Origin of the sequence: Staphylococcus parequorum (assembly GCF_039237145.1) — a bacterium.
In the GTDB taxonomy this organism is placed as follows: domain Bacteria; phylum Bacillota; class Bacilli; order Staphylococcales; family Staphylococcaceae; genus Staphylococcus; species Staphylococcus equorum_A.
The window spans coordinates 2479114-2709799 of record NZ_CP150682.1; the positions used below are offsets into that span (position 1 = coordinate 2479114).

Annotated in this window: 229 protein-coding genes, 1 tRNA gene and 2 pseudogenes (1 of these 232 cut by a window edge); 63 read left to right on the plus strand and 169 right to left on the minus strand. The window is 33.2% G+C overall.

The features are described 5' to 3' along the window. The 10 genes from rnr to AAA453_RS12280 all read right to left on the minus strand — a co-directional run. Positions 1 to 924: the beginning of a ribonuclease R gene (rnr, locus tag AAA453_RS12235; RefSeq protein WP_069833349.1), read on the minus strand. It extends 1455 nt beyond the left edge of the window; only the first 924 of its 2379 coding nucleotides appear in the window; the start codon lies at positions 922 to 924; its stop codon lies off the left edge, out of view. Between the two features lie 39 nt (positions 925 to 963). After that, entirely contained in the window at positions 964 to 1704 is a 741-nt protein-coding gene (locus AAA453_RS12240; RefSeq protein ID WP_069817923.1) for an alpha/beta hydrolase, read from the minus strand. A 119-nt stretch (positions 1705 to 1823) separates the two neighbouring features. Beyond that, positions 1824 to 2057, minus strand: a complete 234-nt coding sequence (secG, locus tag AAA453_RS12245) for a preprotein translocase subunit SecG (protein WP_002508249.1) — start codon at positions 2055 to 2057, stop codon at positions 1824 to 1826. Positions 2058 to 2125: 68 nt separating this feature from the next. Next, positions 2126 to 2587 carry a hypothetical protein gene (locus tag AAA453_RS12250; RefSeq protein WP_427705222.1) on the minus strand — a complete coding sequence of 154 codons (462 nt, stop codon included), beginning with the start codon at positions 2585 to 2587 and terminating at the stop codon, positions 2126 to 2128. Positions 2588 to 3002: 415 nt separating this feature from the next. Beyond that, positions 3003 to 4307: a surface-displayed alpha-enolase gene (eno, locus tag AAA453_RS12255; RefSeq protein WP_021339867.1), complete on the minus strand. Its 1305-nt coding sequence runs from the start codon at positions 4305 to 4307 to the stop codon at positions 3003 to 3005. A 192-nt stretch (positions 4308 to 4499) separates the two neighbouring features. Next, a complete protein-coding gene (gene gpmI / locus AAA453_RS12260) occupies positions 4500 to 6017 on the minus strand; it encodes a 2,3-bisphosphoglycerate-independent phosphoglycerate mutase (RefSeq protein WP_427705225.1) in 1518 nt (505 codons plus the stop codon). A 1-nt stretch (position 6018) separates the two neighbouring features. Further along, positions 6019 to 6780, minus strand: a complete 762-nt coding sequence (gene tpiA, locus AAA453_RS12265; protein WP_427705228.1) for a triose-phosphate isomerase — start codon at positions 6778 to 6780, stop codon at positions 6019 to 6021. 76 nt (positions 6781 to 6856) lie between these two features. Then, positions 6857 to 8047, minus strand: a complete 1191-nt coding sequence (locus tag AAA453_RS12270) for a phosphoglycerate kinase (protein ID WP_427705231.1) — start codon at positions 8045 to 8047, stop codon at positions 6857 to 6859. A 131-nt stretch (positions 8048 to 8178) separates the two neighbouring features. After that, complete coding sequence (gene gap / locus AAA453_RS12275; RefSeq protein WP_002508255.1) at positions 8179 to 9186, minus strand: type I glyceraldehyde-3-phosphate dehydrogenase; 1008 nt, start codon at positions 9184 to 9186, stop codon at positions 8179 to 8181. Between the two features lie 53 nt (positions 9187 to 9239). Beyond that, on the minus strand, positions 9240 to 10256 hold the full coding sequence (locus AAA453_RS12280; protein ID WP_069833346.1) for a sugar-binding transcriptional regulator: 1017 nt from the start codon (positions 10254 to 10256) through the stop codon (positions 9240 to 9242). 379 nt (positions 10257 to 10635) lie between these two features. Here AAA453_RS12280 and AAA453_RS12285 point away from each other — a divergent pair, with 379 nt between their 5' ends. Next, a complete protein-coding gene (locus tag AAA453_RS12285) occupies positions 10636 to 10869 on the plus strand; it encodes a hypothetical protein (RefSeq protein ID WP_285324297.1) in 234 nt (77 codons plus the stop codon). 352 nt (positions 10870 to 11221) lie between these two features. Here the strand turns inward: AAA453_RS12285 and AAA453_RS12290 are convergent, their stop codons facing one another. Continuing rightward, complete coding sequence (locus AAA453_RS12290) at positions 11222 to 11842, minus strand: DUF4887 domain-containing protein (RefSeq protein ID WP_427705233.1); 621 nt, start codon at positions 11840 to 11842, stop codon at positions 11222 to 11224. 289 nt (positions 11843 to 12131) lie between these two features. On the opposite strand from AAA453_RS12290, the gene AAA453_RS12295 reads away from it, so the two are divergent. Both AAA453_RS12295 and AAA453_RS12300 read left to right on the plus strand, forming a co-directional pair. Continuing rightward, positions 12132 to 12320 carry a hypothetical protein gene (locus tag AAA453_RS12295; protein ID WP_069817916.1) on the plus strand — a complete coding sequence of 63 codons (189 nt, stop codon included), beginning with the start codon at positions 12132 to 12134 and terminating at the stop codon, positions 12318 to 12320. Between the two features lie 378 nt (positions 12321 to 12698). Further along, the gene (locus AAA453_RS12300) at positions 12699 to 13595 is read left to right on the plus strand and encodes a TIGR01777 family oxidoreductase (protein ID WP_069833343.1); all 897 of its coding nucleotides are present in this window, start codon (positions 12699 to 12701) and stop codon (positions 13593 to 13595) included. Between the two features lie 70 nt (positions 13596 to 13665). Here AAA453_RS12300 and clpP read toward each other — a convergent pair whose 3' ends face one another. Further along, positions 13666 to 14250: an ATP-dependent Clp endopeptidase proteolytic subunit ClpP gene (gene clpP, locus AAA453_RS12305; protein ID WP_069817914.1), complete on the minus strand. Its 585-nt coding sequence runs from the start codon at positions 14248 to 14250 to the stop codon at positions 13666 to 13668. A 152-nt stretch (positions 14251 to 14402) separates the two neighbouring features. Between clpP and AAA453_RS12310 the strand changes: the two genes are divergently transcribed. Continuing rightward, positions 14403 to 14474: transfer RNA gene (locus AAA453_RS12310), tRNA-Arg, on the plus strand. Positions 14475 to 14690: 216 nt separating this feature from the next. On the opposite strand, the gene AAA453_RS12315 is transcribed toward AAA453_RS12310, so the two are convergent. From AAA453_RS12315 to fakB1, 20 genes are all read right to left on the minus strand, one after another. Beyond that, positions 14691 to 15536 (minus strand): YitT family protein, encoded by an 846-nt coding sequence (locus tag AAA453_RS12315; RefSeq protein ID WP_069817913.1) that lies wholly within the window; start codon positions 15534 to 15536, stop codon positions 14691 to 14693. A gap of 259 nt (positions 15537 to 15795) precedes the next feature. Next, the gene (gene whiA, locus AAA453_RS12320) at positions 15796 to 16743 is read right to left on the minus strand and encodes a DNA-binding protein WhiA (protein WP_427705237.1); all 948 of its coding nucleotides are present in this window, start codon (positions 16741 to 16743) and stop codon (positions 15796 to 15798) included. Positions 16744 to 16787: 44 nt separating this feature from the next. Beyond that, positions 16788 to 17786, minus strand: a complete 999-nt coding sequence (locus tag AAA453_RS12325) for a gluconeogenesis factor YvcK family protein (RefSeq protein ID WP_427705239.1) — start codon at positions 17784 to 17786, stop codon at positions 16788 to 16790. Continuing rightward, positions 17773 to 18699: an RNase adapter RapZ gene (gene rapZ / locus AAA453_RS12330; RefSeq protein WP_427705242.1), complete on the minus strand. Its 927-nt coding sequence runs from the start codon at positions 18697 to 18699 to the stop codon at positions 17773 to 17775. Before rapZ ends, AAA453_RS12325 begins: the two co-directional genes overlap by 14 nt. Positions 18700 to 19038: 339 nt before the next feature. Further along, the gene (gene trxB, locus AAA453_RS12335) at positions 19039 to 19983 is read right to left on the minus strand and encodes a thioredoxin-disulfide reductase (RefSeq protein WP_069817909.1); all 945 of its coding nucleotides are present in this window, start codon (positions 19981 to 19983) and stop codon (positions 19039 to 19041) included. A gap of 65 nt (positions 19984 to 20048) precedes the next feature. Then, positions 20049 to 21485, minus strand: coding sequence for a tetratricopeptide repeat protein (locus AAA453_RS12340; RefSeq protein WP_069817908.1), 1437 nt, complete (start codon positions 21483 to 21485; stop codon positions 20049 to 20051). 24 nt (positions 21486 to 21509) lie between these two features. Beyond that, positions 21510 to 21986 carry an acyltransferase gene (locus AAA453_RS12345; RefSeq protein WP_069833339.1) on the minus strand — a complete coding sequence of 159 codons (477 nt, stop codon included), beginning with the start codon at positions 21984 to 21986 and terminating at the stop codon, positions 21510 to 21512. A 9-nt stretch (positions 21987 to 21995) separates the two neighbouring features. Next, positions 21996 to 22832: a prolipoprotein diacylglyceryl transferase gene (gene lgt, locus AAA453_RS12350; RefSeq protein ID WP_069833338.1), complete on the minus strand. Its 837-nt coding sequence runs from the start codon at positions 22830 to 22832 to the stop codon at positions 21996 to 21998. Positions 22833 to 22835: 3 nt separating this feature from the next. Continuing rightward, positions 22836 to 23771 carry an HPr(Ser) kinase/phosphatase gene (hprK, locus tag AAA453_RS12355; RefSeq protein WP_002508270.1) on the minus strand — a complete coding sequence of 312 codons (936 nt, stop codon included), beginning with the start codon at positions 23769 to 23771 and terminating at the stop codon, positions 22836 to 22838. A 346-nt stretch (positions 23772 to 24117) separates the two neighbouring features. Continuing rightward, entirely contained in the window at positions 24118 to 26952 is a 2835-nt protein-coding gene (gene uvrA, locus AAA453_RS12360; RefSeq protein ID WP_069817905.1) for an excinuclease ABC subunit UvrA, read from the minus strand. Between the two features lie 5 nt (positions 26953 to 26957). Then, positions 26958 to 28940 (minus strand): excinuclease ABC subunit UvrB, encoded by a 1983-nt coding sequence (uvrB, locus tag AAA453_RS12365; RefSeq protein WP_285323672.1) that lies wholly within the window; start codon positions 28938 to 28940, stop codon positions 26958 to 26960. Between the two features lie 326 nt (positions 28941 to 29266). Next, the gene (locus AAA453_RS12370) at positions 29267 to 29497 is read right to left on the minus strand and encodes a CsbA family protein (RefSeq protein WP_002508273.1); all 231 of its coding nucleotides are present in this window, start codon (positions 29495 to 29497) and stop codon (positions 29267 to 29269) included. A gap of 5 nt (positions 29498 to 29502) precedes the next feature. Beyond that, positions 29503 to 30144: a YfbR-like 5'-deoxynucleotidase gene (locus tag AAA453_RS12375; RefSeq protein WP_069817903.1), complete on the minus strand. Its 642-nt coding sequence runs from the start codon at positions 30142 to 30144 to the stop codon at positions 29503 to 29505. Between the two features lie 396 nt (positions 30145 to 30540). Continuing rightward, the gene (locus AAA453_RS12380) at positions 30541 to 31440 is read right to left on the minus strand and encodes a CHAP domain-containing protein (protein ID WP_427705244.1); all 900 of its coding nucleotides are present in this window, start codon (positions 31438 to 31440) and stop codon (positions 30541 to 30543) included. 313 nt (positions 31441 to 31753) lie between these two features. Next, positions 31754 to 32870 (minus strand): peptide chain release factor 2 gene (gene prfB, locus AAA453_RS12385; RefSeq protein WP_141714380.1). Its coding sequence is split into 2 segments (ribosomal slippage): positions 31754 to 32797 and positions 32799 to 32870, totalling 1116 coding nucleotides; the frame shifts between segments, so codons are not numbered across the junction. Between the two features lie 218 nt (positions 32871 to 33088). Continuing rightward, positions 33089 to 35620, minus strand: coding sequence for a preprotein translocase subunit SecA (secA, locus tag AAA453_RS12390; RefSeq protein ID WP_427705247.1), 2532 nt, complete (start codon positions 35618 to 35620; stop codon positions 33089 to 33091). Positions 35621 to 35917: 297 nt separating this feature from the next. Continuing rightward, complete coding sequence (hpf, locus tag AAA453_RS12395; RefSeq protein ID WP_069817900.1) at positions 35918 to 36484, minus strand: ribosome hibernation-promoting factor, HPF/YfiA family; 567 nt, start codon at positions 36482 to 36484, stop codon at positions 35918 to 35920. A 66-nt stretch (positions 36485 to 36550) separates the two neighbouring features. Beyond that, positions 36551 to 37222 (minus strand): ComF family protein, encoded by a 672-nt coding sequence (locus AAA453_RS12400; protein ID WP_069833333.1) that lies wholly within the window; start codon positions 37220 to 37222, stop codon positions 36551 to 36553. After that, positions 37215 to 38558 (minus strand): DEAD/DEAH box helicase family protein, encoded by a 1344-nt coding sequence (locus tag AAA453_RS12405; protein WP_427705250.1) that lies wholly within the window; start codon positions 38556 to 38558, stop codon positions 37215 to 37217. The genes AAA453_RS12400 and AAA453_RS12405 overlap by 8 nt, the downstream gene beginning before the upstream one ends. A gap of 20 nt (positions 38559 to 38578) precedes the next feature. Then, positions 38579 to 39442 carry a fatty acid kinase binding subunit FakB1 gene (gene fakB1, locus AAA453_RS12410; RefSeq protein WP_427705252.1) on the minus strand — a complete coding sequence of 288 codons (864 nt, stop codon included), beginning with the start codon at positions 39440 to 39442 and terminating at the stop codon, positions 38579 to 38581. A 171-nt stretch (positions 39443 to 39613) separates the two neighbouring features. On the opposite strand from fakB1, the gene AAA453_RS12415 reads away from it, so the two are divergent. Continuing rightward, the gene (locus AAA453_RS12415) at positions 39614 to 40255 is read left to right on the plus strand and encodes a YigZ family protein (RefSeq protein WP_069833331.1); all 642 of its coding nucleotides are present in this window, start codon (positions 39614 to 39616) and stop codon (positions 40253 to 40255) included. Positions 40256 to 40322: 67 nt separating this feature from the next. Here AAA453_RS12415 and AAA453_RS12420 read toward each other — a convergent pair whose 3' ends face one another. Beyond that, a complete protein-coding gene (locus AAA453_RS12420) occupies positions 40323 to 41387 on the minus strand; it encodes a glycosyltransferase family 4 protein (RefSeq protein ID WP_069817895.1) in 1065 nt (354 codons plus the stop codon). Positions 41388 to 41796: 409 nt separating this feature from the next. Here AAA453_RS12420 and gdpS point away from each other — a divergent pair, with 409 nt between their 5' ends. The 4 genes from gdpS (at position 41797) to pepT (ending at position 45789) form a co-directional block, all read left to right on the plus strand. After that, entirely contained in the window at positions 41797 to 42867 is a 1071-nt protein-coding gene (gene gdpS / locus AAA453_RS12425) for a GGDEF domain-containing protein GdpS (RefSeq protein WP_069833330.1), read from the plus strand. 399 nt (positions 42868 to 43266) lie between these two features. Next, the gene (locus tag AAA453_RS12430; protein ID WP_069817893.1) at positions 43267 to 44028 is read left to right on the plus strand and encodes a threonine/serine exporter family protein; all 762 of its coding nucleotides are present in this window, start codon (positions 43267 to 43269) and stop codon (positions 44026 to 44028) included. A 15-nt stretch (positions 44029 to 44043) separates the two neighbouring features. Beyond that, positions 44044 to 44544 carry a threonine/serine exporter family protein gene (locus tag AAA453_RS12435; protein ID WP_002508286.1) on the plus strand — a complete coding sequence of 167 codons (501 nt, stop codon included), beginning with the start codon at positions 44044 to 44046 and terminating at the stop codon, positions 44542 to 44544. Positions 44545 to 44556: 12 nt separating this feature from the next. Further along, positions 44557 to 45789 (plus strand): peptidase T, encoded by a 1233-nt coding sequence (pepT, locus tag AAA453_RS12440; RefSeq protein WP_069833329.1) that lies wholly within the window; start codon positions 44557 to 44559, stop codon positions 45787 to 45789. Positions 45790 to 45954: 165 nt separating this feature from the next. Here the strand turns inward: pepT and AAA453_RS12445 are convergent, their stop codons facing one another. The 3 genes from AAA453_RS12445 to AAA453_RS12455 all read right to left on the minus strand — a co-directional run bounded on the left by AAA453_RS12445 (position 45955) and on the right by AAA453_RS12455 (position 48802). After that, positions 45955 to 47073, minus strand: a complete 1119-nt coding sequence (locus AAA453_RS12445; RefSeq protein WP_069833328.1) for a glycerate kinase — start codon at positions 47071 to 47073, stop codon at positions 45955 to 45957. A 362-nt stretch (positions 47074 to 47435) separates the two neighbouring features. Next, a complete protein-coding gene (ytxJ, locus tag AAA453_RS12450; RefSeq protein ID WP_069817890.1) occupies positions 47436 to 47756 on the minus strand; it encodes a bacillithiol system redox-active protein YtxJ in 321 nt (106 codons plus the stop codon). A gap of 152 nt (positions 47757 to 47908) precedes the next feature. Continuing rightward, on the minus strand, positions 47909 to 48802 hold the full coding sequence (locus tag AAA453_RS12455; protein ID WP_069817889.1) for an EMYY motif lipoprotein: 894 nt from the start codon (positions 48800 to 48802) through the stop codon (positions 47909 to 47911). Positions 48803 to 48929: 127 nt separating this feature from the next. Between AAA453_RS12455 and AAA453_RS12460 the strand changes: the two genes are divergently transcribed. The 3 genes from AAA453_RS12460 (at position 48930) to AAA453_RS12470 (ending at position 50863) form a co-directional block, all read left to right on the plus strand. Beyond that, entirely contained in the window at positions 48930 to 49466 is a 537-nt protein-coding gene (locus AAA453_RS12460) for a GrpB family protein (RefSeq protein ID WP_427705255.1), read from the plus strand. A gap of 117 nt (positions 49467 to 49583) precedes the next feature. Then, positions 49584 to 50537 carry a UDP-N-acetylmuramate dehydrogenase gene (murB, locus tag AAA453_RS12465; RefSeq protein WP_069817887.1) on the plus strand — a complete coding sequence of 318 codons (954 nt, stop codon included), beginning with the start codon at positions 49584 to 49586 and terminating at the stop codon, positions 50535 to 50537. Between the two features lie 11 nt (positions 50538 to 50548). Further along, positions 50549 to 50863, plus strand: a complete 315-nt coding sequence (locus AAA453_RS12470) for a CHY zinc finger protein (RefSeq protein WP_069817886.1) — start codon at positions 50549 to 50551, stop codon at positions 50861 to 50863. Positions 50864 to 51046: 183 nt separating this feature from the next. Here the strand turns inward: AAA453_RS12470 and AAA453_RS12475 are convergent, their stop codons facing one another. The 8 genes from AAA453_RS12475 to nrdI form a co-directional block, all read right to left on the minus strand. Beyond that, positions 51047 to 51370 carry a PH domain-containing protein gene (locus AAA453_RS12475; protein ID WP_427705257.1) on the minus strand — a complete coding sequence of 108 codons (324 nt, stop codon included), beginning with the start codon at positions 51368 to 51370 and terminating at the stop codon, positions 51047 to 51049. 224 nt (positions 51371 to 51594) lie between these two features. Beyond that, positions 51595 to 52641, minus strand: coding sequence for a ferrated catecholamine ABC transporter substrate-binding lipoprotein SstD (locus AAA453_RS12480; protein ID WP_427705260.1), 1047 nt, complete (start codon positions 52639 to 52641; stop codon positions 51595 to 51597). A 105-nt stretch (positions 52642 to 52746) separates the two neighbouring features. Then, positions 52747 to 53547 carry an ABC transporter ATP-binding protein gene (locus AAA453_RS12485; protein WP_427705262.1) on the minus strand — a complete coding sequence of 267 codons (801 nt, stop codon included), beginning with the start codon at positions 53545 to 53547 and terminating at the stop codon, positions 52747 to 52749. Beyond that, positions 53544 to 54503: an iron chelate uptake ABC transporter family permease subunit gene (locus AAA453_RS12490; RefSeq protein ID WP_427705265.1), complete on the minus strand. Its 960-nt coding sequence runs from the start codon at positions 54501 to 54503 to the stop codon at positions 53544 to 53546. Before AAA453_RS12490 ends, AAA453_RS12485 begins: the two co-directional genes overlap by 4 nt. After that, complete coding sequence (locus tag AAA453_RS12495) at positions 54493 to 55461, minus strand: ABC transporter permease (RefSeq protein WP_427705267.1); 969 nt, start codon at positions 55459 to 55461, stop codon at positions 54493 to 54495. The genes AAA453_RS12490 and AAA453_RS12495 overlap by 11 nt, the downstream gene beginning before the upstream one ends. Before the next feature lie 329 nt (positions 55462 to 55790). Then, positions 55791 to 56759 carry a class 1b ribonucleoside-diphosphate reductase subunit beta gene (nrdF, locus tag AAA453_RS12500; protein ID WP_069817880.1) on the minus strand — a complete coding sequence of 323 codons (969 nt, stop codon included), beginning with the start codon at positions 56757 to 56759 and terminating at the stop codon, positions 55791 to 55793. A 115-nt stretch (positions 56760 to 56874) separates the two neighbouring features. Beyond that, entirely contained in the window at positions 56875 to 58980 is a 2106-nt protein-coding gene (gene nrdE / locus AAA453_RS12505; protein WP_069833321.1) for a class 1b ribonucleoside-diphosphate reductase subunit alpha, read from the minus strand. Beyond that, on the minus strand, positions 58943 to 59341 hold the full coding sequence (gene nrdI, locus AAA453_RS12510; protein ID WP_069817878.1) for a class Ib ribonucleoside-diphosphate reductase assembly flavoprotein NrdI: 399 nt from the start codon (positions 59339 to 59341) through the stop codon (positions 58943 to 58945). Before nrdI ends, nrdE begins: the two co-directional genes overlap by 38 nt. A gap of 710 nt (positions 59342 to 60051) precedes the next feature. On the opposite strand from nrdI, the gene AAA453_RS12515 reads away from it, so the two are divergent. The 5 genes from AAA453_RS12515 to AAA453_RS12535 all read left to right on the plus strand — a co-directional run bounded on the left by AAA453_RS12515 (position 60052) and on the right by AAA453_RS12535 (position 66157). Then, on the plus strand, positions 60052 to 60939 hold the full coding sequence (locus AAA453_RS12515; RefSeq protein WP_069833320.1) for a DMT family transporter: 888 nt from the start codon (positions 60052 to 60054) through the stop codon (positions 60937 to 60939). A gap of 14 nt (positions 60940 to 60953) precedes the next feature. After that, positions 60954 to 61454: a preQ(1) synthase gene (queF, locus tag AAA453_RS12520; RefSeq protein WP_002508304.1), complete on the plus strand. Its 501-nt coding sequence runs from the start codon at positions 60954 to 60956 to the stop codon at positions 61452 to 61454. Between the two features lie 290 nt (positions 61455 to 61744). After that, entirely contained in the window at positions 61745 to 63259 is a 1515-nt protein-coding gene (locus AAA453_RS12525) for a peptide MFS transporter (RefSeq protein ID WP_427705270.1), read from the plus strand. A gap of 258 nt (positions 63260 to 63517) precedes the next feature. Continuing rightward, complete coding sequence (locus AAA453_RS12530) at positions 63518 to 65026, plus strand: peptide MFS transporter (RefSeq protein ID WP_427705272.1); 1509 nt, start codon at positions 63518 to 63520, stop codon at positions 65024 to 65026. A 171-nt stretch (positions 65027 to 65197) separates the two neighbouring features. After that, positions 65198 to 66157: a diacylglycerol/lipid kinase family protein gene (locus AAA453_RS12535; protein ID WP_069833316.1), complete on the plus strand. Its 960-nt coding sequence runs from the start codon at positions 65198 to 65200 to the stop codon at positions 66155 to 66157. Between the two features lie 213 nt (positions 66158 to 66370). Here the strand turns inward: AAA453_RS12535 and AAA453_RS12540 are convergent, their stop codons facing one another. From AAA453_RS12540 to AAA453_RS12565, 6 genes are all read right to left on the minus strand, one after another. Further along, positions 66371 to 66919, minus strand: coding sequence for a 5' nucleotidase, NT5C type (locus AAA453_RS12540; RefSeq protein WP_069833315.1), 549 nt, complete (start codon positions 66917 to 66919; stop codon positions 66371 to 66373). Between the two features lie 269 nt (positions 66920 to 67188). Beyond that, complete coding sequence (gene hisC, locus AAA453_RS12545; RefSeq protein WP_069833314.1) at positions 67189 to 68244, minus strand: histidinol-phosphate transaminase; 1056 nt, start codon at positions 68242 to 68244, stop codon at positions 67189 to 67191. Between the two features lie 194 nt (positions 68245 to 68438). Continuing rightward, on the minus strand, positions 68439 to 69953 hold the full coding sequence (locus tag AAA453_RS12550; protein ID WP_427705275.1) for an ABC transporter permease/substrate-binding protein: 1515 nt from the start codon (positions 69951 to 69953) through the stop codon (positions 68439 to 68441). After that, positions 69950 to 70915 (minus strand): ABC transporter ATP-binding protein, encoded by a 966-nt coding sequence (locus AAA453_RS12555; RefSeq protein WP_069833312.1) that lies wholly within the window; start codon positions 70913 to 70915, stop codon positions 69950 to 69952. Before AAA453_RS12555 ends, AAA453_RS12550 begins: the two co-directional genes overlap by 4 nt. Before the next feature lie 290 nt (positions 70916 to 71205). Beyond that, a complete protein-coding gene (recQ, locus tag AAA453_RS12560) occupies positions 71206 to 72984 on the minus strand; it encodes a DNA helicase RecQ (protein WP_069833311.1) in 1779 nt (592 codons plus the stop codon). 13 nt (positions 72985 to 72997) lie between these two features. Next, entirely contained in the window at positions 72998 to 74881 is a 1884-nt protein-coding gene (locus tag AAA453_RS12565) for an ABC-F family ATP-binding cassette domain-containing protein (RefSeq protein ID WP_069833310.1), read from the minus strand. Positions 74882 to 75009: 128 nt separating this feature from the next. Between AAA453_RS12565 and AAA453_RS12570 the strand changes: the two genes are divergently transcribed. After that, positions 75010 to 75828 (plus strand): ZIP family metal transporter, encoded by an 819-nt coding sequence (locus AAA453_RS12570; RefSeq protein WP_069833309.1) that lies wholly within the window; start codon positions 75010 to 75012, stop codon positions 75826 to 75828. A 192-nt stretch (positions 75829 to 76020) separates the two neighbouring features. Here AAA453_RS12570 and ltaS read toward each other — a convergent pair whose 3' ends face one another. The 7 genes from ltaS to AAA453_RS12605 form a co-directional block, all read right to left on the minus strand. Beyond that, positions 76021 to 77964, minus strand: a complete 1944-nt coding sequence (gene ltaS, locus AAA453_RS12575; protein ID WP_069833308.1) for a polyglycerol-phosphate lipoteichoic acid synthase LtaS — start codon at positions 77962 to 77964, stop codon at positions 76021 to 76023. A gap of 782 nt (positions 77965 to 78746) precedes the next feature. Beyond that, a complete protein-coding gene (locus AAA453_RS12580; protein WP_069815316.1) occupies positions 78747 to 79751 on the minus strand; it encodes a biotin-dependent carboxyltransferase family protein in 1005 nt (334 codons plus the stop codon). Beyond that, the gene (gene pxpB, locus AAA453_RS12585; protein WP_069815315.1) at positions 79739 to 80446 is read right to left on the minus strand and encodes a 5-oxoprolinase subunit PxpB; all 708 of its coding nucleotides are present in this window, start codon (positions 80444 to 80446) and stop codon (positions 79739 to 79741) included. Before pxpB ends, AAA453_RS12580 begins: the two co-directional genes overlap by 13 nt. Positions 80447 to 80468: 22 nt before the next feature. Then, entirely contained in the window at positions 80469 to 80672 is a 204-nt protein-coding gene (locus tag AAA453_RS12590) for a hypothetical protein (protein WP_069815314.1), read from the minus strand. A gap of 235 nt (positions 80673 to 80907) precedes the next feature. Further along, entirely contained in the window at positions 80908 to 81516 is a 609-nt protein-coding gene (locus AAA453_RS12595) for an aminotransferase class IV (protein ID WP_069833307.1), read from the minus strand. Next, a complete protein-coding gene (locus AAA453_RS12600) occupies positions 81516 to 82658 on the minus strand; it encodes a chorismate-binding protein (protein ID WP_069833306.1) in 1143 nt (380 codons plus the stop codon). Before AAA453_RS12600 ends, AAA453_RS12595 begins: the two co-directional genes overlap by 1 nt. Further along, positions 82642 to 83235: an anthranilate synthase component II gene (locus tag AAA453_RS12605; protein WP_069833305.1), complete on the minus strand. Its 594-nt coding sequence runs from the start codon at positions 83233 to 83235 to the stop codon at positions 82642 to 82644. Before AAA453_RS12605 ends, AAA453_RS12600 begins: the two co-directional genes overlap by 17 nt. Positions 83236 to 83488: 253 nt before the next feature. Between AAA453_RS12605 and queC the strand changes: the two genes are divergently transcribed. The 5 genes from queC (at position 83489) to AAA453_RS12630 (ending at position 86444) form a co-directional block, all read left to right on the plus strand. Beyond that, entirely contained in the window at positions 83489 to 84160 is a 672-nt protein-coding gene (queC, locus tag AAA453_RS12610; RefSeq protein WP_069833304.1) for a 7-cyano-7-deazaguanine synthase QueC, read from the plus strand. A 1-nt stretch (position 84161) separates the two neighbouring features. After that, positions 84162 to 84587 carry a 6-carboxytetrahydropterin synthase QueD gene (gene queD, locus AAA453_RS12615; RefSeq protein WP_069815303.1) on the plus strand — a complete coding sequence of 142 codons (426 nt, stop codon included), beginning with the start codon at positions 84162 to 84164 and terminating at the stop codon, positions 84585 to 84587. Further along, entirely contained in the window at positions 84580 to 85296 is a 717-nt protein-coding gene (queE, locus tag AAA453_RS12620; protein ID WP_069833303.1) for a 7-carboxy-7-deazaguanine synthase QueE, read from the plus strand. The genes queD and queE overlap by 8 nt, the downstream gene beginning before the upstream one ends. Before the next feature lie 238 nt (positions 85297 to 85534). Beyond that, positions 85535 to 86128: a hypothetical protein gene (locus AAA453_RS12625; RefSeq protein ID WP_069833302.1), complete on the plus strand. Its 594-nt coding sequence runs from the start codon at positions 85535 to 85537 to the stop codon at positions 86126 to 86128. A gap of 64 nt (positions 86129 to 86192) precedes the next feature. Beyond that, positions 86193 to 86444 (plus strand): GlsB/YeaQ/YmgE family stress response membrane protein, encoded by a 252-nt coding sequence (locus AAA453_RS12630; protein ID WP_069833301.1) that lies wholly within the window; start codon positions 86193 to 86195, stop codon positions 86442 to 86444. 298 nt (positions 86445 to 86742) lie between these two features. Here AAA453_RS12630 and AAA453_RS12635 read toward each other — a convergent pair whose 3' ends face one another. The 11 genes from AAA453_RS12635 to norA form a co-directional block, all read right to left on the minus strand. Further along, positions 86743 to 87807, minus strand: a complete 1065-nt coding sequence (locus AAA453_RS12635; protein ID WP_069833300.1) for a glycosyltransferase family 2 protein — start codon at positions 87805 to 87807, stop codon at positions 86743 to 86745. Between the two features lie 597 nt (positions 87808 to 88404). Continuing rightward, on the minus strand, positions 88405 to 89244 hold the full coding sequence (locus tag AAA453_RS12640) for an aldo/keto reductase (RefSeq protein ID WP_069832681.1): 840 nt from the start codon (positions 89242 to 89244) through the stop codon (positions 88405 to 88407). A gap of 233 nt (positions 89245 to 89477) precedes the next feature. Continuing rightward, positions 89478 to 90827: a hemolysin family protein gene (locus AAA453_RS12645; protein WP_285323633.1), complete on the minus strand. Its 1350-nt coding sequence runs from the start codon at positions 90825 to 90827 to the stop codon at positions 89478 to 89480. Between the two features lie 303 nt (positions 90828 to 91130). Next, a complete protein-coding gene (gene nagA / locus AAA453_RS12650) occupies positions 91131 to 92288 on the minus strand; it encodes an N-acetylglucosamine-6-phosphate deacetylase (RefSeq protein ID WP_427705278.1) in 1158 nt (385 codons plus the stop codon). A 218-nt stretch (positions 92289 to 92506) separates the two neighbouring features. Then, the gene (locus AAA453_RS12655; RefSeq protein ID WP_069832679.1) at positions 92507 to 94432 is read right to left on the minus strand and encodes a PTS fructose transporter subunit IIABC; all 1926 of its coding nucleotides are present in this window, start codon (positions 94430 to 94432) and stop codon (positions 92507 to 92509) included. After that, positions 94419 to 95357: a 1-phosphofructokinase gene (pfkB, locus tag AAA453_RS12660; protein WP_427705280.1), complete on the minus strand. Its 939-nt coding sequence runs from the start codon at positions 95355 to 95357 to the stop codon at positions 94419 to 94421. Before pfkB ends, AAA453_RS12655 begins: the two co-directional genes overlap by 14 nt. Continuing rightward, positions 95354 to 96112: a DeoR/GlpR family DNA-binding transcription regulator gene (locus tag AAA453_RS12665; RefSeq protein WP_002508332.1), complete on the minus strand. Its 759-nt coding sequence runs from the start codon at positions 96110 to 96112 to the stop codon at positions 95354 to 95356. The genes pfkB and AAA453_RS12665 overlap by 4 nt, the downstream gene beginning before the upstream one ends. Before the next feature lie 226 nt (positions 96113 to 96338). After that, a complete protein-coding gene (ybaK, locus tag AAA453_RS12670; protein WP_069832677.1) occupies positions 96339 to 96827 on the minus strand; it encodes a Cys-tRNA(Pro) deacylase in 489 nt (162 codons plus the stop codon). 82 nt (positions 96828 to 96909) lie between these two features. Then, positions 96910 to 97782: a UTP--glucose-1-phosphate uridylyltransferase GalU gene (gene galU / locus AAA453_RS12675; RefSeq protein ID WP_069832676.1), complete on the minus strand. Its 873-nt coding sequence runs from the start codon at positions 97780 to 97782 to the stop codon at positions 96910 to 96912. A 173-nt stretch (positions 97783 to 97955) separates the two neighbouring features. Beyond that, positions 97956 to 98696: a hypothetical protein gene (locus AAA453_RS12680; RefSeq protein ID WP_427705282.1), complete on the minus strand. Its 741-nt coding sequence runs from the start codon at positions 98694 to 98696 to the stop codon at positions 97956 to 97958. A 244-nt stretch (positions 98697 to 98940) separates the two neighbouring features. After that, on the minus strand, positions 98941 to 100101 hold the full coding sequence (gene norA, locus AAA453_RS12685; protein ID WP_069832674.1) for a multidrug efflux MFS transporter NorA: 1161 nt from the start codon (positions 100099 to 100101) through the stop codon (positions 98941 to 98943). A gap of 195 nt (positions 100102 to 100296) precedes the next feature. On the opposite strand from norA, the gene AAA453_RS12690 reads away from it, so the two are divergent. The 3 genes from AAA453_RS12690 (at position 100297) to AAA453_RS12700 (ending at position 102022) form a co-directional block, all read left to right on the plus strand. Then, a complete protein-coding gene (locus AAA453_RS12690; RefSeq protein WP_069832673.1) occupies positions 100297 to 100716 on the plus strand; it encodes a PPC domain-containing DNA-binding protein in 420 nt (139 codons plus the stop codon). Between the two features lie 416 nt (positions 100717 to 101132). Beyond that, positions 101133 to 101750 carry a DUF1361 domain-containing protein gene (locus AAA453_RS12695; protein WP_069815278.1) on the plus strand — a complete coding sequence of 206 codons (618 nt, stop codon included), beginning with the start codon at positions 101133 to 101135 and terminating at the stop codon, positions 101748 to 101750. After that, a complete protein-coding gene (locus tag AAA453_RS12700) occupies positions 101747 to 102022 on the plus strand; it encodes a hypothetical protein (protein ID WP_081325302.1) in 276 nt (91 codons plus the stop codon). The genes AAA453_RS12695 and AAA453_RS12700 overlap by 4 nt, the downstream gene beginning before the upstream one ends. Before the next feature lie 338 nt (positions 102023 to 102360). Here the strand turns inward: AAA453_RS12700 and mdh are convergent, their stop codons facing one another. From mdh to AAA453_RS12725, 5 genes are all read right to left on the minus strand, one after another. Then, on the minus strand, positions 102361 to 103296 hold the full coding sequence (gene mdh, locus AAA453_RS12705; RefSeq protein ID WP_427705284.1) for a malate dehydrogenase: 936 nt from the start codon (positions 103294 to 103296) through the stop codon (positions 102361 to 102363). 116 nt (positions 103297 to 103412) lie between these two features. Continuing rightward, entirely contained in the window at positions 103413 to 104024 is a 612-nt protein-coding gene (locus tag AAA453_RS12710; protein ID WP_069832670.1) for a DedA family protein, read from the minus strand. A gap of 59 nt (positions 104025 to 104083) precedes the next feature. Then, positions 104084 to 104383: a hypothetical protein gene (locus AAA453_RS12715; protein WP_069815272.1), complete on the minus strand. Its 300-nt coding sequence runs from the start codon at positions 104381 to 104383 to the stop codon at positions 104084 to 104086. A 25-nt stretch (positions 104384 to 104408) separates the two neighbouring features. After that, positions 104409 to 105317: an aldo/keto reductase gene (locus AAA453_RS12720; protein WP_427705286.1), complete on the minus strand. Its 909-nt coding sequence runs from the start codon at positions 105315 to 105317 to the stop codon at positions 104409 to 104411. Between the two features lie 31 nt (positions 105318 to 105348). Next, the gene (locus AAA453_RS12725) at positions 105349 to 106275 is read right to left on the minus strand and encodes a CobW family GTP-binding protein (protein WP_285323620.1); all 927 of its coding nucleotides are present in this window, start codon (positions 106273 to 106275) and stop codon (positions 105349 to 105351) included. A gap of 225 nt (positions 106276 to 106500) precedes the next feature. Between AAA453_RS12725 and AAA453_RS12730 the strand changes: the two genes are divergently transcribed. After that, on the plus strand, positions 106501 to 106944 hold the full coding sequence (locus AAA453_RS12730) for a MarR family winged helix-turn-helix transcriptional regulator (protein ID WP_069815266.1): 444 nt from the start codon (positions 106501 to 106503) through the stop codon (positions 106942 to 106944). Positions 106945 to 107091: 147 nt separating this feature from the next. Here AAA453_RS12730 and cydC read toward each other — a convergent pair whose 3' ends face one another. Together cydC and AAA453_RS12740 are read right to left on the minus strand one after the other, a co-directional pair. Continuing rightward, complete coding sequence (gene cydC / locus AAA453_RS12735; RefSeq protein ID WP_427705289.1) at positions 107092 to 108768, minus strand: thiol reductant ABC exporter subunit CydC; 1677 nt, start codon at positions 108766 to 108768, stop codon at positions 107092 to 107094. After that, a complete protein-coding gene (locus AAA453_RS12740) occupies positions 108765 to 110396 on the minus strand; it encodes an ABC transporter ATP-binding protein/permease (protein WP_427705291.1) in 1632 nt (543 codons plus the stop codon). The genes cydC and AAA453_RS12740 overlap by 4 nt, the downstream gene beginning before the upstream one ends. Positions 110397 to 110661: 265 nt before the next feature. Here AAA453_RS12740 and AAA453_RS12745 point away from each other — a divergent pair, with 265 nt between their 5' ends. The 4 genes from AAA453_RS12745 to AAA453_RS12760 all read left to right on the plus strand — a co-directional run bounded on the left by AAA453_RS12745 (position 110662) and on the right by AAA453_RS12760 (position 113607). Continuing rightward, on the plus strand, positions 110662 to 111537 hold the full coding sequence (locus AAA453_RS12745; RefSeq protein WP_069815260.1) for an undecaprenyl-diphosphate phosphatase: 876 nt from the start codon (positions 110662 to 110664) through the stop codon (positions 111535 to 111537). 329 nt (positions 111538 to 111866) lie between these two features. After that, on the plus strand, positions 111867 to 112568 hold the full coding sequence (locus tag AAA453_RS12750) for a hypothetical protein (RefSeq protein WP_021339403.1): 702 nt from the start codon (positions 111867 to 111869) through the stop codon (positions 112566 to 112568). Positions 112569 to 112573: 5 nt separating this feature from the next. Next, positions 112574 to 113038: a YaiI/YqxD family protein gene (locus AAA453_RS12755; RefSeq protein WP_069815257.1), complete on the plus strand. Its 465-nt coding sequence runs from the start codon at positions 112574 to 112576 to the stop codon at positions 113036 to 113038. A 2-nt stretch (positions 113039 to 113040) separates the two neighbouring features. Next, entirely contained in the window at positions 113041 to 113607 is a 567-nt protein-coding gene (locus tag AAA453_RS12760; RefSeq protein ID WP_002508350.1) for a TIGR00730 family Rossman fold protein, read from the plus strand. Positions 113608 to 113749: 142 nt separating this feature from the next. On the opposite strand, the gene AAA453_RS12765 is transcribed toward AAA453_RS12760, so the two are convergent. Continuing rightward, positions 113750 to 114367, minus strand: coding sequence for a LysE/ArgO family amino acid transporter (locus AAA453_RS12765; protein ID WP_427705294.1), 618 nt, complete (start codon positions 114365 to 114367; stop codon positions 113750 to 113752). A gap of 182 nt (positions 114368 to 114549) precedes the next feature. Between AAA453_RS12765 and AAA453_RS12770 the strand changes: the two are divergent. Beyond that, positions 114550 to 115981 (plus strand): annotated as a pseudogene (locus AAA453_RS12770) (PLP-dependent aminotransferase family protein). Between the two features lie 168 nt (positions 115982 to 116149). Here the strand turns inward: AAA453_RS12770 and AAA453_RS12775 are convergent. The 4 genes from AAA453_RS12775 to AAA453_RS12790 form a co-directional block, all read right to left on the minus strand. Then, a complete protein-coding gene (locus tag AAA453_RS12775; protein ID WP_427705296.1) occupies positions 116150 to 116716 on the minus strand; it encodes a GNAT family N-acetyltransferase in 567 nt (188 codons plus the stop codon). 98 nt (positions 116717 to 116814) lie between these two features. Then, on the minus strand, positions 116815 to 117111 hold the full coding sequence (locus AAA453_RS12780; RefSeq protein ID WP_069832662.1) for a hypothetical protein: 297 nt from the start codon (positions 117109 to 117111) through the stop codon (positions 116815 to 116817). A 380-nt stretch (positions 117112 to 117491) separates the two neighbouring features. Then, the gene (locus tag AAA453_RS12785; protein WP_069815252.1) at positions 117492 to 117704 is read right to left on the minus strand and encodes an SA0632 family lipoprotein; all 213 of its coding nucleotides are present in this window, start codon (positions 117702 to 117704) and stop codon (positions 117492 to 117494) included. 42 nt (positions 117705 to 117746) lie between these two features. Continuing rightward, complete coding sequence (locus tag AAA453_RS12790; protein ID WP_427705299.1) at positions 117747 to 118217, minus strand: N-acetyltransferase family protein; 471 nt, start codon at positions 118215 to 118217, stop codon at positions 117747 to 117749. A gap of 95 nt (positions 118218 to 118312) precedes the next feature. On the opposite strand from AAA453_RS12790, the gene AAA453_RS12795 reads away from it, so the two are divergent. Further along, complete coding sequence (locus AAA453_RS12795) at positions 118313 to 118996, plus strand: DUF1129 family protein (protein ID WP_069832660.1); 684 nt, start codon at positions 118313 to 118315, stop codon at positions 118994 to 118996. A gap of 237 nt (positions 118997 to 119233) precedes the next feature. Here the strand turns inward: AAA453_RS12795 and AAA453_RS12800 are convergent, their stop codons facing one another. From AAA453_RS12800 to AAA453_RS12820, 5 genes are all read right to left on the minus strand, one after another. After that, positions 119234 to 120394 (minus strand): MFS transporter, encoded by a 1161-nt coding sequence (locus AAA453_RS12800; RefSeq protein ID WP_069832659.1) that lies wholly within the window; start codon positions 120392 to 120394, stop codon positions 119234 to 119236. Positions 120395 to 120659: 265 nt separating this feature from the next. Further along, entirely contained in the window at positions 120660 to 121148 is a 489-nt protein-coding gene (locus AAA453_RS12805; RefSeq protein ID WP_069815247.1) for a DUF456 domain-containing protein, read from the minus strand. Between the two features lie 6 nt (positions 121149 to 121154). After that, complete coding sequence (locus tag AAA453_RS12810) at positions 121155 to 122363, minus strand: sugar efflux transporter (RefSeq protein ID WP_427705302.1); 1209 nt, start codon at positions 122361 to 122363, stop codon at positions 121155 to 121157. Positions 122364 to 122458: 95 nt separating this feature from the next. Beyond that, positions 122459 to 123313 carry a LysR family transcriptional regulator gene (locus AAA453_RS12815; RefSeq protein WP_069815242.1) on the minus strand — a complete coding sequence of 285 codons (855 nt, stop codon included), beginning with the start codon at positions 123311 to 123313 and terminating at the stop codon, positions 122459 to 122461. Positions 123314 to 123528: 215 nt separating this feature from the next. Further along, positions 123529 to 124257 (minus strand): DUF402 domain-containing protein, encoded by a 729-nt coding sequence (locus AAA453_RS12820; RefSeq protein ID WP_427705304.1) that lies wholly within the window; start codon positions 124255 to 124257, stop codon positions 123529 to 123531. A gap of 212 nt (positions 124258 to 124469) precedes the next feature. Between AAA453_RS12820 and AAA453_RS12825 the strand changes: the two genes are divergently transcribed. After that, a complete protein-coding gene (locus AAA453_RS12825; protein ID WP_069815238.1) occupies positions 124470 to 125582 on the plus strand; it encodes a 5-methyltetrahydropteroyltriglutamate--homocysteine S-methyltransferase in 1113 nt (370 codons plus the stop codon). A gap of 112 nt (positions 125583 to 125694) precedes the next feature. Here AAA453_RS12825 and AAA453_RS12830 read toward each other — a convergent pair whose 3' ends face one another. The 4 genes from AAA453_RS12830 to AAA453_RS12845 form a co-directional block, all read right to left on the minus strand. Then, positions 125695 to 126195, minus strand: coding sequence for a cupin domain-containing protein (locus AAA453_RS12830; RefSeq protein WP_427705307.1), 501 nt, complete (start codon positions 126193 to 126195; stop codon positions 125695 to 125697). A 1-nt stretch (position 126196) separates the two neighbouring features. Further along, positions 126197 to 126913, minus strand: a complete 717-nt coding sequence (locus tag AAA453_RS12835) for a YebC/PmpR family DNA-binding transcriptional regulator (RefSeq protein WP_069815234.1) — start codon at positions 126911 to 126913, stop codon at positions 126197 to 126199. 230 nt (positions 126914 to 127143) lie between these two features. After that, positions 127144 to 127500 (minus strand): transcriptional regulator, SarA/Rot family, encoded by a 357-nt coding sequence (locus tag AAA453_RS12840; RefSeq protein WP_427705309.1) that lies wholly within the window; start codon positions 127498 to 127500, stop codon positions 127144 to 127146. Positions 127501 to 127834: 334 nt separating this feature from the next. After that, positions 127835 to 128494, minus strand: coding sequence for a Bax inhibitor-1/YccA family protein (locus tag AAA453_RS12845; protein WP_069815232.1), 660 nt, complete (start codon positions 128492 to 128494; stop codon positions 127835 to 127837). 428 nt (positions 128495 to 128922) lie between these two features. On the opposite strand from AAA453_RS12845, the gene AAA453_RS12850 reads away from it, so the two are divergent. Next, positions 128923 to 129735, plus strand: a complete 813-nt coding sequence (locus tag AAA453_RS12850; protein ID WP_069815230.1) for a LysM peptidoglycan-binding domain-containing protein — start codon at positions 128923 to 128925, stop codon at positions 129733 to 129735. 326 nt (positions 129736 to 130061) lie between these two features. Here AAA453_RS12850 and AAA453_RS12855 read toward each other — a convergent pair whose 3' ends face one another. The 5 genes from AAA453_RS12855 to AAA453_RS12875 form a co-directional block, all read right to left on the minus strand. After that, entirely contained in the window at positions 130062 to 131069 is a 1008-nt protein-coding gene (locus AAA453_RS12855) for an inorganic phosphate transporter (protein ID WP_069815228.1), read from the minus strand. Between the two features lie 13 nt (positions 131070 to 131082). Next, the gene (locus AAA453_RS12860; protein WP_002508370.1) at positions 131083 to 131700 is read right to left on the minus strand and encodes a DUF47 domain-containing protein; all 618 of its coding nucleotides are present in this window, start codon (positions 131698 to 131700) and stop codon (positions 131083 to 131085) included. 369 nt (positions 131701 to 132069) lie between these two features. Then, positions 132070 to 133098, minus strand: coding sequence for a sensor histidine kinase (locus tag AAA453_RS12865; protein ID WP_427705312.1), 1029 nt, complete (start codon positions 133096 to 133098; stop codon positions 132070 to 132072). Further along, complete coding sequence (locus AAA453_RS12870; protein ID WP_069815224.1) at positions 133091 to 133765, minus strand: response regulator transcription factor; 675 nt, start codon at positions 133763 to 133765, stop codon at positions 133091 to 133093. Before AAA453_RS12870 ends, AAA453_RS12865 begins: the two co-directional genes overlap by 8 nt. A gap of 16 nt (positions 133766 to 133781) precedes the next feature. Further along, complete coding sequence (locus AAA453_RS12875) at positions 133782 to 134699, minus strand: 3-beta hydroxysteroid dehydrogenase (RefSeq protein ID WP_069815222.1); 918 nt, start codon at positions 134697 to 134699, stop codon at positions 133782 to 133784. A gap of 121 nt (positions 134700 to 134820) precedes the next feature. Between AAA453_RS12875 and AAA453_RS12880 the strand changes: the two genes are divergently transcribed. After that, the gene (locus AAA453_RS12880; protein ID WP_069815220.1) at positions 134821 to 135327 is read left to right on the plus strand and encodes a GNAT family N-acetyltransferase; all 507 of its coding nucleotides are present in this window, start codon (positions 134821 to 134823) and stop codon (positions 135325 to 135327) included. Positions 135328 to 135553: 226 nt separating this feature from the next. Here AAA453_RS12880 and AAA453_RS12885 read toward each other — a convergent pair whose 3' ends face one another. The 12 genes from AAA453_RS12885 to AAA453_RS12940 form a co-directional block, all read right to left on the minus strand. Further along, positions 135554 to 136585 (minus strand): alpha/beta hydrolase, encoded by a 1032-nt coding sequence (locus tag AAA453_RS12885; protein WP_069815218.1) that lies wholly within the window; start codon positions 136583 to 136585, stop codon positions 135554 to 135556. Between the two features lie 272 nt (positions 136586 to 136857). Next, complete coding sequence (locus AAA453_RS12890) at positions 136858 to 137925, minus strand: YkvI family membrane protein (protein WP_069815216.1); 1068 nt, start codon at positions 137923 to 137925, stop codon at positions 136858 to 136860. 469 nt (positions 137926 to 138394) lie between these two features. Next, positions 138395 to 138895 (minus strand): hypothetical protein, encoded by a 501-nt coding sequence (locus AAA453_RS12895; protein WP_002508377.1) that lies wholly within the window; start codon positions 138893 to 138895, stop codon positions 138395 to 138397. A 173-nt stretch (positions 138896 to 139068) separates the two neighbouring features. Further along, entirely contained in the window at positions 139069 to 139431 is a 363-nt protein-coding gene (gene dhaM, locus AAA453_RS12900; protein ID WP_069832651.1) for a dihydroxyacetone kinase phosphoryl donor subunit DhaM, read from the minus strand. A gap of 2 nt (positions 139432 to 139433) precedes the next feature. Then, positions 139434 to 140009, minus strand: a complete 576-nt coding sequence (dhaL, locus tag AAA453_RS12905) for a dihydroxyacetone kinase subunit DhaL (protein ID WP_069832650.1) — start codon at positions 140007 to 140009, stop codon at positions 139434 to 139436. 33 nt (positions 140010 to 140042) lie between these two features. After that, entirely contained in the window at positions 140043 to 141008 is a 966-nt protein-coding gene (gene dhaK / locus AAA453_RS12910) for a dihydroxyacetone kinase subunit DhaK (RefSeq protein ID WP_069832649.1), read from the minus strand. Positions 141009 to 141172: 164 nt separating this feature from the next. Further along, entirely contained in the window at positions 141173 to 142189 is a 1017-nt protein-coding gene (locus tag AAA453_RS12915; RefSeq protein WP_277575864.1) for a FecCD family ABC transporter permease, read from the minus strand. Continuing rightward, positions 142186 to 143187, minus strand: coding sequence for a FecCD family ABC transporter permease (locus AAA453_RS12920; protein WP_069832647.1), 1002 nt, complete (start codon positions 143185 to 143187; stop codon positions 142186 to 142188). Before AAA453_RS12920 ends, AAA453_RS12915 begins: the two co-directional genes overlap by 4 nt. A 9-nt stretch (positions 143188 to 143196) precedes the next feature. Beyond that, the gene (locus AAA453_RS12925; protein ID WP_069832646.1) at positions 143197 to 144000 is read right to left on the minus strand and encodes an ABC transporter ATP-binding protein; all 804 of its coding nucleotides are present in this window, start codon (positions 143998 to 144000) and stop codon (positions 143197 to 143199) included. A gap of 459 nt (positions 144001 to 144459) precedes the next feature. Continuing rightward, a complete protein-coding gene (locus AAA453_RS12930; protein ID WP_021339384.1) occupies positions 144460 to 145296 on the minus strand; it encodes a YitT family protein in 837 nt (278 codons plus the stop codon). A gap of 567 nt (positions 145297 to 145863) precedes the next feature. Further along, the gene (locus AAA453_RS12935) at positions 145864 to 147093 is read right to left on the minus strand and encodes a NupC/NupG family nucleoside CNT transporter (RefSeq protein ID WP_021339383.1); all 1230 of its coding nucleotides are present in this window, start codon (positions 147091 to 147093) and stop codon (positions 145864 to 145866) included. Positions 147094 to 147482: 389 nt separating this feature from the next. After that, positions 147483 to 149201: an ABC transporter ATP-binding protein gene (locus AAA453_RS12940; protein ID WP_021339382.1), complete on the minus strand. Its 1719-nt coding sequence runs from the start codon at positions 149199 to 149201 to the stop codon at positions 147483 to 147485. 240 nt (positions 149202 to 149441) lie between these two features. On the opposite strand from AAA453_RS12940, the gene pbp4 reads away from it, so the two are divergent. Beyond that, positions 149442 to 150734 carry a penicillin-binding protein PBP4 gene (gene pbp4 / locus AAA453_RS12945; RefSeq protein WP_427705315.1) on the plus strand — a complete coding sequence of 431 codons (1293 nt, stop codon included), beginning with the start codon at positions 149442 to 149444 and terminating at the stop codon, positions 150732 to 150734. Positions 150735 to 150964: 230 nt separating this feature from the next. On the opposite strand, the gene tagD is transcribed toward pbp4, so the two are convergent. From tagD to AAA453_RS12965, 4 genes are all read right to left on the minus strand, one after another. After that, positions 150965 to 151363, minus strand: coding sequence for a glycerol-3-phosphate cytidylyltransferase (gene tagD, locus AAA453_RS12950; RefSeq protein ID WP_021339380.1), 399 nt, complete (start codon positions 151361 to 151363; stop codon positions 150965 to 150967). 92 nt (positions 151364 to 151455) lie between these two features. After that, a complete protein-coding gene (locus tag AAA453_RS12955) occupies positions 151456 to 152514 on the minus strand; it encodes a glycosyltransferase family 2 protein (RefSeq protein WP_427705317.1) in 1059 nt (352 codons plus the stop codon). Beyond that, positions 152511 to 153602 (minus strand): teichoic acid glycerol-phosphate primase TarB, encoded by a 1092-nt coding sequence (gene tarB / locus AAA453_RS12960; RefSeq protein ID WP_427705319.1) that lies wholly within the window; start codon positions 153600 to 153602, stop codon positions 152511 to 152513. Before tarB ends, AAA453_RS12955 begins: the two co-directional genes overlap by 4 nt. Before the next feature lie 152 nt (positions 153603 to 153754). After that, positions 153755 to 154555: an ABC transporter permease gene (locus AAA453_RS12965; protein WP_069832640.1), complete on the minus strand. Its 801-nt coding sequence runs from the start codon at positions 154553 to 154555 to the stop codon at positions 153755 to 153757. 395 nt (positions 154556 to 154950) lie between these two features. On the opposite strand from AAA453_RS12965, the gene tagH reads away from it, so the two are divergent. After that, positions 154951 to 155745 carry a teichoic acids export ABC transporter ATP-binding subunit TagH gene (tagH, locus tag AAA453_RS12970; RefSeq protein ID WP_069832639.1) on the plus strand — a complete coding sequence of 265 codons (795 nt, stop codon included), beginning with the start codon at positions 154951 to 154953 and terminating at the stop codon, positions 155743 to 155745. A 78-nt stretch (positions 155746 to 155823) separates the two neighbouring features. On the opposite strand, the gene tarA is transcribed toward tagH, so the two are convergent. Next, entirely contained in the window at positions 155824 to 156570 is a 747-nt protein-coding gene (tarA, locus tag AAA453_RS12975; RefSeq protein ID WP_427705321.1) for an N-acetylglucosaminyldiphosphoundecaprenol N-acetyl-beta-D-mannosaminyltransferase TarA, read from the minus strand. 242 nt (positions 156571 to 156812) lie between these two features. On the opposite strand from tarA, the gene AAA453_RS12980 reads away from it, so the two are divergent. Beyond that, positions 156813 to 157562 (plus strand): M50 family metallopeptidase, encoded by a 750-nt coding sequence (locus tag AAA453_RS12980; protein ID WP_277575867.1) that lies wholly within the window; start codon positions 156813 to 156815, stop codon positions 157560 to 157562. 147 nt (positions 157563 to 157709) lie between these two features. Here the strand turns inward: AAA453_RS12980 and AAA453_RS12985 are convergent, their stop codons facing one another. Then, the gene (locus tag AAA453_RS12985; RefSeq protein ID WP_069815181.1) at positions 157710 to 158354 is read right to left on the minus strand and encodes a metal-dependent transcriptional regulator; all 645 of its coding nucleotides are present in this window, start codon (positions 158352 to 158354) and stop codon (positions 157710 to 157712) included. 120 nt (positions 158355 to 158474) lie between these two features. Here AAA453_RS12985 and AAA453_RS12990 point away from each other — a divergent pair, with 120 nt between their 5' ends. Genes AAA453_RS12990 through mntC form a run of 3 tightly spaced genes read left to right on the plus strand, consistent with a single transcriptional unit; the run spans position 158475 to position 160995 of the window. After that, positions 158475 to 159197, plus strand: a complete 723-nt coding sequence (locus tag AAA453_RS12990) for a metal ABC transporter ATP-binding protein (RefSeq protein ID WP_069832636.1) — start codon at positions 158475 to 158477, stop codon at positions 159195 to 159197. Positions 159198 to 159220: 23 nt separating this feature from the next. Next, positions 159221 to 160057, plus strand: coding sequence for a metal ABC transporter permease (locus tag AAA453_RS12995; protein ID WP_427707070.1), 837 nt, complete (start codon positions 159221 to 159223; stop codon positions 160055 to 160057). Further along, positions 160054 to 160995 carry a manganese ABC transporter substrate-binding lipoprotein MntC gene (gene mntC / locus AAA453_RS13000; protein ID WP_427705324.1) on the plus strand — a complete coding sequence of 314 codons (942 nt, stop codon included), beginning with the start codon at positions 160054 to 160056 and terminating at the stop codon, positions 160993 to 160995. Before AAA453_RS12995 ends, mntC begins: the two co-directional genes overlap by 4 nt. A 452-nt stretch (positions 160996 to 161447) precedes the next feature. Here the strand turns inward: mntC and AAA453_RS13005 are convergent. From AAA453_RS13005 to AAA453_RS13050, 10 genes and pseudogenes are all read right to left on the minus strand, one after another. Then, positions 161448 to 161534 (minus strand): annotated as a pseudogene (locus AAA453_RS13005) (transposase); the annotation flags it as partial. A 201-nt stretch (positions 161535 to 161735) separates the two neighbouring features. Next, positions 161736 to 163787, minus strand: coding sequence for a cation:proton antiporter (locus AAA453_RS13010; RefSeq protein ID WP_069815173.1), 2052 nt, complete (start codon positions 163785 to 163787; stop codon positions 161736 to 161738). A 494-nt stretch (positions 163788 to 164281) separates the two neighbouring features. Further along, a complete protein-coding gene (locus tag AAA453_RS13015) occupies positions 164282 to 164728 on the minus strand; it encodes a Na+/H+ antiporter subunit G (RefSeq protein WP_069815171.1) in 447 nt (148 codons plus the stop codon). Next, positions 164703 to 165005 carry a Na+/H+ antiporter Mnh2 subunit F gene (mnhF2, locus tag AAA453_RS13020; RefSeq protein WP_021339612.1) on the minus strand — a complete coding sequence of 101 codons (303 nt, stop codon included), beginning with the start codon at positions 165003 to 165005 and terminating at the stop codon, positions 164703 to 164705. The genes AAA453_RS13015 and mnhF2 overlap by 26 nt, the downstream gene beginning before the upstream one ends. Continuing rightward, complete coding sequence (gene mnhE2, locus AAA453_RS13025) at positions 165002 to 165484, minus strand: Na+/H+ antiporter Mnh2 subunit E (protein ID WP_069815169.1); 483 nt, start codon at positions 165482 to 165484, stop codon at positions 165002 to 165004. Before mnhE2 ends, mnhF2 begins: the two co-directional genes overlap by 4 nt. Continuing rightward, positions 165484 to 166989, minus strand: a complete 1506-nt coding sequence (mnhD2, locus tag AAA453_RS13030) for a Na+/H+ antiporter Mnh2 subunit D (protein ID WP_427705327.1) — start codon at positions 166987 to 166989, stop codon at positions 165484 to 165486. The genes mnhE2 and mnhD2 overlap by 1 nt, the downstream gene beginning before the upstream one ends. Beyond that, positions 166976 to 167326, minus strand: a complete 351-nt coding sequence (mnhC2, locus tag AAA453_RS13035) for a Na+/H+ antiporter Mnh2 subunit C (protein WP_002508404.1) — start codon at positions 167324 to 167326, stop codon at positions 166976 to 166978. Before mnhC2 ends, mnhD2 begins: the two co-directional genes overlap by 14 nt. Beyond that, positions 167323 to 167748: a Na+/H+ antiporter Mnh2 subunit B gene (gene mnhB2 / locus AAA453_RS13040; protein ID WP_002508405.1), complete on the minus strand. Its 426-nt coding sequence runs from the start codon at positions 167746 to 167748 to the stop codon at positions 167323 to 167325. Before mnhB2 ends, mnhC2 begins: the two co-directional genes overlap by 4 nt. Beyond that, positions 167735 to 170131, minus strand: a complete 2397-nt coding sequence (locus AAA453_RS13045; RefSeq protein ID WP_427705329.1) for a DUF4040 family protein — start codon at positions 170129 to 170131, stop codon at positions 167735 to 167737. The genes mnhB2 and AAA453_RS13045 overlap by 14 nt, the downstream gene beginning before the upstream one ends. Positions 170132 to 170154: 23 nt before the next feature. Next, positions 170155 to 170706, minus strand: a complete 552-nt coding sequence (locus AAA453_RS13050) for a tyrosine-type recombinase/integrase (RefSeq protein ID WP_427705332.1) — start codon at positions 170704 to 170706, stop codon at positions 170155 to 170157. A gap of 148 nt (positions 170707 to 170854) precedes the next feature. On the opposite strand from AAA453_RS13050, the gene sroA reads away from it, so the two are divergent. Then, the gene (sroA, locus tag AAA453_RS13055) at positions 170855 to 171061 is read left to right on the plus strand and encodes a sigS mRNA-stabilizing protein SroA (protein WP_069815161.1); all 207 of its coding nucleotides are present in this window, start codon (positions 170855 to 170857) and stop codon (positions 171059 to 171061) included. A gap of 16 nt (positions 171062 to 171077) precedes the next feature. Continuing rightward, positions 171078 to 171296, plus strand: coding sequence for a DUF2922 domain-containing protein (locus tag AAA453_RS13060; protein WP_069815340.1), 219 nt, complete (start codon positions 171078 to 171080; stop codon positions 171294 to 171296). 140 nt (positions 171297 to 171436) lie between these two features. On the opposite strand, the gene AAA453_RS13065 is transcribed toward AAA453_RS13060, so the two are convergent. Beyond that, positions 171437 to 171670, minus strand: a complete 234-nt coding sequence (locus AAA453_RS13065) for a hypothetical protein (RefSeq protein ID WP_069815159.1) — start codon at positions 171668 to 171670, stop codon at positions 171437 to 171439. A gap of 231 nt (positions 171671 to 171901) precedes the next feature. Here AAA453_RS13065 and AAA453_RS13070 point away from each other — a divergent pair, with 231 nt between their 5' ends. The 3 genes from AAA453_RS13070 to sarA all read left to right on the plus strand — a co-directional run bounded on the left by AAA453_RS13070 (position 171902) and on the right by sarA (position 174624). Further along, positions 171902 to 172831 (plus strand): DMT family transporter, encoded by a 930-nt coding sequence (locus AAA453_RS13070; RefSeq protein WP_069815157.1) that lies wholly within the window; start codon positions 171902 to 171904, stop codon positions 172829 to 172831. 109 nt (positions 172832 to 172940) lie between these two features. Then, the gene (locus AAA453_RS13075; RefSeq protein ID WP_427705334.1) at positions 172941 to 173888 is read left to right on the plus strand and encodes an efflux RND transporter periplasmic adaptor subunit; all 948 of its coding nucleotides are present in this window, start codon (positions 172941 to 172943) and stop codon (positions 173886 to 173888) included. Between the two features lie 361 nt (positions 173889 to 174249). Next, positions 174250 to 174624, plus strand: a complete 375-nt coding sequence (sarA, locus tag AAA453_RS13080; RefSeq protein ID WP_057512962.1) for a global transcriptional regulator SarA — start codon at positions 174250 to 174252, stop codon at positions 174622 to 174624. 280 nt (positions 174625 to 174904) lie between these two features. Here sarA and AAA453_RS13085 read toward each other — a convergent pair whose 3' ends face one another. The 21 genes from AAA453_RS13085 to AAA453_RS13185 all read right to left on the minus strand — a co-directional run bounded on the left by AAA453_RS13085 (position 174905) and on the right by AAA453_RS13185 (position 194466). Next, on the minus strand, positions 174905 to 175717 hold the full coding sequence (locus tag AAA453_RS13085) for an alpha/beta fold hydrolase (RefSeq protein WP_427705336.1): 813 nt from the start codon (positions 175715 to 175717) through the stop codon (positions 174905 to 174907). Positions 175718 to 175924: 207 nt separating this feature from the next. Continuing rightward, positions 175925 to 176635, minus strand: a complete 711-nt coding sequence (locus tag AAA453_RS13090) for a hypothetical protein (RefSeq protein ID WP_069815151.1) — start codon at positions 176633 to 176635, stop codon at positions 175925 to 175927. Between the two features lie 150 nt (positions 176636 to 176785). Then, positions 176786 to 177292, minus strand: a complete 507-nt coding sequence (locus AAA453_RS13095) for an SA0570 family protein (protein WP_069815149.1) — start codon at positions 177290 to 177292, stop codon at positions 176786 to 176788. Between the two features lie 132 nt (positions 177293 to 177424). Continuing rightward, positions 177425 to 178222, minus strand: coding sequence for an alpha/beta fold hydrolase (locus AAA453_RS13100; RefSeq protein ID WP_427705339.1), 798 nt, complete (start codon positions 178220 to 178222; stop codon positions 177425 to 177427). 3 nt (positions 178223 to 178225) lie between these two features. Continuing rightward, complete coding sequence (locus AAA453_RS13105; protein WP_069832626.1) at positions 178226 to 178924, minus strand: HAD family hydrolase; 699 nt, start codon at positions 178922 to 178924, stop codon at positions 178226 to 178228. 74 nt (positions 178925 to 178998) lie between these two features. Beyond that, positions 178999 to 179949: a FecCD family ABC transporter permease gene (locus tag AAA453_RS13110; protein WP_427705342.1), complete on the minus strand. Its 951-nt coding sequence runs from the start codon at positions 179947 to 179949 to the stop codon at positions 178999 to 179001. A 141-nt stretch (positions 179950 to 180090) separates the two neighbouring features. Next, entirely contained in the window at positions 180091 to 180975 is an 885-nt protein-coding gene (locus AAA453_RS13115) for an ABC transporter substrate-binding protein (RefSeq protein WP_069832624.1), read from the minus strand. Between the two features lie 204 nt (positions 180976 to 181179). After that, on the minus strand, positions 181180 to 181950 hold the full coding sequence (locus tag AAA453_RS13120) for a MerR family transcriptional regulator (protein WP_427705345.1): 771 nt from the start codon (positions 181948 to 181950) through the stop codon (positions 181180 to 181182). Between the two features lie 48 nt (positions 181951 to 181998). Then, positions 181999 to 182646 carry an endonuclease III domain-containing protein gene (locus AAA453_RS13125; RefSeq protein WP_427705347.1) on the minus strand — a complete coding sequence of 216 codons (648 nt, stop codon included), beginning with the start codon at positions 182644 to 182646 and terminating at the stop codon, positions 181999 to 182001. 165 nt (positions 182647 to 182811) lie between these two features. Further along, positions 182812 to 184479, minus strand: coding sequence for an arginine--tRNA ligase (gene argS / locus AAA453_RS13130; RefSeq protein ID WP_069815136.1), 1668 nt, complete (start codon positions 184477 to 184479; stop codon positions 182812 to 182814). Next, entirely contained in the window at positions 184479 to 184892 is a 414-nt protein-coding gene (locus AAA453_RS13135; protein WP_069832620.1) for a DUF1934 domain-containing protein, read from the minus strand. The genes argS and AAA453_RS13135 overlap by 1 nt, the downstream gene beginning before the upstream one ends. 289 nt (positions 184893 to 185181) lie before the next feature. Continuing rightward, positions 185182 to 185694, minus strand: a complete 513-nt coding sequence (locus AAA453_RS13140) for a YwhD family protein (protein ID WP_069815133.1) — start codon at positions 185692 to 185694, stop codon at positions 185182 to 185184. A gap of 158 nt (positions 185695 to 185852) precedes the next feature. Beyond that, positions 185853 to 187169 (minus strand): HD domain-containing protein, encoded by a 1317-nt coding sequence (locus AAA453_RS13145; protein ID WP_176721520.1) that lies wholly within the window; start codon positions 187167 to 187169, stop codon positions 185853 to 185855. A gap of 17 nt (positions 187170 to 187186) precedes the next feature. Beyond that, positions 187187 to 187666, minus strand: coding sequence for a GNAT family N-acetyltransferase (locus AAA453_RS13150; RefSeq protein WP_069815129.1), 480 nt, complete (start codon positions 187664 to 187666; stop codon positions 187187 to 187189). A 135-nt stretch (positions 187667 to 187801) separates the two neighbouring features. Continuing rightward, positions 187802 to 188344, minus strand: a complete 543-nt coding sequence (locus tag AAA453_RS13155; protein ID WP_069815127.1) for a flavodoxin family protein — start codon at positions 188342 to 188344, stop codon at positions 187802 to 187804. A gap of 262 nt (positions 188345 to 188606) precedes the next feature. Then, positions 188607 to 189542 (minus strand): aldo/keto reductase, encoded by a 936-nt coding sequence (locus AAA453_RS13160; protein ID WP_427705349.1) that lies wholly within the window; start codon positions 189540 to 189542, stop codon positions 188607 to 188609. A gap of 453 nt (positions 189543 to 189995) precedes the next feature. Further along, entirely contained in the window at positions 189996 to 190337 is a 342-nt protein-coding gene (locus tag AAA453_RS13165; RefSeq protein WP_002508430.1) for a DUF1450 domain-containing protein, read from the minus strand. Between the two features lie 246 nt (positions 190338 to 190583). Continuing rightward, positions 190584 to 191552, minus strand: a complete 969-nt coding sequence (locus tag AAA453_RS13170) for a sugar phosphate isomerase/epimerase family protein (protein WP_427705351.1) — start codon at positions 191550 to 191552, stop codon at positions 190584 to 190586. Positions 191553 to 191582: 30 nt separating this feature from the next. Further along, positions 191583 to 192629 (minus strand): Gfo/Idh/MocA family protein, encoded by a 1047-nt coding sequence (locus tag AAA453_RS13175; protein ID WP_427705353.1) that lies wholly within the window; start codon positions 192627 to 192629, stop codon positions 191583 to 191585. 19 nt (positions 192630 to 192648) lie between these two features. Next, positions 192649 to 193365: a ThuA domain-containing protein gene (locus AAA453_RS13180; protein WP_427705355.1), complete on the minus strand. Its 717-nt coding sequence runs from the start codon at positions 193363 to 193365 to the stop codon at positions 192649 to 192651. A gap of 18 nt (positions 193366 to 193383) precedes the next feature. Continuing rightward, complete coding sequence (locus AAA453_RS13185) at positions 193384 to 194466, minus strand: Gfo/Idh/MocA family protein (RefSeq protein WP_427705357.1); 1083 nt, start codon at positions 194464 to 194466, stop codon at positions 193384 to 193386. Positions 194467 to 194695: 229 nt separating this feature from the next. On the opposite strand from AAA453_RS13185, the gene AAA453_RS13190 reads away from it, so the two are divergent. Next, positions 194696 to 195445: a MurR/RpiR family transcriptional regulator gene (locus AAA453_RS13190; RefSeq protein WP_427705360.1), complete on the plus strand. Its 750-nt coding sequence runs from the start codon at positions 194696 to 194698 to the stop codon at positions 195443 to 195445. A gap of 67 nt (positions 195446 to 195512) precedes the next feature. Here the strand turns inward: AAA453_RS13190 and AAA453_RS13195 are convergent, their stop codons facing one another. From AAA453_RS13195 to pta, 6 genes are all read right to left on the minus strand, one after another. Continuing rightward, a complete protein-coding gene (locus AAA453_RS13195; protein ID WP_069832614.1) occupies positions 195513 to 197117 on the minus strand; it encodes an alpha-glucoside-specific PTS transporter subunit IIBC in 1605 nt (534 codons plus the stop codon). A gap of 314 nt (positions 197118 to 197431) precedes the next feature. Next, complete coding sequence (locus tag AAA453_RS13200) at positions 197432 to 198508, minus strand: phosphomevalonate kinase (RefSeq protein WP_069832613.1); 1077 nt, start codon at positions 198506 to 198508, stop codon at positions 197432 to 197434. A gap of 12 nt (positions 198509 to 198520) precedes the next feature. Beyond that, complete coding sequence (mvaD, locus tag AAA453_RS13205) at positions 198521 to 199504, minus strand: diphosphomevalonate decarboxylase (protein WP_069815338.1); 984 nt, start codon at positions 199502 to 199504, stop codon at positions 198521 to 198523. Between the two features lie 5 nt (positions 199505 to 199509). Beyond that, entirely contained in the window at positions 199510 to 200433 is a 924-nt protein-coding gene (gene mvk, locus AAA453_RS13210; RefSeq protein ID WP_427705362.1) for a mevalonate kinase, read from the minus strand. Between the two features lie 597 nt (positions 200434 to 201030). Then, positions 201031 to 201867 carry a lipoate--protein ligase family protein gene (locus AAA453_RS13215; protein ID WP_427705364.1) on the minus strand — a complete coding sequence of 279 codons (837 nt, stop codon included), beginning with the start codon at positions 201865 to 201867 and terminating at the stop codon, positions 201031 to 201033. Continuing rightward, positions 201867 to 202853, minus strand: coding sequence for a phosphate acetyltransferase (gene pta / locus AAA453_RS13220; protein ID WP_069815106.1), 987 nt, complete (start codon positions 202851 to 202853; stop codon positions 201867 to 201869). The genes AAA453_RS13215 and pta overlap by 1 nt, the downstream gene beginning before the upstream one ends. A 171-nt stretch (positions 202854 to 203024) precedes the next feature. On the opposite strand from pta, the gene hemQ reads away from it, so the two are divergent. The 3 genes from hemQ (at position 203025) to AAA453_RS13235 (ending at position 205521) form a co-directional block, all read left to right on the plus strand. Next, positions 203025 to 203774 carry a hydrogen peroxide-dependent heme synthase gene (hemQ, locus tag AAA453_RS13225; RefSeq protein ID WP_002508442.1) on the plus strand — a complete coding sequence of 250 codons (750 nt, stop codon included), beginning with the start codon at positions 203025 to 203027 and terminating at the stop codon, positions 203772 to 203774. Between the two features lie 515 nt (positions 203775 to 204289). Further along, the gene (locus tag AAA453_RS13230; RefSeq protein WP_427707072.1) at positions 204290 to 205057 is read left to right on the plus strand and encodes a threonine/serine exporter family protein; all 768 of its coding nucleotides are present in this window, start codon (positions 204290 to 204292) and stop codon (positions 205055 to 205057) included. Between the two features lie 11 nt (positions 205058 to 205068). Further along, positions 205069 to 205521 (plus strand): threonine/serine exporter family protein, encoded by a 453-nt coding sequence (locus AAA453_RS13235; protein ID WP_069815102.1) that lies wholly within the window; start codon positions 205069 to 205071, stop codon positions 205519 to 205521. Positions 205522 to 205758: 237 nt separating this feature from the next. On the opposite strand, the gene AAA453_RS13240 is transcribed toward AAA453_RS13235, so the two are convergent. From AAA453_RS13240 to AAA453_RS13255, 4 genes are all read right to left on the minus strand, one after another. Continuing rightward, positions 205759 to 207246: an APC family permease gene (locus tag AAA453_RS13240; protein ID WP_069832608.1), complete on the minus strand. Its 1488-nt coding sequence runs from the start codon at positions 207244 to 207246 to the stop codon at positions 205759 to 205761. A gap of 63 nt (positions 207247 to 207309) precedes the next feature. After that, entirely contained in the window at positions 207310 to 207672 is a 363-nt protein-coding gene (locus AAA453_RS13245; RefSeq protein WP_427707074.1) for a DUF423 domain-containing protein, read from the minus strand. Positions 207673 to 207696: 24 nt separating this feature from the next. Next, positions 207697 to 208086, minus strand: coding sequence for a DUF5327 family protein (locus tag AAA453_RS13250; RefSeq protein WP_427705366.1), 390 nt, complete (start codon positions 208084 to 208086; stop codon positions 207697 to 207699). A 2-nt stretch (positions 208087 to 208088) separates the two neighbouring features. Beyond that, the gene (locus AAA453_RS13255) at positions 208089 to 208745 is read right to left on the minus strand and encodes a uracil-DNA glycosylase (RefSeq protein ID WP_069832606.1); all 657 of its coding nucleotides are present in this window, start codon (positions 208743 to 208745) and stop codon (positions 208089 to 208091) included. A 581-nt stretch (positions 208746 to 209326) separates the two neighbouring features. Between AAA453_RS13255 and thiD the strand changes: the two genes are divergently transcribed. Beyond that, entirely contained in the window at positions 209327 to 210157 is an 831-nt protein-coding gene (gene thiD, locus AAA453_RS13260) for a bifunctional hydroxymethylpyrimidine kinase/phosphomethylpyrimidine kinase (protein ID WP_427705368.1), read from the plus strand. Positions 210158 to 210280: 123 nt separating this feature from the next. On the opposite strand, the gene AAA453_RS13265 is transcribed toward thiD, so the two are convergent. Continuing rightward, positions 210281 to 211018: an SDR family NAD(P)-dependent oxidoreductase gene (locus tag AAA453_RS13265; protein WP_427705370.1), complete on the minus strand. Its 738-nt coding sequence runs from the start codon at positions 211016 to 211018 to the stop codon at positions 210281 to 210283. 114 nt (positions 211019 to 211132) lie between these two features. Here AAA453_RS13265 and AAA453_RS13270 point away from each other — a divergent pair, with 114 nt between their 5' ends. After that, positions 211133 to 212029: a LysR family transcriptional regulator gene (locus AAA453_RS13270; protein WP_427705372.1), complete on the plus strand. Its 897-nt coding sequence runs from the start codon at positions 211133 to 211135 to the stop codon at positions 212027 to 212029. Positions 212030 to 212159: 130 nt separating this feature from the next. After that, positions 212160 to 212330: a C1q-binding complement inhibitor VraX gene (vraX, locus tag AAA453_RS13275; RefSeq protein ID WP_002508451.1), complete on the plus strand. Its 171-nt coding sequence runs from the start codon at positions 212160 to 212162 to the stop codon at positions 212328 to 212330. A gap of 262 nt (positions 212331 to 212592) precedes the next feature. On the opposite strand, the gene AAA453_RS13280 is transcribed toward vraX, so the two are convergent. The 7 genes from AAA453_RS13280 to AAA453_RS13310 all read right to left on the minus strand — a co-directional run bounded on the left by AAA453_RS13280 (position 212593) and on the right by AAA453_RS13310 (position 219491). Beyond that, complete coding sequence (locus AAA453_RS13280) at positions 212593 to 213033, minus strand: ASCH domain-containing protein (RefSeq protein ID WP_069832604.1); 441 nt, start codon at positions 213031 to 213033, stop codon at positions 212593 to 212595. A gap of 143 nt (positions 213034 to 213176) precedes the next feature. Beyond that, positions 213177 to 214589 (minus strand): MFS transporter, encoded by a 1413-nt coding sequence (locus AAA453_RS13285; protein WP_427705375.1) that lies wholly within the window; start codon positions 214587 to 214589, stop codon positions 213177 to 213179. 172 nt (positions 214590 to 214761) lie between these two features. Further along, positions 214762 to 215025, minus strand: coding sequence for a hypothetical protein (locus AAA453_RS13290; protein WP_427705377.1), 264 nt, complete (start codon positions 215023 to 215025; stop codon positions 214762 to 214764). Between the two features lies 1 nt (position 215026). Then, positions 215027 to 215389: a hypothetical protein gene (locus tag AAA453_RS13295; RefSeq protein ID WP_427705379.1), complete on the minus strand. Its 363-nt coding sequence runs from the start codon at positions 215387 to 215389 to the stop codon at positions 215027 to 215029. Beyond that, positions 215361 to 216503: a thiolase family protein gene (locus AAA453_RS13300; protein WP_427707075.1), complete on the minus strand. Its 1143-nt coding sequence runs from the start codon at positions 216501 to 216503 to the stop codon at positions 215361 to 215363. The genes AAA453_RS13295 and AAA453_RS13300 overlap by 29 nt, the downstream gene beginning before the upstream one ends. Continuing rightward, complete coding sequence (locus AAA453_RS13305; RefSeq protein ID WP_427705381.1) at positions 216503 to 217864, minus strand: AMP-binding protein; 1362 nt, start codon at positions 217862 to 217864, stop codon at positions 216503 to 216505. Before AAA453_RS13305 ends, AAA453_RS13300 begins: the two co-directional genes overlap by 1 nt. A gap of 280 nt (positions 217865 to 218144) precedes the next feature. Beyond that, positions 218145 to 219491 (minus strand): alanine/glycine:cation symporter family protein, encoded by a 1347-nt coding sequence (locus AAA453_RS13310; RefSeq protein ID WP_427705383.1) that lies wholly within the window; start codon positions 219489 to 219491, stop codon positions 218145 to 218147. Positions 219492 to 219931: 440 nt separating this feature from the next. Here AAA453_RS13310 and AAA453_RS13315 point away from each other — a divergent pair, with 440 nt between their 5' ends. After that, positions 219932 to 220060, plus strand: a complete 129-nt coding sequence (locus AAA453_RS13315) for a hypothetical protein (RefSeq protein WP_256092374.1) — start codon at positions 219932 to 219934, stop codon at positions 220058 to 220060. Between the two features lie 85 nt (positions 220061 to 220145). On the opposite strand, the gene hxlB is transcribed toward AAA453_RS13315, so the two are convergent. Continuing rightward, on the minus strand, positions 220146 to 220694 hold the full coding sequence (gene hxlB / locus AAA453_RS13320) for a 6-phospho-3-hexuloisomerase (RefSeq protein WP_002508460.1): 549 nt from the start codon (positions 220692 to 220694) through the stop codon (positions 220146 to 220148). Position 220695: 1 nt separating this feature from the next. Then, positions 220696 to 221328 carry a 3-hexulose-6-phosphate synthase gene (gene hxlA, locus AAA453_RS13325; RefSeq protein ID WP_285323540.1) on the minus strand — a complete coding sequence of 211 codons (633 nt, stop codon included), beginning with the start codon at positions 221326 to 221328 and terminating at the stop codon, positions 220696 to 220698. Between the two features lie 559 nt (positions 221329 to 221887). Between hxlA and AAA453_RS13330 the strand changes: the two genes are divergently transcribed. From AAA453_RS13330 to AAA453_RS13350, 5 genes are all read left to right on the plus strand, one after another. Further along, positions 221888 to 222247, plus strand: a complete 360-nt coding sequence (locus AAA453_RS13330; protein WP_069832597.1) for a YojF family protein — start codon at positions 221888 to 221890, stop codon at positions 222245 to 222247. A 12-nt stretch (positions 222248 to 222259) separates the two neighbouring features. Continuing rightward, entirely contained in the window at positions 222260 to 222925 is a 666-nt protein-coding gene (bshB2, locus tag AAA453_RS13335) for a bacillithiol biosynthesis deacetylase BshB2 (RefSeq protein ID WP_069816988.1), read from the plus strand. Between the two features lie 14 nt (positions 222926 to 222939). Then, entirely contained in the window at positions 222940 to 223818 is an 879-nt protein-coding gene (gene folE2 / locus AAA453_RS13340) for a GTP cyclohydrolase FolE2 (RefSeq protein ID WP_427705386.1), read from the plus strand. 331 nt (positions 223819 to 224149) lie between these two features. Beyond that, entirely contained in the window at positions 224150 to 224965 is an 816-nt protein-coding gene (locus AAA453_RS13345; RefSeq protein ID WP_427705389.1) for a transcriptional regulator, read from the plus strand. A 4-nt stretch (positions 224966 to 224969) separates the two neighbouring features. Next, positions 224970 to 225314: a transcriptional regulator, SarA/Rot family gene (locus AAA453_RS13350; RefSeq protein ID WP_069816981.1), complete on the plus strand. Its 345-nt coding sequence runs from the start codon at positions 224970 to 224972 to the stop codon at positions 225312 to 225314. 73 nt (positions 225315 to 225387) lie between these two features. On the opposite strand, the gene AAA453_RS13355 is transcribed toward AAA453_RS13350, so the two are convergent. The 3 genes from AAA453_RS13355 to tadA form a co-directional block, all read right to left on the minus strand. After that, positions 225388 to 225954 carry an NADPH-dependent FMN reductase gene (locus tag AAA453_RS13355; protein ID WP_069816979.1) on the minus strand — a complete coding sequence of 189 codons (567 nt, stop codon included), beginning with the start codon at positions 225952 to 225954 and terminating at the stop codon, positions 225388 to 225390. An 18-nt stretch (positions 225955 to 225972) separates the two neighbouring features. Further along, a complete protein-coding gene (locus AAA453_RS13360; RefSeq protein WP_069832594.1) occupies positions 225973 to 226845 on the minus strand; it encodes a Cof-type HAD-IIB family hydrolase in 873 nt (290 codons plus the stop codon). Between the two features lie 100 nt (positions 226846 to 226945). Continuing rightward, the gene (tadA, locus tag AAA453_RS13365) at positions 226946 to 227437 is read right to left on the minus strand and encodes a tRNA adenosine(34) deaminase TadA (protein WP_427705392.1); all 492 of its coding nucleotides are present in this window, start codon (positions 227435 to 227437) and stop codon (positions 226946 to 226948) included. 62 nt (positions 227438 to 227499) lie between these two features. Here tadA and AAA453_RS13370 point away from each other — a divergent pair, with 62 nt between their 5' ends. Next, entirely contained in the window at positions 227500 to 228117 is a 618-nt protein-coding gene (locus tag AAA453_RS13370) for a deoxynucleoside kinase (protein WP_069816973.1), read from the plus strand. Next, complete coding sequence (locus tag AAA453_RS13375; protein WP_021339560.1) at positions 228110 to 228772, plus strand: deoxynucleoside kinase; 663 nt, start codon at positions 228110 to 228112, stop codon at positions 228770 to 228772. Before AAA453_RS13370 ends, AAA453_RS13375 begins: the two co-directional genes overlap by 8 nt. A gap of 265 nt (positions 228773 to 229037) precedes the next feature. Here the strand turns inward: AAA453_RS13375 and AAA453_RS13380 are convergent, their stop codons facing one another. Together AAA453_RS13380 and AAA453_RS13385 are read right to left on the minus strand one after the other, a co-directional pair. Then, positions 229038 to 229427, minus strand: coding sequence for a hypothetical protein (locus AAA453_RS13380; RefSeq protein ID WP_069832591.1), 390 nt, complete (start codon positions 229425 to 229427; stop codon positions 229038 to 229040). Positions 229428 to 229501: 74 nt separating this feature from the next. After that, entirely contained in the window at positions 229502 to 230200 is a 699-nt protein-coding gene (locus AAA453_RS13385; protein WP_427705394.1) for an HAD family hydrolase, read from the minus strand. A gap of 220 nt (positions 230201 to 230420) precedes the next feature. Between AAA453_RS13385 and AAA453_RS13390 the strand changes: the two genes are divergently transcribed. Beyond that, on the plus strand, positions 230421 to 230636 hold the full coding sequence (locus tag AAA453_RS13390; RefSeq protein WP_427705397.1) for a hypothetical protein: 216 nt from the start codon (positions 230421 to 230423) through the stop codon (positions 230634 to 230636). Positions 230637 to 230686 lie beyond the last annotated feature (50 nt).

The following is a 230686-nucleotide window of genomic DNA, read 5'->3' on the forward strand; positions in this document are numbered from 1 at the left end:
TGCTTCTTCATCTAAGGCTGATCCTTCAGTGACATAATAACTAACGTCAGCGATACTGACTGTTAATTGTGTATGGCCGTTACTTAACTTTTTAATTCCAATTGCATCATCTAAATCTTTAGCATCTGCGCCATCAATCGTAATTGTAAGTTCATCACGTAAATCGTGACGACCTTCAGTTTGTGATGGTTCAATTTCATCCGGTACTGCTTCAGCTTCTGCTAAAACATTGTCTGGAAATTCAATTTCAATGCCATGTTGATAAATGATTGATAATATATCTACCCCTGGGTCGTTTTTATGGCCTAATATAGCCGAAACTTGTCCTTCGGGATTGTTTGTACCATCTGCGTACTTAGTGATCTGTACGAGTACTTTATGACCGTCTATAGCACCTAAGTTATGTCCTTTAGCGATAAAGATGTCTTGCATAATACGTTTATCATCTGGTAACACAAAACCAAAATGGCGTGCTTCGCTAAATGTACCAACCACTTGTGTGACTGAATGCGTTTCTATCGATTTCACTTCGCCCTCTAGCTTACCTTTGTGTTCACCCTTTGAATTTTGTACTTCTACTAGTACTGTATCACCGTCCATGGCTCTATTAATTTTTGTAGGTGGAATAAAGATATCATCCATTTCACCTTCTTCTGGACGTAAGAATGCAAAGCCTTTTTTATTCTGGCTTAGTTTACCCTTCACCAATTTTGATTGTTGGGATTTGTTAGATTCCTTGCGTTGATATCTATCTGTTTTTGTACGTTGAATTAAACCTGTTTGTTCTAATTCAACAAGCACCTTAATTAAGTCTCTAAATGAGTCGGCACTATTTAAACCTAATGCATCTTGAAAATCAGATACAGACATGGGTTCATAATCTGGTTGTTTAATAATTTCTTCAATGGATGGTTTTAAATTCATTATGCCCCTCCTTTCTCTTTTTAAATAATTCTATAATTTTTATTCAGACCAATCTAATGATTCTAAAAATTGGTATACATCTTCAAATACTAATTCTTTTTCTTTATCAATTGTAATGACATGTCCGGAATTCGCATACCATTTAATATCTTTTTCATCAGACTCGCTCTCATTGTATATAATGTTTGCAGAATCTGTATTGATCATTTGGTCTTGTTCTGCTTGAACGACCAATAATGGATCCATTACTTCGTCCACATGATCTCTTACATCTTGGATTTGTCCTTGAAGCTCTTTTAAAGTTTCAGTAGGTTGAAAAACGTCCATTTCTTTATTAATTGTGGTTTCGTCTTTACCTTGATACTTTTTAAAATTGCGGGCATATTCTAGTACACCATCAAACATAGACCCTTCCGTCTTAATGTACATAGGTGAACACATAGTTATAATACCCTTTACATCTCTGTTTAAGCTTAATTTTAATGCATAGCAGCCACCAAGGGACAAACCAGCGACTACAATTTCATCGTATCCTTTTTCGACTAAAAAGTCATAACCGTCTAATGCTTCTTTAAACCATACAAAAGGACTGGATTTTAATATTTCTTCAGGGGGTGCAGCATGTCCTTCATAATGAGGCGCATAAGATGTGTACCCTTTTTTCTGTAAGAATCGACCTAATTGTCTTACATCTGATGAATTCCCAGTGAAACCATGTAATAATAACACAGCTCGGTTGCCTTCTTCAAAAAAGAACGGCTCTGGAAGTTTGATTTGCATCGTGATTCAACCCTTTCGCTTATGCTTTGATTTCGAGTTAATTAATTTTTATAAATTTCTTTTTAGCATACAACATATCTATTATAAATAAAAAAGCCCGACTTTAACATTGTCGGACCTTATAAACCAAAATAACTTATGCCTAACATTAACAAGAAGAAAATGACAGACAATATAATTGTTAATCTATGCAAGAATAAATCGACACCGCGTTGCTTTTGTTTACCAAATAACTGTTCGGCGCCACCACTTATCGCACCTGATAGTCCATTACTTTTACCTTCTTGGAGTAATACAACAGTTACTAATGCAATACATACTAAAACTAAAATGATCATTACTACTGTATGCATGAAAATTGTCCTCCATTCATTATATACGAATCGCATTATACCACACGTTCGTCCTCTTTAGCAAACTACTATCTGTTGAACGTACTCTTACGTTTAATAGATACAGCTAACATATAAATCGCTAATACAAATGACATAATCAATACAACTGTTAATGGAATTAAATTAATTCCAGCTTTAACATCTAATATTGATCCATATACTGGACCGATATTAACTACATTATACAAGATTTGTGAGATGAATACAGCAAACATAAACCACCACAAGTAGGTATGTCTATTCCAGATGGCGATGATACCTGCTAAGTTAGCAAATATGTACATTACGCCTGTAAATTGAAAACTATTTTTAATTGTTCCAACAGCATTTTCCGATGGCTTTTGTTCACTGTTTAAAAGTAATTGTTTAATTACACTATCATCTAAAACAACAAATAAATGTACTGCATAAAGAATAGCGATGATTAATGAACTATAAGCAATCAGATGAGCCGTTTTTGTTTCTTTTGATTTAGGTTTTACATCCATATAAATTAAGGCTCCTTCTATGATTTACATCTTTAATTATATCAGTTTCATAGTGAAAGATGAACAATTTAAGCAAGTCTTACTATATAAATTATGTGACATAATTTATATAACCGTACAGTAAGGTAGTACTACAAATTCTGTGCGTCAGGATTACATATACCTTCATACCTCCAGTTAAGCGGATGTATTCATTAACTGCGCACCACTCAAGTGACCTCTTGGGATTACAATAGCAAAGCTATTGCATAAGAAGACCTAACCACTAAAGTGATCTCTTGAGGATTACAATAGCTAAAGCTATTGCATAAGTCCTACTAATCTCAATTTCATTGAGATAGTAGGACTTTAAAAAACACGCAAGCCATAAATGACTTGCGTGTTAGCGCGTGAACTCTTTAATTTTTAAGCGGTATTATTTAGATAAGTTATAGAAAGATTTAAGTCCGTCAAACTTAGCAGTTTCGTATAATTCATCTTCAATACGTAATAATTGGTTGTATTTAGCAATACGGTCTGTTCTTGATAATGAACCTGTTTTGATTTGACCAGCATTTGTTGCAACAGCGATATCAGAAATTGAAGTATCTTCTGTTTCACCTGAACGGTGAGAAATAACTGCTGTGTAACCAGCTTTTTGAGCCATTTCAATAGCTTCAAATGTTTCAGTTAAAGTACCGATTTGGTTAACTTTAATTAAGATTGAGTTACCGATACCTTTTTCGATACCTTCTTCTAATTTAACAGTGTTTGTAACGAATAAATCGTCACCTACTAATTGTACACGGTCACCGATACGTTCAGTTAATACTTTCCAACCGTCCCAGTCGTTTTCGTCCATACCGTCTTCAATAGAGATGATTGGATATTTGTTAACTAATTCTTCTAAGAAATCAACTTGTTCTTCAGCATTACGTTTTTTACCATTTTCGCCTTCGAATTTAGCGTAGTTATAAACGCCATCTTCAAAGAACTCAGAAGATGCACAGTCAAAGCCTAAGAATACATCTTTACCTGGTTCTAAACCAACTGCTTTAATCGCTTCTAAAATAGTCTCTACAGCGTCTTCAGTGCCTTCGAATTTAGGAGCGAATCCACCTTCGTCACCAACTGATGTTTCTAAACCACGGTTTTTAAGGATTGATTTTAAGTTGTGGAAAATTTCTGCACCCCAACGTAATGATTCTTTAAATGTTTCTGCTCCAACTGGTAATACCATGAACTCTTGGAATGCGATTGGTGCATCAGAGTGAGAACCACCATTAACAATGTTCATCATTGGAACTGGTAATTGTGTACCGTTGAATCCACCTAAATATTTGTAAAGTGGTTGGCCTAATAAATCAGCTGCTGCACGAGCTACTGCTAGTGATACACCAAGAATAGCGTTAGCACCTAATTTACCTTTGTTTTCAGTACCATCTAATTGGATCATCATTTTGTCGATAGATACTTGTTCTAATACTGAAAATTCACCTTCAACTAATTCTGGTGCAATAATTTCGTTTACATTTTCAACTGCTTTAATAACACCTTTACCTAAGTAACGGTCTTTATCACCATCACGTAATTCTACTGCTTCGTGTTCACCAGTAGAGGCACCTGATGGAACTAATGCGCGACCAAAAGCGCCACTCTCAGTTAATACTTCTACTTCAACTGTTGGGTTACCGCGTGAGTCTAAGACTTCGCGTGCGTAAACATCTGTAATAATTGGCATGTTTATAATCTCCTTTATAAATAAGTAGTTTAGAAATATTAAATTTCATCTTCATTATAGCTTTAAATACTATAAATACAAAGTAATTTAATTCTCTTGTGTTGTTTATAGATGCTATAAATTATCAGAATAAGAAACCCTTCTATCTAAATTTATAGCATCAATTTTCACTCTAAATTTTAATTCATTAAATTAATGATTGATTAATGATTCACCAGTCATATCTTCTGGCTGGTTTACATTGAGTAAATCTAATAATGTTGGTGCTAAGTCACCTAGACGACCTGTTTCACGTAATGTTACGCCTTCTTTAGTAACGATAACTGGAACTGGATTTGTCGTATGCGTAGTCATTGGTTTATCGTCATCTGTTAATACCATGTCTGAGTTACCATGGTCTGCAGTAACGATAGCGTGACCACGCATTTCTGTAATCTTATCAACCACTTCGCCTAGACATTCGTCTACAGCTTCTATTGCTTTAATTGTTGGCTCAAGCATACCACTGTGTCCAACCATGTCAGGGTTAGCAAAGTTTAATAAGATTAAATCTAAGTCGCCTTTATTTAATTCTTCAATCAATGCATCTTTAACTTCGTATGCACTCATTTCTGGTTTAAGATCGTAAGTTGCGACTTTTGGTGAGTCAATTAAACGACGACGTTCACCTTCAAATTCAGCATTACGACCACCACTCATGAAATAAGTGACATGCGGGAATTTTTCTGTTTCCGCAATACGCAATTGTTTCAAACCATTGTCTTGAACAACTTCACCGATAGTATTTGTTAAATCAACTTTTTCAAAAACGATTTCTGCTTTCACATTGTCGTTATATTTTGTAAACGTTGCATAAAATAAATCATCAATTTGTTCAACATCGAAACCTTCGAAAGCTTTGTCTGTAAAGATTTCAGAAAGTTGCCCTGCTCTGTCGGGACGGAAGTTATAAAAAATAACTGCGTCGCCATCATTCACACCGTCATTTTGATCTTTTACGATAAATGGTTCAACAAACTCGTCTGTTAAATCTTTCTCGTAGTTAGCTTCAACACCAGCTTTAGCTGATTCAAAAGTTTCACCTTTAAAATTACGGATTGCATTATAAGCTTTTTCTTCTCTATCCCAACGTTTATCACGATCCATTGCGTAATAACGGCCTGAAATAGATGCAAATTGGCCAATGCCAAGTTCATCGAATTTAGCTTGCGTTTCTTCGATATATTTTAGTGATGATTTTTGATCTACGTCACGTCCGTCTAAGAATGCGTGAACGTAGACTTTCTCAACACCTTGTTTTTTAGCTAATTCTAATAATGCGAACAAGTGTTTATAATGACTATGAACACCACCATCAGATAATAAGCCAAAGAGATGTAGCGCTGAATTATTGTCTTTAACGTGTTGAATTGCGTTGTTTAATACTTCATTATCAAAGAAATCACCGTCTTCGATAGATTTATTGATACGCGTTAAACTTTGATAAACTACACGTCCAGCACCAATATTCATATGACCAACTTCTGAATTACCCATTTGACCTTCAGGAAGACCAACATCTAAACCACTTGCTTCGATTTGCGTTGTTGGATATTTACTGTAGTAACGGTCGAAATTAGGCTTATTAGCTAGTTTTACAGCATTACCATGTTCTGTTTCTCTGTTTGCAAAACCGTCTAAAATAATTAATGCAGTTGGTTGTTTCGCCATATTATTTTGCACCTTCTAACAATTGTACAAAATCATCCACTTTAAGTGATGCGCCGCCTACTAATGCGCCATCGATGTCTGATTGAGCCATGTATTCTTTAATGTTGTTAGGTTTAACACTACCACCATATTGAATACGAGTTGCATCTGCTACTGTTTGACTAGATAACTCAGCAACTGTTTCTCTTACAAATGCACACATTTCGTTAGCATCTTCAGAAGTTGATGATTTACCAGTACCGATAGCCCAGATTGGTTCATAAGCAATAACTACTTGTTGTAATTGATCTTCAGATAAACCTTCTACTGCTTTTTTCACTTGGTTGCCAACAACTTCGTTTGCTTTTCCACTTTCGCGTTCTTCATCAGTTTCGCCAACACAAATGATTGGTGTCATACCGTGGTTAAATACAGCATGTGCTTTTTTGTTAATGTCTTCGTCTGTTTCTTTGAAGATTTCACGACGTTCTGAATGTCCAATAACAACATATTTAACACCAAGGTCTGCTAATGCAGCTGGAGAAGTTTCACCAGTAAATGCGCCATTATCTTCGAAGTAAGCATTTTGAGCACCGATTTGTAATCCTTGTGCTTTACCATCATTTACTAAAGTAACTAATGCGTCTAATTGAATTGCTGGCGCACAAATTACAGATTCTACTTCTTTAGTGTCTGGTAATGTTGGTAATGCATTAACGAAATCTTTAGCTTCTTGAACTGTTTTATTCATTTTCCAGTTACCTGCGATAATTGGTTTTCTCATTATATAACACTCCTATTAGTAATTTATGATTAATATTTAAAAGCTATAATCATGTCTTGTATGTTTAGTCGTGCAATTATTTGTTAGCAATTGCGATAACGCCTGGTAGCTCTTTACCTTCAAGATATTCTAATGAAGCGCCGCCACCAGTTGAAATGTGACTGAAGTCATCTGCATATCCTAATGAAATTGCTGCTGCAGCTGAATCGCCACCACCGATAATTGTGTTAGCATCTTTTAGTTCAGCGATTGCTTCACAAATACCAATCGTACCTTTAGCAAAGTTACTTAATTCAAATACACCCATTGGTCCGTTCCATATAACTGTATGCGCACCTTGTAATTGTTCTTTGAATAATTCTACTGTTTTCGGTCCAATATCCATTGCTTCTTGATCAGCTGGGATATCATCAACAGATACTTCTGTGATTTCAGCGTCATTTGAGAATTCTTTAGCAATTTTGCAATCTACTGGTAAAACAATTTGATCGCTCGCACGGTCTAATAATTCTTTAGCAAAGTCGACTTTATCTTCTTCTAATAACGATAAACCAATTTCTTTACCTTGCGCTTTGAAGAATGTGTACGACATTCCGCCACCGATAAGTACTTTGTCAGCAATTTTCAATAAGTTCGTGATGACACCAATTTTGTCAGAAACTTTAGCGCCACCTAAAATTGCAACTACAGGTTTATCAGGGTTTTCAACTACGCCACCGATATATTTAATTTCTTTTTCCATTAAGAATCCTGCAACTGTTTCTAAATTAGATGCGATACCAACGTTAGACGCGTGCTCACGGTGAGCTGTACCGAAAGCATCATTTACGAATACATCGCCAAGTGATGCCCAGTATTTGCCTAAGTCAGAATCATTTTTAGATTCTTTTTTACCCTCAACGTCTTCAAAACGTGTATTTTCAACTAAAAGTACATCGCCTTCGTTAAGTGCTTTAACAGATTGTTCCAGCTTTTCGCCACGTGTTTCAGGTACAAACGCAACATCTTTACCTAATTTTTCTGTTAATGCTTCAGCAACTGGTTTTAAAGTTAATTCTGCTTTATCGCTTTCTTCTTTAACTTTACCTAGGTGAGAGAATAATACTACTTTTCCACCTTGTTCAATAATATGCTTGATTGTTGGTAAAGCTTGAACGATACGGTTATCATCAGTGATTTCGCCGTCTTTCATTGGTACGTTAAAATCTGCACGTACAAGTACAGTTTTACCTTTTAATTCTATGTCAGTTACAATTTTTTTAGCCATATAAGCTTCCTCCTCTGAATGGAACAATAAAGTAAAATAAGCGGAGAAGCGATGTGCTCCCCGCTTACTCCTAAGCTTATTGTTTAAATTTAACAACATCTAAGCTTGTTAAATTAATTTTTTAATCCGAATTATTTAGATTGGTCAGCTAAATATTCTAAAGTACGAACTAATTGTGAAGTGTAAGACATTTCGTTATCGTACCAAGCAGCTATTTTAACTAATTGGTGATCTCCAACTGTCATAACACGTGTTTGTGTTGCATCGAATAATGAACCGTAAGTCATACCGATTACGTCAGAAGAAACGATTTCGTCTTCAGTGTAACCAAATGATTCGTCTGAAGCATTTTTCATTGCTGCGTTAACGTCTTCAACGCTTACGTCTTTTTCTAATACAACTGTAAGTTCAGTTAATGAACCAGTAGCAACTGGAACACGTTGAGCGCCACCGTCTAATTTACCATCGATTTCAGGGATTACTAAACCAATTGCTTTAGCAGCACCTGTTGAGTTAGGGATGATGTTTTCAGCAGCTGCACGTGCACGACGTTTGTCGCCTTTTCTGTGTGGAGCATCTTGAGTACTTTGGTCACCAGTATATGCGTGAATAGTAGTCATGAAACCTTCAACTAAGCCGAAGTCATCATTTAAAACTTTAGCTACTGGAGCTAATGAGTTAGTAGTACATGAAGCACCTGAAACAACTGTTTCTGAACCATCTAATTCACTGTGGTTAGTGTTATAAACGATTGTTTTTAAGTCGCCTGTTGCTGGTGCAGAGATTAATACTTTTTTAGCGCCAGCGTCAATGTGAGCTTCTGCTTTTTCTTTATCAGCGAAGAAACCAGTACATTCTAAAACAACATCGATGTCTAAGTCTTTCCAAGGTAATTTACTTGGTTCAGGTTCTGAGAATGATTTAACTTCTTGACCATTTACACGGAATCCGTCTTTTTCTACTTCAACTTCTCCTGTGAAGCGACCTTGTGTAGTGTCATATTTTAATAAATGAGCTAACATTTCGTCATCTGTTAAATCGTTAACTGCTACTACGTCAATACCTTCTACGTCTTGAATTCTTCTAAATGCTAAACGTCCAATTCTACCAAAACCATTAATTGCTACTTTAACTGCCATTATAATGGCCTCCTTTAAAATGATATTTAAAAAGTGTTTTTCACCTTTTATTACTATTGTTTTGCGATTACTCTTGCCGCAGCTTCGTCTGTGATTAATACAGTGTTATTGGGTGCAATTGAAAGGTAAGCTTTAATAGCTTCTCCTTTTGATCTACCCCCAGCTACGGCAAAGATAAACTTCTTCGACTCAAGATCTTCTAACTGTAGTCCAATCGTTTTCACTTTATGGACAATGTCACCCTGATCATCGAAATAATATCCAAATGCTTCTCCCGAGGCATTGTGATGTTGAAGTTTCTCTATAACTTCACTAGGTGATTGACGTCTTCGCGCCATCTTCAGCGCATCACCAATGCCGTGGATTGTAATATTGGATTCTTTAATTTTCTCAAGTGAATGGATGACTGATGGTTCTAACATAAGCGTGTTATATGTTGTCTCACTTACATTATCTGGGACATACAATGTGGTATAATCACCGTTCGTTTGCTGCGCCATACTTGCAGCAATCGTATTCGCTTGATATACAACATTTTCACCAAGCCCTCCACGCGCAGGTACGAATAATACATTGTACGGTTGCTTGTGCATGGCTTCGCTAACATATGCCATTGTTGAACCACCAGTCACAGAAACTATTGCATGTTCGTAAAGAATATCTTCTACAAGTTGTCCCGCCTGACGTGACAACTCAACCTTAACTGTTTTATCAGCATCTGAATCGCCAGGTATGACGTAAACTTCTTTGATGTTGTACTGCTCTTTAATAACTTGCGCAAGATGATGATCATCTGAATAAATATTGAAATAGCTATTCAATTGACGAATTGTTGTTTCACCTTCTTCAGTTATTTCCATACCTGTCGGTTTAACTTTGATAAGTTCTTGTTTCTTCAATATATCTGTTTCAGAACGTAATACGCGTTCAGTCAAATCCATGTATTCACTTAAACTTCGTCTACCTACGGGTTGATGCTTGGAGATAGTAGTGAGTATTGAAAAACGACGATACATCTTTTCAACAATTTCTGGAACTAACTTTTGTTGAATTTTTATCAAGTCCTTCACTACTATCCACCTCCATTTCCATTTAAAGGGTCAAGTTCTAACCATAGATTGACTTTTTGCGTCCCTGGTGGGACAAAAAAATATAACCTCTTATAACAGCAATACTACTACTATATTTTTCAAATTGCAAGAGAAATACCTATCTATTAATTATTGACTATTGACCATTAAAATTTTAGTTACTTTTGTAACTGTCTACAATAATTTAATACCCGTTAAAAACATCAATTAATCATTCATACTTATTATTTTTTAATAGTACATATAATAATATAAACACATATTATTCACATTCTTGGGCTTTTACAAGCGTGAATGATTGAATGGTTGTCCTATTATCATTAAAATAGCTTTATAATACTATTTTGGAGGAAAAACTATGTCACAAAAAGATCAACCAGAGGTTATCGATCCGGATGACCAACGATATAAGAACCCAGATCATTTTAATAAGCATAGTCAAAAACCATACGCTGGTACACAACAACACCAGTCATATAACTATACGAAAAATGTCGGTTGTGGTTGTGGGCCATTCGGTTGTTTGAGTGGTTGCATCACTTTAATACTCTTGTCATCACTTCTTACTTTCTTATTAAACTTCTTATTTTAATTCAATCTGATTCATATTAGCTTTTACTTTATTTAAAATTATAAATGCCCTGCACTTCAAGTTAATTAAAATATAGTTTAAAAATAAAGTCTGTATTGGCCTTTATATGAGTTCGACTAATTACTAATGATAAATGATTGATTAATTTTAAAAAAATGACAGTAATTTGCTACGACTCCTACAGGAGATGCACCAACTAAAGTCTAAAGCTGTACTCATGTGGGACACGTGCATAAAAAATGCCAACAAAGTCGTAGTCTTTGTCGATAATATAAAAAGAAGCACTCGTTTGCACGAGTGCTTCTTTTTAATAAATTATGCACCTATATCTACTAAACAGTTATTAACAATATTAATCTTCTTCTGATGAATTTGAGTCATTGTTTTGTGATGATTTTTCTTGTGTGTCAGCTTGACTACTTCTTTCTTCTGTTGAAGGTTCAGGCGTTTGCTCTTCAGTTGAAGGTTCTGAAGTTCTTTCTTCTGTTGATGGCTCAGGTGTTTTTTCCTCTGTCGTACGCTCTTCGGTAGTACGTTCTTCAGTAGTACGTTCCTCTGTAGTTTGCTCTTCAGTAGAGCGTTCTTCAGTTGTTGCTTCTTTTGTTTTTTCAGGAGAGTCTTTTTCTTCTTCTGTTGTACGTTCAGCTGTTGCAGGTTGCTGAGTTTGCTGTTGAGTTTGTTGCGTCTCTTGTGTCTGTTGCGTAGTTGGAACTTGCTGAGTTTGTTGTTGAGTTTCTTGTGATTCTTCTGTCGATTTCTCTTTTTTCTTATCTTTTTCTTCTTTAGTCTTTTCTTTTTTCTTATCTTTTTCTTCTTGCTTTTGATCAGCTAAACGTTCATCGGCTTGTTTCGAATGATCTACAAAGGCAAAAATGGCAAAAACTAATCCACCTACTAATAACAAGACAATAATCGCGCTCACAATTTTTGCAAAAGTGCTCATTTTCTTGTTATTTTGATTATGCTTTGGCATAAGCTCCCCTCACTTCAATTTATATCATAACTTTTATATTTATTCTAAATGTACTTTCATTAACAAATGTATATTTTACACTATTTTTTATACTAATCAAACCGATTAACTATTTTTTAATATGGATGTTATCTTGATGTCATATCTATTGTAAAATACAAATATGTCTTAATATTTTATGTTTCAATTTAATATTAATCTAAACCAAACTATATTTACAATACTTTTATTTAATTTCAAATGATACTTTACATGTTTCACTATTATCATAACAGGATGTGAGCTAAATATGAATAAACATGATTTATTAAATGATTTAGAGCAGCAGGATCACCATAACAAAAAAGGCCTTCGCCAAATGATGGTTGAAAATGATAACTATGAACCAAAGCCCACTTCAAAAAAGCGTTATTTTTTCTTTAGTTTTATAATTTTCCTTCTATTAGTTATTTTCAGTCTAATTTTTCTTTTCATCTAATAGTAAAGCTGTAAAAATCTTATTGAGGATACATTTATATAAGCGCTATCTAAATAAAAAGATAGTTATAAATCTTTAATTACGTTAGCATATAAATATAGGCCTATACGATAATCGCATAGGCCACTACTAAAGGGAGTCAAAATTTTACCTTCGTTAGTATATTATGGGGTATACTCGAAATAATTAAGAGATGATTAATTAATATCGAAGGTACCCTTATTATAACGGCATCCTATATTATTTTAAATACTTCTTAAGATGACTAAATGACATATTCTTGAACAATTTTCGAAAGAATTATGTCAGAAAAGCAATTAGCTTGAGTCGTTTTTAATCATTACAGTCTAAAGCATTACTATTTTATGAGGTGATATAATGAAACACTATTTAATAACAGGCGGCACAGGTATGGTTGGTAGCCAACTCGTTGAAGCTATCAAGCAAAGTGATGCGCATATAACGATACTTACTAGACAAGACAAATCAACTTCACATCCCAAAATAACATACGTTAATTGGTCTAAAGCAAATTGGGAATCTCAAATTCCTGATATTGACATTGTTATTAACCTTGCAGGTGCAAGTTTAATGAAACGGTGGACAAAAGAACATAAACAAGCAATTATGTTGAGTCGCATACAGTCTACGCAAGCATTATTCGACTTGTTTAAAAATCGCAAACAAAAACCTTCAGTATTCTTCAATGCGAGTGCAGTTGGTTATTACAAACCAGATTACGATCGAACTTATACAGAATTATATCAATCACTCCCATTTGATTTCTTATCGGAAGTAGTTTACCAATGGGAACGTCGTGCACGTCAGTTTGAATCATTAGGCACACGTGTTGTAATTGGTAGATTTGGCATGATTCTTGCAGAAGATGGAGGCGCCTTACCTTTAATGAAACTACCATATGAATTTTACCTTGGTGGTAAACTCGGTTCAGGTAGACAATGGTATTCTTGGATTCATTTAGATGATTTAACAAGAGCAATTCTCTATACAATTAACCACGGAAATGCGCAAGGCGTTTTCAACTTTACAGCGCCTATTGTTGAACATCAAAATTTATTCGGCTATACACTGGCACGTGTCACACACCGCCCCCATTTCACTTGGGTGCCTGCATTAGCCTTAAGATTAGCTTTAGGTCAAATGTCTACAGTTGTATTAGACACACAAAAAGTAATTCCAAATAAATTACAGGCTATAGATTTTAAATTTAAATATCCAGATTTAAAAATAGCTTTAGAAGATTTAGTAAAATAATGAATAAAAAAAGACAAGCCACATAATGTGACTTGTCTTTTTTACTTAAGCTTTTATATTATTTTTAATATTATGCTTCAGGAACCATAACTTGGTCAACTAAACCGTATTCTTTAGCTTCTTCAGCTGATAAGAAATTATCACGATCTGTATCTTTTTCAATTTTTTCAATTGACTGACCAGTACGATCTGCTAAAATTTGGTTTAATTTTGAACGTGTTTTAAGAATATGATTCGCAGCAATTTCAATTTCTGTTGCTTGACCTTGCGCACCACCAAGTGGTTGGTGAATCATTACTTCAGCATTTGGTAAAGCAAAACGTTTACCTTTTGCTCCTGCTGCAAGTAGGAATGAACCCATTGAGGCAGCCATACCAATACAGATTGTTTGTACATCTGGTTTAATGTGTTGGATTGTATCATAAATTGCAAATCCAGCCGTCACACTTCCGCCCGGTGAATTGATATAAAGATAGATATCTTTTTCAGCATCTTGTGCTTGTAGGAATAATAATTGTGAAACTATAGAGTTTGCTACATTATCATCGATTTGTGAACCTAACATAATAATACGGTCTTTTAATAAACGTGAGTAAATGTCATATGCACGTTCCCCACGGTTTGTTGTTTCAATTACTGTAGGTATTAAATTCATTAATATTGCCTCCTCATTTCTAATTGATAAATTTATTTTAACTCAAAAGTCAAATATGGTCAAAAATTAAGCTCGAAATTTCACGAAACTTACATTATTCTTATTGACCGTTACTTCTAAGATTTGTACACTTGTATTACCGTGTTTTTTAACCCCTCGTAGTGTAATGGATAACACGTAAGATTCCGGTTCTTAAAATGGGGGTTCGATTCCCTTCGAGGGGACTTTCATAAGATTTTCTAAACATCACCCGATACCATAGGTTATTTATATATCTATGATGTCGGGGTTTTGTTTTTTATATTTAAAAACACTCAAACCATTAACCACTTTTATCATATACCCTTTTTCAATATATCTAGTAATCTATGTAGTTTATAATATGCTAAAAATCTATGCAAGACAATTGTTTCTCATTATTAAAACAAGACTTTATAGGTTTATTTTACATTTATAAAACTACTACCTAAAACATCTCTCACATCATGGATTACTAAAAAGGCATTTTCATCTTCTTCGTTAACAAGCTTTTTCACTCTTGTTACTTGAGATTGTGGCACTACCACGTATAGCATACGCGTCTCACTCTTAGCATAGCCACCTTTACCAGTTAATATCGTAGAACCTCTACCTGTAAAAGCATTAATTTTATCGCTAATTGTTTCGCTTTTACTTGATATAACAGTAACTGCTTTTTTAGGATTAAACCCTTCTATGATAAACGATGTCGCTCTTTCGGTTACGAATAGCATAATGATTGTAAATAACACATTTTGTAAAGGGAGTACCATTAAAAAAGATAGCACGACAAGCGCATCCAATACAAAGATGCCTTGTGATGTTTTAATTTCTGAATATTTATTAATTATCTTAGCTATGACTGAGGTGCCTCCGAGTGTACTACCCGTCGCAATAACTAAACCTCCGCCAATACCAATGATAGCCCCACCAAACACAGCGTTAATCACAAAATTATCCACACCTAGATTTATATTTTCAGTTAAATGTAAAAAAAGTGAGAGTGACGTATTTGCTATAACTGTATATACTGCAGTCGTTTTACTCAAAAATTTCCAACCAATTAATACAACAAGTGTATTGATAATTAATGAAGTCCACGCAGGCGACAATCCAAATGAATATAATAGTGCTAGGGATATACCAACAGTGCCCCCATCTCCTAAGTTAGATCCAAGTAAAAAACAATTGACACCTATTGCATTAATAAACGTGCCTATTATACAAAGGATAATATTTTTAGAATGCTTATTAAACAGTTTTGACATAAACTCACTCCTTCGACTCCAAGAACAATAGGTTTGAAGCATTGTTCTATTGCTATTACGCATCATAAATTGTATTAATTATATAAAAAAACACCTCTTTATAGAGGCGTTAATAGTCAAAATGAAATTATACAATTATTTTATAATAATTCTAGCACAACTATTTCACGTATGACTAGATTTATTTTTAATAATGCCCTAAAATTTCTCAAAGTCAGTATTGAAGGGTCCAAACTGAAATTTAAAACTGTAAAGCATATTATTTCAGTTCAATTGGTTCGCCGCTTCTCAACTTATCCGCCATTTCATTCAACTTTCTTAATCGATGATTCACACCAGATTTAGATATATTGCCAGAAGTCATCATTTCACCTAATTCTTTAAGTGACACTTCTTGATGTTCTACTCTTAGTCTTGCAATTTCACGTAATCTTTCAGGTAAATTATCTAGACCAATTTCTTGGTCAATTAAACGAATGCTTTCTACATGTTTCATAGAGGCACTTACTGTTTTGTTCAAATTAGCAGTTTCACAATTCACCAATCTGTTAACAGAGTTTCTCATATCACGTACAATACGGACATCTTCAAATTTCAATAGTGCTTGATATCCACCGATTAAACTTAAGAAATCAGAAATTTTTTCCGCTTCTTTTAAATAAGCAATACTACCTTTTTTTCGTTCGAGATGCTTGGCGTTCAAATCATATTTATTCATTAACTGCGTTATACCTTCAGAATGGTCTTCATATAATGAAAATATTTCTAAATGATAAGATGATGTTTCTGGATTGTTTACTGAGCCACCAGCAAGAAAAGCACCACGTAAATAACTTCTTCTCATTTCATCATCATGAATCAATGCTTCATCAATTTCGTGCGTAAAGACGCCACTTTTTAAAATACCTAATTCATCCAATATTTCTCTAGCACGTACTTTAATACGACAGATATAAATATTGTTCTTTTTTAATTTCATTTTCTTTCTCACAAGTAGTTCCACTTCAACATTAAAAACTTTTTTAATTAACGAATATATACGTCTTGCCGTAGTAGCATTTTCAGTTTGTACGTTAATAACAAATTGTTGGTTGGAAAGACTGAGTGCACCATTCATACGAATAAGCGCACTGAGCTCTGCTTTTGCATTCTCTTCATCTACTTCTATTCTAGTTAGTTCATTCTTCATCTCGGATGCAAAGCTCATAGATTAATCAGTCCCTTCTTTAACTAAATGATATCACTTAGTTATTATTCATCATTTTCTTTATCTCGCGTAAATTCAATCGTTTCAGTTTCTCGCATAGCTATTTCGTAAATCATTTTAGATAACACTTCAGTATTATGACGCACATAGTATTCTTCAGAAACTTCTACTAAATTAGGGTGTGTAAATACTTTAATATTTTGTTCTTCCATATGATTCATATTACATTTCACTGGTGATGCCCCATCTTCCCTATAACGCCTCAACACATCTTCAGTAAATGATTGGGTGCTACAAATAGAGTAACTGATAAAGTTCTGACCAACATGATCATGTATTGCGTTCACATGGTCGACTGCAGTATAACTATTTGTTTCACCTGGCTGTGTCATAACATTTGAAACATATAATTTAGGAACGTCTCCACCCAGCAGTGCATTAGAAATACCCTTCACGCATAGGTTAGAAATCACACTCGTATAAAGTGAGCCAGGGCCTAACACGATTAAATCTGCTTCTTCTATTGCTTCCACTGCTTCTTCCATTGGCTCAACATCTTCTGGTTCCAAAAATACACGTTTAATCTTTTTATTCTTTTTTGGAATATTAGATTCGCCATATACAATTTCTCCATCTTCCATTACTGCATTTAAACGTACGCTCGCATTAGTAGATGGAATAACACGACCTCTAATATTTAAAATTTCACTTAGTTCTTTCACTGCATGGCCGAAATCGTTATTGATGTTGGTTAATGCAGCGATGAGTAAGTTACCTAAAGAATGACCTTCGACTTGGTTTTCTTTAAAACGATATTGAAACAATTGCTCTATTGTTGATTCAGTTTCACTTAATGCCGAAATAACGTTTCGTATATCTCCTGGAGCAGGTATATCCATTTCGCTTCGTATTTTACCCGTACTACCACCATCATCAGCTACTGTGACAATCGTCGTAATATCAATCGGATAACCCTTTAAACCACGTGCTAAAACGGATAAACCCGTACCTCCACCTATAAGTACAAGTTTAATTCTTTTCATTTTTTTGTTTCACGCCACTTTCGACATGTGCATCCCTATGTTGCACATACACATTATAGTCAAAACTCTCTCTGAGTTCTGCTCCGATACGTTTGGCTAGTGCGACAGAACGATGTTGGCCACCAGTACACCCTATTGCAATAACAAGTTGAGATTTACCTTCTTTTTTATACCCTGGCACCATAAATTTCAATAAATCCATTAATTTTTCATAAAAAATATTTGTTTCTTTCCATTTCATTACATATTTATATACCGCTTCATCTTCACCAGTTAATGGTCTCAACTCATCAACGTAGTGCGGATTTGGTAAAAACCTTACATCAAATACAAGGTCCGCATCTATTTGTATACCATGTTTAAAACCGAAGCTAATGACATTAATATTAAATGTTTGGTAGTTACTTTGATTAAAATAATCCCCCACGCGTTTGCGTAATTCTTTCGGTGTCATTTGCGATGTATCAATCGTATAATTCGCTAAACTCTGAATTTCACTCAACAACTCACGTTCTTCTTCAATAGATTCAATTAATGAACGTTGACCTTTTTCATTTAAAGGATGTGCACGACGTGTTTCTTTATAACGAGAGATTAGTTTTTCATTCGAAGCTTCCAAGAACATTAAATCAACAATAACGTCTGAGTTACTCTTAATTTGATCCATCTCTTTAATTAAAGACTTAAAGAGTTCCTTACCTCTCAAATCAATAGCAATCGCTACTTTTTGTAAAGAAGGGTTCCCTTGCCCCATCAATTCTACAAACTTTGGTAACAGAATCGGTGGTAAATTATCTACACAGAAATATCCAATATCTTCTAAACTCTGGATGACCATAGATTTTCCGGCGCCTGACAAACCAGTTACAACCAACAATTCACTCTTTACTATTTCTTTTTCTTCTCGCTGCATCTCTTTACACCATCCATTGATTATTTTAATCGCAAAATTAGTTCTATGTTGTTAATAGTTTATTTATATTGGCATTTATACATTATATTTCATTTTTCTCAATATAAGTCTAACGAGTTAATATTATCACATTATATTTTACATGAAAAACGACTAAGGTAGTAGTTTTATCTATCGACACTATAAAGCTATAGCTGTTTCATTATGTAAAAAAGCTAGAATGTTATAACTTACTTATAGATCGTAAGTATGACATTCTAGCTATGACTGAATTTATCTATGATAATTTATAAAATCTTTTATAAATTATGACTTTACTTCATCAATGATTCAATTTATTTATGCTTCAATTGCATCGTTTAAATGTTCGATATATGCAATAGCACTTTGTGCTGCAATACTTCCGTCGCCAGTTGCCGTTACAATTTGACGTAAACCTTTTTCACGTACGTCGCCTGCTGCATATATACCAGGTACACTTGTACTCATGTCTTCATTCGTTAAAATGTAGCCAACTTCATTAGTAATGCCTAAATCTTGGAAAGGTATTGTTAATGGTTTCATACCAATGTACACAAATACGCCATCACCATCTAGTGTTTGTTCTGTGCCATCTTTCGTTGATTCTAATGTTACTGAGCCTACTTTACCATCTTTATCATTAATTGTTTTCAAAGTGTGACTCCAAATAAAATCAATTTTATCGTTTTTAAATGCACGATCTTGTAAGATTTTTTGTGCACGTAATTCATCTCTACGGTGAACGATTGTTACGCTATCAGCAAATTTCGTAAGGAATGTTCCTTCTTCTACAGCTGAATCCCCGCCACCAATAACAAATAATTTTTTACCTTTAAAGAATGCACCATCACATACGGCACAATAACTTACACCACGGCCACCTAGTTCTTGTTCACCTGGTACACCAATTTTTTTGTATTCTGCACCTGTTGATATGATTACGGCACGAGCAGTAATTTCACTATTACCAAGGTTAATCACTTTATGCGTACCTTTATCTTCTATAGATTTGATATCGCCATATTGATATTTTGCACCAAATTTTTTCGCATGTTCAAACATTTTCGTTGATAAGTCTGGACCTGTTACCATTTCAAACCCTGGGAAGTTCTCAACTTCTTCTGTGTTTGCCATTTGTCCACCTGGCATACCACGTTCAATCATTACTGTGCTTAAATTAGCACGTGATGCATAAACTGCAGCAGTCATTCCTGCTGGTCCGGCACCTATAATTGCCACATCAAAATCCACTTGTTCAGCCATTTAAATTGCCTCCTGTTTAATAATTCATTATGCGCAGTATATATGATTTCTTGCATTTCTTAAACTTATATGCTCACTAAATAATCTATCGTTTTATTTAAACGGTAAGAAGATATATCAAACCATTCCATTACTTGTTGTTTTGTTATTTTACTATCAGCATTACGATAATACATATACACAAATGCTGCAATATATTCATTTACATTTGTTAAATCTACTTTTTCAGATATAATCGCTTCTGCTTGATCAATCCATACAATAAATAATTCTTCATTATTTTTCAATGATTTCACACCATACAACATCAATAAGCCTCTGTGAATGAAATCTAATTTGTTTAACTTTAAATCTTGAATAATATACGTAAGATATAGCTTTTCGTAATCTTCCATAGATTCTAAAACTGCCCAAATTTCTTGTGTCAAAAGCACTTCTCGCCCTTTTAACTGATTTAATAAGAAAATACCATATAGCCTGTGATGGCTATCGTCATGGAGTAACAATGGTAATACTTGTTCATCGAAATACATTTTACTCTCAGCAATAACCCAAGGTGCATAACCTACATCGACTTTAGTCATTTCTTGCAATTTCGACCAAAAATATTTACTTTCATCAATATTATTTAAATGGTAACTGTTATAACTTAACGCGTTATACATTTGGATGGAAAGGAATTTTCCTTTTCTATAAAGTGGTTGTAATATTTTTTGCGAAGCTTCATATTGTTTCAAGTAACATAAAACGATACCTAGTTTAAATGACTCATCATCATTCATCGGCATGACTTTACTTAAAATTTTTAAATAGCGTTGGTATTTTTCTTTATCATTCGTATTATAAAGTAATAAAGTATAATGACATAATGCATGTACATCCGTATTATCTTCACTAAGCAATCGCTCAAACATTTCTTTAGCAATGTCATATTCATTCATGTATAAATAACACATCGCAAGTAAATTACGCACTACGCGATGTTCTTGAATTTCATCATTTTGATTTAAGATAAATGTTCGTGCTTCAGGTAATCGTCCCTGAGAAAATAAGTATTGGAAAATAAGTTGTACTGCAAATAGCTGGCTTTCTGTCTCTATTTTTTCAGCTGAATTATAAGAAACTTCAAACATGTCTTCAAGTTCTTCTTTATAATCTTCATCTTTAGACATCGTGACATAATTTATACCAAATAAAAATGCTTTATTTGCTTCGTTTAATGTAATGTTTAATTGACTAAGCTGAAAATAACTTTCTTCTACTAACTCTTGTTGTGCAATATTTTCATAAAACAGATACTCCGCTTCACTACTCAGTCCTAAATTCACAAGACATTCCGCGTATTTTACTTTTACATCAAAATCTTGAGGTGACATTTCCAGCACTTTGCCATAATATTCTGCTGCCTTTTTATAATCTTGGTGCAGAAATTTTTGGTCTCCCAATTTTTTATAAAATTGACTATCTAATTTCATTGGTATTACTTTGCCGTTATGCGCCATCCATTATCACCTCCTAAATATTCATTAAGTTCTTATTTGCATGGGATTTCCATATGCTAATGCCGAATCCGGTATGTCTTTTGAAATAACAGTACCCGCTCCGACTTTAACATTTGCACCTATGCTTACACCTGGTAATATTGTAACATTCGCACCAATTAAAGTATTATCACCAATTTGGACATGTCCCGTTCGAAACTCATCAACTAGAAATTCATGAGTTAAAATTGTAGTATTATAGCCAATCACACAGTTTTTCCCTATAGAAATATACTCTGGGTATAATAAATCGGGAACCACTTTAAAAGCAAATGCTGTGTTTTCACCTATACTCATTTTCAATAAATTACAATACACCCAACGTTTCATTTTCACATGAGGCAAGTACCTGCAAATTTCAATAATTATTGTTTGTTTAAATATTTTAAAGTATTTTATATAACGATACATATGCCAAAGTGGGTTATTGCCTTTAACTTTAACTTTTTTTAAATTACGCATGATATTTTATCACTTCACTTTTTGATTTGACCAAGTTAACGGACCAACATCTTTGTATCTTGGTGCGTTATATTTCACTCTTCTGATAATCATAATCACAATACCTACTATTATCAGTATAATAGACATTAACTGTGCTACTCGAATATCACTTGTTAACATCAAGCTATCTGTACGCATACCTTCTACGAAAAATCTGCCGATGGAATACCATATCAAATATAGACAGAAAGTATCGCCTATACGTAAATGTTTTCTAAGCAAGATCAGTATAACAAAGCCTAAAATGTCCCAAATAGATTCATATAAAAATGTTGGTTGATAGTATTTGCCGTTAATATACATATTATTAATAATAAAATCTGGAATATGTAAGTTTTCTAAGAATGTTCTTGAAACAGGACCACCATGCGCTTCATGATTCATAAAGTTGCCCCATCTTCCAATACCTTGACCTAAAATCATACTTGGTGCAATGACATCACCAATTTGAAAGGGATTAATATTTTTTTGTTTACAGATGATAATCCCTGTAACAAATCCACCTATTAAACCACCATGTATTGCAATACCACCATGCCATATCATCGGAATTTCAATTGGGTTTTGAATATAATATGGCCACTGGAAAATAACAAAATAAAGTCTCGCCACAATAAATCCAAATATTGCACTCCAAAAAATGATATCAACTAATGTATCTTTATCAAAGCCAATACGTTTCACACCTTCTTGAGCAATAAAATAACCCAAGAGTATCCCCACAGCGATAATAATGCCATACCAACGTACCGAAATAGGTCCAAGCTCAAGCGCAATTGGATTGATATAATTTAATGTCATCATTACCTATTTCTCCTCACTGTTGCTACCATTTCGTAATATTTCAGCATTTAAGCGATCATTAAACTCTTCTGCTGTATTGATGCCCATAATATTCAGACGGTAATTCATTGCCGCAACTTCAATAATAACCGCTACGTTACGTCCAGGTCGTACAGGAATTGTTTTTTTCGTAATTTCAGTATCTAAGATACGTAATTTTTCTTCATTTAAGCCGACTCGATCATATAATTTGTCTTTATGCCAGTTTTCTAAATGAATATTTAAACGCAATCTTTTTTCAGTTAAAATCGAACCAGCACCAAATAATGTCATTACATTAATGATACCTAAGCCCCTAATTTCTAATAAATGTTCTATTAACTTAGGTGCTCTCCCAATTAATTCGTCTTTACTGATTTCTCTAATTTCCACATTATCGTCTGCTACTAATCTATGACCACGTTTTATTAATTCTAATGCTGTTTCACTTTTACCAATTCCAGAATCACCAGTAATCAGTACACCTACACCATAAACATCGACAAGCACCCCATGTAGCGATGTTGTTCTAGCTAGTTCATGTTCTAAAAACGTAGTTAAACGACTCATTAATTGTGTAGTAGCAATCGTCGACGCAATTAATGGTGTGTCGAGTTCTTTTGCTGCAGCGATAAGTTCCTCTGGAGGTTCTAAATCTCTCGTTACAATAATCGCCGGCGTGTCTGGACGACATAACTTTCTCATACGTCCTTTACGTTCTTCATCTGGTAATAAATTATAAAAAGATAATTCCGTAGTACCTAATAATTGAATACGGTCAGATGCATAGTGAGAAAAATAACCTGCCATTTCCAAACCTGGTCTTGAAATATCTGTATTTTTAATTTGTTTGTTTAAACCTGCTTCTCCAACAATGAGATCAAGTTCAAAGCGGTCTACTAAACTCTTTGTAGTTAACATAGTTCACCTCTATCAATATTTCTCTTACATTTGCAATATGATATTATCATATCAAAAAGAAATGATAATCCATATCAAAAAGTGTAGAAGATCGATAATTCAATACATATCTATAATATCTATCATTATATCAATTATAAACGATATCAGACACTAGTGACTGATTATATTTTCAATTTATTCATTTAATTTACTATAAATCATTTTTTGTATAGTTGTTGCTTTTAAATACAAAAATACCCCCTTCAAAGTTTGCACATTAAAGTACTTACTTTAAAGAGAGGCATTCATACTTTATGTAACCCACCTTTTTGGATAGCGTTACATTAGTAATTTTCATATATTTTTATTTTACTGTATCTCTTTCTAGCACAGGTTTTAAGTATTGTCCTGTGTAACTTTCTTTTACTTCTGCAATTTGTTCTGGCGTGCCGGTAGCTACAAGCGTACCGCCTCCGTCGCCACCTTCTGGACCTAAGTCAATAATATAATCTGCCATTTTAATAACATCTAAGTTATGCTCAATAATAACTACAGTATCACCATTTTCTACTAGTTTATTGAGTACTTTTAATAATCGCCCAATATCATCAACATGCAAACCAGTAGTAGGTTCATCTAGTATATAGATGGATCGACCCGTAGAACGTTTATGCAATTCAGAAGCCAGTTTAACACGTTGTGCTTCACCACCAGAAAGTGTCGTCGCTTGTTGACCCAATGTAACGTATCCTAGTCCAACATCAACTAATGTTTTCAATTTGCGATGAATTTTAGGTACTTTTTCAAAGAAATTAGTCGCTTCTTCAGCTGTCATTGCTAAAATATCTGCAATGTTTTTACCTTTATACGTGACCTCTAGCGTTTCTCTATTGTATCTAGAACCACCACAAATTTCACACGGCACATACACATCTGGTAAGAAATGCATTTCAATTTTTATAATACCGTCACCTCTACAAGCTTCACAACGACCACCTTTTACATTAAAGCTAAAGCGGCCTTTCGTATAACCTCTTACTTTAGATTCATTTGTTTGAGCGAAGATATCCCTAATATTATCGAATACGCCTGTATAAGTTGCTGGATTTGATCTCGGTGTTCTTCCAATAGGTGATTGATCAATATCGATTATACGTTCAAGTTGATCTATTCCTTGAATTTCGTCACAATCACCTGGTTTTACTTTTGATTTATTAATGTGTTTTGCTAATGATTTATACAGCACTTCATTAACTAACGTACTCTTACCTGAACCTGAGACACCTGTAACGACTGTCATTGTTGATAATGGAAAATCTACGTCAATATCTTTTAGGTTATTACTTCTTGCGCCTTTAACGCTTACTTTTCGGTCAGTTATTTCACGGCGTTCTTCAGGTACTTCTATCAGCTTTTTCCCACTTAAATATTGACCAGTGAGTGATTTTTTCTGATTCATTACTTGTTTAGGTGTTCCACTCGCGACAATTTCGCCACCATGTTCACCTGCACCTGGGCCTACATCAACCAAATAATCAGCCGCACGCATTGTATCTTCATCGTGTTCTACGACTATCAAAGTATTACCTAAGTCACGCATTTCTTTTAATGTGCTTATGAGTCGATCATTATCTCGTTGGTGAAGACCGATAGAAGGCTCATCTAACACGTAAAGTACACCTGACAGTCTAGAACCAATTTGTGTAGCAAGACGAATTCGTTGCGCTTCACCACCTGATAGCGATCCTGATGCACGATTAAGTGTTAAATATTCTAAACCGACGTTATATAAAAATTCTAAACGCGAGTTAATTTCTTTTAATATTTGATCTGCAATTTTTCTATCTTGTTCTGACAATTCGATATGTTCGTACATATGCAATGCATCTTTAATTGAATGTTCAACAACTTCTCCAATATTCTGACCAGAAACATATACAGATAGTGCTTCACGACTTAAACGTTTACCATTACAAGTTTCACAAGGTAGCTCTGTCATATATTTACTCATCATCTCTCTAACAAGTTCGGATGGTGAATCATGATAACGACGATTAATATTATTAAGCACACCTTCAAATTCCATTGTTCGTTTACGTGTTTGACCATTACGTTGCTTGAATGTGAACTCAATTTCTTTACCTTTAGAACCGTTTAAAATGATATCTTGTTGTCTATCTGTCAATTTTTTAAATGGTTTATCCATATTAATTTTATATACTTCACAAACACGATTTAATAATGTTGGATAAAAATCTGAACTTGAAGATTCCCAAGCTATGATCGCACCTTCATTTAAAGTTTTGTTAGTATCAGGAACCACTAAGTCTACATCTACCTTTAATTTTAATCCTAAACCATCACATGTTGGACATGCGCCAAATGGGCTGTTAAAACTGAACATACGTGGCTCTAACTCACCAATTGAAAAACCACATATCGGACAAGCATGGTTTTCTGAGAATTTTAATTCTTCTCCATCAATGATATCAACGATTAACGTACCTTCGGCAAGTCTAATCGCAGTTTCTATAGAATCAGCAAGACGTCCTTCAATACCTGCTTTAACTACCAAGCGATCTATTACCACTTCGATGGTATGGTTTTTATTTTTATCTAAATTTGGCACTTCGTTTACATCCATAATTTCGCCATCAACACGAACACGTACATAACCTTTTTTACTAATGTCGTCTATGAGTTTTTCTTGTGCACCTTTTCTGTGAGAAACCACAGGAGCCAATAATTGGATTTTAGAACGCTCTTCAAGTTGCATCACTTGGTCTACCATTTGTTGTACAGTTTGCGATTCTATTTCAATACCGTGATTAGGACAGAATGGTTTACCTATACGTGCGTAGAGTAACCGTATATAGTCGTATATTTCAGTTACCGTCGCTACAGTTGATCTTGGGTTCTTACTTGTCGTCTTTTGGTCAATTGATATCGCAGGTGATAAACCTTCAATTGTATCAACATCCGGTTTGTCCATTTGACCTAAAAATTGTCTTGCATAAGCACTTAATGACTCAACATATCTACGCTGTCCCTCAGCGTAAATTGTATCGAAGGCAAGTGAAGATTTTCCAGATCCAGAAAGTCCCGTCATTACGATGAGTTTATCTTTCGGTATTTCAATATCTACATCTTTTAAATTATGGGCGCGAGCCCCTTTTACTACAATGGATGGTTGTTTCATATGTGTCACCCTTCTGCTTTTAATTCAAACAACATGTCTCTAAGCTCTGTTGCTTTTTCGAAATCTAAATCTTTGGCTGCTTGTTTCATTTCTTTTTCTATATTTGCGATTGTTTTTTCGCGTTCTTTTTTCGTCATTTTCTTAGGTACTTCAGTTTGTTGTTGTTCATTCGTTTCATCATTCTCGACTGTGGCACTAATAACATCATGAATTTTCTTATTAATCGTCGTAGGCGTAATATTATGTTTTTCATTATACGCTTTTTGAATTGTACGACGTCGTTCTGTCTCATCAATGGCATAACGCATGGAATCGGTAATCTTGTCACCATACATAATAACTTCACCACGACTATTACGTGCTGCACGTCCACTTGTTTGAACAAGTGATCTATGAGAACGTAAGAAACCTTCTTTATCCGCATCAAGAATAACAACAAGAGACACTTCTGGTATATCGATACCCTCTCTTAATAAGTTAATTCCAACAATGACATCATAAGTTCCCATACGTAAATCACGAATAATTTCTATACGCTCCAACGTTTTAATTTCTGAATGTAGGTAATTGACCTTAATGCCAGCTTCTTTCAAATAAGTCGTTAAATCTTCACTCATTTTTTTAGTTAATGTCGTAACTAGCACACGTTCATTACGTTCAATGCGCTCATGAATTTCACTTATTAAATCATCAATTTGATTTTCCGTTGGTCGCACTTCAATCTCAGGATCTAAAAGACCTGTCGGACGAATGATTTGTTGTACCATTTCATCTGTATGTTCTAACTCGAATGGACCAGGTGTAGCAGATACATAAACGAGTTGATTGGTTTTTTCTTCGAATTCTTCAAATTTTAAAGGTCTATTATCCAAAGCACTCGGCAAACGGAAACCATGATCTACAAGTACTTGTTTACGTGCACGGTCTCCATTATACATACCCCTAATCTGAGGTAATGTCACATGTGATTCATCAACCATCACAAGCCAATCATCGCCAAAATAGTCTAATAACGTATACGGCGTTGATCCCATTGGTCTTAACGTTAAATGAACAGAATAGTTCTCAATACCAGAACAGAAGCCCATTTCACGCATCATTTCTAAATCATAATTCGTACGTTGTTCTAGTCGTTGTGCCTCTAATAATTTATTTTCTGAGCGTAATTCTGTTAAACGTTCTTCTAATTCATTTTCAATTCTTTGTATCGCAGATTTCATTTTCTCTTCACGTGTTACGAAGTGGGAAGCTGGGAAAATCACAAAGTGATCACGCTCTCTTAAAACTTCACCCGTTAAATAATTCACTTCACGGATACGATCAATTTCATCACCGAAAAATTCTACACGAATACACATTTCTTCTCTCGAAGCCGGAAAAATTTCAACAACATCTCCTCTTACACGAAATGTACCGCGTCTAAAATCAATATCATTTCTCGAATATTGCACGTCTACTAATTTTTTTAAAAGTTCACTTCTATCCATTTCCATACCAGCTCGAACACTGACTACTAAATCTCGATATTCTTCTGGGTTACCTAAACCATATATACAGCTGACACTCGCAATAATAATGACATCGTCTCTTTCAAAAAGTGAACTTGTCGCTGAATGTCGTAATTGGTCAATTTCATCATTTATTGAAGCATCTTTTTCAATAAATGTATCAGTTGATGGTACATAAGCCTCTGGTTGATAGTAATCATAATAACTGACAAAGTATTCTACTCTATTTTCTGGAAAGAATTCTTTAAACTCACTATATAATTGCCCTGCTAATGTTTTATTATGCGCGATAATGAGTGTCGGTTTCCCTACTTGTTTAATAACATTACTCATAGTAAAGGTCTTACCTGTACCTGTCGCACCGAGTAAAGTTTGATGACGTTTGCCCTCATTAACGCCTTTAACGATTTTCTTTATCGCCTCTGGTTGATCACCTTGAGGTGTAAAATCAGATTGTAATTTAAATTGATGGTGTTCCATAGTGACACATGCCTCCTATATAATTTCTAACGATACGAACATACCTGATGTGTCTATGTTTAAAATGTATATACCACTGTTGCTGTGTGTCTGCATCAAGTTTGCAGATTCATATTCTCGTTACATATTTTAACAGATTTATAAATGAAAAAGCAAACATTTGTTCGCTTTTTATCTTCTTATATATAAAGAAAAACAAACATAGTTCTATCACCATGTTTGCCTAAGTTGTCTTTGTTTATCCTAAAATAAACTATATTGTTGAATTTATACAATTATAAAACGCTTATTTAACTATAGCAATTAAGTTGCTTAATACTCATTACTCAGTCATCTTCTTTTTTATGAAATTCTAATTGATCGATAATAAGGTAACCAGCTAGCAACGAGGCGACATCTATAAAAATGATCCATTCATTATGAAAAAAGCCTTTTTGAACGGATGCACCAATTATAATTAATGTTAAAATCGTTCCTACCCATTTACTTCGTGTTAGTACGCTGAAAAACACCACGAAAATACATGGAAAGAAGGATGCGAGCACATACCAAATCATTCACTTCACCCATTCCTATTATTTAAAATAGCCATTGTTGTTTCACGTAATTCTGATCTTGGAATGAATTTCTCCGTTAACATTTCAGGAATAATATTATCTATAAAATCTTGTACCGAACTTAGATGATCAAATTGCATAATTGTTTCTAAAGACATCTCATATATTTCAAAAAATAGTTGTTCAGGGTTACGCTTTTGTATTTCACCAAATGTTTCATATAATAAATCTATCTTGTCAGCTACAGAAAGTATCTGACCTTCTAATGAGTCATCTTTACCTTCTTGAAGTCTTTCTCGATATATATCTTGGTAAGCTTCTGGAATTTCTTCATTTATAAAATGGTCTACCATTTCTTCCTCGACTTGTGAGAAGAGTTTTTTTAATTCACCACTTGCATATTTAACTGGTGTTTTGATATCACCCGTAAAAATTTCAGCAAAATCGTGATTTAACGACTTTTCATATAAACTCTTCCAATCTACTTCATTACCATGGTATTCCTCTACTGTAGCCAAATATTGTGCAATTTTTGTCACCTTAAATGAATGCGCAGCGACATTATGCTCAAAGTATTTAAATTTTCCCGGCAATCTAATTAATTTTTCTAAATCAGACAAGCGTTTAAAATATTGATGTACTCCCATGACATCGCCTCCTAGTTTGTTTAATGAATGATTATACTTAATTTTATAATATCATTCAACAATCAAAATGTCTTATCAATGTAATTGAATTTAACTAATTCAATTTATGAGGCGCCTAGGACATAAATTCATATCTCAGTCCCGTTGTTATTTTGGCAGAGTTGGCTAGGCATATACTACAAAATCTTATTAGAAAAATTATATTGCTGTCGCATTATTTTATTCATGACATTATTTAACCACAATGAACTATAAACATAGAACCACTCCAAAACATGATGGAGTGGTTCTATGTTGTACCATTTATTATATTAAGCAAAGCTCACCTCTAATATAAGCTCACTACCAAGCATCTTTTCTTTATGTATTCAGATGATATTGAAGTTATATGATTTGCTAATGAATATAATTATATTGATCAGTGTTGTGAATTGTTCTATAAGATTTTTGTCCTACACCTTGCCAATTCATTTCTGATACTACAATTGATCCATCTGGATTTTTACGTTCTACAACACCTACATGGCCATAGTTACCGGCATTACTTTGGAAAATCGCACCCACTTCAGGTGTACGGTTAACTTTGTAGCCACTATTACTCGCTGCCGAAGCCCAATTATTTGCGTTACCCCAAAGGTTACCTACTGATTTCCCTAATTGTTGACGACGATCAAATGCATAGTATGTACATTGTCCCCAATCATAATAATTACTACCATTTGAAGCTACCTGTGTTGGTTTATATTGATTAGAATACATTTGTGTACCTTCATTTTGATTATTTGCTACTTCTTTTTCTACGTAATCCCAAGTATGCTGTGTTGTCGGTACAAAGTTGTTTGATGTTACTGGAACATCATTATCTTCCCTTGTTTCATTCTGTACTTGCTGTTCGTTAAAAATACTTTGAAGTTGGTTGTTTAAATGTGCTGAACCCTTTTCAGATACTGCCACTAATTGTCCAGGATAAATAACTTCTCCTAGATTTGGGTTTAACTGATAAAGTTGTTCTAAATTAAGCTGATATTTAGCAGCAATATTTAAAACCGTATCTCCTTGCTTTATTTCTACTATATCTTTGTCTGGAAGAACTAATTGCTCTCCTGCTTGTACAGTTACTTTGTCATTCAATTGATTTAATAACTGAATTTCATTTGTTGTTGTGGCAAATGCTTGCGCTATATCAGATAATTTAGCATCTTCTTTTACTGTGTGAATTTGGTCTGCTGATGCAATACCATTAAAACCAAAAAACAATGCTGTCGATGTTACAGAAAATGTTAATCCTTTCTTCATTACATGTTCAACCCTTTACTGTCTTGAATTTTAATCAATCATAATATAGCATAAATTTTCCCCTCTTTTGTGATTGTTATTATACTGTAATGCAATAGACAATTGAGACTAAATATGGGTCAACGCTATTAACTTAAATCACGTTCAAAGCCTTGATATTACAACCTTTTAAAGCATCTCTATATACATCAGCTCAATCTAACATGTAATATTTTAAATTGCATTTTACATATTTTTTTATTTTTTCTTTAAATTCAAAAAGATCTCGTCACTAGTTTAAATACTAATGACGAGATCTCTTATTATCATTTGCTTAACTTTCTGAATGATCCATTTGACTACGTAAGTATGCTTCTATAAATGGACTTATATCGCCGTCCATAACTGCATCTACTTTACCTGATTCTTCATTTGTTCTATGATCTTTAACCATTGCATAAGGATGAAAAACATAAGATCTTATTTGACTTCCCCAGCCAATTTCTTTTTGCTCACCACGAATTTCTGCCATTTCTTGCTCTTGTTCTTCAATTTTCAATTGATATAACTTGGCTTTCAATGTCTTCATTGCAGCTTCTCTGTTTTTAATTTGAGAACGCTCATTTTGGTTGTTTACTACAATGCCTGTAGGATGATGGGTAATTCTAATTGCTGATTCTGTTTTATTAATATGTTGACCACCTGCACCAGATGCTCTAAATGTATCAACATTAATATCATCTGGATTTATATCGATTTCAATTTCTGTATTATTGAATTGTGGTATAACATCACAAGAAGCGAATGAAGTATGTCTACGTCCAGACGAATCAAACGGTGAAATACGGACAAGTCGATGCACGCCTTTTTCAGCTTTCAAATAACCATAGGCATTATGACCTTTAACGATTAATGTAACGCTTTTAACGCCCGCTTCATCACCAGGTAGATAGTCTGCAATTTCAACTTTAAACCCTTTGTGTTCACAATAACGTTGATACATTCTTAAAAGCATATTTGTCCAATCTTGCGATTCCGTACCGCCTGCGCCAGGATGTAGTTCCATAATGGCATCGTTCGCATCGTATGGACCATCAAGTAATAATTGTAGTTCAAAATTATCTAAGTTTTCTTTAAAATCTAATACGTTCTGTTCTAAATCTGACTTCATATCTTCATCATCATCGTCTAATAATAATTCTCTTGTTGTTTCCATCTCTTCTATTTCAGATTCTAATCCTCGATATGCATTTACGATCGTTTTTAAAGCATTATTCTTATCGATAATTTCCTGTGCTTTATCTTGATCATCCCAAAAAGTAGGATCAGTCATCATTTCTTCGTATTCCTGAATATTTGTCTCTTTTTCTTCTAAGTCAAAGAGACCCCCTAAGCTGCTCTAATTTTTCATTATAATAATCTATATTACGTTTAATTTCTGATAGTTCCATCAATGCATCTCTCCTGTTATCGTACGATTGAAATACTACTATTAAATTATGTTATTTTATTCAATATATCTATTCTACAAAAGTTTGAGGCTTAATTACAACTCTGCCACTGTTTTTTATTTATTTAAACACGCTAACTTTAATTTTTGATAAATAAAAACCGGAAGTTGATATATGCTTTATCAAGACTTCCGGTTTTATTTAAAATCACTTTCAAATTACGCACCGTGGCAGTTTTTATATTTTTTTCCACTACCGCAAGGGCAAGGATCGTTTCTACCGATATGATCATCTTTAACATAAGGTGATGCTTTAGCTTTTTCTTTACCATCTTCTGCAGATACGTGTTCAGCTTTACCGAAATCTGTTGCTTTATCACGTTCTAAGTCATCTTCAACCGTTACTACAGATTTCAAGATATATTTGCTGACATCTTCTTCGATGTTTTGCATCATTGTATCGAAAAGTTGGTGACCTTCGTTTTGATAATCACGTAATGGATTTTGCTGGCCATAAGAACGCAAATGGATACCTTGACGTAATTGATCCATTGTATCTATATGATCTGTCCAATGTAAATCGATTGAACGAAGTAAAATCATACGTTCGAATTCATCAAATTGTGTACCAATTTTCTCTTTTTGATCTTTTAACGCGACTTCAACTTTTGACCAAACAATATCAATGATATCCTCTTGGTCCTTACCTTTGATAGCTTCTAGTTTTAAGTCACCTTCATTTAAGAATACATCATCAATATAGTTGATGAATGGCTCATAATCTAAATCTTCTTCATCTTCATTTATATAATAATGAACGCTTCTATCTATTGTAGAATGGAGCATTTCATTTACTAAATCTCCACTTTCATCATTATCAATAATACGGTTACGTTCACCATATATAATCTCACGTTGTTTACGTAATACATCGTCATATTCAAGTACACGTTTACGTGCATCAAAGTTATTACCTTCTACACGTTTTTGAGCAGATTCAACGGCACGGGACACCATTTTAGATTCTATTGGTGTAGAATCATCCATACCTAAACGATTCATCATACTTTGTAAACGTTCTGAACCAAAACGTACCATTAAATCATCCTGTAGGGATAAGTAGAAGCGACTGTCCCCTTTATCACCTTGTCGTCCAGCACGACCACGTAATTGGTCATCAATACGACGGGATTCATGTCGCTCTGTACCAATTACTGCAAGGCCGCCGATTTCTTCAACACCTGCGCCAAGTTTAATATCTGTACCTCTACCTGCCATGTTAGTAGCGATAGTAACCGCTCCACGTTGACCTGCATTAGCAACTATATCTGCTTCACGTTCGTGATTTTTAGCATTTAAAATGTCATGACGTACGCCATGTTTCTTCAATAAATTAGAAATATATTCACTGGTTTCAACTGCAACTGTACCCAATAGTACAGGTTGTCCAAGTTTATGTTTTTCAATAACATCATCAACAACTGCATCAAATTTACCTTTTTGACTAATGTATATTAAGTCTGGTTTATCCACACGTTGTATCGGTTTGTTAGTAGGTATTTGAGTTACAGTCATATTATAAATGTTTCTGAACTCTTCTTCTTCAGTTTTAGCTGTACCTGTCATACCAGAAAGTTTGTTGTACATTCTGAAATAGTTTTGGAATGTAATAGAAGCCATTGTTTTAGATTCGTTTTGAATCTTCACGCCTTCTTTTGCTTCTATGGCTTGGTGTAAGCCTTCTGAAAAGCGACGTCCTGGCATTGTACGACCAGTAAATTGATCAACAATTAAGACTTCACCATTATTCACCATGTAATCCACATCTCGTTGCAATGTTACATGTGCACGTAACGCAGTATTAATATGGCTAATAATATCCACATTATTCACATCATATAGATTATCAATCTTAAACATGCGTTCTGCTTTATCAATACCTTGTTCTGTTAATTGAACAGCTTTTGTTTTTTCATCGTAGTTATAGTCGTCTTCATTTTTCAACATTTTAGCAAAGACATTTGCTTGTGTATAAAGCGAAGTCGATTTCTCAGCTTCACCTGAAATAATTAGTGGCGTACGCGCTTCATCAATTAAAATTGAGTCAACTTCATCAATAATAGCAAAGTTCAATGGTCTCATAACACGTTCTTCTGCATAGTTCACCATATTATCACGTAAATAATCGAAGCCTAACTCATTGTTCGTACTATACGTAATATCACTTGCGTATGCTTCTCTCTTCTCATTTGTTGTCATACTGTTGACGTTTAATCCTACTGATAACCCTAGGAATTCATATAGTTCTGCCATTTCTTCGCTTTGTGTACTAGATAAATATTCGTTTACTGTAATAACATGCACACCGCGATCTAACAATGCGTTTAAATAAACTGGCATTGTTGCAGTTAACGTTTTACCTTCACCCGTTCTCATTTCAGAAATGTCGCCACCATGAATTGCAATACCACCCATGACCTGAACTTTATATGGAATCATATTGAACACACGTTTTGAACCTTCTCTTACGAGCGCAAAGGCTTCCGGTAAAATATCATCGAGCATTTTATATTGTTTTTTAATATCTTCTTCTGCTTGTAATTGTTTTTGAAATGCTTTTGTTTTCTCTCTAATTTCTTCATCAGTTAATATCGACGTATCCTCTTCTAACGCAAGGACTTTGTCGGCTAATTTACCAAGGCGTTTTATTTCTTTTTTATTGCCATCTGCAATCTTTGATAAAAAACCCATTTTGTTCGCTCCTTTAGCTTTTTAACTCTTCGCTTACAACAATTTATGATATCATTTATAAGCTTAAATTTACACTTATTAACTTTCCATTTAAACAGTTTTTTCGCTTGTTAATGCTATTTTTTATTTATTAGTAGTTTTCATTTTTTATTTTATTTCTTATTCACTTAAAATATACACAAGATCTTACCTAACTTTCAAATTATTTCATAGTAACACAACAAAAAATGAGCGTCCATGATTTAACTCAATCATGAACGCTACGGTTAGTTTAATATTGGACTTAATTAAAACAAATTATTCAGTTGTTTCAATCAAACCATATTTTCCATCTCTTCTTTTATAAACAATACTCGTACCATCAGTTTCACGATCTGTGAAAATAAAGAAATCATGTCCTAATAAATCCATTTGCAATACTGCTTCTTCTGAATCCATAGGTTTCAAACTGAAATTTTTTGAACGAATAATTTCGATATCACTTTCATTGTCATCATTTTGAATCTCTTCTGCTTCACTTTCTTGTGGCAATGATGCAAATGCTTCTTGTTCTCCACGACTTCTATTTTTACGATTTACACGCGTTTTGTACTTTCTAACTTGTCTTTCAAGTTTACCGTTAATCAAATCAATACCTGCGTATAAATCATCGTGGCGTTCTTCAGCTCTTAAAGTAACGTTTTTCAATGGAATAGTTACTTCGATTTTTGCTGCTGAATTTTGATACGTTTTTACTTTAACATGTGCGATTGCATTTGGCACATCATTAAAATATCTTTCTAATTTACCAATTTTCTCCTCAATATAGTTGCGAATCGCATCAGTAATAGTGAGGTTCTCCCCGTGAATTTCAAATCTGATCATAATAATCGACTCCTTTAAAACCTCTATATTGGTAATATTGCTTACTCTTATAATACCACGTTTCTCCTACCGTGCAAACGTAAACACATCGAATTTTCTGATTTTTCTAACAAAAAGTAATTCTGCAGCATTATGAACTGTTAAGCCTGTAGTATAAATGTCATCTACAAGTAAAATGTTTTTATTTTCTAAATCTATACTTTTTGCGATTTCAAATGGATTTTTTGATTGTGCCCTTAATTGTTTTCCTAAAAGTGATTGCTTTGGACGTATGCGCGTACGTAGTATTGGCTCATAATTCACACCCATTTTATCTAACACGGTCGCCACAGGATTAAATGTGCGCTCTTTATCTCTAACTATAGGAGATGGTATGGGCACAATATAATCATACGACATTTTAGGAAAATGAAGCTGTGTTGCTAATATTTCACAGATTGCGACATCTTTCTTAAATTTATATTGATGAATAAGAGTCTTCAACATACCTTTATATTGGTATTGGCAATATAACTGATTCATTAAATTATATTTTGTAGCTAAAAATAGACAATCTAAGCAATCCTCTTCATTTTCTTCTAAGTTCTTTAAACATCTGACACACCGATTAAGTGGTTTAATATTGAGCTCATTCCAATGTTCTATGCATGATTCACATAATTTAGATGCTTTTTTATAAAATGTGAAGGCGTTAAACGCTTCAGAAAACGTGTGATGACATTGAATACATCTAGCCATCTAACCATCCCCTGCTGTGCGCTAATGCGTTCATTTTTTTAATGTCCTTGCGTGCTTTAAGCATGTCCATGGTAATCCCCTCGTGTAAATATAATACTAATCCTGCCGGAGCTTCTAATTTACGTCCCACTCTTCCAGCAATTTGCACAAGTGCACTGCTTTCAAACATATGACTATTAAGCACAATAACGTCTAAGTTCGCCATAGTAAAGCCTCTTTCTAAAATTGTAGTGGTAAACATCACTTTATATTTACCTTTTCTTAAATCGCTCACTTTTTCAAAACGAAGTACATCCTCGCTATGTACATAGGCCAATGAAGTTATTTCTGTTTTATAACAATGGTACATTTGTTTCATAAGATGTATGTGATTAAAAAACACGAGCGTATACCGTCCTGTTTCAATTTGTTGTTTCAATCGATTCATAAGAAATCGTTGTATTTTGTGAAATTTTATTTTGTAATATTTAAACTGAGGAATTGGCAAAGGTTGCCTATGAAAACGGGCAGGCAATGTTACTATACCACCATCTTTCATTTTGCTAAGTAATGCAGTTGGTGGCGTCGCAGTCATATAAATGTGGCAATGATGTTCTTTTGATGCATGTGCGATGACATCAAAGAGTATTGGATCCATTGATAGCGGAAATGCATCCACTTCATCTACAATAATCAAGTCAAAATGATGCTTAAAGCGATATAATTGATGCACTGTAGCAATCACAAAGTGGCCATTATGACATTGTCTCTGACCTTGATAAAGTACATCTATTGCCTCATCTCGAAAAGCTGCTTTAATACGTAAACTCACTTCTATAACAACATCTACTCTTGGCGATACAACGGCAACATTATAGCCTGCGCTTCTCGCAAAGCTAATACCTTCAAAAATCATTTCTGTCTTACCAGCGCCTGTCACAGCATATAATAAAATAGATGTTAAATTTTTAACCGCTTCTAAAATTTGAATTGAAGCAAAGCGTTGTTGTTCTGATAATTCAAATGGTAAGTGATATACCCCTTGGGAAATCGCCGTATTTGTTTCAGTAATATAAACTTCATTAATATTATCCATTCTGCTCAAATTGATACAATTTCTGCAATACACAACTTCTTTATCTAATAATGTTGAAAAGTATTTGTAAAAATGACGTTTTTCTTGTGTATGACATTGTATACAATACCAACGCCCTTGTTTGTTTATCACACCAGTGGAAATGTGTCTGATTTTCTCATCAGTTAACATATCTTTTTCGGTAATTAGTTTTCCATAATGTTTTATCTTAGATGACCTCCAATAAAAAAAGACATGTATACCATTTTCTTGGCATGACATGTCTTTAAACAAGTTAATATTTATGATATACGTATGTTTCTCCCTGTAAATCCTAGTCCCATACCACCAGAACCTAAGTGCGCTGCAATAACAGGTCCTAACTTAGAGCGGTGAAGGTGATATTGCGGATATTTTTCTTGTAATTCTTTTTCCATCCATGCGGCATCTTCTGATTTATCACCCTCAATAATATATAAAGTTACTTCTTCATAATCTTTCACTTGAGCAGTAACTTTATTAATAATTTCATTGAGTGCTCGTTTTTTCGTGCGGACTTTTGCTTCTGGTACAATTTTGCCATCATCAAATGTTAACACAGGTTTCATTTTCAACATTGTACCTACCCATGCTTGAGCTCCAGTGATACGACCACTTTTCTGTAGATTTTTCAAATCATCTACCATTAAGATTGCACCCGTTACTTCTCGCATAGTTTCAAGCTCTTTAATAATATCTTGAGGTTCATATTCTTGTTCTATCATTTCAACTGCACGTAAGACGTAACCACCTTCTACCATTGCAGCTAATTTCGAATCAAATGTATGTACATTGATACCTTCTACCATTTTCCCTGCTTGCGTAGCTGTTTGATAACTGCCACTAATACCAGATGAAATAAAAACAGATATGACATCAGTATAGCCTTCTTCTTGAAGTTCTTTAAAATGTTTTATAAACTCTCCAATGGCAGGTTGACTCGTCGTGGGAATTGTATTTGAAGTTTCCATTCTTTTATAAAATGCATCCGTTGATATTGTTGCGTTTTCTACAAAATTTTCACCATTATCGAAAGTTACGCTTAGCGGCGCAATTCTTATATTATATTTTTCTATTAGCGTTTGAGATAGATAGCTCGTTGAATCCGTCAAGACAGCAATCTTCATCTTAATCCTCCTCAATTATACTCACAACTATGATACCCTATTTTAAGTAAAAAGAAAATTTATTTTTGTATTTAATCTATAATACAATACAGTGTATAATATGTGTAATTAATGAATTTTAAAAACATACATAAATGATTGTCTGACTATACAAAGATGAGGTGACGATAAATGGATGATGCAATAATCACAATTAAAAAAGAACATATAATTGAAAATATAATCAGTAAATCACGTTTTATAGCGCATATTAAACCTGTGGAATCTGAAGATGCTGCTAAAGCTTTTATCGAGGCAGTGAAATCTGAACACCGAGAAGCAACACATAATTGTTCAGCATATACAGTTGGAGACCAAATGAATATCCAAAAAGCAAATGATGACGGTGAGCCAAGTGGTACAGCGGGAGTTCCTATGCTCGATATTTTAAAAAAATTAGAGATACATGATGCTGCCGTAGTGGTCACACGCTACTTTGGTGGCATTAAATTAGGCGGTGGCGGATTAATCCGTGCATATAGTGGTGCAGTACGAGATGTAATTTATGATATTGGTAGAGTTGCTTTGCGTCCTGCTATACCTACAACGGTTACCATTGCTTATGATTTAACAGGTAAGTTTGAATATGAACTTGCGAGCACACCTTACTTATTACGTGAAACAAATTATACTGATAAAGTAAGTTATCACATTGATGTTGTTAAAACAGATTACACTCAATTTATAGATTTTTTAAATCGTAACACTTCAGGAAATTATGATTTAATAGAAAATGAAGTTGTACGCTTACCTTTCGATATTTCTACTTCTTAATTTTGAAATCCAAATTATACGTATCAGAGTATAAAATAAAGAGACTTCCATCATGGAAGCCTCTTTATTATTGATGTTCGTCGTCTTTGTTTCGTTGTTTGTTTTCAATTAATTTCATTAAAGGTCTGTAATCATCATCAATGAGACCAGTAAATTCTACAATAAGCTCAATCGTAACTAAAATAAGAATGAGCATCATGAGTACACCCCATGGTTGAGATAAATATAATATAATACTAGCAAGACTAAATAGTAATGCTATAGAATATATAAGTATTACGGTCTGGCGATGTGAATAACCTAATTCTAATAATTTATGATGTAAATGCGATTTATCTGCCTGCATAATATGCTGACCTTTCTTCACACGACGTATCATCGCAAACAACGTATCGATAAACGGCACTGCTAAGATAACAATTGGGAAGAATAGTGAAATAAAAGTTATATTCTTAAATCCTAGTAATGATAGGAATCCTACAATAAATCCTACAAGTAATGCACCACTATCACCTAAAAAGATTTTAGCTGGATGGAAATTGAAGAATAAGAATCCTAAAAGCGCACCTATTAAGACACTGCAAATCATCATAATAAAAATATTTGCTTGTAATATTGCTATAAAGCCGATTGTCATTAAGGCAATCATTGATACACCAGATGCTAATCCATCTAATCCATCGATTAAGTTAATTGCATTAGTGATGGCTACAATCCAAATCACAGTGATAGGAATCCCAAATACACCAAAATGTATCGTAGGTCCAATTGGTAAGGAGATAAAATCAATCGTCACTCCGTAGTATACAACGACGAGTGCTGCAATTACTTGGCCAATTAATTTTATAACTGGTTTCAAATCATAGATATCATCTACAAGTCCCACCAAATAGATTAATACTGATCCAATAACAAGCGGTTTAACTTCAGTTTCTATCGGATGTCCTAGCCATATTCCTAATAGAAACGCAAAAAGTATTACAGTTCCGCCTAATACAGAAACGGGTTTTGTATGTACTTTTCTAAAATTCGGCTTATCTACAATGCCTAGTTTATGAGAAACCTTTATAATTATTGGTGTTAGTATTAAACTGACAATCATTGAAAAAATGATTAATAATAATGTATACATCAGTTCACCTTCATTAATATAATTCTTGATTATTTCGAATTTCAAAGTCGTTACATTGAAAATAATTTTAACTTTAAACTGCAAATTTATATTATCTATAAAATGGTCTGTGATGTTGATGCAACTCTAACAAATTGCACATCCGCCATATCTAAATATTTATGCACTTAATACCATAATACCTCATACGCTTTTACTTATACAAATAGTAATGAGATAATTAACATCCTATAAACGAATTTGTTTTGATTTTTAATTATAAACTAAGTGATTTATATATAATCACTCAGACAAATATTTTAACATGAATATTAAGTGAATGTTATAAATTTCTATTTATATAGTGATGACAAAATGTAAGTTTTCACTTACAATAACTAAGTGTTTATTCAAAGGAGTGTAACGTTAAATGTTTGAAGCTATTATCTACAATATCTCTGTTATTGTGGCAGGAATTTACTTATTCCATCGCCTACAGTATTCAGAAAATAAAAACATGGTGTTTTCAAAAGAATACGTCACTATTTTAATGACGATAGTAGCACTTTTACTATCCGCCTATCCAGTGCCCCTATTCAATGAATACGCACTCTATTTATCATTCGTGCCTATTTTATTCTTAGGTAGATATACAAATATGGTATATACCGTTCTAGCCGCGATTATAGTATCTGTAGTCAATGTACTAATTGGTGACTTCACAATTATTATTGCTACGATTCTCATTGTTATAGCCATCGTGGTCGGCGCAGTTGGACCATTTTTAAAACAAAGCGACATTGTTTCATTACAAATCCTTAATGCAATTACATTAGTTATTTTGCTTATCTTATCACTTATCAGCCCTTATTATGAATTAACAGAGGTGTTGTTCTTAATACCACTATCCTTTATTTTAACGATTACTTCTTCTATCACATTTGTTGATATTTGGCATTTTTTCTCATTAGTTAATCGTTATGAAAATGAAGATAAACTGGACTATTTAACTGGCTTGGGTAATGTTAAAGAATTTGATAGACATTTAAATGAAACGACGCGTATCGCTGAAGAAAACAATGAAAGCTTAGGGTTATTACTCATTGATATAGATGGTTTCAAAGATGTAAATGATAAATTTTCACATAAATCTGGCGATGCCGTACTTAGACAAGTCGCACAACTATTAAAAAATTATGTGCCTCAACAATTTAGTATTTATCGGAATGGAGGCGAAGAATTTTCAATTGTCTTATACGATTATACTTTAGATCAATGTGTAAAACTCAGTGAAAATATTCGTGCAGGCGTAGAACAATCTACTTTCCATTTACCGAATAAAGAAGTTATCAAGTTATCTGTATCTATTGGTGTAGGTTACTTAACTCAAGAAGATTACAAATCTCAGCGTAAAGTATTCAAAATTGCGGATGACATGCTGCACATGGCAAAAAATGAAGGCCGTAATCAAGTCATGTTTAATCCAATTGTTAAATTATAAAAAGCACTTCAAATTTAAAACTGCTTAAACAGGGAGTGGGAAGTATAAAAGCAAAGTTCTAACTTTGTTTTCATATTCCCGCTCTCTTCTTTTTATGCTCATTTTCTGTAGTCACGTTTCAAATTGTGCAACTCCCCTCTCCATTTCAAAAAATAACTACGTCTAAAACCAGACACAGTCAACACTCAAAGAATCTATATGTTAAAATTGAAATCTAGATTGAAGCGCATGTTTCAATTTTATTTTTTAACTTAAAAACAACAATTACAAAATTATGTTTGTTACAATATATAATGGGAGTTTAAAAATTAATAACAGAGTATGAATTGTTATTGAAAGTTACTGTTGTACGCTGTAAACTTTCAATTGTTCTAATATTATTCTAGGAGGTGACCAACTATGTCAGATACAATCACTATCATTGATGAAGACAAAGTGATTGATGTCGTACTTATCGCGGGAAGAATTTTGCTAGAAAGTGGTGCTGAAACCTATCGTGTGGAAGATACAATGACACGAATCGCTGCCAACTATGGCTTAGATGATACATATAGCTTTGTAACTTCTACAGCAATTATTTTCTCCCTTAATGATCGTACGAACACGCGACTTGTACGCATTCGTGAGAGAACTACTGATTTAGAAAAAATCGCCTTAACCAATAGTTTATCGCGTAAAATTTCAAACAATCAATTAGATATAGATGAGGCAAAGTCAGAACTCATACATTTACATCATGCATCCTTACAATTTTCATCTATTACTAAATTCTTCGCAGCAGCAATCGCATGTGGATTCTTCCTCATCATGTTTGGCGGCGGAATAAACGACTTCTTTTTCGCTATTATTGCTGGAGCTGGTGCGTTTTTAACTTTTGATTTTGTACAACGCTATATTCAAATTAAATTCTTTTCAGAATTTCTTAGTGCTGTAGTTGTTATAACGGTCGCCGCCACATTCACCAAATTAGGTATGACAGAAAACCAAGACTTTATAACCATAGCTGGCGTCATGCCTCTTGTACCAGGAATATTAATTACGAATGCTATTCGTGATCTAATGGCTGGAGAATTGATCGCCGGTATGTCTCGTGGCGTTGAAGCAGCTCTCACAGCATTTGCAATTGGTGCCGGCGTTGCCATCGTTTTATTAATATTTTAAAAAAGGAGTGCTTATATGCTCATCGGATATTATGTTTTACAATTTATTGTCAGCTTTTTAGCTACAATGCTTTTTTCGATTATCTTTAATGCACCACGTCGCCTCCTTTTAGCTTGTGGTTTCGTTGGCGCAATGGGCTGGATCATCTTCAAACTTACTGTGGACTTAGATTTCGGTAAAGTAATGGCTTCATTTTTAGGAAGCTTTATTTTAGCAATTATGAGTCACGTAATGAGTAGACGTTACAAACGACCTGTTATTATCTTTATTGTTCCAGGGATTATCCCATTAGTACCAGGTGGTTTAGCATATGAAGCGACACGTTATTTAGTTAGTAATCAATATACACTCGCTACAAATACATTTCTTGAAGTCACTTTGATTTCAGGCGCGATTGCTTTTGGTATTCTATGTGCAGAAATCATCTATCATCTCAATACACGGATTAAACAACATTATGGTAGAATGAATGGTAAAACATATAAAAAATCTTACAATATGAACAATAGAGCTTAAGGGGTGTTTTTTTTGAAAACTGATATAATTGATAGATTAACAAGATATGTAACAATAGATACACAATCTGATCCAGAGTCTAATACCACGCCTTCCACTGAGAAGCAATGGGATTTACTAAATTTGTTAAATGACGAGTTAACGGATTTAGGTTTAGAAACTGACATTGATGAACAAGGTTATTTATTCGCAACATTAGAAAGTAATGTTGACGAAGCTTTACCTACTGTTGGCTTTTTGGCACATGTTGATACTTCGCCTGATTTCAATGCATCAAATGTAAATCCACAAATCATAGAAAATTATGATGGCCAACCAATCAAATTAGGTGAAACAAGTCGTATATTGAGCCAAGATGTATTTCCTGCTATGAAATACGTAGAAGGTCATACGTTAATGGTCACAGATGGCACGTCACTATTAGGTGCTGATGACAAAGCTGGTGTCGTTGAAATCATGGAAGCAATTAAATATTTAACGGAACATCCAGAAGTCAAACATGGACCTATTCGTATTGCTTTTACGCCAGATGAAGAAATTGGTAAAGGCCCTCATGCCTTTGATGTTGAGCGTTTTAATGCTGATTTTGCCTACACTATGGATGGCAGTGAATTTGGCGAATTACAATATGAAAGCTTCAATGCTGCAGAAGCAATCGTTACGTGTCACGGTGTCAATGTACATCCTGGTTCTGCTAAAAATGCAATGATTAACGCTATTCTCTTGGGGCAACAATTCAACTCATTATTACCACAAAATGAAGTGCCTGAAAGAACAGAAGATTACGAAGGTTTCTATCATTTAATGAAAATGAACGGTGATGTTGAAAAAACGACATTACACTATATTATTCGTGATCATGATAGAAATCATTTTGAATTACGCAAGAAACGTCTTGTTGAGATTAAAAATGACATTAATACGCATTATACTGATGCACCAATAGAAATAGAAATCAATGATCAATACTACAATATGGGGGAAAAAATCGAACCAAACCCACATGTAATTGATATACCAAAACGTGTATTTGAAAAGTTAGAAATCCCTGCTAATACAGCACCTATACGTGGTGGAACGGACGGGTCTCAACTTTCATATATGGGCCTACCAACCCCTAATATCTTTACAGGTTGTGCTAATTTCCATGGACCTTTTGAATATGCATCCATTGATGTTATGGAAAAAGCTGTAGATGTCATTGTCGGCATCGCACAAGAAGTCGTAAACACTTATACAAAGTAAATTAAGTTTGTAAATTGGATTTATAAATCCAAACTCAATAAAAAAGCGTAGACCCTCACTTTGAGGAATCTACGCTTTTTCTATTTCTCATATATTTATAATCATTAAGTGTGAACTTGCGGTCATTTATTTACCTTACGTTCAAAATTTTCACGACCTATCTACTTACACTTCAAATTGTGTTTTCAATAATTTAATTGCTTGTACGGTATAGTGTCTAATTTGAATACCCATCTTGAAATCTGTAAAACTTTCCGGCATTTCTATAAACGTATTAAATGTAGCAGTGACACCCATTGATTCAAACAAATCAAATTTGTCATCTGTCGCACATATGGCAATAGATGGTTTATTATGCTTCGTTGCTAACTCTGCAAGACGCACTGTTGTTGTTTCTAAAATTTGGTCTGCTTCATTTACACCTTCACCGAATATAATTAAATCCGCTTGTTGTATCAAATTATCTAAATGTGTAATTTGATCCACAAGTTCATGGCTTGTCATAATTTCGGCATCATAAAGTACATTTAAGGCTGCAGCAATACCACCGCCTGCGCCACCTCTTTGAACAGGACCCATTGTCAGTTTTAACTCACTTTTGAAAATTTCACTTAAATACCACAGTAAATTGTCTATTTCAGCAGCATCTTGACGTGTCATTCCATAGAGTTCATATGTTTGCATAATTTCACTATTTTTCCCATATAGTTTACTATCAAAATCAGACATTAATTGAAAACGTACATTTTTCAATTGTGGATGAATGTCAGAAATATCAATTTTACGTATATATTTCAACATCTTACTACCTTGACGTAAATCCACTTCTTGTGCTTCATCATCATAAAACTTAGCCCCAAGTGCTTGTAACATGCCTGCACCACCGTCAAAGCTACCTATACCACCTAAAGACATAATAATATGTTCTGCATCATTATCTAATGCATCTAACATAATTTCACCTAAACCATAACTTGTGCGCTCAATGATTGGCTTGTCCCCTTTTAAAAACAAGTTGCCTTCAATAATCGTCATATGGTTATCAGTAATGCCATAAACCGCTTCTACCTCATTCATATCTGCATCATGTGCTGGCACTTTATATTTCGTACCTGACTGCCATAAAAAGACAGAATCCATAAGTTCATGACGCCCATTAAATAATGGCACTTGAACAATATCTGCTTTTTCTATTTGGCTCGCTACCGCTTCTTCTACATAACGATTGGCCTGATAGCTAGATATAATACCATTAAATTCATCCATCGCTACTAAAACTTTCATATTTGTCACCTCAAATTTTTTTGTTAATAATTGTTATTGTATGATGATTATACACAACTCAAAGAAAATCATCTTCCCTCTGTAGACTTATTTATTATAGTATACACGTAGACTTATATCCCTATGTGAGCATTTAAAACACGCTTACTTTGAAATTCAGCGTTCTAACTCATAATTAACGCTATAAACTATAAAGTTTAGCTCTATAAATTCGCTCACTATCAAATCGTAATCTATATTTCTCATTCAATTATTTATTATACATGCCATTAGGAATTTTTTCACATTAAAAGAAACGCTTGCTAATCTCTTGGTGTTGATAAAAGATTAACAAGCGTTTCTAAATGTAATTAAATTTGTTTTTATTCTTCAGCGTTTGCTAAAGAAGCGACATTAATTTTATCATGACTTGCATTCCAAATTGCTTGTCCCTCAACAAAATAAAATGCTTGTGGCGATTCGTGTTTCACTTCTGTTTGTTCTTCTATATAATTAGATAAATCTCTCTCTTGTTGTACGATTAAGTAGTAACCATCCATATCTCTTTCATATAAAAATTTGTTGAATTGGTCCATTGCATTTGCTGAAATCGGACATGTTTCACTATGTTTCAATACAAATGCATATTTGTTTTCTTTAATAATTTGCTTAAACTGGTCAATCGAACTCAGCTTTATAGCCATTCTATTCACCTCTAAAAATATTTAACACACCCTAAGTCTCACCAAGTGTGAAAGTTCCACGATATTCTCATATCATTGTTTCCAATTATACACAATTCTCTTTTTATTGTTAACAGTTTATTCAAATTCTTATAACTTAACTTATAAATTTATTAATTATAGTTATCATTCGCTTGTTGATATTGCTTATTAAAAGTAGCTTCGTACTGTTCTAGTTCTTCACCTTTTTGAGGTAAATTATTGTGATCTATTTTCGCTAATTGATCACTAATTTCAATAGTTTCTTCTCTTGTTTCATAATAATTTTGCAAGCTATAATACATCTCAATAGCATTTTTTCGAGCGTCATTCACATAGCCATCTGTTATTTCAGCTTTATTCAAGTCTCTAATTTGCTTAGTAATTAATGGCATAATTTGTTCTTTAATAGATTTTTTTATTTCATTTGAATCTGTAGAATCAGCCTCTGCTTCTGCAGTGTTTTTTAAGTCTTTATTGTTTTGTTCTAACTTATTTTTAAAATTAGTAACATCTGTACTATTACCAACAGTACTAGCTTTTTGTATATTGTCTTCAACTTGTGATCTATTTTTCTCAAATAGTTTTGTGTATTCTAAGATATCTTCATTTGCTTTAATCGATTGATTACACAAATCAACAAATGTTTTCAACTCATTGATTGCTGATTTTTTCTTTTTTACTGAATCTAAATAAGTAGATTTAAGTTCTTTTGTTTCATTTGAATCCGTTGGTAAATTTTTTGCTGCTGTTTCGTATTCTTCTAGTTTAGGAATCAATTTGCTGTTTAATTCATTTTGCAAATCATTAAATGCTTTCTTATTTTTATCTGTCATATCTGTCTTACTCAAATTATCTAGACTTTTTAATTGCATGTCATCCATAACATCTCTTAGTTCGGTTTCTTTATTTTTCACGTCATTTAACGAACTGTCAAAATCTTTAAATTCATTTTCTCCTTCATTGTTACAGGCAGAAAGTGAAATAGAAAAACAAACTACTAAAACAATGTATTGTATTTTTTTCATTTCTGAACTCCTTATCATTCCATATTATACAGAAACTTATTTAACTTGAAAATGATATATGATATATTGTTTCAGAATTTACAGTTTAACAGTTATATAATAACATTTAAAGGAGTGGTCAACCTATATGTATTCAAGCATACAATTATTTATAACTGAAGATAATAACGGGCATTTCACACAGCGATATAATCATCTCAGAAATGTTTTATTCAATTTATTGGATACACCTGTTAAATCAACGCATCACATCGGAGGTACAAGACATTTCATGTACCCTACTGAACCTATATTAGATATTTTAGTGGGGGTAAATAATTTACATGACGTGACTTCTTTAGACGAAAAACGTTTGAATTATGAAGGCTTTTATCGATTACACCATCCATATAAGAAAAAAGTAATCATGGCTCAATTTAATAATCTTATTGAGTTAAAACAAACGACACGACTACATATTATTCAAAAAGACACACCACTCTATACTGATTATTTAGAAATGGATGAGATTCTAGCTTCAAACAGCGTGATTGCTAAGCATTTTAGTAATAAAAAACAGTGCTTAGCAAGTCATAACGTGACAATTCGTGATTACGAAAATCACAAACAAATGTTATTTCAACAATTAACAAAACAAAAAGACCATAAGTCATTATTAAAATGATCTATGATGACTTATAAAATTTAATCAAAAGCATAAAATTTGAATAAAACTATAAAACCTTTAATAAATTGCTATACTATTTAGCAAAGACGGGTAATCATTGGTATAATAAACAAAATGAATTCAACAGGAAAGGATGTTCTAGACTTGCATAAAGATGACATCTTAAAAGAATTAGAAGCAATTGTTCCAAAAGAAATTATTAAAATAGACGAACCATTAAAACGTTATACATATACTGAAACTGGTGGTCAGGCTGACTACTATTTATCACCTACCCAAAATGAACACGTCCAATCTATCGTTCACTATGCATATACAAATGATATTCCAGTCACTTATTTAGGCAATGGATCGAATATTATCATTCGTGAAGGTGGTATTAGAGGTATTGTAATTAGCTTACTCTCACTAGATTATATAGACGTTTCAGATGATGCTATTATTTCTGGTAGTGGTGCAGCGATTATCGATGTATCTCGTACTGCTAGAGACTATGCGCTAACTGGCTTAGAGTTTGCTTGTGGTATTCCAGGATCAATCGGTGGCGCTGTTTTTATGAATGCTGGTGCATATGGCGGCGAAGTCAAAGATTGTATAGACTATGCACTGTGTGTAAATGATAAAGGTGAACTCATCACATTAACGAATAAAGATTTAGAGTTAGATTATCGCAATAGTATCGTTCAAAAAGAACATTTAGTCGTTCTTGAAGCAGCATTCACTTTAATGCCTGGTGACAAACAAGCTATCCAAGAAAAAATGGATGATTTAACGGAAAGAAGAGAATCCAAGCAACCTTTAGAATATCCATCATGTGGTAGTGTATTCCAGCGTCCTCCGGGCCACTTTGCCGGTAAATTGATTCAAGATGCTGAATTACAAGGTCATCGTATTGGTGGCGTCGAAGTGTCTAAGAAGCATGCTGGTTTTATGGTAAATGTTGATAACGGAAGCGCAACAGACTATGAAGATCTAATCCACTATGTTCAAAAAGTAGTAAAAGAGCAATTTGATGTTGAGCTACATCGAGAAGTTAGAATTATTGGCGAACATCCAAACGATAATTAGGAGAATTGATTATGATTAACATATATGGTTCTACTGTAGACAATGAAGCACGTTGCACGCATTATCCAACACCATTAGACATCATCGCAATTAAATTTAAATGTTGCGGTAAATACTATCCATGCTATAAATGTCATAATGAACATGAATCACATGCAATAAAAAGATGGGATTCTAGTGAATTTAATGAAAAAGCAATTTTATGTGGTGTATGTAGACATGAAATGACAATCAATGAATATATGATGATTGAAGCCTGTCCTAAGTGCGATGGCCACTTTAATAATCGTTGTAAATATCATTACCATCTTTATTTTTCTATATAAACTTCATGGCTTATGCTTAATAAAGCATTGAAGAAGGTACGCATCCGTTAATCTAATGGATGCGTACCTTTTTTATATTAAAAATAGACTTGTACCGATTTTCAAGTATTTGCTTGCCTGGGCAAACGAATATGAAATAGCTTTGCAGCTTGGCACTATGTACTTTATTTTAAAATTCTCATACTATTTTATTTGTTCTTCTACAAATTGTACAAAGGCTTTTGCATCACCTTTTTGTATTTGCTTCATGGGCATTGGTCCAATATTAAAAGTAAAATTTATTTTTTCACAATCGTAACTAATTTGTTCTACTTCTTTATAAGCAATACTTCTGTAATAAAACTCCCCATTCATATCAACATTTAAAATAATACGTTCGTTGGTTGCAATAAAAGCACCTTCAAATTCTGAAGAACCTTGGACTGAATATTCTATTGTTCCTAATACACTTGGCCCCTTTTTCTCCGTTGGAAATAAATCACTTGGATTTACATTATCTAAAATCATGTACTTCACTCCCCTTTGCTTTATTTCATTTCATTATAGAAGTTTTAAAAATGAATTTTTACTTACTTGCTCAATCTATCTTTAACATAACAAAGAACATGTTGGGACTAAAGTTCCAAGCCACCCCAAACTATCTTCTTGAAACATAAAAAGTCGACAAAGCCATAAGGCTTTGTCGACTTTCTGAAAGGAATTGTATCCCCCACGATTATCCTTTTTAAATATTATTTTTTAAGTGCTTTTTCTACTTCTTCAATTTGTTTAATTGATGTAGTTGTAGAACCACTTGCGAAGTACCAAAGTTTTGGATCTAACTCATAAACTTTGTCTTCTTTTATAGCATCTACATTTTTGATAACGTCGTTACCTAAAGCTTGTTCAGCTGTTGACTTACCAGCAATTGCTTGTCCACGGTCCATAGCAAAGATGATATTAGGATTTTTTTCTGCTATATACTCATTCGTTACGTTTTGACCGTGTTTACTACTCTTAATATTTTCATCTGCAGCTGTGAAGCCCATTGTATCAAAAATCATTGCACCGAATCGTTCTCCAGCACCGTATGTTGATAATTCACCTTCGTTAACTAATAAGAATAATGCTTTTTCATCTTTTAAGTCTTTTGTTTTTTCTTTGATGCCAGCAATTTTATCATCTAATTTTTTAGTAAGTGATTTTGCTTCGTCTTCTTTTTGGTAAATTTTACCTAATGTTTCAGTATTTTTCTTCATTGAATTCACTTGGTCTTTGTCGTCAGCGCCAACATATACAACTTTTGCATCTGGTGCTGCTTTTTTGAATTCATCTAGATTTTTTTGATTTGCTGTACGCCCAGAAATATAAATTACATCTGGTTTAGCTTCTGCAACTTTATCGAAATTAACTTCTTTTAGGCTTCCTGTGTTTAAGTATTTTTCATCTTTAAAATCGCTTAAGAAATCAGGTAGTGACTTAGCACCTTCACCTTTAGGGAGTGCTTTAACTTTATCTTCAAGTCCTAATTCTTTCAATGTATCTAATGTACCATAATCAAAAACAACTGCTTTTTCAGGGTTTGTAGGCACTTCTACTGTTTCTTTAACCGTTTTAGCATCACTGCCATCACGTTTTTCCCCACTAGCCTTATAATTATTTTCAACTTTTACAGTTTTATTTGAACCTTCACTTTCTGATTTTGCATCAGATGATTTTTTATCCTCTGATCCACCATTACTACATGCTACTAATAAAAACATTAAACCTACAACTAATAATAAAGATAATTTTTTCATGTTTCTTACGCCTCCTGATTTTCCTAATGATGTATTCCTTTTATGCCCTTAAAAAGTATAACCACGTTACAGTTGCATCACTCCCTTCAAATGTTACGAATGGAATTACATTGAGTATGCGAGCTCTAAATCTTGAGTTGCTGTGAGCTCATCGAAATACACACAAATGCGTTGACCGCGGATTTCTTCAATTCTTACATCCATGTCATATAAAGCTTTTAATGTATCTGTTTGAATAACCTCATCTTTTGTACTTGCTTTGACAACTTCACCGTCTTTTAACGCGATAATATCGTCTGAATAACATGAAGCGAAGTTAATATCATGAATCACAACGATTACAGTTTTATTTAAATCTTTTGCAAGTTGTCGTAATGTTTGCATAATTTGAACTGAATGTTTCATATCAAGATTGTTCAATGGTTCATCTAATAAGATATAATCTGTATTTTGCGCAATTGTCATGGCTACATATGCACGTTGACGTTGCCCACCAGATAATGTTTTTATATAGCGATTTCTAATCTCTTTAAGATGTAGTAATTCCAACGCATATTCAACTTGTTCTTTATCTTCTTGTTTGAGATGACCTTTAGAGTATGGAAATCGTCCAAAATTGACTAATTGCTCTACTGTAATATTGAGCTCTGTATGATTAGATTGTTTGAGAATCGATAATTTTTTAGCTAATTCATTACTTTTATAATCACTAATTGCTTTACCTTCGATTTCTATAGAACCATCTTCAAAGTCCATTAGGCGTGTAATTGCGGCTAACAATGTACTTTTTCCAGCGCCATTTGGTCCAATCATAGAAGTTAGACGTCCTTTATTTATATCAACATTAATATCTTTTAAAATTTCTTTATCTTGAATATTTTTATTAAGCCCTTGTACACGTATCAATTCGCATGTCTCCTTTTTATTAATAAGTAAATGAAGTAACTTCCACCTACTAAATCAATAATTATACTTACTTGCGTCGTTGCTTGGAATAAATTCTCTACTACACCTTGTGCTATGAATAGACTTAACCAACTCATTAAAATCGTTGCTGGTAATATGTATTTATGTTCATATGTCTTCATCAATTCATGTGCTAAGTTAACAGTTAATAATCCTAAAAATGTAATTGGACCAACGAGTGCTGTCGAAATAGATACAAGCACTGAAACGAGTATGAGTAATAATCTCGTTAACGTTTTATAAGATATACCTAAATTGATCGCCTGATCTTTTCCTAATAAAAGTACATCTAAATATGGTATGGCCCGCATCGTAATCAATATGAGAATAACTAATATGACACCACACAGTGTGACTAATTTAGTATTAGATGCGTCAAAGTTTGCAAACATCGAGCTTTGTACAGCCAAGAAATCTTCTGGATTTATAATTAATTCTAAAAATCCAGTAATACTTCTGAAAAAGGTACCGAGTATAACCCCTACGAGTAGGATGAAATAAACAGAAACATCGCCAATTCTGAAGATACCTTGGAATAAAAGTAATGAAAATACAATCATCACGATTAATGAAATTGCAAAGCTTAGATACAAGTTAGTCACAAATACAGACTGCACACCAAATGCAAACACGATTAGAACCTTCACAAACATGTATACAGAGTCAAGCCCCATAATTGAAGGTGTTAGTAACCGGTTACTTGTAATCGCTTGGAATATCACTACTGAAGCTGCGATTGCGGCTCCGACTAATATCATCAGTATCAGTTTTCTTAATCGGCTAGAAAATTGATATTGGAAAATATCAAAATCAATACCTATCACAAGGTAAAGACCTGCAGCTACCACTGTTACTGCAAATAAAATGGATAGTTTTGTTTTAGCGCTAATTTGCATAGTTATGTCGTCCTTTCATCAGCAAGATTATAAAAATAATAGTGCCAAAAACACCAATTGTTAATCCGATATTGATTTCATATGGATACACAACAATTCTGCCGATTATATCTGAAAACATTACAAAAATAGCACCTAGCATTGCTGTATGTGGCAATGCGTTTTTTAAATGATCTCCTCTGAATATAGAAACGATATTTGGAACAATTAAACCTAAAAAAGGAAGTGTTCCAACTGTTACAACTACTAAAGCAGTAATTGCTGCAGTAATAAATAAACCGACGTTAATTATTTTTTCATAATTAACACCTAGATTATTACTAAAATCTTTCCCCATTCCAGCAATCGTAAATTGATTCGCAAATATATATGTAAGTACTAATAAAGGAATGCTTAAGTATAATATTTCATATCTCCCGCTTGTAATAATGGCAAAATTCCCATTCATCCAGTTTCCGATACTTTGCACCGCATTCGTTCTTAAGGCAATAAATGTAGCGAAACTAGAAACGATACCACCGAGCATAATCCCTAAGAGTGGGATAAAAATGACATCAGTAAATCGAATAAATTGTACTAATTTCACAAACAGGAAGGTGCCACCAATGCTTAGCGTGACTGCAAATACTAATTTAATAATGATATTCGCTTCTGGAAATAGTATTAGCGATATTAAAATACCTAACTTAGCCCACTCCATCGTTCCTGCAGTTGTTGGACTTACAAATTTATTTTGCATCATTTGTTGCATAATTAATCCTGCAAGTGCCAACGTGCTTCCAGAAATTAATATACTTACCGTTCTCGGTATCCTACTAGATACAATAATGTTTATTTGCTCTTTAGATAAGTGGAATATGTCTGTAATTGAAACATTACTAACGCCAATAAATAGAGAAAGGATAGTTAATAATAATAAAATGATAAATAGGACAATACCATTAAGTAAGAATTTCATAATGAGGTAACCTAATCCTTTCGATGTACAATGAATTCATAAACACTATTGGTTTTGATAATCATTATCAATAGTTATATTAAAATTTTAACATTTTTGGCGGTAAATTCAATAGCAATAGGCCATTTTAGTGAAAGTATTCGTAAATTAATTGAAAAATAACCCTTAAAATTACTTTCAACAAATAAAAAGCCACTAGATTATCCCTTCGGAAAATCTAGCAGCACTTAAAATAGGAAGCATTGTTCCTAGTATTATCTTGTAGCATCATGTAATTGATACAGTCTCAAACAGACTCAATCAAATTACATAACTGCAACAAATTGTTTTTAATCTTCAAATATAAAGTCTTCATCTTTTAATGCTTCAACATTCAACGCTAATGTATAACCATCGCCTTTAACTGAGAAAAAGTCATGATTTTTCGTTGAAGTATCTAATGCATTTTCAATAATTGGGTTAAATTCTTTTTCTTCAAAGTATGAATCAAAGCCTAAGTTAGCTAATGCTTTATTACCATTATATCTAACATAATTTAGTACATCTTCTGCTATACCTACTTCATCGTATAGTGAATGTGTGTACGCTACTTCGTTTTTATACAAGTCATCTAATAACTTATACATATCTTGATCTGCTTGTTGTTTTTCACTTTCTGACAGTTCATTACGCATACTTTGTGCATCCATACCTGTAAATACACCGTGGATAGATTCATCTAATAAGATTTTACGTATAATCTCACCTGACGTTGTCATTCTTCCTTGTCCTGCAAGGTAAAGTGGATAATAGAAACCAGAATAGAATAAGAATGTTTCTAAAAATACACTTGATACACGTGCCATATATTGATCATATACAGACGCATCTTTGCCCCAAAGTTTGTGGTAATTATTTACAATTTTATCTGATTTATATTTTAAATGCGGTTCTTCTAAAACCCATTTATCTAATAAATAGTTCGTTTCACTGGAAGGTAGTAACGTTGTAAAGATATGTGAATAACTTTTAGCATGGACTTGTTCCATCATACCCATAAATGAGTAGACTGCTTTTTTACGTAAATCCGTTGTGTGTAACATGATGAGTGGCATACCGTCATCTGCTTGATGTGTATCCAATCCTGTTAAACCTGCTAAAGCTTTTTTGAAGGCGTTCTTTTCTGCGTCAGATAAAGTCTTCCAACTTGCAATGTCTTTTGATACTTTAAATTCTGTTTCTACCCACATTTGTGAAATATTTTGTCGCCAAAACATATTTGTCATGTCTTCTTGCGTATTCCAATTGACTGCTTTCATTTAGATAAATTCCCCTATCCAGTAAAAATTTAATTAAGCAGTGATTTACAGCCTAATCTATATAAAAGACTAGGCTGCTTGTAAAAACCACTTTGCTTATCCGTTACTTAAAATCCTATATCGAACAACTTGTACATTCTTCAACGCTTAACAGTTTATTTCTAGTATAATATAACGATTTTAATCCTTTGTGATGTGCATAAACATATAGTCGAGACAATTCACGTGTAGATATTTCTGAATTAACATAAAGGATTGTAGAAATACCTTGGTCCACGTGTGTTTGAATCGTTGAGATTAAATCGATTAATTTCATTTGATCTGTATTAAATGCTGATTTATAGTACCACATTGTTTCTGGTGATAAGAAAGGCATAGGATAAAATGTTTCAGCATTACCATAAGTACGACGTTCAATTTGGTCGACGATTGGCATAACAGAGCTTGTCGCATTTTGTACATAAGAAATACTTTGTGTTGGCGCAATCGCTAAACGATATGCATGGAATAAACCATTTGCTTCAACTTCTTTTTGCAATGCTTTCCAATCTTCTGGAGATGGTATCTCTAAACCATCAAATAATTTGCGTACTTTTTCAAATTTCGCTTCGAATGTTTGTGAAGTATAGAATTCAAAGTATTTACCATTGGCATAATCTGATTTATCAAAGTCTTTGTATGTTTCTTGTCTCTCTTTAGCAATTTCCATTGAACGTTCAATAGAATAATAATTCATCATCATAAAGAAGATGTTCGCAAAGTCTTTTGCTTCTTCAGACTCATAGCCAATTTTATTTTTCGCTAAATAACCATGTAAGTTCATTACACCCAAACCAACTGAATGTAGTTCACTATTTGCTTTTCTTACACCTGGCGCGTTTTGAATATCAGCTTCATCACTTACAACAGTTAATGCATCCATACCAGTGTGTACTGAATTCTTGAATTTACCTGATTCCATTACGTTAACAATATTTAATGAACCTAAGTTACAAGAGATGTCACGGTTAATTTCATCTTCTGTACCATAATCATTAATGATTGAAGTTTCTTGTAATTGGAAAATTTCAGTACATAAGTTACTCATTTTAATTTGGCCGATATTTGAGTTTGCATGAACTTTATTAGCGTTATCTTTAAACATTAAATAAGGATAACCAGATTGTAATTGTGTCTGAGCAATTGTATTTAACATGTCACGTGCATCTTTTTTCTTTTTATCAATATTTGGATTTGCGACAAGTTCATCGTAGTATGCATCAAGATCAATATCATCTAATGTCACACCATACTCTTTATAAATTGTATGTGGTGCAAACATATGAAAATCTTTACCTTCTTTTGCTAAATCAAAGAATTTAGACGGCACAATTAAACCTGTTGATATTGTAGATAAACGCAAATCTTCATCAGCGTTTACTTTTTTCGTATCTAAAAACTCTTCAACGTCATAGTGGAAGATATTTAAATATACTGCGCCAGCACCTGGGCGTTGACCTAATTGGTCTGCGTAACTAAAGCCACCTTCTAGTGATTTTGCAACAGGTAATACACCTTTTGCTACACCCTTGATACCTTTGATTGCTTCACCACGCGCACGTAATTTAGACAAGTTAATCGCAACACCGCCACCAATTTTACTTAATTGTTTGGCTGTAGAATCTATAAAGTTGATAGAGTTTAAACTATCGTCTGCCTCAAGTAAGAAACAAGATACAAGTTCTCCACGACGCGCACGTCCAGCGTTTAAAAATGTTGGTGTTGCAGGTTGATAACGCTGTTCAACCATTGCAGAAATAAACTGTTTAGCTGTGGCTTTGTGTCCATTTGCTAAATATAATGCAACGATTGCTACGTGCTGCTTGTAGTCTTCTAAATATTGACTTTTGTCATTCGTTTTCAATGCATAATCTTTGTAAAATTTACTTGCGGACATGTAACTCGCAAAACTAAATGGAATGCTTTTAGCATATTCAGTAATTTCTTCTAGATCTTCTACTGAATATTTTGCAAATACATCAAAATAGAAATCATTATCAACGAGATAGTGAAGACGTTCAAGTTCAGTATCAAAATAAATCGTCTTATCCTGTATCTCTTCTAGATAGACTGTTAATGCTTCTTGGTCTTTTTCCAAATCAAAAAAGCCATTCTCTTTACGTTTGGTAACTTCGTTATTTAATTCAATATGATTGTATTTCTTCTCGTCCATAATCTTCATTGAAATGTCCCACCTTATCTTTAAATTCGCTTATATCGTTCGTTGTGCCATGTAATTCAAATTTCATTAATAATGGAACATGATATCGTTCCGAAATAGATCGTCCAGCTTTTGCAAAATTTTGACCCCAGTTTCGGTTTCCGCTAGCTGCAACAGCTTGTAATAAGTCGTGATTAATATCTAAAAATGACTGAACAGGTGGCGGTACTTCGCCAAACCCTATTGTTCCAGTGACCAATATGAAAGGCTCTTCCATTCTTTCAGAACAATTATTTTGTGTAATTTCCATTACATTGGTAAGTTCAGTTCGCTTTATGAATCTACGCACATTGCCAGAAAATGAAAAATATACAACCTTCATCGGATCACCTACTTTCTAAAATATATTTATCTTATTATGATAAAATCATGTATTGTATTTAAATGCTTAAAGGCACTTTGAAAAATCAAAATAATTTAGTTTCTCGAACTAACCACAATATATAGTAATTTCAATATCTATATGTAGTTATGTAAAAACTCAATAATTAAGTATTAATGCTTAATTTGTCATATTTAAGTGCCTAAAAAAGTGTGATTTTACATAAATTTTGATTTATTATAAATAAATTGACCACGTACTAAAACACTATATATTGTGTTTTGTCTTGGTCATCAATACTATATTATGTGTTTCATTATACATAACTCAGAAGATTATTAAAAGGCTTTTATTTATGACAAAATGTTGAATAATCAATAGAAATGGCACCAATTCAACCTTAAAGTGATGTTCACTAATTAAAAAATATTTTTTTGTGATTTTAAGGTTTGATTATTTGCTTTTCATAAAAATCTTACAACGCTTGATGTGTCGTCTTTTAAACAAAATCATTTTATACATTGTACAAAACACAATGTATAAGCACCATATATTTCATTCTTATAAGTAAAAAAATCCCCTTAATAAACAGAACATTTGTTCGTGTTTACATCTTAATATATTTCCCTTCAATTTTCAACTATATATACATCTTCAGAGCATATATGCTAATATGAATACGTTAAAAATTAAAAATTGAGGCGATACATGTGAATCCTAAAGTTAAAGGTATCATTGCTATCTTAGTTTCAGCAGTTGGCTTTAGTTTTATGACTGTGTTCTTCCGATTAGCCGGTGACTTGCCTGTATTTCAAAAGTCTCTTGCTCGAAATTTAGTAGCAATGTTTATACCGCTATATTTTATTTTAAAATATAAACAACCCTTATTTGGTAAATTAAGTAGCCAACCTTTATTGATTTCTCGTTCTACATTAGGTTTGATTGGTGTGTTGCTTAATATCTACGCTATCGATCATATGCTTTTAAGTGATGCAGATACATTAATGAAGCTTAATCCATTTTGGACGATACTACTAAGTATTATCTTCTTAAATGAAAAAGTACGTAATTACCAATTTGTAGCTATGATTGTGGCCATTTTTGGTATGTTATTTGTTGTTAAACCCGAATTCTCCTCCACTATGATTCCTGCTTTGGGCGGATTATTCTCTGGTATTTTTGCAGCAAGTGCTTATACGTGTGTCAGAGCATTAAGTACACGTGAAGCACCTTATACAATTGTCTTTTATTTTTCATTCTTTTCCATAATAGTATTGATACCTTTTACAGTGTTTACATTTGAACCCATGACTATGATGCAAGTTGTTTATTTAATCGGTGCAGGATTAGCTGCTGCTGCAGGACAAATTGGTATAACACTGGCCTATAGTTACGCGCCAGCTAAAGATATTTCAATATTTACGTATGCATCTATTATATTTACTGCAGCGTTTGGCTTTATCTTATTTGGTGAAACACCAGATTCATTTGCTATCTTAGGCTATATCATTATTATAGGTGCCAGTTACTATATGTTTGAAAAAGCACGTCGACAACCACTTACAATTCAAAAGGAAGAACAAAAACCTAAACGCTAAAGGAGCGATATGCAATGACTGAAGGACGCAATAAAGAAGAATTAGAAGATATTACATTATTAGGTAATCAAAACAATAAATATGATTTTGATTATAGACCTGATGTTTTAGAATCATTTGATAACAAACACCCAGGTCGTGATTATTTTGTGAAATTCAATTGTCCAGAATTCACATCATTATGCCCTATTACTGGCCAACCTGATTTCGCAACGATTTATATTTCTTATATTCCTAATATTAAAATGGTAGAATCTAAATCGTTAAAGCTTTATTTATTTAGTTTTAGAAACCATGGCGACTTCCATGAAGACTGTATGAACATTATAATGAATGATCTGATTGATCTAATGGACCCACATTATATTGAAGTTTGGGGCAAATTCACGCCGCGTGGTGGTATTTCAATAGATCCATATACAAACTATGGCCGTCCTGATTCTAAATATGAAAAAATGGCAGAACATCGTTTAATGAATCATGACCTTTATCCAGAGAAAATAGATAATAGATAATAAAATACGATTCTTTATCTTCACCTCACCTACAATGATTGAATTTTTGGGACATCAATATATATCTACATCATTAAACCATCGACTAAATCACATGATTTAGTCGATGGTTTTTTATATGCTTTCACGGGTATAAATCACTAAATTTTAATATGATATTCTCACCCTATTTCCATACTTTTTAAATGTATAGTGTAAAATTTACTTACATTTGAATAATTCAGGGACACACTTGTTTTTTTTATGAAAACAGTATAGAATAAATCCAACCATTTAAGGGGAGGGAAATTATGAAAAAAGTAAATCATAGTCACGAAGAAATCATGAAAAGTATTCCAAACAAAGGTTTCTTCGGACATCCAAAAGGACTAAGCACACTATTCTTGACTGAGTTTTGGGAGAGATTCAGTTATTATGGTATGAAAGCCATATTAATTTTCTATCTATATTATAGTGTTGCTGACGGTGGCTTCGGGCTTAGCCAAGCAGTTGCTATGCAAATTGTTGCTATTTACGGAACTTTAATTTATATGTCTGGTCTTATCGGCGGGTGGATTGCAGATCGGATTACTGGAACGCAAGATGCCGTCTTCTATGGTGGGTTCCTCATCATGTTTGGACATATCCTTTTATCCATTCCGGGTAATTTAACAGCAGCAATGATAGCTTTACTTCTAATTATCGCAGGTACAGGGTTATTAAAACCAAATATCTCTACTACCGTTGGTGAATTATACGAACGCAATGATCCAAGACGTGATGCAGCATTTACGTTATTTTACATGGGAATTAATTTAGGGGCTTTGCTTTCACCTTTAATTACTGGGCAATTGCAAACTAGAATTGGTTTCCACGCTGGTTTTTTAGCAGCAGCAATTGGAATGTTTTTTGGTCTAATCGTTTTTGCACTCAAACGTAAAAAGAATTTAGGTTTAGCTGGTCGCAATGTGCCAATACCGTTAACAAGACCAGAAATCAAAAAATTCGTACTTATTACTGTTGGCGTTATCGTTTTATTCTTAATATATTTATGGATCTTACATTTAAACAATGCTCTAACATTAGGTAACTTTAGTTTCTTAATTACATTGTTAGGTATTGTATTACCGGTATACATATTCCTTAATATGATATTAAGTAAAAATATAACAAAAGATGAACGTTCACGTGTTTATAGTTACGTACCTTTATATATCACTTCCGTGGCTTTCTGGATGATTCAAGAACAAGGTTCAACGATACTTGCAACATTTGCAGATAAAAAAACACAATTAGAAATGTCTGAATTAACAAACGGCTTAATTGATTTTTCAATACCTGCAGCATGGGCGCAGTCATTAAATCCAATTTTCATTGTGCTCTTAGCACCAATTTTTGCAACACTTTGGATGAAATTAGGAAAGTACAACCCGCCTACCGTACATAAATTTGCTATCGGCACGATTATCGCGGGCTTCTCCTATTTAATTATGATTATTCCATTAGCTACAGGCAACGCGTTAATCAATCCATTATGGCTTGTACTAAGTTTCTTATTGATTACGATTGGTGAACTTTGTATCTCACCAGTAGGTTTATCTACAACTACTAAATTAGCACCAATAACGTTCACTGCACGTATGATGAGCCTATGGATGCTAAGTAATGCAACTGCACAAGGGCTTAACGCTCAACTTGTTGTTGTCTATACAAAGATCAATCAAAGTGACTACTTTATGTACTCAGGTCTTATCGCTGTAATCATTGGTATTCTATTACTTATGATTTCACCAAAAGTAAGACGTGCTATGAAAGGCGTTTACTAAACAATCAAAACTAAATACGATTTAAAAAAGTAGTGTCACTTCATTGTGCCACTACTTTTTTGTGTACATTATCAACAAAGACTAATTTTACTAAATGTTAATGCTTTAAAATTAAAATCAAATAAAATAACTTGCAAAAAATAACTGAATTTTCCGAATATTGTTATTGTGAGAATATTATTGAAATTTAGTTTTATTAGGAGTAAAATCTATTTTATACATTTTTTTATTGGGAGCAAGAAAGGACGGGAATTTTTTATGCAAAATCAGGACAAAACCCAAGACCAAGCCATCCAATCCATTCCACAAAAAGGATTTTTTGGACATCCTAAAGGTCTAGGGGTTTTATTTTTCGTTGAATTTTGGGAGAGGTTTAGTTATTACGGGATGCGCGCGTTACTTATCTTTTATATGTATTTCGCGATCAAAGACGGCGGCCTCGGTATGGACAAGGGTACTGCACAGTCAGTCATGGCTGTTTATGGTGCTTTAATCTATATGACTTCAGTACTTGGAGGTTGGATATCTGATAGAATCACTGGTACGCGTTCAGCCACATTTTACGGTGGCGTACTAATCATCATTGGTCATGTATTCTTAAGTTTACCATTAGATATTGTCGGTTTATTCATATCCATGTTCTTTATTATCGTGGGTTCAGGTTTAATGAAACCAAGTATTTCTAATATTGTAGGTAGACTATATCCTGAAAATGATACACGTATGGATGCTGGATTCGTTATTTTCTATATGTCTGTAAATTTAGGTGGACTACTTTCACCATTAATATTAGATCAATTCGTTAAATCGGGCGATTTCCATGCTGGCTTTTTAATAGCTGCAGTAGGTATGGCATTAGGTTTAATTTGGTATATGATCTTCAATAAGAAAAATATTGGCGATGTAGGAACGAAACCTACGAATCCTTTAAATCAAAGTGAGAAAAAGAAATACGGTCTAATATTTGCAGCTGCAGCCGTAGTTATTGCAGCGGTATTAATCATCACTGGATTAACTGGAACACTTTCATTTAACATTGTAAGTACTACTGTATTGATACTTGGGGTTGCGTTACCTATCATTTACTTTACAATTATGATTCGCAGTAAAGAAGTTACATCCGATGAACGTTCACGTGTCATTGCCTTTATTCCCCTATTTATTTTAGGTGTAGTTTTCTGGTCAATTCAAGAACAAGGTGCAAATGTGCTAAACATTTTCGCGCTTGAAAGTAGTGATATGTCATTAAATCTATTTGGATGGACAACAGATTTTGGACCAACTTGGTTCCAATCTATTAACCCTCTATTCATCGTATTACTTGCACCAGTAATTTCAATTATCTGGGCTAAAATGGCAAGACGTCAGCCAAGTTTAGCTACGAAATTTGTCTTAGGTGCATTTTTAGCAGGTGCTTCTTACATAATGATTGGCTTAATTGGCATTTCATCGGGTGGTGCAATGATAAGTGTAAACTGGATTATCTTGTCATATGTTATTTGCGTTATTGGTGAATTATGTTTATCACCTACTGGTAATAGTGCAGCAGTAAAACTTGCACCTAAAGCCTTCAACACGCAAATGATGAGTTTATGGTTACTAACAAACGCCTGTGCTCAAGCCATTAACGGTACTTTAGTCAAACTTATCGAACCACTTGGCTATAAAAATTATTTCCTATTCCTAGGAGTAATTGCAATTGTAGTCAGCCTAATCATCCTTGCCTTTGTACCAAAAATCGTCAAGGGTATGCGTGGTATTAAATAATAGTTTAATGATATAAAAGCATGCACAGTAGCTGTCTCATATCTAGTCAGCCCTATGAGAGCGGGAATACGAAATCAAATTTCAAATTTTGATTTCTCTCCCGTTCTCTTTTTTATTTATTTTTTTTGAAAATCGGGTAAACTTAATAAGTAAATCAAAATTCTAAGAAATATGGTGAATAAATTGACTCAATCAAAATTTAAACACGGCGTATTATTTTACCATGAACACTCAGGTATAAAAGATATTTATAGAGGTCTCGGAGACGTTGCCTCATCACTTACAACATTTTGTAAGCATCTCTCTATCCAATTAAGTGAAAATGAAGGAGACATTATTACTTATTGTAAAAAAATAAAAGAACAAAGTTATAGTGATGATGTAGATATTATCTTTATTTTAGGTGGGGACGGTACGGTAAATGAACTCGTTAATGGCATGATGCAAAGTCAGTTAGATATTCCAATCGGTATTATACCTGGCGGGACTTTTAATGATTTTGTAAAAACATTAAATTTACACCCACGTCATAAAGTAGCAAGTGAACAACTTAAGGAAGCAGAACTAAGATCTTATGATGTTATGAAAGTAAATGATGAATATGCTTTAAACTTTGTAGGCATGGGGCTTATTGTACAAAATGCCGAGAACGTACAAGAAGGTAACAAAGATGTCTTTGGTAAATTAAGTTACGTTGGTTCTACAGTAAAAACTTTACTTAACCCAGAACACTTTGACTATAAACTAACTGTCGATGAGAAGGAAATTGAAGGTAATACCACAATGCTTGTAGTAGCGAATGGACCCTTCATAGGTGGTAGTCGTATACCTTTAACCGACTTATCTCCTAATGATGGTTATTTAAATACGTTTATCTTCACAGAAGAAAGAACAAGTGTCTTAAACGATGTGTTTAAACAACGTGACAGCATGAATTGGAATAATATGACGGATGGTATTAAACATGTATTAGCGAAGAAAATCACCATCGCTACGGACCCACAGATGAAAGTTGACATTGATGGTGAAGTTGACTTAAAAACGCCGCTTCAAATCGAAGTTGTGCCAAATGCTATTCAAATACTGACACTTCCAGAACATAAACAAGTGAACGATACTGAATCAGAGTAATTAAGCTTTAACACGATGATTTAAATTATAAACAATCACGTAGTTCCAAAAATCGTTATATTTTAAATAGAAAAGCATCAATCTATTAGTTTATAATAGATTGATGCTTTTAATTTGAGAATGGGATATTTCTGCCCCACTCCCTTCTTTTTAAACAAGCGTATTGTTGCTATATATTTGTATCTCAAACTCATATCTCAAACACTTGAAAGATTAAATATTGTACTCACTATCTCCTAGGAAATAATTCTCAACATCTTTCCAATTATTCACACGATCAAATCTGTCATCGTTGATATTGTGCGTTGCAGTATACATAATCGGCGTACCAGTAAAGATGCTTAACTGTCTAGGGTTATCATCGATTAAATAATCCGCTTTAACAATGTCTTTTCGACCACAAAATACAAAATGCTGAGGGTCTAAAAATGGGAAGAAGTGTCTTAACCAATCATATTTATCATGGAATGAAGTCGGTACATCCATTGCCGCAGTTGCAATATATACATCATAATGTTCAGTTAGTTTTTTAACGACATCTTGTGCATCATCCATAACTTGTAATCTTCTGAAAAAGCCAGGTTCCCTTAAAATTTCTGTTAGTAGACCATCATGCTCAGGCATTGCATGTCTCAACTTTATTCCATCTAACATTTCATATGTAATTCCTAAATCCGTACGTTTATTCACGTCTTCAAGCAATGCACCTACTGTATCAGCAAGTACCTCATCCATATCAATAGCAATCGATTTTCTCGTCATCTACTACTCTACTCCCTTTTCAATAGCTTCCATCTTTATTATATATAGGCAAAGTTCTATGTGACAAGTGACTACATATAACTCCTATTTTCACTTCTAAGTATAGCAAATAACGTTCAACTAAACCAAAATTGTACTTATAAATATAATTCAAATCATGTTTAATGCTATCTACATCATACTTCACAGCACCTTAATGAATCGTGTTATTATATTTAAAATTCCATACACATTTTAGTATCGTTGAACGTCAACATCATTCATTATGATTAAAAGTCAAAACTTTTAAGTACTTCGATCATTTTATCATTTTGCTCTGGAAAGCCTATTGTCACTCGAATACCTTTAGGAAATGCTCTTGTAATACAGCCAACATTTAAAAATGCTTCATATAAATCATGTGGTTTGTCTGTATTGATATAGACAAAGTTTGTTTGGCTTGGATAAAATTTATCACTTACAGCTAATTCAAAGAATTTGGCTCTCTCTTGCGCGTTACGTTCGCGAATAGATGCTAAGTATGCTTGGTCTTCTAATGCTGCCAACGCTGCATATTCAGATAAACGTCCTACATTAAAAGGTGGACGTATAATATTCCATTTTTCAATCGCTTCTTTAGCTGCAACTACATAACCAATACGCATACCTGCTAAACCATAGGCTTTAGAGAATGTACGTAATAAAAACGCATTTGTAAATTGTTCTTGTAAAGCTAATGTATCAGGGAAATCTTCCGCCGTTACAAATTCCACATAGGCTTCATCTATAATTACTGGAACATGACTTGGAACTCGTGTTAAGAAGTGTTGTAATTCTTCATGCGTAAAATAAGTGCCTGTGGGATTATTTGGATTACATAACCATACGAGTTTCGTATCATCGTCAATCTCTGCTAAAATACCTTCTAAATCAAAACATCCATCTTGCATAGGTACTTGAGCTACATTTGCAGCTTCTACGGTTGCATTATGATAATATTGTCCAAATGTCATTTCGCTTGTTACTATTTTATCTCCAGGAGTGAGTACCGCACGTGAAATCATTAAAATGACTTCGTCTAGGCCTGCCCCGAATAAAATGCGTGATGCATCAACATTTAAGTGCTTACTGATTGCTTCTTTGATTAATGGAGAACCGGTCTCAGGATAAAATTGCAATTCATCTAAATGTGCTTGAATCGCCTCGTTAACTTTTGGTGATGGACCATATAAATTTTCATTTGAAGCTAATTTATATAATTCACCTTCAATCCCGTAACTTTCTTTCAATGCTCTAGGCGATAAACCTGGTTCATATGCTGATAATTGTTCAATTTGCTTTTTCATTGTTGCTTCGGGCCTCCTTAAATTTACAGAAATTTCAAAACTTAATAACTATTATAAACCCAATAATAGCTTAAAATCAATGTGTCCTCATCAAACAGTTTGATTTGTAAACAGTAAAAAAACGAGTTCAGATAAATTAAGCGCGTGTTATTCCTATCGCTCATCATCCGAACCCGTAATAAAAGAGATAATGTTTAATCTATTAAATGATGCTTTTCTAGATATGCTTTTGCAACTTCATATGGGTCTTCTTTCTTCACAGTCACATCGTAGTTCATTTGTTGCATTTCTTCATCTGAAATTTTACCTGCTAATTTATTTAACGGTGCTTTAATTTCAGGATGTTCTTCTAAATAAGATGCTTTAAACATAGGCGCACCTTGATATGGCGGAAAGACATCTTTATCATCCTCTAGAACGACCATATCATATTGTTTTAATTCTGCATCTGTTGAATATGCATCTATTAAATTGATATCGCCACTTTCAATTGCTTGATAACGTAATTTAGGTTCCATCGTTTTAACATCCCCCAAATCAAGGTCATATGCTTTTTTCACAGCTGGATAGCCATCTTCACGATCATTAAATTCTAATGTAAAGCCAGGCTTGATTTTACCACTGACTTTATTTAAATCACCAATTGTTTTAATATCATACTCTTCTGCAAAGTCTCTTTTCACTGCTAAGGCATACGTATTATTGTATTCCATTGGTTTTAACATCGTCATATCAAATTTATTTTCTAAACTCGATTTAGCTTGCTCATATACTTTGTCTTCTTGCTTAGACTTTAAATCTTCTTTCGTTAATTCACCGAGCACTGTCCCTGTAAACTCGAGATAACCATCTATATCATCTGATTTTAGGGCGTTAAATAAGAAAGCTGTTTTACCCAATCCATCTTCAACTTCAACAGTATGATCCGTTTCTTCTTCAATTAAAATCTTATACATATTGGTAATCACTGAAGGCTCTGAACCAAGCTTACCTGCTAAGGTCACTTTATCTCCTTTTTGTGCTAACATCGGACCGACTATAAACAATAATAAGATCAGTACGATGGCACCTAATGCAATCAGTAACTTTTTGTATGACATTTTTTGCATAAAGCGTAAGGCTAAATCAAATAAAATTGCGAGCAAGGCCGCTGGAATGGCACCAATAAGTATTAATGACGTATCATTTCTATCGATACCTAATAATATAAGGTCACCTAAACCACCTGCACCAATTAAAGCTGCCAATGTTGCCGTACCAATGATTAATACCATAGCTGTGCGAATACCCGCCATAATTACCGGCATCGCAATTGGCAATTCTACTTTACTCAAACGGCGTCCTGGTTTCATACCTATACCTTTTGCTGCTTCTATTAACGAAGCATCAACTTCGTTAATACCCGTGTATGTATTTCTTAAAATAGGTAATAATGCATAGACCACTAAAGCAATCACTGCAGGTACCTTACCTATACCAAATAGTGGTATCATCAAACCGAGTAATGCAAGTGATGGTATCGTTTGAAGTATTGCGGCAATATTCATCACTACTTCAGAAAGTTTACGTGTTTTTGTAAGTAGAATGCCTAAGGGAACGCCAATTAATGTCGCTATTAATAAAGCAATAAAAGATATTTGCATATGTTCGAAAATGGTTGTTAATAATTGACCTTTGCGCTCTACAATAGTGTTAATGAATTCATTCATCCATTATGACCTCCTTTGCCTTCTGACAAAACTTTAAATATATCTTCTCGTTTTAGTACATGTTGTGTAGAAGCTGCTTCATCATCGACAATAATGCCTTCATGGTCAATTAAATGCTCATAAATATCACGTACAAAATAATCACTTTGAAGGACAGGATAACTTTCATGAGGCGTCTCTAATTTATTGTCCGGTAAATTACTAACCAGTTCAGATAATTTCATATCATTAACCGTGCGTTTTACTTTATCTCCCATAAACTGCTTCACAAAGTCGTTTTTAGGATTTTTAATAAAACCTTCTGGTGTATCAATTTGTTCAACTCGTCCCTCATTTAATAAACATATACGATCACCAAGTTTCATTGCTTCTTGAATATCATGCGTTACAAAAATAATCGTCTTTTTAATTTTTTGTTGTAATTCTATCAAATCATCTTGTAACTTTTCACGACTAATCGGATCTAGCGCACTGTATGGCTCATCCATTAATATCACTGGTGGATCGGCGGCTAATGCACGCACCACGCCTACACGTTGCTGCTGTCCCCCTGACAACTCATCTGGTTTACGATTTTTATATAATTCAGGTTCTAAACCGACCATATCCAATAATTCATCCACACGTTGGTTAATATCTTTTTCTTTCCATTTTTTCATTTGTGGCACTTGTGCAATATTCTCTTTGATTGTCATATGTGGGAAAAGTGCGATTTGTTGCAATACATAACCAATATCCCAACGCATTTCATAAATAGAATAATCACTAATTGGTTTATCATTAAAATAAATATACCCTTCAGATAAAGAAATTAAGCGATTGATCATTTTTAAGGTCGTTGTTTTGCCACAACCTGAAGGCCCAATTAACACAAAAAATTCGCCTTTTTTTATATTAAAACTGATGTCATCGACTGCAGTTTTATCTCCATATTTTTTTACTACATTTTTAAATTCTATCACTTTGTCACCTTCACTTTACTGTCCTCTATTTTTAAAATTAGCTTAAATTCACATTTACCACAATTATTCCCTATTTTCATATAATTCATGTATTTATCAAGCAATTTTCAAAAGTTTTGTTTTACTTCAATAAAATCTTGTTATTACAAAAAAGCGAAGTTAACTCAAATCAAAAATATACCTATGATCTTTTTGTTACATAGTATATTAAAATTTGAAATTTAACTTCGCAGTTATGGTCATATTTATTTAAAGCAGAAAGTTATGTGGAGATACAAAACTTAAGTTAATTATATCTTTGCTTTATATGATTGAATGGTTTCTAAAAACATTGGACAGTAATGTTTTAATTTGTAACTACCTACGCCATCAATTAAAATCATATCTTGTTTTGATTCTGGCTTTCTTTTAGCAAATTCTTCTAGTGTAAAATCAGAGAATATACTTACTGGTGGAATGCTCAAGTCCTCACTTAGCTGTTTGCGTACAGCTATAAGTTCATCAAATAATGCACGATCCACACCTTCTACGGTATTGATATTAACTTTTTCTGTAGTTTTGCGTTTAAATGGTGTCGTAAATATAGCGACCTGATCACTCAATAAACTTTTCACGGAGTTATCACAAGTTAATATTTCATCATACTCATTTAAAAAGCCTTTAAATCTCAATTCATCAATAAGATGGCTTAAATCTGATGTAGTATAGTTTTTCATAATACCATGTGTTGACAATTCATTATAATCACAGTAGCGAATATAATCAGATTCTTCGCCTCTTAATACTTGTATAATGACGCTATAGCTTTCTTTTTGTTTCATACGTGCGATACAACTCACTATCATTTTTGCTTCATTAGTCATATCATACGTTTTATTTTCTCTTACACAATTACTACACTGTTCACATTCTTCAAGCTTTTCATTCGGCTCAAAATAATGTACGAGCGTTGCTTCTAAACACTTTTTAGTTTTTGTATAAAGTATCATCTTATTTAATTTTTCGCCCATCTTATCTTTATAATCATCATCTGCTTTCGACGAAGATATAAAATACTGATGTAAGCCGATATCACGTTCACTAAATAATAAAATACAATCACTATTTAAACCATCACGACCTGCGCGACCCGCTTCTTGATAGTACGATTCTAAATCGCCAGGCATATTATAATGAATAACAAATCTCACATTGGACTTATCGATACCCATACCAAAAGCATTCGTAGCTACAACTACGCGTACTCGATCGTAAACAAAATCATTTTGGGCAGCTTCACGCTCTTTGTTCGATAGTCCACCATGATAGGTTGTACTCTTAATATCATTAATCGCTAATGCTTCTTGTAATTCTTCAACTTGTTTTCGTGTTGAACAATAAATAATGCCGGATTCTTTTTGATATTTTTTAACATATTCCAACACAAATTTTTGTCGTTGATATGTAGGATTGACCTGAAAGATTAGATTTCGACGTTTTGTACTTGTTTTAATCTCGTCGTTTTTATTAATGTTCAAGCGATCCATAATGTCTTTTTGAACTTCAATTGTGGCCGTTGCAGTGAGCGCCACAATTGTAAAATCTTGTGGTAATGCAAATACCTTATGAATCACATCTCGATAACTCGGTCTAAAATCGTGGCCCCATTTAGAAATACAGTGTGCTTCATCAAAAGCAACTAGCGGTATATTTAATTGTTGCACCATTTGAACAAAATAAGCATTATCGAAACGTTCAGGTGCCACATATAGAAATTGAATTTCACCTTTTCTAAGTTGTGCCTCTATTTCTTTTTGTTGTTTCTGAGTTAAACTACTGTTTAAGTACGCCGCGCGTATACCCATGGCCTTTAATTGATCAACTTGGTCTTTCATTAGCGAAATTAATGGACTGATAACAATCGTCGTACCGCCCAACATTAATCCCGGCACTTGATAACAAATTGATTTTCCCCCGCCAGTAGGTAATACACCTAGCGCATTTTGATGATTCATTACTTTTGTTATAATTTCTTTTTGACCTGGACGAAATGTATCGTAGCCAAAATAATGCGATAATGTTGATTCCATGTTTAACAATCCCTCATTGTTCTTTTAGTTCTTCTAGTTCGCTCCATCTTGCCATATCATCTTCGTACGTCTGATTAAGACGTCGTTGTTCTTCATTTAATTCTTTGATTTTAGCATAATCTGAACTTGCTGCAACCATTTCTTCATCGATGGTTTCTAATCTTTGCTCAGTAGTTTCAATACGTTCAATAATCGTTTCATATTCTTGCTTTTCTTTAAAAGAGAGCCCTTTTTTCTTGTTCGCATTTTGTTTTACATGCGCTTGTTGTTTCTGTTGCTTTTGTTGTGCTTGAGCTTTATCTTGTTCTTTTTTATATGCTTCATAATCTTCAAATGTTCCTATGATACGTTCCATTTTTCCATCGTGAATATACCAATATTCTTGGGCTACTTTATTTAAGAAGTATCTATCATGACTTACTGTAATTACCGCACCACCAAATGTCTCAATATAATCTTCAAGTATTGTTAGCGTTTCAGTATCTAAGTCGTTTGTTGGCTCATCTAATAATAAGACATTCGGCTGATGGACCAATAATCTCAACAGATATAATCTTTTTTGTTCGCCACCTGATAATTTATATATTTTTTTACCATGTGTGGAACTTGGAAATAAGAAGCGTTCAAGTAGTTGTGTAATTGAAACTGACGTACCATCTTTTTCTTTTGCTACTTCACTTTCTTCTCTTAAATAATCAATCATTCTGACATCACGATCTAATCGCTCTTCACTTTGTTTAAAGTAAGCAACTTTTACAGTCTGCCCTATTTTCAGATTACCTTCGAAAGCTTGATCTTCTCCACTCAATATATTTAACAATGTTGTTTTACCAGCACCATTAGGACCAACAATACCAATTTGCTGACCACTTTGAATAATTTGAGTGATATCTTCGAACAGCGTTTTCCCATTTATGCGTTTAGTTAAAGCATCGAATTCAAAAACTTGTTTACCCAATCTTGAATAAGCAAGATTTAAAGATGCTTTATCTTGTTGATGTTGATTTTTGACATCTTGTTCTAAATCGCTAAATCTATTTTTACGCGCTTGTTGTTTTGTAGTTCGTGCTTTTACACCCGCACGCATCCAAGCAAGTTCTTTTTTATATAATGACTGTTGCTTCGATTGTTGTTTTTGTTCGATGATTTCATTTTCCGCACGTTGTGCAATATAAGCTTCATAATTACCAGAATAAGTGCGTAATTTTCCACGATCTAATTCGATAATTCGTGAGGATACTTCATTTAAGAAATAGCGATCATGCGTTACAAATAATACAGTGTGTGGATATTGTTTCACATAATTGATTAACCAATTGATAGATTCAAAATCTAAGTGGTTGGTAGGCTCATCTAGAAGTAATAAGTCAGGTTGTTCAATAAGTGTCTTCGCAAGACCCACTCTTTTTTGTTGACCGCCTGAAAGTTCACTTACTTCTTTTGTTGTATCATGAATACCTAATTTAGAAAGTATCGTCTTGATTTCTGCACTATAGTCCCATGCTTGATTCGCATCCATCGCATCTTGTGCTTGCATCATTTTTTGTAAATCTGACTCACTCTGGGTCGTACTATATTGATTCAGTGCAGACTCATATGCACGTATAACTTGAAGTGTTTTAGTTTCTGAGGTCAATACTGCTTCAAAAACAGACATGTTTCGATCAAAATCTTGTTTTTGAGAAGAATAACGGACGCGATATGCATTGGGATGCGATATTTCCGCATCGTAATCTTCGTCTAGTCCTGCCATTACTTTTAACAAAGTACTCTTGCCAGTCCCATTTATACCAACGAGTCCTATTTTTTCTCCTTCAGAAATAGAGAGATGTAAATCATCGAAAATAGTCTTATCGGCATATGACTTATTTAAATGTTCAATTTTGTATGCTTCCATCATTCTACATCCTTTTTAATATCGAAATTTTTAAATATCGAAAATAGTAATTATATCTGTTAAACTTAATTTCAGTTCTATATATTATACACCTTTTTGAACTCAAATGATACAAAGGAGCAAAGCTTATGTCGGAATTTTTCCAAAACTTACCTCCTTACATCCAAGCATTAATAGCTGGTCTTATCACATGGCTACTTACTGCATTAGGAGCAGCATCGGTATTTATTTTCAAAAGAGTTAACGATAAGTTATTAAACTCAATGCAAGGTTTTGCTGCGGGTATTATGATCGCTGCAAGTTTTTGGTCATTATTACAGCCAGCCATTGCTTATGGTGAAGGCACAGCATTCCCATGGTTGCCAGCTGCTATTGGTTTTTTATTGGGTGGATTATTTATTCGGGGATTAGATTTAGTTATTCCTCATATACATCCAAATACCAAAGACACCAAACAATTTCATGAAGGTGTGGGTACTAAAAAACTCAACAAAAATACATTACTTGTATTGGCAATTACGTTACACAATATTCCCGAAGGCCTTTCTATAGGTGTAGCTTTTGGTGGTATTGTTTCTGGTAATGGTCAAGCAACATTTTTAGGCGCTGTTGGATTAGCCATCGGTATCGGAATACAAAATATTCCTGAAGGTGCAGCGCTATCAATGCCAATACGCGCTGCAGGTGCATCAAGATGGAAAGCTTTTAATTATGGACAAGCATCAGCCATCGTCGAGCCTATATTTGCTGTAGTCGGCGCTGCTGCCGTGATAATGATCACTCCTATGTTGCCATATGCTTTAGCATTTGCTGCAGGTGCGATGATATTCGTTGTGGTTGAAGAACTTATACCAGATTCTCAGGCAAGTAACAATACAGACCTTGCAACGTTAAGTCTAATGTTAGGATTCACAATCATGATGATACTTGATGTCGCACTTGGATAAGGACTTAAATTTAGTATTAAAAATGGTTTAGACATAAACCAAATAAGTAAACAATAGCTATGGACGTTTGAAAAAGCCTCATAGCTATTTTTATGTCTTTATTTTATATACATATATACGCGAATTCATCTAAAGTGAATTTTAAAAAAGAGCCAACACACCTAGATTAGGTATGTTGGCTCTGTAATTTATCTATTCTTTTTGCTCTTTTGATTTTGGACCAGGCTTATATTCGTACTCAGAAGGTTTCACTTTTTCGAAATCTGGGTTGTCATAGAATCTCAATAAGTCACCATTAATCAAATCATCACTCATTTGTAGATCTTTTTCAGCCTGTTGTTTACGTTTCTCGAAATCTTCAGGTTTTTTTGTTACTGGTTCATTGTTTTTATTATTATAAATTCTACCATTAACATATTTATAATCTTTCGTTATAAAGTCACCATTTCTGAATGGTACTGTGTCGTTATGATCTTTCGATAACATGTCTGTCCCCATCATTAGGTAATTCTTAGTATCAATACCCATTAAATGAAGCAGTGTAGGCATAACGTCTGCTTGACCAGCGTAAGTTTCATCTACTGTGCCTTCTTTGCCTGGTATTTTCAACCAGAAACCAGTACGGTTTAAGTCAGTAAATTTAGCTGGTGTAATTTCTTCACCTAATAATTTTTCCATAGCTTTATTATGGTTTTCAGAAATACCATAGTGGTCACCGTAAATCATTATAACAGAATCATCATAAATACCTTTTTTCTTCAATTCATTAACAAATTCTTCTAGTGATTCATCTAAATATCTAGCTGTTTGAACATAGCCATCTACCGTTGAATCCCCAGTATTTGGTGATTCTATTGTTGCATCCTCTGGTGATACAGTGAATGGATAATGGTTTGTTAATGTAATTAAATGACTGTAGAATGGTTCTTTTTCTTTAGCTAAGTAATCTGCTGATTCTTCAAAGAATTCTTTATCTTTAAGACCTAGATTCTCAAGATTTTCTTCAGACATATCATAATATGTCGCATCATAGAATTTATCTATACCAAAGTGTCTATAAACTTGATCACGGTTCCAGAATGTTTTGTAATCACCATGCATTACATTAGATGTATAACCTTGTTTTTGATCAAGAATTGCTGGCAATGATTGGTAAGTGTTATCACCTTTCAATGAAAAGGCTGAACCTTGTGGTAAACCGAATAAACTATTATCCATTGTAAACTCTGAGTCTGATGTTTTACCTTGACCCGTTTGATGGAAGAAGTTTGGATAATATCTATAACCTGCATTCCCTGATGATAATTTATTTAAGAATGGTGTTACTTCTTCGCCATTTACTTTTTTATCAATTAAGAAAGTTTGGAAACTTTCTAAGTGTATTTTAATAACATTTTTCTTTTTACCTGCACCAAAATACTCTTGATTTGGTTCAACTCGTTTTTGCTTCGAATAATTTAACACTTTAGTTAAATCATCTTCATTTGCTAAAGCTTTTTGCTGATTGTTTTGAATTGTTTTCACACCATCATAGACAGTGAAATTATATGGTCCTAAATATTTAACTAAATATTTGTGATCAAATGTACGTGTTAATAATTCAGGACGATCTGATTCTGCAAAAGCTAGATTCAGGAAGAATAACGCAATTGCAGCTGCCATAACTACTGGCACAAACTTTTTACTGAATACACGTTTATCTAACCATTTTTGTTTAAATATCAAGATAAAAAGGTAAATGATTGTATCAATAAAGTATACAAAGTCATACCATTTGAATGAAGCTGTCACTGCGCCGCCCATTGATTCAACATTTCCAACTTGGTTCAATGTACTAAACGTTATGAAATCAGAGAAGAACCTGAAGTAAACAACGTTCGCGTATAGTAGGAAAGTTAAAATAAAGCCACCAATAAAGATAAACCAGAATGCTTTCTTTCCTTTAAAGAATAAGAAAATACTTAATACTAAAGCGATTAAACTGTATGGATTCATTAATAGGATTAGGTTTTGTACTAACCCTTTAACACCTAAAGAAAAATCAACATAATATGAAAAATACGTTTTAAATGCGACAGTGAGCACGGTCAGAATAAAAAACGCAAAAAGAGTTAATTTCTTTTTGTGTAGACTCATGTTTGTTTCCCCCGATATAGATTAATATAGGTTGGAAAATAATCCATACCTAGTAAAAAAATGGCAAAGTTACTGTGATCATATGTTGTTAGCGATATTAGTATCCCTAACTATACAAAGGTCGTTATTGGCAAAAGTTATCTTCTTTAGGTTATGTTCTTTAAAATCCTAAACAGCTGTGTATGTAATTTAAATTTCTATACACTAGAATTTTATTAGCTTGTTCAATTGTGAACTAAAGTTATAGTTTTAAAATTTTAAGTTTTATATTCTAATTAGAAACTTTTCATTTGTCTATATAGTGTAAATTGCGTAAACGTTTTCGTTTATCGATTAACGTCATCTTCACAATTTTTATCGTTTTGTAATGTTTCCGTAACAAAACGCATATAGTTCAATGTATAAATATAAAGCAATTCTGGTCAAATTTCAAGTAAAAACACACTTTCAAACGTAATTTAACGTTTTGCTCTTGTTTTGTTAAAGGCTTGTTAATGGGCTGTGAATATATCATTAAGAAATAATATGCTTTTTAATTATACGCTGTTTGTTTTTTATATTAATCAGACTAGAGTCGTATATGAAATGAATTTTTATTTTAATATTTTATGAAATAATAATACCGTTCTATAAAACATGTTACAAAAATTTTAAAAGTTATACCTCTATACGCACTATTAAAAAAAAGCCGTAACCCTCACACAATTATCTTGAGGCGTTACAGCTTATCAGTAACCATTATATTATCCTTCAATTAGTAATATACATAGACCTTCTATTTTTTATTTCAACATCTCTAACTGCATTCTATATTCAATACCATGAAACAATTGGTTTAACCAATTTGTATATTTAATTAAATTCTTTTCTGCAGTTTCAATATCTATAAACTGGAATTTTAATTTTGTACCTTGATGCTTTTGCCCTAGCTTAGTTAAATGATAACTCGCAATTGTCCCAATTTGTGGGTAACTACCTATTGTGTAGTGGTCATTGAGTAAAATAATCGGTGTGCCATCTCTTTTAACTTGTATCGTGCCTATTTGTACAGATTGATGCGCTGGCATATCTTCATAAAAAGCCTTCACGGGTTGTCCTTCTACATACATCCCGACTCTATTCGCTTTACTCGTGACTTTATATTCCCCAAGCGTAAAGTGACTTAATGCTTCTTGTTCAAAGTCTTCTGTCCCTTTATTTTTAATGACATGAAAAACATCTGACATATAATTAAAGGAAAGTGCGTAACCATCAATGCCCCAGTCTGTTTGATGTTTTTCTTCTAGATTTTCAAACAATTTAAGGTGGCGTTCAGTGTAGTCACGTTTCATATTAATTTCGTCACCTTTTTGCAATTTACGTCCATGAAAACCGCCAATTTTCACTTTAAAGTCAGTTGAGGTTGAACCTAACCACTCATCTAATTCCAAACCACCACCGATTGCTAAATATACTCTAGATGTGCGATTTGTCTCTGTAAATACAAGTACGTCACCTTTTTCCATTAAGTACAACTTATTTGGTAATACTTTCATATGTTCTGTTTTAGCTTTAAAACTACCACCACTTAATGCAATCAATGTTGATTCAGTAAAGCGAATGCTCGACATTCTATTTGTCATCTCTAACGTAGCTTCACGTTTATCATTTGCAACGAGTCTGTTCGCTATTTCATGGGATAACGGATCTAGTGCGCCGCCAGGAATAACGCCGTTGTGCTCATAGCCTTTACGCCCAAAATCTTGGAAACTTGAGAATAATCCTTCACCTTCTATTATGATTGACATGGTTCAAAGCCTCCTAAATCCAGCGTTTCTTCTGTTATTGCGTTAAATGTAACGTTATCGCCTAATTTTAGCTTAGTAAAATCAGTTTCTTCTGGGTCAAATAAGCGAATGGGTGTGTAGCCAATGACTAACCAATCGCCATAGGTATCTATTGTAGTAATACCTGTCTTTTTCCCTTCTATAACGACAGAGCCTGCTGGAATAAACGTTTTTTTGCCACCTGTGTGATTAACAAACAGGCGCTTATCCATTCCGGTAAGATAAGGAAATCCAGGTGTAAAACCCATCATTGAGACAAAATACGTATGTTTAGTATGCAGCTTCACAAATTTTTCAAAATCTAATTTGTAATGCGTTAATAAAGCTGCTAAATCAGGACCAAATTCTCCCCCATAAATAACTGGAATTTCCATTGGCTCAATCTCTTGCGCTTCGTGTTTAATCTCTAATTGCACGGTTTGCATTAATGCATTCATATATAAAAATGGTGATTTAATATTGTAGTGTTTAATCATATCTCGCGCATCATAACAAATCATCATATCTGATTCAGTAGGTACAATTTCGGTTATAAAAGGATAGTCTTTTTCTAATAAATACGTTTTTAATGCTAATAAATCTTCTGTTAAATCCTTAGAGACTTCTTTTTCAATAGAAACTACAATTGCTTGGTCTCCCTGGCTATATATTTTCATAGGCTCACCTCTTATATTCTTACTAACGATAAAACACATTTAATCCTTGTACCAAATAACCCACAAGTGCTTTCACTAGAAAATAGACTACTACAAATTGAATCATGCAAGAGATTGTAATTACGAATCTTGCAATATAAATCTGTTGTTTTTTCAGCAAACGGTTTACATACCATTTTGAAAGCAAGGTTATTAAAATCATTGTCAGTATCCAAACCAATATCATCGTTATGCCTCACTCGCTGTTTATAATTTATTACGTAATTATTTAAGTGCACCCTTGTCTATAGTCTATTAGGATTACTTGTGTATCACTGGATTTAATACTATGATACGCCTTATCACGCGTATGCAAATCAAAGGCTAATTTGTCACAACTCTCATATTTTCACGTTGCCGTTTTCTATAATGGTCACCATCTCTGAATTCATGGCAAACCCAATGTTTATACTTTCTATATTCTATAGATAAATTTCAACCTCGGCAACCTCTCGCAAACTATTTATAAGAAAAACCTGTATCTGATTTTTCAATATTTTATCTTTAAAATCGTTTATATTGTAATTTTTTTGCGATAATTTCTCATCATCTATAAGTGATTGTCTCATACAGCCACGTAAGAAATCTTCATTATATAGAGGTGTATAATAGCATCCACCTTCTTTTATCATGAGATTTCCAATATCGAATTCTAATAATTTCCCATTAGAATCATATAACAGCACTAGGTCAGTCTGATGATTATGTGATAAATGTTTTCTAACGGTTGTTTTATTTATTAATTCGGGTTTATTTACATTATCTGCTAAAGGTACTAATTTTGCGGTAAATTTATTTTTATCAGATAATGCTGCAACAACATAATCTAGTGAACCATCTTGGTCTAATAATATTTTTATACGATACACACCTGTAGGATAGTCATTCATTAACATTTCGATTAACTGATTCCATTTCGCTTCATCCAAGTCAAATTTAAGTTGCTCAGCAGACTGTTTTATTCGTTTTTTGTGATAAGGCAAGCGCGGAAACTTACCTTCTTCCAAACGCATTGTTTCAAATAACTGCATTATAATCTCTCCAGTATTTTTGTTTTATCCTTAAATTCTTGTACTTCATCTTCAGGATTAGAGTCTATGGTAATACCTGCGCCTACACCATATATAGCTTGGTCATCTATATATTGAATCGTTCGAATAGGCACATTGAAAATAGACTTTCCGTCTGGCAACAGCAAGGCAACTGTACCACAATAACCATTTCTCGGAGTTTGCTCTAACTTTTTAATATATTTCATGGTATTGATTTTTGGTGCTCCTGTAATAGAACCGCACGGAAATAATGCTTTTAAAATGTGTATGAGTTTAGTCTCTTGAGGTAAAGTCCCTGTGACCATCGACGTCATTTGAAATACAGTGCTGTAGCGTTCTATATGAAATGGTTTATAGACTTTTACAGTTCCTGTCTCTGCGATACGACTAATATCATTTCGTAACAAGTCCACGATCATGACATTTTCCGCTTTATCTTTAGCTGAATACATTAACGTATGTAAATTTTGCTGGTCTTGCGTTTCAGAATGCCCTCTAGCTATAGTGCCTTTCATGGGTTTACTTAATAATACATCTTTCCGATTTTCAAACGGTCCACGTTGAAAAAATAATTCTGGTGAAAGTGAAGCTAACTGTACTTCATCTGTATCTATTAAAGCAGAATAAAAGCCATGATTTTGACGCTGTAACACTTCATATAATGTAGCAATCGGATAATGTATATCATCAGTCAAACGTGTCGTATAATTCACTTGATATGTATTACCTTCAATGATTGCAGATTGAACTGCTTTAATATGGGTGATTAATTGTGATTTATTTAATTGAAATTTAAAATCACATTTTGGTATGTATCGTTCTTTTTTGTCAGTTAATGTTATATCTTCCTTTTTGTCGAAAACATAAGCAGCTGCAAAAACATATTCATCCTTTATTTGTACTGTAGCCATCTGTTCATTGAAAAAAGGCGCCGCTTCATAGGGTAAATACAATGCTACATAACCACCTTGGCATTGATGCATTTCTGCAAATTGTATAACACTTCCTACTTCGTCTAAGTGATATGCGATTAATTTATCTTTACACTGCGTAAATTGGTATTCGTGGGTTTCATATTCTGATTCGTCTAATAAATAGCGATAATTAAATTGTATTTGCATGAGCACCCTCCACGATTTCTATAAATAATTTTATTTGTTCAATGCCACATTCACTCAGGATAGATTCAGGATGGTACTGTACACCATAAACAGGTAATGTTTGGTGTGCACATGCCATAATGATACCTTCTTGATTCGTTGCTGTGATTTTTAATGTTTTTGGAAATGTCTCAGTATCAGCAATCAAAGAATGATATCGCATAACATAAAATGTATCGGCTAAACCTTTAAAAATACCACTATTATCATGTTGAATTTGAGTTGTGTGACCATGAATCGGTTTATAACCTTTTATAATATCTCCACCAAAATAAGTCACTAATTGTTGAAATCCTAGACATACACCTAGAATTGGAATTTGTTCTAAAAAAACTTTTATAACCTCATTTAATATAGGATAATCATCAGGTGATCCTGGTCCTGGAGAAATAACGATAGCATCAGGAGAAATTTGCGTAATCTTCTCCATAGAAACTTCTTCAACATCTACCACATTAACTGATCCACTGAAACTTTGCTTAATATAGTCTACAATATTGTATGTAAATGAATCTTTATTATCAATGATTAGTATCATTTCATCACCTCTTTATGTATCTTTCACTATCTATTATACTCATTATCCCAAATCTCAACTTGATTTTACAGTTTAAATGTATTATTCTTATCACCGTATAAATGAATATAAAGAGGTTCCTAGCTGACACCCTCTATAAAAAACTAGACACGTAAACAACGTCTATCTTTTTTATAAGGATAGGCGTTTTTTTATGGTGTCATAGCGAAATTGAGTAAAAGCTAGTATGACATTATTAAGGAGTGCAAGATATATGACGCAACAATCTTTAAACAGTAATAAAGCCATCGTCGTTTTCAGTGGAGGACAAGATAGCACAACTTGCCTATTTTGGGCAAAGCAACATTATGACGATGTCGAATTAGTAACATTTGAATATGGTCAAAGACACGATACAGAAATTAAAGTAGCTAAGCAAATTGCTGAAGCACAAAATGTAAAACATCACATATTAGATATGTCTTTACTTTCTCAACTTACACCAAACGCATTAACACAGCATGATATGGATATTGAAGTTGGCGAAGACGGCGTGCCAAATACGTTTGTACCGGCCAGAAATCTTTTATTCTTATCATTTGCAGGTGCGCTCGCATATCAAACAAATGCGAAACATATTATTACTGGCGTTTGTGAAACTGATTTCTCTGGATACCCTGACTGTAGAGATAGTTTTATTAAATCAATGAATGTTACTTTATCGCTATCTATGGATAAAGATTTCGTTATACACACACCATTAATGTGGTTAGATAAAAAAGAAACTTGGGCACTAAGTGATGAACTTGGCGTACTAGACTATATTAGATACAATACGCTCACTTGCTACAATGGCATTGTTGGTGAAGGTTGTGGAGAATGTCCTGCTTGTGAATTAAGAGCACGAGGTTTAGACGCTTATCTAAAAGAAAAAGGAGCTGAATAACATGTTCCAACAAAATTACCCTAGCGTTCAACATCCTTACAGCTTTGAGCTTAATAAAGACTTCAACTTTTCTGCAGCCCATTATATTCCTAGTGAAGATGCTGGAAAATGTATGCGTACACATGGTCATACCTACTTCGTAAATTTAACAATTGGTGGCGATACATTAGATCATAATGGTTTTTTAGTGAATTTTAGTGACCTAAAAAAATTAGTTCATGACCAATTCGACCACCATTTACTCAATGATTTACCTCAATTCAAAGGTAAAAGTCCATCAACCGAAATCGTTGCACAGACAGTTTATGAAATGGTGCAAGCTTCATTAAATGAACGAGACAACCAGCCTAAATGTCTACAAGTTTATGTTAGAGAAACACCTACGAGTTATGTTGTCTATAGACCAAAGGAGTCCAAATATGAGTAAAATTCCTGTTTTAGAAATCTTCGGTCCAACAATTCAAGGTGAAGGCCGTGTGATTGGACGAAAAACGATGTTTGTTCGCACAGCTGGTTGCGATTATCGTTGTAGTTGGTGTGATTCTAGCTTCACTTGGGATGGTAGTGCCAAAGAAGATATACGCATGATGACCGCTGAAGAAATATACGACTCACTTTATGAAATTGCTGGTGAATCATTTAATCACGTCACAATTTCTGGAGGTAACCCTGCTCTGATTAAAGGCATTCAGGATTTAGTCGATCTTTTTGAAACTAAAAACATTTATAGCGCATTAGAAACACAGGGGAGTAAATTCCAACCTTGGATGACACAAATTGATGACTTAACTATTAGTCCGAAACCCCCAAGTTCAAAAATGAAACCTAATCTACCAATATTAGATGAAGTTATCAAAAATTGTATACCTGCTTCTTTAAATTTAAAAGTTGTAGTATTTGATGACCAGGATTACGATTTTGCTAAAATGATACACCATAGATACCCTACGATTCCTTTTTATTTACAAGTAGGTAATCCCTACCTAGATGGTGATTACGTCGAATCACATACCGAAAAGTTATTATCATTATATGAAACACTCGTCGACCGTGTCATGACAAGTAGTGATATGAATAATGTTTATGTCTTACCACAGCTACATACATTACTATGGAGTAACAAAAAAGGTGTTTAAATTGAGTATTTCGTCCGATACGTTGTATAATGCTTCTTATCCGTATAACGGTGTCTCTATTTTTAGTGACTTTAAATCGTTAGGATAACTATCACTGCTAATATATAAAAGGAAAAAAATTTGTTTCTATTTAACCTAATATTTTTATGTAAATTTAAATAATTAATTGTTATTAAATGATTAACGTAATATTAATTGGTATAATGTTGCAGTGAAGTATCTAGGTTAGGAGAGCAACATGCTAATAAATATAATTATAAATATAGCTGCGGTATTAATTATTCTCGGAATTGGTTTATATCGTCAGAATTTCAAACAACTTAAGTTTAGCTCTATACTCATTGCTTTATCTGTAAATGGTCTCATCAATTTATTTCTCGTCGGTGAATATGACTACATCGCATTTTATACAAGTGCGCAACTCATCATTTGGACCATATTACAATTGTATATAAATAGAAAAGTAACTGTATACGTTATAACAGACCAAAAATTCATTGCGGTTGTTCTTACTATTATAATGAGCACATCCTTAATACTTACTTATAGTACAAGTCATGATTCATTTTATATGTCTATTCCTTATTTAGCCCCAGCCATTTTTATCATAGGCGCTATCATGCTTTTTTATAGCACATTTCAACCAAAGGAAAAAGAACAACTTAAATTTATGAATCGTATTCGACGCCCTATCTTTATCGGTCAAATATTAATTATTGCATCGTCGTCAGTAATGACGCTATTAACGCCTTATTGGTATGCTTTTGTAATTATTCATTTATTGTTTATATCATTCTTATTATGGCAGAATATATTTTCTTCACATAAATGATTAACCTTTTATATTTTGTGGTATAGATTAGAAGTCGAACGAATAATAAAGGAGGCAAATCAATATGGGCTTTATACTTATGTTAATAGTCGGTGGTTTAATCGGTTGGATAGCTGGTGCTATCGTAGGTAAAGATATACCAGGTGGTATTTTAGGTAATATTATCGCTGGTATTGTAGGTTCAGCGCTAGGCTCTTGGTTACTTGGTGATTGGGGTTGGCATTTAGGTGGCATCGCGATATTCCCAGCACTTATCGGGACAATCATTCTAGTAGCAATTGTTTCATTTATTTTCGGTAAGTTACGTAAAAAATAAAAGCAAAAAGTAAAATTACTAATCTAAAACATTAATAATTTAAATCAAGGAAATAAACCAAATGCCTTTGTAGCATTTGGTTTATTTTTTTAGTTATGCAACACCTTGAGTCAATCTTTGTTCCTCAATTTTATTATTTAATTCCTATTGAAAATGGCATTGATTTGAATCAACTCCTGACGAATTAATAAAGTACTAGCCGAAGTCTAAAGGCTAAAGCTGTGCTCTCAGAAAAGCGCATACAAAAAAATGCCAACAAAGTCAGAAACTTTGTTGACACTCTATAACAACCTAAATTTTATCTGCTTTTAACAAGTTTTTTCTCTTCTTCGTCTTCTTTAACCTTACTTTCATAATTTTGATTATGTTGTTTGAAACGCTCATTCATATCTTCTTCAAAGCTACGCTCTACTTTTTGACTCGAGCAATTTAAGTTCGATGCCTGTACAATATATTTCGGGCGTTGTTTGACCTCGTAATAAATACGTCCAATATATTCTCCAACGATTCCAATTGAAATCATTTGTATACCACCTAGTAGTAATATCGCAGCAATAGTGGAGAAATAACCTGGTGTTTCAATGCCATTAAACACAATGCCTGCAAAACTATAACCGATATACAACAAACTGATAAAGAACACAATAAAACCAAGATAAATCATTGCACGTAAGGGTTTGTTGTTAAAGGATATCAAGCCATCTATACCGTAATTTAATAATTTACCAAATGACCATTTAGATTCTCCGTCTTCTCTTTCTACGTTTTCGTAAGTAAACACTTTGGTGTTATATCCAATCCATTCATATAGCCCTTTTGAAAAGCGGTTGTATTCATCTAATTCAGTCAATGAATGCACTGCACGTTGACTCAGTAATCTGAAATCGCCAACACCATCTTCCAATTTAATATCCTCTACAAAATGATTAATCATTTTGTAATACAATTTTGTCATAAATTTTCTAGCTGGTTTTTCGTTCTTTCTGTCACGCTTCGCAACAACTTGATCATAACCGTCCATATAGCCAGCAATCATTTGGGGTATTAATTCAGGCGGGTGTTGTAAATCAGCGTCTATCATAATTGCTGCGTCACAGTCTTTACTATTTTGGAAACCTGCAATCATTGCAGATTCTTTTCCAAAATTACGACTAAACGAAATAAATTTCACATGGTCATCTTTAGTCGCTACATCTTGAATAAATTTTATTGTTTGATCTTTACTACCATCATCTACAAATAGTAAATCGTAGTCATATTGATGATATTGACTATCTTTTGATAATATTTCAGTCAAACGTTGATAAGTCTTTAATACTACTTCACCTTCATTATAACAGGGTACTATAACTCTTATTTGCATATTAAACACCTTCATTTCAATTACTTCAATTTCACTTTATCAATTTTTATCACTATATTGCTATACTAACCAATTAGATTTACACAATCTTTATATAGCCTTAATATTCATTGCTCAAACTTAACTTAGTCAACTTGTTTTTTAAAAATATCTAGTTATTTAGGTTAAATACATCTTAAAAAAACAGAGCAAAATGATTTAAGCGTTACAAAATAAGATAAAACCTTGAAATTTAAATGTGGTTACTAATATTGTTCGGTATTAAAATTATTAAAAGTTATAATTTGTAACTTTAGTCTATCAACTATTTGATGAATTTGGAAACAAAACCCTTTATTATCGCTACTAGAACTATTTGAAACCCTCTTGTTTTTATACATTTATAAACATATCGTTTGTTTTAAGTGCTGATAACTAATGCATAGTAAGGGCCAGAGACTACAAGTTCGAGCCTTATTATAAAAAATTAGACAAACATGCACTTAAAAAAAATTTAAAAAGCTTAAATTAAAAGCACCAATCTATTAAAAAAACTAATAGATTGATGCTTTCTATTTAAGCTTGTAAGATTTACGTCCTAGGTTGTGTTATCAATTCTTATTTTAAACTACCTATACGTACTTTATCTGGATCATTTCCTTGACGGTCATCACAATTCAAACGATCTATCTCAGCGATGTCTGTCAATTCCAAATTAAAGTCGAAAATATCATAGTTTTCTTTAATGCGTGCTGGTGTTTTTGATTTTGGAATAATTAAGCGATCATGTGACAAATGCCAACGTAATACAATTTGGGCTGGCGTTTTACCATAACGGCTTGCCATCTCTGTGATCAATTCATGTTCTAATAAACCTCTATTTCTCATCAGTGGCATCCATGCTGTCACAGCGATATCATGCTTATCACAAAAAGTTTGTAGTTCATGTTGATTGAAATATGGATGCACCTCTATTTGATTCACAGCAGGTACAATGTCAGTTTGCGACATTAATTTTTCTAAATGGTGCGCATTAAAGTTACAAACACCTATTGCACGAACTTTGCCCTCTTCATATAGTTTTTCCATGGCTTTATAAGTTTCAACAAATAAACCATCCGCTTCACATGGCCAGTGTATTAAAAATAAATCTAAATAATCAGTACCTAAGTTTTCTATTGATTTTGTGAAAAAATTGATTGTATTGTCATAACCTTGATAATCATTCCAAATTTTTGATGTAAGAAATAAATCTTCACGCGGTATCTCAGATTGTTTTAATGCATTACCTAATGCTATTTCATTTTTATAAAAATAAGCGGTATCAAATGCACGATAGCCCGCTTCTATGGCAGCTGTTACTGCAGGTTCCATTTCTTCATCTGTAATTTTATATACTCCAAGACCCACTCTCGGCATTGGATAACCATTATTTAAATAATACACGTCTTCTAACATGATTTAATCCCCCTTCAACTAAGTTGAAATTATTTTAAAGATATATCGTTATACTCTGTTCATTATAGCAATACATAATACTTGAATCACGCATATTTATTCCAATATCAACACTCCACTATTATGTTCATATAACGACAGTGATTAGAGCCGATTTATGTGAAAAAAGATACAAAAAAAGCTATCGACAAAATCAGAGACTTTATCGATAGCTTAAATGTATAAGACAATGATTAATCGTTATCTTCATCGTCTTCATTATTTTCAGGTGTCGGACGTGTTGCATTGTATTCAACTTCTAATAAAACAGTAATAATTTGATGGTTATCGACTTCAGACATGATCCAACGATCATATTCCGTATCGACATAATCGTTTTGTTGTAAGTTTGTATTATGTGCTTGCAACCAACCACCGATTGTATCAATGTCTTCAGAATCAGCAAATTCAATGCCGAGCTCATCATTTAAATCGTCTAATAATACACGACCACTAATTTGATATCTGCTGTCCGTTACTTTTACAACATCGTTTACTTCATCGTCATCAAATTCATCACGAATTTCACCAACGATTTCTTCTAAGATGTCTTCCATCGTTAAGATACCTGCCGTACCACCATATTCATCAATAATCAAACTGATATGAACATGTTCACGTTGCATACGTACTAACGCATCACTTATACGTGTCGTTTCAGAAATCATTGGTAAATCATGAACGTAATTACCTACTTTAATAGGTTTACCTGAAGCATATTCTGTTAAAAACTCTTTTACATTAAGAAAACCTTTCACATGATCTTTGTCCCCATCTTCTGTAATCGGGTAACGTGTGAATTGATGTTCTTTAATCGTGTCTAACAGTTCATTTACATTAAACGGTTCGTTCAATGTAGCCATTTGTGTACGTGGCACCATGATGTCTTTGGCTTGTCTCTCATCAAATGAGAAGATATTTTGCATATAAGCCAATTCTGTTTGGTTTATTTCTCCACCGTTATAACTATTGTTTATTATAATTTTTATTTCTTCTTCTGACATTGCATCGTTATTTGCATCAGGATCTACTCCGAACATACGTATAATCATTCTTGAAGAACCATTCATTAGCCAGATTAACGGTTTCATAACAGCGCCGAAGTAATACAATGGTCTAGCATATATCAACGCTACTTTCACAGTATGTTGAATGGCCAAAGTTTTTGGTGCCAATTCACCGAGTACTACGTGCAAGTAGGTCACAATGATAAATGCGACAATAAATGAAATTGTCGTTGTTAACGCTTCAGGTAAATTAACTGCTTCAAATAATGGATGCAATAATTTACTGAAGGTCGGTTCACCTAACCAACCTAATCCTAAAGATGTCACTGTAATACCCAATTGACATGCTGATAAGTAGTAGTCCAAGTTTTTAATCATTTTTTTCACTATACGTGCATTACCATTGCCTTCTGCTACGAGTTGTTCAATTTTTGTCGCGCGGACTTTCACTAATGAAAATTCCGATCCTACGAATACCGTTGTTAATGCTATTAAAAAAACAAATAATGCTAAATTTATTATGGTCACAGTTTCCAATTAGTTCCCTATTTCTAGGGATTCACCTCCAAATATCGTGTCACAATAGATGACCGTACATAAGATTCATTGCTATGTTGCATTTTCATGTTATATACTAAATCCTTCCCATTGGTGACACCTCCCGAAAAATACGCATTTCTTCTATTTTATCACAATCTTAAGTCATCATGTAAATTGTACGTATGAAATTTTATTTCTCTAACTTAACATTTAAACGCAAATTTTCAGTTGCGTCAACTTTTTGATTCAATTTACACTTTACATAATACATTTTAAAATGAGTTAAATTCCAGTTTGTTATTAAGAAAATTTGTGTATTGCGCCTGCTTTTATAGTAGTTTGAACTGTAATTTCATCATCTACAATAACGATGTCTGCGTCTTTCCCAACCTTCAAACTTCCTTTTTGCGATTCGATATTTAATGCAATTGCTTGATTTAAACTTGTTACACGCCATAAATTATTTAGTGTATCACCTGTGTATTGTATTAGATTTTTCAGCCCTTCATTCATTTTCAGTATGCTACCCGCAAGTGCGCCAGATGCTAACCGAGCTTCAGAACCTTTTACAATAACATTTTGGCCACCTAAATCATATTCACCATCTGGCATACCTTTCGCTCTCATTGCATCAGTAATTAAGAAAAAGCGTGTGTTTCCCTTTTGTTTATAAGCAATTTGTATCGCTGTAGGGTGTGAATGAATACCGTCCACGATAAGTTCAGTACTTAAGCTATCATTTGTCCACGCCGCACCAAAAACGCCTGGTTCTCTATGCTCGAATGGTGTTCCAGCATTATATAAATGTGTCACATGTTTAGCCCCACGTGCTACCGCTTCATTTGTCTCATCAAAAGTTGCAACCGTATGCCCAATAGAGAAACGTATTTGATTATGTAACGCTTCTAATGTTTCATGAGCACCTTCAACCTCAGGTGCAAATGTAATCACTTTAATTTGGTTGTTCGCTGTTTTTTGAAATTGTTGTACTTTCTCTATAGACGGTCTTTGTACATAGGCTGGATTTTGCGCTCCTACTTTATGTTCAGAAATAAATGGTCCTTCCAAATGTATACCTACGATGTCAGCTGCTTTTAGAACGTCTTGTTGTTTCTGATATTCAATGATGTTTTCTAATGCTTTTGTAATATTATCATCCGACTGTGTCATTGTTGTTGCTAAGAAACTTGTCGTTCCTTCAGATAATAGTGATTCTGCTAAATGTTTCAACCCTTCATATGATGCATCCATTGCGTCTTCTCCATAACCACCATGCATATGGATATCTATAAAACCTGGTAAAACATGCTGACCTTGAGCATCATAAGTTGTTAACGCACCTTCATAATCCCCCTTGCCTATATCAGTAATTTTATCGTCCTTAACAATAATATATCCTCGCTCTATTAGTTCTGCTTCAGTATAAATTCTCCCATTTTCAATCACATATTCAGCCATTTTCTCTACCTTCTTTTCTTTGTTTTACGCTATGTGTCTATTTCAGCATTTCGTTTCCATTTTACCAAACTTAAGTCCTTTATTATATTCAAAAGTTTTTGAATTTCAGTATCACATATAAATAAAAACCAGCAGAAATACTCATTAACTTGTGAGCTTCTACTGGTTTTTCTATATTTATTCAATTTATAAAGCTTGATGCTTTAGTTAGCTATAACTTAAGAACTTTGTATTTCTTCTTCTGTCACTTTTGGTTTTAACAAACCATAAATGATTGCTCCTACGATAGATCCTATAATAATCGCAATGAGTGATTGTATCACGTGGCTGAAATCAGTACCTACTATAACAAAGATGCCGCCATGTGGTGCTTGAATTGAAGAACCTAGTCCTAACGCGATTGCACCTGCAACCCCTGAACCTACCATCATTGATGGAATGACTCTTAGTGGATCAGCTGCCGCAAATGGAATTGCACCTTCTGTAATGAAAGATAACCCCATTACATAGTTTGGTGCGATAGAGCCTTTTTGTTCTTTAGTGAATTTCTTGCGGAAAATTAACATCGCTGTTGCAATTGCGATTGGAGGTACCATACCACCAATCATCGCTGCTGTAATTGGTGCAGCATTGCCTTCCGTTAACGCTGCAGTCGCAAATACGTATGCCGCTTTATTAAATGGTCCACCCATATCGATAGCCATCATTGCACCAATGACTAATCCTAAGAGCATAATATTCGTTCCTGATAAACCTTCTAAACCATTAAGTAGTAAATTATTCAACCACGACGCTGGAGGGTTTAATACATAAACCATTACTAAACCTGTGATTGTTACTGATAATACTGGGAAAATTAATGTAGGTTTCAAACCTTCTAATGATTGAGGTAAACCGCTTGAAAGTTTCTTAATACCTTGTGTTAAATAACCTGCTAAGAAACCTGCAAGAATACCTCCGATAAACCCTGCATCACCTGAAATGGCTAACATACCACCAACTAAACCAGCTGCAAAACCTGGTTTATCTGCAATACTACGCGCGATATAACCTGCGAGAATTGGGATAATTAACGCAAAGGCACTCTGATTACCAATATTCCATAATTGTTCAGCAAATGCATTATGCTCAGAACTATTTGGATCATACGAGTTTGGTCCAAATAAGTAGGCGATTGCCATTAAAATACCACCGGCAATAACAAGCGGTAACATATTGGAAACACCATTCATTAAGTGTTTATAAATTGTTTTACCAAAGCCTTGTTTTTCATTACTTCCAGACTGATTTGACGCTTTATGATTGCCTTTGGCTACAAATGGTTTACGAGAAGTGTCTTGTGCTATATTGATCAGTTCTTCAGGGCGTTTAATACCATCTGCAACTGGTACTTCCACAACATTTTTACCATCAAAACGGTCTGTTTCCACATTTACATCTGCTGCAACAATAACACCAGTTGCGCGACGAATATCTTCATCAGTAATGTGATTTTTAATGCCGCCTGAACCATTCGTTTCAACTTTTATTTTTACGTTCATTTTTTCAGCTTGCTTTTTCAAAGCATCACGAGCCATGTAAGTATGTGCGATGCCTGTCGGACATGCTGTAACAGCTAAGATATAGGGGTCATCTGAATCTGTTGCTGTCGTTGTCGCAGCTACTTCTGCTTCCTCTTCTTCAGTTGCTTCATCATCTGCTTTATCTATAATTTGAAGCACTTCTTGTGGAGAATTTGCATGAAGTAAATCTTCACGCACTTTTTCATCCATTAAAATACCTGATAGCTTAGCTAATGCATCTAAATGTGTTTGTGCTCCACCTTCTGGCGCTGCAATCATAAAGAATAAATGTGCAGGTTGCATATCCAAACTTTGATAATCAACACCTGTTTTGGATTTACCAAACGCAATCGCCGGTGTGTCTACTGCCGCTACTTTTGCATGAGGTATCGCGATGCCTTCACCAATACCTGTAGTACTTTGAGATTCACGGTTATGAATCGCTTCTTTAAAAGTTGTTACATCATTGAGTTTGCCAGCTTTATCAAGCTGCTTCACTAACTCATCAATAACACCGTTTTTCTCTGTTGAAGAAAGGTCCATTGCAATTGTATCTTTTGTTAATAACTCAGTTATTCTCATCTAATTCACTCCCACCTAATGTTGTAATCATCACTTGTGACTTAATATTTTCAATAGACGCTCTCGTTGCTAAGTCATCGTTAAATGCTGTTGCCGTCCCAGCCGATACAGCTTGTTTAAATGCTTCTTTAATAGATAAACCAGAATTCAGCCCTGCAACCATCCCCGCTACAGTACTATCACCTGATCCCACTGTATTTACTACTTGTCCATTTGGTACAAGTGCTTTATAACTTTGTTGCTCATCTACATATACAGCTCCATCTCCACCAAGAGAGATAATGACTGAAGTGGCACCCATTTTCAAAATTTCACGCCCATAGCTCATTACCTCTTTATCTGAAGTGATGGTCGTATCGAACATCACTTCTAATTCATCTTTATTTGGTTTGATAAATAATGGGTGATATTTTAAAACGGATTCAACGAGTTCTTTTTCAGCATCAACGACTAGTTTTGCGCCTGTATCTTGCGTAATTTCCGCAATTTGTTCGTATGCGTTAGCAGGTACACTTTTAGGAATACTACCCGCAACAATAACTGTGTCGTGTTCTGAAGTATCTCTGATTTGTGTTAATAAGGATTCAAATTGCACCTTAGTGATATTAGGTCCTGGTGCATTAATTTCAATTTCATTACCTGTTTTCAATTTGACATTAATACGTGTATCTTCACCGACATGTACAAAATCTGTATCAATTTCTGCTTGTTTTAATGTTTCTTCAATAAATCTACCTGGAAATCCACCTGTAAAACCTAACGCTGTAGATTGGACACCTAATGTTTTCAAGACCCTTGAAACGTTTATACCCTTACCACCTGCAAATTTATTTGTTTCAGTTGCTCTGTTTAACCCATTAAGCTCAAATTCATTTGAAAACATAATGTAATCAATAGAAGGATTAAAAGTTACTGTATAAATCATAATGTTCCTCCAATAAAATTATATTTTTCAGCATAATATTGAAAAGTCACGCCTTGCATCGCTTTTGCAGAAGTGACTAAGGCCACATTCTCTAGTAAAGGCACATGTGCGAAATATACTTTTTCATATTTAGCATGGTCTACTAATACATAAACTTGCGTTCCTAATTCCATAGCATGATGCTTTATGATTGCTTCTTGTTCATCTGGTGTAGTCAGTCCATATTTCATGTCAATGCCGTTCATACCGAGAAACACTTTATCAAAACGATAACGATTCAGCGTCTTCAATGCACTCGCACCTACTGTCGCAAATGTTGTTGCTTTAACTTCTCCACCAAGAATGAGTGTTCTAATACCTCGTTTTAGTAATTCTTCTACGTGCGTTAAACCATTTGTTACTACAATAATGTCATTTGCATTAATATATGGGATCATTTCTAAAGTTGTTGAACCCGCATCTAAAAACACACAATCGTCATCATCTATTTGGCTCGCTGCTAATCTCCCAATTTCTTGTTTTTCTCTTAGATTGGTACTTCTTTTATCAGCCAAATTAGGTTCTAATAAAGATGATTGATTTAGCTTTGCGCCGCCATGTATTCTTTTTAACTTTCCCATTTGTTGCAATTTTGATAAATCGCGACGAACTGTTGAGGCACTACTACCTGTTCGATCAATCAGTTCTTGTAGTGTTAAAAAGTCTTTTTGTGACAATTCAGCCAATATTAACTCGTGGCGTTTTTCCGTGATCATCGCTTCACCTCATCTCAACACTATTATAATGTTTCCGTTTTCATTTTTCAATCATTATTTACCAAAAACAATCAAAAACAATCAAAAATATGACACATTCTTTTCAAAATCTCTTCATTTAGCTATCTGCTTTAAAAATAAAATCAGTTTTCATTTATTTCATAAAACAAAAAAACCATAAAGCAGGAAATAATCCGTTACTTTATGGTCATTAGCTTAATGATATTTAATTATGTTCATCATGCGTCACTTTTTTAACTTTTGCTCGTGTTGTTTTAATTAAATGCGCTACATTTATTTTAATTTGTGTACCACGTGCTCCACCACTGACATAGATAGCCTCCAACTCTTCAACTTGTGTATCAATAATTGTTAGGAATTGCCGTTTCATACCAATCGGGGAACAGCCGCCACGGACGTAGCCAGTCACTTTTTTTAAATCATCAAGTGGCATTAAATGTAATTTCTTTTCATTAACTGCTTGCGCTGCTAACTTCATATCAAGAGAGGCATTTACAGGAATAATAAATACAAAGTGCGCATGCTTAGCATTTTCTAACACGAGTGTTTTATACACTTGTGCTACATCTACACCGACTTTTTCAGCTACAGTCTTTCCATCCATATGACTTTCTGATACCTCGTAAGTATTGACGCAATACTCAATTTTCAATCGATCGAGCATACGCATTGCATTTGTTTTAACTTCCTTCATTACAACACCTCATATCATATGTTGGTAATAGTTCACTAAGTTATAACTGATATCAATCATACTTTTATCTAAAATCTAATATTTATTTATCTAAGTCTAAGTTTTTTATAAAACGAGTTAATTCTTCATGCATAGATTCATCTTTCAAAGCAAATTCAATCGTAGTTTTCACAAAACCTAATTTTTCACCTACATCAAATCGATCGCCTTCAAAGTCGTAAGCATAAACTTGATCGTGTTTATTTAATCTTTCAATTGCATCCGTAAGTTGAATTTCTCCACCTGCACCTTTGCTTTGAGTTTTTAAATAATCGAAAATATCAGCTGTAAGAACATAGCGACCCATAATTGCCAAATTAGACGGTGCAGTGCCTTGTTTTGGTTTTTCAACGAATTGATTCACTTCATATTTTCTACCTAATTTTTCTAATGGATCGATGATACCATAGCGATGCGTTTGGTTTTTTTCTACTTCTTGTACTCCGATGACAGACTTTCCAGTTTCTTCATAAGCTTCTATCAATTGTTTAATCGCTGGATTATCAGATTCAACAATATCATCACCTAAAAGCACAGCAAATGGCTCATCACCTATAAATTGACGTGCGGAATAAATAGCATGACCTAAGCCTTTTTGCTCTTTTTGTCTTACATAAAATATATTGGCAAGTTCTGTAGAATATTTAACTTTTTCTAGTAAGTCCGTTTTTCCTTTGTCTTGTAAGATCATTTCTAATTCTTTTTGATTATCAAAATGGTCTTCAATTGCACGTTTATGTTTACCAGTAACTATAATGATATCTTCGATGCCTGCACGTGCTGCTTCTTCGACTATGTATTGGATTGTAGGTTTGTCTAATATAGGCAACATTTCTTTTGGCATAGCCTTCGTAGCTGGTAAAAACCTTGTTCCTAAGCCAGCTGCAGGTATGATTGCTTTTTTTATCTTTTTCAAAAATGCTCATCCTTTTCATTAAAATATTTTAACTCTGGTTTATATAGAACTCACTCATTTCAATTGATAATATTATCATAACATTGATACTTATTGCTTTATACTGATTTCATAACATAAAAAAGCCGCGCAACTTCAATTTAACATCAGTTTACGCGACTTTTATTCTACTTTTAATTTAACGATGGTTGACGGATTACGTCGCCCGCTTTGTTTACTACAACCTTATACTCTTTTCCTAACTTAGACTCATAAAAAGTATAAAACATACCTTCTTTAGACGTTTTAACTTTTTTGAGCACTGCATTCTCACCGAGCTCATCTTTAGCATACTTTTCAGCAATTACTTTGGATTCTTGAGGTGAAATACTAGGTGCATTAGAAGTTTGTTGGTCTTTCACACGATATGACTTATCAAAAATGTGCGCTTTATTATTTTTATCTACTGTAACCCTATAAAAAGTATTGGGTTGTTCTTTATTTTCAAAAGTAAAAATATAATAATAAGCCCCTTGGCATGTACGATCAATACCATAATCATTATATGCATTAGCAGCATTATTATCTTTATTCACAAGTGTTTGTGCTTCTTTTTGTGCATCGGAAAACTTTGGTAAATTAGCATTTCCAATTTCCTTGTTTTTTAGATTGTGTGTCGTTTTTTCAGCTATTGGTACATATGCTTCGGCATTATAAGGTTCTTCTTGTTCAACATCTCTCACTGCTGCACTAATAGTATTATCACTGTTGTGATGGTCGTTACTTTTAGTTTCAGTTCGTTTATCATTGTCTGAACAACTAGAAATTGTTTCATGAACTTTTGCTAGTGCTTGCTGATTTGTAGCTATGAATAAAAGAAAACATAAACAACAAGCAAGAAGGAATGCCATGATTGATAAAATTAAATTTTTCAAGTTCATCCCCTTACTTACATTACTTTTTAATATTTCCTACATATTAGCATATTTTATTAACTCAAAACTTATATAGGCCACAATTTAAACCAATCGTAATCTCTGTAACATTAATATTACGCAATATGACTTTATTTAATCTTAATGTCATATTACGAGTGTTATATCGCACAAATTATATATATTAAAAAGAACGTACGTGTATAAGCCTACGTACGTTCTACTTTATTTATCATTTTTTAAGTTATGATCTTCTAAGGCTCGTTCTTATCATTTTTTCAACTAGAATAACAAACATACCAAGTATCATTACTACAACTGCCATATATAAAGGATATTCAAAGTTAACATCATATAACGTCCCGGCCACTAATGGTCCTATAAAATTCCCCATACTCGTAAAGGTGGAATTTAAACCGCCTGCAAAACCTTGTCGATCCCCTGCAATGTTAGAAAAATAATTCGTGATTGCAGGTCTAATCATATCAAAACCAATAAACACAATGAAGCTGATTAACATGATAGACCAATAACTATCCACAAATGTCAAAGCGAGTAATACAATTGCTGAATATATCAACGAATAATTGATAAATGTGAGTTCTTTAAAATGTTTCATGAATTTATCAAAGAAGAAGACTTGGAATACAGCACCTAGTATACCTCCACCAGTAATTGCAAATGAAATATCTAAAGGTGAATAATGTGCTTTATCTGCTGTATATAGCGGGAACAATGTTTCAAATGCTGATAAGCCAAAAGCAAGCACAAGGGTTAAGGTAATTGGTGTAAGAAAGACTTTCCAATCAATTTTAGTAAGTAATTCAGGTTGATACACTGTAAAACCATCTTGTGTTTCGTTTTTAGGATTTTTAAGCAAGATAATAGAAAGTACTAATGCTAAACAGCCACTGAAGCCTGCTACATAAAATGGTAGCCTATGAGAAAATTCAGCAAGAAATCCTCCTAGACCCGGTCCTAAAATAAAGCCTGAATTAATAATTGCTGACATATAACCAAAATTCTTAGCTTTATCTTTACCTATTGAAATATCTGCAATCATCCCAGTAACACCAGGCATAACCATACCAGCACTGAACCCACCAAGAATTCTGGACACAATTAAGAGTGAGAAAGTATGACTAGCGGCAAACAAGAATTCTGATATAGCAAAGAGCCCTAACCCAATACAAATAATTAATTTTTTACCTAATTTATCTGCTAACGTCCCACCAAATGGCGAGATAACCATTTGGGCCAATGCAAAGACGGCAACAAGAACCCCTAAATCGCTACCTTTTAATCCTAAATCTTTCAAATAGACAGGAAGAACTGGAACAACTAAACCAATACCTAAAAAGACCAAGAAAATATTAAAATATAAAATTACAAATTGCTTATTCACGTTTCTCACTCCATTCGTTTATACCATTCATATCATGATATGTTCTTTTAATATATATATAATATTAGAGTATTTTATAACATTAATACATCAAAAGACAATAGAAAATTTTGTTCATCTAAACACTTTTATATAAACTATAAAAAAGAACTTGTATACTATAGTTGTAATCAATTTTAAGAATGGAGGTTTCACATGGTATATCAAGTTGACGGAAAGACAATTGTGCTTGTTTTAGAGCGAGGCGAAGACATTGTAGAATCAGTGACAGATATAGCTAAAGAGCAAGGCGGTAAATTCGGTACAGTAAGTGGCATCGGTGCTTGTGACGATGTAGAACTTAATTTTTATAACATAGACACGAAAACTTATGAGAAAAAATCCTTTAAAGAACCATTAGAATTAATTAGTCTTTTAGGTAATATTTCTCACATCGATGACAAACCATTTGCGCATTTACATGCAACCTTTGGGACTAATACTTACGCAACACTTAGCGGTCATTTAACGAAAGCGGTCGTTTCAGCTACAGCCGAAATTGTAATCACTATGACCGACTTAGATATTAACCGTAAACATGATGAAGCAATTGGCCTTAATTTATTAAATTTATAACTGTATACTGACCAGTGGATAGCACGCAGACCCGTTGCACTATCCACTCATTAAAGACTGATGAAAAGTTTCCACATATACGTGATTCATCAGTCTTTACTTCTTTCCTAGCTTAAATTATTTAACCTTTCATTTAATCATTCTTTTAAAATATGTAACAGCTACAATCATTCTCTATTTTATTCAACTGTAAATCATTTAGTTATTAACAATTCATCATTATCATTGATATTTACATTTAAAAAATGTATTATATAATCTCATATTCAAAAATACGAGTTAATTTTCCCCTTAGCTTTTTAATATTAAAAGTTGGGATTTTTATCGGCATTTTTTATTTTTCAATAAAATTACTATCCTTAGTAATTTTCACAATATATTTAAATGCTTTATTCAGAAAGAAAGTAGGTGTATTTATGAAGGCTCGTTATATCGCTAGAACGGTATTTCTAATATTAATGATCATTTCTATTTTCTTTAATGAGTATTATCAATTTATGACTTTAAATTTATTTCTAGCATATGTGCCATTTGAACTATGCTTACTCTTAAATCTATTTAAACCTGTACATAAATACGAATGGCCACTATTTATTATTTTTGCCCTTATTTTCTTATTTATGGTACCTAACACACTTTATATGGTTACAGATTTAATTCACTTAAATCAATTTACATTCAATTTCTATCAAGGTTTAATATTAGTAGAATGGGCATATTTCACTTTTCTAGTATCAGCAGTGTTACTTGCACTGTATCTATTAATTTTAATGTTTTTAGAAATGGAAAAATTCACGCCTCACCTCTGGTTAAATAGAACAATAATCATTGCAATGATGTTTTTAAACGGTTTAGGCATTTATATTGGACGTTTCTTGCGTTTACATTCAGTCTATCTTATTAATGAACCGCTTCGCATTATCAATGAAGTATGGTCAAATTTAAATCTTGAAGCAATAGGCTTTGTGCTGTTGCTTGTAGTATTACAAGGCTTACTAATTTTATTTGCGAAAGGAGTACGAAGTGCAAGATGACATTTAACATTATAATTTTGCTTATTGTGCTTATCGTATTCCAATTAATTATTGGGCATCTATTGCATGATATAGGATTTTCATATACACGCAGTATCATACTCATGTGTCTGCCTTTAGGTATTGGATTATTTTATCTACAATTATTTTATTATGAACGCCACTTTCCTAATTGGAACGTACCTAAAAAAATAAGATTAAGGCTAAAATACATGTATATACTAACGTTCTTTGAATATGTTGCTTTATACATCTGTATTTTTAGATTGTAATTAATTTGAATTTTGATTATAAATATAAGTAAACCTAGAATATAACTTTAAGTTGAATAAAGGGCTGTTAAGTTTCCATAACGGAAACTTAACAGCCCTCTTTTTGTATTGAAATAAAATGGAACATTAATACATAAATCAAAAGTTGTAATTTGACCTTAACTACTCGACCACAAGTCTGCCTAGAAAAAGAATACAAGAGCGAAATCGCTGAAGCTCTTGCATAAACGTATTTTCAATTGAGTCAGCCACTGCCAATTTAATAATTGAGACTGAAACATATATTTTGTCTCAGCCTCATAATTCTAATCATCTTTCCTAGTTTATTCCAATATTGTTTATTGTTTGAGTGATTGTTTTACTTCTGTAACTGCGTTTGCAGAAACTTGTAATTGTGCTTGTTCATCTTCAGATAATTGTAATTCTACGATACGCTCTATACCTTTAGATCCTAAAATCGTTGGTACACCTAAACATATATCAGAGAAACTGTATTCTCCCTCTAATAGTGCAATACTTGGTAATAAACGTTTCTGATCTTTTAAAATTGCTTCAACCATACTATAGACTGCGGATGCAGGTGCATAATACGCTGAACCATTTCCAAGTAATTCTACGATTTCTGCGCCACCTTTTCGCGTACGTTCTACAATTTGTGTAATTTGCGAATCGTTCAAAAGTTTCTTCAGAGGCACGCCGTTTACATTTGTTGATGCTATTAAAGGTAACATCGTATCTCCATGGCCACCCAATACCAATCCTCTGATATCTTTAACCGATACATTGAGTGCTTCTGCAATAAATGTTTGGTATCTAGCTGTATCTAAGACCCCCGACTGTCCGATTACACGTTCCTTTGGAAATCCAGAGGCTTGTAATACAGAATAAGTCATGGCATCTACAGGATTTGTAAGCACGATTATTTTACATTCAGGTGAATGTTTTACAATTTCTTTTGTTACATCATGCATCACAGCTTCGTTGATTTGAACTAAGTCATCACGACTCATACCAGGTTTGCGTGCCACACCGGCAGTGATGACAACTACATCAGAGTTGGCTGAATCAGCATAATCAATAGATCCTGTTACACTAACGTCGAAACCGTATATCGGACTACTTTCCAATATATCTAGTGCTTTTCCTTTCACAAGGCCTTCACTCTCCGGACGGTCTATGAGTACGACATCTGCGAGTTCTTGTTGGGCCACAATAAAAGCTAATGTTGCGCCAGTATTTCCAGCACCTATAATCGAAACTTTTTGCTTTGTCATAATGCAATCCCCCTATATCGTCAATACATATTGTATGTTTATTATAACATCCAAATTATGTATCGCGCTATTTAAATCATAAGAACCTTAAATTTAATTTAGGGGTAATATCAATCTTATTTTTGCTTTCTTTGTCGTTTGAACCATTTCCAAATAACAAAAATAATTAAAATAGCTAAAATAATATAAATAATACGAGAATATATATCCATATAATAAACAATTGTGTGCCAATTACCACCTACAGCTTGGCCTAAATAAATTAATACTGCGTTCCAAATAATAGTACCTACCGTAGTAAATAGTATGAATAAGGGGATATTCATACGCGTTAAACCAGCAGGTATTGAAATTAAACTTCTCAATAAAGGAATAAAGCGACAGAAAAAGACTGTCCAATAACCATATTTTTCAAACCATTGAATTGTCTTATCTAAATCTTTCGTCTTTAAACGCAAAATCTTTCCATATTTATCTACAATACGGTACAAATTACGTTCACCAATCCAAGCGCCTATACCATATAACACAATTGCTCCGACTACAGAACCAATTGTCGAGGTAATTAAAACGCCAGTATAGCCTAAGCCAGATTGGGTAGTCATAAAACCACCGAATGTTAAAATGATTTCAGATGGAATTGGTGGAAATATATTTTCTAAAAAGATAAGTAGGCCTATGCCCCAATATCCATATTGCTCCATAAATTGTGTAATCCACTGTTCCATTTACTTCCTCCTATTTTGTTCGATAATACATGATATTTATTACTTTGGACGTTCATAAATTAAAATAAATTATTTGCCGCTGCATATAAATAAAGTGATGCAGCGAATAATGCCATAGATAAAACCGTTAATATTAATGATAATAATGCAGTACGCTTGTAATGTTTTATAAATGCTACAAATAATATACCCGCGTTATAAAAGAAAAACAGCCCAAATAGCGTCATCATTAAAGTTATATCAGGGAATGCTAAATTTAAAATTGCGATGACAAGTGCAAATCCTAAAAACGGGAAATTAATAAAATTACGTTGAAATTTAAGTTGATTTCTTTGATGTTGTTCGTTCTGTGTATTCATGAGTTTCGCTCCTTCAACATGTACTTTAAGGGATATCGTGGCCTAGGGAAGCTGTATAAATATCAAACCATTCTTGATCTGTAATTGTTACTTCTAAACCTTCGATTGCTTCGTCAATACGTTCTATTTTATGAGTACCTAATACAGGCATGATTGTTGCTGGGTGTTTATTTAACCATGCCATGACAATGCCATTCACACTAGAATGATATTTTTGTGCCAAGGGTGAAATTACGGCCATAATTCGAACAGATTTTTCATCTTCTAAATCGAACAATTTACCGCCTGCCATAGGACTCCATGACATCATTTTAACATTATCTTTATACATATGATTCATCAAACCATTTTCAAGTACATCTATAGTATATGGCGAAATTTCTAATTGGTTTAATGTAATATGCAACTTATCAGAAACAAGATGTTTGCTCAATAAATCATATTCTGATTTATTAAAATTAGAAACACCAAATGATTTCACTTTCCCTTCATTAACCAACGCAGTGATTGCTTCAGTCACTTCTTGAGGATCCATTAATGGTGACGGTCTGTGAATAAGTAGTGAATCCAGATGATCTACTTGCAACTCTTGCAGAGAACGATCTACAGACGTTCGAATATGATGCTTACTATGATCATAACGGTGACCGTTTGCTCCATGTATACGTTCTGAAGGCAACACAATGCCACATTTAGTAACAATCTCCATTTGTTCACGTAATTGAGGAGATAATTTCAGTGCCTCTCCAAATATGCCTTCACATGAGTATCCACCATATATATCAGCATGATCCATAGTAGTAATACCACGTTCTACTAATTCATTGAGATAACGATTTAATTGTTGTGGCGTCCACTGCCAATCTTTTGCTCTCCAGAAACCTTGTATTACCTTTGAAAATGAAACATGTTGATTAATCTTTACTTTATCCATATTACCAACACCCCTTTTAGTATTTAAAAAATTAAGTGAATTGTAGCATGTCTAATTGGTTGCGTATGCGATTAACATCTATTTGTTCGCCAATAAGCACAATGGTTAAAGGCATGGATGCATCGATAACTTGATAGTCTGGCAAACCAAACGCATATTGAAATTCATATGTATCATTTGGCATATCACGAAACTTAACGTATCCCTTTAATCTTAAAACATTATCTGGCAACCGTAAAATAAATTGATAGAATAGTTGCCTATCTATTGGTCCAGTAAACTGATATTGCATACTATTAATCCCATGATGATGTGTATGTTGTTTCATATTTTGTCCTTCATTTTTTGTAACTGAAATTAATTGTTCCATATCTAAATTTGCATAACTCGTATAGAAGATCGGCGCATATGGATTAATTTCAAAAGTTTCATTTATACGTTCCCGCTCTACTTCATCAATCAAATCCATTTTATTGACTACAACTGTATGGCTCGCAGATAATTGTTCTTCCATCAATTGTGTTGTACTATGACTATATTGGGCTCTGGTCAAAAATCTTGGAGCGTCAACTAAGCCAATAACGACTGGTGGATTAACGTTTGCAATGATTTCAGGATCTTGACATGCCGCAATAATTTCGATTGGATGTGCTATACCTGTCGCTTCAATAATAATGTGGTGCATTGCACTTTTGTTTAGAAAATGTTTTAATTGTTTTATTAAATCTTGTTGCAAGTCACAACATACGCAACCATTTAATATTGACGCAACCTCAATATCATCGCCGATTGCACGGCTATCTACATCTAAATTGCCGTATTCATTTACGATGATACTCGGGTTTTCATCATTACTTAGTAAATATTTTACATAATTACTGAGAAAAGTAGTTTTTCCACTACCTAAAAAACCTGTTATGATTGTAATTGACGTTTTTGGATTTTTAATTTTTTTCATATAACCACTCATTTCTTAATACAAATGTCTGCATAAAAGTACAATTATTCGTATAATTAAACTTTTACTTGATAAAACTTTAGATTTCTTCTAAACTTTATACGTACACTACATTTTAGCATGGCACAGTGCAAAAGTGTTTTGAGGAAGTGTCACACACACATCATAAGACGGATTCAGGTCCGATACAGAAGAAAACGGATAGAATGTCTGGAGGAGAACTTTATGTCTGAACCACTTAATTTAAAAGAACAACTTTGTTTCAGTTTGTATAATGCTCAAAGACAAGTAAATCGCTATTACTCAAATAATGTCTTTAAGAAATACAAACTGACTTATCCACAGTTTTTAGTTTTAACAATCTTATGGGCTGATTCACCTGTCAATGTTAAGAAAGTCGTTACTGAATTGGCACTTGATACTGGTACTGTATCTCCATTACTTAAAAGAATGGAACAAGTTGACCTAATCAAACGCGAGCGTTCTGAAATCGATCAACGTGAAGTATTCATTCATTTAACTGATAAGAGCGAAGCAATTCGCCCTGAATTAGATACAGCTTGTCAAGATGTTGCAGTAGCATCTTCATTAAGCTCAGATGAATCTAAAGAACTAAATCGATTACTTTCAAAAGTAATCACTGCCTTCACAGAAGAAAAAGCAAAATAATTTTTCAATGGCAATGGTAAATATTAGATAGTTCTTCTATCAAAATTTATTCATTAAATATACTTGATTTATGATGAGAGCTCAAACACATTTGTGTTTGAGCTCCATTTTTTTTTTACTTATAAGCAAAATAATGTAACTTTTCGTTTATGAAACATTCATCTCAACCATTTGATATAAATAGCCTCTTGCTTTAATTAGAGATGGATAACTACCAGTTTCTACGATTTCCCCTTCACTCATAACTACAATTTTATCAAAATACGGTAGCAACCTTAAATCATGAGTTGCAACAACTAAGGTTTGAGCTTTGGCATGAATGCTATCCATTACGCTATCTGTATGATATATGTCGAGTGCTGTAGTAGGTTCATCCATAATCCAAATTGGTGCATCTCTTAATAATAATCTTGCAATTCCAAGTCTTTGTATTTCACCACCTGATAATGTATTACCAGATATGGTAATGTCTCTATCTAAATCGATATGACCCAAACCTAAATCAACTAAAATGTTGCGTAGCTCAGCATCATCTTTTTCAGTAAACAAGTTCTCTCTCACTGTGCCATCAAATAACTGTTGTGTTTGTAATAGGGCATTGATTTGACTATATTTTTCTTCATCTACGATATTTGTAATATCTTGATGATTTAATAATATCTCCCCTTTATCACTTTGATACAAACCTAACATGAGTTGCAATAACGAACTTTTACCGGATCCTGAAGGCCCAATAATAGCAACATGTTCGCCTTTATCAATGGATAATTGGATATCTTGTAATACATAACTTGCTTGGTTCCAATATTTGAAGTTGAGGTCTCGAACCTCGTACAACGGCTCGGTAGGTAAAACTTCTAAATGCATTGCTTCCTCGCCCTGCTTCATAGGATGAGCAATCACTTCATTAATATCATGGAAAGCTTCGTCAGTATCCGCTTTAAAGTAAGCTACATTGCTCATAGGTATGGCCTGTTCAAAAAGTGTCAACATCATTAATACAATACTTGTTAAATAAACAACGTCTAATTCTTGATTTTGTACTTGAACCACACCTAAATACAGTGTGAAAAATAATGCAATCATCGAAACAATATTTAGACTATATTCGTATAACGATAAAAATCGTTGCTCTTTTGCTTGAGCTGCTTCATAGTCATTCAATTGATTAAGCACTTGTTTTTTGTAAAATTCTGTTCGACCAAAACGATCCAACTCTTCATAACCTTCTTTATAATCATAAAATCGGTTTAAAAAATCACCTTGAACGTCGTTAACTTGTCTTTTCAATATACGTGCACGCTTAGCACTTAACCATGGTATTACTACTAAGGTAGCAATCATACTAATACATATGATAATTGCATGTACATATGAGAAGTAAATCATTACGATTGTAGAAATGATTGCTGTAACGCCGATTACTACAGGTGGATAATAAACACGCAAGTATATATTTTGCAGTGCTTCAACTCTGCCAATCATTCGTGCGATTAAATCACTGGAATTAAATTTTCGATATACGTCGGGAACCACCGGAATTAAATGTTTAAAAAATTGAACCCTAACGTTTCTAAGCATTGTAAAAGTCGCTCTATGTGATAGCAATCTTTCAATATATCTGGCAATTGCTCTTATAAATCCAAATAATTTTACTGAAGCTATCAGAACCATTAATGCAAATAACGGAGCACCCAGCGCACTTTGCGTTACCATATAACCACTTAAAAAGAACATGCTAAGTGCTACTAAACTTCCTAGAACACCCACAATAATCGAAAGTATCAAATCTCTATCTATTTTAAATTGAATATGTGGCTTCATGTTACGTCACCACCTTTATCATTGTTTCTTCTCTCTCGTGTATCTATCGATGTCAAATAGCCATTTTCAATATATATACGTCTATCAGCATTTTTAATAGTATTTTCTCTATGTGCAATCGTAATTACAGTTGTATCTACAAATTGTTGTGCAATTATATCTTGTATAATATTTTCTGTTTTCACATCTAAGCCAGTAGCAGGCTCATCAAAGATAAGTACGTCTGGTTGAATCATTAGTACTCGAGATAGTTCTACACGCCTCATTTGACCGCCTGAGAGCATCTCACCGCCCTCTCCAATCCATGTATCTAATCCATCCTTTAAAGATAGTACTTTTTCTTTTAAATCAACATCTTCTAATACTTTTAATATTTTGTTTTCATCTATAGATTGAAACATAGTAATATTATCGCGTATAGAAGCATTAAAGATATAGGGCATTTGACTTAAAAAGCCTAATTTCAAGTTAGCATTTTGATAAGTCACTTCACCTGACTGAGCATCGAAACGTTGTACAATAACCTGTGCTAGTGTAGATTTACCGGCACCACTTTTCCCGACGAGCGCAATTTGCTCTCCTCTAGAAATATTCAAATTAATATTATTTAAAGCATTTTGTTGTGCATCATCGTATTTAAAGCTAACATTCGCCAATTTAATTAATGCAGATTGTTGTGCATTAACACGTACTTCAGGTTTCAATGCTTTTTCTTGTTTATCTAATAATTCGAAAACCACATCGCTCGATCCTTCACTTTGCTTTCCAGTGTGGAACGATTGTCCCAAATCTTTAATAGCATTATAAAATTCAGGCGCTAATATGATTGCAATGGCAGCTGTTTTAAAATCAATACTATTGAATAAAATCAATCCTAACCCAGCTTCTAAAGCTACAAGACCAATCCCAAGCATACTGATAAATTCAAGCATGAGCCCGGATAGAAAAGCACTTTTTAAAATACGCATAGTTAAATCTCTGAATGTCGTACTTTCTTCATATAATTCTTGTTCTGTCTGAGCTGTTCTATTAAAAAGTTTTAAAGTGATAAGTCCTTTAACTTTGTTTAAAAATTGCTGACTGAATTGGTTTAAATAGGTCATTTTATCTTTAGATTCATCACGTGTTTTTAATCCAAAAATAATATAAAAAAGAGGAATAAATGGTGCAGTGACTATCATAATTAAAGCCGTATTTAAATGAATAAAACACATAGCAACAATGATAAACAATGGAATCATCATTGATTTAAATACTTGTGGGAAATAACTATTAAAAAATGGAACAATTCCATCAATACTTTCAGTCAAGGTATTCATTTGAACCCCAATTGGCTCTTTTGACTGTTTTAAAATAAGTTGGCGTCGCAAATCATATTTCACTTTTGTAGACATGCGATTACCTATCATTTGATTTATTGTATTAAATGTTGCACGTGCGATTAAAATAAATAATGTAAACAGTAATAGTATTAACAAATTTTGGTTCGTTTCTAATAACATTGCATTTAAAATTTCTGCAATAGAAATATTCTGAACGACCACGGTAATAGCTAATAATGTACTGATTACAAACATGAACATTGGGTATATTTTATATTTAAATGCTAAATTTGTTAATCTTTTCACAATTATCACCTGCCACATATTATAAACTGATTCATTGAAAATTAAATGAATTCGCTCATTATTATTAGTACTTTTTTATGTTAATTTCATATTTCAGACATAATTAGAAATTTCTCTTTTTCAATGCTTGAATTCCTTTTATTATATTAATCTCAGTCTTTAGTCTAAAATTACATTTATATGTGGCGCGTTACATTTTTATTGTGCTATCATTATAAAATGAAAATCTATGAAATTTAATTAGTAATATGAAAGTAGGTAAATTATGTTAATACTTGAATTGATTAAAGGACTTATTCTAGGTATTGTTGAGGGGTTAACAGAGTTTGCACCTGTTTCTTCAACAGGTCACATGATCCTTATCGATGACATGTGGTTAAAATCAAGTGAATTTTTAGGATCAGAATCAGCTTTTACCTTTAAAATTGTAATACAACTTGGTTCTGTTTTTGCGGGTGCATGGGTATTCCGTGAACGTTATTTCGAAATGCTTCATATTGGTAAGTACAGAGCATCTTCTATCGATGGCGTTGGTCAAAAACCGAATCGCTTAAACTTACTACATATTATTGTCGGTATGATTCCTGCAGGTATCCTTGGGTTATTATTTGATGACGTTATTCAAAAATACTTATTCAGTGTACCAACTGTAATGATTGGATTGTTTATTGGCGCTATTTATATGATCATAGCCGATATTTATAGTAAAAAAGTTACAAACCCACAATCAGTTGACCAAATCAATTATGTTCAAGCATTTATAATTGGACTATCACAAGCAGTTGCAATGTGGCCTGGTTTCAGTAGATCTGGTTCTACAATATCTACGGGTGTATTAATGAAGATGGATCACAAATCAGCATCAGACTTCACTTTCATTATGGCTGTTCCTGTAATGCTAGCAGCTAGTGGTTTATCACTTGTTAAAAACTTTGAATATATTCATTTAGACCATATTGGTTTTTATGCATTAGGCTTTATTGCTGCCTTCGTTGTAGGTTTAATTGCAATTAAGACATTCTTGTACTTAATTAGTAAAGTTAAATTAATTCCTTTTGCTATATATAGAATTGTTTTAGTTATTATTATCGCTATCCTTTATTTCGGTTTCGGTATTGGACAAGGTATTACAGGCGAATAATATTTCAATGGACTCTATGTGCTTATGCATCAATATAACTCAATGTTTTGAAACAGTGAAACAGAAATCTAATTTTTCTAATAAAGTTTCGTTGTATAAACTCAGATTAATAAAGCTGACTAGCAAAAGAATGCAAGTGCTTTTTTAGTTCAGTTAGCTACTACCAAAATAATAATCGAGGCTAAGACACAAATTTGTCTTAGCCTCTTCTGTTTATTATCGCTATCATAAATGACGTATATCTTTCTGTACAGACTGTATTTAGCGTTTATTTTCGTGTATTATAGGGTAATGTGTAGATAGTATAAAAGTAAATGGAGGCAACGAGTATGGACAAAAAGCAATTAATCAAAACAATCATCACAGTAGCACCTGTGTTTTTAGTACCGCTAATCGTTGAACGCAAACGTATTAAGGATCATCCTGATGTGAAAAAAGCAAGTGACGCAACAGTTAGTGCTTCTAAAACAGTTGCAGATAAATCTGTACGCGTTAAAGATAACGTTGTAGAAAAATCTTCTCACGCAAAAGACTACGTTGCAGATAAAAAACATGACATGGATCAAAAACGTGAACTTAAACGTATCGCGAAAGAACATGATCCAGCCTATATTGAGAAAAAAGGCGAAAAATTAGAAAAAGAAAATCGCAAAGAAGCAGATAAAATGAACAAACTTCTGCAAAAAAATATAGACAAACGTCATAAAGAAGAAGAAAAAGCACGTCAAGATAATAAGAAACAACGTATCAAAGACATGAAAAAATCAAATAAACACATGGAAAAAGTTGGATTAACTCCAGGTAAACTTGATGATGAAACAGAGAAAAAAGGCGAAAAACTAGAAAAAGAAAATCGCAAAGAAGTAAGCAAGCTTGATAAATTACTGCAAAAGAATATAGACAAACGTCATAAAGAAGAAGAAAAAGTGCAAGAGAAAAACAAAAAAGCACGCTTATCTGAATTCAAAAAATATAAAGACTACGTGGCCAAAAGTGTTGTTAAACAAAACAAAGAAGAAAATGGTAAATAAGCCTAATGACACAAGTCATTATTGATGGAGATGCTTGTCCTGTAACCAATTCAGTAATTGAATTGACTGAAGGGACAGGCATTTTTGTTACCGTTGTTCGTAGCTTCAGTCACTTTTCTACAGTAGTACAACCAGACCACGTGAATATTATCTATGTAGACGATGGACCAGACGCTGTTGATTTTAGAATTGTAAAACTGGTACGCCCTAGTGACATTGTGATCACACAAGACTATGGCTTAGCCAGCTTACTTTTAAACAAGACGAAAATAGTTATGCATCATAAAGGTTACATCTACACGCAACAAAATATTGATACATTATTAGAGCAACGTCATGCGAGTGCTCAATTTAGACGAAGCGGCGGACGTACAAAAGGCCCCTCAGCTTTTACTGATCAAGATGTAGCTGAATTTGAAGCTATCTTTTCGTCTATCATAGCAAATCAGATGTCGAACAAGGAGGAATAAAAATGAAAAGTATTGCGGTGTATTGTGGTGCCAGTAAAGGAAACGATGAAACCTATATTACTGAAGCTTATCAGTTAGGTAAGTATATGGCTGAACAAGGTTATGAATTAATATTTGGTGCTGGTTCTGTAGGTATCATGGGCGCTATTCAAGACGGCGTATTAGATCATGGCGGTCGTGCTGTAGGCATCATGCCAAATATGTTAAATGAAAAAGAAATCACAAGTGGAAAATTAAGCGAGTTGATACTAGTAGATTCTATGCATGAAAGAAAAAATAAAATGGCTGAATTAGCTGATGCTTTTGTAATGGCTCCAGGTGGCGCAGGTTCATTAGAAGAATTTTTCGAAATGTATAGTTGGTCTCAAATCGGTATTCACGAGAAACCTATTGCCGTGTTCAATATCAATGGTTTTTTCGAGCCCTTACAAGCACTTTTAGATCACATGATTCAAGAAGGTTTCATAGATTCTAAATACAAAAACCTTGCTCCTTTGTGCAATACGAAAGAATCACTATTCGAAGCGATAAACAATTATAAACCACTTGGCATTAGAACTTATGATTAAATATATCGTATAAAAACATAACGTTGGGATATAAATCCTAAACTTCAATAAAAGGAGATAAGATTTCTCAAATCTTATCTCCTTTTATGTTATTATGCGCTTTCTAACAAAAAAGTTCGCACATTCATTTCACTACATCTTCCTATAGTAAAAGCGTTATTAATTGTTTTAGAATCATAGCCGCAACAATTAAAATGATAATAGCAGACGCTTTATTTAATATCAGAATGTATTTACCTGTTTTATCAACGTTACCTATCATTTTTCCAGAAATTGCTAAAAAGAAAAACCAAACCCATGATATAACTATAGTTGAAATAGTAAACACGACTTTATCCAAACCATCATAAATAGCCCCATTCGTTCCAATGACCCCAATCGTGTCCATAATTGCATGTGGGTTCAGTAACGATACAGAAATCGCAAAACCAACTTGCTTCTTCGCTGTCATTGGTCGATAACGCTTCACTTCATCTGGCCTTACTTTCCATAACGACCAAACCATATATAATAAAAAAACGAAACCTATACAATAAATAGTAACTTGCAATATGGGAAATGAGAGTAAAATAACCGATACACCCAACACTGCCAACACAATAAGAAATGTATCACACAGACCTGCTGTAATAATTACGGGTAACGACTTATATATACGCTTATGATTGGCACCTTGATTAAATACAAATACATTTTGCGCACCCAATGGTAAAATCAACCCCAGCGCTAGTAAAAAGCCGTGAGCTAATGGTTGAAACATGTTTATTCCTCATTTCTCAATTTTAAATTTACAAAATTAAACCAGACCAATTTCAAAATCTTTTTCCATTAAAAATATATGAATATAAGGTCTATAAGTACTATACTATAATAAATCCAAGGAAATCGGACCAACCAGAAGCTAATTAAAATACCAACCAGATTTTATATAGGAGCGTATATATGTTCAAACCCAAATACAAAAAAATCGTCGATGATATCATTTCAAAAATAAATAATGAGACATTTAAACGTGGTATGAAATTGCCATCGCAACGAGAAATGGCAAACTACTACGATGTAAACCGTTCAACTATTATACAAGCTTTAGATATTCTTCAAAGTTATGGTGTTATAGAAGGAAAAGAAAGAAGTGGACTTTATCTTTCAGACAACAAGTGGAACACTTACATAAATAACAATACAAATTGGCAAAAATATATTAGTAATAGTAGTTCAAAAAACAATCAATACTTTATACAAATGATTAACAAATTAGAGTTTGAATCTAATTTAACTCGCTTAAGCACTGGAGAACTTAGTCCAGATTTAATTCCAAATGAAAAATTCAAAGCAATTCTTTCTACAAGCGAAAAAGACTTACTTAATACAAACTATGAGCACCCACAAGGTAGTTTAAAATTAAGACAAGCGATATCAAACCATGTAAAAAAATCAGGCATAATATGTAATGAGGAGAATATTTGTATCACTTCCGGTGCTTTGCAAGGCCTGAAGTTAATTGCTGATGGCTTACTCGTCCCACAATCGAAAATCATTATAGAAACGCCATCATACATTAATTCTATACGTACTTGGCATAATATTAGAGCTGATATTAAACATATACCTATTTTTGAAATAAAAAGAAATATTAATAATATTTTTAATGCAACATCGAGCATACAATAATAGTATTTTTTATTGTATTCCTACATTACATAATCCAACCACGCATTCATATACAATAGACGAAAAACAAAAATTAATCATTCAATGTAAAAAAGCTGGAATACCAATTGTAGAAGATGATGTATATGGCGATTTATATTTTGGTGATGAACGTCCACTTCCATTAAAGTCTTTTGAGGATAATGATAATATATTATATCTCAATAGTTTGTCGAAAACTGTGAGTCCTGGCCTGAGAATTGGTTGGATTATAGGAAAACCTTCAGTAGTACAACATTTAGCCGACTTAAAAATGCAAAATGATTATGGAGCAAGTTCACTTTCACAATTCGTTGCTACTGAATGGCTCAATACACCTTCTTATCATGAAAGACATTTAATCAAATTGAAGCACGCACTTTTAAAGAAAAGAGATGTGTTTTTACATTCATTGAACACGCACTTAATTGCTTTAGGCACTTGGAAAACACCAAAAGGTTCCTTTTATATATGGTTTAAATTAAATGTACCTATTGATATGAAAATATTGTTTGACGAAGCTATAAAACACAAAATTTTAATCAATCCCGGAGAAATATATGATACAAAATCCAAAGATTATATACGCTTTTCTTATTCATATATAGATGTTAACGATATAGATAAAGCATTAAAATCATTAAGTGAATTGATTCAATTTCAAACACCCACTGCTTTAAATTAAGTAATATTAAAAAAAGAAAATCTCATCACTAGGTTCAAAACTAATGATGAGATTTATTATTTTAAAAAAGTTGATGTATACCCTGAATTCATGTATATTCACAATTTTTCTCATTGAATCCACTAACATATTCAGATAAACTGCTTACTTCACATCGTATTAAACACCTTATCTTAAGCCTTCATCACCTAACATAGCTAAGTTTTTATAATATCTTACATGTCTATGAAGTGGATGATGTTTACTTAATTCTGGATGTTCAAAATAATCATAAATTTCCATCCCTATTTTTTCCATCACTTTGAGTGAAGGTTCATTACTTTCCGCAGTAAAAGCATATACCTCATTTAAACCTTGTTCCTTCGCATACTTCAATACCGCTTCTGCACCTTCAGTAGCTAAGCCATTGCCCCAAACTTCTGGAATGAGTCGCCAACCAATTTCATAAAATGGTAACTCTTCAAATGGAAATTCACTCTCTTCTGTCACATAATTCAAACCTATAAAACCTAACCACCCATTGGTTTCTTTAAGTTCTACAGCAAATAAACCAATGCCATCATCTAATATCATTTCATTCATTTTATTCATATCGTGTTCTGAACGTTGATAACTTAATAAACTCGGGAAATATCTACGAACTTGTTGATTCGCATTCATTTGTTGGAATGATAATAAGTCTTCCTCTTGCCAGTCTCGTAACCTTAAACGTTCAGTTTCAATATAAACTGTCATATGTTACACCTCTATACTGGAAATATAATTTTCTATACAAAAGTAACGCGTTATGAATCTTTTCATATCGCGCTACCATAATATTATTTATAATTTGATTATGCTCTTGTAATATAGCTAATTAATTCAAGATTAACAGCTACTTCTTTTAAGCGATTACGTTCACTTTTGGGTGCAGTAAATGTTGCATCAATAAAATCATTTTTATGGTTTAATTTATAAGTAGCAACAAACGTATCTGTATCAGATTCAAAGTTAGGTAAATGCGCAATCACGCGTTTGATTTCACCTGTTGAATCTTTTATTTCTCTACCTGTAATACTTTCTAATTCTCTACCTAATTCAGGTAAAGTAATTGAACGACCTTCTAATAAATTAAAATCTTGTTCATGCATAATGCTTACCCCTCTTTCTATATAGACGACTTATTAATCTACTTCATTCTTACATTTGTCCTATGAAGTGAATATTACTGAATAATAATCGACCTATATTCCAAAATTCATATTTTAAAAATTTATTTTGTATGTTTTATATTAATCTTTATTATGTTTAATGATACCCATTATACCAATTACTAAAACCATAATACAATGATTTCCTAGGAAATAAAGAAATATCATCTAAAATAGCATTAAATGTGATTTCTATATGTTATACAAATAATATTTTATTTTTCCGGAAATTCGTTCGTCAATTTTGTAACAAAGCCAATCATTTTTACTATAGATTACACATAAGAATAGTAATGAATAACGCCTTAAAATCGTATGCTTTATGTTTCAGCATTGATTTCTTTCTCTAAATTTTTCGACTGGTCTTGTAGTTTATCTTGTTCTTTTTCCAGTTTTTCTTTTTCTTTTTTCAAATCTTTATTCTTCTTCTCTAATTTATCAATATCTTTTTCTAAAGAAGCTTTTTCATCATCTTTCCCACAAGCGGTTAATGCAATCGTCGATGCTAATATGAGTGCTAAACACTTTTTCATATAAATACTCCTTTTTCATGCTATTATAATAAATTAATTTTATCATTTTTCTGTATTATCTTCATTATTTACCCTTAAATTTTTAGTCATTATGACTTTACTAACATGATAATCCATATTTAGATTTAATTGTTGCATCTGAATATTGTGGTTGGCCACTGTGCTTTCAATTTTTTGAGCGCCTTGTGCTCTTGCCCATGCTTCGACTTCATTTTTAAAACGCGTAGCAATCCCCTGTTTACGAAATGCTTCATTAACATGAAGCATTTCTATGATCACTTTATTATAATCATTTAAATAGCGTGCCCAAATAAAACCTATAAGTTGTTCTTTCTGTGTTTCAAGCCATACTATATCTGTATTATATTTCAATCCATGATTTATCATTTCTTCACGTAGTACAACAGATAAACGACTTTTCCGATAATCTTCATTTTGTTTTGCAAGCTCACTTTCATGTATGTCTGCGATTTTAGTAATATATTGTTTTTGTTTAAGTGTAAGTTTCTCCATATTTTCTCCTTTAAAAAGTAATGTTGATTTATAATGTTATATTCGTCATAATAATCCTTATCATTACATTCTATAAAAAGGACTGCGAAATTCAAATGAAATCTACTGACAAATTAATGCGAGAAAATAATGTAAAAGCTTTACGATTAAATAATACAGATAGAGATGCATTCGAAAATTACATGACATACGTCCGAGCGGATTTAAGTGTTAACCCTCACGATTCTGAAAAAATGTTAAATCGTATTTTAAATCAATTATTAGAAGCTGAAAAAGAAGGCATACTCGCCATGGATTTCTTTGAACATGATCCTAAGTCACATGCCAAAAAGGAACTCAAAAAATTACCAAACGAAACAGTTTTAAATATTTTCAAATACATTATTCAGCATATTTTCTTGTTATTTGGGATATTTTGTTTTCTTAAAGGATTTATTGGCTTTTTCATTGGTGCGAAACGATTATATTTATATTCATTTCCTCTTGTCGTGTTAGTGGGCATTTTTATCATTTTTCTATTTATATGGATGATATTCCGAACTGTGCAAATGCAATGTTTTACAAAGTCTCATTGGACATGGATATTAACGTATATCGTCATTTTATTACTATTATATGCAATATTTTATGTATTTTTCATTCCTCAATCATTTTTAGCATTTGGGCCTTATATATTAATTAGTAATTGGTCTTTTATTATAATCTCATTTGTCGTTATACCTATCGCTTTATTTATTGATCATCATTATACAAATAAAGATGCGAATACATCTTTATAATTTTGTTCTTTGAATAACAGCGGCTATTTCGTTATAATGCCTAGACTTTTAATAAAGTACTGTACTTACTACCACCTGATTTTCTACGTGCACCTAGCGTCCACCTTCAAAAGCGACATATTTTAAATAGAAAAGCACTAATCTATTATAAACTAATAGATTAGTGCTTTTCATTTGAGAATGAGATATTTATGTCCCAGTTCTCTTATTCATATTGTTACGTGATATGCGTTGCTATTAAGGCGCCATGCCTTCTTTTCTCTCCACAGCGATACTAATAAACAAGAATACCAGACCGATTGCAGTTAAGATTGGTGCAATTAAACTTAATGATGCTATCGGTAAATTCGTCACGACAACGCCACCAATAAAGGCACCTAGCGCATTACCTAAATTAAATGCAGATTGGTTTAATGTACTTGCAAGCGTAGGCGCATCTTTAGAAATAATCGTACTTTTAAATTGTAATGATGGACTCATACTAAAGCCGATTAAACCAAAGAAGAATATGCCTGCTACCATAAAGAAACCATTCATTTGTATAAAGTATAATAATAGGAAGTAAACGATAAAGATAGAAAAAATAATTTGTAATGCTTTATTTAAATTCCAATCCGCAAGTTTACCACCTACGACGTTACCTAATGTCACACCTACTCCAAAAATAATTAACAGATAAGAGATCAAGTTTTCTTGTACATTTGATACATCAGTCAATACTGTAGAAATATAAGTGAAGTATGCAAACACACTACTGAAACCAAATAATGTCACTGCTAATGTTAACCATAAACGTTTTTCTTTTAAAATTTGTAATTCTTTTTTCATTGATGATTTTATCGTGTCACGTTGCATAGGCACAAAAATAATAATACCTATAAGTGCTAATGTCCCTATAATAGAAATAATGATAAACGTCATCGGCCACCCAAAGTTTTGACCTATTAATGTCCCGAATGGTACACCTAAAATATTACTTAAACTTAATCCCATAAACATTAGTGCCATCGCACTTGCACGTTTCTCTGGCCGCACCATATTCGCAGCTAAAATAGAACCTATACCAAAGAATGAACCATGAGCCAACGATGTAATAATACGACTCGTCATCATAAAGCCATAACTCGTACTAAATGAAGCAGCAAAATTCCCTAATATAAAAATACCCATTAATGCGAGTAATAAATATTTTCTATTCCATTTAATCGTTAACATAACTATGATAGGCCCACCGATTGCAACACCTAATGCATAGCCAGTTATAAGTTGTCCTGCCTGACTTACAGTTACGTCAAAATCTCGTGCAATATTAGGTAATAACCCCATAATTACAAATTCTGTCATACCTATTGCAAACGCACCGATTGCAAGCATCCATATAGCAATTGGATATTTCATTTTGACTCCCTTCAAAACTCTTATTTTTTCACACATTTTGTGATTATACTAAAATTCAGTTGCCAAAAACAAGGGTATTGCTTGATTTCTTTCCATTTTTATAAATAATTCGCTTACATTTAATTTTAGCTGTATCCATTTAATAAATTGCATTACATCATCATACTACTAAGAACACAAAAAAAGTCAGCAATCATCAAATGAAAGTTAAAAGCGCTTAGAACACTTAATTACCCTTCTTATGACAATAGCTAACTCGCTAATTTTAATTAATTAGTAATGCGTCAATAAAGAACCACACGACCATGATAAACATGATAATCCCTTGCGCAACAGCACTCGCTAAAAATGCTACGATGGATCCAAAACTTGCTTTTAAAGCCTTTGAAAAGTTAGGTTCTTGTATCATTTCAACAACGAGTACCGCAATAAATGGAATAATAATAATTCCAAATGGTGGAAATACAAAGCAACCTACGATTACACCAATAAGTGCCGCATACTCGCTGAGCTTAGAACCACCAAATTTATTCACAAAATATTTATTCATGACGAAATCTGCTACCAGAATAAACACAGTGAATAAAATCATTGATACATAGAATATCCATGATAAATTACCATTATGAAATGCGAATTGATAAATTAAAAACCCTACCCATAATACAAGCACTGATGGAATAATAGGTTTAATTAAACCTACAAATGCTAAGACGAATGATGCGATAATTAATAGCCATAAAATTACTGTCATTTTTATCTACTCCATACTTTCTTCTGTGAATTTTTGATCTTTCGTAAAGTATATTAATATCATACCTAAAAAGATAGCTGTCGCTGATACAAAGAATACATTACCTAAACCTACCCAGTGACTCATAATTCCACCTAATAAGTTCCCACATAACTGACCTATCACCATCGCGTTAGCAAAAAGTGTAGATGCATATCCTGGAAAATCCGGTAAAATATCTTGGAAATAACTGATGCCTAAACCAAGTAATATTGCTAAGAAAATAGCTAAAAATACTTGTCCCACAAACATCATCACTAGACTTTCAAATACGCCAATACTAAAGTAAAATAGCCCACCAAATAGTCCACCTAACATCAGTAAAACACGTGTCGTGAGCTTAGCTGATAAAATACCTAACACGACCATAAATGGAACTTCTAAACCGGCACATAGACTGGCTAACCCGCCTACATATCCTTCAGCTTCATTCAAATATTTAGTGACAAACAACGGCATATTCAATGTATACATCCATTGGCCAATATGTAATAAAATAAAGGCTAAAAATGGAACTAATAATGCCTTGTCATGTAACATGTTAGGGGCTTTCGCCTCAACTTGATTCACATCAGTTGTTGTTTGTTTAGTTTTGATATCTTTAAAAAAGAATACCTGTAACATCAGTGTAAATAAAATAATGGTAACAGTTCCAGTAAATAACCCTGCATAACCATTTACACCTAATAATAAAGCGCCGATTAACGGACCAAACAGGAATCCAAATGAAAACATGGAACGCAATACGGCATTCGCAAACTTCGCTCTATCTCTTGAAGCAGAAACATTGATAGACTCTCTAGCTGAAGCGTACATTTGAGGCATTGCAGGCGCGAAAAATCCTTGAAAAACAGCATACATAACAATAAATATCCATATTTCATGAATATAGAAGTAAATAGAAAAACTGACAGCACCCATTAACAGTGCTGTAATAATTATGACTTTCCTATTTATATTGTGTGTATCAGAAAAGCGTGCAACAATCGTGTTCATTATAAATTGACTGATTGCTGCTAATGCTAATAGCAGACCATATTGTGTAGAAGTCATACCCAAATCATTGGTCGCAAATAAAATAAGATAAGGTACAGTGATTGAGATTCCCATACCTAAAAGCATCATATTGACTACAAATAGTTTGTAATTCTTAATATGTAATAAAGCACTAAACATATAACAAACCTCTATTCTAATAAATTAGGTGTCAATTCTTGTATATTACTTAAATACGCAATGTATCAATGCTTATGTATTAGCTCTCATTGATGTTATTCAACATATTCCATCATTAAATTGATAAATGATTCTACTTGAGGCAATTGTAACATGCTAGAATCGTAACTTAAAAATGTAGAACGAATCAATGGTTTTTCATCTATATTTACACGTCTAAATTCAAACTGATCACGGTCTAGATGCTTCATCATGATTTCAGGTAAAATTGTTACACCGACACCATTCAACAACATTTCTTTACATGTAGCCACTTGATCAACAGTAATCATAGCATGATAATCTTGACCAATTTGACTCCCATACCATTCTTTAATTTGGTTAATATAAATGGGATCTGCTTGAAATTCAATAAATGGCATTTTATCAACATCCTCATATCGATTTTTAGGATTAATAAAATAATGCTCATCATTAAATAAGTGTGTGTTACTTAAGTTCATAATTTTATTCCCACGTATAATCATCACATGGTAATCTCTATGGTTTGCTTTAATTTGTTCACTCGAACCTACTTGAACTTGAATTTCTACATTAGGAAATTGGCGTGTAAATAAGTTTAATACTTGCGGTAATAAAGTTTGTCCTATTAATGAAGAACAACCGATTGAAATCGTACCATTGACTTCACCAATGTGCGCTTGCATTTTATCTAAAAACAAACGCTCTTTATTTAGCATATCTCTTGCATGCTCTATAATCATCGAACCTTCTGTTGTGGTAATCAATTGTTTCTTAGTACGTATAAAAACATTTACACCAAAAGCATTTTCAATTGATTTTAAACGTTGTGTTACTGCAGGTTGTGAAATATATAATATTTCTGCTGCTTTCCTTAGTGTTCTTGTTTCATCTAAAGTGGTTAACAAGCGATAATCGTCAATCTTCATATTATCCCCCTATATTTTAAAAAGCACTTTTAATCACTTCATTTATTGATTGTTATTCATTTTCTCAAAACATTTCATAGTATCATTTCAATCTTTAAATGATGTCTGTTCTTTATTCTTTATCATCTAGCAGTGTCACTATAACATGATTCACATCATACTCATACACCGATTCACCATGCATAGATCATCCAATTATATAAGTGCATATAAGCTTAATGTTCTGGCTCTGAGTCGCGATGCGTTGGATAATTTTGGTTGTAATTGTGACTTTGCTGATTGTGGTTTTCATTTTTAATATGCTTGTTTGGATGTTTATGATCGTGTGGCTTGTGTGGTTTATGTTTATATGGTTTATGTTTATGCTCATTATGTTTGGTTTTACCATGTAATGGGTGGTTGTGGTTTTTTGATTTTTGTTTAATCTTGTAATAACAATACATAATTTTATCTTTCATAGTTGAAAAATCAGCTTCAATTTTTATCATTAATTGATGCGCAATAATATAAGCTTCGTGATATTGTTTTTTAGTAATTTGTCCTTGGTCTAAAGCACGTTGTAAATCATCTTCATCTACAAGTTCATATTCCCCATTTGGCAATACAAGTACATCTAAACATAAATCTATTGTACGTGCATTTCCTTTTTGTGTAACATTCTTAATATTTATATCAAAGTAATATTCTAATGGGTTGCCCTTGTCATCTAGCATCACTGTAATGCTATATCGTTTTTTTTCGGGCAAGATTTGTAGCCATTGATAGTTATCATCCGCAACAATAATATTTTGACCCACCACTGTGACCTCTAATGGTTCTCGTACTTTTTTCATCGTCACCAAACCAATAATACCCTTGAACTTGTTGTTGTTTACTTTGACTTCTGTATACTCTTTGTCAATGATACGACGCCAGTGACGCTTATCAATATATTTTACTTTCACTGTCACCAACTCCTTGTCATTATTATATAAAACTGTTTACTTTATGTCATCTTATGGATTATACTGAACGTCTTCCAATTTTGTATCACGAATTTAATTATTATTATTGTACTATATTTCATAGTGTAAAAGCGAAATTGACAATTATAATAAAGTTTGATAGATTTTATCTATATTTTTCTGAAAATTCTATAAATAAAGGAGCTAGTAACATGGCAGTCATTCAAAGACCTTTTAGAGCCGATCATGTCGGTAGTTTATTAAGACCACAACGCCTAAAAGATGCACGTAAAGATTATCAAAATGAAGTCATCGATGCACAAGCATTACGAGATATCGAGGACGAAGAAATTGAGCACATCATAGAGAAACAACTAGAAGTAGGTTTACATAGCATCACTGATGGCGAATTCCGCAGAAGCTGGTGGCATTTCGATTTCTTAGAAAATTTAGGTGGCGTCAAAGGCTATACATCTGATCGTGGTTTAGCATTTGAAGGTGTTGAGACAAGAAATCATAATGTTAAAGTTGAAAGTAAAGTCGCTTTTAACCCAAATCATCCACATTTTGAACACTTTAAATTTTTATATGACAAAGTTAACGGACGTGCAACAGCAAAAGTATCTATCCCAAGTCCAAACCAATTGTTCCATCCAAATATATTAAATGAAGACATTTATCCAGATATCGAAGCTTATGCACATGATGTGGCTCAGGCTTACCGTGAAAGTTTACTCAAATTTTATGAATTAGGCGCGCGTTACATTCAATTAGATGATGTTTATTGGGCTAACCTAACTTCTGGTTCTCAGAAAACACGTGGACGTGATCGTACTGAAGCAGACAAAGAAGCAGCACGTCAACTTGCATATCGTGTTGTAAATGAAGCAGTCCAAGATTTACCAGAAGACCTACTTATTACTACACATATTTGTCGTGGTAATTATCAATCTACTTGGGCAATTTCAGGTGGTTACGAGCCAGTCGCACCTTATTTATTCAAAGAAAATTTAGGTGGTTTTTTCTTAGAATATGATGATGATCGTTCTGGTGATTTTGAGCCATTACGCTTCTTCCCTAAAGAAAATTCAGCAGCTGTATTAGGTCTTTTCACTTCAAAAACTGGTGACTTAGAAGATAAATCTGCCATCCTAGCACGTATTAAAGAAGCACAACAATATGTTGATTTAGATCAAATTTGTTTGAGTCCACAATGTGGCTTTGCTTCAACAGAAGAAGGCAATAAATTGACTGAAGATGAGCAATGGAACAAACTAGCTTACGTTGTAGAAATTGCAAATGAAGTCTTTGGAACAGCAAAATAAACTTACTTCACTAACCAGTACGAAGTATTAATATTAAAAATGAGAGGCCTATCAGATTCTAAAAATCTGATAGGCCTTTATTCATATACAGATGTTTTAAATTAGAAATTAACTAATTTCGAGCTATATCACTTTCGGATAAGGCATAACGTTCATGAACATCTTTTAAACTTGGAAATTGATTATTTAACCATTCTTTACTAAGTAGTTCAAAATGTTCAAATTCAAATGCAGGTTGGCACATGCAACCAACAAGTGCATAACCATTTTGACCTTCAATCGAAGACGCAAAAATCGTCCCTTTTGGAACCACGTATTGTAGAACATCACCTGTTTCAAGGTCTTTACCAATTGTCACACTTTGATAATGTCCATCCGGATCAATCATATGCACTGTTAGAGAATCCCCAGCGTGATAATACCATATTTCATCTGCATCAATACGATGAAAATGCGATATATTGTCATGTGTTAACAAGAAATAAATACTTGAATATGCTGCTCTTTCATTTAGATAATTTGAATTAGCTTTGATAACCTCTTTATAATAGCCACCTTCTGGATGTGGCTGTAAATCTAATTGGTTAAGCCAATACTGAATATTTCCATCCATATTACTTCAAATCCACATTATGGAAAACATTTTGAACGTCTTCTAAATCTTCTAAAGCATCAACTAAGGTTTCAAACGCTTCTTGATCTTCTTCAGATAATTCTATATCTGATTGTGGCAACATCTCAAATTCAGCGACCTTAAATTCTTCAACACCTGTTTCACGTAGAGCATCTTGAACTTGAGCAAATTGATCTGGCTCAGCGTAAATAATAGTTAACCCATTTTCTTCAATAATGTCTCTCACATCGATATCTTTTTCCATCAATGCCTCTAAGGTATCATCTGCTGATTTGCCTTCAATACCAAACACAGCCGTATGATCAAACATATACGCAACTGACCCAGAAACACCCATATTACCGCCATTTTTACCAAAAGCTGCACGTACATCAGAAGCAGTTCTATTCACATTTTCTGTTAATGCGTCTACGATAATCATTGACCCATTTGGTCCAAAGCCTTCATATCTTAATTCATCGTAGTTTTCTTCACTTGCGCCCTTAGCTTTTTCTATCGCTCGATCAATAATATGATTCGGTACAGAATAAGTCTTAGCTCTTTCTAAAGTTAATCTTAGCGCCTGGTTTGATTCCGGATCTGGTTCACCTGATTTAGCCGCTACATAAATTTCTTTACCGAATTTAGCGTAAATTCGACTTGTATTTTTGTCCTTTTGAGCTTTTTTCTCTTTAATATTATTCCACTTACGTCCCATACTTTCATCACACTTTCTCGAAAAATATTTTTATTAACATGATATATTATACAATAATTTAGCTCTATTACATAGAACTACGTATATAAATGACAAATAACCACACCTTATATATTACATAATAAATAAGACTAGTCATACGCAACAGAATTTCATGTGTATCACTAGTCTTTTAAATCATCTCAAAATATGAATCAATAAAGGACATCTCATTACTTGATCCACATTTTTTATTCAGTATATGATTCAATTTCATCTAATAATGCCTTGTAATGTGCTGCGTTTTTTTCGTTCATTAATAAGTATACTTTACGTTCATCTTCTGTTGAACGTATCTTACTTACTCTATCTTGATCAATCAAACGACGAATGGAAGCAAGCACTTTAGTTCTACTCAAATCCAATTCCGCAGTAGCAATTTTTAAAAATGGCTGCATCAACATATGCTTTTCACTACAATTTTGCTGAATGAGTTCTAAAACTGCTACATCATTGATTGTCAGTTTATATTTTTGTTCTATGTAATGCGTTAAACTTTTATATTCTTTATAAACATTTAAAAATTGCGCCTTTTTCTCTTCATTCATTGCTATCACACCTCCAATTGAAATTATGATGAATGTATCTAACACCTTGCGAAGTAACACTGTTTTATTTTTGTATTTTTTTATTTGAATCAATATACTTTTATCTTTACGTAATTTTGAATAAAATAATTAAATTTGTCAACACTTTTTTATTAATTTAACTAAATTATAATAAACACTAATTAGGTCACTTTTTTAAAATCGTCTCATCACTAAATATTCGCTGAATGTAAAAATACACCCTTAAAGTTAAATACTAAAATCAACTTTAAGGGTGTACTCATGTTAATTACTTAATTATCAAAAAGCAAATACTTTATCGATAGTTGCTTCTTTATTTTCTAAATTTATTCGCTAGTCTTAAAACATATTTTATAATGTGTAATAAATTGATGAATAAATTAAAGCCCATTTCTCTTGGTGAGTATTGCCCCCGTTTCATACGATTAAAATCGTATAATGTGTAAAGAAGGAACAATAATAGACCTACCACAGTAATAATCGTATGGAACAATGAATTTTGAATAAACATACCAATCAAACTTGCAACAATTAGCGCTATTAATGTTACAAATAAATATTTACCCATACTTGCGGCATTACCAATTACAAAAAAGCCTATAATGCCGAACACCATAAATCCTGCAATGGCAAGAATTACATTTTTATAGAATACTTCAGGTCCTAAATTTTGCATATATGTCGTAAATGTTGCGAATGATAGCAATCCTACTACAATTGCATATATGTGAGAAATGACTAAACCATATTTACGCGCTCTGTTAAAAATAACAGTGATAAGAACTAAACCAAGTAATACGAATGATAAAGGTCTTCTCCATTCCAATGGCAAGTATTGTCCGAAGTAACAACCAATGCCAAAAATAATCCAGTAATAGACAAAAAAGAGCCATACTTTTCCATAAGCATGAGACTTAGATTTATCTTTAGACTGTTGTTTATGCTTATTTATATGTTGTGCCGTTTCAGCCAATTGATTCACTCCTTAACTATAAAATAATATTTAAATACTTGAATATTATAATAACATCAATAACCTTCAATAAACGTAATACTTTAACTTTCACTATTTCAAACCATACCAAACATAATTCTTATAATTTTCCAAGTGTATTGAGCTAATCCTATCTATTTCTAACTACAAGCAACTTAATTGTTACAAATACGAAAAAACTAAATACCATTCTCTCTTTATAAAGTCTTATAAATCGCATAATAAGCGTCTTGAGGGACTTAACCCTTTTTGCACTCAAATATTAATAATATTACATCTTTATAACAACACACACAAAACATCTGATTTTTGATAGTATGGAACGTGAATTCAGATTAAAGAAACTATCACATATATTTAATACATATCTGCTTTTAGGGTATATAGGAATTGAAGGAGGAGTTCTTTTGAAAAAGTTAGCATTTGCAGTAACAGCTGCTTCAGGCGCTGCAGCGGTTATTTCTAATCATGAAGCCGATGCATCAACACAACACACAGTGAAATCTGGTGAGTCACTTTGGACAATTTCACAACAATACGGTGTTTCAGTAGATGAAATCAAACAAAGTAATGATATCAATAACAATATTGTATTTCCGGGACAAGTTATTGAAATTGGTGGAAGTGGTTCACAAGAGCAAGGCTCAAGTTCAAACTCTTCTTCACAATCATCTGGCGGCTCAACGCATACTGTAGAATCTGGTGAGTCATTAAACACAATTGCAAACAATTATGGTGTTTCAGTAGATGAGCTTATATCAGCAAACAATTTGAGTGGATACATAATCTATCCGAATCAAACATTAACAATTCCAGGGGCAACTGGTGGTTCTGGCGGTTCTGGTGGTACAACAACACCAAACCAAAATACAGGTAGTTCATCAGCAAGTGATGCTAATCTATACGATTGGGGTCAATGTACATGGCACGTATTTAATCGTAGAGCTGAGACTGGTAAACCAATTAGCACATATTGGTGGAATGCTGATCATTGGGCAAACAATGCAGCAGCAGATGGTTATACTGTAAATAATACACCAAGCGTTGGCTCAATTATGCAAAATTACGAAGGCCCTATTGGTCACGTAGCTTATGTAGAACAAGTTAATCCAGATGGTAGTATTTTAATTTCAGAAATGAATTATAATACTGCACCAGGGACAGTAGATTATCGTACAATCCCAGCTTCACAAGCTTCAAGCTATAATTATATTCATTAATGTATGAATTTCATATTGAATAAAAAAGCAGTTAGACTTCTATTTAGAATGCTAACTGCTTTTTTATTTGAACTATTTTAAACAAGATCACATACAACATCACTCATAAGCTCACTCAGTCGTCTTATGAGCTTGTAAATAGCTTTTACTGCCTACTTACTAACATATCTTATTAAATGCTTATAACAAAGTCACTGATGTCTATAAATAAAAGACCGAGGCTGGGACATAAAATACATGCTCAGCCTCGGTCTTATTTTGAGAATAGACAATCACGCCCAAACTCTTTTATACTTCAAACGCTAATCACGCTATAACATACCTAATTATAGGAAGATATTCATAACGAAATAAACAAGGGCAGCAACAATTGCAGAAATCGGCATTGTGATAACCCATGTAACAATCATACGTTGCGCAGTATTCCATTTCACGCCTTTAATACGATTAGATGAGCCTACACCTAGAATAGATGAAGAAACAACATGCGTCGTTGATAACGGAAAATGTAATGAAGATGCTACAAAGATTGTTAAAGCTGATGATAAATCTGCCGCAGCACCATTAGCCGGACGAATTTTCATTATATTACCACCAACTGTTTTAATGATTTTCCAACCACCAACAGCTGTTCCTAACCCCATAGCAGTGGCACAGGCAATTTTAACCCACAATTGTGGTTCAACAGAACCACCTGGTTGTAAGTTAGCTACGATTAAAGCTAATGTAATAATACCCATTGATTTTTGAGCATCGTTGGTACCATGTGAAAATGATTGTAACGACGCTGTGAAAATTTGGAAGAATCTAAAGTTTCTATTTGATTTTGTTAAGTTTGCATTTTTAAATACGACTTTAACAATTGAATACATAATGAAACCTACACAAAAAGCAATTACTGGTGATATCAGTAATACAGCAATGATTTTTGTAAAACCTTCATAGTGTAATACGGCAAACGACCCTTGCGATGCGATAGCTGCACCTGCAATGGAACCAATTAACGCATGAGAAGATGAACTCGGTATACCATAAAACCAAGTAAGCAAGTTCCAAAAAATTGCTGCAATGATCGCTGATAACACCACAACAAGCCCATTTTCTAATTTAAATGGGTCTACAATATCTTTAGTTATTGTACCTGCAACTCCAGTAAAAGCTAATGCACCAATAAAGTTCATAACTGATGCTAATATAATAGCAGTTCTAGGCGTTAATGCACGGGTTGAAACAGCAGTAGCGACAGCATTGGCTGTATCATGAAAACCATTGATAAAGTCAAAGATAAGTGAAAAAATAACGATAGCTACTGTGATGATTAAAATATATTCCATTAGTTAGGACTCCTTAGCTATTTTTCATAATTATAGTTTCAAAGTTATTCGCTACAGCTTGACATTTATCTGCAATTTCTTCCATGCTTTCATAAATTTCTTTTATTTTAATAAGCGTTATTGGATCTGTTTCACTGTTAAAAATATGTTTGATTGATTGACGTAAAATGCCATCACAATTTGTTTCAAATTCTTTAATATTAATAGAATGAATACGCATATGCGATAATTTTTTATCAACAAGTAACCCAACAGCTAATTTCATTTCTGCAATAGCTTTTTGGATATTATCAACAAATTCAGCCATGTATTCATCTGTATATTCAATTGAATACATTTCAAACATCGCTGACGTTTCTTCTATTGCATCTAAAACATCATCAATTGCATTACATAATGAAAGGATATCCTCACGTTCAATTGGTGTGATGAAGGTTTGGTTTAAATCGGAAATCACTTGATGCATTAATTCGTCACCGTGTGATTCATATTTTTTAATATTGTCTGAATAAGCTTTCAGATCTAAGTGCGTATTAAAATCCATTTTCCCAAACTCAATTGCCGCTCGATCTAAGTTAAAGACCATTTCTTCAAGTTGCACCATGAACTTATCTTTTTTCTTGTTAAACATCCAAAAAATCCTCCATTTACAGCGACTGTTTCCAATCAGCTTCAATAAATTTAAAAAATCAAAACTCTTTTAAGACAAATTAAAATTGGCAAGATTAACAATTCACTCATCATCACTTAATGTGTCCTTACGTTCATGGAAATGAGTCTTTGCTTCTATACCGGTTAAAAAATCTCACAAATGTTGATTTGTCCTTATATGAAAATAGCACAAAATTTACAATTCCACAATTAAATTTACAATCTCTTAACATTTAAAATTTGTAGGAGCAAAAATTTTGTCCGAAATATATTTTTCTAAAATTTATTATAGTTCACATTTTAAATTTGCGAATTTCATAATTAAAAAGCAATGAAATCATAACAGATTTCATTGCTTTTCAGATAATCTTGCAACAAGTTCATTTTGATTAGGAAACATAAATGAAGCCTTGGTTCCAATTTGTTCTTCTGAAGTGATATCCACTCGGATTCCTAATTTGTCTTTAACGTTACCTACTAAATATAGACCAATGCCCGATGAAGTGGTCTCATTACGATAAGCAGTGGAAGTAAATCCTTTATCGTAAATTCTCGGCAAATCTTTCTTACTAATTCCTCTACCTTCATCTATAATTTCAAGTGTTACATGTTTATTAACTATATGAGCTTTAATGTGAATTGTACTATCTTCACTATATTTAATAGCATTAGATAAAATTTGTCTTATCATCATCCGACACCATTTTGTATCTGTATAGACATCATAGTCCGCTTCAAAATCAAGATCGTAATCAATGCCTTTAGATTGACTAATATACCTTGTGATTTGTATTTCTTCTATAATAAGACGTTTTAATGCTACATGTTCAAAATATAAATCATTATTTTGAAACTCTAATCTCGTTAAAAATAATTGTCTGTCTAACATTCCATTAATTCTCGACCACTCAAAAAGCAAGGCGTACTTTCGCTCTACATCTTGCTCTTTTTCGATCAGTAGCTTCATTGCTGTTACTGGTGTCTTAATATCATGCACGAAATCAGTTAATGACGCTTCAGTTGTTTGAATTTGTTTTTTCTGAGTTGTAACTAACATTTTCTGACTTGTAATTTGATTATACAAATAATTGACCATCTCTTGTTGAAATGGTGTATCAGCAAGAGATTTATGCTTTAGTTCTTCAGGCTCGATGTTATTGTACAAATGTTTGAAAAATTTTACTTCCTTTATATATGTATATAACAAAAAAATAACTGAGATCCCTAAATTCAAAATAATAATATAAAAAATACTACTTACACTGATATCGTAATCTAAATATGCAATAAATAGAAAAATGAAATGTAATAATATGAGCCAAAGTATCCAATTTAATCGTGAGCGTAGAAAGATAAATAACCATTGAATGTTAGCCATGCGCCATATACCCTTTGCCTATTTTAGTTTCAATCGCATCATTCATATCAATATCAGCTAACTTTTTTCTTAAACGATTCACATTAACAGTTAACGTGTTATCACTTACAAATGCTTCATCATCCCACAATGCTGTAATCAAAGTATCTCTAGTAACGATTTGATTTTGCTTTTTCACTAGCATTTCTAAGATAATCATTTCAGTCTTAGATAAATAGATTTGAGCATCACCTTTACTAATGCTATCTTTAGATAAATCTAAAGTCGTTTCCTGCCAAGACAGTACACGCTTCTCATCAATACTGAATTGATAGACGCGTCTATATATAGCTTGTAGTTTTGCAATAAGTACACTCGTATTAAATGGTTTTTGGACATAATCATCTGCGCCTAATTCCATACTCATAACTTGGTCCATTGGGTTATCCCGTGAAGATAAGAATAGAATAGGTGTATTGGAGACCTCTCTAATTTTTCGAGTCCAATAGAAACCATCATACTTAGGCAATTTAACATCCATAATTACAATTGCAGCATTCACTTCTTCAAATTTTGACATAACATCATTAAAATCACTGATGCCATGCACTTGAAAGTCCCATTGTTCTAATTCTTCACTCAGTTCTTTAAATAATGTCATATCATCTTCTACTAATAAAATGTCCACATGATCACCTTTTCAATTATTTAGTATATTTTATTTCTTCACCTGATTGTATACGACCATTGAAATGTTTTATACGACAATCTATTTCAAATCCTCTCATCATCAAATCTTGAAATGGCGATTGGAACAAGTAATACGCTGGCCAGATGAGTTTAGGAATATAATCATATAAATGGACGATTACAGTTTGTGTTCCTTCCAGCTTTCGGAATTCTAACTTTCCTTGTTTCGTTAGATTCGGTTTTACTATCGATCCACCTACTAAATTTAATGTAATCATATCGCTTTCTGTTATCGTTTTATGAAGTACAAGTATTGGATTGCGTTTATCTTTGATATAGACAACAAAATTATCGCCTTCATTATAAGTATGTAACATCGTTCCTTTAGTTTTATTTAACCAATCAAAATAATATTCCACCATTTGATTTAAGGTCCAGTTCATTGGCAATTGTACATTAAGTGCACTTCGTACATCATCATACTTTGAAACTTGTAACTCGACTGCAACATGAGGTCGTGAAACTTTTACTTCTGTTTTTTCGACAGGCGTTCCATACGCCGACAATCGCTCTATTGACTCATTATCAAAGCGACTCCCACTAATATAAATGATTTTTTTAATTCCTTTTTTAGCTGTCGCACGTCCAAAATTATCAGCAGCAATTAAATTCATATCTCTAGCTGTTGCTTTGGTCAGCTTTGCTGAATGCTTGGTTGGATCTAAATAATAGATGGCCATATCCATACCTTCCATTGACTCAAGGACATCATTATAATTATAAATATCTTTTTTTAACCATGTCACTTCTTGAAACTCATCTTCTTTAGGATATTTCGACATCGTAAAAAGCGTCGCCTCATCTTTAATAGATTGTATTAAGTTTTTCCCTATATAGCCTGTTACACCTGCTAATAAAATATTAGGTTTCATAGTTATACTTCCTTTATTTTAATTTGTCTCTATTTAAATATCTCCTAGTAAAATCATGCTAATGATGTTAAGTTATACTATAACTGAGTAACAGCAAAATAGAAATGAGGAGTGGACACATATGGTTCATCAAATTCGTGAAATCGGTATCAATGATATAGATCCATTTGTAAAATTATTAACTACTATCTATGATGAATCTGAATATTTAATATATAATCCTGGTGAATATGCGCCATCTAACAGTGATGCCGTTTCAAACTTGGAACATTATATAACATCACCGTCCAATGCGATATATGTTGCCGAAAATAACGGAGAACTTGTTGGTTTTTCAATCGTAACAACTGAAAAGTTTGAACGTACACGTCATGAAGCACATTTTTCAATGGGTGTTATTAGACACTATCGCGAAAAAGGGCTTGGCCAATCACTTATTAATTCTATTGAAGCATGGTGTTTAAACCATAACATTCGCCGCATTGAAGTTTCTGTAGTCCCTGAAAACGAAACAGCGGTAGCTTTATTTAAAGCTGCTGGATATCAAATTGACGGCGAACTTCGAGATAAACTTTATATCGATGGGCGTTATTTCAATAAATATATAATGTCTAAGTTATTACTTTAGTCTACCTCAATGTTTATATATTAAACGTTTCACTATTCTTGTTTAAGTATAAATTAATACATGGGAATGGAACAGCAATCCAATTTTGCTCATAACATTTCGTTGTATGAGCCCACGACTAGAACTAAAAACAGCTTATAGTTTCCATTACAGGAGATCTATAAGCTGTTTTTTTGAAATCTTTTATATAACTTTATTACGTCTAGTTGATTTTACTGTTTACTCATTAGTAAGGATTCAATTGAACACCCTCAGGATTTTTTGATTCGGGCTTCAATTCTCTCTCTACACCAGAAGCGCTTGTATTTCTACTTAAGAAACTCAATGTATCTTTCATATTTTGCTGTGACTCCGGTAATTGCATATGAAATTGGTATTGATGTCTCAAATTATGTGATCCATCATAAAATAGTTTATCAACTGGAACATCTTTTTCTTTTAGTTTTTTATAAAAATCAATGTTTTGACTATAAAATGGATCTGCATCCCCTACTGATAAAAATGTCGGTGGATAATCTTTTGTCACTTGGTTTATCGTAGACATTTCACTGATATATTTAAATTGTTGTTCCCAATCTCTCTTGCCAGTGTAACTTTCCATAAAGAGCTGGATTCTAGGAAACTCTGTTTCTTTCACCGTTTTCATATCATAAAAGCCACCAAAAAAGATTGCTGCTTTTATTTGTTCCGGTTCAAACTGTTGGTTAAACTCCATATCTTCTCGTAATGATTCATTTGTTTGGATAGCTGTAAATTGACTGGATAATTGGGCGCCTGCTGAGTCACCACCGAAAACAACTTGATCAAAATCTATAGGCAACTCATGTTTATTCTGTTTGATAAACTGAACTGCACGATCAATTTGTTTTAACTGTGTTGGGTATTTATAGTCAGGTGCAAGTGCGTAATTAATATTCACTACGATATAACCTTGTTCAGCAAATTTTGATAATAACGGATTTTTATATTGTTTATCTCCTGCGATAAATCCTCCACCATGTAACCAAAAAATGACAGGCAATTTATTATCTTGATCTAATTCAGTAGGCGTTAAAATATCTAAGCGACTATTGGGTATCCCACTGCTATAAGTTATATTAGTAAATGCATTTACATTTTCATTATTAATTTGTACTTTTTCTTTAAATTCTTGCGCATTTTGTCGGTCATATTGTTGCTTAAGTAATATTGCAATCACAATTGCAACGACAACAAAAACAACAATAGCGATAATTGTCCATTTATGTTTTTTCTTCATGCTCGACCTTCCCTTTCGCATGCATTGTATCATAATTAATAATTACGTAGTAGTATTTATTTGAACGATTATAATAGACTAAACTGCCTTCTTCTTTATTTTAAAAATCAAATTGAGCAACTAACGTTTATAATTATAAATTCATCTCTATATAGGTTCATATCATATTTCAAAACAATAAATGGCTGCTAGATATCCAATAGGATTCTAACAGCCATTTATTAAATCTAGGATTTATGTCCTAATTTTATTTATACTTTATTTCATCACGGTTACGCTATGTGATCTTTATTTTGATTTTTTCTTGAATAGTATTTAATAAGTACTGCAATAACTACAACTAAGCCAATTACACCCATGATTGGATATAAGAAGTTAATTAAGTCTGCGAAACCTACGAAACTTAATGCATAAGCTACGAGCACCATTGCAACTATAAACACATGATAATTTTTACTATATGGTTCTGTAAATCTTGCAGCAAACGAATACATTAAACCAAGAATTGTATTGTACATAACTGCTAACATAATAATAGATAATACTAAACCAATCCAAGGATGAATTTCATTTGCTAACGTTAGTGTTGGAATAGAAGCATCTTTAATTGTCGTATACTCTGATTGTAATGCAAAGTTAATTAGCGCTAGTAATATTGTATATACAACACCACCAAATAATGCACCTGCACCAGATATTTTACGTTTGGACGCGTCTCCACCAATCGCAACAATTGTACTAAAACCAACTGCGAATGCTAACCCACCATAAATAATACCGTAAAAGATACCTTTCCAAATACTCGCCTCTGGAACTGTTTGGTTCACTTCTGCAAAGGAAATATTTCCATTAAATAAGTAAAATACTGCAATGATAACAACTAAAATAATTAAGAATGGCGTTACCATACCTAACGCACGTACGATTTTGTTAAAGTCCATTAATAATGTAATGTAGATAACAATCACCATAATTAATGCACCTAACCACGTTGGTATGCCAAAACTTTCTTCAAACGTTGATCCTGCACCTGCAATCATCGTGACTGAGATACCAAATAAGAAGAAGATAAGTAAATAGTCAATTATCTTACTAAATACACCACCGAATAAATAATCTAAAGTGGATTCATGATTTTGCGCATCGAATGCAGTACCAATCTTAGCAACTTGTCGACCTGCAAATCCTAATATCAATCCTGATATAATAACTCCTAGATACGACCAAAGCCCATAAGGAGTAAAGAATTGCATTACTTCTTGTCCCGTTGAAAAGCCAGCACCTACTACGATACCAACATAAGCGAAACCAATTTTTATAGCTTCTTTATTCAAGCCCATGTGATTTATAACCTCCTCTTAAGTTAACACATTGAGTTATTATAACGCACTGTCATTATTTTGCAACACGACAAATTTCAAATTCACACTATTAATTAATTTTTACACTAATCATCTAGTGAATTTACATACATTTAAAAATTCATTTTTATTTTTAAATATAAATAAAAACTCTGTATTATCAAGCTCACAACAGGTTGAGGCTTTTATTCTCTGTAATTTTATACATTTATTATGCACTTGTTATCTCTACTTAAAAACTATAAATTTTTTAAATTTTTTATTGCTTTCAAGTTAACCATATATCACAATATTTAAATTGTCACTGTATTTCTATAATTTTAGTGAAATTTTATTATGTATATGCAACCTAATAATGCTTTTTAGAAAAAATAAAATTAAAAACCGAAAACCTCAATTTAAAAAAGAGATTTTCGGTTGAATATGTTTTTATTGCTAAGCATGTTAATTAATGTGCATTTTTATAGCGATTTAGTTCATTAAAGTCTACAACGACATTATCCATACGTTTAGCCGTTTCTTTAAGCACATTACGCGCAACACTATTAGACGGATCTAATTTTAGTATTTGTCGAGACACATCAAATGCTTTTTTATCAGAAATGACTGGTTCAGGAACTGCATGTAACAATAACATTTGTAACAGACTTTTTACTTCTTTACTGTCCGTAAGTTTTATGGATGATTCTGCATGATAATAAGCTGAGTCCAATGCACCTTGTAATTCACTTAATGGATAAACTAATAATAGAAAAGCTAAATCATGCATTTCTGCAGTTTCTTCTACTTTCATCATATCTAAAATACATGTGTAAAACATGACACTTTCTACTTCATGTGCACTTGAAATGTACGCCTCTTCAAATTCCATAAAATCTGTCTGGGACATTAAACGTTTTACTGACTCGAATTCGCCGTTTAAGACATGCTTTTGTATTAAATCTTTCATGGCAATGTCCTCCTAGGTATCCAGATTTCTATAACAGTTAGGTTCTATTCTACCACAGACTATTTATATATTCATATAAAAATGAAACTTTTTGCCATATTAATTGAAGTCCTTATAATATATTAATTACCTAACCTTTACCAATAGTCTATCAACATCAATAAGTAAATTATTTATCCGAAATTGCGTTTCAAATCATCAACAATTTCTTCGATAGAACCGCCTACTGATAATTTAACAGCAGCTGTAAAACTACCTTCAACAATCGGTGCATCGACTTTTTCTACTTGATACTTACCTTCATACATTTCAATAGCTAAATCTAAGTTCATTTCTGCAGAACCAATATCATAGAAACAAAGTGCATCATCGTCTAAATCATTAATCATTTCTTGTATATGATCGTAAGATGTTCCAATTTTACCTTCAACGCCACCCTGTATTAATATTGGAACATCTCCTGCCATTTGTTCCAATAATGCTTTTGTACCGTTTGCAATATCTTCACTATGACTCACAATTACAATTTTCGTCATAATTATTCATCTCCAATCAATGCGTTTAATATATAAACACTACTCTGTGCACCAGGGTCAATGTGACCTTTTGATTCTTCTTTAAAATACGATGCTCTGCCTTTTGTAGCAACGATATCTTTTGTTTCGTCTGCGTATGTTTGTAGCACATCTGCATTTAAAGTTTCTCCTTGTTGTACCGCTTCGTTTGCGCGTTCTATGACGTCATACATTGTTTTCTCATTTAATTCAACTTTACCTCTTTGCTTAATTGCTTCAGAAAATGAATTCAATACTTCTTTTAAGTTTGTAGCATCTAACTCATCGCCAACAACTTGAGACATTTTCACAAAACTAAAACCATACAGTGGGCCTGAAGCACCACCGATATTAGACATCAATGTCATACCTGTAGACTTCAATAAATTTTGCATGGAACTATCATCTATTTTCTCTGGTAATGCTTTAAATCCTCTAACCATGTTCACTCCATGGTCACCATCGCCTATAGCTCGATCTAATTCTGTTAATAGCGCTTCTTTTTCTTCAAACACTTCTACTAAATTAAGTAATCTTTCCTTTAATTCACTTACATTCATTTATGTTCCACTCCTTATCGTATCTATGACTTATTAATTAAAGTAAGGACTTGCTGTAGACTCAGTTAAAGCTGTTAACACTTCTTCTGTATATGGGACTAATGTTAAAGATAAGCCTTGCATATCTAATGCAGTCATATAATCTCCCACAAACCAATGTACAACATCAATATGCTTTTCTTGGAAATTTTCTGCTACATATTTTGCTGCTATATTAAGTTCAGATAATGGTGTTGCACCCATACCATTCACCATAACGATAAGTTTTTCTGAGCTTACTTCTTCCATTAAAGCTTTAATTAATCGCTCGACAATTTGATCTACAGCTTCCACTTTTTCTCTAGATAATCCTTTTTCTCCATGGATGCCTACACCGATTTCCATTTCATCACTTTCAATATCAAATCCATATTGTCCAGTTGTCGGTACCATTGGCGCAGTTAAAGCCATACCTAATGTTTTTACACTTGGTAAAAATTGGTCTACTTTTTCTTTAATGTTAGTTAATGACTCACCCTGGTCTGCTAAATATCCAGCATATTTATGTGCTAATACTGTACCAGCAACGCCTCTTCTTTTATCATCATCGCTTACTGCAATATCATCCTTAACAATAACTGTTGCTACTTGTATGTCTTCCATCTCTGCCATTTCTTGTGCCATTTCAAAATTCATAACATCACCAGCATAGTTTTTTACTACAAGTAATACACCATCTCCATTATCAACTGCTTTAATCGCACTTAGAATTTTATCAGGTGTTGGTGATGTGAATACTTCACCACAGACAGCAGCGTCGAGCATCCCTTCTGCTACATAACCAGCATGTGCAGGTTCGTGACCACTTCCACCACCAGAAACTAGAGCAACACCTTGCTTTTTCTTCTCTTTTCTTACAACAACAGTATCTGCAATGACTTCAATTTCATTATTCGTTATCGAAAGTCCGTCCAACATATCTGTTAAAAATTGTGTTTTATCTTTAATTAGTTTTTTCATAGAGATGACCTCCTAATTTGAATGTTCATTTATAGTATACCCTACACATGAATGCAAACGCTAACATATGAAAATTGATAATGATTTCTTTTGTAATTATTACCAAAAATATTAAAAAAAGAAGCTTGGACATGTACTTTTGTCCAAACTCCTTTTTTTAATATTTATATTGATTTTGATTTATACATTAAATATAAGAAATAAGGTGCACCAATGATTGCGACGACGATACCAGCTGGGATACCTGAAGGTTGTAATATCACTTGCCCCACCGTATCTGCTAACACGAGTAAAAATGCACCTATTAATATTGAAATAGGTAGAAAGAGTTGGTGTCTTGGACCAACAATCGATTTAGCGATATGTGGTCCTAACAAGCCAATAAAGCCAATTGAACCCGCTACTGAAACAGCAGTAGAAGATAATATAACTGCAACGAGTAATAATACAATACGTTCTCTTCCAATTTTTACGCCTACACCTTGAGCTATGTGTTGATGTGTATTTAATAAATTTAAAACATTAGACTTAAATAATAAAAATGGAATTAATATGAGAACCCATGGTAAAAACGCAATTACAAATGCCCATTCATCACCCCAAATATTACCCGCGAGCCAAGATGCAATAAACTCTGATTGATCTTCATCAAATGTGGACATCAAAGTCATTGAACCACCACTTAATGCAGTAGCCATGCCTACCCCTACAAGTACCATGCTTGAAGGGGTAATACCTTCACCTTTATTATAACTAAACGAGAAGATAATAAGTGCTGTTAAGATGCCACCAATCATGCTTATGATTGGTAGAACATAGACAAAGTTTCCAGCATCTACATTCCCTATAACCATAAACAGCGCTATAGCAAAACCACTACCTGCGTTAATGCCTAATATACCTGGCTCAGCTAACGGATTCTTGGTAACACTCTGGATAATCGCGCCACTCATAGCTAATGCCGCTCCAGCTAAAATCGTAATAATCATCCGTGGCATTCTAAATTCCATTAATATCAATGTATCGGTATATGCGCCTTGACCAAATAAGGTCTTAAAGAACGTACCTACCGACATCTTATACTCACCTGAAGTCATACTCCACGCACAAGCGAGAAGCACAAGTATAATCAGAATCACCATTGTTAACCATTGTTTATATCTCAGTTTCGGATCTATCATGAGAAGCGACCTCCTCTTTTAACTAAATACAAGAAGTAAGGTACACCTATAAAGGAAATAATGGCTCCAACTGGCGCTTCACCTAACATACGGGCAACCGTATCAGCTACAAGCATCAACAAACCACCAACTAATGCTGTGAGTGGAATAACGCGGGCGTAGTCTGTACCGACTATATATCTCACAATATGTGGTACCATCAAGCCAACAAATGCAATTTGTCCTACCATAGCAACAGCTACACCAGCCATTACCATAGATAAAATTAAAGTGATAGCACGTGTAAACGCCACATTTTGCCCTAAGCCTTTAGCCAATGTTTCACCTAAATTTAAAATCGTTAATTGTTTACTCATACTCACCATAATGATAAGCGCCACCAAAATAAAAGGTGCTGCCCACATCAACTGATTCCAAGTTGTTCCAGATACACCGCCAGCACTCCAAAATGTTAAACTTTGGTTCAATCTAAATAATAGCGCTACGCCTTGACTTAAGGCTGTTAGTAACGCACTAACTGCTGCTCCGGCCAATATAATTCGCATCGGGTTAAAACCATCGCTTCTTGATCTTCCTATCATTAAGACGAAAAAGCCACCTATGAGCGCACCAATAAAGCCTGCTAACATCAATATGATGAATGGTGCTGACGGATAAAATGCGAAGGTCAGTGCCAGCATAAATGAAGCACCAGCATTTAGTCCAATTAAACTTGGATCCGCTAGACCATTTTTAGTAACCCCTTGAATTACAGCGCCTGAAGTTGCTAAGGCAACCCCTACTAAGATTGCTCCGAGATCCCTTGGAATACGTATTTCACTTATAATATTATGTTGTTGGTTTTTAGGATTATAATTGAACACTGCCTCGAATATAGTAGATATATGGATTTTTGCATCCCCATATAGAATCGACACAATTAAAGCAACTACTAATAATATAAACACTATTATAAATGTAGTTGTAAAATTCAACTTGCCCTTTTTCTTTGTGGTCATAATTAGCCTCTAAACTTCCGAATAACTTTTTCTACATAAATCGTACGTCACTAGCATAGGTTTCCCTGTTCTTGGATCTGTGCTAATTTCAACATCTATATTGAATACTTTTTCTAAAATTTCTTTAGTTAATACCTCTTCAGTCTCACCATTAGCAACAATATTTCCATTTTTCATAGTGATTAAATGGTCTGAAAATCGCACAGCTTGGTTAATATCATGTAAAACCATAACAATAGTACAACCTTGTTCTTTATTTAATTGCGTGATTAACTCTAAAATTTCTAATTGATGTGAAATATCTAAAAATGTCGTTGGTTCGTCTAAAAAGATAATATCTGTACGTTGCGCCAATGCCATAGCTATCCATACTCTTTGACGTTGACCTCCGCTTAAATCATTAATAGGACGTAGCCTAAATTCATATGTGCCTGTAACTGACAACGCCCAATCGATTTCTTTTTTATCTTCTGCTGAAAGACGTCCAAATCCTTTTTGATGAGGGAAACGTCCATAGGATACTAATTCTCCCACTGTAAGGCCATCCGCAACTTCAGGAGATTGTGGTAAAATCGCAATTTTTTTAGCAATATCTTTGGTTGCTTGTGCGTGTAAGTTCTCACCATCTAATTTGATTACGCCACTTTTAATAGGTAATAATCTCGATAACGCTTTCAATAATGTGGATTTGCCACAACCATTCGGCCCTATAATTGATGTGATTTTACCGTCAGGTATATGGATATCTAAGTTTTCAACAATTACGTTCTCCCCATAACCAATAGTAACTTGTTCTCCTTCTAAGCGACTCATAAATTCCCTTCTTCCTATATAAATAAGCATAATGCACTATATATTTTTTTTACATTTAATTTGTCTCAATTCATCGTATATATCATTAGTTCAATTTAATAAATGATAATCATTATCACAGATGACATTATATCATTTTTTATATATTATGACTATTAAATCTCATCCTTTTCAACGCTCTTTTTGATTAATTTAATATACATTAAAAAGAGACAATATCCCTTTTATAATCTTATATAATGTTAAATTACGTTAAAAATAACTAGTTGTTTCACCATTAATATAATAACTTCAATATCCACCAGACAGCTATCTAGATAATCTAACAAAACCCATAAATTACAGGTTTAAGTTGTGACAGCAAAAGGCGTACTTAAAAAAACTGCCATGAGGTCAGGAGACTTCATGGCAGTATAAAAATCTTTATTTATATTTCAAGCACTTATATTTTAAAATAAGTTAATGTTCATCAATCAAGAAACCATTACCATAAACATCACGCACATCATGAATAACTAAAAAGGCTTCCTCATCTATATTTCTTATCAAACGCTTCGCCTTGGTAACTTGTGTTTTAGTAATTACAACATAAAGTATATCTTTATCTTGTTTAGTGAAATAACCTCTACCATTTAAAATAGTCAGTCCACGCCCAACTTGTTCATCAATGACTTTTGCTATTTCGTCAGGATTGCTTGAAATAATTGTCATTGCTTTCTTCGTATTTAGACCTTCTATTACATATTCCATTACTTTAGTACCAATATACAATGAAATAACTGTTACTAGCGCGCTAGAAATTGGAATTACTGTTAGTGAAATTGCTACTACAATTAAATCAAAGAATAGCAATGCATATGGTGTACTTATATCCAAATATTTATTAGCAATTCTTGCTAAAATCGTTGTTCCAGCTGTTGTACCACCAGCAAGTACAATAACACCGATACCCAAACCAACGCATAGACCACCAAATACCGCATTAACTAATATATTTCCAGTTTCAATTTGCCAACTTGCTGTTAATTCTAAAAATATCGATATTAATATTGTAGCCACAATCGTTAAATACATACTTCTTTTACTTAAAAATTTATAACCAATTGCAATAAGCACAGCATTAAATACAAAATTGGTAATACCAGGAGAAATATGAAAGGCATAGTATAGTACGATTGCTAAACCAGTCACTCCTCCTTCACCTAAATCAGCAGATATAATAAATGTATTTACCCCTGCCGAGAATGCAAATGATCCAAATAGGACTAATATTAAATCACGTACTGTTTTATTCACCTACACGACCCCCTTGTATTTGCTTCAATCAATTGAATGTTAGCAAAAAATGACCAATACCACAACATCCACCAGCATAAAAACACATGAAAATTATATTCAAAAAGCAATTATAAAGTGAATTATAAAATTAAGTTTTTCAATTTTTAAAAATTCTGAATTTTCGGTTTACTTTAGCGCATTCCTTTGCTATAATAAAATCTATCTTCTTATTGATAGCCAATAAGAAGCCATCTCCTTTGTGTTGTTTATAGTAACAAACAAAACAATTTTTGCTCGAGTATATTAATGGTACCTAGTCCTTACTATTAATATATAATTAATTCATTTCCCGTAAAAGCCAAGTAATGATGAATGTGTCTCCTCACTTCATTTACTTGGCTTTATTTTTATGTGAAATGTTTAACTATGAAGTATTTTCAAAAACGTAAAAACTACCCACAAAGTTTTATTGTCTATAATTTTAGAACATTGGTAAACCACTCGTTGTAAAAGCGTGCATAAAAAAATGCCAACAAAGTCTCCGACTTTGTTGGCATTCTGAAACTATATTTTATCTACAACTTCTTACCAAGCAAACAATCCTACAAACCCTGCAGTCATTAATGACACTAAAATACCTGCAAGTAATAACATTGGCACGTATTGAGATACGAAGTCTGATGTTTTTTTATCAACAATACCTTTTAAAGTACCTATGATCATACCGATTGTTGAGAAGTTCGCGAATGATATCAAGAATGTCGTAATAACAGCTCGTCTATGAGGAGAATAAGAATCTATTACATCTTTAATTTGCCCCATTACTACAAACTCATTCGTTACAATTTTCTTCGCCATTTGTTGTGCTACAATCCATGCTTCATCCCACGGTAAACCAAGCAGTAATGCGAATGGATACATGAATGCACCTAATATTTGATCTAAGCCAAAGCTTCCTTTAAGACCTGCCCAACCACCTATAATACCTGTTAGCAAGTTGATAAAGCGATCAATCAAATCAGAAAGTGCTACAAAACTGATAACGAATGCAACAATAATTAAAATTAATTTACCAGCATTTAAAACTGAATCTCCTAAGAATGAGAAGAATGGTTGACGCTCTATTTCATCATTGCGAATACTGTAAATAATATCTTCTTTTTCCTCTACAGATACAGGATTTAAAATTGAAGACACAATAATCGCATTAATGATATTTAATGGAATTGCCGTCAATACTAAATCTCCCGGCACCATAGACACATATGCACCTACAATCGCACCAGATACCGAACTCATCGACATCATTGCGACTGTTAGTACACGCGTTTCTTTCATTCGTTTCAATTGTTCATTTGATACTGCAAGTGCTTCAGTATTACCTAAAAACATCATTTCTATCCCAAAGAATGATTCGAATTTAGGTTGGCGCGTAATTTTAGCTAATACCCAGCCAATTGCACCAATTAATTTTGGTAATATATTGAAATACATCAAAATATCAAATAATGGAACAACTAATAATATAGGAAATAACGCACTTACTGCCATATCCATCGCGCCAGGTTCTACCCAACTCGCAAAAGCGAAGCCAGTCCCTGCATGGGCAGAATCAATTACCCAAGAAATTCCATTTGCTAAACCTTGTACAGCTGTTTTTCCCCAAGTAAAAGACATAAAGAACCAAGCTAAGAATAAATTTAAAACGACTAATATCCCAATCGATTTCCATTGGATATTTTTTTTGTTTCTAGAAAATAATACAGCAAGCCCTAAGAAAACAAATAATCCAATTATGTTAATCACTAAAAACATAATACACCCACCATTCCTTTTTAAATCGATGATAACAATGAACTTCTAAAAGTAACTTGTTGCTATGTATCGGAATAACTAAAGCAAACACATTAAATGATTGTCAAAGCAGATAATGGCACATTTATAACAATCTTTAATGTGTTTACTTTTATATTACTTATCCCTGTTTAGTTAATTCAGTTATTTATAAATTTAGTTATATACTTTTCAAGTCATCGTTTCTTAATAATGCACAATAATTATAGCATGTATGGACTTTATATAAAATAACAATTTTATAGTTCGATTATCACAGTGAGAAACATAATTTCAAACGGGAAATGTCCGAGTTTTCTTATGAAAGCGAATACATCAATGTGGTTTTCAAACGTGTTTTTCGCTTTTTACTATTTTGATAAATTTTGCGTGCGTACAAATTGTTGATATTTTTCGTGATTTTCCATTAATTCTTGATGGCTTCCTTTACCTGTAACTTCACCACCATCAATAAAGATAATTTGTTCTGCTTTTTTAATAGTAGAAAGTCTATGTGCAATAACAACTGTCGTACGATTTTCCATTAGTTCTTCTAATGCATCCTGAATTTTACGTTCACTTTCACTATCTAAATTGGCAGTAGCTTCATCTAGTAATAAAATATCTGGATTTTTAACAAAGCTTCGTGCAATATCTATACGTTGACGTTGTCCACCAGATAATTTCAAACCACGTTCGCCCACTATCGTATCGTAGCCATCATCAAATTGTTCGATAAACTCATGACAATTGGCTAACTGTGCATAATGGATTAGCTCATCCTCTGTCACTTCACGGTTGATACCGTACAAAATATTATCTTTAATCGTACCATTCATTAATGCGTTAGATTGCATCACGTAACCAATTTTCTCACGCCAATCTCCTAGCGAGATATCGTAAATAGATTTACCACCATATGTAATGTGACCCTCTTCAATTTCATACATACGTTCTATAATATTAAAGATTGTACTTTTACCTGACCCCGATGGCCCAACGAATGCTGTTACTTTGCTTGGTGGTATATCAAAAGAGACATTTGAAAGTATCGGTTTAACGCCATATTTAAAATCAACATTTGCAAATGTTAGGCTACCATCAATGATTTCGCTTCCTTGATTTGACTCCAGTGGTTCGGTAGGTTCTTCCATAATTTCATAAATACGGCTACTAGCACCTACTGCTCTTTTATAATCCGTCACTAAAGTAGATAAATTAACGAGTGGCGCAGAAAGTTGAATAACGTAGAAAATCATTGCAATTAATGTTCCAGCCGTAATCGCACCAGTAGAAATTCTAATCGCACCAAAACCTAAAATAATAGCTATCGTAAGTAACATGATCATTCCAGTTATAGGTTGTATGATAGCTGTAATTTTTGCTTGTTTTAAACCTAAAAAATAAATTTCTTTCAAATTTTTATGCGCATTATCCAATTCAAGCTTTTCAGTACTTGATATTTTAACTAAGCGCATTTCTGTTAATACGCGGCCAAGCAAACCACTAAAGTTAGCAATTTCTGATTGCGTTTTTTTAGATATATTTTGCATAATCTTACCTAAAGGTATCATGATAAGAATAAATAATGGGATTGTGATAAAAGTTAATAATGTCATTTTCCAATCCATTATAAAAAGCATAATTAACGAACCTATAATTGTTAATAAGGAAGGTAATAAATTGGGCAATTTACGCGAGATAAATTCATTTATTACTTTTGTATCATCTGTTAAACGACTCATTAATTGACCGCTTTCGTTTTGATCAAAGAATGGCATTTTCAAATGAATAATATGTCGCCATAGGACTGAGCGAATGGCATAAATAATCTTTTCACCAATCTTACTTAATAAATATAAGCCTAAACCACTCAGTAACGCATTTATGATAAATATAGCTATAAATGCGGCAATGAACATCCAGTTAATATCTTCAAAAGAAAATTCATCAACAAGTTTACCAGTGAAAAAAGGTACGGCTAGTCCTGTGATACTACCTAATGAAGAAATTGTTACAGCAATCACAATCAGCCCCACTGGCCAAGATAATTTTTTAAATAAGTAGAACAATGGATTCTCTTGCTTCATGTTTATTACCTCTTCTAAAATTATTTTGAAATTCAGTTACTATTTAATGAAAATGAGCAGTTCACCATAATAGTAATACAGATGTTACGCATACAACTCCACACAACAAGGTTTCATACAATCATTTATCTATAGCACAACAAGGCTAAAAACCATTGTTATAACATTTTATTATTGACCTAAATGTGCTAAGATATTTCTATTGCACTAAAACTGAATATATTAAGAGGGAATGTAATTATGAGAAAGTTAATTCTGACAATCATAACTGTACTCTTCGTTGGTACAATTATAACACCTTTTGCCGATGCAGAAACAGTAACACCTACTCAAGCGGCAAACCAATATGGTCAAAGTGTTTCCGAAGACTACCAACCAGAAGGTGCAGTTAATGTTGCACAAACAGGTCAAATTCTTTATCAGTATCAGATGGATAAAGATTGGTACCCTGCTTCAATGACCAAGCTGATGACAATGTACCTCACACTTGATGCAGTCAATAAAGGAAAGTTATCTTTAGATGATACTGTAGAAATTACAGAAGATCATTATCGAATGTCCACTTTACCAAAAATTAGTAACACGAAACTATATCCAGGTGAGACATACACTATCAAAGAATTACTTCAAATAACAGTCTCAAACTCTAGTAATGCTGCTGCACTTATTTTAGCAAAAGAAGTTTCTGGTAATGTTTCAGATTTTACAGACGCAATGAATGAAAAAGCAAAATCTCTAGGCATGAAAAACACTCATTTCGTTAACCCAACAGGCGCAGAAAACACTCTGTTAAAGGATTTTACGCCAGAGAAATATAAAGATCAACAGAGTTCTACATCAACAGCGAAAGATTTTGCTATTTTATCACAACGTGCAGTTCAAGACACACCAAAAATCCTACACTTTACAAAACAACTTGCACCTACACAACACGGCGTTACTTATTACACCTTCAACCATTCACTTGAAGGTGCTGATATGAGTTTAGAAGGTACTGACGGTTTGAAAACTGGTTCAAGCGACATCGCAGATTACAACCACACCATTACAACCGAACGTGATGGTTTTAGAATTAATCAAGCTATCATGGGAGCCGGCGATTATAAGTCGCTCGGTGGAGAGAAAGAACGTAATAAGATTGGGAACGCCTTAATGAATATGTCTTTTGATCAATATAAACGTGAAAAGATATTATCTAAAGGTGAACAAGAAATTAATGGCGATACGTATTATGTAGAAAAAGACCTTTATGATGTGTTACCAAAAGAGTTTGATAAAAATGATTACAAACTCGTGGTGGAAGATGGCAAAATACATGTTGATTATGATCGAGAATTTATTTCTGATAAATATGGTCCACCAACAGTAAGTGTGAAAAAACCACTCGTTCATAAAACAACTACAGTTGTCCAATCATCATGGGGTGACCATCCAATACTAACATTGCTGGGTACGGTCTTAATCATTACTGCACTTGCAATTATTGTTTATCTCATTTTAGATAAATTCAGAAAAAAATCAAAACGTAAATAATTAGTCTTGCTCGTTGAATAGCACTGCTCCTATTCAATACATTTAACTTAAAACCACTTTCATTAAATTCGATTTAAAATGAATTTATATGGAAGTGGTTTTTTCAATATAAAAACCCAAGTCATCTCAATTTTGTGTAAACACAAAAACGAGATGACTTGGGTTAGTTAACTTTAATATTCAGTTTTAAAAAGTGATGCCTTCGACAAAAAATCTATATCAAACTCACTTTATTTTTCTGCGTCACCATAAAGCTCTTTTTTAATTTTAGTTGTTGAGATACCTTCTGTACGATTTAAGTAAATGACTTCACATTTCTCTTTCAAGAAATCAAATTCACCTTCCCAATCGTGGCCCATAACGAATGTATCTATTTCATAACGGTCAACATCGATTTCTTTTTGACCCCAACCGCCTTCAGGAATGACTAAATCAACGTAACGAATTGATTCTAACATCATTTTACGTTGTTCGTAATTGTAATATGATTTTTTATTTTTCACACGATTGAACTCATCCGTTGATAATGCTACAACTAAGTAATCGCCCATTTCTCTCGCTCTTCTCAATAATTCTATATGTCCGTAATGTAATAAATCATACGTACCATAAGTAATCACACGTTTCATAAGTATATCTCCCTTTACAGAATATTAATTTAAAATTTACATTTTTAAAAATTATAGCATATTGCTCAAAAGTTTACGAATTCTGTCATTTTTTAGCGTTTTAAATAATATTTTAATTTCATCTTTCCTCTTGATTTTGCACGCTTTGGCAGCACTTCTACTTTAAAACGATAATAATTAGGTCTACCGATTCCAACACTTAATAGTGTTTCTCTCCATTGTTGATAAAGTGCTTTATTCCATTTTTTACTCCCTTGCTCAACTACTTTAATTATTCTAAACATAGCCTTACCAGAGTAATCTGTTTTTTGCATTTCGTTGATATATGTTGTTACAGTATCTAATAATTTTTTAGTAATCACATTATTCTTTTCGATATACGCTTGTAGTAAATAACTTACTATTAATTCATCCATTCGATAGCTATAATACGTTCTTTCATCTTTAGATGACAACAAGTCCATTACACGTGTTCTTACTTTTAAAGCATCTAACATGTAAGATTCAAACTGTTCTGCACGTTGATTTGTAACAGATCCTTCTATTTCATTGTATCCATATACAATATTAGGTAATAATTGAATTTTTTTCGCCTTTTTATATGCTGTTATAATAAAACAATGTTCTTCACAAAAAACAACGTCTTCATCAAATCTTAAATCAGCAAACTGTGCACTAAACATTTTCCCACCTGGACCAATTGACTGCATGATATCAGGGCATTGCGCTAACTCTACCTTCTCTAGCTTTTGAATTTCTTGATGCGTATATATTGGTTGCCACTCACCATGTTTACCTTTAGCGATTTGACCTAAAACGATATCCACATCTTCCGCTTTTTGATAAAAATCTGCCATAAAATCAATTCTACTCGTTAAAAATTCATCATCAGCATCTAAAAACATAAATACGTCACCAGTCATATGCGCAAGTCCTTTATTTCTACTTGCAGCTGCACCTTTGTTCTCCTGGTTAATTAGCGTAATATTTGGGTACTCTTTTTGTAATTGCTCTAGAACTGTTCTACTCTCATCGGTAGAGCCATCATTGATACAGATAATTTCATAATTTTGTTTCGTATCTACCGATGCAATCGCTCTACGAATTGTACTTGCTGCATTATATACAGGAATTATTATTGATATTTTCATAGTTTCACCATTTCCTCTATATAGTGAATGACTTGCGTTAAACTATCTTTAGCATTGTACTCATGCCAAGTTTCAAATAGTGGAGACCATACTATACTATTTTCTTGTAGTTTACGCACTAACTCATCTTCACTATAAGCTTTATATTGGGCGGGTATGTCATAATAAAATGAATTCAAACCGCGTTCCTTTTCATATTGCTTCTCATCGTATACATAAAATAATGTAGGTTTATCTAAAATACTTGCTTCAATTGCCAATGAACTATAATCACTTATAATCACATCTGCCATAATCATCAGAGATTGCAAGTTAATCGTTGTTTGATTATCGTTTGCTATAGAGGGATGTAATTTACTCAATAAAGTATAGTTCGGCAGTGCAGTTTCAAAATTCACTTTATCAATATTACGGTTAGATTGCTTATGTTCTCTATATGTCGGCACATATACTGCTACTTTTCCTTCTATACCATATTGTTTCTTAAGCTCTTGCTGTCTTTTTTCAACATTTAATAATGTATAAGGTACTAATCTTGGCAGGCCTGTTTTTAAAAACTGTTCGTCGGCGGCTTCAAATGCATCTTTAAAACAAGTGACCATAGGTTCTCCACCAACTAAATATTTATCTGTTGCTCGGTAAACCTTTTGATACTGATTGACCATTGGTTTATTCGATAAGTCCACTTGGTGATCTTGGAGCCCAAAGTTTTTAAGTGCACCAGCAGCGTGCCACGTTTGAATCACTGTCTGATTCGTCTTTTTCTTGAAACCACCAAACATTAAATAATACGTATCAATTATTATCACCTTGGCAGTGCTTAATGCTTTAATATGTTGAAATACTTTTTTATTACCTGCAGGTAGAAATGTCACATTTTCAAATTGTTGTATATATTTTCTATTTTCTTCGTTACCTATTACTGTAATTTTATATAATTTTCTATTTAACGCTTCTACAATGGGCAATACATCTTCTGCAAATGTCATCATGACCACGATATGATTATTCTTCAGCTTTTTTTTACTATAAATTAAATTTAATAAGCTAATGATAAACATATAAAGCTTTTTGATTATCTGTCTCACAAATTCCACCGCCAATTTAAATTTCGACTACTATTGTTTACATTATATCTGTCTTACACTAAAAATTATAGAAAAATCCTTTAACAACTATTTCAGTCATTAAAGGATTCATGGCTACTCAAATAATATGAGTTAGTATTTTAAATTTCAACTTACATAAAGTCTGCGAATTGATCTCTATAACGCATATGCATAATAGAACCTACTACAAATAAGAAGATAATAATAAACATGTTATAAAGCGTCAATTCCCAATGCGTAATAAAGTACCATTCTTTATGTAGCACTGCAGAACGATATGCTTCTGCAAGATAATATATAGGATTTAATTTCATTACATCTTTTACAATGCCTTCTGGTGGCACAATCAAAATAGAAGATGCAAAGAACACCATTCTCATCAATGCTTGAATCGCTTGTTGGGTATCTTTCACAAGTACACCAAGCGTTGAAGTAAATAATGCAATTGCTGTTGTAAGAATTAGTGCAAATGGCACGTATAAAAACAGCTGCAACGTATAAATCGTAGGATAATAACCTGCTAACATACAAAGTAAAATAACTACAACAAGTAACGCAAGATGTCCATAGAATCTACTCATTACAATATACGATGGGATAATCGACAGTGGAAAATTCATTTTTGCCACTTGATTATATTTAGTCGCTATTGATTTTGTACCTTCTAATATACCTTGGTTAACAAAGAACCACATGCTAATACCTACGAGCAACCAATAAATAAATGGCACGCCATCTACCGGGCCGTTATCTCGAATTCCTAAACCAAACACAAACCAATAAACCATAATTTGCATTGCTGGATTAATCAGTTCCCAGGCTGTGCCTAAATAGTTGTTTGTATTAGTGATTTTCATTTGGAACTGAGCCAATCTCTGAATAAGATAGAAATTTTTAAAATGCTCTCTAAAAACTACCCACACTGCATTCATTTTAATAAACCACACTTTCAATCGATTTACCTTATCACATTCCATTTGCGATGTTACACTTAAATTTAATATACGCTTTATTGTCTATCTTAACAACTTTCATTTACTATCGTAAATCAGAATAGCTAAAAAGTGCTATAAATGATATATTTTTGTATACTAAGTGATGAAACAACGTTAATGAAAAAATGAGATATAAGCTATCGTAACTTTATATTTTTCATTAATTTATCTTTATAGTTGATTTTATAACGTAAGTTCAGTAAAATTTAACAACTGTATAAAACTTCACTTCGTTAAATTGTACTCACTTACTTTACAATAGGTTTATAAATTTAACAACTAATATAATATATAATATAATAAGAGTAACTGTAAATAAGGAAGGTAAAATTATGAATGTATCGGTTGATATTAAAAATGTGACTAAAGAATATCGTATTTATCGTAATAACAAAGAACGCTTAAAGGATGTCCTTCTTCCTTTTCATGAAAATAAAACTTTTTATGCTTTAAATGACTTGTCTATAACGGCACACGAAGGTGATGTCATTGGTCTTGTTGGTATCAATGGTTCTGGAAAATCTACACTAAGTAATATGATTGGTGGATCATTATCTCCTACAAGTGGCGGTATCAAACGTGAAGGCGATGTAAGTGTGATTGCTATTAACGCAGGGTTAAATGGCCAACTCTCTGGTGTCGAAAACATCGAATTCAAAATGCTATGCATGGGCTTTACTAGAAAAGAAATCAAAGCATTGACACCTGAAATCATTGAATTCAGTGAACTTGGAGAATTTATTTATCAACCAGTTAAAAAATATTCGAGTGGTATGCGTGCAAAATTAGGCTTTTCTATCAATATCACTACTAATCCAGATATTTTAGTCATCGATGAAGCGTTATCTGTTGGTGACCAAACGTTCGCTCAAAAATGTTTAGATAAAATATTCGAATATAAAAAACAAGGCAAAACTATTTTCTTTGTAAGTCATAATATGAAACAAGTCCGTGATTTCTGCACTAAGATTGCTTGGATTGAAGCAGGTAAACTTAAAGAATTCGGTGAATTAGACGATGTATTACCTGAATATGAAAAATTCTTGAATGATTTTAAAAAACGTTCTAAAGCAGATCAAAAGAAATTTAGAAGTGATTTAGATAATTCTAGGTTTGTAGTTAAATAACACTAGAATTATTACTGGTTTCATGTTAAAAAATAAAAGCGTAAATTGCAGTGAATTTAAACTGCAGTTTACGCTTTTTTACTTCTTGCGCGTTTCTTTAATTACTTTAAATATAAATCGAGGTATTGATTTCATTCTTCCTAAGCGTTTCCAATCTATAATCACACGGTAAACCCACTCTAAATTCAAGCGTCTAAATAATGCGGGCGCTCTTTTCTTCGTGCCACTAAACACTTCTATCGAGCCACCTACGCCCATCAATACTGTTTGAGTAAATGTATTCATGTGTCGTTCAATCCAGTGTTCTTGTCTAGGATATCCCATTCCCACAAAAACATAATCAGGATTAAATGAGGTGATTTGTCTTAATACCATTTCATCTGTTAAATCAAAAAAACCATGATGAAAGTCAAAGTGAATGTTTGGATACTTTTGCGCTAAATTTTGTTGTGCTTTGATAACAATTTCATTCTTTGCACCTAGTAAAAACACTTTTTGATGATTGGCATTAGCGATTTTCAAGCATTCTTCCATTAGTTCAATGCCAGGCACTCGTTCTTTCAAGGGGGTTCTAAGTAACTTAGAAGCTTTTACAACGCCTGTGCCGTCCGGGATGACATAATTCGCACTATTAATTAAATTACGGTATGTAACATTGTCCGTAGCGTAATCCACTATTTCTGGATTTGCAGTAACAATAAATAAATTTTCTGGACTATTGGATAAGAAAAACTGCTTAACATTCTCTCGCATGTCCTCTAAAGTAACATTATCAAAATATACTGATAAGACGTTTACTTTATTTAATTTGTTGCTTTCCGTCATGGTTGGTGATCTCCTAACTCAAAATACATCAAATGTAATTTAACGTTTAATTATTATTGTAATATTAACACATTACGCGATTTACAGAAATTTTAAAACTGTTCTTACTTTCATTCTTATAATATACATCAAAAGTCTAAATGCTTTCTTGTCTAAATTACTTTATACTATAGATTATGCTATGACAACCTTACTTCTTTAATAAATATGAGGTTGTTGAAATATTAAATCGAGGTAATCATATGACAAAAATACATGAATTTTTCAGTTCAGCTATTCAACTCAATTTATATTGGGTTATGATTATAGCTCTGCTTTATATAATTATTCATAATTATCGTAATAAACCGATAAACCGAATTTTAGATATATATTTAAATTACATCCCTGTATTAACACATGAATTTGGACACATTTTATTCAATAAAATAAGTGGTGGGAAAGCCAAAGATTTAGTTATCGTTGCATCTCCTACTGAACGTGTTGCTACGTCGCAACAAGGATTCGCTGTGACACAATCAAAAAGTCGCTTCGGTCAATCTATCACTACATTCGGTGGTTATATCATGCCACCACTCATGTTATTTTTAGGTTTTTTAGCTATTGAATTTCAATACCCCAGTTTATTTATAAGTGCGTACTTAATTATATTTATTTATTTTTTAATACTGACTTCAAGAAAGATACTGCCAATCTTCATGGTTATTTTACTTATTGCATTACTCTATTTTTTGTTCCAAAGTGATAATCAATTGATGATGTTTTACATTGTAAGTCTTACATCTCACTTTATATTAGGTGTCTTATTAGGCGAAGTCTTGCAATCTTCAGTCACTATTTTTAAACTGACCTTCTCACAACAACCTGTGTCTTGGGATGGTAGTACTTTAAAAGAATTAACACATGTCCCTACTTTTATTTACAGCTTAATATGGATAGCGATTAATATCTTCACCATTTATCAATTATTTCATGGGTACTTTTTTACTTAATAACTTAGCTTGAGACTGGGACATATCACATGTCTCAGTCTTATTTTTATATTAGCAGGGGCTGACTGAATTGAAAATGCGCTTATTTCAAGCTTTAAAAAAACAAAAAAAGTGGTTGCTAAAAGCAATCCACTCCAGAAATATTATTTATTTTTCAGCGTAAATATGCGCTGCATTATCATAGCTTAAAATTGTCACGTTTTCGTCTTTTTGGACAATAATCACTTTATTTGTATCATCTTTATTAATGATTTTAATTTCCTCATCAATTAATATATCTTTGCTCGATAAATATATCAGTAATTCAGTACGATCACGAACACGTTTAATCGTTACCTTATCATCAGCCTCAAATGTAAGTAAATTCGTGGTATAAAGTTCTTTGTATTTACTATCACGTGGTATCACGCCGCCGTGAGGACAAGTGATTGGATAATCTAATAATTTATCCAATCGTTCTACAAACAAATTGGATACTTTATGCTCTAAAACTTCTGCTTCTTGATGTACTTCTTCCCAATTATATTTCAATATTTTTATTAAAAACAATTCAATTAAACGATGACGCTTAATAATATCCAGCGTGTATGTTAAACCTTTATCTGAAAGCTGCACACCTTTGTATGGTTTTGTTTCAACATACCCAGTTTTTTCTAAACGGTGAACCATTTCACTGACTGAAGGTGGTTTGATGTTTAAATATTGGGATAGTGTCTTATTTGAAACAAAAAAATGATCACCATTGTGCGTTAAAATCGCCTTTAAATAGTCTTCTTTTTCTTCAGTTAGCATTATCTCACCTCTCAACTCATTCACTTCATTGTATCACGAATCGACTTGACACGCTAAATCTTCATGGTATATTATAAAATAAATTAGGTTAGCCTAAAAATATTATTAAGGAGGTCTAATATGTTAAAGGTAGAAAATCTAAATCTAACTTTAGGGAATAAACATGTCTTAGAAGACATTGATTTAAACATACCTATAAAAGGCGAGATTATTGGCATAATGGGGCCAAATGGTGCTGGGAAATCATCTTTACTCAAATCTTTTATTGGGGAGTTTAAATCTACTGGGACTGCACGCTTAAACGATGATGATGTACATAATTCATTAAAATCTATCACCTATATTCCACAAAAAGCACATATTGACTTAGATTTTCCAATTGATGTCGAACATGTTGTTATATCAGGTGCATACAAAGATATTGGTTGGATTAAATGGGTGACGTCAGAAACTAAAAAACGGTTAAATCAATTGATGGAAACCTTGGAATTAGAAAATTTACGTCATCGTCAAATTTCACAATTAAGTGGTGGCCAGTTACAACGTGTACTTGTCGCACGTGCGCTAATGACGGAAAGTACGCTTTATTTGTTAGATGAGCCCTTTGTTGGTATTGATTTCCATAGTGAACAAATCATTATGACACAACTACAAAAATTGAAAAGTGAAGGTAAATTACTCTTAATTGTCCATCACGATTTATCAAAAACTGAAGAGTATTTTGATCGTGTCATACTTCTAAACAAAACAATTCGTTATTTTGGTGACAGTAGTACTGCAATGCTACCGGAGAATTTAAATAATACATTTTTAAATTCAACCACAAAAAATGAAGCGACTTAAAACAACAGAAAGGAGATAAATTTATTATGGAATTCATTCAACATTTACTCGATTATAAATTCTTAAGCAATGCCTTAATTATTTCAATCGTAGTTGGAATTGTATGTGGTACAGTTGGCTGTCTTATCGTCCTTAGAGGGCTTTCGCTAATGGGTGACGCGATGAGCCATGCTGTGTTACCTGGTGTAGCTCTATCTTTCTTATTCGGTATACCGATGTTTATCGGGGCACTCATTACAGGTATGATTGCCAGCATATTCATTGGATTTATTACGAAAAACAGTAAAACCAAACCAGACGCTGCAATCGGTATCAGTTTTACAGCATTTTTAGCAATGGGTATTATTTTAATCAGTTTGATTAACAGTACCACTGACTTATACCACATATTATTTGGTAACTTGCTCGCTGTAACTCAATCAACATTTTGGTCAACAATTGTTGTTGGTGTGCTTGTTATGATATTAATCATACTATTTTACAGACCGTTAATGGTCTCAACATTTGATCCTGTATTTAGCCGAATGAGTGGTCTAAACACTACAATAACTCATTATTTTGTAATGCTGTTACTGTCTCTTGTAACTGTAGCCAGTATTCAAACTGTCGGTATTATTTTAGTTGTCGCGTTATTAATTACGCCAGCCTCAGCAGCATTCTTAATTGCCAAAAAATTACATACAATGATGATTATATCAAGTCTGTTTAGTACAATCAGTGCGATTGTTGGTCTCTACTTTAGCTATCTTTATAATTTACCAAGTGGCGCAACAATTGTATTATGCGCATTCTTGATTTACGTCGTTACTTTTATATTAAGTAAATTTCAAATTTTTAATAAGAGAGGACAAACTATATGAAAAAAATAATAGCAATTGCACTTGTTTTCATCCTTTTTTTAAGTGCATGTAGCAATGGGAGCAATGAAAAAAATGAGAAAAATGATTCAGCTTCAAACGATAAATTAAAAATTGTTACGACAAATTCAATATTATACGATATGGTCAAAAACACTGCCGGTGATAATGTTGAAATACATAGTATTGTACCAATTGGCCAAGACCCTCATGAATATGAAGTTAAGCCAAAAGACATAAAAGCGTTAACTGATGCAGATATAATTTTTTATAACGGTTTAAACTTAGAAACAGGAAATGGTTGGTTTGAAAAAGCATTAAGTCAAGCCAATAAATCAACCAAAGATGATTCCGTAGTAAGACCTTCTGAAAACGTGGAACCTTTATATTTAGAAGGTGGCGAAGGTGATAAATCAAAACAAGATCCACATGCTTGGTTAAGTTTAGACAATGGTATTAAATATGTTGAAACGATCAAAGATACAATATTAAAACACGATAAAAAACATAATGATGAAATCAAAGCCCAAGGTGAAAAGTATCTTGGAGAACTAGAACAACTTAATAAAGAAAGTCATGATAAATTCAATGATATTCCTAAAGAGCAACGCGCAATGATTACAAGTGAAGGTGCTTTTAAATACTTCTCTAAACAATATGACATTAAACCTGGTTATATTTGGGAAATTAACACTGAAAAGCAAGGTACACCTGAGCAAATGAAACAAGCCGTTCAATTCGTAAAAGATAATAACTTGAAACATTTACTTGTTGAAACGAGCGTTGATAAGAAGAGTATGCAAAGTTTAAGTGAAGAAACGAAAAAAGACATCTTTGGCGAAGTATTTACTGATTCAATCGGTGAAAAAGGATCTAAAGGTGATTCTTATTACAATATGATGAAAGAAAATATCGAAACAGTACATGGCAGTATGGAATAAGTCGATAGGCTATTTAACCTTTTATAGGTGAATAGCCCCATGTCGTTCGTTACCCTCCTTATAACGTACGGCATGGTGGTATTCAAGCCTTAAAATCATCTCCTTAGCTCCATCAATGGTAGATTCCTCCCCCATTGATGGAGCTTTTTTTTTAGCGAAACTTCTTCCTAAAAGGAAGTTAGTTTCACTTATGCATGCGTCTTGACGCAGGCGTTCCTTAATCTTCCTGTTAAGATAGTGGCTCTTATGCATGCGTCTTGACGCAGGCGTTCCTTAATCTCCCTGTTAAGATAGTGGCTCTTATGCATAAAGACTTACTTTCCAATTCATTTGGGTTAGTAAGTCTTACGCATATGTGATCACTAAAATAGCTCAGGCCTTCCTTTAATCTCCTAAAAGGAAGTTAGTTTCGCTTATGTGTTCCCTTTACAAATGTATTACTCAATCGTTTATCTCATTGACTTTATTCCAAATAACCTTTGAATAAGTAATATATTCACTATAATTACAGGGTCTATTGATGGTCTTCCACTATTTAATTTACATATATTATTACTGTTTAAAAATGGCAGTAATTTGGGTCGACTCCTGCGAGAAAAGCACTAACCGAAGACTTCATGCTGAGGCTATTCCGCGGAATTTATGCACAAAAAAGTGCCGACAAAATCTTAGACTTTGTCGACACTCTAAAGTGACAGAATATATATTCTGTCACTTTTATGCTATTTAAAAATCATTCATTAGTCCGTTAAACTATCTACAATAATCATTTCATCATAATTTATTGCTTCACGTATTTTCAAAGCAGTAACTTCACTTACCTCTTCGTCTTCGACAAGTTGATTCAACACACGGCGTTGCTCTTTAAGTGCCGTTAATTTAATTTTTGTTATTGAATTCTCGTTTTTTGCATTAAAGAAATTAGATGGTGTTAAGTTATCTATACGTATAAGATAACTATCACAAATCATTCCTACTTCTAACTTATTATCTTCAGTTGTTTCTTTACCTAAACGACTTACAACACGGTAATGTACTGTACGTACAACATTAGAGATTTCTCGCAAGTTGTCGATGATTGATAATGAAGTAGCTGCATTGGTTTTAACTTTACGTTTAATTCTTCGTTTTAAAATCAAAGCTCTAAATTCAACCTTTATACGTTGAAGTAAAGAAGCTTGCTTATAGACTTGCGTACGTTCGGAATAACGCATATAGTTTTCTAGAACGTTAGAAGTTATATCTCCATTTTCTACTAAACTATTCAATGTACTATTTTCAACAGCAAATGCAATATTTTGTAGTCTTTGAAGTTCTTTCGTATTTTCATCTTCATTTTCCACAGTTTTTAAAAATGCTAATTTCTCATGATAATCCTTGATTACATTACCATATTGAAAACTAGATTCTACAGATGACATTTGATTTAAACTATCAATGACTTTTTCTAATATTAAAACACGTGCCTGCTTGAAACTCATTCCTTTTTGTTTCGGTTTTTCAGCATTTGGTGTAACTAATGGTAAGATAAATTGCGCAACAATCAAACTAATAATTACCATTCCAGATGCTATAAAAAGTAAATCATCCCTAAAAACAAAAGAATGATGATCCGCTAACACATACGGTAAAGTTAAGGCGATTGCTAACGAAATTGTGCCATGAACGCCGCACACCGTCATAATAAACGCATACATGCCACGTTTTGGAGGTGCTTCTGTCGGTTTCTTATTATCTTCATTATAAGAAATCATCTTTTGGAATGGACTGACTGGTAAGTAAAAGTAAGGATATAGTATGAACACCCACAAAAATCTAAATAAATATATCGCAAGTGCAATTAAACAAGTAACGACAATTAAGAAGATTAAATTATGTGGTTCATTTTCTATAATTCTTCCTACTACTTCAGGTATTAAATATCCCAAAATAGAAAATACAAAACCATTTAATGCATAGCCTAATATATTCCAAGTATGGTTATAACTCATTTGCAATCTCGTACGTGCTTGTGCAATACGGTCACGTTCAAAACCATGTACTAAACCTGCAACTACAGCAGCGATGATTCCTGATGAATGAAACATTTCTGCCACTATATATGTCACAAACGGCGTAACAAGCTGTATAAATGTGAACATATTAATATTTTCAATACCACGTCTAGATAACGCCACTCTAAATCTTACTAAAGCTACCCCAATAAGAAGTCCAACAATAAAACCACCTATTGAAGAAATAAGAAATTGTTCAACAGCATGCGTCACTGAAAACGCACCTGTCACAAGTGCTGCTACAGCAATTTTAAAAGATATGATACCCGCAGCATCATTTAAAAGTGATTCACCCTCTAAAATTGTCATAGATCCTTTCGGTAGCACTTTTCCATTTGTAATAGCTTGAACTGCAACGGCATCTGTAGGACATAATATAGCAGCAAGCGCAAAAGCTGCAGCCATTGGTAATTCGGGCCAAATCCAATGAACAAAAAGCCCTACTACAATCACAGTAGTAATAACTAAACCTAATGCCATCATTAGCACCGGTTTAATATAGCGCCTTAAGTGGACACGCGAAACCTTAACCCCTTCTACAAAAAGTAATGGTGCAATTAATGCAACCATAAACAATTCTGAATCGAAATGAAGTTCAACAGGTACAGGTATCACATACACCAACATACCGAGTATAATTTGAATGAAGGCTAAAGGCACTTTCGGTATAAAAATGTGCACAAGTGAGCTAACGATAACCAGTGCTAAAAAAATGAGTATCGTTTCAAATATTTGCAAGGTTTCACCTCTTTTCAATTTAATTATTTTTCATAATTGTTGAGGTTGAAACAATAAATAATATCGTTTTTTAAATGAACATACTGTGTCTCAAACTCTTACACACTAATAACAAATAGTATAATCCCTATCACCTATTTGATTAATATTTTTTAAATTAACACAATTACAAATATATATTATTTTATCATTTTTTTACCCTTTGCTTAAACGTATTACACTTGAAAAGTTAAATTTTCTTTTTTATCTTCTAATATACAGTCTAATAAGCGATTAAATAGTGTTACATAATTTAATATTAAAATGACACTAAAATGCATATATAAAATGAGTATGATACATACGTACTCTAGATAATTAAAAAAATGATGAAAGCAGCTTATACCGATTATAAAAACAAAACACCAATCCATTAGAAAATAATAGATTGGTGTTTCAAAGTTGATAATGAGCTATTTATGTCTCACCCTTATCATTTTAAGCATTTATATATTTTAGTAATCCTGGTCTTTTTCATACGCATTACGTCTACGTTCTTCACGATTTTCTGCACGTTTTTTCAACATATCAAATGTATTATTTTCTTTAGAACTCAACAATATATTTGTTTGTCTTGGCGCATCACTTTTACGATACATGTAAGCCCCTGTGCGATAGGCGGCACGTGATATTAAGTGACCTCCGACTGGTGACGTTAAATTAATAAACACCAATGCCAAAATAAGTCGCACGCTTAAATAACCTTGTGAAGAAATAAAATAAATAATAACGCCTACAAGCGTCAGTAATACTGAAAGTGTAGAACTTTTAGTCGATGCATGACTTCGTAAAAATACATCTTGAAATTTAATTAAACCTATTGCACTTATTAATGCGATGATACTTCCTAAAAACATCATAAATGCTGCTATTAAATTAACGATTTCGCTTGTTATTTGCATTGAAGACATGCCCCCCTTCTATAAATCTAGAAATGGAAACGGTACTTACAAATGAAATGATAGCGATCAGTAGAATTGAATCAAGGAATGAGAATGTACCAAAGACGATGCTGAGCATACCTACCATAGACATAAGTATCGCACTTGCGGTATCAAAAGCAACTACCCTATCAGCAGTCGTTGGTCCTTTAATCAATCTAAATAAAGTTAATAATAATGCAATTCCAAACAAAATCAGTGCACTTGTAATGAAAAAATCAATAAGGGATTCTATCATTCTGCCACCTCCAATATGAGTCCTTCATATTGTCTAATACTTTTCAGCAATTTTTGCTTTTCTTTATCTGAGACATCAATTGCATGTATAAAGAACTTTTGTTTTTCTTTTGAAATTCTTATTACTGTTGAACCAGGCGTTATAATAATTAAAATTGTTAAAAAGCTAACTTCCCAATCACTACTTAATGTTGTTTCATAAGTTACTAAGCCGGGGTTTAAATCCTTAGTTTTGAATAAAATGTAATTAATTGTAGTCATGCTAGATGTGACTAACTGGTATAAATAAACAGCTAAAAATTTAATTGTTACCCAAACTTTTTTCAGATAAAATTGCTGTCCGAAAAAGCGATGTAAAATATAGATAACTAATAAGCCAATAAGGTAACCTGCGGAGAATGTTGATGCTTTAAAAGATTCTTCATCTTGAAAAAGCACCCATAAAAAAGCAATGACAATGTTAAGCAAGACTTGTTGCATTATTTATCCTCCTTCACTAAATGAGGGTTAACCATTTCTTCATATAGTCCATCATCCATATTTAAATGTGTCGCATTATCCGTCACTTTGAAAATCAATGGCGCCGCAAGTCCCATAGCTAGTATCACTGCTGTTAATATGCCAATGAGACCTTTACGATACGTAGGTATTTTTTTAAATGCTGTTTCTTCAGCTTTCTTCTCATTACCCAAATACATTGTGAAGAAGATTCTGAACAAGCTAAACATTGCAATTAAACTGGTAATTATCATTAAAGCTAAGCCAATATAATTACCGTTTTCTATAGCACCTTTAAAAATGAATACTTTACCAGGGAAACCACTAAATGGCGGTACGCCTCCGATTGCTAAGATCATAACTACAAAAGCTACGCCAAAGAATGGTTCTTGTTTGGCTAGACCATTTAGATTTCGATATTGTCTGTATCCAGTAATATAGACTAAGCTACCAATAATAAAGAATAGCAATGTCTTAACGACAATGTCATTAGCTAAATAGAAAATAGCGCCATTAACACCAGCGTAGGTATTTGATCCTAATCCTAATATGATAAATCCAATTGAAAGTATAACTTGATATGCTGCAATCTTTTTAATATCACGATAAGCGAGTACGCCAAATGCTCCAATCAGCATTGTTATACAAGCTAAAAATACTAGTAATGGATGCGTGATGCCTTCATGACCATCAAAAATCAATGTAAAGAAGCGGATTAATGCATAAGCCCCTACTTTAGTCATTAATGCTGCAAACAGTGCTGCAAGTTCTGTATTTAAAACTGCATAGGCTTTAGGTAGCCACATAAAGAGCACTAATGCAGCTTTAGCACCAAACGCAATTAAAAAGACCATAGACACAATTGTTATAGCACTTTTGTCATTCATCTCATTCAACCGCTGTGCTACAAGGGCAAAGTTTAACGTACCTGTCAGTTTATAAAGCAAACCAATACCTAGAAGTAACAACCATGAACCAAGTATATTAAGTACCACATAAATAATTGCTGCACGTAATTGCTCGATGGATTGTCCTAATGTGATAAGTACGAAAGATGCCAATAACATAACTTCAAACATGACATATATATTGAATAAGTCAGCTGTTAAGAATGAACCTATAACACCTACAGTTAAGAATAAGATGAAACTTGGTAGATAATAGCGTATTGCTCTTTTCTCTGTTCTACCAAAACCATAAGCCATAATTAACGTAACAACAAAACTGGATGTAGTAACCATCAATAAACTTAATGAATCACCAACAAATTGAATACCAAAAGGTGCTTCCCATCCTCCAAAATCTAAGGCAATAGGTTTGTTATACATCACATGAATTAATAAGAACAATGAAATAACTGTTGTAACAGCCATCGTTCCAATTGAAAACATTCGAGACAATCTACTGTTTGTACGGATGAAGACAAGGACTAATGCACAAACTGCTGGAAGAAGTAACGGTAGAATTAATAAATTACTCATTAGCATCGTCGTCATCACCTCTCAATACATCGATTTCATCTTCTTTTGTTACACGATACGTTCTATATACAAGTACTAATAGAAAAGCTGTCATTGCAAAGCCAATTACAATCGCCGTTAAAACAATTGCCTGTAATAAAGGATCAACAAAGTTTTTACTACCTTCTCCAATCAAGGGTTCAACCATATTCTTGCCATATTGACCCATACTCATAATAATTAAATTGCCTGCATGCGTGTAAATAGAAATACCTATAACGATTCTTATTAAATTAACTGATAATATCATATACGTTCCTATAAATATTAAGAAGCCAATAACCATTAATAATATAAGATTCATGAACGACCACCACTTATAGATAACATAACCGTTACGACGACACCTACAACAGATAATACAATACCTGCTTCAAATAACGTTACGGTCGTTAAATGTACTTCACCCAATAAAGGTAATTGTACATATGCATCAGTTTGGTAAAGGAACGGTTTACCAAAAAACATAGGTACAACTGCAGTAGCAAATGAAACTAATGAACCTATAATCATTAATATTCTAAAATCTAAAGGCAAAGCGACTAACACTTGTTTAACATCGAAGGCCAAGAACATTAAAATAAATGCTGAGCTAAATACAAGACCACCAATAAAGCCGCCACCTGGATTATTATGACCTGCCAAAAACAGATAAAATCCAAAAGTTAACAATATAAAAACGACAATTTTGGTTACCGTTCGTAATACAACATCATTCTCTTTCATCTTGACCCCTCCGTTCTTTAAAGTTAAGTAATGTATAAATTCCTAAACCAGCAATGATGAGCACCATACCTTCAAATAAAGTATCTAGTGCACGGAAGTCACCAAGAATGGAATTCACAATATTTTTTCCGCCTGCTAATTCATATGCATCATGGTAAAACGTCGAAATTGTAGGCATCGAGTCACTTTGTTGTGCAATAAACACGAGCATGACTACAATCACTGCCATCAAGAGCGATACAATAATTTTGACCGCTTCACGTTTTTTGTGAACTTTTGTACGCGGTACGTTAGGTAGTCTTGAAAAACTAACAATAAATAATATTGTTGTAATCGTTTCTACAACTAATTGAGTTAATGCTAAATCGGGTGCTTTCATTAATATAAAGAATATCGTTACACAATAACCGATAATTCCGTTTAAAATAACCATTGTTAAACGTTGACGTATAAATGTTAACGCAATACCTAGTACAAATACGACAATTAATGTAATTACTTCTAACGGGCCAAATTCACTCACATGAATTTGTTGCACTTTTGGAAATCCTGCTTGAATAACTCCATATACCACAACCATTATAAAAATAAGTAAAGTTAATGTGATGTAATGATTTAAACGGTTATTCATTAAGCTACGAATTCCATATCCTGAATAGTGTTCAAATTGTTTATATGACCCTAAGTATAAATCTGTAATTGATTTCACTTTTATCTTATCAGCATATTTTTTCCAATCAATTTTAAATGCCGCTGTGAAACCAACAATCATTACAATCAAACTTAAAATCAACGGTAAATTAAATCCGTGCCACTGCGATACATGTGGCGCTATTTTATCTACATTTTCTCCAATTGTGATACTTCGTAACGCTGGTAAAATAATATAATGTCCAAATATATTTGGAACAAAGAATATGACCGGTAACAAAATCATCATAATTGCAGAAGGTAGTGTGAACATAAATGGTTCGTGTGGATTTTTTATTGGTAAATCTGCTTTCTGATAATCTCCCCAGAAAACTTCCTTAATCATGTAAACTGCATAAATCAAAGTGAATATACTAGCTACAACACCTATCACTGCAATAATTATCGTAAGGAATATATTGAATTGGGGTAATTGGTGCGCGCTCACAAGTCCGTCAAAGAACATTTCCTTACTCAAGAAGCCATTTAAAAATGGAATACCTGCCATCGATAAGGCAGAAAGTAACATTATGATATGTGTAATAGGAAACACTTTTCTTAAACCTGATAAGCGACGAATATCTCTTGTGCCTGTTTCATGATCAATAATACCTACACCCATAAACAGTGCACCTTTAAATAAAGCATGATTCATTAAATGGAATAAAGCTGCGAACAGTATTAGACCATAAATTTTAGAAAGTTCGCCTGTCGGATGTTGCGCAAACCCTCCACCAAGTCCTACCATTGATACAATCATACCTAGTTGACTAATAGTAGAATAAGCTAATATTGCTTTCATATCGACTTGGCGTGTTGCATTGACTGCACCAAAAATCATTGTGATTAGACCAACGAACGTAACACAATAAATATAAAAATCACTTAAACCTAATACAGGTGTGAATCTAAAGAGCAAGAATATACCTGCTTTAACCATTGTTGCCGAATGTAGATAGGCACTTACGGGTGTTGGCGCAGCCATCGCTTTCGGTAACCAGATGTGAAATGGAAATTGAGCTGACTTTGTAAATACCCCTATTAAGATGAGAATAATAATAGGTATAAACAAGTCACTTTGGGCAATTTTATCACTCTGTGCAATAATTGAAGTTATTGAATTCGTGCCAGTTACAGTATAAATCATAATGAAGCCTGCTAGTAATGCCAAACCACCAAAAACTGTAATCATAAATGATTGTATGGCCCCAAATTGACTATCACCTTTATTGTACCAATAGGCGATAAGCAAGAATGAGGATACACTTGTTAACTCCCAAAACACATACATCAGAATCGTATTATTAGCAGTAACGATACCTAGCATACTGAGCATAAATAGTAATAAATATACATAAAAACGTGGTAAATTATCATGTTCTTTAGATAGATATTGAGTTGCATAGTAAAATACGGCTAATCCAATGAGTGAAATTAATAAACTGAAGAATAAACTCAATCCATCTAATCTAAAATCAATATTGATATCTAAAAGTGTCAGCCATGGAATCTTAACCGTTACAAAATGTCCCGCCATCACTCGAGGTAATTGCCATAAAAAGTAAATCGAAGAAATAATCGGTGCAATTAAAGCAATTTGACCTGCAAATCGCTGCAATTTAGGATTTGTTAGTGTGAACAATACCGCTACCATGATTATAATCAAGGCACCCAGTAAATATATTAAGCTCATCATATCCCTCCTTTAATTATATTTTATAAATTTAAAGCTATTGTTGTTTTAGTAGTCTTTGCAGAAATACCTATGAATTTCATCGTTTCAAAAGTTGTTTGATGACCTAAATATTTTTGAATAATAGAAATAGATATACCAGATTGATAAGCATGATAAGCAAATGTCTTTCTTAACGTCGTCAAACCAATATGTAGCATGCCTAACTCTTCAGCTGCAGCATGGATAATACGATATGCTTGTTGTCTTGATAGACCTTTTAAAGTTCTATTTGATTGAAATAATAGCTCATCATTTTTCAGATCTTCTTCAGTAATAAAGATCATTAATTCATTCCTCAACGTGTCGGGTAATCTAATATGAATATTGGGAGCGTGGTCCTCTAGCCAATACAGCTTAATATCATCGTGTTCGTCTTTGACGTCTGACACACAAAGATTTAGTAGTTCGGAAAGTTTAACGCCAGTATGTATTGCAAACTTGAATAATAAATAATCTCGTTTCGACTTATTACTTAATACATCAAACATAGACTTTATCTCTTTTATATCCCTTATAGGGTCCACTTGATTCATATATTCACCTCTTAACAAATTGAATGTTTCTTATTTAATGATATATGATATTTATGTCACATGGAAGTATTTAAACCGAATTTCTCAAAAAAATTTTGACCATTTTAACATGTTTATTCGATATATATAGTGAAAGGAGGTTAAGCAAATGAATCAAATTAAACAGCTTGCAGTCACATTATCCCGTGTTTTGTACGATCAAGATGGAAAAGCTTTAAAGTTCAAGCGTCATTTCGCAAATTTAAATACAGAATCAACACCCGAACAAATAAAAAGCTTCAAATCTATTATTGAACAAATTACTGGAGAGCACTTTGACACTATAGAAGTTATTAAAACTGAAATAATTAATTAAGGAGGAGAATGACATGATGTCCCAAACATTAGAACTTATTTTCAATGATGCTGTGAATAAAACTATCAAATTGCAACTACCTAAGATTGAACATCCAGTAAATGAAAGTACAGTTAAAGATGGCATGAATAAATTAATCACGCTTGATATTTTGAGACCCAAAACAGGCATCCCCACAAAAGTATTTGGTGCCCAATTAATAGATAAGACAACCAACGTTCTATTTGAAAATTAGTTGATTCTCAATATAAAGCTATTGAGTTAGATGATTAACTAAAAAAGGCTTGAAACAAACGTTTCAGGCCTTCCTTTTATGCAGAAAATTGACTGTTTATACAGCACATTAGTTAACCACAATATTATTCAATTATACCATTAATTTCTAAAGGGTCTCAATCTAACCTTATCACCAAAAAATATCTTTTTCTTACCTAACTTCTTGCATATTGCATATTTATCATACACTTCAACAATTTGAGCTAAATTTTTATAAGATCTTCTTGGATTCAACACTTCTATAAATTGATTTTTCTTAATGCCATCATTACTTCCTGCTCCAACAAAAAAAGTTTCCTCATCTGTTAGTCGAATTATGGAAAGCTGTTTCAATATAATTAGTCACTCACTTCTTCAAAAGCTATTATTATTATAAAGTTATTATTACTTCATAGTTGTTAATCTTATTTCCCAAAAACCATTAACATACGTATTCTATTATATTTTCTGTGTTGTGTACATCATAATAAACTAAAAAGCTCATATTCTTTTAAATAATTTAAACATAGGAAAAACATAACCTTTCCTATATAATGTAATTATCCTAATAGAAAGCGTGATTTAATGTTCCTTTTATATATTATTGGGATTATCGCAGGTATGGTTGTACCATTCCAAACTTCAATCAACTCTAGACTAAGCCTTTATACAAAGTCTTCATTCTATGCGTCAACAATCTCATTTGCTACAGGTACAATCTTTTTAATTTTAATCAATCTTATAACGAATCCTCATGTCTTTACTGCACAATTTTACAGCAACCAATCTTTTAGTTACATATGGTTTGTCGGTGGTATGCTTGGTGTCATTTTCCTAACTGGAAACTTACTCCTTTTACCTCGTTTAGGTGCATCCCTTACTGTAGTGCTTACTGTAGCTGGTCAAATCATTATGGGTGTAACAATCGACACATTTGGCTGGTTTGGAGCTGATAAAGAAGCCTTTACAGTATTTAAAGTACTGGGTATTATCTTTTTAATTTTCGGTATCATTCTGATGAATTACGTTCGTAGAAACCCAAAAGATAAAAATCAAAATAATTCAATTTATATTTGGTTAATCATTGGATTTATATTTGGTTTCTGTCCACCTATTCAAACTGCTATTAATAGCGCATTGGGTCAACAAATAAATTCCTCTGTAATGGCTTCACTGATTTCATTCACAGTAGGTACAATCGTATTATTTATTTTGACTTTAATTTTTAATAGAAGTCTTAAACTTACTACTTTCACACCTAAAGAAGGACGTCTTAAGCCTATTTACTTTATCGGTGGTATCTTAGGTGTGATATTTGTGACCACGAATATTATTTTAATGCCTCACCTTGGCGCTGCATTGACTACAATTATTGTTATGCTAGGTCAAATGTTAATGGGTATTATCATAGATCATTTCGGTTTGCTGGGTACATATAAAAATAAAATCACTAAGAGAAAAGTTTTCGGTATTATTGCCATAATGATTGGTATCATTTTATTGAGATTATTTTAAAAAATTGTTCTCTCGAGTCATTTACTTTTAACATTTAGTAAATGACTTCTTTTTTTATAACAAAATCCCTGCTTTTCGCTGTATAATCAAATCATCAATACATCAAGAGGTGACATCATTGAAGAAAATCATTGTTTTATTTACTCTGTTGATAATACTTTGTAGTATCGGCGCCCTAAGTTTTTACTATTTCAAAATTAAAATAGTCACAAGTAAACCAGAACATCCTATTGATACTTTGAAAATAACCTATAATAAACCCTATACCTTTATAGGAAAGCAAGAACCTGCGCAACGATTTCCAGTTCATTATGAACCCCATAAAGGTTATATTAACGATTGGTTCGTTAAGTCACATGACAAAATAGAAAAAAACCAACCTCTATTTGAATATTACAATCCACGTATTGAGCAACAAATTAATAGTAAGCAAAAATACCTTGCACAATTAAAACAAAACAATAAATCTTCCACTCCCCTGATACAATCAGAAGTATTACGCTTACAAAATCAAATCTCACAACTCCAAGAACGACTTCGTATTAAAGTTTATGCTCCAGCGACTGGCATCGTCCATATTAATAAATCATGGCCTAATCTAACTAAATCTCCTGTTATGCAAATTTATGATCCTACTACAATAATCAAAGCTGAAATTGATGAATTCCTTATTGATAAGCTTCATTTAAAAGACAAAGTTTCTATTAAAGACAATAATCAGCAAACATTTGACGGTGAAGTGACTTATATTTCTAAATTCCCAATAGATATAGACCCATCAACTAAAAATTCCAAATATTTAATTGAGATAAATTCAAATTCTAACGCTGTTTTAGGTAAGCATTTCAAAGTAGAAATATCTAATCACATCATTGAAATTCCCAAAACAGCAATACATGATAAGCAATTTGTTTTCATACAAAGAAATAAAAAATTTATAAAACGGGTTATTAAAACACAAAATTCGGGTAATAACAAAGATGTACTAATTCTTGAAGGTTTAAATCAAGGAGATGTCATAGCTAGAAATGCTGATACAGTGCTGTCCGAAAATTAGACGTACACGTTATAAAAAGTTATCATTTTAAAATCCATTGAGATTATTTAGCCTTTTTATCATATGAAGGTAAATTGAAAAACAGAAAAATAAATTTTGATTAGCGTATTGGTATTTAAAGAATTGAATTAATAATAGAAATCATTAACGTAACGCTTAAACATGTTTTTGTTTACTTTCTATTTTTATTTAGTTATAATAAACTAAATAATAGTGGTTTTAATATATTTCACTTAAATATAATCGAGCCACAAATTATGACAAACACTTTGTATTTAACTTTGAATTAAGACAAATAATCATACAAAAAAATTATTAATATGTATATTTGATTGGGCATTTAGAATAGGGAGGAATTAGGATGGCTATCACCAAAATCAATGATTGCTTTGAATTATTAGCTATGGTCACATATGCTGACAAACTAAAAGGTATTATCAAAAAAGAATTTTCAGTAAGTTTCGAGGAGTTCGCTGTATTAACATACATTAGCGAGCATGAAAGTGAAGAATATTATTTAAAAGATATCATCAATCACTTGAATTACAAACAACCACAAGTTGTTAAAGCTGTTAAAAACTTATCTCAAGAAGATTATTTTGATAAGAAACGTAACGAACAAGATGAAAGAACTGTATTAATCTTAGTTAACACTAAACAACGTAAAAAAATAAATGAATTATTAACTCGCGTTAATAATCGTATTAAAGAAGCTAACGACGAAAAAGAAGTTTAAGTTACTTTAAATTTCTACAATCAAACAAGTTTCTATAATATATTCAACTTATTTTTAAAGGGATTTTCCAATATATTGGAAAATCCCTTTTTATATGTACTTGCCTTTTGCATGTTACCAACACATCTTCAAAATCTTCATTCCTTACAAATAGTAAAAATACCGTTGATAAAGTCCTGAGACATATATCAACAGTATTTCATAAAGAAATAAAAGCATTGCAGTATCTATACTATATAAAATAACAACGCGTATTTTAAAACGACTTTGCAAGAAGCATTTATACTAAATCATTCTTTTGATATTTCAAAGTGCTAATAAAATCTAAATACACTTCTACAAAATGCTCGGGTTCTTCAATATGCGGCGCATGACCGGATTGGTTAAATTCTAAAATAGTTAAAGTTTGAAACGCATGATCGTATCTATTCGTTGATTCCCCCATAAATAAAGGATCATATTTCCCATTAACTAGCAAAGTTGGTACATTAACATGTTTAATCTCAATATCTTTATTAAAAACTGGAAATCCCATTAAAGCTCTTGTCGCAACAGCACTATCTTCGGCTGATTGTCTACTATAAATGAGCTGGTTTTGAAACCATTTTTTCGCTTTTTCCTGGTCTTTATACATATACGGTAATAGTAGAATAAGTGCTTCAGATTTATCAAAGCCTTCTATTTCGTCTTGATGTTCTATCATTAATTTATTTAACCCGTGTACACTATCTATCAGATTAGATGCAATTAAAGTTAATGATGCAACCATTGATTCATATTTATTAGTAAAATTTTTAGCTATTAAGCCACCCATATCATGTCCAATTAAATGTGCTACTTCAACATCTAATTTTTTCATTAATATTTTTAAATCTTCAACATGATCTTCTAAATTAAAGGAGTTCGGCTTGGAAGATTTACCATGCCCTCTCACATCATAAACAATAACATCAAATTTATTTTTCAATGCATCTTTCAAGTTATATAAAGAAGCCATATTGCTATCTAGTCCATGTATTAATATAACAGGAAAACCTTGACCCTCACGGATATATGCTATCTCGTTGTTACAACTTGTTTCGATTTTTATCATTATGGGCCACCTCCCTTTACAGAAGTAATATACCCTTATTTCATGTTTATTACGCTATTATTTTTGTTTTTGTCAGAATATATCGTTTATTAATTTATTATTTTTTTCTGTGCCAACTAACAAAAAACTCCCTTCAAGTTAACGAAGGATTTCAGTTAACGTCTTGAAGAGAGCTCTAAAAATATATTCACATATACTATTTTCACTTTAATTTCTAGATGAAATACGAATTGTGTAATAAATAATAACAATTAATAGCAAGAACCAAATAACGATGGATCCAATTTGAGCAATTTCAGGACTGCTAATCATAGCGTCTATTGTTTTTTGACAAAGTAGTAAACCAATACCAGTAAATTCTAATCTTCTAAAATAAAGACCTGCAATACTAAATATAATACCTACAAAAAAGACGGCTTGATGCCCATATACTGTCACTGCTACGATGCCTAAATTCATATTAAACGCGTGTGCAATAATGAGAATAAAGGACACTCCTGCCACTACTAATCCTATTATTCTTTCGACTTTATTACTATAAAGATAATTTTTCCAATCAATACGCAAATATATAAAAATCGAAATTGGTAAGATAATTAAACAATAAAAGATAGACAATCCTGTTGCTGCTTGGAATGGCACAAATTGTTTATCATATAAATACGATAACAATATAAAATTAAGTATAAAAAACACAATAGGATTCAATTGTAATGTAAATAAATTACGTTGTATCGTCAAAATCACTTCAGCAGGTGATTTTTTTCTATATTCAATATAATCTTCATCTTTTTCTTCAGATTTCTGAAAATCTTTTTTCAATTTCACTTTAATATCATCTATTAAATTTGGAGAAAGACCTTTATGAGTGAAATAATCATTAATGTTTTCCACTAGTACTTTGTCGTTAACTCTCATGACAAGCTCCTTTAATAATATTTGAACTATAACTATTATAATTTAATTTATAATCTCATACTTACACTTATTTTAACAATAAAATAACCGACAAGTATATAGTTTCACACTTGCCGGTCAAATTATTCTTTTAAATGCTACAAGTAATACTTATTCACCAATATCTATACGATAAAGTTTGATGTTTTTATCACTTGGAGATGACGAACTGAATTGATATGAAGCTTCATCATCTTGCACATAACCAAAATTACCAGTTACGTTATTATAATGCTCACGTGCGACCGCATCTTTGCTGACTTCATTTTTAACTTCATCATAAGCTGGGCCATCAGTATCATTATAACTCATAGAAACACGAGTAATTTCGCCTTCATTTTTCTTACCGTCAGTAGTTACAATAAGTACACCATTCTCTTTTTTAAATTCATAATAATGTTCATTGTCATCAGGTCGATGAGAATAGACTGGTGTATTGTTATTTTTCAATACACTTTGAATAGACTCGCCTAGTGTTGCACCTTCTAATGTTGTATCTCCTTCTTGCAATGCCTTAACATTTTGGATAGAGTTACCTGAAGCCGCATCCACACTACCTGCACCAATTCCAGAAAACGCTAACCCTGAAACTAAAACTGCCGCAAATATTTTTTTCATAAGCACTCTCTCCTTCTATTTATAAGTTATTTTGTGCTCATCAACAGTGTACTATAAATATTACGTAATTAACAGGGATGTTACAAAAAGATTACATATTCATATCATTTCGTAATATAAATACAGGCTATACTATATTTTTGTTTTTTCATTTGTTTTAATAAAATCTCTTACAACGTCCAGGAATTTTTCTTTTTGTTCTATAAACGGATATAAACCTGATTTTTCGAACACTTCAAACGAAACATCTCCAATATAGTCGCCCACTTCTTTAGCTTCTACAACGGTTGTTCTTTCGCCATGCTGTCCAGCGATAATTAAAGTTGGTAAATGAATTTTTCCTAAATAATGCATAATATGATTATTGTTAAATGATTCCTTCACTGCCTGTAATTCAGCGTTCGTAGCAATTGCATTGGTATCGTCTACTTGTTTTAAAACTTTTTTAGCTGCGCGTTTTGAATAATATAAATGCTTGTCAAAAAACTTTTGTTGCGCTTCTTGTTCCCAATTACGTACTGTATCCGAATATTTGCGATACAAACGTTCTTCAGGTGTTATTTCGTTAAGTAGCGTTGGATTCACTAATGTCAGTGTCGTTGTCATCTCTGGATATTGAGCAACAAATGAGGCAGCAACTGAGCCGCCTAACTCATGACCAATTACTGCACATTCTGGAATATATAAATAATCTAATAACGCTTTAATATCTTCTGCATATGTTTTAAATTCAATATCATTTGGTTTATCTGAATAACCATGACCTCTTAAATCAATAAGCACAACTTGATGCGTTTTATTGAAAGCATTTTCAATCTCCTTGTATATAGATAAATTATCTAAGGCAGTGTGTATCATAACAATAGCATTGCCCTCACCACTTGTTCTGTAATTCAAAGCGACGCCATCTTTTGTTGTAAATAAATTCATTGATTATCTTCCTTTCTTCGCTATAGATAATATTGTTAATAATTCTTCAGTGCTCCTAATTGTAAAATCTATTTCTTCTGGTAATGGTTCTACTTCAACCTCATCATCTTCCTTAAACCAAACGCTGATCATTCCCATCGCTCTCGCAGGTGCAACATCATTCAATGGATCATCACCCACATACATCGTTTCTTCTGGTTTTGTCCCTAGTTGGGATAACATATCTTCAAATATCTTAGGATGTGGTTTACGGTAGCCTACTGTTTCAGATGTAGACAAATAATTAATCGCATCTTCTACACCTAAAGTATGCATTCGGAATTGTTTGATTTTCGACTTTCCATTTGCGATTACACCCGTGAGATAGCCATTACTTGTTAGCTTTTCAAGTGTATAAAGTGTGTCATAATAAGGAAATACATAACGATAAAAGTGCATTTCAAAATCATTAAATAGGTCTTTCCATGTTAAGCGATCAACGTGAAAATCTTTAATAATTGCTTTGTATAATTCTGGTTTATCATGATCTTCATCATCATCTAATTCTATAAATTTTTTCTTGAAATCTGCAAGTTGTATACGTACTAAATAGTCATGAAATCTTTCATACTGTTCTTCAATAAATTTTTCGCGAGATTTTTTTCGATCTAACAGTGTACCTTCTAAATCAAAGACGACCGCTTTTACTTGTGTTAAGTCCATCATCATTACCTCTTTAATTCAAACTTTTACTTTAATTCATGCTTAGCAGCATATATTCATCTATTTATACTTCACTATTCATACATACGTGGTTGTGTAATCATGATATAGAATAATACTGGAATACCCAGTAAAGCCAGTATAATACTTGCAGGTACTTGGAATGGTTCTAAAACAACACTGCCCAACCAATCTGAAAGCACCATAATTGTACCACCAATAATCATATTAAGTATCATTTGTTGTCCTAAATCATAATGTCCACTGTGTCGCCGTACAAGTTGGGGTATAACCATACCAATAAAGCCAATAACACCAACATAAGCAACGATTACTGCAGTTGAAATTGAAGCAATCAACAGCACGCTATATGTCATACTTTGAACATTTAAACCTAATGATTTGGCCCGTAAATCGCCAAGTTGTAATATTTTAATTTTAGAAATCATGCTTAATAAAATAATAACACCAATGAGTAACACTGTGCCAATGTATACCACTTCGTTATATTCAGCTGAAGAGAATCCACCAAACATATAATTGACAATATTATTCATTTTATTTTGATTAAATATAATGAGTATATATAGAAAGGCGTTAAATAAAGCACCTATCATAATACCTGATAATATCAATGTTCTAATCGGATAACCTCTCGACATCGCCATCGTTAGAGCAAGGACTAAAACCAATGTAATAATACTAAATGCAACTGAAAAGATCGGTAACCATATAAATGACATGCCTAAGACGACAGCCAAGCCTGACCCAAATGTTGCACCACTCGCTAATCCTAATGTGAAACTATCCGCTAATGGATTATTCAATAATGTTTGAAACATATGGCCAGCAAGTGTCAAGCCAATACCTGCAAGCAAAGCTTGTAGTGTTCTTGGTATTCTAACTTGAAAGAGAATCGTTTGAGTCAATGCGTCACTGATGTCACCAATACTCCATAATAAACTTAGCAATATGCTAGCAATGAGTACTGTTAGCCATATTATGATTGATTTATAGTACTTCATTTTTTTGCCACGCTTTCAATGAAATCTTTCAATTATTACAATACCATCTGTTTAGGCTTAACACTACACCTCTCCAAATAAACAACTGGAATTTCATAAGTACAAGATTGTACGACTATATGGATAATGCGCGGATACCTATTATTTGTAAATGGCTTCTTTCAAAGCTTTTAGTCCATCATCAATACGTGGCCCTGGACGTGAAATTTGATCGCCATTCACAGCTTCAACATGATTGTGTTGCACTGCTTTTATGTCACTGAATCCGCCACGATGGTTCAACGCTTTTTGGTATTCGGCTTTAGAGATACCCATTGTCGAAATCATAACATCTGGATTTTTCTTAATAATTGCTTCTTTACTTACTTTTTGCCAACCCTCTAAATTCGAAAAACTATTCGTTGCGTTTAATTGGTTCAACATATCATCAAAAAATGTGTGTTTACCTGCTGTATATATTTCTGGTTCGGAAGAGACTTCCATAAACACCTTTTGTGGTTTAGCATCTTTCGGTACTGATGCTTTCACTTCTTTAATATTTTGTTTTGTCTCTTTAATGAGCGCATTAGCCTCATCCTCTTTACCAGTCACCTTACCAATTTGATTAAAGGTATTATACATTTCGGTAAGTGATTGTGCATCTTTCACATAGACTACTTTAACGCCACTATCTTTAAGCGTATTTAATATGTCACCACTTGTTGTTTTCTGTGATTCATGCGCTAAAATTAAATCTGGTTTTGCTTTTAATAAGGATTCTTTATTTAATTTCATTGCATCAAACTGCTGCTTATCTTTAACTTCTTTCGGATAGTCATCCACAGTCGAGACACCCACGATATTATTTCCTAATCCTAATTCATACAATATCTCAGTATTACTCGGCATCAATGATATAATTCTGTCGTAAGAACGTTTGTCCGAATTCTGTGCTTTCTCTTTAGATTGCTCTTCGTTTGTCCCACAAGCTGCTAATAAAAATACTAAAACAATAAAAAGATAAAAAATTTTATAAGGTCTTTTCACGTCGTAATCTCCTAGTTCATACTTTTCTTTATCATATCAAAATTTAGCTCAATTTTAATTATCAATGCTAATTTTTTTCTATAAATTCACATTTGAGTGTAAAACCAATAAAATGGTTGAGGCTGAGACATGTATTTATGTCCCAGCCTCGTCTAGTTAAGCATTTGTGTCATATGTTATAAACAAATTCAACGGCATACAAATTTAATTTGAATTATCTTCTTTATTAACAAATATACGCATTGTTTGAATCAAATAGTGATGGAAATCATCGTTACGATTTTTGTTAATATTTTTTATAAATCGTTCATCTTGCTCATACGTAAGTGCCATATATTCAATAAATTGGTTATCACAATTAGTCACTTGCATCGATAAAATACGTTTAAATGCTTCTATATTGTCAGCTGCTTGATTAGGTGTGATGCCCTCATTTTGCAACTGGTTCATTTTATCAAAAAAACCTTCAAGTTGTGTTTTAATTTTGTCATTATTCGATTGCTGCTGATGTTTATGCTTTCGAGCGTTACTTTGTTCAAATGCTTTATAATAATTAGAATCTTTATATTTGTTGTATGCTTCACGCTCATACTGACTGGTTAAATCAAATCCACTGAAGTCTTCTATATCTAGCGCTTCATGACTATGATTTTTAAAATGTTCATCTAATTTCTCCAAAATACGATTGAATTGATTACGTTTATCTAAAACAATTTCATAACGTGTACCGAGTATTTTATTCTTTTCATTGATAGTGCCTTCAAAATATTGTTTTATTTCTTCTAATGTTAATTCTAGCGCTCTTAAAAATAAAATATGCTGCAGTTTCGTTAGATTTTCCATGTTATATGACCTATAGCCTTGCTCATAAACTTGATTGGGTATTAACAGACCTATTTCATGGTAGTAATGCAATGTGCGCGTACTTACACCAGTAATATGTGCGATGTCTTTCGGACTAAATTGTTGTTTCAATTATCTCGCCTCCTATAACGCAGTATGTAGTATTACGTTACGTGAAGGTCAACCACTTGTTTCATTTTCAAAATAAGCATCTAAAAATGTATATTTTGAGTTTATTTTACCGTTAAAATAATTTTTGCCAAAATTATCTAGCAATGCGTGGAATTCGTTAGCATCTTGATTTGAAAAGTCATCTGGTAATTTAATATGTCGCTTTAATTGTTCGTAGCTGTCAGTTTGCGTATATCCTAATTTTCGATATAGTCTTCTAGAATAACTGTCTGCTATAAACTCAACACCTCCAAAGATATATACGATGAGTACATCAGCTGTCTCACTACCAATACCTTTAATTTCTAACAACGTCTTTCTCAAGTCTTGTTTATAACGATGATTAATCTCCTGATAATCAAAATCGTGGTGATCCAACCAAGTTAATAAAGAGAGTATGGTTTGTGCCTTGTTTTTATAAAACCCACTCGACCTAATTAATACTTGTAACGCTTCTAACTTTAAATTCAAGATGTGCTGTGGTTCTAGATGTGTTGCTTGCTTTAAAGATTCAATTGCATATGCTGCATTTCGCCAATTCGTATTCTGAACGAGAATCGCGCCCAACATAACTTCTATTTTTGATTCTGCAGGCCACCAACCCTGAGGACCCATATGCTCATATAATAGTTGATATAACGTTTTTGTATCCAACATCATATATCCACCTCTCTTCAATTTTAAGTTTTGTAATTGCTCGTAGTTCATTTATAAAAAAAGAGCGAGCAACGATTTGTTATTGGATGAGTTGTTACACTATCTGATCCATACAAATCTATTACTCACTCTCGTTAATCAAATCTTATCACTTTAGACTTTTACTTACATAGATTCTGGTGCATTAACACCGACTAAATCTAATGCATTATGCATTGTGATTTTGACTGCATTAATAAGTGCGATTAACGCTGTTGTCTTTTCAACATCATCTGTTAATACTTTTTCCGCATTATAGAATTTATGGAAGTGAGAAGCTAACTCTTGAATATAATTCGTAATTCTATGAGGTGCTCTTTGAACTGCTGAGCTTTCAATCATTGTTTCGAATTCGGCTACTTTTTTCAATAAATCGATTGCTTTTGCATTTGTGATATATGAATAATCCGCTTCTTTTGAAGGTTTAATGCCTCTTTCTTCAGCTTGTTTCAAAATCGAACAAATACGTGCATGTGCATACTGTGCATAATACACTGGATTGTCTTGAGATTCTTGTTTCGCAAGTTCCATATCAAAGTCAAAATGTGTATCCGGACTACGCATTGTTAAGAAATAACGCGCAGCATCTACGCCAACTTCATCCATAATTTCACGTAACGTAATTGCATTACCTGTACGTTTACTCATTTTCACTTCTTGTCCATCTTGCATTAATCGAACCATTTGCATAATTTGGATTTCAAGGCGGTCATTTTCTACACCGAATGTTTCTAACGATGCTTTCAAACGGTTGATATAACCGTGATGGTCAGCGCCAAATAAGTTGATTAATACATCGTTGCCACGTTCAATTTTATCAAAATGATAAGCGATATCTGGCAAGAAGTACGTGTAGTTGCCGTCTTTCTTGATTAATACTCTATCTTTATCATCTTTGAAATCAGTCGTACGTAACCACGTTGCACCATCTTGTTCATACGTATAACCAAGTTCTGTCATTTTATCTAAAACTTTTTTAATTTCGCCTTTTTCGTATAAAGATGTTTCACTAAACCAACTGTCAAAGTGCGTATTGAAATCAGACAGGTCTGTTCTTAATTTTTCCATTTCATAATCGACACCGAGTTGTCTGAATGTTTTTATACGTTCGTCCTCTGAAAGGTCTTTTAACTCAGGTTGTTTATCAGCTAAATCTTTACCGATATTAATGATATCCTTGCCGTGGTATCCACCTTCTGGCATTTCAAAAGAATCATCACCAAGCGCTTCAAAATAACGTGCTTCAATGGAGCGCGCCAAATTCGTAATCTGATTACCAGCATCGTTGATATAGTATTCTCTTGTTACTTGATAGCCTGCTGCTTCTAAGATATTTGACAATGTATCTCCAACTGCTGCATTACGCGCATGTCCAATATGTAGATCACCTGTTGGATTTGCAGAAACATACTCTACTAAGATACTTTTACCATTAGCTTCTTCAGTATGGCCAAATTTGTCACCTTTATCCATTGCTTCAGAAATGATTGCAGTTAAGTACGAATTGTCTAAATAAAAATTAATAAATCCAGGTCCTGCGATAGCTACTTTTTCTACTTTAGCTTTTGTTGTATCTAAATTATCTACAATAGCTTGTGCGATTTCACGTGGATTACGTTTTGCTATTTTTGTTAAGACCATTGCAATATTTGTTGAATAGTCACCGTTACTTTTATCTTTAGGAATTTCTATTTTGATTTCTGGAATTTCAGTTGTATCAGCAAGTTGTGCTTGTTGAATACTGTTTTTAATTTCTTCAACCAACGTTTGTTTGACTTGATCAATTATGTTCATTATGGTGTCTCCTTATAAGTAATTTCATATTGATAAGATCCCATTTTCTCTTCATCTTGAATTAAATCATAATGTACTTTCAATTTGCCACCATCAGGCGTAACAAAATGTAAAATGGAATGTGTGCGTACTGTTAGTGGGATGCGTCCGCCACTAATTTCATATAAAGTAATCGTATCTTCACCTTCAACGAAATGAAGAATCATTTTAATTTCACCGTTGCGAATGATTTTGACACCTGACTCCTCAATTTTCACCGTCACATTTACAGTAACATCATTAATTTCTTCTTGATATCGGATAAATTCAGCATTGCGTTTTTGCCAAGATCCTTGTGTCTTTTGCGAAAATTTCTCTTTATTATCAAATTGTTTAACAATTTGTTTCGTCTGGATATTAACATTGTTTTCCAATGTGCGTTTCACCCTAATCTTTAAAATAATACAAACAATTATAGCATACTTGAAATAAGCAATACAGTTGCGAAAACAATTTTCAAAACGTTAATTTCATACTAACTGAAAATATAAAATTTCTTTTCACATGCCGAAGTCAGCAGTAATATAAAAATAGCTGATTAGATTTTACATGCAACACTTACAATTCAGTTGCTTTTACATAATAAAAACAGCCAGAATTCAAACAATTCGGCTGTCTACTTTATCTAAAACCAAAATGTCTTAGATGTTACTTACATTAAATTTACTTAGTGTCTAATGCGTCATGCAAAGCTTGTTCAGAATTATTCCACATCTCAATGTCATGTGCTTTCAGAAAATCTTTTAAAACTTGTTTGTTTTCTTCACCGATGTGTTCAATTTCTATTTGACGTTTCATAGATTTATCCATCATGTTGACATGTTCAGGCATGCTTTTATATCCTCTACGAATACTTTTGTTCACCATTAAATAACAGCCTGTAACACCTGCATAGTAGGGACCGTTTTCGCCTCGTTCAGTCGTAACCCAGCACAACCAATACTCTTTAGCATCTTCACCTTCAACGACTTCTTTTTCTTTTATCCACTTAACACCTTTTTCGACACTTGCGCGCGCATGCATACCACCAATATCAATAAAGGCTTCCTTATTTTGAACATCGATAAAGACAGGCGCTACGTTATCTAAACTGATTGAACCGATATTCGTACCTTTATGTCCATCTAGTGGGTCATTCTTAATGATGTTAAATTTAAAACCTTTGCTTTCAGCCACTAGCAAACACCTCCCATAAAATAAGTTTCATAATTACTTGTAATATCTAAGCTCTATTTTAAAACCACAATACGCCTCATGTATACTTAAATGGTTTTTAAAAGTTGTATTCAATACGATCATTCCATTGCCAACACTTTACTCGTATTGGTTAATCGCTAATTTAATTCATTCAAAATACTGATAATCGCATTGCTTATATTTTCATCTTCAATTTCAGTAATAAACTCTTTAGGATAATATAATTTATAATCCTCTCTGTTTATACCAGTAATACTATGAATGATTAATGACTGACTACTAATTTCACGTATTTTACCATTACGGCGCAATAAATGAATAGGTTGTCTATCTGATCCTGGTCTATCATAATCGTATGGTAAATCCGAGAACGATTCGCTTACAAAATAATAATTTGGATCTATACCTGCTTGTATAAACAAATCGGTTAATTCTGTAATTGTAATAATCGAACCGTCAAACGGCATGTATTTAAATAAGTCGCGATTAATAAAACGACGAGATAAATCACTTAGAATCTCATCATCTTCTTTCACCCATGCTTTCAAATAATACAATACCACCGCTTCATCTAAATCTACGTATTGTTCAATTGTCATGGATTCTTCAAAGAACGGTATGAAATCTGTAGGATGCATCTTAAATGTATAGCCTTCCTCATATAACTGCTTCGCACGTTTCAAACAATTATTTAATAATACTTCCCCACCTCGACTTACTGGGTGGAAATAAATTTGCCAATACATTTGGTAACGGCTCATAATAAAGTTTTCTACTGCGTGCATACCACTTTCTTTAATAAGCACTTCATCTTTAGACGGGCGCATTAATCTTAAAATACGTTCCATATCAAACTGACCGTAGGATACTCCTGTAAAATAAGCATCACGTTGTAAATAATCCATTCTATCTGCATCAATTTGTGACGAAATCATAGAAATCACTAATTTATTCTCATGCGTTTTATTAATTACATCTGCAACCTGTTGTGGAAAATCATTTGAGACACGTTTCAATACTTCATTTACTTCAGTTGGTCCTGTAATAATCGCTTGTGTAAATGCTTCATGATCCGTGTTAAATATTTTTTCAAAACTATGTGAAAATGGCCCATGCCCTAAATCATGTAACAATGCAGCACATAATGCTAACGGTCTGTCATCATTATTCCACGCTTCACGACCATCAAATGAATCATCAATCAATCTCCGTACAATTTCATATACACCGAGCGAATGCCCAAATCTACTATGTTCTGCCGTATGGAATGATAAATATAAAGTGCCTAATTGTTTAATACGACGTAAGCGTTGAAATTCTTTCGTCTTGATTAAATCCCAAACCACTTGATCTCTGACATGAATGTACCTATGAATCGGGTCTTTAAAAACTTTTTCTTCAGGTAACTTTTGTGTAGCATAAGTTGTAAATGTCAATGTAGTCCTCCTGTTCATACCCTATACTTTGCAGATTATTTTAATGGCTTACGTAACAACGCTAAGTCCATTGCTTCACCGTACATTACATGTGTGTATGAGCGTACTTTTTCAAAACCTTTTTGTTGATAGAATGTCATAGCCTCATCATTTTTATTATCTACTTCTAAATAAACTTCATTATAATCATCTTTAAAATAGCGAATGCCTTCAGACAATAGATTAGAACCATAACCATGGTGTTGCCATGATGGACTCACATAATGTGCAGACAAGAATAATTCAGTACCATAAATAAATATAGCGAAACCAATAATATTTTCGTCTTCTTCAACTACTAAAAACAATTGATCTTCTAAACGTTTAAGTAAATGTTGTTCATTATATGAAGCAGCCAATAATTCATTTACTGTCTTAGCTGCGTAAATATTTAAATACGTATTATACCACGCTTTTGTTGCTACATCTCTGATGCTGACAACATCTTCTGCAGTTGCTTTTCTTACTTTATGCATGTTGCTCTCCCCCTATTTAGATAGGTAATAATAGCTACATTATAACATAATTTTAGTATTCAAAATACTTTATCTATCTAGATTAAAAATAGTTTGAACAACATAAATCATTTGCTCAAACTATCTTTTATATATTTACTTTTCGCCTAATGTTTGTTGCCATTCTTGTGCACGTTTTAATGCGTAAACGTCCTTTTCAATATCGCCTGGCTTTTCAGCAGTACCAATAATATAACCTGATAACGTTGCACCAATAAATTCCAAGCTATATTTCACTTGAGTGATACATGGTTTTCCTTTAACTTTCGGGAAATCGCCACCAACGATGATTAATCTAAAATCTTTTTTTGCCATTTCTTCTTTAAAATTTTTATAATTGGGATCCATTAATGTTTCAGACCAATGATCGAAAAATGCTTTTACTGATGCCGATAAACTATACCAATATACCGGCGAAGCAATAATAATCGTTTCACTCGCTAATACTTTATCAATAATCTCTTTATAATCATCATTATATGATTCTATTACTTTATTATCATGTCTTACATCTCTAACTGGATTTAATTGATATTGTGTTAAATCTATCCATTCGTAGTCGTATCCTGCTATGGCCGCCTTAGTTAAATGAGCAGTATTCCCCTCTGGTCGACTGCCCCCGAATAAAACTGTGATCATAATAATCTCCTTCTACTACTAAATTAATAATATATCTGTTGAGCTTTATAATTATACATTTCATTATTTAGGTAAACTTAATTAATAATCCTACACTAAATAATGTCATTATTAAACAGATAAATGAAAATACATTAATAAATTAAATTATTTGCTCAAAAATAGTACTTTTCCAACATACTATTTATGTATATTTTTAGGTTTAAAGTTTATAAATATAAAAAGTAGATAAACGCTACATGGTCCATCTACTGTAATATTATTATTCTATTGGAAATAATTGTTCTATTTTTTCTATTTCCTCGTTTGTTAATTTAAAATCAAGGGTTATTAAATTATCCACGACTTGGTTTGGTCGTTTGGCTCCTGGAATGATCACATCTAATGATGGTTTAGTAAGATAATATGCTAATACAACATGTACTACATCTACTCTATGATTATCAGCAATCACTCTGAGTTGATCTACTTTTTCTAAATTTTCTTGATATCTTTCACCTTGAAACTCTGGATTTTCGGCACGAAGATCATCAAATTTCGTGTTCTCTGTATATTTACCAGCTAAAAGACCTGATACTAATGGGAAATATGGAATAAATGTAATATCATTTTCTGAAGTATATTCTAGAATCGCTTCATTTTTACGATTCAATAAATTATATTCCATTTGAACGACATCCACGTAGCCATCTTTATTCGCTTCTTTCAATTGTTCTAAACTAAAGTTCGAAACACCAATGGCTTTGATTTTGCCTTCGTCTTTCAATTCTTTTAAAGCTGCAACCGCTTCATTTTTAGGTGTTGATTCATCTGGAAAATGAATATAATACAAATCAATATAGTCTAATTGTAGACGTTTTAAACTTTGTGCCACTTGTTCTTTTAAGAATTCTGGATCATTAGAGATTTGTACATTCCCATCTTCATCAAAATAATGTGCACCTTTCGTAGCTATCGCAAATTCTTCTCTAGTAAATTCTTTCACTGTCTCGCCAACAAGTTCTTCTGAACGTTCAGGTCCATAGATAAACGCCGTATCTAATAAATTAATATCATTTCTAATTGCTGTACGTACAGTTTCTTTCCCTTGTTCTTCATCTAAATTATTATAAAAGTTATGACCCCCTACTGCATTCGTTCCTAAAGCAATGGGTGATACTTTAACATCTGATTTACCTAATTGTACTTTTTCCGCCAAACTTCTTCAGCTCCTTATATTAAATATGAATCACGTATTTTAAAATACGATTTCTATATTTATGCTCGTTAGCCTCGCAATAATATTGAACAATCTTATGCACATCTTAATAAAAAGTTATCTAAACATCGATGTGCAAATAACCATTAAAATTTAATTGTTTCACTAACTTCATAATTTGTATTTACCCTTTTTAGCTCATTTTATGAGTAGTTTCATAAAGAAATTGTATTTTTAAATCATTTCATTACTTTTATCAACAAATGAACTAAATATAATACTATCTTTATAGAATTTATCATGATAATTCTAATATATTAAATAAATTGCTCGGACCAGAACAACATACATTTCCATAAAAAATAAAAAAACAGCAGTGAAACTTAAATTCCTAAGTCTCACCACTGCCGATCCACTTTCAAATAGTGTCACTATAAACACTACATCTATATGTTATTTCGCACTTTTTCGCTGTGCGAGTTTCTCTTTCAGTTTTCTATCTTGCTCTTCTTTACGGCGTTTACGCAGTTCATTACGCTGTCTCAAACGTTCTTCTTCTTCTGGATCTCTCGGTTTTTGTAACTGTTTCATTACTTTCTCCATGAGTTCTTCTTCTGTTAGTGCAGCGAGTGGGCGGTTATTAACAAATGCAAATGTTTTTCGTCTACCTGGCCCACAATAGGACTGACAGCCAATCTCTATTTCAGCTTCAGGGTCTAATTTCGTCAGCTTTTTTTCTAATGATTTACAATCCACACCCTGACAATCATCACAAATCAGAAACTTGTTTTGCAACTACACCCTCACCTTTCTAATAATATACAGACTCAAAAATTCAATACTGATTTAATATGTATATGTGCACGCATTCGCGATTTTTTTGTATTTACAACTCTAATTATTTTACTCTTTTTAGCGGAAATTTCAAGTTTTTAATTATACTGTTTGCCTATCATGACTTGATTCAAGTTGTCTTATAAATAAAAAAGTGAACTTAGTATATGCTTTTATATTCGCATACTAAGCTCACTTCATCGACTTTTAAGTCCACCATAAATCTGGTGCTGGATTTTCTATATTTACTGATTTCAAATTATTTACTGCTTTAGTAAAGCCTTCTTCAATCGACATAATCGGATCTTCATGTTCGATACTTACGACATAATCATAGCCATTGATTCTCAATGCGCTAATGATTTCTCCCCATACTTGTGGGTTATGACCATAGCCTACAGTTCTAAACGTCCAAGCACGCGTTTGTACATTGCCATAAGGTTGCATATCCGTTAAACCATACATATTTACATTTTCTTGATCAATGTATGTGTCTTTAGCATGAAAATGATGAATGGCATTTTCACGACCTAAAATTTTAATCGCTGCAACTGGATCGATACCTTGCCACCACAAATGACTAGGATCTAAGTTAGCACCAATCGCATCATTTGTTGCTGCTCTTAATTTCAACAACGTATAAGGTGTATGTACTAAAAAGCCTGCATGTAGTTCAATCGCAATTTTGACACCTTGTTCTTTTGCGTATTGTGCTGCTTTTTTCCAATAAGGAATTAGTTTTTCTTCCCATTGCCACTCTAATATTTCAGAATAGGCTGTCGGCCATGGCGTTACTGGCCAATTAGGATATTTTGCTGTTTCATCTGAGCCAGCTACGCCTGAAAAAGTATTAACCACTGGCACATTTAATAATGCCGCTAATTTTATTGTTTTAAACAAAGTATCATGTGCATCTTGTGCATGATCTTGATTTGGTGAAATTGGATTATTGTGACAGCTAAAAGCACTAATGCCTAAACCACGTTGATGTATTTGCTCTAAATATTCAGCTCTTTTACTTTCATCTTCTAATAATTCATCTAAAGGGCAAAATTGATTACCTGGATTACCTCCAGTACCTAATTCAATCATGTCAACACCCGCATCGGCTACATAGTCCAACATTTCTTCAAATTTTTTATCTTGAAATAATACTGAGAACACACCAATTTTCATAAATTAAACCCTCCTCAAAATTTTAAAACATTACAATCGAATACTATGTCCTTCTGTGCTGCTTTGATATATTGCATCTATTAATATATTAATTTTTTGCGCTTGTTCAGGTTGCACGACTAACGCTTCATGGCCTAGACAACTGTTCACAAAATTAAGCGCTTGTCTCTGAGCTGCAATTTCTTCATCATGTGCCGCATCAGCTTGTTCTGTAAAAAATGTGCCAAACCTTGGTTGGTAAATTTCAAAAGGATATAAACTTAAGCCACCGTCTACCCCTGAAATGCTTATATGCTTTGTATCTTCTTTAATATTTGCTGACCAAGAACATTCAAATTGCATCGTTGAATGGTCTTCAAAAGTAATAAAGCTCGTGACATGATCATCTACATCAAACGTTTCATGATCAAATTCTCCCCAATCATTGATTTGATTCGGCGTTTTACTTAGTCTGTTATATGTTTTGCCAATCACTTCAACGGGTTCGACATCTTTTAATAACCACAATGACAAATCTAACAAGTGGCATCCATAATCAATTAGGCTGCCGCCACCTTGCAATGTTTTATTCGTAAACACACCCCAACCTGGTACTTTTCTCCTACGTAAAGCTTGTACACGTGTGACGAGTGCATCACCAACCACACCCTCATCTACAGCATTTTTTGCGGTAATTGCAGCATCCGTAAATCGATAGTGATAGCCTATTGCCAATAATTTGCCAGCACGCTTAGCAGCTTTAACCATCTGTTCGCTCTCTATTTGATTCATCGCCATTGGTTTCTCACAAAATACATGAACCCCTGATTCTAAAGCAGCAATACTGATTTCTGCATGAAATTTATTCGGCGTGCAAATAGCTACGGCATCAACCTTTTCAAACATAGCTTCATAACTTTCAAACACTTTACCAATTGTGAATCTATCCGCTACTGTTTCTGCTAGTGTTTGATTGACGTCTTGCACTGCCACAATTTCAGCAAGATGACTTAAATTTTGAAATGCTGGAATATGTCTACCTTGCGCAATACCGCCACAACCAATAATGCCGATTTTTAATTTTTCTACATTCTCCATAGTAACCAAACTCCCAACCCTATTTTTCTTTTATTTCCTCTAACGGTTGAGCATTGCCATACTGATGTTTCGGTGTATTGGTATTGCATGCCCATTTCACGCCATTTTTGATGACTTGTTGAATGTTGGCATTATAATATGTCGGATAACTTTCATGGCCTGGTCTAAAATAGAATATTTTGCCATTACCTCTTTTAAAAGTCGCTCCGCTTCTAAAGACCTCTCCGCCTTCAAACCAGCTAATAAATACTGTTTCATCTGGTGCTGGGATATCAAAATGCTCTCCGTACATTTCTTCTTTCTCTAATTCAAAATATGAATCTAAGCCTTCAGTAATCGGATGTGTCGGATCAACTACCCATAATCGTTCTTTTTCATCTGCTTCTCTCCACTTAAGGTCACACGTAGTGCCCATTAAGTTTTTGAAAATTTTCGAGAAATGTCCAGAATGTAACACAACAAGACCCATGCCATCCAACACACGTTGTTTCACTTTTTCTACAATAATATCATCGACTTCATCATGTGCTTTATGCCCCCACCAAACTAACACGTCTGTATTCGCTAATACATCGTCTGTCAGACCATGTTCGGGTTCATCTAGTGTTGCCGTCTTAACTTGGTGTTCATGCTCTAGAAAAGACGCTAATGCTTTATGAATACCTTCAGGATAAACTTTTTTTACTTCAGCACTTTCTTGTTCATGACGAAATTCATTCCAAATTGTTATATTCAATAGTAAGCTCCCCTTTGATTAATGATTATTGAGATATACCGCTTTTCCTGTTTTTGCAGATTCATATATCGCTTCTAATATTTGAGTTACTACAAATGCTTCTTTAGGTTTTACGACTGGTTCAGTATCATGAATAATATTATCTATCCAAGCACGTGCTTCTTCTTCAGCTTCATCGATTTTTTCACTTTCATAAAAATCAACACCTGCATTATCTACTTCAATTTGAGATGTATATAAAGTGCCGAATGCTTCACCATGGACGCGTAAACCATCCTTCATATCCGCACCACCCTGCGTACCTGACAATGCACATTTCGCTTCGTCTACGTCTAAAGAATTGAGCGCCCAACTAGATTCTAAGATGATTGTTGCGCCATTACGCATCTTAATAAAGCCAAACGCTGAGTCTTCAACAGTAAATTCATCTGGATCCCACGGTCCCCATGCATTTGCTGCATTGTCTTGTTTTCCCAATTTATGAAAAGTAGATCCCATAACAGACTCTGGTTCGTAATTATCCATCATCCATAATGTTAAATCCAATGCATGTGTACCAATATCAATTAATGGTCCGCCGCCTTGTTTCTCTTCATCTAGGAACACACCCCACGTAGGAACTGCACGACGTCGAATTGCTTGCGCTTTACTATAATAAATATCTCCTAAGTCTCCACGTTGCGTCACTTTTCGTAAATGTTGACTGTCAGCTCTAAATCTATTTTGGTAACCAATTGTTAATTTTTTATTATTTCGCTCCGCCGCCTCGATCATTTCACGGGCTTCGTTTGAAGTTTTAGCCATTGGTTTCTCGCACATTACATGTTTCCCAGCATTTAATGCTGCAACTGTTATCTCCTTATGTGTATTATTAGGTGTACACACGTGTATTACTTCTATAGATTTATCTTCGAGTAATTGTTTGTAATCTTCATATATTGCCGCGTTTTCTATACCGTAAGTTGTCGCTGCAGATTCAGCTTTAGCTACGTCTATATCGCAAAAAGCGACCATAGTTGCTTCTGGGATTTTTTCTAAACTTGGTAAATGCTTACCATTAGCTATGCCACCGCATCCAATTATTCCAATTTTCACATTCATAGACTCATCCCTTTATATTAAATTTATTCAGTCTTTAAAAGTAACCGCTTACAAAAAGTCGTATTAAATTTAAGCTTTATTACATTTAAAAGGTTAATACTTAATTTCATATTAAAATACAATGTTAAAAATACCAATAAATTTGACGTATTTAGATTTTATATATTAACATTAGAATATATTTTCAAATTCCGGAAAATTTTCCAATGAATAGGTGGAATCCACACATATGGTACTTGATCATCTTATCAATAAATACTTTGAGCAATTAACTGAAAATGATTTACATATCATCAATATCATACGTCAAAACATGGATGACATGTCAGCTATGAAAATCCATGATTTAAGTAAACTCACGCATACTTCCATCTCAACGATTCATAGGCTCGTTAAAAAGATGGGCTTTGAAGGCTATAGCAACTTTAAGTTTTACTTGAAAATGGAAAACAACGCACAACCATCACATTTAGCAAGCACAGACCCGATTGTCGAAGATGTGCAAAGAACTGTAGAACACCTTCAAATGTTCGACTATAAACTTTTAAACCACTTATTAGAAGCTGCACCTTTCGTCTATATCTTCGGCACAGGCATGGCCCAACAAAATGTTGCCAGGGAAGCACAACGCCATATGCTTTCTATCTCTAAACGCTCTATTGTTGTTAATGATGAAAATGAATTGCGCTTAGCTATAGATCAAATGTCACCAGAAGATTTACTTTTCATCATTTCTTTATCGGGTGAAACTAAAAATTTAAAAGAACCTATTCAACTCATTAAATCACGTGAATTGCATTACGTCTCTATCACGACATTACATGACAACTATATTGCCAAAAATGCCGCCTTCAATATTTATGTTAACAGTGCACCAATGCAATTTTTTAATAATACGAAACATTACAGTTTTACTCCATATTATGTCGTTTTTGATTTTATCGCTAGAACATATCACAACTACAAAATTTCCAAATAATGATATAAATTATATGATGTAAAACAATGATACTGATTTGTTTTACATCATATTTAATTTTATAGTCTTATGCTTCGTGCTTAATAATTTGTTCTACCGCTTCTCTCACTTGTGGAACCGAAAGTCCTACGATGACTTGTACGTTTTTCCCGCTTTTCACGAGTCCATGCGCACCACCCACTGTTTTAAAATAGCCATCTTCTTCTACTTTTTCAGGGTCTTTAACGGTCACACGTAATCTTGTTGCACAATTTGTTATATCAGCAATATTTTCCGTGCCACCTAAGCCTTCTAAATAAATTGCAGCTTTTGTTTCATATTCGTTTTTATCACTCGTTTTTTTGTGTTTATTTTCCTTATAATCACGCTTCGTATAGAGCTTAGCATCTATCTCATCATCTTTCTCTCTACCTGGCATAGGTATATCCATTTTTAGGATAATAAATCTGAATAGATAATAATAAATGAATATGAATATAATGCCTATAATAAATTGAGCGACGTAAGTTCCCCAATGCGAACCAAACAACGGAATCCAATTGGTTGCTGCGATTTCAATAAAGCCACCACCTAAATTACCTACAAGACCAAACCCGTGCATAATGGTCACCATTGTTGCTCCGAGAATAGCGTGGATTAAAAATAGAAACGGCGCTATAAAGATAAACGTAAATTCTAGTGGCTCTGTGATACCTGCAAACACGGCTGTTAAAGTAGCAGCTAATAATAATGCCCCAACTTCTTTCTTTTTATGTGCTTTTGCCGTTGAATATATCGCAAGTGCTATACCAATCGAGCCGAACATTTTAATATTACCTTGTAATAAAAATCCACCACCTGGAAAAATTTCTTTTAGTGGTTTTGTTGTTTGCGAATACTCAGTTAAATGAGAAATCCAATACGATTTAATACCACCATCGACTACTGCCGGTCCATATTCAAACGGCGTGTAGATGAAATGATGTAATCCTGTCGGAATTAAAATACGTTCTAAAAAGTGGAAAAGCCATACGCCAACGTAACTTGATGAAGCTAAAAACACTTGTAACGAAGCAATCCATCCTTGAACAATAGGCCATCCCCAACTTGTTAAAAATGCTAATGGAATCATAGCAAAGAATGCTATCATGACAACAAACGGCGAACCTTGGAATATTCCTAAAGACTCTGGCAATTTCTTATCATAATATCGATTATGTAACCAAATCGCGATGCCTGAGATGATGAGTGCACCGATAATATTTGTATCTAAGGTTTTAATACCTGCGAGTTCAGTAATACCTGTGACTTCTCCTGCATCGCCCTTAAAGTCCACACCAAAAGCAGGGCCCCATGTCGTTAATATGCTATTTATAAAATAATTAAACATCATATAAGTTACTACCGACGACATTACTGCATGGCCAGCTGACTTTTTAGCTAGTGATATAGGTAAGCCGATAACGAAAATAAGTTCTATATTTTCAAATACCGTCCACCCACCATTTTCAATTAATGACCATATTTGAAACCATAAACCATTAGGATCAGCCAGCTGACCCATAATCGCCTCGTTTTTAAACAGTGTAGCTATGCCAATAATAATCCCGAAAAATGGAAATAATAATACTGGAACAATCATTGCGCCACCAAATCTACGAATTGCATCTCCAAACTTACGTCCCAAATTCATAATAATCACCCTTCTATCATCGCATTATTATAAGCGCTTTCTTAAGATGATCGTATGCTTTAATCTCAATGAGTTCAATAACATTCGTACATTTAGACAATTCATTTCTACAACTGAATTTATTTCCATTAAGAGGTAAATTTTCCATTGCGTTATTTAGATGTGGTCAGATTAACGACAACGTATTATGCGTTGCTTATCAGTGTCTTAGATTTAGTTGCTAGATAGTTTACTTTTATTCAATTTCAGCAAAATAAAAAACAGTAGTGAGTGGGACATATATTTATGCCTCAGCTTCATACTGTTCATTTTCATTATTGACCGTGGTATATATTAAACTCCAAAGGTTTCACTTCATTTTCTAACCATTCATCGTAAATGCGTTGCTTATTAACACCTTTATTGATTATCGTTATGCCACAATCTCCACCACCTGCACCTGATGTTTTGGCAGCGCCGCCATATTTTTCAGCTACAGAACATAATACTTTTAAATGGGCAGTTTCAATATCAACTGTCGCTTCTTTATCCATAGATTGAATAATCTCACGGTTGATGCGAATCATTTGTTGCACGCCTTTAATATGATTCGTTTTAAAAGCATGTATCAACTTCTCAACACATAAATGAGAGCGTTCTAAAAATTTACCGTAAAAGGTAGGATCTGATTTCAAGCGTTTTACTTCACTCACTAAGTGGTGTGACGAAGCTGGTGACCCAGTCCAACCTATAAGCACTTCCATATTTTCTGGTGGCTGTAATGGTTCGATATGAAGGCCAGGCCAGTTTTTATTCAATACATCATTGACTGACGTATCTTCAATTTGCTGTGATACCCATTCATGATCAAACGTACTATAAGCTAACCAGCCAGTATAAACACTGACAGCAATATCACCACAAGAACTTAAGCTTTGTAATTTCATATTTGCAATAACTGCAAGTTTGTAAATATATAAATTAGATAAATGCATACCATAAAATTCATTCAAAGCTTTAACAACTGATACCAAGACAGCTGCACTAGAACCTAAACCATATTTATGCCCATTTGTATCGTCTAAATTACTATCAATTGTTAAATTGAAATGTTTTAAAGGCATATTATTACTTCTTACAAATTGTTCAAAGATTTCAATTGCTGTGATGACATACTTCAATTGTTTCGCAGCATTTAAATCTGAAACTACAATTTTATCTTCACGTCTTTGAAATGTTACTGGTTCATGATGTAAGGTCTTAGAATGTATCGTACCCTGTGGTGCATTTGAATCTTCAATAGAAGCAGTTACAAATCGATCTACTGCGATTAATATTGATTTATAGCCAGGTTCGACAACTGCGTATTCACCTGCAATGTATAGCTTCCCTGGTGCTTTAACTTGAATCATTTTATCTCTTCCTTACTCAATAATTTCTACGCCTGTACGTGTAATGTCGCTCGCAATGATTTGGTCTTCTTTAAACGATTTATGTAATGCATCAACAACCGCTTGTTTATTTTTCTTTTCTACTAAAATTTTAACATTTGGACCAGCATCCATCGTAAAGTAACAAGGATGACCCGCCTTACGACATTGGTCTACGATGTCCATCACTAAATAACTGTCGTCGACCATATAAGTGAACGGCGGTTGTGCACCTAAGTTTGTTGCATGCATGCGCAAACCGTTGGCTTCAATCACTTCACCTAATTGTTTAAAGTCTTTTTGATTTATTGCATGCTTAACTGACGCTATGTCCTCATCCACATGGTCTAACCAATATTGATAAAAACGTGATGTATCACGTGTAAGTGACATACCGGCACGACTTGAAACTTTTTTCGATTTATTATTAATGACAACAAATATCATTGCTAACTCGTCTTCCCAATTATCTGCTTCAACAGGAAAACTATATGATGTCTCATCATCATACCCTTTTTCCCATTCTACAAAACCGCCATAGATACTTCTAGAAGCAGATCCTGACCCTCTACGAGCCAATCTAGATAACGCTTTGCCTGTTAACCCTAGATTCAAAGCCGCATCACAAGCTGCTGCTAATGCCGCATAGGCACTTGCTGAAGATGCTAACCCTGCTGCTGTAGGGACATAATTATCACTCTCAATATATGCAAACATTGAGGTTTGACTTAATTCGCGGAACACATCCATAAAACGGTGTATCTTAGCTGCTTCTGCGTCATTTACTGCTTGGCCATTCAAAATAAGCGTATCTTTAGTATAGCTCTCATCAAATGTCACTTTAGTTTCAGTATAAAAGCGATCTAATGTAACCGACAAACTATTATTCATCGGAATAATATAAGTTTCATCAGCTTTACCCCAATATTTTATGAGTGCAATATTTGTATGTGCACGTGCTTTACCACTATTAACCAACGTCATTAACCTCCTAAATATTCAATCCATGTATGATGTGCACCTAAGTTTTGCGCACTTTCAACAATTTTCTCAGCCACTTCTAAGGTTGAAGCAAGTACAATCATACTACCGCCACGACCGCCACCAGTTAATTTTCCAGCAATAGCGCCTTGTTGTTTACTTGCCTCAAGTAATGTTTCAATTTTATCATGGCTTACCGTTAATGTACGTAAGCTTTCTTGACACAAATTAAAGATAGAGGCTAATTTTTCGAAGTTATGATGCTCTATAGAGTCACTTGCTTCGTGTACAAGTTGACCAATATGTTTCACATGTTCTAAGTACTCATTATCTTCTTTACATAAATTATGTACATCTTCTACTGCTTGTTTTGTAGAGCCGAGTACACCTGTGTCAATAACAATCATGTAACCATTCAATTCTAATGGCTTTAATGTCGTCACGTTACCTTGCTTAAACCACACTGGCTTATTCGATACAATCGTTTGTGTATCAATGCCACTTGGTTTACCGTGTGCAATACGTTCCGCCCAATTGGCTTCTTCTATCAACACCTCATCAGATAATGGTTTATTGAGGTAGTCGAAACTTGCACGCACAAAAGCAACCGCCATTGCAGCACTTGAGCCTAGCCCTCTAGATGGTGGTAAGTTTGTATCAATCGAAACTTTTATAGGTGTTTGGATTTCATATTTTTCTACAAAACGAGTTATTACTGCCTTTAAATGTTCAGGTGCATTAATTAACTCACCTTCATATACATCACTTTTAATACATGAAGAAAAAGGTTCTTCTATAGATTCTATTTTCGCTCTCACTTTCCCGGTCGTAAATGGAATCGCAATTGCTGGCTCGCCAAATGTAACAGCATGTTCACCAATTAATATTACTTTTCCATTTGCTTCCCCATATCCTTGTTGTGTCATATTCTCAATCACCTTTAGTATTTTCTTTAGTTTTATATTTTAAGTACGCTACACCTTACAGACCACACTGATTTTAGTCATTTCAGAACACCACAATGCATTCTGCTTAAATTTCCCAGGAAATTTCGTGTTCTAAGTCTCGTTGTTAGCGCATCTAATATGTCTTTTATTATTAATAATTTGAAAAGACTGCTCGTATTCTATATGAAAATACTCAACCTTAACTAATTTTACACACATTATTATACATTATCTCACAAATTTTATATTATGCCATACAACTCTAGACATAGATATTTGGTTTATTTTTAATTAAATAACAGAAAGTGTCTTCTCAAAAGTTAATACCTGCTACTAATTATAATCAATACTTTTCCATTATAAAACTCTATAGTCTTATATTCAAAAAGTTAACATGATTTTACGGAAATTTATTTAAATTAGTTAGTTTTAAACTACACTTTTCCTATATTACTTATTTACTTTCTATAATTCAACAATTAGAAAGATTTATGTCAATAATTTTTATATTAACTATAAAAAAGACCAGAGCCGTTACTTTAATAAAAAAGTATCGTTTCTGGTCTTAATAATTATTTACTCCATCGCTTGATTCATCTTAGCGTTACGTTCAATCATTTTTTCAAAGTAACCTTCATAGCGTTGCCATTCATCATTTGTTATAGGTTCCATGTTTAATTGTCCACCTAAATCTTTAAGGGCATATAACAATTTAAACATTACGTCTTGGACAGTGATTGTTTTACCTAATAGTGACTCTAACGACGCCATGCATTGTGGATCAATATTTGGATAAGTGAATTTTGTTTCTGCATCCTTTAATGCGCGTTTATAAAAAGATTTCATCATATCAGCACGTTCACTGCCATCACCTTCTACACAAAGATACACTTGTACAGCAATGCCACCACGTACCCGTCTTTGGGAAATACCCGCAAATTTTCGCCCATTAATACTTAAATCAAATTTCCCTGGACAATACGATCGTTCAATTTCATGTGTTTCAATCTCTACATCTTCATCTTCAAACATTTTCGAAACCAATAAATACATCACTGTAAAAGCTTCATCTATTGTAATGTCATGTTTACCTTTAAAGAGAAGAGAAATATTGAGTATACCTTGGTCTAGGACTACACCCAAACCACCTGAATTTCTAACAATCGCATTATAGCCACGTTCTTCAGTAAGATAACGAATGCCGTCTTGTAAAAAAGGTAGGCGTGAATCATGTATACCTAAAATGACTGTATGTTGGTGTATCCAAGTACGTACCACATTACATGATAAATCTTTGCCAACACTTTCAGAAAATGTATCATCGAATGCAAATGATTGCATAGGCGCTAACCCAGAAGAATGGTCAATATAACGCCAATCTATATCATTAAAATATTTACTTGCTAAATCCATTATTGTAATGTTTGCGCAGCAGTAATGATTGATAAGTTATACACGTCTTCTGTTGAACAACCACGAGATAAATCATTCACTGGAGAATTCAGTCCTTGTAGTACTGGACCTACTGCATCAAAACCGCCTAAACGTTGTGCAATTTTGTATCCAATATTACCCGCTTCTAAACTTGGGAAGATAAATACATTAGCATTACCTTGTATTTTTGCGTCTGGTGCTTTTTTCTTAGCAACTTCTGGTACGATTGCTGCGTCAAATTGGAATTCACCATCTACAACAACATCTTCAATATTGTCAGTTTCAATTTTCTCTTGAGCTAAATTCACTGCATTTGCTACTTTTTCAACATCGTCTGATTTTGCAGAGCCTTTTGTTGAAAAACTTAACATTGCTACACGCGGTGACATGTCAAAGCTTTTAGCAGTTTTTGCACTCTCTACTGCAATTTCAGCTAAGTCTTGTGCTTCAAGCGTTGGATTGATTGCGCAATCGCCGAAGATATATTGCTCTTCTCCTTTAATCATAAAGAAAACGCCAGATGTTTTTGAAACACCAGGTTTCGTTTTAATAATTTGTAATGCTGGACGAACTGTATCGCCTGTAGAATGTGCTGCACCGCTGACTAGTCCTTCAGCTTTACCAGTATAAACAAGCATTGTACCAAAGTAGTTTACATTTTTTAGCATTTCTTGTGCTTGTTCTTCAGTCGCTTTACCTTTACGGCGTTCAACGAAAGCAGTTACTAATTCTTGTTTCAATTCACTTGTTTCTGGATCGATAATTTCAATGTTAGTAATATCTAATCCTTTATCGTTAGCTAAAGCCTTCACATTAGCTTCATTACCCAATACTACTGGTGTAACATATTCCGTATTTTGTAATTGTGTTGCTGCTGTTAATACGCGTTCATCTTCACCCTCAGGTAATACGATTCTCACATTTTTTCCTGAAAGTTTTTCTTGTAATACATCTAATAAAGACATAGGGGGCCTCCTCGAAATTTAAATCTATTTATTTACACTATATAGTATACGTTATTTTTTTATAGAATTCCATGTCACCAATTTGTAATCATTTACTTATGTTTTAACACTGCCTTTATGGTAGAATTTTATAGTGAAGACATAGAAATTTTCACAAAGGAGCGATTTACAATGCCACAAGTACCAGAAACGTTAGACGGTTGGTATAGTTTACATTTATTATATGCTATTGATTGGACTACTTTACGTTTAGTTCCAGAGGAAGAACGTCAATCTCTCGTGGAAGAATTACAATCGTTTTTAGATAAGCACGAAGAAGCACGTACAAATAATGCAGGAGATCATGCATTTTACAATATTAATGGTCAAAAAGCAGACCTTCTTTTATGGGTATTACGTCCAGAAATGAAAGATTTAAATGCTTTTGAAAATGAATTTAATAAATTGAAAATTACAGATTTCTTAATTCCAACATATTCTTATGTTTCTATCATAGAATTAGGTAATTATCTTGCAGGAAAATCTGATGAAGATCCATATGAAAATCCTCATATTAAACCAAGATTATTCCCTGAATTACCTCGTACTGAATATATCTGTTTCTATCCAATGGATAAACGTCGTGGTGAAACGTATAACTGGTATATGTTACCACTTGAAGATAGAAAGAAACTTATGCATGATCATGGCATGATTGGTCGCCAATATGCAGGTAAAATCAAACAATTCATCACTGGATCTGTTGGTTTTGACGATCACGAATGGGGCGTTACACTTTTTGCAGAAGACCCACTTCAATTCAAAAAAATTGTTTATGAAATGAGATTTGATGAAACGACTGCACGCTACGGCGACTTTGGTAGTTTCTTTGTAGGTAATATCATCACAAAAGATGTCTTACAAGATTTATTTTCATTATAAAATACAATAAACGATTCTATTCATATTAATGGAAACGTATAAGACTGTCGGCAAAGTATCCAACTTTGTCGGCATTTTTTTATGCATTCACCTATTTCGGTATTCGTTCTTACTCGCTCTGCTTTCACTATGGTGAAAGCTAGAGCGAGTAAAAAGGCACACTTGCCGTTGAACAAGTGTGCCTGAGTCTGTGTAGTGTGTTTGGGAGAACTTTAATCACTACTTAATTTAATATTAACTGTTAAATATTGTCGCTACTCAATATTTGTCTGAAACAGCTAACTAATATTATTTTAGCCTATTTGCGAAATTTGAAACATATTTAAATTACTTAAATTGTATAAAATGTTATATTTTAAAATTTATAAAGCGCATAAGTTACTTTCTGATTCCTCTAACAATTTTTATGAGTAAAGTGTTACAATAAAAATTATTAACTCAATAACTTATTCCTATGCTATGAATACAAAAACATAGCTTTAGTTAAATACTTCATTATTGGTGATTAAATGACAATATACAATCAAACAGTTGAAAGTTATGATGAAAGAATGGCGAAAGATGTCATTTTGCTCGCAGGACGCATTCTGTTGGAATCTGGTGCAGAAGGTTCCAGAGTTGAAGATACAATGACTCGGATTGCAACTACGTTAGGTTATCCAGAAAGCAATAGTTTCGTAACTAATACAGTCATTAACTTCATGTTACATAACGAATCTTATCCTAGGATCTTCAGGATTAAAACACGAGATACCAATCTTCATCGTATATCAAGAACAAATGGTATATCTAGGCAGCTTGCTTTAGGTGACATTTCACTTGAAGATGCCTTTCAAGAACTGCAAAAAATATATCATGAACAAAGCATTAACCATGATCTAATTTTCAAATTTATTGCTGCCGCTGTTATCGCAGCCAGTTTTTTATATCTTCAAGGTGGCATCTTAACAGATGTACTTACTGCTATTTTGGCTGGTTCCTTTGGCTTCATTGTTGTAGAAACGCTTCAACGAAAATTACACGCTCAATTCATTCCAGAATTTATGGGCGCAATTGTCATCGGTCTCATAACCGTTTCAGGACATTATTTAATACCCGGTGGTTCGATATCTACTATTATAATAGCTTCAGTAATGCCTATCGTTCCTGGTGTATTAATAACGAATGCCATTCAAGATTTATTCGCCGGTCACATGTTACTATTTACCACTAAATCACTAGAAGCCCTAGTGACTGCCTTTGGTATAGGCGCCGGTGTTGGTACTATACTCATTATTTTTTAGGAGCAATGTCTATGTTTTGGATTTTAAATTTAATATTTAGTTATACTGCTTCCCTTTTCTTTGGTGTGATATTTGATGTGCCAAAACGCCTATACAACACAGTTGGTATTGTAGGTGCATGTGGATGGATGTTTTATATTTTATTTTATGAAGGTTTTCATTTCCATACTATATATTCTAGTTTCTTTGGAAGTATTGCGTTAGGTATGCTAAGTCACATCATGGCTCGTTATAAAAAGGAACCCGTAATTATATTTATGGTTCCAGGTATTATCCCACTCGTACCTGGTGGTCTTGCATTCGATGCAACAAAAAGCTTGATTCTATTGGAATTTAGTAAAGCAATTAATACAATGTTAGAAGTGACTTTAATTGCTGGTGCTATCGCTTTAGGATTACTTTTTGCTGATCAAATATCAAAACTTATTGTCTCTGGTACGAAAATACGTAAAAAAAGAATTTAACACGCATGATGCTAAAGCAAAAACCTGAGAAAAATCATTATTACAAATGATTTTTCTCAGGTTTTTTTGTTACTCGCTATTTTTATAATCAAAGATCTAATAATAAAAGCCCTCCAATATAAACACTTTTAATATGTCTGTATTGAAGGGCGTATATGCAATTATATAATCCAAGTTTAAATGTTAGGATTATATAATTTTACATGCAAAAAACATGATTATTATTCACAAAAACAACTAGTTGTTCGCTTTATCTGATTTATTTTTATTAATTAAATCTACTATTTCATCTTCTGATTGATTTAAAATAAGTTTACTTAGTCTGTCATTATCCATATTTTTCAGTTTTGGATAACGTACAACAAAGAAAATTAAACCAATAATTAACCAACCGCCTAATGCGATATAAGATGGTGTTGAAAGTGCTGCTGGTGACCCAGGAACTAATAATAAGAGTAAGAACACAAATGAAACGATTGAACCTAATATCGCAAAAACTTTGTATACAGGTCCGTATGTGTTACTTGATTTATCAAAACTAAAGAGTCTTGCTGCTGATAAACATGTAATAAAATAAGCAATTGATACACCTGTTGAAGACATATCAACAATCCACGTTAATGCAGTACGACCTAGCCACGGTGCAATTAATGTAACAGAAACTAAAAAGAAAATTGCAATATAAGGTGTCTTATATTTTTTATGCAATTTACTAAATACAGAAGGCATAATGCCTGAACGTCCCATTGAGAATAATAAACGGCTTGAACTCATCAAGAAACCATTTAAACCAGTGAATATTCCCATCATAATTGCAATTGCTAGCACTGCTAAACCAATATAACCAAAGGCTTCTTGTGTCACAGCACCTGTTAACCATAAATTACCATTTAAACTTGTTGATGAACTACTTAACCAACTTGTGTATAAAATCATTAATACATAAGTGAATGCTGCGGCAAGTAAACTATAAACGATTAATTTAAATGTTTTATTCGGCGCAAAATCAAATTCTTCTGCTGTTTGTGGAATATTGTCAAATCCAACATATGCCCATGGCGCTACCGCCACAATCATAATAATGGATGTAAACCAACCTTCTTTTTCATTAGTTAACGGTTGTAAATTTTCAAAAGAGAAGTTATTCCCGAAGAATGAACCGAAAAATAGTAATAAGATTGTTATAACCATTGCTACACAGAAATAAAATTGTAGAGATCCTGATACACTTGCACCTTTAATTGCTATAAACATAAAGACAATTAATAATAACGATGCGATAAGAATCTCAGTTATATATACATCCCATCCTGCAATAGTATATAACTTACCAGTTTCTAATATATCTGGTAGTAAGAACTTAATTAATAAACTAAATGCTGTTGCGTTTAAAGCTACAACACATATATATCCAAAAGTTAAAAACCAGGATGAGAAGAAACTGACGTACCTTCCAAATCCTAAAAAACTAAATGCAAATGCCCCACCTGAAACTGGAAAACGTTCAACTAAAGCACCATAACTTACTGCAATCAGTATCATTAATAATGCACCAATTACAATACCTATCGCTGCAGATATAGGACCTGATTGACCAATCCAGTCGCCAGGTAGTATAAATGCGCCCCAACCTATACATGAACCATAGGCTATAGCCCATACAAATTTTTCAGATAAGTTTTGTTTTAAATCTCCTCTATCTATTTCCTTATCATTTTGACTCATAAATAAAATTCACCTCATGGACTGTATTATACCCACAAGATGAATTCTATAACAATTAAAAATTTATAATTTAAATGTTCCGATAATTAGCATTAACCAACCTACTAGGAATAAAACCCCACCGATTGGCGTAATTGCGCCAAGAATACGAATTTGAGTTAATGACAAAATGTATAATGAACCACTGAAAAAGACGATACCGAAGAACATGAGCCAACCTGCCCAATTCACGTTAATTGAAGTTGTACCACTAATGATACCAAGCGCGAGTAAGCCTAAACCATGATACATTTGGTAAGTCGTTGCTTTTTCCCATACTGATAAATATTTTGCCGATAGTTTATTTTCTAAGCCATGTGCACCAAATGCGCCAGTTCCTACTGCCATCATTGTGTTCAATGCACCTAATATAATAAATACTTTCATCATGCTATTTACTTCCCTTCTTAATTAAAAATCAAATATTGAATCTCCATTACCTATTTCATCATCAGTAACCAACTTGTTAGATGTAAGTGACGTGTCAGAAACGCTATTTTGTGACGCGGGTTGTGATGTTTTACCACCCATCGCTCGAATCTCTTCCGCAGATACACCTTGTTTTTTAGAGGCTGGTTGCGATTTTGAATTACTATTACTTACTATAGTAGAAGTTTGGAATGAAGAAGAAACATCATACGTATTATCTTTATAACTTTTATGCTGGCTTGTCGACCCTGTAACAAGTGAAGTCAACGTGTGAATAGCATAAATATGCTTTTCAAATTCAGCATTATGCTTTGCTTCGTCCGCTGCTACTAATTCTTGCTCAATTAACTGTATGATCTTATCTTTTTCCATGTTTATGCCTCACCTTCACACCAATTTACTGGTGCTTTACCATTTTCTTGTAAATACGTATTTGCTTGAGAATATGGTTTTGAACCAAAGAAACCACGATAAGCAGATAAAGGACTTGGATGTGGAGACTTAATGATATGATGTTTCGACGTATCTATCAATTTGATTTTTTGTTGTGCGGGTTTTCCCCATAAAATAAACACAACATTTTCTAATTGTTCAGATACAGTTTGAATCACTTCATCTGTGAAAAGTTCCCAGCCAATTTCTTTATGTGAATGTGCCTCTCCTTGGCGGACAGTCAGAACGGTATTCAATAACAAAACACCTTCACGCGCCCAATCTTGTAAATGCGGCGTTGTTCTTTCACAACCTATGTCATCTTTAAGTTCTTTATACATATTACGCAATGAAGGTGGAAACTTAGCATCTGGTTGTACTGAGAAAGCTAAGCCATGTGCTTGATTCGGTCCGTGATATGGATCTTGACCTAATATGACAACTTTCACTTGTTCAAATGGTGTTAAATCAAATGCTTGGTAAACATTCTCTCTATCTGGATATACAATTTCTGTTGTATATTCTTTTTCTAAAAATTCGTGCATCGCACTAAAGTCATGTCGCGTAGTAATTTCATGAAAAACATCTGACCATTCCATATTCCCTCTCACCTCAGTTAGTATTTTAACATATTAGAACTACTTTCACGCGCAAGAAATTGTGCGCGTGAATAAGTAGTTCTTATGCATGTAAAGTAGTTCTTCTTGCGCTAGCAAGACTAGCACTACTTATGCAAGTGCATCAGCACTTGTAAACCTTAAACCATCTCAGGTAATCCTTTTTAAAATCCTCGCGCAAGAAATTGTGCGCGTGAATAAGTAGTTCTTATGCATGTAAAGTAGTACTTCTTGCATTAGCAAGACTAGCACTACTTATGCAAGTGCCTTAGCACTTGTAAACATTTAAATCTGCTCAGGCGAACCATTATTTCTACTTTGTATCCACAAGAATAGAACCACTTATGCAAGTGCATCAGCACTTGTAAACCTTAAACCAGCTCAGGTAATCCTATAAGATATTTTAAATATTTTATAGTTAACCCTATTTCACTTCATCAAAATAAAATTAATCTACATTATACAAAGTAGTTAAATATTGCTCGCTATTTAAAAGGTCATTATTTAGAATACTCGATAAACGTGGTATGATATGTACAAAAGAAATTTAGGAGTGAAGATTCATGGCATTGAAAAAAACATTAACGATTGCAGGTTCAGACACAAGCGCAGGCGCAGGTATGCAAGCAGATTTAAAAACATTTCAAGAGTTAGAGACATACGGCATTGTTGCTCTGACATCAATCGTTACAATGGATAAAGCGACGTGGTCTCATGACGTAACGCCAATTCCATTTGATGTGTTTGAGAAACAATTAGAAACAGCAATCTCAATTCACCCAGATGCTGTGAAAACAGGTATGCTCGGTACACAAGAAATTATCAAACGTGCTGGCGAAGCTTATGAAGAATCTGGCGCCGATTACTTTGTCGTCGATCCAGTGATGGTCTGTAAAGGGGAAAACGAAGTATTAAACCCTGGCAATACTGATGCAATGATTGAGCATTTATTACCTAAAGCAACTGTCGTAACACCAAATTTATTTGAAGCGGGGCAGCTTGCAAATCTAGGTACTTTAAAATCAATAAATGATATGAAAAAAGCTGCTGAAATCATTCATAAACAAGGTGCAAAGCATGTCATTATTAAAGGTGGTAAAGCTTTAGATCAAGATAAATCTTATGACCTTTACTATGATGGTAAACAATTCTACCAATTAACTACGGATATGTTCCAACAAAGCTATAATCATGGTGCAGGTTGTACTTTTGCAGCAGCAACTACTGCGTATTTAGCAAACGGCAAAACACCAAGAGAAGCAGTTATTGCTGCCAAAGCTTTTGTTGCTTCTGCAATTAAAAATGGTTGGAAGATGAATGACTTTGTAGGTCCAGTTGACCACGGTGCATATAACCGTGTTGAACATATTGATGTTGACGTTACAGAAGTTTAAAATCTTCATGAGGTTTTATAATATAAAAGAGCAGCATCACATTAAACTGAAAAGTTTGTGATGCTGCTCTTTTTATTTATAAATAAGTTCGATTTAGCTTAATTTTAAAAGTATTATTAAATGTTATTGAATTGTGAATCCACCATCTATAGGAACAACTACACCATTCATAAACTTAGCTTCATCTGATCCTAGAAATACTGTTAAATCTGCTACTTCTTCAATTTGACCGAAACGTTTCGCAGGTACGGAATCTTTCGGAATACTATCAGCCACATCTTTAATTAATGGCGTTTCAATAGTACCAGGCGCTATTGCATTGATTTTAATATTATATTTTGCATATTCTGAAGCGAGATGTTTTGTATACCCAATAACAGCATGTTTCGCAGTTGTATAAGCAGCGCCACCTTTACCAGCAACTAACCCTGCTACTGAAGCTATATTAACAATAGCACCATTTTGTTTTTCAATCATATCTGGCAGTACTGCATTCGACAGTTGGAAAGTGCTTGTTAAATTAATATTTAATAAAAAATTCCATTTGTCTAAATCAGTATCTAAACTTGTTTGATATTTATCGAATATACCAGCATTATTGACTAAAATATCAATTGAACCAAAGACTTCTTTTGTTTTATCAACCATGTTATGAATATCTTCCGTTTTTGTGATATCTGCTTTAATTGCTAACGCTTGATATCCATTTTCAATAATTTCTTGCACAACTTCTTGAGCACCTTCGATATTCATATCTGCTACAACAACTTTCGCGCCTTCTTCTGCATATCTAAGCGCCTCCGCTCTTCCCATACCAGAAGCTGAACCTGTAATTAACGCAACTTTATCTTTTAATCTCATTTTATCGTATCTCCCTTTATTAATACTATAACTTTATGGTAACATTACCCATTAATAACTTATAATATTAATTTTTCATCATTCTATAACCTGAGGTTATGAAAGGAGCGAGTTATGGATTTTATAAATTTAAAATATTTTCAGATAGCCGCAAAAGCACGCACTTTTACTGAAGCTGCAAAGTCTCTAAATATTTCCCAGCCGGGTTTAAGTAAAGCCATTAAGCAATTAGAGTCAGAAATAGGCGTTATATTATTCAATAGAAATGGAAGAGAGGTTTATTTAAATAACTATGGGAAAACATTATTGAGCTTTGTAGATAAAGCATTTGTAGAATTAGATTCAGGTATCCATTTAATACAAGAAGATGCAGGTTTAGAGAACGGCAACATTAATTTTTCTGCTACCTTCCCTCATGTTTTCCCATTAATAATGACCGACTTTTTAGATGAATATCCAAACGTGCATATCACGCAAAAGCAATCATCTTCAAAAGAAATGGAAAATTTGATTTTACAAAATGAGATTGATTTTGGTATTTCCACTTCTCCTTTAAAATCTAACGATATACAATGGGTACCCTTAGCCATAGATGAAATTTACTTAACAGTACCGAAGACACATAGATTAGCTAATAGAAATTCTATTTCATTAACAGAGTTAGAATCCGAAAATTTCATTGGTTTATTACCTAGTTATGGTTTTCGAGAAATTACAGACGCCTTTTGCGAAGCAGCAAATATTCAGCCCCAATATAAACTTGAATTAGAAGAATCAACTTCTATACTAAAGTTTGTCTCTTTAGGTTATGGTATTTCTTTTACTCCAAAAATTTCATTAATACATGATCAATCAGATGTCCTTGCAATACCAATTGATTTTCCCAAATGTGAAAGAAATATAGGCATCGTATATAAAGAACATCATTTCCTTTCTACTGCAGCTAAAAAATTCATTGATTATACAATTGATTGGTTTACAAATTATAGTGATTTTGATTTTAAAAAATAAATATTAAGAATTAGAAGTTTAAATAATATACGACATAAGACCGATACAAAGTTGATACTGAAGACTCATGTATTTTCCAAGGAAATCTATTAGTATATTAAGTGTAGAGAGAAAAGGAGGGAATCACAGCATGATTATCTACAAACAGGCTTTTGAAAATGGTAACCCAATATATGAAATTATCACTAAAACTTTCAAAACAATTTCTGTTAAATTTGATGAAAATTTCAGCATGAATGAATTATATAAGTTACTCTCTCTACTTGAAAGTGATGTTGATAATATGAAACTAACCTATTAATAACATTTACTTTACACCTAAGACTTTTCAAAATTTAGCTTTAAGAAGAATTCAGAAGAACATATATGCAATAACTCCCCTTTAGAAATTAGAAGTTTAAAAAGAATAAAGGCAACATAAGTTGTCCCCTTATGTTGCCTTTGAATAACACAACCCTATAAACACTCACCCTATGAGCGGTACACAGTTAGACAAAGATTGTCCCCTTTGTTGTGCTTGGAGAGAATACTCGAAGCAGTGCTAACTAATGTACCGCTCTTTTTTATACATACAATAACTTAAATTCTTCACACACCATGATTTCTGTTTCATCAAAAGGAATGCCTAATTCAGCATAATATGATTCGAAAAATTCGATATGTGCTTGGCGCCAATATGCCAGCGACTTATCTCCTTCACCCTCAAGATACGCATGTTCTTCAGTAACATCATTAAATGGGGTTTGGTAAACACGTGTAGTTTCAATGATACATTGCGGGTTTCCTTTTTCATTTAATACAACGCTGATATCACCGACTTGTGGTAACGCTTCTTCCTCTACTTTATAAGACGCTAATCCGCTTGTCGTCGCAGTTTTCATGCCCTTTTTCACTAAATCAGCTAGTTCATCTTCGTCGACACCAAAAGACCAAGCATCAAATTGCACACCTTTATATTCAGGAAATGCTTCGATAAAAGATCTCCAATATGTTTCTACTGTCATAGTTATCCTCCTAGTATACTTGTTACTTCACTTATTATTGTATCGTACTCTTTTAAATTAACACAAAAAAACAATCGACAAAGTTTCATCACCATGTCGATCATTTTTGACTCGAATAAACCGAATCTTTAAAATCATTTTTATTATACGCGTTTGTTTTTAGCCCACCACATTGCCTTTTCAGGATTTTCTGCATAATATTCATATTCTTCATCACTTTCAACATTAGGATAAGATCCCTTAAGTGATTTACCAGAAGTACTTACATGTAATAACGAAATGACGATAATACCAACAATACTCATCGCAGTTAAATAATAAGCAGGAGATAAAGGATCACCTGTCTTCGCTACAAGTGCAGAAGCAATTAATGGCGTTGTGCCACCAAATAAAGATACAGATACATTAAATGTTACTGCTAATGTTCTATATCTGATATGTGTATAAAACATCGTCGGTAATGATCCAGGCATTGTCGCTTCATATGTTGATAGGAAGAAGCCTAGAATAAAGATACCAACAATAACATAGATGATTGAAGTTGATTGGAAAAGTGAAAAGGCGAATATACTCAATACGGCTGTACCAATTAATCCAATTAAGAACACTTTTTTCTCGCCAATTTTATCAGCAATTCTGCCAAACATTAATGCTAATGGAATCATTACAGCCATTACAAGTGTAATTACTACTGAAACTGTTGTACTATCAAGTTTAATAATTTGCTGTAAATAAGAAGGCATGTATGAAGTCACCATGTAATTAGTACAATTAAAGAACGCTACCGCTACGAAACATACAATTATATCTTTATAATAATATCTAATAATAGTTAAGAAACCAATTGTATCTCTTTTTGATTTTGTTGCAATTTCATTTTCATAAACAGGTGATTCTTCTAATTTTCTTCTTAAATAGAAACCAAAAATACCTAAAAATAAGCCTAAGATAAATGGAATTCTCCAACCCCATGAAGCCATTTGATCATCATTTAAAAAGAAAAATAGTAAGCCTGTTATCACCGAGGCAGCAATATAGCCCGATAATGTTCCTATTTCAAGTCCAGAACCAAGCGTATTTCGTTTTCTATCCGGAGAAGATTCTGCAACATACACCATAGCGCCCGCATACTCTCCACCTGTCGAAAATCCTTGTAACACTCTACCTAGCAATAGTAATATCGGGGCCCAAATACCGATTTGTTCATATGTAGGCAATAAGCCAATGAACAATGTCGAGAACGCCATCATAATAATGGTCGTTGTTAGTACTACTTTTCTACCGTATTTATCTCCAATAATGCCAAAGATAATACCGCCAACAGGTCGTAGTAGAAACGCAATTGCAAATGTTGCAAAAGTGAAAATCGTTTTGAGTTGATCATTTTCTACCGAACTGAAAAAGTTTTGTCCAAGTATTACCGCTAAATAAGAATATAACCCAAAATCGAACCATTCCATAGCGTTACCTATACCTGTGGCAAACACAGTTTTTTTAGCGGTTTTAGGATTAACTTTATTTATCTTACTTTCATCAAAATCTTTGTCATAATCCATGAATATTTCACTCCTTTTAACATGCTATATTATTATACGGAGTTAGTTTGTATTGTCAAATTGATATCTATTTATTACTTTTTGTTTTTAATAATTTTATGAAAATGATTATATTTATTTTTAATTAACAATACATAATAGCTTTTCTATATTCACAGATTAAATATCACTTTTATATTTTTACAATGACAATTTTCACATCACCACTTTGATTAGAAATAACTATTTTTTCGTTTGTTACAAGTTCAAAATTTAAAGATTCATTCATTTCAACTGATGCCACATATTTCACTTTGTACGCTACCCATGTTACTTTTTTATTCGTGAGTGCAAGTTGTACAATCAATTGACCTGGCACTATATTTTCATGCACTGGGTTTTGATCATTGATTAAACCTAAATATTCATTCACTTGTTCTGTTGTTATTTGTATCATGCTAAACCTGCTCCAAAAATGTTTGTTTAATAGTGATATAGTTTTCACTATTTTTATGTATTTCTAATTTAAAAATGTATTTCGTAAATGATTTTATTTTCTTCTTCTCAACAATACACATATACGCAAGATAAGTTTCATTCGTTTCAAGTGGTTTTGAATGGTTGATTTCTGTTTCTTTCAGCAAAATATTACGATTAGCATATTGTTGAAACAGCTGAAATTCTGGCCATAACTTAGCACAATATAAAGGAGGCACTTTGTTTAATGGACGTTGATTAAAGTATTGATTATAAGCCACGACTTCTTCTTCAATAAATATGATTTCTTGCTCTTCATGTCCATCTTTCAAACAATAATGCATTGCCCATGCCGCCTCCTATTCCCATTGTAGCAATTGTTCTTTGATATTCTTCCATGTAAAACAAGCGTGTCACTAAAGCTGCACCACTTGCGCCATAGGGATGACCTGTAGCGATCGCACCACCATAAACATTTAATTTCGCATCAGATAAACCCAACATTTCTTGGCTTGCTAACACCTGTGATGCAAAGGCCTCATTCAATTCGACAGCATCAATTTCATCAATAGTATAGTTGTTTTTTTCTAATAGTTTTTTCACTGCTGGTGCTGGGCCAATGCCTAATACATTCGGATCTACGCCTACAGTTAAGCCATCAGTAAATGCTAACCCGCTATTATAACCACATGCTTTGGCAGTTTCTTTTTCCATAATCATTAATAACACTGCACCATCATTTTTCATACAACAATTTCCAGCAGTAACTGTGCCTTCAGGTAAGAGCGGCTTCAAACGATTCAGCGTCCGTTCCGTTAACTTAGGTTTAATACTTTCATCTTGTTGAAATGTTTCACCCTTAACTTGAAATGGCATTATTTCTCGGGAAATGATTTGACGTTCATATGCAGCCATCGTTTTTTGATGGCTCATCCATGCATAATAATCTTGTGCCGTTCTTGAAATGTTGTAAGTTTGAGCTACATTTTCAGCCGCTTCAATCATTGAAGGATCCTGTCCCTCCGGAGCAAATGATGCGCGTTCAAAAAACGTTGGTAATTGCGTATCATAAACAGATTGAGGTCGTTTTATTTTCCAAGGCGAACGGCTCGTACTTTCTACACCGCCTGCCATATAAATCGTACCTGCGCCTGCTTGTATCATACGGCAAGCTTGTAATATCGCTTCTAAACCTGAGCCACATTGTCTATCGATAGTTACGCCCGGGATATGGTGATCTAGTTCAGCTTCGAGTAAGGACTTTCTCGCCAAATTACCTCCATTACCTACGACATTACCTAGAATAACGTCATCAATATCTGACATCACATGTGGCAATGTTTCTTTGAAATGTGTAAATAATGGTTTTATGAGGTGTTCTGGCTCTATGTGCTTAAGCTTTCCTCCATATTTGCCAAATGCTGTACGTTTTGCCGCAACAATCACTGCTTCTTTCATCATCTAAACTCTCCTCCTAAATAACGTTCCTTCATTTGTCTTCGAGCTATTTTCCCACTTTGTGTATAGTACATTTTATCTATTTTAATTAATTTAGATGGTATTTGATATCTCACCAAATGTGGTGACAAAAAACTTTTCAACGACTGATAAGACACATCCTGTGGGCCTGTATAAAGTAGTACTGCAATTTCCCCAAACTTCGAATGTGGTTCACTCACTATGCACACTTCATTAAAATATTCATAACCTTGGGCTACACTTTCAATTTCAGTTGGATAAACATTTCGACCACCAATAATCATGCGGTCACCCTGACGTCCGTGCAAATAGAGATATCCGTTATGATCAAGTGAAGCAAAATCACCAATTTCTAGCCATTTACTTCGTGACATATTCTGATTTGCATAACCACTAAACACCATATTACTTTGAATATGTAACACGCCTACACCTTGTTCATCTTGATGTGCCAAATGTATTTGCACATTTGGAAAAGGTAAACCAACAGAATGACATGGTGCTTCATTATTGTAGTTATAACTTATAAAGCTTGCTTCAGATGTTCCGAAGAACTCTATTAATAAAGTTTGTGGCATATATTGTTGTACTTTATTTCTTGTTTCCGGAGGTAACTTGTCACCTGTAGAAAAAATATAGCGCACTTGGTTTATTTTAAAGTTTTCAGTCAAACATGATGTTAACATTGTCGGTACTAAAAACATGGCAACTGTTTTAGATGCTTTTTCAATCGTTTGTAATAACGATTGCGCATCAAATTGACGTTGCCCTATAAACGTTCTCCCACTATATAGCGCATAGATACAAGCATATAAAGACAACGAATGAGACAAAGGACCAGGTGCAACGAGTATATTAACTGGCTCTTCTAAAAGCTTTTCGTTTTCTTTATAAGAATATAACCAAGATTTTTCATTGCGATAATAAGCTTTTGGTAAGCCTGTCGTTCCTGAAGTAAAACCAACATGTAATAAATCATTACGCCACTTCAATTGATTTTCTTTAATGTGTTTATTTATTACTTCTTTTTCCTCATTAATTACATAAGAAATCCCGTAATGATTTAGTAATGTGTCTATCTGTCCTTGTGACCATTGAAAATCTAGTATGCATGGAATACAATGCCTCTTTAGCAATGCACAATAATAGATAATTGTTTCCATAGGGTTTTTCATAACGAGTGCTACAAATTGATGACTAGGAATATCAGTTAAATCTGCAACCACTAATTCGATATTTATCTTTAACTGTTTATAACTACACTTTAAATCATCAAATTGCAACGCAAGATGTTGTGGTCGTTTTTGTGCATGTTGCTCAATCTTTTCTAATATTTCCATTTTCCTGTCACCCTTTAAAATGTAAACTTTAATACAATACATGTTAACATTAATTATAGTCGTTTACCTTTACAGAATCACGGATAAATTTTACTTATGGGGATTTAGAACATCTTTATCCCAATTTCCTTTAAAATTCGATAATATTTTCAATTCAAAACCCATTTACCTACTTAATTTTCCAATAATAAATTACTCAAACCCAACAATAGAGAAATCTGCATACAAAAACCCCCCCACTCCATTTTGTAGTGAGAGGCTATCTATTTAATAGAACAACTTATTTATAATTTTTAAAGAAATCTATAGTTAATGATTTTACTTTCGGTGAAAGTATAAGTACTGCAATAACGTTAGGTATAAGTACAATTGCAAGTGCTAAATCTAATAAATCCCATAGTTGTGTGGCTGCACCCAAAGCACCTACGACTAATGATAATACATAAACGACTTTCATAATCCAAGCACCTGTTAATCCAAATAAGAACTCTGCCATTCTAGAGCCATAAAAAATTACGACAATGACTGTTGAAAACACGAAAAATAACATCGATATCGATACACTCATACTGCCGAATTCTCCAAAAGCATCTTCAAATGCTCTGGCTGTAAGCGCTGCAGATTGTGACTTTGCATCTTCTGATTTCCAGACACCAGAAACAAGCACAACAAATGCAGTCGTACTACACACGACAAGCGTATCAACTACAATTTCACTAACACTCCAAAAAGCCTGACGTACAGGATGATCCGTTTTTGCAGCTGCGTGGGCAATAGGTGACGTACCAAGACCTGCTTCATTAGAATATATTCCTCTAGCAAATCCCCAACGAATGGTAGTTGCAAGTGCTGCACCGAATGTTCCCCCTAATGCTGCACTAGGGTTAAAAGCTTGTTCAACCACAAGCGCAATGATATGGGGCACTTGCGTAATATTCATTATAATAATAGTAAATCCTAATAAACAATATAAACCGACCATAATTGGTACAATCTTCTCAGCAATAGATGCAATACGCTTAATACCACCAAACACGACTAATGCTGCAAGTATAGCTAAAACGACGCCAGTTACGCCCATATGTATATCGAATGTATCATGCACAGTACTTGCAGCCGAATGACCTTGTACCATAATACTTGGTATAAGCTCAAGCATCAGCGCAAAAGCAAAGACAGTAGAAAAAATGGCTCCTAATTTTTTGTTTTTAAAACCTTTCTTCATATAATATGTAGGTCCACCAACAAATTCGCCTTTTTTATTTTTTTCACGATAATGTACACCGAGTACGTTTTCGCTGAATTTTAAAGCCATTCCTAGAAAAGCTATTACTATCATCCAAAAGACAGCACCTGGACCACCCATCATAATTGCAGTAGGCACCCCAACAATATTCGCAGCGCCTATTGTAGATGAAAGTGCAGAGGTCAGGGCTTGCCTCGGTGTGATTGTACCCTCACCTTTAGGCGTTTTATTGACTCTTCCAAATGTTTGTTTCATCATATAAAAGAAATGTCTAAACTGAATAAATTTCAAGTTTATTGTTAAATACAAACTTGCAACTAATAATAAAGTAACTAAAGGAAATCCCCAAAGCCAATCTGAAAAAGCAACGATTTTTTCCATTATATCTCCCCTTTAATAATGTATTAAAATCAAATTGTCATAGATTTACGTAAAAATAGTCTAAAGGTGACTAAACTATTTTTTTATAGTATCCCCTATTTGTTTTATTTCTAATCATTCGTTGCTATTTTAAAATACATTTATTGATTCTAATTAAGTTTCTTCTATGGTTTTTAAATTTATTATTATTAATATCAAAATAAATTGTAGTATCAAATTCTCATTATTATGCACTTTGTTATCAACCACCTGTTCAACATAGCTATGACAATGACGTTAAAGTTGAATTTGATTAACAATTGAACATCAGGGAAAGGGTAACATACAATAAATTTTTATCACGCATATTTATTGTTCATTTTTTAAAAACAGCGAGTCAAAAACGATTTTAGTGCCTTGTAATTAATATATAAAAACATTAAACAGTTAGGATGATTAAAATGAAAAAACTTTTAACTATTAATATTTTAGCTTCACTTGCAATAATCGCTTTTATAACATGCAAGCAATGTGTAGATATGACAAAAGAAAATAGTATGGAAGAGCATAATAGAGTTCATTTAGATTAATTTTAATATATAGAAATAAAAAGAGAGTGGAAACTAAAATTTAGTTTCCTCTCTCTTTTTACTTTTATTAACACTTATATTTTGGTTATTCCAAATTTGCGTGGTTTTGTTGCATTGCTTCTTCATCAACTTTTAACTCAGTCATTAAATCTAAAACAATACTATCTAAAAACACTTGTGATGCTTGTTCAAATAGGCTACCTAAAGGCTGTGCTGATCCTTCAGCATCATATTTCGTCCCTGCCGGTAATTCAATAACTGCATTTGCAAGCTCACCTATCGCTGAAGCCGGATTTGTCGACAATAATACAACTTCTGCACCTACAGCTTTAGCTTTATCTGCTAATAATCTTAAATGCTCTGTCGAACCTGACCCAGAGATAATAACAAACAAGTCATTTTCAGTAATAGACGGCGTCGTAGACTCACCCACAACATGCGCGTATTTGCCTAATTGATTTAAACGCATTGCAAAACTATTTGCTACAAAGCCTGAACGACCTTTTCCTGCAACAAATATTTGATTCGCTTCAACCACTTGTGTTAAAAACGTTTTTGCTTCACTATCTTTCACGTGCGATAGTGTATGGTCTAATTCATCTAATATTAAGCGATAATTTGTAATTTCAGTCATATTATCTGCCTTCAATCGCATCTCTACATTGTTTAGCAGCTTCAACTGGATCGTCTGCATTAGCAATACCGCCACCAACAACAACTAAGTCTGGTTCTTCTGCTACAACTTCTTTAATTGTATCTGGTTTAATACCACCAATAACAGCTACTTTTGAATTAGAAATAACTGATTTAACTTTACGTAAACTTTCTAAAGGAGATTGACCTTCAGCTTGTAAGTCATAACCAGTATGCACAGCGATATAGTCTGCGCCTAAATCATCTAACTCTTTAGCACGTTTTTCTAAATCTTGTACTGCAATCATATCAACTAATAATTCTTTACCACTTTTATGTGCTTCTTCAACTGCTGCTTTAATTGATGCATCTTCTGCAACACCTAAAATTGTTACTACGTCTGCACCAAATTTAACTGCTTGGCTTACTTCGTAGTCTGCAGCATCCATAATTTTTAAATCTGCAAGTACTTTTACGCCTTCTATATTATCGTTTAAATGTTGAACCGCTGGTAAACCTTCATTAATAACGATTGGTGTACCAATTTCTACGATATCTACATAATCTTTAACTTTATTCGCAAGTTTTGCCGCGTCCTCTTTATTCAATAAATCAATTGCTAGTTGTAATTCCAAAATGATCATCCCTTCTTGAATTAAATTATAGAGCCATCGTTGTGACTTAACTTACTATATAATGTTGCACTTAAGCTATTTACCCTTAGTTTTATATATTAAACGCGTAAAATAACATGATAAATACTGTACATCCTCTACATAAAACGAAGATACCCGTTAATACCTATGTTAATTCTATGTTTTATTGTTAAAACTACAGTCATAATAAATTAATTATTATGCAAATTATATATAAATGTTATGACACTTATGCATTATACTTCTTTTATATATTTTTAACAGGAATTGGATTCCAGCCCTATTTCACTATTAAGTTGAGACTTTTTACTATAAATTGAGCAGAGTGATACATTTCTGCTGTGCTTTTTAGTAGAATGAAGAGATAATCAAAATATAAAATACAATTCTTAGATATAAAATTCACTTTTCTGGTAGAAAATGTATACGAGTCGGTTTACACTAAAGTATAGACTTATATCATCGAAATCTATTGTGTTAAGTAAATATAAATAATTGAATTTTGTAATGTTGGGTTTGGAAGCAAGGAGGCAAAATTTTGGAACAAATAAACATTGAGAAAGTACAAGCATTACTTTCTTCATATGAGCATAAACCTGTATACTTACATGTTGAAACAACAAATGGTGCATATGCTGCTCACTTTGACCAACGTGTATTTAATGCGGGAACTTTTTTGAGAAATATTCAAGTAACTTACGAGCACGCTCAACTTAAAGGTGGCAACAAAGATCCTTTCCGTGTCGGTCTTAAATTGAAAGATAGCGGTTGGGTCTATGTCCAAGGATTAACACATTATGAAGTGAATGAGAATGGTGAGTTTCTTCTAGCAGGCTTTAACTATGAAGGTCAATTAGCTGCTGCTTTAGAAATTAGTACTCAACCGTTCAAAGCATAAGGAGGGCGTATCATGGCAGAGGAAAGCCAAGTATTAGTAATTTTTCCACATCCAGATGATGAATCGTTCTCATCTGCAGGCACATTAGCACGCTATATCGATAATGGAGTGCCAGTCACGTACGCATGTTTGACACTCGGACAAATGGGTCGCAATTTAGGCAATCCACCTTTTGCTACGCGTGAGACATTACCAGATATTCGTGAAAAAGAATTAGAAAAAGCAATGGAAGCAATAGGCATAACTGATTTACGTAAAATGGGCTTACGAGATAAAACTGTAGAGTTCGAACCACATGATGAAATGGATGCAATGGTTAAATCCCTCATTGATGAATTACAACCATCTGTCATCATTTCATTCTATCCACAGTTTGCTGTTCATCCTGACCATGAAGCTACTGCAGAAGCAGTCGTGAGAACGGTTGGTCGTATGCCAGAATCTGAAAGACCACGTTTACAGCTTGTAGCATTTAGTAATGACGCACATGAAAAATTAGGTGCACCAGACATTCTAAATGAGATCAGTGATTATAAAGAGGTTAAACTACGTACATTCGAAGCACATGCATCTCAAACAGGTCCATTCTTAGAGTCACTTGCAACACCTGACGTACCTGGAGAAGCACACAGTTTCTTAGAAGTAGAACCTTATTGGACTTATAACTTTGAATCTTAAGTGGAGGCAATAGCATGACAGAATTTGACTTATCTACTAGAGAAGGCAGATGGAAGCACTTTGGTTCTGTTGACCCTATCGAAGGTACGAAACCAACTGAAAAAGAAAATATGAAAGACTTACAAAGTACACATAAAGATTTCTTGTTTGAAATCGAAGAGGTAGGTATTAAAAACTTAGTTTACCCAGTACTTGTAGATCGTTTCCAAACTGCTGGAAACTTTAGTTTTTCAACAAGTTTAAATCAAGACGAAAAAGGCATTAATATGAGCCGTATATTAGAAAGTGTCGAAAAGCACTACAATAATGGCATTGAATTAAATTTTGACGCACTTTATCAATTATTACGTAGTTTACAAGTTAGCATGGCACAAAACGCTGCTGGTTTAGATGTCTCAGCTAAATGGTTCTTCGACCGTTATAGCCCAGTCACTCAAATCAAAGCTGTTGGTCATGCCGATGTAACTTATGGTTTAGCGATTGATAAAGATGATGTAACCCGTAAAGAGATTACAATCCAAGCTGCAGTGACTACACTTTGCCCTTGTTCAAAAGAAATTAGCGAGTACTCAGCACACAACCAACGTGGTATTATCACTGTAAAAGCTTTTCTAAATAAAGATGTTGATTTAATAGGTGATTATAAAGAAGTCATTTTAGATGCGATGGAAGCTAATGCAAGTTCTATGTTATACCCTATTCTAAAACGTCCTGATGAGAAAAGTGTTACAGAACACGCTTATGAAAATCCAAGATTTGTAGAAGACCTGATCCGTCTAATTGCTGCAGATTTAGTAGGTTTTGAGTGGCTTGATGGTTTTGAAATAGAATGTCGCAATGAAGAATCTATTCACCAACACGATGCTTTCGCTAAATTAAAATACCATAAATAGTTAAATACAATTTAACTCATACGCTTTATTTATTATAGGAGTACTAATATATATTTATTAGTACTCTTTTTTTGTTCAAAATTTGAATATCTCTAGTAAATGTTATTTCAATTTTTCTAGATTATCTATTTGACGTTATGTTTTTAATTATTAAAAAGTAAAATTTTAATGGTTACTATTAAATTATTTACTCTAAAATCTAAACTCACATATTAATTTTAAAATAATGTGTATCAAGAGTTAAATTTTGTTAATGTCCGACATACACTTTTCGTATTAAAATTATTATAGAGGAGATGCTCCTTAGTATATCGGTGTGGTGAAATAAATAATGGATTATGATTTAAAGATATATAATAATAAAACATCCAATTTTAAATGTTTACGTACTAACCATTTTTTTAATATCTATTTCGTTTTTGATGGAGCAATTACAATACTAAAAAATAACGATTTTCAACATTATCGTGCAGGAGATATATTTTATATTCATGATTATGAATGTATTAATGATATCAACTTTGAAGGCACGTTATTATGTCTATCTATAAATAATTACTATTATTATAAAATTTCGAATATGTACGCTCAAAATGAGAATAATATAATGGATAAAGATAGACCCGATTTAAAAATACTTTATAACGACGTTATTGCTTCTATTTTAAATCGATCAATTGCTTCAGATATAGAACGAAAATTATTATTTCTAATTGAAACCACCTATCTTAATACCATAGATACAACTCTCCGCTCTAAATCTGAGAGAAATTTTAAACATGTGTTGATTAGAGACGTTATTCAATATATTAGTCACAACTGTGAAAGAAAATTAAGTTGCCAGGATATTGCGCATCATTTTTTTGTGAATAACAGCTTTTTATCACGTGAATTTTCAGCACTTATGTGTTGTACCTTATCAAACTACATCATTGCTTCAAAAATTCACTTTTCAGCATGTGCTTTATTAAATGGCGATACTTTAGATTTTGTATGGAGAGCGTATCATTTCCATTCACTTAAAGATTATATTTATTATTTCCAAGCAATCAAAGGTATAAGTCCCTATGAATTTAATAACAAACAACCTGTTATAGAAGATGTTCAAAATCTCAAAAATAATACAACAAATAACTTAATGTGGTGATGACATGAATATGATAACTTACGAAGAAAAGAGAAGCTTAATTAAAAAAGTAATCAAACAAAATTTGAATCTTACATTTAATGAAATTGTTATATTGGATAAATTACTTTATATTAACAAAGAAAGCATTGAAGCGGTAGAACTCAAAAGACTGCTATATAGTCAAAACACACCGATTTCAATACAAATCAACAATCTCATTGAGCTGGGTTTATTAAAAAAATCTAGAGATGCATATGATGAGCGCTGCATTCATTTACATAATATCGACCTACCTAAGATAAAATCGATTCTAGAACAGTATCATACAATTGTAACTTCTATTTTAAATCCATCAACCCAACAATAGAACAAATAAAAAATAACTGTTAGGCTTCTATGTAGAAACTGAACAGTTATTTTTTATATTTTAATCATTCAACTTATTTTAAATGTTCATAAGGACTATTTTTAACAAAAGAAATGATTTGATCTACAAATAATCTAGCACGTAATTGGAATTCTTCATTATCTAAATATAATGTACCATCGTCTAATTTCTTATAATCTGTATCATGCGTAGCAATTTGTGTTGGCACTGCAATACCTAATAACGTACGTACAATTAAACGTAAATGTGATAATGGTTCTGAACTTACGATGCCGCCACTATTACCGATAAGACCTACAGGTTTCATTTTGAAATCATCCATAGTTAAGTGATCTAGAGCATTTTTCAAAATACCAGAGTATGAACCATGATAATTTGGAGATCCTAAGACGAAAAAGTCCGCTTCTCTCGCTTTAGATTGTAATGTACTTAAATTATTTTTATATGTTTCACTTGGACTAGAAGCACCTGAAACATCAAGTTGATGAATTGGATTTTCTGCTAGATCAAAAATGTCAACTTCAAAATCATGTTCTTCAAAATGTCCTTTTAAATATTGGGATAGCGCTGTTGTGTGTGAACCTAATTTCGCACTCCCTACAATGATTAAACCTTTCATAATACACTTCTCCTCATACTAATTTTCATTATTTTCTTTGAGCAATTTCATAATCGCTTTTCCGACGCCACTTTGCTCATTTGTGTCTGTAGAATACTTAGACACTGCTTTAACTTCAGGCGTTGCATTATCCATCGCTACAGAATAACCTACACGCTCTAGCATAGAAATATCATTCATGTTATCACCAATTGCCATAACACTTTCCATATCTATATTAAGACGCTCTGCAATCGTTGTTAACGCAATACCTTTTTGTGCATCTGAGTGTGTAATCTCAATATTACCTCTCGATGAAGAAGAAATTGCAAGACTTTCTGATTCTGCTAGTTTTTCACTTGCACGGTCAATTTTTTCTAAATCACTATCAAAAGCAAGGATTTTCATGACGATTTCTCCAGGCGTATCTTCAATCTTGTCATAATTATCTACAACTTTTAAAGTACCATTATCAATTCGTTTTTGAATACCAGCTTTGATTTTTTCTACGTCTGCTTTTTGACCAGCTCGTTCTGCAATGTCTATATATATTTCTAAATCGCGTTGAGGGTTTTCAGTGTAGATACCTAAGTTTGTATAAACTTGATAATAAATATCTTCTTTATCCATCTCTGTTGTAATTCTATTAATTAACTCACGATTTAATTTAGATGTACTCATGATATTAAAAGATTCATCTCTCACTTCTGCACCATTTAAACAAATGTAAGGCACTTTCAAATCTGTTTGATTCACTGGTGAATTCGCTTCATAAAAAGCACGACCCGTAGCAATAACTACTGTTATGCCTTGCGATTGCGCATATTGAATCGCTTTAATATTCTCTTCTGATATCTCATGTGCCGCATTTAATAATGTACCATCCATATCTGTTGCAATTAATTTTATCATTAATTTACCTCGTTTCCTTCTATGATCGATAACACAATCTTAATTACACACCATTCTCATTTGCCACAAATTTGTAACACACTCATATTCTACCAAATCTTTAGGGATTTGTATTATCGGCTGTTTGTATGAGTTTTTTATTTTTTCTTAAATTTTTAAAAAATGTTTTTAATAATTGACTACACGCTTCCTCTAATACACCTGTTTGAACCGTTGCCCGATGATTAAATCTTGATTCTTGTAACAGGTCCATGAGACTACCTGCACAGCCGCCCTTCGGATCTTTAGCTCCATAAATCACATACGGAATACGGCTCATTACAATCGTACCAGCACACATCACGCATGGCTCTAGCGTGACATAAAGTCGGCAGTTTTCTAAGCGCCAACTACCGACGACAGCAGCAGCTTTCTGAATTGCAAGATGCTCAGCGTGAGCAGTTGGGTCTTGTGATGATTCTCGTAAATTGTGTGCTCTTGCAATCACTTCATTATCTCGAACAATGACAGCACCAATAGGCACTTCACCAATGTCCCCTGCTTTTTTTGCTTCTTCAATCGCAATTTTCATATAATTTTGGTCAGTTGTCATGTGTCTTACACCTCACATATGGTACAATATTTATTGTCTATTTTAACATTGGAGCGGTAAATATGAAAAAACAATTTATTGCTGTTGAAGGCCCGATTGGTGTCGGAAAGTCTTCTTTAGCACACAAACTTAGTCAAACTTACAATTACTATGAAGAAAAAGAAATTGTAAATGAAAATCCTTTTTTATCAGATTTCTATGAAGATATTTCTAAATGGAGTTTCCAAACAGAAATGTTCTTTTTATGTAATCGTTACAAACAATTCCAAGATCTTGTTTCAAATGAAAGTGGTATCGTGAGTGATTATCACATTTATAAAAATAAAATTTTCGCACATAATACCTTAACGAGTGCCGAATATAGTAAATTCTCAAGAATTTATGATATTTTAACCGAAGATCTAGAAATGCCTAATATCATCATCTTCTTAGATGCAGAATTAGAAACTTTAAAAGCACGTATAGCACAACGTAATCGCAGTTTTGAACATCAAATTGAGGATAACTACCTACTTAATTTAAAGCGTGATTACAATGCCTATTACAATTCGTTAAAAGCTGACGGAGAACGCGTCATTCGTATTGACACGACACACCTTGATTTCGTTAAACATAATGATGATTATAATTATATTTTAGAATTAGTGAAACCACTGATTGGAGGACAAATGCATGAATAAATACGGTATCCCTCAAGATGCTGTGATTACTATCGCTGGTACTGTAGGCGTAGGAAAATCAACATTAACAAAAGCTTTAGCCGAACGCCTGAATTTTAGAACTTCATTTGAAAACGTGGACCATAATCCTTACCTCGATAAGTTTTACAACGACTTTGAGCGTTGGAGTTTCCACTTACAAATTTATTTCTTAGCTGAACGTTTTAAAGAACAAAAACGCATGTTTGAATATGGCGGTGGTTTCATCCAAGACCGTTCAATTTACGAAGATGTCGACATTTTCGCTAAAATGCATGAAGAACAAGGTACAATGAGCCCAGAAGACTTTGAAACATATTCTGAATTATTTAACGCCATGGTCATGACGCCTTATTTCCCTAAACCAGATGTATTGATTTATTTAGAATGTGATTACGATGAAGTCATTGATCGCATTAAACAACGTGGTCGTCAGATGGAAATGGAAACTGACCCAGAATATTGGCAAAAACTATTCAAACGTTACGACGACTGGATTAGCGAATTTAATGCATGTCCTGTTGTACGTGTGAACATTAATGAATATGATTTACATGAAGATCCAGACTCATTAAATCCAGTTATTGATAAGATTCGTCATATCATTGAAACACATCGTAAAGTGGATCAACGTTAATACAATTACCAATGGAGTGTCGACAAAGCATCTGACTTTGTTGGCATTTTTTTGTGCACATTTTCCTCGATTTCAGTTTCGGCTTTTCTATTTATTTCATACTAAAGCGATTATAGAGCAAGTCAATTAAATATTATACTCGCCAGAAGGTGGCCAAATTACTGCCATCATTTAAACACAAAATATCTAGAAGAAAAAACAGCTATAAAACAATGGAGTGGGACATTTATTATGTCTCACTCCTTTTCATTGCTATAACAATGTACTACTCAATATGTCTGCGGTAGATTATTTTTTCAATTTCGTCTTCTGTCACATACTTACTATAATAATGTTCATCTGTTTGATCTAATCCAAATGTACTCGCTTTATCTTGATCTTCTGTCCCAATATAAAGCTGTTGTTCTGTATCTTGATATAAATCAAAAACGGCACCTTCATATCTTGCTTCTTGAAATAATGCATAAAGCTCATCAACATCGTCTCTCGGGATATGTTTGAAGTATAATGTATGCGCTGATTGATTTGCTGTTTGTGCTTCAAAACCATGTTCCAATGCCTTTTCGTCTTCTGTAGCCAGCACCAATTCGTTACCAACAATTTCAACTACTTTATAAGTTTCGCCTTTATAATCTGCGTATTTTCCATCAATCATTCAATCACCTCAATGTTTATATTAAAGAAAAAAGTCATAATATACGATACGTATATTATGACACAATTTGTGAACTACGCATATTGATTTAATATCCCGAGAACGTGATTCGCGTTATCTACAATATGGTCAGCTTTATTAAGTTCTTGTTCTAAGCCTACGCCTGTTAATACAGCGATTGTAAGGCCTAACTTAGCATTTACACCTGTTTGTATATCATTGGCAGTATCACCCACGATGATTACATCTTGTGGTGATACGTCGTAATTGTTAAACAAGGGATTAAGCACTTCTGGATTAGGCTTTTCAACTGCATTAGCTTCCGTAGATATGACTACATCAAAGAAATGGTCAAATTCAGTTGCTTCTAAAAATTGTTCTACACCTTTTTTAGAATCGCTTGTTACTATCCCCATTTTATAACCTTGATTTTGTAGCGTCTCCAATGTTTCATAAATGCCTTCTACCAGAACATTTTCTGGCACTCTATTATCAACAAGTGTTTGGCTCCTCTTTTGTGCCCACTTAGAAACGTCCTGACCAGCAATATCACATAACGCTTTGACCATTTCTTCTAAAGCACCTGATGCCATTATTGTGCCAGGTTGAATTTCTCCATCTACGATACCTAAATGCTTATATGCTGCATCTATATCATGGATATCGACCTTATATGCTTCCATGAAATCGTCGACGAGTTGCAAGCCAATCTTCATCCAACTACCGTCAAAGTATATTAACGTACCATCTTTATCAAATAAAATCCATTTCATCGCTTGAACAGCTCCTATGTATTAACTTCATATTAAATTATATCGCACTTTATTTTAATATAAACACTTAAGGCTAAACAAATAATGAAACTGGGAGAATATTATTCTTAAATTCAATGTTTTGGAGAACCTTGAAAAAACATCCCTTTATGTTAATATTATTTAAAAGTTAAGTTAATTTTTTCTTGATATTTAATTTTTATAAAAAGGAAGATGATATATGGTATATCTATTCGTAATCATTGTAGTTGCAACGTTAATTGGCACGTTTTTTTTAAAGAGACAAAAGCCTACGTCTCCCAAAAGTTGGATCAAGGGCATTGGATTAATTATTCTTTCTATCATAATTGTAAATGGCTTTTATCATATAGATGAAATATTGAACGGTGCTAAGAAAGAGCAAGAAAATATTCAAAATAGACAAAACACAAAATAAAGGACATCACTGCAATAATTTCAGTGATGCCTAGTCTGTCTATAGCTCAT

Coding starts and splice junctions, on each gene's coding strand:
- AAA453_RS12240 (WP_069817923.1), bottom strand. CDS start 1,704: ATGCAAATCAAACTTCCAGAGCCGTTCTTTTTTGAAGAAGGCAACCGA.
- secG (WP_002508249.1), bottom strand. CDS start 2,057: ATGCATACAGTAGTAATGATCATTTTAGTTTTAGTATGTATTGCATTA.
- AAA453_RS12250 (WP_427705222.1), bottom strand. CDS start 2,587: ATGGATGTAAAACCTAAATCAAAAGAAACAAAAACGGCTCATCTGATT.
- eno (WP_021339867.1), bottom strand. CDS start 4,307: ATGCCAATTATTACAGATGTTTACGCACGCGAAGTCTTAGACTCACGC.
- gpmI (WP_427705225.1), bottom strand. CDS start 6,017: ATGGCGAAACAACCAACTGCATTAATTATTTTAGACGGTTTTGCAAAC.
- tpiA (WP_427705228.1), bottom strand. CDS start 6,780: ATGAGAAAACCAATTATCGCAGGTAACTGGAAAATGAATAAAACAGTT.
- AAA453_RS12270 (WP_427705231.1), bottom strand. CDS start 8,047: ATGGCTAAAAAAATTGTAACTGACATAGAATTAAAAGGTAAAACTGTA.
- gap (WP_002508255.1), bottom strand. CDS start 9,186: ATGGCAGTTAAAGTAGCAATTAATGGTTTTGGTAGAATTGGACGTTTA.
- AAA453_RS12285 (WP_285324297.1), top strand. CDS start 10,636: ATGTCACAAAAAGATCAACCAGAGGTTATCGATCCGGATGACCAACGA.
- AAA453_RS12290 (WP_427705233.1), bottom strand. CDS start 11,842: ATGCCAAAGCATAATCAAAATAACAAGAAAATGAGCACTTTTGCAAAA.
- AAA453_RS12295 (WP_069817916.1), top strand. CDS start 12,132: ATGAATAAACATGATTTATTAAATGATTTAGAGCAGCAGGATCACCAT.
- AAA453_RS12300 (WP_069833343.1), top strand. CDS start 12,699: ATGAAACACTATTTAATAACAGGCGGCACAGGTATGGTTGGTAGCCAA.
- clpP (WP_069817914.1), bottom strand. CDS start 14,250: ATGAATTTAATACCTACAGTAATTGAAACAACAAACCGTGGGGAACGT.
- AAA453_RS12315 (WP_069817913.1), bottom strand. CDS start 15,536: ATGTCAAAACTGTTTAATAAGCATTCTAAAAATATTATCCTTTGTATA.
- whiA (WP_427705237.1), bottom strand. CDS start 16,743: ATGAGCTTTGCATCCGAGATGAAGAATGAACTAACTAGAATAGAAGTA.
- AAA453_RS12325 (WP_427705239.1), bottom strand. CDS start 17,786: ATGAAAAGAATTAAACTTGTACTTATAGGTGGAGGTACGGGTTTATCC.
- rapZ (WP_427705242.1), bottom strand. CDS start 18,699: ATGCAGCGAGAAGAAAAAGAAATAGTAAAGAGTGAATTGTTGGTTGTA.
- trxB (WP_069817909.1), bottom strand. CDS start 19,983: ATGGCTGAACAAGTGGATTTTGATGTGGCAATTATAGGTGCCGGACCA.
- AAA453_RS12340 (WP_069817908.1), bottom strand. CDS start 21,485: ATGGCGCATAACGGCAAAGTAATACCAATGAAATTAGATAGTCAATTT.
- AAA453_RS12345 (WP_069833339.1), bottom strand. CDS start 21,986: ATGCGTAATTTAAAAAAAGTTAAAGTTAAAGGCAATAACCCACTTTGG.
- lgt (WP_069833338.1), bottom strand. CDS start 22,832: ATGATGACATTAAATTATATCAATCCAATTGCGCTTGAGCTTGGACCT.
- hprK (WP_002508270.1), bottom strand. CDS start 23,771: ATGTTAACTACAAAGAGTTTAGTAGACCGCTTTGAACTTGATCTCATT.
- uvrA (WP_069817905.1), bottom strand. CDS start 26,952: ATGAAACAACCATCCATTGTAGTAAAAGGGGCTCGCGCCCATAATTTA.
- uvrB (WP_285323672.1), bottom strand. CDS start 28,940: ATGGAACACCATCAATTTAAATTACAATCTGATTTTACACCTCAAGGT.
- AAA453_RS12370 (WP_002508273.1), bottom strand. CDS start 29,497: ATGATTTGGTATGTGCTCGCATCCTTCTTTCCATGTATTTTCGTGGTG.
- AAA453_RS12375 (WP_069817903.1), bottom strand. CDS start 30,144: ATGGGAGTACATCAATATTTTAAACGCTTGTCTGATTTAGAAAAATTA.
- AAA453_RS12380 (WP_427705244.1), bottom strand. CDS start 31,440: ATGAAGAAAGGATTAACATTTTCTGTAACATCGACAGCATTGTTTTTT.
- secA (WP_427705247.1), bottom strand. CDS start 35,620: ATGGGTTTTTTATCAAAGATTGCAGATGGCAATAAAAAAGAAATAAAA.
- hpf (WP_069817900.1), bottom strand. CDS start 36,484: ATGATCAGATTTGAAATTCACGGGGAGAACCTCACTATTACTGATGCG.
- AAA453_RS12400 (WP_069833333.1), bottom strand. CDS start 37,222: ATGGCTAGATGTATTCAATGTCATCACACGTTTTCTGAAGCGTTTAAC.
- AAA453_RS12405 (WP_427705250.1), bottom strand. CDS start 38,558: ATGTCATGCCAAGAAAATGGTATACATGTCTTTTTTTATTGGAGGTCA.
- fakB1 (WP_427705252.1), bottom strand. CDS start 39,442: ATGAAGATTGCTGTCTTGACGGATTCAACGAGCTATCTATCTCAAACG.
- AAA453_RS12415 (WP_069833331.1), top strand. CDS start 39,614: ATGGATGATGCAATAATCACAATTAAAAAAGAACATATAATTGAAAAT.
- AAA453_RS12420 (WP_069817895.1), bottom strand. CDS start 41,387: ATGTATACATTATTATTAATCATTTTTTCAATGATTGTCAGTTTAATA.
- gdpS (WP_069833330.1), top strand. CDS start 41,797: ATGTTTGAAGCTATTATCTACAATATCTCTGTTATTGTGGCAGGAATT.
- AAA453_RS12430 (WP_069817893.1), top strand. CDS start 43,267: ATGTCAGATACAATCACTATCATTGATGAAGACAAAGTGATTGATGTC.
- AAA453_RS12435 (WP_002508286.1), top strand. CDS start 44,044: ATGCTCATCGGATATTATGTTTTACAATTTATTGTCAGCTTTTTAGCT.
- AAA453_RS12445 (WP_069833328.1), bottom strand. CDS start 47,073: ATGAAAGTTTTAGTAGCGATGGATGAATTTAATGGTATTATATCTAGC.
- ytxJ (WP_069817890.1), bottom strand. CDS start 47,756: ATGGCTATAAAGCTGAGTTCGATTGACCAGTTTAAGCAAATTATTAAA.
- AAA453_RS12455 (WP_069817889.1), bottom strand. CDS start 48,802: ATGAAAAAAATACAATACATTGTTTTAGTAGTTTGTTTTTCTATTTCA.
- AAA453_RS12460 (WP_427705255.1), top strand. CDS start 48,930: ATGTATTCAAGCATACAATTATTTATAACTGAAGATAATAACGGGCAT.
- murB (WP_069817887.1), top strand. CDS start 49,584: ATGAATTCAACAGGAAAGGATGTTCTAGACTTGCATAAAGATGACATC.
- AAA453_RS12470 (WP_069817886.1), top strand. CDS start 50,549: ATGATTAACATATATGGTTCTACTGTAGACAATGAAGCACGTTGCACG.
- AAA453_RS12475 (WP_427705257.1), bottom strand. CDS start 51,370: ATGATTTTAGATAATGTAAATCCAAGTGATTTATTTCCAACGGAGAAA.
- AAA453_RS12480 (WP_427705260.1), bottom strand. CDS start 52,641: ATGAAAAAATTATCTTTATTATTAGTTGTAGGTTTAATGTTTTTATTA.
- AAA453_RS12490 (WP_427705265.1), bottom strand. CDS start 54,503: ATGCAAATTAGCGCTAAAACAAAACTATCCATTTTATTTGCAGTAACA.
- AAA453_RS12495 (WP_427705267.1), bottom strand. CDS start 55,461: ATGAAATTCTTACTTAATGGTATTGTCCTATTTATCATTTTATTATTA.
- nrdF (WP_069817880.1), bottom strand. CDS start 56,759: ATGAAAGCAGTCAATTGGAATACGCAAGAAGACATGACAAATATGTTT.
- nrdE (WP_069833321.1), bottom strand. CDS start 58,980: ATGAAGATTATGGACGAGAAGAAATACAATCATATTGAATTAAATAAC.
- nrdI (WP_069817878.1), bottom strand. CDS start 59,341: ATGAAGGTTGTATATTTTTCATTTTCTGGCAATGTGCGTAGATTCATA.
- queF (WP_002508304.1), top strand. CDS start 60,954: ATGACTGAAGGACGCAATAAAGAAGAATTAGAAGATATTACATTATTA.
- AAA453_RS12525 (WP_427705270.1), top strand. CDS start 61,745: ATGAAAAAAGTAAATCATAGTCACGAAGAAATCATGAAAAGTATTCCA.
- AAA453_RS12530 (WP_427705272.1), top strand. CDS start 63,518: ATGCAAAATCAGGACAAAACCCAAGACCAAGCCATCCAATCCATTCCA.
- AAA453_RS12535 (WP_069833316.1), top strand. CDS start 65,198: ATGGTGAATAAATTGACTCAATCAAAATTTAAACACGGCGTATTATTT.
- AAA453_RS12540 (WP_069833315.1), bottom strand. CDS start 66,919: ATGACGAGAAAATCGATTGCTATTGATATGGATGAGGTACTTGCTGAT.
- hisC (WP_069833314.1), bottom strand. CDS start 68,244: ATGAAAAAGCAAATTGAACAATTATCAGCATATGAACCAGGTTTATCG.
- AAA453_RS12550 (WP_427705275.1), bottom strand. CDS start 69,953: ATGAATGAATTCATTAACACTATTGTAGAGCGCAAAGGTCAATTATTA.
- recQ (WP_069833311.1), bottom strand. CDS start 72,984: ATGGAATCAACATTATCGCATTATTTTGGCTACGATACATTTCGTCCA.
- AAA453_RS12565 (WP_069833310.1), bottom strand. CDS start 74,881: ATGGAAGCATACAAAATTGAACATTTAAATAAGTCATATGCCGATAAG.
- AAA453_RS12570 (WP_069833309.1), top strand. CDS start 75,010: ATGTCGGAATTTTTCCAAAACTTACCTCCTTACATCCAAGCATTAATA.
- ltaS (WP_069833308.1), bottom strand. CDS start 77,964: ATGAGTCTACACAAAAAGAAATTAACTCTTTTTGCGTTTTTTATTCTG.
- AAA453_RS12580 (WP_069815316.1), bottom strand. CDS start 79,751: ATGTCAATCATAATAGAAGGTGAAGGATTATTCTCAAGTTTCCAAGAT.
- pxpB (WP_069815315.1), bottom strand. CDS start 80,446: ATGAAAATATATAGCCAGGGAGACCAAGCAATTGTAGTTTCTATTGAA.
- AAA453_RS12590 (WP_069815314.1), bottom strand. CDS start 80,672: ATGATATTGGTTTGGATACTGACAATGATTTTAATAACCTTGCTTTCA.
- AAA453_RS12595 (WP_069833307.1), bottom strand. CDS start 81,516: ATGCAGTTATTTGAAACAATGCGTTTGGAAGAAGGTAAGTTTCCGCGC.
- AAA453_RS12600 (WP_069833306.1), bottom strand. CDS start 82,658: ATGCAAATACAATTTAATTATCGCTATTTATTAGACGAATCAGAATAT.
- AAA453_RS12605 (WP_069833305.1), bottom strand. CDS start 83,235: ATGATACTAATCATTGATAATAAAGATTCATTTACATACAATATTGTA.
- queC (WP_069833304.1), top strand. CDS start 83,489: ATGACGCAACAATCTTTAAACAGTAATAAAGCCATCGTCGTTTTCAGT.
- queD (WP_069815303.1), top strand. CDS start 84,162: ATGTTCCAACAAAATTACCCTAGCGTTCAACATCCTTACAGCTTTGAG.
- queE (WP_069833303.1), top strand. CDS start 84,580: ATGAGTAAAATTCCTGTTTTAGAAATCTTCGGTCCAACAATTCAAGGT.
- AAA453_RS12625 (WP_069833302.1), top strand. CDS start 85,535: ATGCTAATAAATATAATTATAAATATAGCTGCGGTATTAATTATTCTC.
- AAA453_RS12630 (WP_069833301.1), top strand. CDS start 86,193: ATGGGCTTTATACTTATGTTAATAGTCGGTGGTTTAATCGGTTGGATA.
- AAA453_RS12635 (WP_069833300.1), bottom strand. CDS start 87,807: ATGCAAATAAGAGTTATAGTACCCTGTTATAATGAAGGTGAAGTAGTA.
- AAA453_RS12640 (WP_069832681.1), bottom strand. CDS start 89,244: ATGTTAGAAGACGTGTATTATTTAAATAATGGTTATCCAATGCCGAGA.
- nagA (WP_427705278.1), bottom strand. CDS start 92,288: ATGGCTGAATATGTGATTGAAAATGGGAGAATTTATACTGAAGCAGAA.
- AAA453_RS12655 (WP_069832679.1), bottom strand. CDS start 94,432: ATGAGAATAACTGAGTTATTAACAAAAGATACAATTGCAATGGACCTT.
- pfkB (WP_427705280.1), bottom strand. CDS start 95,357: ATGATTTATACAGTAACTTTTAATCCTTCTATTGATTACATTATGTTT.
- AAA453_RS12665 (WP_002508332.1), bottom strand. CDS start 96,112: ATGATCACGGAAAAACGCCACGAGTTAATATTGGCTGAATTGTCACAA.
- ybaK (WP_069832677.1), bottom strand. CDS start 96,827: ATGAAGGAAGTTAAAACAAATGCAATGCGTATGCTCGATCGATTGAAA.
- AAA453_RS12690 (WP_069832673.1), top strand. CDS start 100,297: ATGGTATATCAAGTTGACGGAAAGACAATTGTGCTTGTTTTAGAGCGA.
- AAA453_RS12695 (WP_069815278.1), top strand. CDS start 101,133: ATGAAGGCTCGTTATATCGCTAGAACGGTATTTCTAATATTAATGATC.
- AAA453_RS12700 (WP_081325302.1), top strand. CDS start 101,747: ATGACATTTAACATTATAATTTTGCTTATTGTGCTTATCGTATTCCAA.
- mdh (WP_427705284.1), bottom strand. CDS start 103,296: ATGACAAAGCAAAAAGTTTCGATTATAGGTGCTGGAAATACTGGCGCA.
- AAA453_RS12710 (WP_069832670.1), bottom strand. CDS start 104,024: ATGGAACAGTGGATTACACAATTTATGGAGCAATATGGATATTGGGGC.
- AAA453_RS12715 (WP_069815272.1), bottom strand. CDS start 104,383: ATGAATACACAGAACGAACAACATCAAAGAAATCAACTTAAATTTCAA.
- AAA453_RS12720 (WP_427705286.1), bottom strand. CDS start 105,317: ATGGATAAAGTAAAGATTAATCAACATGTTTCATTTTCAAAGGTAATA.
- AAA453_RS12725 (WP_285323620.1), bottom strand. CDS start 106,275: ATGAAAAAAATTAAAAATCCAAAAACGTCAATTACAATCATAACAGGT.
- AAA453_RS12730 (WP_069815266.1), top strand. CDS start 106,501: ATGTCTGAACCACTTAATTTAAAAGAACAACTTTGTTTCAGTTTGTAT.
- cydC (WP_427705289.1), bottom strand. CDS start 108,768: ATGAAGCCACATATTCAATTTAAAATAGATAGAGATTTGATACTTTCG.
- AAA453_RS12745 (WP_069815260.1), top strand. CDS start 110,662: ATGTTAATACTTGAATTGATTAAAGGACTTATTCTAGGTATTGTTGAG.
- AAA453_RS12750 (WP_021339403.1), top strand. CDS start 111,867: ATGGACAAAAAGCAATTAATCAAAACAATCATCACAGTAGCACCTGTG.
- AAA453_RS12755 (WP_069815257.1), top strand. CDS start 112,574: ATGACACAAGTCATTATTGATGGAGATGCTTGTCCTGTAACCAATTCA.
- AAA453_RS12760 (WP_002508350.1), top strand. CDS start 113,041: ATGAAAAGTATTGCGGTGTATTGTGGTGCCAGTAAAGGAAACGATGAA.
- AAA453_RS12765 (WP_427705294.1), bottom strand. CDS start 114,367: ATGTTTCAACCATTAGCTCACGGCTTTTTACTAGCGCTGGGGTTGATT.
- AAA453_RS12775 (WP_427705296.1), bottom strand. CDS start 116,716: ATGACAGTTTATATTGAAACTGAACGTTTAAGGTTACGAGACTGGCAA.
- AAA453_RS12780 (WP_069832662.1), bottom strand. CDS start 117,111: ATGCATGAACAAGATTTTAATTTATTAGAAGGTCGTTCAATTACTTTA.
- AAA453_RS12785 (WP_069815252.1), bottom strand. CDS start 117,704: ATGAAAAAGTGTTTAGCACTCATATTAGCATCGACGATTGCATTAACC.
- AAA453_RS12790 (WP_427705299.1), bottom strand. CDS start 118,217: ATGGAGAAACTTACACTTAAACAAAAACAATATATTACTAAAATCGCA.
- AAA453_RS12795 (WP_069832660.1), top strand. CDS start 118,313: ATGAAATCTACTGACAAATTAATGCGAGAAAATAATGTAAAAGCTTTA.
- AAA453_RS12800 (WP_069832659.1), bottom strand. CDS start 120,394: ATGAAATATCCAATTGCTATATGGATGCTTGCAATCGGTGCGTTTGCA.
- AAA453_RS12805 (WP_069815247.1), bottom strand. CDS start 121,148: ATGACAGTAATTTTATGGCTATTAATTATCGCATCATTCGTCTTAGCA.
- AAA453_RS12810 (WP_427705302.1), bottom strand. CDS start 122,363: ATGTTTAGTGCTTTATTACATATTAAGAATTACAAACTATTTGTAGTC.
- AAA453_RS12815 (WP_069815242.1), bottom strand. CDS start 123,313: ATGAAGATTGACGATTATCGCTTGTTAACCACTTTAGATGAAACAAGA.
- AAA453_RS12825 (WP_069815238.1), top strand. CDS start 124,470: ATGGCAGTCATTCAAAGACCTTTTAGAGCCGATCATGTCGGTAGTTTA.
- AAA453_RS12830 (WP_427705307.1), bottom strand. CDS start 126,195: ATGGATGGAAATATTCAGTATTGGCTTAACCAATTAGATTTACAGCCA.
- AAA453_RS12835 (WP_069815234.1), bottom strand. CDS start 126,913: ATGGGACGTAAGTGGAATAATATTAAAGAGAAAAAAGCTCAAAAGGAC.
- AAA453_RS12840 (WP_427705309.1), bottom strand. CDS start 127,500: ATGAATGAAGAGAAAAAGGCGCAATTTTTAAATGTTTATAAAGAATAT.
- AAA453_RS12855 (WP_069815228.1), bottom strand. CDS start 131,069: ATGGAATATATTTTAATCATCACAGTAGCTATCGTTATTTTTTCACTT.
- AAA453_RS12860 (WP_002508370.1), bottom strand. CDS start 131,700: ATGTTTAACAAGAAAAAAGATAAGTTCATGGTGCAACTTGAAGAAATG.
- AAA453_RS12865 (WP_427705312.1), bottom strand. CDS start 133,098: ATGGCTAACATTCAATGGTTATTTATCTTTCTACGCTCACGATTAAAT.
- AAA453_RS12875 (WP_069815222.1), bottom strand. CDS start 134,699: ATGAAACCTAATATTTTATTAGCAGGTGTAACAGGCTATATAGGGAAA.
- AAA453_RS12880 (WP_069815220.1), top strand. CDS start 134,821: ATGGTTCATCAAATTCGTGAAATCGGTATCAATGATATAGATCCATTT.
- AAA453_RS12885 (WP_069815218.1), bottom strand. CDS start 136,585: ATGAAGAAAAAACATAAATGGACAATTATCGCTATTGTTGTTTTTGTT.
- AAA453_RS12890 (WP_069815216.1), bottom strand. CDS start 137,925: ATGGGCTTGAATAAAGAAGCTATAAAAATTGGTTTCGCTTATGTTGGT.
- AAA453_RS12895 (WP_002508377.1), bottom strand. CDS start 138,895: ATGAAAGATTTAATACAAAAGCATGTCTTAAACGGCGAATTCGAGTCA.
- dhaM (WP_069832651.1), bottom strand. CDS start 139,431: ATGACGAAAATTGTAATTGTGAGTCATAGTGAAGATATTGCAAACGGT.
- dhaL (WP_069832650.1), bottom strand. CDS start 140,009: ATGAATGTAAGTGAATTAAAGGAAAGATTACTTAATTTAGTAGAAGTG.
- dhaK (WP_069832649.1), bottom strand. CDS start 141,008: ATGAAAAAACTAATTAAAGATAAAACACAATTTTTAACAGATATGTTG.
- AAA453_RS12915 (WP_277575864.1), bottom strand. CDS start 142,189: ATGATAGATCCGAAACTGAGATATAAACAATGGTTAACAATGGTGATT.
- AAA453_RS12920 (WP_069832647.1), bottom strand. CDS start 143,187: ATGACCACAAAGAAAAAGGGCAAGTTGAATTTTACAACTACATTTATA.
- AAA453_RS12925 (WP_069832646.1), bottom strand. CDS start 144,000: ATGAGTCGCTTAGAAGGAGAACAAGTTACTATTGGTTATGGGGAGAAC.
- AAA453_RS12935 (WP_021339383.1), bottom strand. CDS start 147,093: ATGTTTTTAGTGATTAACATAATTGGATTATTTGTTTTCTTAGGGCTT.
- AAA453_RS12940 (WP_021339382.1), bottom strand. CDS start 149,201: ATGAAGCAAGAGAATCCATTGTTCTACTTATTTAAAAAATTATCTTGG.
- pbp4 (WP_427705315.1), top strand. CDS start 149,442: ATGAGAAAGTTAATTCTGACAATCATAACTGTACTCTTCGTTGGTACA.
- tagD (WP_021339380.1), bottom strand. CDS start 151,363: ATGAAACGTGTGATTACTTATGGTACGTATGATTTATTACATTACGGA.
- AAA453_RS12955 (WP_427705317.1), bottom strand. CDS start 152,514: ATGAAAATATCAATAATAATTCCTGTATATAATGCAGCAAGTACAATT.
- AAA453_RS12965 (WP_069832640.1), bottom strand. CDS start 154,555: ATGAATGCAGTGTGGGTAGTTTTTAGAGAGCATTTTAAAAATTTCTAT.
- tagH (WP_069832639.1), top strand. CDS start 154,951: ATGAATGTATCGGTTGATATTAAAAATGTGACTAAAGAATATCGTATT.
- tarA (WP_427705321.1), bottom strand. CDS start 156,570: ATGACGGAAAGCAACAAATTAAATAAAGTAAACGTCTTATCAGTATAT.
- AAA453_RS12980 (WP_277575867.1), top strand. CDS start 156,813: ATGACAAAAATACATGAATTTTTCAGTTCAGCTATTCAACTCAATTTA.
- AAA453_RS12985 (WP_069815181.1), bottom strand. CDS start 158,354: ATGCTAACTGAAGAAAAAGAAGACTATTTAAAGGCGATTTTAACGCAC.
- AAA453_RS12990 (WP_069832636.1), top strand. CDS start 158,475: ATGTTAAAGGTAGAAAATCTAAATCTAACTTTAGGGAATAAACATGTC.
- mntC (WP_427705324.1), top strand. CDS start 160,054: ATGAAAAAAATAATAGCAATTGCACTTGTTTTCATCCTTTTTTTAAGT.
- AAA453_RS13015 (WP_069815171.1), bottom strand. CDS start 164,728: ATGCAAATAACAAGCGAAATCGTTAATTTAATAGCAGCATTTATGATG.
- mnhF2 (WP_021339612.1), bottom strand. CDS start 165,005: ATGATAGAATCCCTTATTGATTTTTTCATTACAAGTGCACTGATTTTG.
- mnhE2 (WP_069815169.1), bottom strand. CDS start 165,484: ATGCAACAAGTCTTGCTTAACATTGTCATTGCTTTTTTATGGGTGCTT.
- mnhD2 (WP_427705327.1), bottom strand. CDS start 166,989: ATGCTAATGAGTAATTTATTAATTCTACCGTTACTTCTTCCAGCAGTT.
- mnhC2 (WP_002508404.1), bottom strand. CDS start 167,326: ATGAATCTTATATTATTAATGGTTATTGGCTTCTTAATATTTATAGGA.
- mnhB2 (WP_002508405.1), bottom strand. CDS start 167,748: ATGAAAGAGAATGATGTTGTATTACGAACGGTAACCAAAATTGTCGTT.
- AAA453_RS13045 (WP_427705329.1), bottom strand. CDS start 170,131: ATGAGCTTAATATATTTACTGGGTGCCTTGATTATAATCATGGTAGCG.
- AAA453_RS13050 (WP_427705332.1), bottom strand. CDS start 170,706: ATGAATCAAGTGGACCCTATAAGGGATATAAAAGAGATAAAGTCTATG.
- sroA (WP_069815161.1), top strand. CDS start 170,855: ATGAATCAAATTAAACAGCTTGCAGTCACATTATCCCGTGTTTTGTAC.
- AAA453_RS13060 (WP_069815340.1), top strand. CDS start 171,078: ATGTCCCAAACATTAGAACTTATTTTCAATGATGCTGTGAATAAAACT.
- AAA453_RS13070 (WP_069815157.1), top strand. CDS start 171,902: ATGTTCCTTTTATATATTATTGGGATTATCGCAGGTATGGTTGTACCA.
- sarA (WP_057512962.1), top strand. CDS start 174,250: ATGGCTATCACCAAAATCAATGATTGCTTTGAATTATTAGCTATGGTC.
- AAA453_RS13085 (WP_427705336.1), bottom strand. CDS start 175,717: ATGATAAAAATCGAAACAAGTTGTAACAACGAGATAGCATATATCCGT.
- AAA453_RS13090 (WP_069815151.1), bottom strand. CDS start 176,635: ATGAGAGTTAACGACAAAGTACTAGTGGAAAACATTAATGATTATTTC.
- AAA453_RS13095 (WP_069815149.1), bottom strand. CDS start 177,292: ATGAAAAAAATATTTGCGGCAGTTTTAGTTTCAGGGTTAGCGTTTTCT.
- AAA453_RS13100 (WP_427705339.1), bottom strand. CDS start 178,222: ATGAATTTATTTACAACAAAAGATGGCGTCGCTTTGAATTACAGAACA.
- AAA453_RS13105 (WP_069832626.1), bottom strand. CDS start 178,924: ATGGACTTAACACAAGTAAAAGCGGTCGTCTTTGATTTAGAAGGTACA.
- AAA453_RS13110 (WP_427705342.1), bottom strand. CDS start 179,949: ATGAAGTACTATAAATCAATCATAATATGGCTAACAGTACTCATTGCT.
- AAA453_RS13125 (WP_427705347.1), bottom strand. CDS start 182,646: ATGTTGGATACAAAAACGTTATATCAACTATTATATGAGCATATGGGT.
- argS (WP_069815136.1), bottom strand. CDS start 184,479: ATGAACATAATTGATCAAGTCAAACAAACGTTGGTTGAAGAAATTAAA.
- AAA453_RS13145 (WP_176721520.1), bottom strand. CDS start 187,169: ATGAACAGGAGGACTACATTGACATTTACAACTTATGCTACACAAAAG.
- AAA453_RS13150 (WP_069815129.1), bottom strand. CDS start 187,666: ATGCATAAAGTAAGAAAAGCAACTGCAGAAGATGTTGTCAGCATCAGA.
- AAA453_RS13155 (WP_069815127.1), bottom strand. CDS start 188,344: ATGATCACAGTTTTATTCGGGGGCAGTCGACCAGAGGGGAATACTGCT.
- AAA453_RS13170 (WP_427705351.1), bottom strand. CDS start 191,552: ATGAAAATTGGTGTGTTCTCAGTATTATTTCAAGATAAAAAATTTGAA.
- AAA453_RS13175 (WP_427705353.1), bottom strand. CDS start 192,629: ATGGAGAATGTAGAAAAATTAAAAATCGGCATTATTGGTTGTGGCGGT.
- AAA453_RS13185 (WP_427705357.1), bottom strand. CDS start 194,466: ATGAATGTGAAAATTGGAATAATTGGATGCGGTGGCATAGCTAATGGT.
- AAA453_RS13190 (WP_427705360.1), top strand. CDS start 194,696: ATGGTACTTGATCATCTTATCAATAAATACTTTGAGCAATTAACTGAA.
- AAA453_RS13195 (WP_069832614.1), bottom strand. CDS start 197,117: ATGAATTTGGGACGTAAGTTTGGAGATGCAATTCGTAGATTTGGTGGC.
- AAA453_RS13200 (WP_069832613.1), bottom strand. CDS start 198,508: ATGATTCAAGTTAAAGCACCAGGGAAGCTATACATTGCAGGTGAATAC.
- mvk (WP_427705362.1), bottom strand. CDS start 200,433: ATGACACAACAAGGATATGGGGAAGCAAATGGAAAAGTAATATTAATT.
- AAA453_RS13215 (WP_427705364.1), bottom strand. CDS start 201,867: ATGGATTTAGCAAGTAAATATTTTAATGATATAGATTGGCGTTATATT.
- pta (WP_069815106.1), bottom strand. CDS start 202,853: ATGTCTTTATTAGATGTATTACAAGAAAAACTTTCAGGAAAAAATGTG.
- hemQ (WP_002508442.1), top strand. CDS start 203,025: ATGCCACAAGTACCAGAAACGTTAGACGGTTGGTATAGTTTACATTTA.
- AAA453_RS13235 (WP_069815102.1), top strand. CDS start 205,069: ATGTTTTGGATTTTAAATTTAATATTTAGTTATACTGCTTCCCTTTTC.
- AAA453_RS13240 (WP_069832608.1), bottom strand. CDS start 207,246: ATGAGTCAAAATGATAAGGAAATAGATAGAGGAGATTTAAAACAAAAC.
- AAA453_RS13245 (WP_427707074.1), bottom strand. CDS start 207,672: ATGAAAGTATTTATTATATTAGGTGCATTGAACACAATGATGGCAGTA.
- AAA453_RS13250 (WP_427705366.1), bottom strand. CDS start 208,086: ATGGAAAAAGATAAGATCATACAGTTAATTGAGCAAGAATTAGTAGCA.
- AAA453_RS13255 (WP_069832606.1), bottom strand. CDS start 208,745: ATGGAATGGTCAGATGTTTTTCATGAAATTACTACGCGACATGACTTT.
- thiD (WP_427705368.1), top strand. CDS start 209,327: ATGGCATTGAAAAAAACATTAACGATTGCAGGTTCAGACACAAGCGCA.
- AAA453_RS13265 (WP_427705370.1), bottom strand. CDS start 211,018: ATGAGATTAAAAGATAAAGTTGCGTTAATTACAGGTTCAGCTTCTGGT.
- AAA453_RS13270 (WP_427705372.1), top strand. CDS start 211,133: ATGGATTTTATAAATTTAAAATATTTTCAGATAGCCGCAAAAGCACGC.
- vraX (WP_002508451.1), top strand. CDS start 212,160: ATGATTATCTACAAACAGGCTTTTGAAAATGGTAACCCAATATATGAA.
- AAA453_RS13280 (WP_069832604.1), bottom strand. CDS start 213,033: ATGACAGTAGAAACATATTGGAGATCTTTTATCGAAGCATTTCCTGAA.
- AAA453_RS13285 (WP_427705375.1), bottom strand. CDS start 214,589: ATGGATTATGACAAAGATTTTGATGAAAGTAAGATAAATAAAGTTAAT.
- AAA453_RS13290 (WP_427705377.1), bottom strand. CDS start 215,025: ATGATACAAATAACAACAGAACAAGTGAATGAATATTTAGGTTTAATC.
- AAA453_RS13295 (WP_427705379.1), bottom strand. CDS start 215,389: ATGCATTATTGTTTGAAAGATGGACATGAAGAGCAAGAAATCATATTT.
- AAA453_RS13300 (WP_427707075.1), bottom strand. CDS start 216,503: ATGAAAGAAGCAGTGATTGTTGCGGCAAAACGTACAGCATTTGGCAAA.
- AAA453_RS13305 (WP_427705381.1), bottom strand. CDS start 217,864: ATGGAAATATTAGAAAAGATTGAGCAACATGCACAAAAACGACCACAA.
- AAA453_RS13310 (WP_427705383.1), bottom strand. CDS start 219,491: ATGGAAAAAATCGTTGCTTTTTCAGATTGGCTTTGGGGATTTCCTTTA.
- AAA453_RS13315 (WP_256092374.1), top strand. CDS start 219,932: ATGAAAAAACTTTTAACTATTAATATTTTAGCTTCACTTGCAATAATC.
- hxlB (WP_002508460.1), bottom strand. CDS start 220,694: ATGACTGAAATTACAAATTATCGCTTAATATTAGATGAATTAGACCAT.
- bshB2 (WP_069816988.1), top strand. CDS start 222,260: ATGGCAGAGGAAAGCCAAGTATTAGTAATTTTTCCACATCCAGATGAT.
- folE2 (WP_427705386.1), top strand. CDS start 222,940: ATGACAGAATTTGACTTATCTACTAGAGAAGGCAGATGGAAGCACTTT.
- AAA453_RS13345 (WP_427705389.1), top strand. CDS start 224,150: ATGGATTATGATTTAAAGATATATAATAATAAAACATCCAATTTTAAA.
- AAA453_RS13350 (WP_069816981.1), top strand. CDS start 224,970: ATGAATATGATAACTTACGAAGAAAAGAGAAGCTTAATTAAAAAAGTA.
- AAA453_RS13355 (WP_069816979.1), bottom strand. CDS start 225,954: ATGAAAGGTTTAATCATTGTAGGGAGTGCGAAATTAGGTTCACACACA.
- AAA453_RS13360 (WP_069832594.1), bottom strand. CDS start 226,845: ATGATAAAATTAATTGCAACAGATATGGATGGTACATTATTAAATGCG.
- tadA (WP_427705392.1), bottom strand. CDS start 227,437: ATGACAACTGACCAAAATTATATGAAAATTGCGATTGAAGAAGCAAAA.
- AAA453_RS13370 (WP_069816973.1), top strand. CDS start 227,500: ATGAAAAAACAATTTATTGCTGTTGAAGGCCCGATTGGTGTCGGAAAG.
- AAA453_RS13375 (WP_021339560.1), top strand. CDS start 228,110: ATGAATAAATACGGTATCCCTCAAGATGCTGTGATTACTATCGCTGGT.
- AAA453_RS13380 (WP_069832591.1), bottom strand. CDS start 229,427: ATGATTGATGGAAAATACGCAGATTATAAAGGCGAAACTTATAAAGTA.
- AAA453_RS13385 (WP_427705394.1), bottom strand. CDS start 230,200: ATGAAATGGATTTTATTTGATAAAGATGGTACGTTAATATACTTTGAC.
- AAA453_RS13390 (WP_427705397.1), top strand. CDS start 230,421: ATGGTATATCTATTCGTAATCATTGTAGTTGCAACGTTAATTGGCACG.